Source organism: Paenibacillus sp. Soil750 (assembly GCF_001428045.1).
Classification (GTDB): domain Bacteria; phylum Bacillota; class Bacilli; order Paenibacillales; family NBRC-103111; genus Paenibacillus_E; species Paenibacillus_E allorhizoplanae.
The window spans coordinates 287,227-517,912 of sequence record NZ_LMSD01000034.1 but is presented as its reverse complement, the minus strand read 5'-3'; the positions used below and the strand labels follow the sequence as shown (position 1 = coordinate 517,912).

General features: G+C 43.7%; 214 protein-coding genes, 3 pseudogenes, 3 riboswitches and 2 other annotated features (1 of these 222 cut by a window edge). Of the genes and pseudogenes, 45 read left to right on the top strand and 172 right to left on the bottom strand.

All coding sequences use genetic code 11. The features are described from left to right. Window positions 1-426: 426 nt before the first annotated feature. Complete coding sequence (locus ASL11_RS26980; RefSeq protein WP_056621658.1) at window positions 427-1,194, bottom strand: sugar phosphate isomerase/epimerase family protein; 768 nt, start codon at window positions 1,192-1,194, stop codon at window positions 427-429. An 89-nt stretch (window positions 1,195-1,283) separates the two neighbouring features. After that, a complete protein-coding gene (icmF, locus tag ASL11_RS26975) occupies window positions 1,284-4,562 on the bottom strand; it encodes a fused isobutyryl-CoA mutase/GTPase IcmF (RefSeq protein WP_056621657.1) in 3,279 nt (1,092 codons plus the stop codon). A 17-nt stretch (window positions 4,563-4,579) separates the two neighbouring features. Between icmF and ASL11_RS36775 the strand changes: the two genes are divergently transcribed. The 3 genes from ASL11_RS36775 (at window position 4,580) to ablA (ending at window position 7,692) form a co-directional block, all read left to right on the top strand. Then, window positions 4,580-4,732 (top strand): hypothetical protein, encoded by a 153-nt coding sequence (locus ASL11_RS36775; protein ID WP_157257065.1) that lies wholly within the window; start codon window positions 4,580-4,582, stop codon window positions 4,730-4,732. A 5-nt stretch (window positions 4,733-4,737) separates the two neighbouring features. Next, window positions 4,738-6,177, top strand: a complete 1,440-nt coding sequence (locus tag ASL11_RS26970; RefSeq protein ID WP_056621655.1) for a sigma-54 interaction domain-containing protein — start codon at window positions 4,738-4,740, stop codon at window positions 6,175-6,177. Between the two features lie 117 nt (window positions 6,178-6,294). After that, window positions 6,295-7,692, top strand: coding sequence for a lysine 2,3-aminomutase (ablA, locus tag ASL11_RS26965; protein WP_056621653.1), 1,398 nt, complete (start codon window positions 6,295-6,297; stop codon window positions 7,690-7,692). Window positions 7,693-8,041: 349 nt separating this feature from the next. Here ablA and ASL11_RS26960 read toward each other — a convergent pair whose 3' ends face one another. The 5 genes from ASL11_RS26960 to ASL11_RS26940 are packed head-to-tail and all read right to left on the bottom strand — an operon-like array spanning window position 8,042 to window position 12,374. Further along, on the bottom strand, window positions 8,042-9,331 hold the full coding sequence (locus ASL11_RS26960; RefSeq protein WP_056621651.1) for a peptidase: 1,290 nt from the start codon (window positions 9,329-9,331) through the stop codon (window positions 8,042-8,044). Between the two features lie 34 nt (window positions 9,332-9,365). Further along, window positions 9,366-10,028 carry a 3-oxoacid CoA-transferase subunit B gene (locus ASL11_RS26955; RefSeq protein WP_056621649.1) on the bottom strand — a complete coding sequence of 221 codons (663 nt, stop codon included), beginning with the start codon at window positions 10,026-10,028 and terminating at the stop codon, window positions 9,366-9,368. Continuing rightward, complete coding sequence (locus ASL11_RS26950; protein ID WP_056621647.1) at window positions 9,995-10,726, bottom strand: CoA transferase subunit A; 732 nt, start codon at window positions 10,724-10,726, stop codon at window positions 9,995-9,997. The genes ASL11_RS26955 and ASL11_RS26950 overlap by 34 nt, the downstream gene beginning before the upstream one ends. Beyond that, complete coding sequence (locus tag ASL11_RS26945; RefSeq protein ID WP_056621644.1) at window positions 10,726-12,078, bottom strand: aspartate aminotransferase family protein; 1,353 nt, start codon at window positions 12,076-12,078, stop codon at window positions 10,726-10,728. Before ASL11_RS26945 ends, ASL11_RS26950 begins: the two co-directional genes overlap by 1 nt. A gap of 32 nt (window positions 12,079-12,110) precedes the next feature. Beyond that, the gene (locus ASL11_RS26940) at window positions 12,111-12,374 is read right to left on the bottom strand and encodes a YokU family protein (RefSeq protein WP_056621642.1); all 264 of its coding nucleotides are present in this window, start codon (window positions 12,372-12,374) and stop codon (window positions 12,111-12,113) included. Window positions 12,375-12,560: 186 nt separating this feature from the next. On the opposite strand from ASL11_RS26940, the gene ablB reads away from it, so the two are divergent. Next, window positions 12,561-13,418: a putative beta-lysine N-acetyltransferase gene (ablB, locus tag ASL11_RS26935; RefSeq protein ID WP_056621640.1), complete on the top strand. Its 858-nt coding sequence runs from the start codon at window positions 12,561-12,563 to the stop codon at window positions 13,416-13,418. A 29-nt stretch (window positions 13,419-13,447) separates the two neighbouring features. Here ablB and rpoN read toward each other — a convergent pair whose 3' ends face one another. Further along, window positions 13,448-14,779 (bottom strand): RNA polymerase factor sigma-54, encoded by a 1,332-nt coding sequence (gene rpoN / locus ASL11_RS26930; RefSeq protein ID WP_056621638.1) that lies wholly within the window; start codon window positions 14,777-14,779, stop codon window positions 13,448-13,450. 455 nt (window positions 14,780-15,234) lie between these two features. Here rpoN and ASL11_RS26925 point away from each other — a divergent pair, with 455 nt between their 5' ends. Then, on the top strand, window positions 15,235-16,272 hold the full coding sequence (locus tag ASL11_RS26925) for a stalk domain-containing protein (RefSeq protein WP_056621635.1): 1,038 nt from the start codon (window positions 15,235-15,237) through the stop codon (window positions 16,270-16,272). 48 nt (window positions 16,273-16,320) lie between these two features. Here the strand turns inward: ASL11_RS26925 and ASL11_RS26920 are convergent, their stop codons facing one another. The 4 genes from ASL11_RS26920 to ASL11_RS26905 all read right to left on the bottom strand — a co-directional run bounded on the left by ASL11_RS26920 (window position 16,321) and on the right by ASL11_RS26905 (window position 20,109). Next, entirely contained in the window at window positions 16,321-17,535 is a 1,215-nt protein-coding gene (locus tag ASL11_RS26920; protein ID WP_056621633.1) for a GTP-binding protein, read from the bottom strand. A 97-nt stretch (window positions 17,536-17,632) separates the two neighbouring features. Next, entirely contained in the window at window positions 17,633-18,571 is a 939-nt protein-coding gene (locus ASL11_RS26915) for a metal ABC transporter substrate-binding protein (RefSeq protein ID WP_056621631.1), read from the bottom strand. A 15-nt stretch (window positions 18,572-18,586) separates the two neighbouring features. Continuing rightward, window positions 18,587-19,456 carry a metal ABC transporter permease gene (locus ASL11_RS26910; RefSeq protein ID WP_056621629.1) on the bottom strand — a complete coding sequence of 290 codons (870 nt, stop codon included), beginning with the start codon at window positions 19,454-19,456 and terminating at the stop codon, window positions 18,587-18,589. Beyond that, complete coding sequence (locus tag ASL11_RS26905; RefSeq protein WP_056621627.1) at window positions 19,402-20,109, bottom strand: metal ABC transporter ATP-binding protein; 708 nt, start codon at window positions 20,107-20,109, stop codon at window positions 19,402-19,404. The genes ASL11_RS26910 and ASL11_RS26905 overlap by 55 nt, the downstream gene beginning before the upstream one ends. Window positions 20,110-20,375: 266 nt before the next feature. On the opposite strand from ASL11_RS26905, the gene ASL11_RS26900 reads away from it, so the two are divergent. Both ASL11_RS26900 and ASL11_RS26895 read left to right on the top strand, forming a co-directional pair. After that, window positions 20,376-21,338 (top strand): permease, encoded by a 963-nt coding sequence (locus ASL11_RS26900; protein WP_056621625.1) that lies wholly within the window; start codon window positions 20,376-20,378, stop codon window positions 21,336-21,338. Window positions 21,339-21,368: 30 nt separating this feature from the next. Continuing rightward, window positions 21,369-22,325 carry a TIGR03943 family putative permease subunit gene (locus ASL11_RS26895; protein WP_063795699.1) on the top strand — a complete coding sequence of 319 codons (957 nt, stop codon included), beginning with the start codon at window positions 21,369-21,371 and terminating at the stop codon, window positions 22,323-22,325. 25 nt (window positions 22,326-22,350) lie between these two features. Here ASL11_RS26895 and ASL11_RS26890 read toward each other — a convergent pair whose 3' ends face one another. From ASL11_RS26890 to ASL11_RS26880, 3 genes are all read right to left on the bottom strand, one after another. Further along, entirely contained in the window at window positions 22,351-23,061 is a 711-nt protein-coding gene (locus ASL11_RS26890) for an AAA family ATPase (RefSeq protein ID WP_056621622.1), read from the bottom strand. Window positions 23,062-23,225: 164 nt separating this feature from the next. Beyond that, on the bottom strand, window positions 23,226-24,704 hold the full coding sequence (locus tag ASL11_RS26885; RefSeq protein WP_056621620.1) for an Lsa family ABC-F type ribosomal protection protein: 1,479 nt from the start codon (window positions 24,702-24,704) through the stop codon (window positions 23,226-23,228). Window positions 24,705-24,807: 103 nt separating this feature from the next. Beyond that, a complete protein-coding gene (locus tag ASL11_RS26880; RefSeq protein WP_056621618.1) occupies window positions 24,808-25,452 on the bottom strand; it encodes a peroxiredoxin-like family protein in 645 nt (214 codons plus the stop codon). Here ASL11_RS26880 and ASL11_RS38220 point away from each other — a divergent pair. From ASL11_RS38220 to ASL11_RS26870, 3 genes are read left to right on the top strand one after another with little or no spacing between them, the layout of a single operon-like run. After that, window positions 25,426-25,626 carry a hypothetical protein gene (locus ASL11_RS38220; RefSeq protein ID WP_442953094.1) on the top strand — a complete coding sequence of 67 codons (201 nt, stop codon included), beginning with the start codon at window positions 25,426-25,428 and terminating at the stop codon, window positions 25,624-25,626. The two genes, ASL11_RS26880 and ASL11_RS38220, sit on opposite strands and share 27 nt — an antisense overlap. Window positions 25,627-25,637: 11 nt before the next feature. Further along, complete coding sequence (locus ASL11_RS26875) at window positions 25,638-26,660, top strand: ATP-binding cassette domain-containing protein (protein ID WP_082595852.1); 1,023 nt, start codon at window positions 25,638-25,640, stop codon at window positions 26,658-26,660. Then, entirely contained in the window at window positions 26,657-27,469 is an 813-nt protein-coding gene (locus ASL11_RS26870) for an ABC transporter permease (protein ID WP_056621616.1), read from the top strand. Before ASL11_RS26875 ends, ASL11_RS26870 begins: the two co-directional genes overlap by 4 nt. Window positions 27,470-27,526: 57 nt before the next feature. On the opposite strand, the gene ASL11_RS26865 is transcribed toward ASL11_RS26870, so the two are convergent. Further along, a complete protein-coding gene (locus tag ASL11_RS26865) occupies window positions 27,527-28,486 on the bottom strand; it encodes an NAD(P)-dependent alcohol dehydrogenase (protein ID WP_327205118.1) in 960 nt (319 codons plus the stop codon). Between the two features lie 53 nt (window positions 28,487-28,539). Beyond that, window positions 28,540-29,829, bottom strand: coding sequence for a DUF4309 domain-containing protein (locus ASL11_RS26860; protein WP_056621613.1), 1,290 nt, complete (start codon window positions 29,827-29,829; stop codon window positions 28,540-28,542). A gap of 386 nt (window positions 29,830-30,215) precedes the next feature. Here ASL11_RS26860 and ASL11_RS26855 point away from each other — a divergent pair, with 386 nt between their 5' ends. Further along, window positions 30,216-30,620, top strand: coding sequence for a CBS domain-containing protein (locus tag ASL11_RS26855; RefSeq protein WP_056621611.1), 405 nt, complete (start codon window positions 30,216-30,218; stop codon window positions 30,618-30,620). Between the two features lie 76 nt (window positions 30,621-30,696). Here the strand turns inward: ASL11_RS26855 and ASL11_RS26850 are convergent, their stop codons facing one another. The 8 genes from ASL11_RS26850 to ASL11_RS26815 all read right to left on the bottom strand — a co-directional run bounded on the left by ASL11_RS26850 (window position 30,697) and on the right by ASL11_RS26815 (window position 37,855). Then, a complete protein-coding gene (locus tag ASL11_RS26850) occupies window positions 30,697-31,821 on the bottom strand; it encodes an HD-GYP domain-containing protein (protein ID WP_056621610.1) in 1,125 nt (374 codons plus the stop codon). Window positions 31,822-31,940: 119 nt separating this feature from the next. Next, window positions 31,941-32,462 carry a hypothetical protein gene (locus ASL11_RS26845; protein ID WP_056621609.1) on the bottom strand — a complete coding sequence of 174 codons (522 nt, stop codon included), beginning with the start codon at window positions 32,460-32,462 and terminating at the stop codon, window positions 31,941-31,943. A 154-nt stretch (window positions 32,463-32,616) separates the two neighbouring features. Continuing rightward, window positions 32,617-32,808 (bottom strand): YgaP family membrane protein, encoded by a 192-nt coding sequence (locus ASL11_RS26840; protein ID WP_056621608.1) that lies wholly within the window; start codon window positions 32,806-32,808, stop codon window positions 32,617-32,619. 154 nt (window positions 32,809-32,962) lie between these two features. Then, entirely contained in the window at window positions 32,963-33,640 is a 678-nt protein-coding gene (locus tag ASL11_RS26835) for a Crp/Fnr family transcriptional regulator (protein ID WP_235550588.1), read from the bottom strand. Between the two features lie 116 nt (window positions 33,641-33,756). Beyond that, window positions 33,757-34,848 carry a GerAB/ArcD/ProY family transporter gene (locus ASL11_RS26830; RefSeq protein ID WP_056621607.1) on the bottom strand — a complete coding sequence of 364 codons (1,092 nt, stop codon included), beginning with the start codon at window positions 34,846-34,848 and terminating at the stop codon, window positions 33,757-33,759. Further along, a complete protein-coding gene (locus ASL11_RS26825; RefSeq protein ID WP_056621606.1) occupies window positions 34,845-36,008 on the bottom strand; it encodes a Ger(x)C family spore germination protein in 1,164 nt (387 codons plus the stop codon). Before ASL11_RS26825 ends, ASL11_RS26830 begins: the two co-directional genes overlap by 4 nt. After that, window positions 36,005-37,405: a spore germination protein gene (locus ASL11_RS26820; RefSeq protein WP_056621605.1), complete on the bottom strand. Its 1,401-nt coding sequence runs from the start codon at window positions 37,403-37,405 to the stop codon at window positions 36,005-36,007. The genes ASL11_RS26825 and ASL11_RS26820 overlap by 4 nt, the downstream gene beginning before the upstream one ends. A 129-nt stretch (window positions 37,406-37,534) precedes the next feature. Continuing rightward, a complete protein-coding gene (locus ASL11_RS26815) occupies window positions 37,535-37,855 on the bottom strand; it encodes a hypothetical protein (RefSeq protein ID WP_056621604.1) in 321 nt (106 codons plus the stop codon). A gap of 453 nt (window positions 37,856-38,308) precedes the next feature. Between ASL11_RS26815 and ASL11_RS26810 the strand changes: the two genes are divergently transcribed. Then, window positions 38,309-38,782, top strand: a complete 474-nt coding sequence (locus ASL11_RS26810; RefSeq protein WP_056621603.1) for a DUF2975 domain-containing protein — start codon at window positions 38,309-38,311, stop codon at window positions 38,780-38,782. Between the two features lie 91 nt (window positions 38,783-38,873). Here ASL11_RS26810 and ASL11_RS26805 read toward each other — a convergent pair whose 3' ends face one another. The 9 genes and pseudogenes from ASL11_RS26805 to ASL11_RS26770 form a co-directional block, all read right to left on the bottom strand. Continuing rightward, window positions 38,874-40,112 (bottom strand): ankyrin repeat domain-containing protein, encoded by a 1,239-nt coding sequence (locus tag ASL11_RS26805; RefSeq protein ID WP_056621602.1) that lies wholly within the window; start codon window positions 40,110-40,112, stop codon window positions 38,874-38,876. 218 nt (window positions 40,113-40,330) lie between these two features. After that, window positions 40,331-40,462 (bottom strand): annotated as a pseudogene (locus ASL11_RS38215) (S-layer homology domain-containing protein); the annotation flags it as partial. Window positions 40,463-40,621: 159 nt separating this feature from the next. After that, window positions 40,622-41,896, bottom strand: coding sequence for a neutral/alkaline non-lysosomal ceramidase N-terminal domain-containing protein (locus ASL11_RS26800; protein WP_056621601.1), 1,275 nt, complete (start codon window positions 41,894-41,896; stop codon window positions 40,622-40,624). Between the two features lies 1 nt (window position 41,897). After that, window positions 41,898-43,115, bottom strand: a complete 1,218-nt coding sequence (locus ASL11_RS26795; protein ID WP_056621600.1) for a DegT/DnrJ/EryC1/StrS family aminotransferase — start codon at window positions 43,113-43,115, stop codon at window positions 41,898-41,900. Window positions 43,116-43,124: 9 nt separating this feature from the next. Continuing rightward, window positions 43,125-44,864, bottom strand: coding sequence for a hypothetical protein (locus ASL11_RS26790; protein ID WP_056621599.1), 1,740 nt, complete (start codon window positions 44,862-44,864; stop codon window positions 43,125-43,127). Between the two features lie 41 nt (window positions 44,865-44,905). Continuing rightward, window positions 44,906-46,141, bottom strand: a complete 1,236-nt coding sequence (locus tag ASL11_RS26785) for a DegT/DnrJ/EryC1/StrS family aminotransferase (protein ID WP_327205117.1) — start codon at window positions 46,139-46,141, stop codon at window positions 44,906-44,908. 165 nt (window positions 46,142-46,306) lie between these two features. Then, window positions 46,307-47,929: an extracellular solute-binding protein gene (locus tag ASL11_RS26780; RefSeq protein ID WP_056621598.1), complete on the bottom strand. Its 1,623-nt coding sequence runs from the start codon at window positions 47,927-47,929 to the stop codon at window positions 46,307-46,309. 122 nt (window positions 47,930-48,051) lie between these two features. Beyond that, window positions 48,052-48,939, bottom strand: coding sequence for a carbohydrate ABC transporter permease (locus ASL11_RS26775; RefSeq protein WP_056621597.1), 888 nt, complete (start codon window positions 48,937-48,939; stop codon window positions 48,052-48,054). 15 nt (window positions 48,940-48,954) lie between these two features. Then, window positions 48,955-49,884, bottom strand: coding sequence for an ABC transporter permease (locus ASL11_RS26770; protein ID WP_056621596.1), 930 nt, complete (start codon window positions 49,882-49,884; stop codon window positions 48,955-48,957). Between the two features lie 187 nt (window positions 49,885-50,071). Between ASL11_RS26770 and ASL11_RS26765 the strand changes: the two genes are divergently transcribed. Next, window positions 50,072-51,457: an extracellular solute-binding protein gene (locus tag ASL11_RS26765; RefSeq protein ID WP_056621595.1), complete on the top strand. Its 1,386-nt coding sequence runs from the start codon at window positions 50,072-50,074 to the stop codon at window positions 51,455-51,457. An 81-nt stretch (window positions 51,458-51,538) separates the two neighbouring features. Here the strand turns inward: ASL11_RS26765 and ASL11_RS26760 are convergent, their stop codons facing one another. Next, the gene (locus ASL11_RS26760) at window positions 51,539-51,979 is read right to left on the bottom strand and encodes a golvesin C-terminal-like domain-containing protein (RefSeq protein WP_056621594.1); all 441 of its coding nucleotides are present in this window, start codon (window positions 51,977-51,979) and stop codon (window positions 51,539-51,541) included. Here ASL11_RS26760 and ASL11_RS38050 point away from each other — a divergent pair. The 3 genes from ASL11_RS38050 to ASL11_RS26755 all read left to right on the top strand — a co-directional run bounded on the left by ASL11_RS38050 (window position 51,947) and on the right by ASL11_RS26755 (window position 53,520). After that, window positions 51,947-52,222 carry an AraC family transcriptional regulator gene (locus ASL11_RS38050; protein WP_082595883.1) on the top strand — a complete coding sequence of 92 codons (276 nt, stop codon included), beginning with the start codon at window positions 51,947-51,949 and terminating at the stop codon, window positions 52,220-52,222. The two genes, ASL11_RS26760 and ASL11_RS38050, sit on opposite strands and share 33 nt — an antisense overlap. Before the next feature lie 115 nt (window positions 52,223-52,337). Then, entirely contained in the window at window positions 52,338-52,481 is a 144-nt protein-coding gene (locus ASL11_RS36770) for a hypothetical protein (RefSeq protein WP_157257064.1), read from the top strand. Between the two features lie 37 nt (window positions 52,482-52,518). Then, window positions 52,519-53,520, top strand: a complete 1,002-nt coding sequence (locus ASL11_RS26755; RefSeq protein WP_056621593.1) for a metallophosphoesterase family protein — start codon at window positions 52,519-52,521, stop codon at window positions 53,518-53,520. 716 nt (window positions 53,521-54,236) lie between these two features. Here ASL11_RS26755 and ASL11_RS26750 read toward each other — a convergent pair. From ASL11_RS26750 to ASL11_RS26685, 14 genes are all read right to left on the bottom strand, one after another. Further along, window positions 54,237-55,580: a sugar phosphate nucleotidyltransferase gene (locus ASL11_RS26750; RefSeq protein ID WP_056621592.1), complete on the bottom strand. Its 1,344-nt coding sequence runs from the start codon at window positions 55,578-55,580 to the stop codon at window positions 54,237-54,239. A 39-nt stretch (window positions 55,581-55,619) separates the two neighbouring features. Next, window positions 55,620-56,735, bottom strand: coding sequence for a glycosyltransferase family 4 protein (locus ASL11_RS26745; protein WP_056621591.1), 1,116 nt, complete (start codon window positions 56,733-56,735; stop codon window positions 55,620-55,622). Further along, entirely contained in the window at window positions 56,732-57,556 is an 825-nt protein-coding gene (locus ASL11_RS26740; protein WP_056621590.1) for a DUF6492 family protein, read from the bottom strand. Before ASL11_RS26740 ends, ASL11_RS26745 begins: the two co-directional genes overlap by 4 nt. Window positions 57,557-57,694: 138 nt before the next feature. Next, the gene (locus tag ASL11_RS26735) at window positions 57,695-58,795 is read right to left on the bottom strand and encodes a toxic anion resistance protein (RefSeq protein ID WP_056621589.1); all 1,101 of its coding nucleotides are present in this window, start codon (window positions 58,793-58,795) and stop codon (window positions 57,695-57,697) included. Window positions 58,796-58,801: 6 nt separating this feature from the next. Next, on the bottom strand, window positions 58,802-59,461 hold the full coding sequence (locus ASL11_RS26730; protein ID WP_056621588.1) for a hypothetical protein: 660 nt from the start codon (window positions 59,459-59,461) through the stop codon (window positions 58,802-58,804). A gap of 143 nt (window positions 59,462-59,604) precedes the next feature. Further along, window positions 59,605-60,390, bottom strand: a complete 786-nt coding sequence (locus ASL11_RS26725) for a carbohydrate ABC transporter permease (RefSeq protein ID WP_056621886.1) — start codon at window positions 60,388-60,390, stop codon at window positions 59,605-59,607. A gap of 164 nt (window positions 60,391-60,554) precedes the next feature. Beyond that, entirely contained in the window at window positions 60,555-61,436 is an 882-nt protein-coding gene (locus ASL11_RS26720; protein WP_056621587.1) for a carbohydrate ABC transporter permease, read from the bottom strand. 66 nt (window positions 61,437-61,502) lie between these two features. Beyond that, a complete protein-coding gene (locus ASL11_RS26715; protein ID WP_056621585.1) occupies window positions 61,503-62,831 on the bottom strand; it encodes an ABC transporter substrate-binding protein in 1,329 nt (442 codons plus the stop codon). Window positions 62,832-62,959: 128 nt separating this feature from the next. After that, on the bottom strand, window positions 62,960-64,420 hold the full coding sequence (locus tag ASL11_RS37025) for a helix-turn-helix domain-containing protein (RefSeq protein WP_056621584.1): 1,461 nt from the start codon (window positions 64,418-64,420) through the stop codon (window positions 62,960-62,962). After that, entirely contained in the window at window positions 64,398-65,966 is a 1,569-nt protein-coding gene (locus ASL11_RS26705; protein ID WP_056621582.1) for a cache domain-containing sensor histidine kinase, read from the bottom strand. The genes ASL11_RS37025 and ASL11_RS26705 overlap by 23 nt, the downstream gene beginning before the upstream one ends. A 306-nt stretch (window positions 65,967-66,272) precedes the next feature. Beyond that, window positions 66,273-67,382: a GNAT family N-acetyltransferase gene (locus ASL11_RS37020; protein ID WP_063795691.1), complete on the bottom strand. Its 1,110-nt coding sequence runs from the start codon at window positions 67,380-67,382 to the stop codon at window positions 66,273-66,275. A gap of 47 nt (window positions 67,383-67,429) precedes the next feature. Further along, window positions 67,430-67,510, bottom strand: a riboswitch (ZMP/ZTP riboswitch). A gap of 71 nt (window positions 67,511-67,581) precedes the next feature. Then, the gene (locus ASL11_RS26695) at window positions 67,582-68,190 is read right to left on the bottom strand and encodes a LysE/ArgO family amino acid transporter (protein ID WP_056621580.1); all 609 of its coding nucleotides are present in this window, start codon (window positions 68,188-68,190) and stop codon (window positions 67,582-67,584) included. A gap of 44 nt (window positions 68,191-68,234) precedes the next feature. Beyond that, window positions 68,235-69,140, bottom strand: a complete 906-nt coding sequence (locus tag ASL11_RS26690) for an aminoglycoside phosphotransferase family protein (protein ID WP_056621578.1) — start codon at window positions 69,138-69,140, stop codon at window positions 68,235-68,237. 50 nt (window positions 69,141-69,190) lie between these two features. After that, window positions 69,191-69,805, bottom strand: a complete 615-nt coding sequence (locus ASL11_RS26685) for a DUF3221 domain-containing protein (protein WP_056621576.1) — start codon at window positions 69,803-69,805, stop codon at window positions 69,191-69,193. A gap of 155 nt (window positions 69,806-69,960) precedes the next feature. Between ASL11_RS26685 and ASL11_RS26680 the strand changes: the two genes are divergently transcribed. Further along, on the top strand, window positions 69,961-70,389 hold the full coding sequence (locus ASL11_RS26680; protein ID WP_056621574.1) for a DUF1801 domain-containing protein: 429 nt from the start codon (window positions 69,961-69,963) through the stop codon (window positions 70,387-70,389). Between the two features lie 102 nt (window positions 70,390-70,491). Here ASL11_RS26680 and asd read toward each other — a convergent pair whose 3' ends face one another. From asd to ASL11_RS26660, 3 genes are all read right to left on the bottom strand, one after another. Next, window positions 70,492-71,577 carry an aspartate-semialdehyde dehydrogenase gene (gene asd, locus ASL11_RS26675; RefSeq protein ID WP_082595847.1) on the bottom strand — a complete coding sequence of 362 codons (1,086 nt, stop codon included), beginning with the start codon at window positions 71,575-71,577 and terminating at the stop codon, window positions 70,492-70,494. A 156-nt stretch (window positions 71,578-71,733) separates the two neighbouring features. Continuing rightward, window positions 71,734-71,994, bottom strand: a binding site (T-box leader). Window positions 71,995-72,054: 60 nt separating this feature from the next. Next, window positions 72,055-73,143: a hypothetical protein gene (locus ASL11_RS26665; protein ID WP_056621567.1), complete on the bottom strand. Its 1,089-nt coding sequence runs from the start codon at window positions 73,141-73,143 to the stop codon at window positions 72,055-72,057. A 117-nt stretch (window positions 73,144-73,260) separates the two neighbouring features. Continuing rightward, the gene (locus ASL11_RS26660; RefSeq protein ID WP_235550586.1) at window positions 73,261-73,665 is read right to left on the bottom strand and encodes a hypothetical protein; all 405 of its coding nucleotides are present in this window, start codon (window positions 73,663-73,665) and stop codon (window positions 73,261-73,263) included. A gap of 57 nt (window positions 73,666-73,722) precedes the next feature. On the opposite strand from ASL11_RS26660, the gene ASL11_RS37910 reads away from it, so the two are divergent. Then, window positions 73,723-73,848, top strand: coding sequence for a hypothetical protein (locus tag ASL11_RS37910; RefSeq protein ID WP_268796242.1), 126 nt, complete (start codon window positions 73,723-73,725; stop codon window positions 73,846-73,848). 58 nt (window positions 73,849-73,906) lie between these two features. Here ASL11_RS37910 and ASL11_RS26655 read toward each other — a convergent pair whose 3' ends face one another. From ASL11_RS26655 to ASL11_RS26620, 8 genes are all read right to left on the bottom strand, one after another. After that, window positions 73,907-74,590, bottom strand: a complete 684-nt coding sequence (locus ASL11_RS26655) for a TetR/AcrR family transcriptional regulator (RefSeq protein ID WP_056621564.1) — start codon at window positions 74,588-74,590, stop codon at window positions 73,907-73,909. Continuing rightward, window positions 74,580-75,737 (bottom strand): FAD-dependent oxidoreductase, encoded by a 1,158-nt coding sequence (locus tag ASL11_RS26650; protein WP_056621562.1) that lies wholly within the window; start codon window positions 75,735-75,737, stop codon window positions 74,580-74,582. The genes ASL11_RS26655 and ASL11_RS26650 overlap by 11 nt, the downstream gene beginning before the upstream one ends. A 164-nt stretch (window positions 75,738-75,901) precedes the next feature. Continuing rightward, window positions 75,902-77,182 (bottom strand): L-cysteine desulfidase family protein, encoded by a 1,281-nt coding sequence (locus ASL11_RS26645; protein ID WP_056621561.1) that lies wholly within the window; start codon window positions 77,180-77,182, stop codon window positions 75,902-75,904. 156 nt (window positions 77,183-77,338) lie between these two features. Then, window positions 77,339-77,647 carry a hypothetical protein gene (locus ASL11_RS26640; RefSeq protein ID WP_056621560.1) on the bottom strand — a complete coding sequence of 103 codons (309 nt, stop codon included), beginning with the start codon at window positions 77,645-77,647 and terminating at the stop codon, window positions 77,339-77,341. A gap of 217 nt (window positions 77,648-77,864) precedes the next feature. Then, a complete protein-coding gene (locus ASL11_RS26635; RefSeq protein WP_082595845.1) occupies window positions 77,865-78,410 on the bottom strand; it encodes a VanZ family protein in 546 nt (181 codons plus the stop codon). A gap of 37 nt (window positions 78,411-78,447) precedes the next feature. Then, a complete protein-coding gene (locus ASL11_RS26630) occupies window positions 78,448-79,317 on the bottom strand; it encodes a M15 family metallopeptidase (RefSeq protein WP_056621558.1) in 870 nt (289 codons plus the stop codon). A gap of 101 nt (window positions 79,318-79,418) precedes the next feature. Then, window positions 79,419-80,504 carry a HAMP domain-containing sensor histidine kinase gene (locus ASL11_RS26625; RefSeq protein ID WP_056621557.1) on the bottom strand — a complete coding sequence of 362 codons (1,086 nt, stop codon included), beginning with the start codon at window positions 80,502-80,504 and terminating at the stop codon, window positions 79,419-79,421. Then, entirely contained in the window at window positions 80,497-81,192 is a 696-nt protein-coding gene (locus ASL11_RS26620; protein WP_056621555.1) for a response regulator transcription factor, read from the bottom strand. Before ASL11_RS26620 ends, ASL11_RS26625 begins: the two co-directional genes overlap by 8 nt. 200 nt (window positions 81,193-81,392) lie before the next feature. Between ASL11_RS26620 and ASL11_RS26615 the strand changes: the two genes are divergently transcribed. Further along, window positions 81,393-82,586, top strand: coding sequence for an MFS transporter (locus ASL11_RS26615; protein ID WP_442953098.1), 1,194 nt, complete (start codon window positions 81,393-81,395; stop codon window positions 82,584-82,586). 150 nt (window positions 82,587-82,736) lie between these two features. On the opposite strand, the gene ASL11_RS26610 is transcribed toward ASL11_RS26615, so the two are convergent. The 4 genes from ASL11_RS26610 to ASL11_RS26600 form a co-directional block, all read right to left on the bottom strand. Further along, window positions 82,737-83,501: an SDR family oxidoreductase gene (locus ASL11_RS26610; RefSeq protein ID WP_056621552.1), complete on the bottom strand. Its 765-nt coding sequence runs from the start codon at window positions 83,499-83,501 to the stop codon at window positions 82,737-82,739. A gap of 219 nt (window positions 83,502-83,720) precedes the next feature. Beyond that, on the bottom strand, window positions 83,721-84,779 hold the full coding sequence (locus ASL11_RS26605; RefSeq protein ID WP_056621551.1) for an Atu2307/SP_0267 family LLM class monooxygenase: 1,059 nt from the start codon (window positions 84,777-84,779) through the stop codon (window positions 83,721-83,723). A 657-nt stretch (window positions 84,780-85,436) separates the two neighbouring features. Beyond that, on the bottom strand, window positions 85,437-85,610 hold the full coding sequence (locus tag ASL11_RS37705; protein WP_235550596.1) for a hypothetical protein: 174 nt from the start codon (window positions 85,608-85,610) through the stop codon (window positions 85,437-85,439). Between the two features lie 200 nt (window positions 85,611-85,810). Continuing rightward, on the bottom strand, window positions 85,811-87,277 hold the full coding sequence (locus ASL11_RS26600; protein WP_082595842.1) for a hypothetical protein: 1,467 nt from the start codon (window positions 87,275-87,277) through the stop codon (window positions 85,811-85,813). A 207-nt stretch (window positions 87,278-87,484) separates the two neighbouring features. Here ASL11_RS26600 and ASL11_RS26590 point away from each other — a divergent pair, with 207 nt between their 5' ends. Further along, on the top strand, window positions 87,485-88,519 hold the full coding sequence (locus ASL11_RS26590) for a YheC/YheD family endospore coat-associated protein (RefSeq protein WP_056621546.1): 1,035 nt from the start codon (window positions 87,485-87,487) through the stop codon (window positions 88,517-88,519). 50 nt (window positions 88,520-88,569) lie between these two features. Here ASL11_RS26590 and nasC read toward each other — a convergent pair whose 3' ends face one another. From nasC to nirB (ASL11_RS26565), 5 genes are all read right to left on the bottom strand, one after another. After that, entirely contained in the window at window positions 88,570-90,705 is a 2,136-nt protein-coding gene (gene nasC / locus ASL11_RS26585) for an assimilatory nitrate reductase catalytic subunit NasC (protein ID WP_056621544.1), read from the bottom strand. A gap of 4 nt (window positions 90,706-90,709) precedes the next feature. Beyond that, entirely contained in the window at window positions 90,710-93,091 is a 2,382-nt protein-coding gene (nirB, locus tag ASL11_RS26580) for a nitrite reductase large subunit NirB (protein ID WP_056621542.1), read from the bottom strand. Window positions 93,092-93,154: 63 nt separating this feature from the next. Next, on the bottom strand, window positions 93,155-94,333 hold the full coding sequence (locus tag ASL11_RS26575) for an MFS transporter (RefSeq protein ID WP_157257063.1): 1,179 nt from the start codon (window positions 94,331-94,333) through the stop codon (window positions 93,155-93,157). Between the two features lie 19 nt (window positions 94,334-94,352). Further along, window positions 94,353-94,688, bottom strand: a complete 336-nt coding sequence (nirD, locus tag ASL11_RS26570) for a nitrite reductase small subunit NirD (protein ID WP_056621541.1) — start codon at window positions 94,686-94,688, stop codon at window positions 94,353-94,355. Between the two features lie 14 nt (window positions 94,689-94,702). Further along, window positions 94,703-97,135: a nitrite reductase large subunit NirB gene (gene nirB / locus ASL11_RS26565; protein ID WP_056621539.1), complete on the bottom strand. Its 2,433-nt coding sequence runs from the start codon at window positions 97,133-97,135 to the stop codon at window positions 94,703-94,705. Between the two features lie 608 nt (window positions 97,136-97,743). Between nirB (ASL11_RS26565) and ASL11_RS26560 the strand changes: the two genes are divergently transcribed. Beyond that, window positions 97,744-98,205, top strand: a complete 462-nt coding sequence (locus ASL11_RS26560; RefSeq protein WP_056621537.1) for a GNAT family N-acetyltransferase — start codon at window positions 97,744-97,746, stop codon at window positions 98,203-98,205. Between the two features lie 84 nt (window positions 98,206-98,289). On the opposite strand, the gene ASL11_RS26555 is transcribed toward ASL11_RS26560, so the two are convergent. Then, on the bottom strand, window positions 98,290-100,440 hold the full coding sequence (locus ASL11_RS26555; RefSeq protein WP_056621532.1) for an alpha-galactosidase: 2,151 nt from the start codon (window positions 100,438-100,440) through the stop codon (window positions 98,290-98,292). Window positions 100,441-100,547: 107 nt separating this feature from the next. On the opposite strand from ASL11_RS26555, the gene ASL11_RS26550 reads away from it, so the two are divergent. Then, window positions 100,548-101,423: a helix-turn-helix transcriptional regulator gene (locus ASL11_RS26550; protein ID WP_056621530.1), complete on the top strand. Its 876-nt coding sequence runs from the start codon at window positions 100,548-100,550 to the stop codon at window positions 101,421-101,423. 105 nt (window positions 101,424-101,528) lie between these two features. Here the strand turns inward: ASL11_RS26550 and ASL11_RS26545 are convergent, their stop codons facing one another. Together ASL11_RS26545 and ASL11_RS26540 are read right to left on the bottom strand one after the other, a co-directional pair. Then, window positions 101,529-101,855 carry a hypothetical protein gene (locus ASL11_RS26545; protein WP_056621528.1) on the bottom strand — a complete coding sequence of 109 codons (327 nt, stop codon included), beginning with the start codon at window positions 101,853-101,855 and terminating at the stop codon, window positions 101,529-101,531. Between the two features lie 86 nt (window positions 101,856-101,941). Continuing rightward, window positions 101,942-102,550, bottom strand: coding sequence for a transglutaminase-like domain-containing protein (locus tag ASL11_RS26540; protein WP_056621526.1), 609 nt, complete (start codon window positions 102,548-102,550; stop codon window positions 101,942-101,944). Between the two features lie 418 nt (window positions 102,551-102,968). Between ASL11_RS26540 and ASL11_RS26535 the strand changes: the two genes are divergently transcribed. After that, entirely contained in the window at window positions 102,969-103,400 is a 432-nt protein-coding gene (locus ASL11_RS26535; protein ID WP_056621524.1) for a DUF1641 domain-containing protein, read from the top strand. Between the two features lie 21 nt (window positions 103,401-103,421). Continuing rightward, window positions 103,422-104,603: an NAD(P)/FAD-dependent oxidoreductase gene (locus tag ASL11_RS26530; protein WP_056621523.1), complete on the top strand. Its 1,182-nt coding sequence runs from the start codon at window positions 103,422-103,424 to the stop codon at window positions 104,601-104,603. 73 nt (window positions 104,604-104,676) lie between these two features. On the opposite strand, the gene ASL11_RS26525 is transcribed toward ASL11_RS26530, so the two are convergent. From ASL11_RS26525 to ASL11_RS26500, 6 genes are all read right to left on the bottom strand, one after another. Continuing rightward, on the bottom strand, window positions 104,677-105,663 hold the full coding sequence (locus tag ASL11_RS26525; RefSeq protein ID WP_056621521.1) for a phosphotransferase: 987 nt from the start codon (window positions 105,661-105,663) through the stop codon (window positions 104,677-104,679). 159 nt (window positions 105,664-105,822) lie between these two features. Further along, window positions 105,823-107,121 (bottom strand): NCS2 family permease, encoded by a 1,299-nt coding sequence (locus ASL11_RS26520; RefSeq protein WP_056621519.1) that lies wholly within the window; start codon window positions 107,119-107,121, stop codon window positions 105,823-105,825. Between the two features lie 36 nt (window positions 107,122-107,157). Then, the gene (locus tag ASL11_RS26515; RefSeq protein ID WP_056621517.1) at window positions 107,158-108,300 is read right to left on the bottom strand and encodes a GerAB/ArcD/ProY family transporter; all 1,143 of its coding nucleotides are present in this window, start codon (window positions 108,298-108,300) and stop codon (window positions 107,158-107,160) included. 31 nt (window positions 108,301-108,331) lie between these two features. After that, window positions 108,332-108,541, bottom strand: coding sequence for a hypothetical protein (locus tag ASL11_RS26510; protein WP_056621515.1), 210 nt, complete (start codon window positions 108,539-108,541; stop codon window positions 108,332-108,334). A gap of 24 nt (window positions 108,542-108,565) precedes the next feature. Then, window positions 108,566-109,747, bottom strand: coding sequence for a Ger(x)C family spore germination protein (locus tag ASL11_RS26505; RefSeq protein ID WP_056621513.1), 1,182 nt, complete (start codon window positions 109,745-109,747; stop codon window positions 108,566-108,568). A 17-nt stretch (window positions 109,748-109,764) separates the two neighbouring features. Then, window positions 109,765-111,267 carry a spore germination protein gene (locus ASL11_RS26500; RefSeq protein WP_056621511.1) on the bottom strand — a complete coding sequence of 501 codons (1,503 nt, stop codon included), beginning with the start codon at window positions 111,265-111,267 and terminating at the stop codon, window positions 109,765-109,767. Between the two features lie 284 nt (window positions 111,268-111,551). Between ASL11_RS26500 and ASL11_RS26495 the strand changes: the two genes are divergently transcribed. Beyond that, on the top strand, window positions 111,552-111,770 hold the full coding sequence (locus tag ASL11_RS26495) for a hypothetical protein (RefSeq protein ID WP_056621509.1): 219 nt from the start codon (window positions 111,552-111,554) through the stop codon (window positions 111,768-111,770). Between the two features lie 19 nt (window positions 111,771-111,789). Here ASL11_RS26495 and ASL11_RS26490 read toward each other — a convergent pair whose 3' ends face one another. The 6 genes from ASL11_RS26490 to ASL11_RS26465 all read right to left on the bottom strand — a co-directional run bounded on the left by ASL11_RS26490 (window position 111,790) and on the right by ASL11_RS26465 (window position 116,442). Beyond that, window positions 111,790-112,806 (bottom strand): Gfo/Idh/MocA family protein, encoded by a 1,017-nt coding sequence (locus tag ASL11_RS26490; RefSeq protein WP_056621880.1) that lies wholly within the window; start codon window positions 112,804-112,806, stop codon window positions 111,790-111,792. Between the two features lie 144 nt (window positions 112,807-112,950). Beyond that, window positions 112,951-113,589 carry a class I SAM-dependent methyltransferase gene (locus ASL11_RS26485; protein ID WP_056621507.1) on the bottom strand — a complete coding sequence of 213 codons (639 nt, stop codon included), beginning with the start codon at window positions 113,587-113,589 and terminating at the stop codon, window positions 112,951-112,953. 16 nt (window positions 113,590-113,605) lie between these two features. Beyond that, window positions 113,606-113,788, bottom strand: coding sequence for a hypothetical protein (locus ASL11_RS26480; RefSeq protein WP_056621505.1), 183 nt, complete (start codon window positions 113,786-113,788; stop codon window positions 113,606-113,608). A 156-nt stretch (window positions 113,789-113,944) separates the two neighbouring features. Next, window positions 113,945-114,151 carry a twin-arginine translocase TatA/TatE family subunit gene (locus ASL11_RS26475; RefSeq protein ID WP_327205116.1) on the bottom strand — a complete coding sequence of 69 codons (207 nt, stop codon included), beginning with the start codon at window positions 114,149-114,151 and terminating at the stop codon, window positions 113,945-113,947. 12 nt (window positions 114,152-114,163) lie between these two features. Then, window positions 114,164-115,372: a ZIP family metal transporter gene (locus ASL11_RS26470; protein ID WP_056621501.1), complete on the bottom strand. Its 1,209-nt coding sequence runs from the start codon at window positions 115,370-115,372 to the stop codon at window positions 114,164-114,166. 20 nt (window positions 115,373-115,392) lie between these two features. Continuing rightward, entirely contained in the window at window positions 115,393-116,442 is a 1,050-nt protein-coding gene (locus ASL11_RS26465) for a multicopper oxidase domain-containing protein (RefSeq protein ID WP_056621499.1), read from the bottom strand. Between the two features lie 330 nt (window positions 116,443-116,772). Between ASL11_RS26465 and ASL11_RS36760 the strand changes: the two genes are divergently transcribed. Further along, on the top strand, window positions 116,773-116,946 hold the full coding sequence (locus ASL11_RS36760) for a hypothetical protein (RefSeq protein WP_157257061.1): 174 nt from the start codon (window positions 116,773-116,775) through the stop codon (window positions 116,944-116,946). 73 nt (window positions 116,947-117,019) lie between these two features. Next, window positions 117,020-117,358 carry a hypothetical protein gene (locus tag ASL11_RS26460; protein WP_157257060.1) on the top strand — a complete coding sequence of 113 codons (339 nt, stop codon included), beginning with the start codon at window positions 117,020-117,022 and terminating at the stop codon, window positions 117,356-117,358. Window positions 117,359-117,409: 51 nt separating this feature from the next. Here the strand turns inward: ASL11_RS26460 and ASL11_RS26455 are convergent, their stop codons facing one another. After that, a complete protein-coding gene (locus tag ASL11_RS26455; RefSeq protein WP_056621494.1) occupies window positions 117,410-118,609 on the bottom strand; it encodes a CapA family protein in 1,200 nt (399 codons plus the stop codon). A 137-nt stretch (window positions 118,610-118,746) separates the two neighbouring features. Further along, window positions 118,747-120,459 carry an arginine--tRNA ligase gene (gene argS / locus ASL11_RS26450; protein WP_056621491.1) on the bottom strand — a complete coding sequence of 571 codons (1,713 nt, stop codon included), beginning with the start codon at window positions 120,457-120,459 and terminating at the stop codon, window positions 118,747-118,749. 52 nt (window positions 120,460-120,511) lie between these two features. Next, window positions 120,512-120,733 (bottom strand) — a binding site (T-box leader). A 275-nt stretch (window positions 120,734-121,008) separates the two neighbouring features. On the opposite strand from argS, the pseudogene ASL11_RS37700 reads away from it, so the two are divergent. Continuing rightward, a pseudogene (locus tag ASL11_RS37700) lies at window positions 121,009-122,682 on the top strand (glycosyl hydrolase). Between the two features lie 353 nt (window positions 122,683-123,035). Here ASL11_RS37700 and ASL11_RS26435 read toward each other — a convergent pair. After that, a complete protein-coding gene (locus ASL11_RS26435; RefSeq protein ID WP_056621484.1) occupies window positions 123,036-123,701 on the bottom strand; it encodes a hypothetical protein in 666 nt (221 codons plus the stop codon). A 124-nt stretch (window positions 123,702-123,825) separates the two neighbouring features. Here ASL11_RS26435 and ASL11_RS26430 point away from each other — a divergent pair, with 124 nt between their 5' ends. Further along, window positions 123,826-124,941 carry an AbrB family transcriptional regulator gene (locus ASL11_RS26430; RefSeq protein ID WP_235550585.1) on the top strand — a complete coding sequence of 372 codons (1,116 nt, stop codon included), beginning with the start codon at window positions 123,826-123,828 and terminating at the stop codon, window positions 124,939-124,941. A gap of 21 nt (window positions 124,942-124,962) precedes the next feature. Here the strand turns inward: ASL11_RS26430 and ASL11_RS26425 are convergent, their stop codons facing one another. The 21 genes from ASL11_RS26425 to ASL11_RS26320 form a co-directional block, all read right to left on the bottom strand. Continuing rightward, window positions 124,963-125,511 carry a GNAT family N-acetyltransferase gene (locus ASL11_RS26425; RefSeq protein ID WP_056621482.1) on the bottom strand — a complete coding sequence of 183 codons (549 nt, stop codon included), beginning with the start codon at window positions 125,509-125,511 and terminating at the stop codon, window positions 124,963-124,965. After that, complete coding sequence (locus tag ASL11_RS26420; RefSeq protein ID WP_056621480.1) at window positions 125,501-126,211, bottom strand: aspartate/glutamate racemase family protein; 711 nt, start codon at window positions 126,209-126,211, stop codon at window positions 125,501-125,503. The genes ASL11_RS26425 and ASL11_RS26420 overlap by 11 nt, the downstream gene beginning before the upstream one ends. Window positions 126,212-126,230: 19 nt before the next feature. Then, on the bottom strand, window positions 126,231-126,794 hold the full coding sequence (locus ASL11_RS26415) for an MOSC domain-containing protein (RefSeq protein WP_056621478.1): 564 nt from the start codon (window positions 126,792-126,794) through the stop codon (window positions 126,231-126,233). Window positions 126,795-126,840: 46 nt separating this feature from the next. Continuing rightward, entirely contained in the window at window positions 126,841-129,909 is a 3,069-nt protein-coding gene (locus ASL11_RS26410; protein ID WP_056621476.1) for a DUF4132 domain-containing protein, read from the bottom strand. A 391-nt stretch (window positions 129,910-130,300) separates the two neighbouring features. Continuing rightward, the gene (locus tag ASL11_RS26400) at window positions 130,301-131,242 is read right to left on the bottom strand and encodes a methylenetetrahydrofolate reductase (protein ID WP_056621471.1); all 942 of its coding nucleotides are present in this window, start codon (window positions 131,240-131,242) and stop codon (window positions 130,301-130,303) included. A gap of 111 nt (window positions 131,243-131,353) precedes the next feature. Further along, window positions 131,354-132,118: a sugar phosphate isomerase/epimerase family protein gene (locus ASL11_RS26395; protein WP_056621469.1), complete on the bottom strand. Its 765-nt coding sequence runs from the start codon at window positions 132,116-132,118 to the stop codon at window positions 131,354-131,356. Window positions 132,119-132,294: 176 nt separating this feature from the next. After that, the gene (locus ASL11_RS26390) at window positions 132,295-133,161 is read right to left on the bottom strand and encodes an MBL fold metallo-hydrolase (RefSeq protein WP_056621466.1); all 867 of its coding nucleotides are present in this window, start codon (window positions 133,159-133,161) and stop codon (window positions 132,295-132,297) included. 29 nt (window positions 133,162-133,190) lie between these two features. Further along, window positions 133,191-134,438: a DUF4153 domain-containing protein gene (locus ASL11_RS26385; protein ID WP_056621465.1), complete on the bottom strand. Its 1,248-nt coding sequence runs from the start codon at window positions 134,436-134,438 to the stop codon at window positions 133,191-133,193. Between the two features lie 35 nt (window positions 134,439-134,473). Next, entirely contained in the window at window positions 134,474-134,695 is a 222-nt protein-coding gene (locus ASL11_RS26380; protein WP_056621462.1) for a helix-turn-helix domain-containing protein, read from the bottom strand. A gap of 10 nt (window positions 134,696-134,705) precedes the next feature. Further along, window positions 134,706-135,188 (bottom strand): DUF2975 domain-containing protein, encoded by a 483-nt coding sequence (locus ASL11_RS26375; RefSeq protein ID WP_056621460.1) that lies wholly within the window; start codon window positions 135,186-135,188, stop codon window positions 134,706-134,708. A 177-nt stretch (window positions 135,189-135,365) separates the two neighbouring features. Next, window positions 135,366-137,231: a hypothetical protein gene (locus tag ASL11_RS26370; RefSeq protein WP_157257059.1), complete on the bottom strand. Its 1,866-nt coding sequence runs from the start codon at window positions 137,229-137,231 to the stop codon at window positions 135,366-135,368. 147 nt (window positions 137,232-137,378) lie between these two features. After that, a complete protein-coding gene (locus tag ASL11_RS26365) occupies window positions 137,379-138,425 on the bottom strand; it encodes a leucine-rich repeat domain-containing protein (RefSeq protein ID WP_056621457.1) in 1,047 nt (348 codons plus the stop codon). 58 nt (window positions 138,426-138,483) lie between these two features. Beyond that, on the bottom strand, window positions 138,484-139,698 hold the full coding sequence (locus tag ASL11_RS26360; protein WP_056621455.1) for a macrolide family glycosyltransferase: 1,215 nt from the start codon (window positions 139,696-139,698) through the stop codon (window positions 138,484-138,486). Window positions 139,699-139,715: 17 nt separating this feature from the next. Beyond that, complete coding sequence (locus tag ASL11_RS26355; protein WP_056621452.1) at window positions 139,716-140,501, bottom strand: PhzF family phenazine biosynthesis protein; 786 nt, start codon at window positions 140,499-140,501, stop codon at window positions 139,716-139,718. A 46-nt stretch (window positions 140,502-140,547) separates the two neighbouring features. Beyond that, on the bottom strand, window positions 140,548-141,078 hold the full coding sequence (locus ASL11_RS26350; protein WP_056621450.1) for a DUF6886 family protein: 531 nt from the start codon (window positions 141,076-141,078) through the stop codon (window positions 140,548-140,550). Window positions 141,079-141,102: 24 nt separating this feature from the next. Continuing rightward, on the bottom strand, window positions 141,103-141,945 hold the full coding sequence (locus tag ASL11_RS26345) for a bifunctional 5,10-methylenetetrahydrofolate dehydrogenase/5,10-methenyltetrahydrofolate cyclohydrolase (RefSeq protein WP_056621448.1): 843 nt from the start codon (window positions 141,943-141,945) through the stop codon (window positions 141,103-141,105). A 56-nt stretch (window positions 141,946-142,001) separates the two neighbouring features. Continuing rightward, a riboswitch (ZMP/ZTP riboswitch) is annotated at window positions 142,002-142,079 on the bottom strand. Window positions 142,080-142,138: 59 nt separating this feature from the next. Further along, window positions 142,139-143,770, bottom strand: a complete 1,632-nt coding sequence (locus ASL11_RS26340) for a hypothetical protein (protein ID WP_056621446.1) — start codon at window positions 143,768-143,770, stop codon at window positions 142,139-142,141. Between the two features lie 186 nt (window positions 143,771-143,956). Next, entirely contained in the window at window positions 143,957-144,415 is a 459-nt protein-coding gene (locus tag ASL11_RS26335) for a RidA family protein (protein WP_056621444.1), read from the bottom strand. A 39-nt stretch (window positions 144,416-144,454) separates the two neighbouring features. Then, window positions 144,455-144,871, bottom strand: coding sequence for a hypothetical protein (locus ASL11_RS26330; protein WP_056621440.1), 417 nt, complete (start codon window positions 144,869-144,871; stop codon window positions 144,455-144,457). A gap of 127 nt (window positions 144,872-144,998) precedes the next feature. Beyond that, window positions 144,999-145,451 carry a hypothetical protein gene (locus ASL11_RS26325; protein ID WP_056621438.1) on the bottom strand — a complete coding sequence of 151 codons (453 nt, stop codon included), beginning with the start codon at window positions 145,449-145,451 and terminating at the stop codon, window positions 144,999-145,001. Between the two features lie 108 nt (window positions 145,452-145,559). Further along, window positions 145,560-146,840, bottom strand: coding sequence for an adenylosuccinate synthase (locus ASL11_RS26320; RefSeq protein ID WP_056621436.1), 1,281 nt, complete (start codon window positions 146,838-146,840; stop codon window positions 145,560-145,562). A 110-nt stretch (window positions 146,841-146,950) separates the two neighbouring features. Here ASL11_RS26320 and ASL11_RS26315 point away from each other — a divergent pair, with 110 nt between their 5' ends. Next, window positions 146,951-147,829, top strand: a complete 879-nt coding sequence (locus ASL11_RS26315; protein WP_056621435.1) for a LysR family transcriptional regulator — start codon at window positions 146,951-146,953, stop codon at window positions 147,827-147,829. Window positions 147,830-148,074: 245 nt separating this feature from the next. Here ASL11_RS26315 and ASL11_RS26310 read toward each other — a convergent pair whose 3' ends face one another. After that, on the bottom strand, window positions 148,075-148,995 hold the full coding sequence (locus tag ASL11_RS26310) for a DMT family transporter (protein ID WP_235550584.1): 921 nt from the start codon (window positions 148,993-148,995) through the stop codon (window positions 148,075-148,077). 342 nt (window positions 148,996-149,337) lie between these two features. On the opposite strand from ASL11_RS26310, the gene ASL11_RS26305 reads away from it, so the two are divergent. Together ASL11_RS26305 and ASL11_RS26300 are read left to right on the top strand one after the other, a co-directional pair. Next, window positions 149,338-150,495 carry a glycosyltransferase family 4 protein gene (locus tag ASL11_RS26305; RefSeq protein ID WP_056621433.1) on the top strand — a complete coding sequence of 386 codons (1,158 nt, stop codon included), beginning with the start codon at window positions 149,338-149,340 and terminating at the stop codon, window positions 150,493-150,495. Window positions 150,496-150,508: 13 nt separating this feature from the next. Then, complete coding sequence (locus ASL11_RS26300; protein WP_056621431.1) at window positions 150,509-151,831, top strand: UDP-glucose dehydrogenase family protein; 1,323 nt, start codon at window positions 150,509-150,511, stop codon at window positions 151,829-151,831. Window positions 151,832-151,950: 119 nt separating this feature from the next. On the opposite strand, the gene ASL11_RS26295 is transcribed toward ASL11_RS26300, so the two are convergent. Beyond that, window positions 151,951-152,835: a LysR family transcriptional regulator gene (locus tag ASL11_RS26295; RefSeq protein WP_056621429.1), complete on the bottom strand. Its 885-nt coding sequence runs from the start codon at window positions 152,833-152,835 to the stop codon at window positions 151,951-151,953. Between the two features lie 116 nt (window positions 152,836-152,951). Between ASL11_RS26295 and ASL11_RS26290 the strand changes: the two genes are divergently transcribed. Then, window positions 152,952-153,692: an SDR family NAD(P)-dependent oxidoreductase gene (locus ASL11_RS26290; protein ID WP_056621427.1), complete on the top strand. Its 741-nt coding sequence runs from the start codon at window positions 152,952-152,954 to the stop codon at window positions 153,690-153,692. A 60-nt stretch (window positions 153,693-153,752) separates the two neighbouring features. On the opposite strand, the gene ASL11_RS26285 is transcribed toward ASL11_RS26290, so the two are convergent. From ASL11_RS26285 to kdgD, 7 genes are all read right to left on the bottom strand, one after another. Continuing rightward, window positions 153,753-154,313 (bottom strand): 5' nucleotidase, NT5C type, encoded by a 561-nt coding sequence (locus ASL11_RS26285; RefSeq protein WP_056621425.1) that lies wholly within the window; start codon window positions 154,311-154,313, stop codon window positions 153,753-153,755. A 26-nt stretch (window positions 154,314-154,339) separates the two neighbouring features. Further along, window positions 154,340-155,068, bottom strand: coding sequence for a (S)-benzoin forming benzil reductase (locus ASL11_RS26280; protein WP_056621422.1), 729 nt, complete (start codon window positions 155,066-155,068; stop codon window positions 154,340-154,342). 36 nt (window positions 155,069-155,104) lie between these two features. Then, window positions 155,105-155,563, bottom strand: coding sequence for a GNAT family N-acetyltransferase (locus tag ASL11_RS26275; protein WP_056621420.1), 459 nt, complete (start codon window positions 155,561-155,563; stop codon window positions 155,105-155,107). A 291-nt stretch (window positions 155,564-155,854) separates the two neighbouring features. Further along, complete coding sequence (locus tag ASL11_RS26270; protein ID WP_056621418.1) at window positions 155,855-156,664, bottom strand: metallophosphoesterase; 810 nt, start codon at window positions 156,662-156,664, stop codon at window positions 155,855-155,857. Between the two features lie 223 nt (window positions 156,665-156,887). After that, window positions 156,888-158,345 carry an alpha-ketoglutaric semialdehyde dehydrogenase GucD gene (gene gucD / locus ASL11_RS26265; RefSeq protein ID WP_056621416.1) on the bottom strand — a complete coding sequence of 486 codons (1,458 nt, stop codon included), beginning with the start codon at window positions 158,343-158,345 and terminating at the stop codon, window positions 156,888-156,890. Between the two features lies 1 nt (window position 158,346). After that, window positions 158,347-159,348, bottom strand: a complete 1,002-nt coding sequence (locus tag ASL11_RS26260; RefSeq protein ID WP_056621414.1) for a mannonate dehydratase — start codon at window positions 159,346-159,348, stop codon at window positions 158,347-158,349. 12 nt (window positions 159,349-159,360) lie between these two features. Next, a complete protein-coding gene (gene kdgD, locus ASL11_RS26255; RefSeq protein WP_268796238.1) occupies window positions 159,361-160,287 on the bottom strand; it encodes a 5-dehydro-4-deoxyglucarate dehydratase in 927 nt (308 codons plus the stop codon). Between the two features lie 148 nt (window positions 160,288-160,435). On the opposite strand from kdgD, the gene ASL11_RS26250 reads away from it, so the two are divergent. Next, window positions 160,436-161,425: an AraC family transcriptional regulator gene (locus tag ASL11_RS26250; protein WP_056621413.1), complete on the top strand. Its 990-nt coding sequence runs from the start codon at window positions 160,436-160,438 to the stop codon at window positions 161,423-161,425. A 358-nt stretch (window positions 161,426-161,783) separates the two neighbouring features. Here ASL11_RS26250 and ASL11_RS26245 read toward each other — a convergent pair whose 3' ends face one another. The 14 genes from ASL11_RS26245 to ASL11_RS26180 form a co-directional block, all read right to left on the bottom strand. Further along, window positions 161,784-162,332, bottom strand: coding sequence for a GNAT family N-acetyltransferase (locus ASL11_RS26245; RefSeq protein ID WP_056621411.1), 549 nt, complete (start codon window positions 162,330-162,332; stop codon window positions 161,784-161,786). Between the two features lie 25 nt (window positions 162,333-162,357). Beyond that, window positions 162,358-162,816, bottom strand: a complete 459-nt coding sequence (locus tag ASL11_RS26240) for an SRPBCC family protein (protein ID WP_056621410.1) — start codon at window positions 162,814-162,816, stop codon at window positions 162,358-162,360. 129 nt (window positions 162,817-162,945) lie between these two features. Further along, the gene (locus ASL11_RS26235; RefSeq protein ID WP_056621408.1) at window positions 162,946-163,296 is read right to left on the bottom strand and encodes a hypothetical protein; all 351 of its coding nucleotides are present in this window, start codon (window positions 163,294-163,296) and stop codon (window positions 162,946-162,948) included. A gap of 84 nt (window positions 163,297-163,380) precedes the next feature. Further along, on the bottom strand, window positions 163,381-163,974 hold the full coding sequence (locus ASL11_RS26230; protein ID WP_056621405.1) for a YdeI/OmpD-associated family protein: 594 nt from the start codon (window positions 163,972-163,974) through the stop codon (window positions 163,381-163,383). Between the two features lie 190 nt (window positions 163,975-164,164). Then, a complete protein-coding gene (locus tag ASL11_RS26225; RefSeq protein ID WP_056621403.1) occupies window positions 164,165-164,431 on the bottom strand; it encodes a hypothetical protein in 267 nt (88 codons plus the stop codon). A 101-nt stretch (window positions 164,432-164,532) separates the two neighbouring features. Further along, window positions 164,533-166,158, bottom strand: a complete 1,626-nt coding sequence (locus ASL11_RS26220; RefSeq protein WP_056621400.1) for a response regulator — start codon at window positions 166,156-166,158, stop codon at window positions 164,533-164,535. Continuing rightward, window positions 166,151-167,995 carry a cache domain-containing sensor histidine kinase gene (locus ASL11_RS26215; protein WP_056621398.1) on the bottom strand — a complete coding sequence of 615 codons (1,845 nt, stop codon included), beginning with the start codon at window positions 167,993-167,995 and terminating at the stop codon, window positions 166,151-166,153. The genes ASL11_RS26220 and ASL11_RS26215 overlap by 8 nt, the downstream gene beginning before the upstream one ends. Beyond that, window positions 167,937-169,268: an ABC transporter substrate-binding protein gene (locus tag ASL11_RS26210; protein ID WP_056621396.1), complete on the bottom strand. Its 1,332-nt coding sequence runs from the start codon at window positions 169,266-169,268 to the stop codon at window positions 167,937-167,939. The genes ASL11_RS26215 and ASL11_RS26210 overlap by 59 nt, the downstream gene beginning before the upstream one ends. 277 nt (window positions 169,269-169,545) lie before the next feature. After that, the gene (locus tag ASL11_RS26205; RefSeq protein WP_056621871.1) at window positions 169,546-170,517 is read right to left on the bottom strand and encodes a glycoside hydrolase family 43 protein; all 972 of its coding nucleotides are present in this window, start codon (window positions 170,515-170,517) and stop codon (window positions 169,546-169,548) included. A 117-nt stretch (window positions 170,518-170,634) separates the two neighbouring features. Further along, entirely contained in the window at window positions 170,635-171,465 is an 831-nt protein-coding gene (locus ASL11_RS26200) for a carbohydrate ABC transporter permease (RefSeq protein ID WP_235550583.1), read from the bottom strand. 6 nt (window positions 171,466-171,471) lie between these two features. Further along, a complete protein-coding gene (locus ASL11_RS26195; protein WP_056621393.1) occupies window positions 171,472-172,368 on the bottom strand; it encodes a carbohydrate ABC transporter permease in 897 nt (298 codons plus the stop codon). Between the two features lie 72 nt (window positions 172,369-172,440). Then, complete coding sequence (locus ASL11_RS26190) at window positions 172,441-173,769, bottom strand: ABC transporter substrate-binding protein (RefSeq protein ID WP_056621390.1); 1,329 nt, start codon at window positions 173,767-173,769, stop codon at window positions 172,441-172,443. Between the two features lie 437 nt (window positions 173,770-174,206). After that, window positions 174,207-174,800: an ankyrin repeat domain-containing protein gene (locus ASL11_RS26185; RefSeq protein WP_056621388.1), complete on the bottom strand. Its 594-nt coding sequence runs from the start codon at window positions 174,798-174,800 to the stop codon at window positions 174,207-174,209. Between the two features lie 65 nt (window positions 174,801-174,865). Further along, complete coding sequence (locus ASL11_RS26180) at window positions 174,866-175,510, bottom strand: formylglycine-generating enzyme family protein (protein ID WP_056621386.1); 645 nt, start codon at window positions 175,508-175,510, stop codon at window positions 174,866-174,868. Between the two features lie 203 nt (window positions 175,511-175,713). Between ASL11_RS26180 and ASL11_RS26175 the strand changes: the two genes are divergently transcribed. Together ASL11_RS26175 and ASL11_RS26170 are read left to right on the top strand one after the other, a co-directional pair. Next, window positions 175,714-177,462 (top strand): ABC transporter ATP-binding protein, encoded by a 1,749-nt coding sequence (locus tag ASL11_RS26175; RefSeq protein WP_056621383.1) that lies wholly within the window; start codon window positions 175,714-175,716, stop codon window positions 177,460-177,462. Then, window positions 177,446-179,296 carry an ABC transporter ATP-binding protein gene (locus ASL11_RS26170; RefSeq protein WP_082595831.1) on the top strand — a complete coding sequence of 617 codons (1,851 nt, stop codon included), beginning with the start codon at window positions 177,446-177,448 and terminating at the stop codon, window positions 179,294-179,296. The genes ASL11_RS26175 and ASL11_RS26170 overlap by 17 nt, the downstream gene beginning before the upstream one ends. A 40-nt stretch (window positions 179,297-179,336) precedes the next feature. Here ASL11_RS26170 and ASL11_RS26165 read toward each other — a convergent pair whose 3' ends face one another. The 13 genes from ASL11_RS26165 to ASL11_RS26105 all read right to left on the bottom strand — a co-directional run bounded on the left by ASL11_RS26165 (window position 179,337) and on the right by ASL11_RS26105 (window position 190,334). Then, window positions 179,337-179,933 carry a hypothetical protein gene (locus tag ASL11_RS26165; RefSeq protein WP_056621381.1) on the bottom strand — a complete coding sequence of 199 codons (597 nt, stop codon included), beginning with the start codon at window positions 179,931-179,933 and terminating at the stop codon, window positions 179,337-179,339. After that, window positions 179,920-180,435, bottom strand: coding sequence for a GNAT family N-acetyltransferase (locus ASL11_RS26160; protein WP_056621379.1), 516 nt, complete (start codon window positions 180,433-180,435; stop codon window positions 179,920-179,922). The genes ASL11_RS26165 and ASL11_RS26160 overlap by 14 nt, the downstream gene beginning before the upstream one ends. A 34-nt stretch (window positions 180,436-180,469) precedes the next feature. Continuing rightward, complete coding sequence (locus ASL11_RS26155; RefSeq protein ID WP_056621376.1) at window positions 180,470-180,823, bottom strand: VOC family protein; 354 nt, start codon at window positions 180,821-180,823, stop codon at window positions 180,470-180,472. Window positions 180,824-180,868: 45 nt separating this feature from the next. Beyond that, the gene (locus ASL11_RS26150; RefSeq protein ID WP_056621374.1) at window positions 180,869-181,600 is read right to left on the bottom strand and encodes a class I SAM-dependent methyltransferase; all 732 of its coding nucleotides are present in this window, start codon (window positions 181,598-181,600) and stop codon (window positions 180,869-180,871) included. Between the two features lie 31 nt (window positions 181,601-181,631). Further along, on the bottom strand, window positions 181,632-182,552 hold the full coding sequence (locus tag ASL11_RS26145) for an NAD(P)/FAD-dependent oxidoreductase (protein WP_056621372.1): 921 nt from the start codon (window positions 182,550-182,552) through the stop codon (window positions 181,632-181,634). Window positions 182,553-182,628: 76 nt separating this feature from the next. Continuing rightward, the gene (locus tag ASL11_RS26140; RefSeq protein WP_056621370.1) at window positions 182,629-183,027 is read right to left on the bottom strand and encodes an RrF2 family transcriptional regulator; all 399 of its coding nucleotides are present in this window, start codon (window positions 183,025-183,027) and stop codon (window positions 182,629-182,631) included. A gap of 118 nt (window positions 183,028-183,145) precedes the next feature. Then, on the bottom strand, window positions 183,146-184,819 hold the full coding sequence (locus tag ASL11_RS26135; protein ID WP_056621368.1) for an alpha/beta hydrolase family protein: 1,674 nt from the start codon (window positions 184,817-184,819) through the stop codon (window positions 183,146-183,148). Window positions 184,820-185,133: 314 nt separating this feature from the next. After that, window positions 185,134-185,583, bottom strand: a complete 450-nt coding sequence (locus ASL11_RS26130) for a hypothetical protein (RefSeq protein WP_056621366.1) — start codon at window positions 185,581-185,583, stop codon at window positions 185,134-185,136. 24 nt (window positions 185,584-185,607) lie between these two features. Next, entirely contained in the window at window positions 185,608-186,777 is a 1,170-nt protein-coding gene (locus ASL11_RS26125) for an alanyl-tRNA editing protein (protein ID WP_056621364.1), read from the bottom strand. A 37-nt stretch (window positions 186,778-186,814) separates the two neighbouring features. After that, on the bottom strand, window positions 186,815-187,396 hold the full coding sequence (locus tag ASL11_RS26120) for a YdeI/OmpD-associated family protein (protein WP_056621362.1): 582 nt from the start codon (window positions 187,394-187,396) through the stop codon (window positions 186,815-186,817). Between the two features lie 76 nt (window positions 187,397-187,472). Next, window positions 187,473-187,670, bottom strand: a complete 198-nt coding sequence (locus tag ASL11_RS26115; RefSeq protein WP_056621360.1) for a hypothetical protein — start codon at window positions 187,668-187,670, stop codon at window positions 187,473-187,475. Next, window positions 187,670-188,119, bottom strand: a complete 450-nt coding sequence (locus ASL11_RS26110) for an NUDIX hydrolase (RefSeq protein ID WP_056621357.1) — start codon at window positions 188,117-188,119, stop codon at window positions 187,670-187,672. Before ASL11_RS26110 ends, ASL11_RS26115 begins: the two co-directional genes overlap by 1 nt. A gap of 103 nt (window positions 188,120-188,222) precedes the next feature. After that, window positions 188,223-190,334, bottom strand: coding sequence for a glycoside hydrolase family 52 protein (locus ASL11_RS26105; protein WP_056621356.1), 2,112 nt, complete (start codon window positions 190,332-190,334; stop codon window positions 188,223-188,225). A gap of 175 nt (window positions 190,335-190,509) precedes the next feature. Between ASL11_RS26105 and ASL11_RS26100 the strand changes: the two genes are divergently transcribed. Next, window positions 190,510-191,409 carry a helix-turn-helix domain-containing protein gene (locus ASL11_RS26100; RefSeq protein ID WP_056621354.1) on the top strand — a complete coding sequence of 300 codons (900 nt, stop codon included), beginning with the start codon at window positions 190,510-190,512 and terminating at the stop codon, window positions 191,407-191,409. Window positions 191,410-191,509: 100 nt separating this feature from the next. After that, window positions 191,510-192,319, top strand: coding sequence for a sugar phosphate isomerase/epimerase family protein (locus tag ASL11_RS26095; RefSeq protein WP_056621352.1), 810 nt, complete (start codon window positions 191,510-191,512; stop codon window positions 192,317-192,319). Between the two features lie 272 nt (window positions 192,320-192,591). Here ASL11_RS26095 and ASL11_RS37905 read toward each other — a convergent pair whose 3' ends face one another. The 3 genes from ASL11_RS37905 to ASL11_RS26080 form a co-directional block, all read right to left on the bottom strand. Beyond that, a complete protein-coding gene (locus tag ASL11_RS37905; RefSeq protein WP_268796237.1) occupies window positions 192,592-192,723 on the bottom strand; it encodes a hypothetical protein in 132 nt (43 codons plus the stop codon). 81 nt (window positions 192,724-192,804) lie between these two features. Next, on the bottom strand, window positions 192,805-193,272 hold the full coding sequence (locus ASL11_RS26090) for an SRPBCC family protein (RefSeq protein WP_056621350.1): 468 nt from the start codon (window positions 193,270-193,272) through the stop codon (window positions 192,805-192,807). Window positions 193,273-193,807: 535 nt separating this feature from the next. Continuing rightward, window positions 193,808-194,476 (bottom strand): CAP domain-containing protein, encoded by a 669-nt coding sequence (locus tag ASL11_RS26080; protein ID WP_056621346.1) that lies wholly within the window; start codon window positions 194,474-194,476, stop codon window positions 193,808-193,810. A gap of 5 nt (window positions 194,477-194,481) precedes the next feature. After that, window positions 194,482-194,616, bottom strand: a riboswitch (cyclic di-AMP (ydaO/yuaA leader). Window positions 194,617-194,786: 170 nt separating this feature from the next. Between ASL11_RS26080 and ASL11_RS26075 the strand changes: the two genes are divergently transcribed. Beyond that, the gene (locus ASL11_RS26075; protein WP_056621344.1) at window positions 194,787-196,238 is read left to right on the top strand and encodes a hypothetical protein; all 1,452 of its coding nucleotides are present in this window, start codon (window positions 194,787-194,789) and stop codon (window positions 196,236-196,238) included. 115 nt (window positions 196,239-196,353) lie between these two features. Here the strand turns inward: ASL11_RS26075 and ASL11_RS26070 are convergent, their stop codons facing one another. From ASL11_RS26070 to ASL11_RS26060, 3 genes are read right to left on the bottom strand one after another with little or no spacing between them, the layout of a single operon-like run. Continuing rightward, window positions 196,354-196,809: a hypothetical protein gene (locus tag ASL11_RS26070; protein WP_056621342.1), complete on the bottom strand. Its 456-nt coding sequence runs from the start codon at window positions 196,807-196,809 to the stop codon at window positions 196,354-196,356. Next, a complete protein-coding gene (locus ASL11_RS26065) occupies window positions 196,796-197,593 on the bottom strand; it encodes a hypothetical protein (protein WP_056621340.1) in 798 nt (265 codons plus the stop codon). The genes ASL11_RS26070 and ASL11_RS26065 overlap by 14 nt, the downstream gene beginning before the upstream one ends. Then, window positions 197,590-198,114 (bottom strand): hypothetical protein, encoded by a 525-nt coding sequence (locus tag ASL11_RS26060; protein WP_056621338.1) that lies wholly within the window; start codon window positions 198,112-198,114, stop codon window positions 197,590-197,592. The genes ASL11_RS26065 and ASL11_RS26060 overlap by 4 nt, the downstream gene beginning before the upstream one ends. 654 nt (window positions 198,115-198,768) lie before the next feature. Between ASL11_RS26060 and ASL11_RS26050 the strand changes: the two genes are divergently transcribed. Then, window positions 198,769-199,299, top strand: a complete 531-nt coding sequence (locus ASL11_RS26050) for a DUF84 family protein (RefSeq protein ID WP_056621333.1) — start codon at window positions 198,769-198,771, stop codon at window positions 199,297-199,299. A gap of 72 nt (window positions 199,300-199,371) precedes the next feature. On the opposite strand, the gene ASL11_RS26045 is transcribed toward ASL11_RS26050, so the two are convergent. From ASL11_RS26045 to ASL11_RS26025, 5 genes are all read right to left on the bottom strand, one after another. Then, a complete protein-coding gene (locus tag ASL11_RS26045) occupies window positions 199,372-200,352 on the bottom strand; it encodes a glycerophosphodiester phosphodiesterase family protein (protein WP_056621331.1) in 981 nt (326 codons plus the stop codon). Beyond that, on the bottom strand, window positions 200,349-200,780 hold the full coding sequence (locus ASL11_RS26040; RefSeq protein WP_056621329.1) for a hypothetical protein: 432 nt from the start codon (window positions 200,778-200,780) through the stop codon (window positions 200,349-200,351). Before ASL11_RS26040 ends, ASL11_RS26045 begins: the two co-directional genes overlap by 4 nt. Before the next feature lie 363 nt (window positions 200,781-201,143). Then, complete coding sequence (locus ASL11_RS26035) at window positions 201,144-201,488, bottom strand: zinc ribbon domain-containing protein YjdM (protein WP_056621324.1); 345 nt, start codon at window positions 201,486-201,488, stop codon at window positions 201,144-201,146. A 75-nt stretch (window positions 201,489-201,563) separates the two neighbouring features. Continuing rightward, entirely contained in the window at window positions 201,564-202,163 is a 600-nt protein-coding gene (locus tag ASL11_RS26030; protein ID WP_056621322.1) for a hypothetical protein, read from the bottom strand. Window positions 202,164-202,333: 170 nt separating this feature from the next. After that, on the bottom strand, window positions 202,334-202,696 hold the full coding sequence (locus tag ASL11_RS26025; RefSeq protein WP_056621320.1) for a c-type cytochrome: 363 nt from the start codon (window positions 202,694-202,696) through the stop codon (window positions 202,334-202,336). Window positions 202,697-202,871: 175 nt separating this feature from the next. On the opposite strand from ASL11_RS26025, the gene ASL11_RS26020 reads away from it, so the two are divergent. Genes ASL11_RS26020 through tatA form a run of 4 tightly spaced genes read left to right on the top strand, consistent with a single transcriptional unit; the run spans window position 202,872 to window position 206,411 of the window. Next, on the top strand, window positions 202,872-203,648 hold the full coding sequence (locus tag ASL11_RS26020) for a gluconate 2-dehydrogenase subunit 3 family protein (RefSeq protein WP_056621318.1): 777 nt from the start codon (window positions 202,872-202,874) through the stop codon (window positions 203,646-203,648). Between the two features lie 33 nt (window positions 203,649-203,681). Then, window positions 203,682-205,403 carry a GMC family oxidoreductase gene (locus tag ASL11_RS26015; RefSeq protein ID WP_056621317.1) on the top strand — a complete coding sequence of 574 codons (1,722 nt, stop codon included), beginning with the start codon at window positions 203,682-203,684 and terminating at the stop codon, window positions 205,401-205,403. Window positions 205,404-205,443: 40 nt separating this feature from the next. Beyond that, entirely contained in the window at window positions 205,444-206,184 is a 741-nt protein-coding gene (gene tatC / locus ASL11_RS26010; RefSeq protein ID WP_056621315.1) for a twin-arginine translocase subunit TatC, read from the top strand. Between the two features lie 26 nt (window positions 206,185-206,210). Then, window positions 206,211-206,411 carry a twin-arginine translocase TatA/TatE family subunit gene (gene tatA, locus ASL11_RS26005; protein ID WP_056621312.1) on the top strand — a complete coding sequence of 67 codons (201 nt, stop codon included), beginning with the start codon at window positions 206,211-206,213 and terminating at the stop codon, window positions 206,409-206,411. Between the two features lie 144 nt (window positions 206,412-206,555). On the opposite strand, the gene ASL11_RS26000 is transcribed toward tatA, so the two are convergent. The 7 genes and pseudogenes from ASL11_RS26000 to ASL11_RS37255 form a co-directional block, all read right to left on the bottom strand. Further along, window positions 206,556-207,530, bottom strand: a complete 975-nt coding sequence (locus ASL11_RS26000) for an aldose 1-epimerase (protein ID WP_056621310.1) — start codon at window positions 207,528-207,530, stop codon at window positions 206,556-206,558. 24 nt (window positions 207,531-207,554) lie between these two features. Beyond that, window positions 207,555-208,574: a LacI family DNA-binding transcriptional regulator gene (locus ASL11_RS25995; RefSeq protein ID WP_056621308.1), complete on the bottom strand. Its 1,020-nt coding sequence runs from the start codon at window positions 208,572-208,574 to the stop codon at window positions 207,555-207,557. Between the two features lie 108 nt (window positions 208,575-208,682). Then, window positions 208,683-209,000 (bottom strand): MocE family 2Fe-2S type ferredoxin, encoded by a 318-nt coding sequence (locus tag ASL11_RS25990; RefSeq protein WP_056621306.1) that lies wholly within the window; start codon window positions 208,998-209,000, stop codon window positions 208,683-208,685. Then, complete coding sequence (locus ASL11_RS25985; protein ID WP_056621304.1) at window positions 208,997-210,100, bottom strand: fatty acid desaturase family protein; 1,104 nt, start codon at window positions 210,098-210,100, stop codon at window positions 208,997-208,999. The genes ASL11_RS25990 and ASL11_RS25985 overlap by 4 nt, the downstream gene beginning before the upstream one ends. A 231-nt stretch (window positions 210,101-210,331) precedes the next feature. Continuing rightward, window positions 210,332-211,210: an RNA polymerase sigma-70 factor gene (locus ASL11_RS25980; RefSeq protein WP_056621303.1), complete on the bottom strand. Its 879-nt coding sequence runs from the start codon at window positions 211,208-211,210 to the stop codon at window positions 210,332-210,334. Between the two features lie 83 nt (window positions 211,211-211,293). Beyond that, window positions 211,294-212,007 (bottom strand): class I SAM-dependent methyltransferase, encoded by a 714-nt coding sequence (locus ASL11_RS37260; protein ID WP_056621865.1) that lies wholly within the window; start codon window positions 212,005-212,007, stop codon window positions 211,294-211,296. Between the two features lie 57 nt (window positions 212,008-212,064). Next, a pseudogene (locus ASL11_RS37255) lies at window positions 212,065-212,529 on the bottom strand (GNAT family N-acetyltransferase); the annotation flags it as partial. A gap of 177 nt (window positions 212,530-212,706) precedes the next feature. Between ASL11_RS37255 and ASL11_RS25970 the strand changes: the two are divergent. Next, a complete protein-coding gene (locus tag ASL11_RS25970; RefSeq protein ID WP_056621301.1) occupies window positions 212,707-213,414 on the top strand; it encodes a histidine phosphatase family protein in 708 nt (235 codons plus the stop codon). Window positions 213,415-213,492: 78 nt separating this feature from the next. On the opposite strand, the gene ASL11_RS25965 is transcribed toward ASL11_RS25970, so the two are convergent. The 10 genes from ASL11_RS25965 to ASL11_RS25920 form a co-directional block, all read right to left on the bottom strand. Further along, window positions 213,493-215,541, bottom strand: a complete 2,049-nt coding sequence (locus tag ASL11_RS25965) for a Sip1-related alpha-galactosidase (protein ID WP_157257056.1) — start codon at window positions 215,539-215,541, stop codon at window positions 213,493-213,495. A gap of 237 nt (window positions 215,542-215,778) precedes the next feature. After that, window positions 215,779-218,670, bottom strand: coding sequence for a golvesin C-terminal-like domain-containing protein (locus tag ASL11_RS25960; protein WP_056621294.1), 2,892 nt, complete (start codon window positions 218,668-218,670; stop codon window positions 215,779-215,781). Beyond that, the gene (locus tag ASL11_RS25955) at window positions 218,660-222,337 is read right to left on the bottom strand and encodes a X2-like carbohydrate binding domain-containing protein (protein ID WP_056621292.1); all 3,678 of its coding nucleotides are present in this window, start codon (window positions 222,335-222,337) and stop codon (window positions 218,660-218,662) included. The genes ASL11_RS25960 and ASL11_RS25955 overlap by 11 nt, the downstream gene beginning before the upstream one ends. Window positions 222,338-222,367: 30 nt before the next feature. Beyond that, window positions 222,368-223,468, bottom strand: coding sequence for a peptidylprolyl isomerase (locus ASL11_RS25950; protein ID WP_056621290.1), 1,101 nt, complete (start codon window positions 223,466-223,468; stop codon window positions 222,368-222,370). A 469-nt stretch (window positions 223,469-223,937) separates the two neighbouring features. Next, a complete protein-coding gene (locus tag ASL11_RS25945) occupies window positions 223,938-225,140 on the bottom strand; it encodes a CynX/NimT family MFS transporter (protein ID WP_056621287.1) in 1,203 nt (400 codons plus the stop codon). Window positions 225,141-225,199: 59 nt separating this feature from the next. Then, window positions 225,200-226,759 (bottom strand): ABC transporter substrate-binding protein, encoded by a 1,560-nt coding sequence (locus ASL11_RS25940; protein ID WP_056621286.1) that lies wholly within the window; start codon window positions 226,757-226,759, stop codon window positions 225,200-225,202. 72 nt (window positions 226,760-226,831) lie between these two features. Next, complete coding sequence (locus tag ASL11_RS25935) at window positions 226,832-227,806, bottom strand: carbohydrate ABC transporter permease (RefSeq protein WP_082595824.1); 975 nt, start codon at window positions 227,804-227,806, stop codon at window positions 226,832-226,834. Window positions 227,807-227,817: 11 nt separating this feature from the next. Continuing rightward, window positions 227,818-228,774 (bottom strand): ABC transporter permease, encoded by a 957-nt coding sequence (locus ASL11_RS25930; RefSeq protein ID WP_056621284.1) that lies wholly within the window; start codon window positions 228,772-228,774, stop codon window positions 227,818-227,820. 172 nt (window positions 228,775-228,946) lie between these two features. Continuing rightward, window positions 228,947-230,554: a response regulator transcription factor gene (locus ASL11_RS25925; RefSeq protein WP_056621283.1), complete on the bottom strand. Its 1,608-nt coding sequence runs from the start codon at window positions 230,552-230,554 to the stop codon at window positions 228,947-228,949. Then, window positions 230,529-230,686, bottom strand: partial view of a sensor histidine kinase gene (locus tag ASL11_RS25920; protein WP_056621282.1) — the 3' portion only. It continues 1,621 nt past the right edge of the window; 158 of the gene's 1,779 nt are visible here — the last part of the coding sequence; the start codon falls outside the window, past its right edge; its stop codon occupies window positions 230,529-230,531. The genes ASL11_RS25925 and ASL11_RS25920 overlap by 26 nt, the downstream gene beginning before the upstream one ends.

The window sequence follows — 230,686 nt, the reverse complement described above, 5'->3', positions numbered from 1 at the left end:
GAGGCTTTGCAACCCTGTAACTCGATTTTTTCGAGTTACGGGTGCGCGACACCGCACTTGTGGCTCTGTAACTCGATTTTTTCGAGTTATGGGTGCGCAGCACCGCACTTTCGGCTCTGTAACTCGATTTTTTCGAGTTACAGGTGTGCCGCACCGCACTTGCGACTCTGTAACTCGATTTTTTCGAGTTATGGGTGCGCAGCACCGCACTTACGGCTCTGTAACTCGATTTTTTCGAGTTACAGATGTGCGGCACCACACTTACGGCTCTGTAACTCGATTTTTTCGAGTTACGGATGCGCGGCACCGCACTTGCGACTCTGTAACTCGATTTTTTCGAGTTACGGGTGCGCGGCACCGCCTCTCAAACGCAAAAAAAGAGCCAAGCGCACACATGCGCCTAGCTCCTTTGTCATTCAAGCCAATCTACCCCTTCAATCCTAAGCGAGCAAGATTAGCGAAACTAATCTCCAAGCTTTCGAACGGATTACGTCCGTAGCAGTCGTCCTGCTCGACCGCAGCCCACTCCACACCAATGTCTTCGCAGGCTTGAATAATGCCTTTGAAATTCATGTTGCCTTCACCGATTTCGGCGAAACGCTGTTTCCGATCTGGCGTTATGCACATATCCTTGAAATGAACGACTTTCATTCGTCCGTCAACCTTGCGAATCCACTCGATAGGATCGGCACCACCAGCTTGCACCCAATAAACATCCAACTCAAAATCTACGGCTTCAGGATCAGACTCGTCAAATAAAATCTCCATACCTGTTTTTCCATCATATTTAGCAAATTCGAAATCATGATTATGATAAATGAACTGTAATCCAGCACTTTTCAATTGTCTGCCAAAATCGGAAGCTTGCTTGGCAAAGGTTGCATAACCTTGGCTCGTTTCACGGAATTCTGGCGGAAGCCCACCTAATCCAACATACTTGCAATCCCAGGCCAAATGTTTCTCAATGACAGAATCCATATCGTTTAACAAATCGTTATACCCGATGTGCGTAGCACAAATGCTCAAGCCTTCTTGATCCGTAAGCGCTTTAAATTCATGAATACCAATAGGACCAACACCTGAAGCTTGCACGGAGTTATACCCCAGTTGCTTCACTTTCTTCAAGCTGTCGCTAATGTCCTGTGGGGTTTGCAGAAAGTTACGAACAGTATACAATTGCGTGGCGATTCTCATTCATCTCACTCCATTCAATATATTTGGCTCTTTACATATATATCATGGAATGGACGGATGAGCTATATAAATCTATTAACTTTTTCCATTTACATATTTCTGCGATACTGCCCACCTACTTCATATAAGGCATTTGTGATTTGCCCGAGCGATGCTACTTTAACCGTTTCCATGAGTTCTTCGAACAGGTTCCCGTTATTGCGGGCTGTCTGCTTTAAACGTTCAAGAGCCGCAGGACATGCCACCTTGTGCTGTTCATGAAAGGCTTGCAGCCCAGCAATTTGAGTTTCTTTCTCCTCAAAGGTCGAACGTGCCAGCTCGATATCAGCGGCAGGCTGATGATCACTCGGCTTAATAAACGTATTCACACCGATAATCGGCAGCTCTCCTGCATGCTTTTTATGTTCATACAAAAGAGATTCTTCTTGGATCTTTCCACGTTGATATTGCGTTTCCATTGCCCCTAACACACCACCGCGTTCATGAATTCGCTCGAATTCAGCTAATACAGCTTCTTCCACAAGATCCGTTAAATCATCGATGATAAAAGCACCTTGCAGTGGATTCTCATTCTTCGTCAAGCCCAATTCCTTGTTAATGATCAATTGAATCGCCATCGCCCTGCGTACGGAATTTTCTGTTGGTGTCGTAATCGCTTCATCATAGGCGTTCGTGTGTAAGGAATTGCAATTATCATAGATCGCCATGAGTGCCTGCAGGCTGGTACGAATATCATTGAAGTCCATCTCCTGGGCATGTAAAGAACGGCCTGAAGTTTGAATATGATACTTTAACTTCTGACTTCGCTCATTGCCGCCATATTGATTTCGAATGACCGTTGACCAGATGCGACGCGCAACTCTACCCATGACGGTATACTCGGGATCGAGTCCATTGCTGAAAAAATAAGATAAATTCGGAGCAAAATCGTCGACATGCATACCGCGACTCAAGTAATATTCCAGAAACGTGAAACCATTGGCTAATGTAAAAGCTAACTGCGTAATAGGGTTTGCCCCCGCTTCCGCAATATGATAACCGCTAATACTGACGGAATAATAGTTTCGCACCTGATGATCAATGAAATATTGCTGCATATCACCCATCATTTTCAACGCAAATTCCGTTGAGAATATGCAAGTGTTCTGTCCTTGATCCTCCTTCAAAATATCCGCTTGAACGGTTCCCCGAACAGTTTGCAGCGTCCATGCTTTCATTTGCGCATACTCTTCATCTGTAGGTTGATTACCTATGTTTTGGACAAATTTCTCCACTTGTTGCTGAATGGCGGTGTTCATGAACATGGCCAAGATCATCGGTGCAGGTCCGTTAATGGTCATGGAAACGCTTGTAGATGAATGACATAAATCGAATCCAGCATAAAGCTTATTCATATCCGTTAATGTGCACACATTTACTCCGCTGTTCCCAATCTTTCCATAAATATCGGGTCGATAGTCGGGATCATGGCCGTACAAGGTGACACTGTCAAATGCCGTCGACAATCGTTTCGCTTCCTCATTTTGACATAAATAGTGGAATCGTCGGTTAGTCCGCTCTGGTGTTCCTTCTCCGGCAAATTGTCGCTTCGGCTCTTCATTCGTTCGTTTAAAAGGAAACACACCAGCCGTGTAAGGGAAGTAGCCTGGCAAATTTTCTTTCAGCAGCCATTGAAGGATCTCTCCTTCATCCTCGTATCTCGGCAAACTGATCTTGGGTATCTTACTCCCAGACAGCGATTCCGTATATAGAGCAGATCTCATCTCTCGATCGCGTACGCGAGTGACGAGTTCATCTTGTGTGTAGGCTTCACGAATTGTTGGCCATTCTTGTAGCAGCTTGAGACATGTTGGGTGAAGATTCGTCTGATAATGCACGATCATGTCATCGATTTTGCCTATCATCGCATCTGTTTCTTCCTTGGAATTAAACAAATTAGGATGCTCGGACAGCATCAGCGCTTTCGTACACCGAAGGTGATACAGCTTACGCGCGATCCCGACCTGCTCCGTTGTAAATCGCTTATACCGTCGGATTGTTTGTACAATGTCCCCGAGGTAACCGATACGGTTGGACGGTATGATCACATTCTTGGTTGTTACCGGTTGCAAATTCTCCTGCTCATCAATTGGCCAATCTCCACCTGTTTTGCCCAAAACGAGCTTCATGACCTCCTTAAATAGAACATTTGTTCCAATATCATTAAATTGACTGGCGATCGTGCCAAATACAGGCATTTCCTGAATAGGTGTATCAAATAAGCCATGACTTCTTTGGAATTGTTTTCGCACATCACGCAAAGCGTCCTCCGAGCCACGTCGATCGAACTTATTGATGACGACCATATCGGCGTAATCGAGCATATCTATTTTCTCCAGCTGAGTTGCTGCGCCAAATTCACTTGTCATTACATATATCGCCACATCACATAGCTTTACAATCGCAGAGTCGCCTTGTCCAATCCCACTTGTCTCCACAATCACCAACTGATAGCCAGCAGCTTGAACCACTTGTATGGCTTCCTTGGTGGCAAGACTCAGTTCAGACTTCGCACCCCGTGTCGCTAAGCTGCGCATATACACGTTAGGGCTGTTGATAGCATTCATACGGATCCGATCTCCGAGAAGTGCACCGCCTGTTTTCATTTTGGAAGGGTCGATTGAAATAATTGCGATGCTTCTATCTGGATATTGGGCGAGAAATCTCCTGACCAGCTCATCCGTCAGCGTACTCTTCCCTGCGCCTCCTGTTCCCGTGATGCCAAGCACCGGCGCCCGAGAAGATTGTTTATTCGCTAAAATAGGTACTACTTGCTCCCACTGTCCACTTCCAGCGACTTCTTCAGCTGAAGTTATCACGCTTGCTACCAAGCTCCAATGGTTTTCATTTGAAATGTGTAGGTCATCTATGTCATGTGGAAGCTTCCTTGGTGTTGGGTAGTCAACTTCTCGAATCATGTGATTGATCATGCCTTGTAAACCAAGTTCGCGTCCATCGTCGGGTGAAAAGATTTTGGCAATACCATATTGGTGTAATTGATGGATCTCGGAAGGAACGATGACACCTCCTCCGCCAGCGAATATCTTAATGTGCCCAACACCTTTTTGCTGGAGAAGGTCATACATGTACGTCAAATATTCAATATGTCCCCCTTGATACGTGCTTATTGCAATGCCTTGCACATCTTCTTGGATGGCGGCATGGACGACTTCCTGGGCGGATCGATTGTGACCCAGATGGATCACTTCAACCCCCGATGCTTGCAAAATCCTTCGTATGATATGAATAGTCGCATCATGTCCATCAAACAAAGCTGCCGCCGTAACAAATCGTACTGGATTCTTGGGCCGATAGACTTGTGTGTTCACAGGAAACCCACCTTTATATGATAGTCGTCGTAGAAGCATCCAAGCGTTGTTATCGCGTTTCACTCGATTTCTATGCAGATGAGCCGCAAATCATGTCCGCGTCATGTTCCAATGCCTACAATCATAAGCTATTAATTGAACCACTGAACCATACTTCGCGAGGCGGGTGAACCCAATGTCCGAACAGAACGATCATGGATCTAAATATTTTGAGCAGATGCTGACGATCATTGATGTCGGTGTTCACCTGATTGATAACAAGGGAATCACGATTTTTTATAACGAGAAGATGGCTGAAACGGATGGATTAAAAAGAGAACAGGTTGTGGGAAAAAACTTCTTCGAACTCTTCCCTTCCCTTACAAACGAAACGAGTACTTTCATGAAAGTACTGCAAACCGGGATTGAAATCCGCGAAAAAATTCAAACATACGTGAATGTGACGGGGAAAAGGATCACAACCATTAATAGTACCTATCCCCTATTGGAAAATGGTGAAATCATCGGAGCTTTAGAAGTTGCCAAAGATATCACGAGTATCGTTCATCTGCATGATCAAATTCTGGATCTCAGGCATCAAATCTATGAATCCCCATCCAAGGATAAAAAAAATGCGAGCGCTGCTCGGTACCATTTCAGTGATTTAATTGGAAAAAGTGAAACCTTCTTGCAAACTATCGCCTTTGCCAAGAAGGCATCGCGCACGAGCTCGCCCGTTCTGATATCAGGCCCCACTGGCACGGGAAAGGAATTGTTTGCCCAGAGCATTCACAATGCTGGAGCTCGTCGGAACCGACTGTTCATTGCTCAGAATTGTGCGGCAGTGCCTAACGAGCTGATGGAAGGGATTATGTTCGGAACTGCGAGAGGCGCGTTTACTGGCGCGATTGATCGTGCAGGATTATTCGAGCAAGCTAACGGCGGAACGCTTTTTCTAGATGAATTAAATAGCTTAGATTTATTTCTGCAAGCCAAATTATTACGAGTCCTACAAGACGGCATCGTTCGTCGCGTCGGAGGTACGCATGAGCAGCAAGTTGACGTTCGCATTATTACCGCCATGAATATCGATCCGAAAGAAGCCTTAAGCAAAGGTTTGCTTAGAAGCGATCTGTATTACCGGCTCAATGTCGTGAATTTGCACCTACCTCCTCTCGTACAAAGAAAAGACGATATCCCCCTTCTCACTTCCCATTTTATTGACAAATTTAATCACCTATTCGGCATGAAAATAAATGGCATATCCCCTACAGCTCTGGTGACCTTAGAGAACTACTATTGGCCAGGCAACATACGTGAATTAAGTCATGCGATCGAATCCACCTATAATATGATGGAGCTGGAGTGTGAAAGGATTGAAGATCATCATCTGCCCGCGTATCTCTTGGGACCTACACGAACAACAGTGCATCGATCCAGTCCGCGGAGTGACAACATAGCAGATTTCTCGACCAGTAGGTTAACCGACAAAGTGAAGCAAATGGAAAAGGAAACGATCACGGATGCGTTAGCTTTTCACCAATACAACATCACGCTGACCGCTCAGGCGCTTGGGATCAAGCGTCAGGCTTTACAGTATAAGCTAAACCGCTACGGCATCGTTAGAAAGCCTTAACATCCTAGGATGAGCACGACTCCGAGAGGAGTCTTTTTCTTTTTTTTATAAAAAGTGAATGTTGGCATCCTTCTTGCATCTTACTAATCGTGAGAAGACATCCATGCTGGAGGTGCAATGATGGAACGACGTGACTGGAAGCAAGTTGAGCTATGGAAACATGTGACAGATGAGCAATGGAATGATTGGCTGTGGCAGCTGACACATACCATTCGAACATTAGATGATCTGAAGAAGGTCGTGAATTTAACTCCCGAGGAAGAGGAAGGCGTTCGCATTTCAACGCAAACAATTCCTTTAAATATTACGCCTTACTATGCCTCCCTGATGAATCCCGATGACCCGCGATGCCCGATTCGAATGCAATCTGTTCCCATTTCCGCTGAATTATTGAAAACCAAGTACGATCTTGAAGATCCTCTTTTCGAAGATGAAGATTCCCCTACCCCTGGATTAACACATCGATACCCGGATAGAGTGCTGTTCTTGGTAACGAATCAATGCTCCATGTACTGCAGATACTGCACGCGCCGCCGTTTCTCTGGTCAGGTGGGTATGGGCGTTCCGAAAAAGCAGTTGGATGATGCGATTGCTTATATTCGAAATACCCCGGAAGTGCGGGACGTACTGCTGTCTGGTGGAGATGGCTTATTAATTAACGACAATATTTTGGAGTATATTCTGAAAAATTTGCGAGCGATCCCCCACGTGGAAATTATTCGGATCGGTACTAGGGCTCCTGTTGTTTTCCCGCAGCGGATTACAGAGCATCTGTGCAATATTATCCGCAAATATCACCCCGTATGGTTAAATACGCACTTTAATCATCCTCTGGAAATAACGGAAGAAGCGAAAAAGTCCTGCGAAATGCTTGCGAACGCTGGTGTTCCACTTGGCAATCAATCCGTCATTCTCGCGGGCATCAACGATAGCACCTATATCATGAAGAAGCTCATGCATGATCTGGTGAAAATTCGTGTGCGTCCCTACTACATTTATCAGTGCGATTTATCCGAGGGCATCGGTCATTTTCGTGCACCAGTGTCCAAGGGACTTGAGATTATCGAATCTCTTCGCGGTCACACCTCGGGGTATGCGGTGCCTACCTTCGTCGTTGACGCACCTGGCGGTGGTGGGAAAATCGCACTTCAACCCAACTATCTCATCTCACAAAGTCAGGATAAAGTAATTCTGCGCAATTACGAAGGCGTTATCGTGGGGTATCCCGAGCCGAAAAATTATATACCAGGCCGTGCAGATGAATATTTCAACGAAATATATGGCATCCAAAAGCAGCCGGAAAGCACCGGCATAATTGCCCTCATGAAAGATGAAAAATTCAACTTAGTGCCAGAAAATTTGCGCCGAATTGGTAGACGGAAGACGTATCAGGAAACACCAGATCACCTGTCGCTGAAGGATAAACGGCCGATGCGGGATGAGATGAAGGACAAATTGATGAAGGCTCAGCAGAAAGAAAAAAAAGGGAGTTCAAGTGAGTTGACGATTGAATAATCGAAATTTCGGTAGCTCTACAGAACAGGCAAATGATGAATAACTGGATTTTCTGCAGCTAATTTGAAGAAAATGTCCATTTCGAGGCAGATAACTGGATTTCCTGCAGGTAATTCAGCGATAACTCCCCAGAATACCTCAACTCAGCTGAAATAACTGGAGGTTTTCCAGCTAACCTCGGATTTGGCGGAATCGGGTTGAAATTAGCTGTATGTTTTCCAGTTATTGTGTCTGAGTGCACAAGGCGCACCTGCTAGGAGCGGGTGAAAACATCTATATATACAAAAAAGCACCTAATAGAGGTGCTTTTTTTGCTGCCAAACCTCCTGCGCCCTCAAACGCAACATCCCTATGCCTCCGTCTCAGCCAAACCACACCACTGAATGATGGTCAAGGCGATAATCTCTGCAGCCTCAAACACACGTTCCAGCTCAATGTGCTCATTCGGATAATGGGCAACTTGTGTAATCCCTGGACCGAAAACGATACAAGGAGTATCACCAACTTGGGTGAGTAATCCGCCGTCCGTCCCCCAAGGGGAGGCTTCGATCACGGGTTCTTCCTGTTTAACCGCACGAAATTGCTCCATAAGCACCTGCATGAAATCATGTTCGGGATCAACGTTGCCTGGGACCCATTGCGCGCCGAACCACTCCACACTTGGCGGGTGGGCTTCGAACCACGGGTCTTTCTCGCTCAGCCTCGCCATCCACTGACGCATTTCCTCCTTGGCGCTATCAATCGTCTCCACCGGAGCGACGCCTATGCGCCCCTCCAACTTAACCGTATCGGAAACAGACGATGGCCAATTACCTCCCTGAATAACGCCGATATTAATGGGGATCGGAATCGGATTATTGGCATACAACGGATCTGTGATCCGTGCATTTCGTTCCACCTCAAGTTCCCTAATATGCTGAATGACAGCAATGCTTTTCTCAATCGCGCTAACACCTTCATACCGAGTTCCACCATGAGCCGAACGCCCTTTCACCTCAATACGGAACCACATGGAGCCTTGCTGCTTCGGGAAAATACGCATATTCGTAGGCTCGGGTATGAGCGCCGCATCGGCCGTATAACCTTTTACAATGGCAGCTAAAGTCCCCGCTCCTCCACTTTCTTCTTCAATGACACTTTGGAAAATAACATCGCCTTTCAACTTAATCCCGAGACTCTGAACAGCCTCGATCGCCATGAGCAAAGAGACATTCCCTCCTTTCATATCCGTTGCCCCGCGACCATACAGCATCCCGTCCACCACATGACCGCTAAATGGATCATCATGCCATTGTGCTCGATTTCCTTCTGGCACGACATCCATGTGACCATTTAGTAAGAGAGAACGTCCGCCTCCGACACCTTTCAAAACACCAACCACATTCGGACTCCCTGTAAACTCGTTTCTTGGGGAACAAAAATACGGATGTGTCGCCAGTGCCACACCATCTGGTTCCCATAGATCAACGTCGAGCGATAGCTCCAGCAATTTGTCGGCGATGAGGAATTGAGCCCTCTGCTCATTTCCTTGTGTGCTGGGCATTCTTACCAGATTTCGAAGAAAATCTGTGCCTTCCTCACGATGAAGATTTATCCATTCATGAATTTGCTTTTGCAACTCTACACGCTTATTAGGCAAAGGAATTCCCTCCTTCAAGCCTTTCTCTGACAGATTACGGGATGTATAGAACGGTTTCAGGAATAAGCAAGGCAGCTTCCGTATGTCGAACAACCTCTTCTACCGTATAGGGCAGCATGACTTCTTTTAAAATCAACCCTTGCTCCGAAACTTCCATGACAGCCATTTCCGTTATGATCAATTTCACACAGGCCACTGCAGTTAGGGGCAAGTCGCATTGTTTTTTAACCTTAGACTCCCCATTTCGGTTGACATGGTTCATGAGAACGATGACTTTTTTGGCTTTTTGCGCAAGCTCCATCGCTCCTCCGATTCCCGCCACCCGTTTCCCAGGTACGATCCAATTCGCGAGATCCCCTCGTTCACTCACCTCTAGTGCCCCAAGGATCGTAATATCGATACATCCTCTTCGTATCATGGCAAAAGCAATCGCACTATCACAGTAGGAAGCGCCAGGATGAATCGTGATTGGGTATCCGCCTGCGTTGCACAGGAAAGCATCTTCCTCCCCTGGAAGTGACGCACCACCAGCGCTCAATATCCCATTCTCTGCATGAAAAACGACATGAATATCTTCAGGCACATAATCCGCAACCTTCGTCGGAATACCAATCCCTAAATTGACGGCCATGCCGTTCTTCAATTCTTGAGCAGCCCGCTTTGCTATTCGGTCGCGGGTTTCTTTTCCCATACCCATTCCCAAGTCACCCCTCTGCTCAAGATCACCATATCCACGAAAATACCTGGCGTGACTATACTTTCAGGGTCCAGTTCACCGAGTGGTACAATTTCATCCACTTCCGCGATTGTGATTTGACCAGCCATGGCAACGAGCGGATTCAGATTTCTACCGCTTTTATCGTAGATGAGATTCCCGTATGGATCGGCTTTTCTCGCATGCACGATGGCAACATCTGCCGTCAAAGCCGGTTCCACCAGATACGTTTTCTCGTCGATAGACACGATATTCTTTCCCTGCTCCATGATCGTTCCGACGCCGACATCCACCAAGATCCCGCCTAGCCCAACACCACCGGCCCGAATTTTTTCACATAGTGTTCCTTGCGGGTAAAAAACGACTTCCATGGTACCTTGCTCCATCATTTGACCAGCGTTAGGATTAGAACCGATATGGGAAGCGATGACTTTCTTCACACGTCCTGCCGTAACTAAACGTCCGATGCCGATGTGGGGAAATCCCGTATCATTGCCAATAATGGTTAAGTCCCTGGCACCCTTTTGAAGGATGCCCTCGACTAATGTAGGCGGCGTTCCAATCCCTCCGAACCCACCGAACATCAACGTACACCCACTCGATATCGATTGAAGCGCTTCTTCCAAACTTCTCACTTTGCCTTCGCCTTCGTTCACACGAGTAGCCTCTCTTGGCACCATCATATCTCCTCCAATGTGGATGGGGTAAGCTCTCCCATGACTTCCCGAATGGATTCAGCCAATATCCGCACAAGTTGGTCCATTTCCTCTTCAGAGATGATCAAAGGCGGTGCAATGATAATCGCATCCCCTTCCCCGTCTATCGCACCAGCAGCAGGGTATACAAGCAACCCTTTCTGAAAGGCATTCTCGATGATCCGAGACGTAACACCTAATCCAGGTGCAAATGGTTGCTTGTTCGTCCGATCCGCAACAAATTCGATAGCCAGAAGCAGCCCCTTGCCTCTCACATCACCGATGATCTCGATTCCATCAGCCAATAGGCGCAGCGCGTTCAATAAATAACGGCCTTTATTTGCTGCTGCGCTGACTAATTGATGTTTGTCGATATACGTAAGTACCGCCAACGATACCGCCGCCGATTGCGGATTGGCGCTGTACGTATGACCAGACATGATACTTTTGGTGCCCTTCAGAATAGGCTCCATCACATGATCTTTGACAAGCGTCGCTGCCATCGGTGTATAGCCAGCGCTCATCCCTTTGCCCAATGCCATGAGATCAGGTTCAACCTCATCGTGCTCCATACCGAACATCGCTCCCGTTCGAGCAATGCCTGTCATGACCTCATCGGCAATGAATAAAATGTCGAACTGCTCGCAAATGGCTTTGATCCTCTTGTAGTAGCCTTCTGGCGGAACAATGGCTCCCCCTGCAGCTCCAATGATCGGCTCCGCGATGAACGCGGCGATATGTTCTGCTCCGATCCGCTTGATCGCCGTTGCCAAATCGTCAGCACATGCTAATTGGCAATTCCCTACGGTTTTACCCAATGGACAGCGGTAGCAATAAGGCGGCATGACTACCGGGAAATCCTCTAATAAGGGGATGAATCTCCTTCTTCTCAGAACGTGACCCGACATCGAAAGTGCACCTAGCGTGATACCGTGATAGCTCATTCGCCTAGAAATCACTTTATTTTTACCAGGTCTCCCTTTCTCCTGCCAGTGTTGGATGGCAATCTTCATCGCCGTCTCCGTGGCTTCTGATCCGCTGTTCACAAAGAAGGTCCAGTAATCGTTGCCAGGTGCTAGATCACTTAACTTTTCTGCTAATTGCTCAGCAGGCTCACTTGTAAACTGTGAACGGTAGACGAAGGACACTTTGTTCGCTTGCTCCATCATCGCATCGATGATTTCTTGCACCCCGTGCCCTAGGCCAGCTGTCACGGCTCCGGAGCAGCCGTCGATATAGGCTTTTCCTTGCTCATCGTAGAGATATACACCCTTCCCATATTGAATCGTGGGATAATGGTGATCCAAAACTGGCTTGATGACATGCTCCCGCTTCATAAGGCACCCCCACAGATTTTGCAGCAAAGGTTCTATTTTAAAAACATATTCTTTACCCGCGGAGCCTTTAACAGATCTTCATAGCGAAATGCCGTTCCAAGTGCAGAAACATCATGCCAATATAAGGTCTCTTCAATTTGCTGTGCGGTGCTCTCTAAAACATACGTACGGCAGTTGGCACATTCAAGCGCAGGAATGTCAAGTATTTGCACCGCTAGTCTCCCATCAGGCATAATCCAGTAGCAATCTTTCACACTTTCACGGATATCTTCCGTTTCACACCACATGCAATTCATATGCGTGCACCCACCTTCATATGGTATAGAACATTCTTACGCCTAACTTGTAATCATGCAAGAAAGATGCCAACTTTTCAGAGTGGGTATTTGCTCACTTGGTAGGCTAATTATGTGGATAAAGCTGCAAAATTTTTGGCAGTTGTTATTATTTTGCAGCAAATTGAGGGTTAAGGGGGATGCTGGATGCCAAGTGATCTGCCAACCTATACGAATGAAATTGAGAACGGCACCAACTATACGATTATGTTTTGCCTTGATTTTACGAATAAAAGGTTGCGGGTGGATGACTATTCAGGAAAAATAGATGTCATTTACAAGCGAGTGGTCGAAATTGCCAAAGCACATGCTCTAACCAAGGTGTTTATCAAATCAAGAGAAGTGGATTGGCAGACTTTTTTATCCAAGGGATGTATGCTGGAAGGTATATATAAAGGATATTTCAATGGAAGTGATGCCTACTGTATGGCCATGTATGATGACCTCGCGCGCAGAACTAGCGACTATTGGCTGGAAGAAGATCAGATTTTACAGCAGGTTCTTTCTCTCCCGGTTAAGCCCGATCGCGCCTTGGTTCCGAGCAACATGACGATGCGTCTCGCTCGATTGGAGGATGCTGAACAGCTCTCCCAGTTATACAGCCACATTTTCCAAACCTACCCTACGCCGATGAATGATGCCATATATGTGGCGAAAACCATGCGGGAAGGAACGATTTATTACCTCGTTGAAACGCAAGATCAACTGATAAGTGCCGCTTCGGCAGAAATCAATTCAGTCTATGCGAATGCCGAAATGACAGATTGCGCAACGCTCCCAGCTTATCGTAATCAAGGTCTTATGCGTTTGCTTATACATGCCTTGGAAGACGAAATGATCGTACGGAATATCACTTGCTCGTATTCATTATCTAGGGCCCTTTCATTCGGTATGAATGCCGTTTTCTATCAAATGGGGTACGGATATTACGGCAGACTTACAAAAAATTGCGACATTTATGACAAATTTGAGGACATGAATTTATGGGCCAAATCATTGAAGTAATGTGCTAACAATACGTACCTCCCTTCAAACTATATGCGTTTCCTTCTCACAGAAGAAGAAATACCGAGTTCTTCACGATACTTGGTTATGGTACGGCGGGAAATGGAAATGCCCTCCTTCTTCATGAAATCTGATAGCTTTTGATCGGAATAAGGTTTTCTGGGATTCTCTTCACTAATCCATGTCTTGATTCTCGATTTAACATGTTCCGAAGAAGCAGACTCCCCTATGTCCATTCGCAGACCGGAGGGAAAGAAATACTTCAGTTCGTATATGCCCCAAGGGGTTTGGGCGTATTTCCCCGCTGTAGCGCGACTTACCGTTGATTCATGTACACCCAATTTAACAGCAATTTGCTTTAAGGTCATAGGTTTGAGATGGGCGTTTCCATGCCAGAAAAAGTCACTTTGCTCCTCTACGATGGCTTGCGTTACTTGGAATATCGTTCTTCGTCTTTGTTCTAAGCACTTCAGGAAGAACTTCGCGGCATGCAATTTACCAGAGAGAAACTTGGATAACTCGTTATTGTCACTATGCTCTGCGGCCATTCGTTCGTAATAACCACTAACCGAAAGTCGAGACGAAGCTGCTTGATGCAGCAGCACAACGAATTGTTCACCTGCTTTCTCAATACTGACTTCCGGAATGATATAATGAACCGTTTCTATATGAAAAGCTGCGCCAGGTCTAGGGTTCAATCCTTTGATGACATCGATCGCAGCCTGAATTTCTTGTGTAGACACATGGAGCAGCATCGTTAATTTATGAATGTGGTAATTGGCAATATCATTCAAATGTTTCTTAATTAATAAAGAGACTAATGGAAAGCTATCCGCTAGTGCCTGGACTTGAAGTAGTAAACATTCCCTCAAATCTCTTGCCCCAATACCGCGGGGTTCAAGGCTCTGCAAAATCCTTAACGCACGCTCCACTTGAGCAAGCTCGATCTTACACACCTCAGAAATTTCAGGTAGGGTGGATCTTAGAAAGCCATTATGGTCTAGATTTCCAATCATAAATGAGACAGTATGTCGAATAAGTGGCGGTATTTTTTTAATAAAGCCTAGTTGCTCCTTTAAGTGTCTCTCAAGGGATACCTCATTCGATGCGATGTAAAGTAAGGGGTCGTTATCATTATTGGGATCAGTACTTTTAGCTCCACGGAAAAATGTTGGTGTGAAGTTGTAAGCGTCACTTTTATTCTCAGCTATTTCCAATACCGGGTTTTCAGTAACTTCTTGTTGAATAACTTCCAGCAATTCCGGTGTCGTGAGCTTGAGGATCGTAATCGCCTTACGTAGTTGGGGGGTTATCTGCATCCTCGTCGTTTGCTGTTGGAACATTCCGTAGCCTGGGCGCATGTGCATCACCCCTTTTCCTTGTTGCTTCTATATGTATTCATTACGGATAACTTTTAACCAGATCTGTGTATATTGTCTGATGAGAGCGGACATAATATTTTATGACGGTGACGCAGTGGTGAGGTGTTGTGTCGCAGACAATTTACACAAGGGAATTTGTTATTGAATCCATATGGAGGCGAGGAGATGTGCCGCATACCACTTACTGTAGTATCTTTACTGCAATGATGTGATGAGGTAGTTACCGAGCGAAGTAAGGTTCAAGGCAAGAGCTCCATCAATTAACGCACCGTCAAAGAGGCTGTCCGACAAGTAGATTCGTCTACTCTAGGGCAGCCTTCTTTATTTTAATAACTATTGAAACCTACCATTCTTTACCACCATCCCCTACGGACTCAAGGAAATTCTGTTAAACGAAATATATAGGCATTAACAGAAAGTTGAGGACGACAAGTATGCGAATTAGAAAACAAATCTTTCGATGTGCCCATATTGCGTTATTGAGCATGATGCTGCTCCATGCAACATCTGTAAAGGCTGCGGAGAATGCGTCGCCTACTGTGTTTTTGGACGGTCTTCCTCTGTCCTTTCAGACACCTCCTGTGATTGAAGCAGGCTATAGCCTCGTGCCTATGAGAGCCCTTTTTGAAGCGGAAGGTGCTACAATTTCATGGGATGAGAACACACGAACGGTGACAGCTGTAAAAGATGGCGCTACAGTAACTTATCAAATTGGAGACTCATTTGCCTATAAAAATAAAGAACGGCTGGAGCTGCCCCTACCTGGCAAAATTATTGATGGCTTCACGATGATGCCACTGCGATTTATTAGTGAGACACTAGGTAATCTCGTGAAATGGCATGACTACTCCCGCTCGATTACAATCTCATCTGTACACGACAATGAAACCACGATCCAATATGGTGTCAATTTGCGCGATACGCCAGCTAAAGATGACGATACCCACATTCTTCGTATGCTTGCAAAAACCGAAAAAATCCACGTCATTCGTGAAATCAATCCTGATTGGTTAGAGGTACAAGCACAAGACGGCACAATCGGATTCATCTCCTCTGCTCCGCAGTATTCGGATTACACAAACACGTCGATAGCGATGAAACAAGCGGATGCTTTAATTGCTTTCGGGTCTAAATTTATAGGAACACCTTACGAGTTTGGTGCTGCTTCGGGACAAACGAATACGTTCGATTGTTCGTCTTTTGTTCAATATGTTTTTGACCACGTATTGTCGAAGGATTTGCCTCGCGTCTCCTACGACCAAGCGCTGCAAGGGAAAGAAGTCGGGATTAACGACCTACGCAAAGGAGATCTCCTCTTTTTCACGGCACGCGGGCTAGATATCGGTCACGTAGGTATTTATGCAGGTAATGGACGGATCCTTCAAACGTATTCCAAGGAGCTTGGCGTTCACTTCACAGCGTTCGATGAGAAATGGAAGAAGCGTTTTGTTACAGCAAGGAGATTGTTCTAACAAAAAACGCCGCACCTATGAAATCATTCAAGGGTGCGGCGTTTTTTGTTATAGTACTAACGGACATTCTTCCTCGATTTCCATGATGATATTAGGCAGCTCATCGCGGAACTCTTTCCAATCTGCTAGCATCTCAGCATCTGTCAATAAACAAGCGTCAAGGGATGCCATGATTCCATTACGATCCATATCGATCCCAATGAAGACAATTTGATTAATCCGATCTCCATAGATGTCATCCCAATGTGTGAGTGCATCACTATCCTCTTCCAGAACTGCTAGTCTTTCCTCTTCAGAGAGCGCTGCAACCCAATAACCCGTAGGGCCAAATCGGATAGATGGCCCAGCTTGGCTAAGGCTTTGAGCAAAGTTATGGCGAGTTGCCAACCACATAATCCCTTTGGATCTAACGATTTCTGCTGGCCAATCGGCCATCCATGCCATTAATCGCGAGGGTTCGAATGGTCGAGCTCTTTCATACACGAATGAAGTAATCCCATACTCTTCCGTTTCAGGCGTGTGCGATGCTTTCTCCAATTCTCGCATCCAACCAGGTGAACTACTAGCTTCATCGAAGTTAAACAGCTGTGTATTCAGAATTTCAGCAGGATCTACCTGACCGTGTATGGTACGAATAAACTTTGCTTTCGGTTGTAATAGTCGGAGCACACCTTCAAGCTCATTCAATTCCTCGACTTCCAGCCGATCACACTTATTCAAAATAAGCACATCACAAAATTCAATTTGATCAATCAGCAGATCAACAACTTCACGCGTGTCGTCTTCACCAATAGCTTGCCTACGTTCAAGAAGAGTTTCACCTGAGAAATAATCGATCCAAAATTGGTAAGCATCTACAACGGTCACCATACAGTCCAATCGACACAGCTGGGAAAGATCAATACCTTGTTCTTCGTCCGAATAGGTGAAGGTTTGAGCAACAGGCAACGGTTCACCAACACCAGTTGATTCGATCAGAATATAATCAAATTTGTTTTCCTTGGCAAGTCGTTCAACTTCCTTCAATAGATCGTCGCGCAAGGTGCAACATATGCAACCATTGGACATTTCAATTAAGCTTTCTTCTGTTCGAGAGAATCCGTTGCCTTGTCTGATGAGATCAGCATCAATGTTAACCTCGCTTAAATCATTCACAATGACGGCTACTTTCAAGCCATTTCGATTATGGAGAATATGGTTTAACAACGTAGTTTTCCCGGCTCCCAAATAACCGCTTAGTACTGTTACAGGTATTGTCTGCATGGATCATGCACTCCTTTTAGTTATTCGTAATTTTTACGTGTATGCTACAAATAAAAAGCAAACTTCAGTTTGCATCACATTACATAACCAATTATTGTTATTCATCTAACGCTTTCTTCAATGCTTGGAGATTATTCGTCATGACACTTATGTAATCCAGGTTATTCTTCTTATCCTCAGCAGTTAAACCTTCAAGTGGATTAAGGACATCTGTATGTGCATTGATTTCCTTGGCAATCGTTGTTGCAACCTTAGGATCCACTAACGTTTCAAAAAAGATCGTTTTGACTTGCTTCTCCTTCACAAACTCAATGATATCCGCCATTTTGTCTGGTGCTGGCTCTTCTTCCGGTGAAAGACCAGCGATGGGTACTTGTGTTAAACCATATTCCTTGGCCAAATAACCAAATGCCGCATGTTGGGTTACGAATTCCTTCTGTTTCACCGATGCAAGTGCTTCTCGGAACGTTCCATCCAGCGCTTTGAGCTTCGTGATGTACCTATCCGCGTTATTCCGATAATCATCTTTGTGTGTGGGATCAACCGCTATTAGTCCTTGTGCGATCGCTTCTACTTCACGTTGGGCTAACACCGGGGATAGCCATACGTGAGGATCCAACTCATGACCATGACCTTCTTCTTCCTCCTCTTCCTCTTCTTGATGTATACCTTCAATGAGATCAATTCCCTTGCTCGCCTCAACGACAACACGCTTCGTATTCGCAGTGCTTTGCAAAGCTTGCTCAGCCCACCCTTCAACGCCGCCATTGTAAATGAATACATCGGCCTCCTTCACTTTTTTCATATCTTTGGCACTCGGCTCCCAATCATGAGGCTCTGAACCGGCAGGAATTAACGCGACGACATTCGCATGCTCACCAGCAACTTGCTTGGTGAATTCATACATCGGATAAAAGCTTGTGACAACATCGAGTTTTCCATCGCTTGAGACGGTGTTAGATGCGCATCCTGTCGTCATCAGTACAGTTGATAGACCCGTAACAATCAATGATTTGGTAAACCATAACGATTTCATTTTAAAAAATTCCTCCTAATTCGTTTGTATTAAAGGCACTGGAGCCTTCTCTTCAATGATATTTCTATTGGTTGTCTTACGAAATCGCACTACAGCCTTTTGGATACCTAAACCTAAGATGAGTAAAAACAAAAGTAGGATCGCGATCGTTCCGCCTGGCGGTGTACTGAAGGAATAAGAAGCTGTAAGACCTGAAAAAACACCTAGTAACCCGACTCCCATCGCAATCAAAAGTGAAGCTGTAAAACTGTGCGCAATCCGTATGGCTAAGGCTGCCGGAAGAACAATGAGTGATGAAACAAGCAGTACCCCAACGATGGGCATCGCTGCTGAAACAATCATTCCTGTTAAGACGCTAAATCCAAGTGAAATCCATTTTACAGGGATACCATTCGTTCTCGCGGTATCTTCATCGAAGGTGATTTGGTACAGTTGACGACGGAACAAGAAGAAAAATAAGCCGCCGATTACTGCCACAATAAACATGAGTACAAGTTCTGTTTCATTCACAGCCACGACAGACCCGAATAGATACGCGGATATCCCCTTGTTCATGCTGGGACTTAGGCTCATGATAATAACGGCTGAAGATAGCCCCCCAATCATAATAATGGCAACTGAGATCTCACTAAATGATTTATAAGACCGCCTGACATATTCCACAAGGACAGCACCTAACGTCGCCACGACAAAGCCGCCTAATGTTGGATGAATATGGATAAAAGCGCCACCAGCCACACCAGCTAACGAGACGTGAGAGAGCATATCGGCCATTAACGCTTGTCGGCGAAGCATCAGATAAACGCCTAGTAACGAAGCAATGATCGCAATTAGCCCACCGGCACAAAATGCCCGTTGCATGAAGTCGTAGTGCAGCATTTCCATCCGCCTTCCTCCTTTCTTTCTAATGCAATGACTCTGTCTATGTACGGAGAGACCTCTTCCAGATTATGTGTGACCATGACAACCGTTCTTCCAAGCGTCTTTGCTTGAACATGCATCAGTTCATATAATCCTATACGGCTTTCATAATCCATACCTGTCGTTGGCTCATCCAATACAAGCAGATCTGGCTCTTGTGCTAGCGCTCTAGCTATGCAAATCCGCTGTTTCTGACCGCCTGATAACTCGCCGATTCTACGCTTGCGCAACTCCCACATCCCCAGTTGCCGAAGGGCGGTTTCGGTTACGTCTTCATCCTCTTTGCGAAGTTTGCTAAATAAGGGCACCCTAGAAAATCTACCCGAGCGTACAAACTCCCAGATATTACTTGGAAAACCGCTGTTGAAACCCGCGATCTGCTGGGATACGTAGCCTACTCGTAGCTTCTCTCCACTCAAATTCGTCTGTGATAAAAACAGATGACCTTTCCATGGCATAATTAAACCCAACATGAGCTTAAGTAAGGTTGATTTTGCCGCGCCATTAGGTCCAATGACAGCAACGAATTCACCAGACTGAATGTCCAATTGTGCATCTTGAATACAAGCAATATCCGCATACCCAAACTCCACCTGATGCATAGAGGCAATTAGCATCCCTCTCAACTCCTCGACATTTATGCGTAAATTTTACGAATACATCATAGAATGAATGAAAGTCCGTTCGCCTGCTAGGAACGTCACCAATTCCTAAACAAACCACTTCCTATTAATCGTAAAGTTTACGTATTACAACGAGTAATATATCTTGCTTTTTCTGCGCTGTCAATATCGTGCTTGCAAGAAATACCTAATTCGCTTATGATTTTATTCGTAAACATTACATTTAAAAGTAAGCATAAGTAAATGAAGGAGTCTACAACATGCAAAGTAATTCAGCAATCTTCCTAAACAGCTTTTTTACAATTGACCATTTGCAATCCTTTAAAACAATTTTCATCAGCCTGATCCTTGAAGCCTTACCGTTTATTTTACTTGGTGTCTTGCTTTCGTCTTTGCTTCAAACATTCGTGCCCGAGTCAACCATTCGCCGGTTCACACCTCGGAATCCCGTTCTTGGCATTCTATTCGCTTGCCTAATAGGTATACTTTTCCCCATGTGTGAATGTGGTATGATTCCAATCGTTCGTAGACTCATCTTAAAAGGAATGCCCGTTTATATCGCTGTCGTTTTTATTATCGCTGGCCCCATCCTTAATCCAATTGTCTTCGCGGCTACACTTATGGCGTTTCGCAATCATCCTTCCATCGCTTACTCTCGGATGGGACTTGCTTTCATCGTCGTCATCATTATTGGATTGATACTCAATCGGCTAGTAAAAAGAAACCCATTAAGACTTGGTCAAAATCATGAGTCTAAAGCGCCTCAGCATGACGTACATCACCTCCATGATCATCATCATCACCAACATACTGATAACTCCAGTAAAGTAATGACATTTTTCGTACATAGTTCAAGCGAGTTTTTTGAAATGGGTAAATTTCTTGTCTTTGGCGCACTACTCACCGCACTCATTCAAGTGTTTATGCAACGCGAGAGCCTACTCGCCATTGGGCAAGGCCCTCTCTCATCTCACTTCTTTATGATGGGCTTAGCGTATATTCTTTCCATCTGTTCGACATCAGACGCTTTCGTAGCTTCCTCTTTCCAAACCTCGTTTACATCCGGTTCCTTACTAACTTTCCTTGTCTTCGGACCAATGTTGGATTTCAAAAGTACGCTAATGTTGATGTCGGTGTTTAAAATCAGATTCGTCTTGCTTCTGGTACTTTTAATCTCATCCACAGTTCTTATCTGCTCACTGCTTTGGGAACAAATTATCTAATTCATATTAGGAGGGATTCGTTTGAATCACATGCGTAAAACAAGCTATCATCATTTTTTTCGCACACTGATTTTACTTGGGTTCTCTAGCTATATAGTTATCCTAACGAAGTCAGACTCACTACAGTTGTATATCGCCCCGCGTATGATGATTTACGTTAAAATAGCTGCTGTCGTATTGTATATCATTGCATGCTTTCAAGGTTTCATGGCACTTCGTTCCTATTGGGGTAAACCTATAGCCTGTGACTGTAGTCATCCAGCTCCACGTTCCTTCCTGCGAAATATCGGGGCATATGGGCTACTCATTCTACCACTGATGATCGGCTTCCTATTACCAGATACCGCCTTAAATAGCACAATGGTCGCTGCCAAAGGGATGAATCTTTCTGTTGCCACAACCACTATGACGGCTCCCCGTCCTGAATCGTATAATTTACCTAGCTTCCCTAAACCAGCCACTAGCAGTCAAACTTTGCGAGCTAGTCAGCCTGAAGCTGCACAAGCTGCTCAGCCAGAAACTGATATCGAGCAACTATTTCAGTCCCCTGATGAGTGGAACGAAGACTTTGCCAAGATGGGAGTCATTCTTTATAAAAAGGATCGTATTCTCGTACAGCCAGAAATTTACATGGAGATATTGTCGACGATTGACCTTTTCAAGGATAACTTTATAGGGAAGGAAATAGAGTTAACAGGATTTGTATATCGTGAAGAGGACAACATGAGGATGAATCAATTCGTTGTTGGGCGATTCGCGGTTAGTTGCTGCTCAGCGGATGCTTCTCCTTACGGGGTCTTGGTGGAGTTCCCCACAGCGTCAAATTACCCCCAAGATATGTGGGTTAAAGTCACTGGAACCATTCAAAATGCTCATTACAATGGAAACGACATTTTCAAAATAGACGCCACTAAAATCGAAAAAATCGAAGCTCCAAGTTCGCCGTATGTCTATCCGAATTTCGAACCACTGACCATTCTAAAGTAGTTAAATGACAATGAGCTGATCAAAATCAATCTTTGAACAGCTCATCTAGAATCATTTTTCTATTGTCTAGAAACCGTTTGGTAATCATATAGTGGAGCGTTTCCTCGTATTGGATGTCACTTATAGGTTGATCATCAAAAGTAAGAATCTGGGCATCGGGATATCCAAGCAGTATGGGAGAATGCGTAGCAATAATGAACTGAGCTTCCTTCTCCAAATCTTTGATAACACGCATTAAGGCCAATTGTCTTGCTGGCGATAAGGCTGCTTCTGGTTCATCTAGGAGATAAATTGCTTTTTTACCGAATCGATGCTTAAAAAGAGAGAGGAATGCCTCACCGTGCGATTGCTCGTGTAAGGAGCGGCCACCGTAATAGGGCAAGCTTTCAGGCATCGTATCTAAATAGCTAGCAAAGTTATAAAAAGTCTCTGCTCGGAGAAAGAACCCATTCGTAATCTTCGGCATCCAAGAGAGCCGTAAGTGCTCCCCCAGAATGGAATGCGCTGCGTCGACGTCATACACATTGTTTCTACCACCACTGGCTGTGTTAAACCCACATTGGTAAGCGATGGCTTCAAGGATGGTTGATTTGCCTGAACCATTCTCCCCGACCAGGAAAGTGACATTCTTCTCGAAAGTAATGGAAGTCAATGATTGGATGGATGGGATCGTAAACGGATATTTCTCAGCGTCGATATTCCCTTGCTTTTGAATTTCCAGTTTTCTCAGATACATGAAACGTCAACTCCAATAGAATTATTAAGTATACTTCTATTCTAAGTGTTTCTAAGTCGAAGTAAAGTTTCACGGGAAATCACAATAATTAATGACGTTAATCATTCATCAATAAATACGAAAAAAGCCTGATTTCTCAGGCTCCTCCACATTCATATATCTCCTTAAAGCTCAATAATCTTCGTCGCTACATTGTCACAAAATTCCTTGTCATGCTCTACAAATAGAAGAGTTGGTGCATGTTCAAGCAATAGTTCTTCGATCTGCATTCTTGAAATCACATCAATAAAGTTAAGCGGTTCATCCCAAATATGCAGATGTACTTTCTCACTCAAACTTTTGGCGATCAGCACTTTCTTCTTCTGGCCGCCGCTAAAGGAAGATATATCTTTTTCAAATTGCACTCTAGCAAAATCCAGCTTCCTTAATATCGCCTTAAACAGGCTCTCATCAATCCCATTGTTCTTCGCGTAGTCGGTTAAATTTCCATGTAAATGCGAGGTATCCTGGGAAACATAGGATATTTGAAGTTGGCTTCCCTTTCGGAAAGTTCCTGTATAATCGATATGCTCACCACATAGCAGCTTGATTATACTTGATTTGCCAGAACCATTTTTACCTGATAGCGCAATGCGTTCACCTTGTTCGATCGTAAAACTAACATCTTGGCATACTATTTTCTCGCCGTAATGTATCGAGATATGTTCAAGCGCAGCAAGTTGGTTTTTGTGGTAGGCAAGTTGGGTTATCTTGAGGTCTTCAGCACTTTCAATATTTTTGAGCAGCTTAGACCTTTCGTCGATGGCAGATTCTTGTCTTTGCTCAATGGATTTAGAACGTTTCATCATCTTCGCAGCCTTGTGACCAATATACCCCTTATCTACCTTGGAACCCGAATTTCTAGTGCCATTCTTCGTTTTCTCGACTTCGTGAGACCAATTGCTCGTTCGTTTAGCCGCATCGGATAATCGTTTGATATCCTTCCTCAGCTTCTCATTCTCAGCGAGCTCATAGTGATCTTGCCTTTGCTTATTTTCCCACCAATCGGAGAAATTACCCTTTTGAATTTCGATATTGGTCTTATTAATGGATAGGATGTGGTCTACACAATTATCCAGAAATGATCTGTCGTGAGACACTAAGATATAGCCATTCTTCGTATTAAGATACTCACTGACCAGCTTTCTTGCATTCATGTCGAGATGATTGGTGGGTTCATCAATTAACAAGAAGCTATTTTCCTTCAGAAATAAAGCAGCTAACAATACTTTCGTTTGCTCACCGTTTGACAATGACTCGAAGGGTCGATAAAGAACGTCCTCTGTAACCTTAAGTAAGGTGAGCTCGCGCATTAATTCCCAATGTTGATAATCTGGCAAAATCGTATTGATGATATCCAACGTTTGATCTTGTTTGTTGTTGACTTGAAAAGGGAAATATTCAAAGCTGACATTCGCAGAAATATGCCCGCTGTATTCGTATTTACCTAGCAGCAAGCTGAGAAAAGTTGTCTTCCCTCTCCCGTTTCTTCCTGTAAAACCTAACTTCCAATCGGTATCGATTTGAAAATTAACGTCCTCGAATATATGATCATAGCTGCCATCATAGGCAAACGTTAGGTTTGAAACATTGATTAATGACATGTTGGGATCCTCCTATACCATGCGTAATGCATGAACTCATCATAGCATATTAGGATTTACCAATTCGAAGGAAAGGATAACTATAGATAAATTCTCCTGTCCTTTATAGCTTTTTCAATTGTGTGATGAGATCTCGTGGCTCCATTCGTATCATGAAATCAGGGTTTGCTTGCGTGAAACGGACTACCCTCTCCCGATCTAACAAATAAATACCCGGAATCGGCAATATCCAACGATCAGTCTCATTGAACGCTGTGAGATCTCTACCTAGGATATGTTTGAATGTATGTTGAAGATAGTCAGGCATTTCGAATAACAGGTGATAACGCTCAGCGACAAGTCCATGTGGATCGCTCAGCACCTGGAAAGTTAACTGTTCTTTCTCTTTCTGCGTTAACGAATTGTCAGGACTTTGCGGGGTAATAGCTAGCAACTGGGCACCATACTCATGAATCTCTGGCACAATTTCCTGATACGCTCTTAACTGAATATTGCAATAAGGACACCAACTGCCGCGGTAAAATGCTAGGATAACCGGACCTTTGGTCAGCTCATTGTATAATGTTATTTGCTCGCCTAGCGGATTGGTCAAAACAAAATTCGGAGCGATGTCTCCTACTTTTAATCCGTAAACACGCCCTGATTGCTGTTGCTCTGCTATGTGACGGAAAATGTGTGACTGTGCTTCAACAGGTCCCCTAGCTATAAATCCCGACTTGGCTTGTTCCAATTGCTCTTTCATAGACATGCTGCATCTCTCCTTTTTTTGTTAAAAAGATACCGAATAGTATCTTTTATTGTAGCATATAACCAATTATTTACAAGAGCGTATGCAAAAAATGAAGTGCATCTTCCATATATACATTTGTTTACATTCAGTTTAAAAATGTGCGATACAATCACGTCATCAATTGTTATTTAGGAGGAATTGCTTTGGATTCTTTGCAAAGAAAAGGATTAGCACAACAAGGTGATTGGGCCGTTGAAGCACATGGGCTTGTCAAAACTTTTGGAGAAAATCGCGCGGTAGATGGTGTCAATTTGAATGTGAAGGCAGGAACAATTTACGGTGTTCTAGGCCCGAATGGTGCTGGGAAAACGACGACAATCAATATGCTAGCTACCCTTCTCAGACCTGATGCAGGTTCAGCCAAAATCTTCGGCTACGATGTTGTGAAAGAGTCACAGATCGTTCGTCAATTGATCGGGGTGACTGGACAATACGCGTCTGTCGATGAATCGTTAAGCGCAACTGAGAACTTAATAATCTTCTCCCGTCTTCTTGGGTTAAGCCGCAAAGAGGCGCGTCAAAAGTCAGACGAATTACTAGAAGAATTTGGACTAACTGAAGCTGCGAAACGGCCATTGAAAAATTTCTCTGGCGGTATGAGACGCCGATTAGACCTTGCCGCGAGTCTTATTGCACAGCCTCCACTCATCTTCTTAGACGAACCTACGACAGGGTTAGACCCTCGGACACGATCTCAGATGTGGGATACAATCCGTCGACTGGTCGACACAGGATCAACAATATTGCTTACAACACAATACCTGGAAGAGGCTGACCAACTCGCAGACCGAATCGCCGTCATCGATCGTGGGCGCGTCGTCGCTGAGGGAACTGTAGATGAGCTTAAAGCCTCTGTCGGTACCTCCTCCTTGCAGCTTAGCGTCCAAAATCCGTTAGATATTGAACAAGCTCGCAGAACCGTTGAGCAAGTGCTGAAAGTAGCTTCAACAGTTGTAGCTGGTAAGATCTCCGCTCCGATGGCGAATGCAGATCGTGTGACTGACCTTCTTATCTCCCTGCGCGAAGCAGGCATTCACTTGGCTGAGATGAGTGTACAGAAGCCAACATTGGATGAAGTATTTTTAACGATTACAGGTCATGGCGTACAAGAGAACGATACAGAGACGTCTACGCCAACAAGTAACAAACAGGAGGCAAGAGTATGAGCGTATCGATTAAACCCGTTTCCGAACGCCATCTGAGAAACCACACAAGCTTTCGTCAGTCCGTTCGCAATTCCCTTACAATGGCCTATCGTGGTCTTCTGAAGATTCGACGTACACCAGAGCAATTGTTCGATGTCACACTTCAACCGATCATCTTCACGCTGATGTTTACTTATATTTTCGGCGGAGCTATATCAGGTGATGTCGTAAGTTATTTACCCGTTATTATTCCAGGTATTCTGGTTCAGACCGTAATAACAACCTCCATCGTGACCGGCGTCCAGTTACGAGAGGACATGGATAAAGGCGTCTTCGACCGATTCAAATCACTGCCAATTGCGCGTATAGCGCCACTTGCAGGCGCATTGTTGGCCGATACCATTCGGTATACTATTGCAACCGTATTAACGTTCTCTATGGGATTCATCATGGGATATCGACCTGAAGGCGGGTTGGCCAATGTGGCGATCGCTGCGCTGCTTGTCATTTTCTGCTCATGGGCGATCAGCTGGATTTTTGCTTTCTTTGGCGTCATTGCTCGCACAGCATCCAGCGTTCAGGGGATCTCGATGCTCGTCCTTTTTCCTCTTACGTTCCTTTCTAACGCGTTCGTTCCTGTTGATACCATGCCGAACTGGCTTCAATGGTTTGTTAAAATCAATCCGATCTCACACCTCGTCTCTGCCGTTCGTCAGCTTGCGAATCAAGGTACGGTAGGTTGGGATCTCACCATTTCACTCTTCGGCGCTATCGTCATTGTGGCTATATTTGCACCCATTACGGTTATTGCTTACATGCGCCGTACGTAACGTTTCAACATAAAAAGGCTGTTCTCAAGTAGGAAATCTACTGAGATCAGCCTTTTTTCATCGTACACGAATCATAACTTTCCCGGTGTGCTGCCCTTCTCCAAAGTATCTTAAAGCTTCTGCAACATCACCTAATGGATATTGACGATCAATCACAGGTACTAATTTGCCGGTCTCCCAGAGCGCCATCAATTCATTTTGATCCGTATGATTTGGTTTATGGATTAAGAGTCCCATTTTCTTCGTTCCTATCCATGAAATTAGGGGTCCAAGGAACATCATTTGAAAAATCCGAGGCATGGTGCCTCCCACCATCACATAACGTCCATCCGAGCTTAAGGCACGTTTACAGTCGAATATCGACCGATTACCCACAACATCAAGAATAACGTCATACTTTTTCCCACTTATGGTATAATCCTCTTTCCTATAATTCATCACATAGTCTGCACCAAGCGCTAGAAGCTTTGGCAGTTTCGTTGCACTGTCGACTGCAGTCACTTCTGCTCCAAATAATTTGGCTAGTTGTATTGCAAATGTCCCCACACCGCCACCCGCACCATTGATTAATACCTTATTGCCGTTCCGTATAAGTCCTTTGACCTGTAAACCCTGCAAGGCGAGGACAGCTGCTTGGGGTATAGCCGCGGCATCTTCAAAGGTGATCGTAGCTGGTTTCAGCGACAATGCTTTTTCTGAAGCACACACATACTCTGCAAATCCGCCCCAACTACAGCCGGAAATATCTCCGAATACGTCATCTCCTGGAACAAACTGCTTTACTTCTTTGCCCACCGCTTCTACACGCCCTGCAATATCTGCTCCAAGTATCGTGTATTTGGGCTTTAGAACGCCGCCGATTCGCACTAAGAACGGAGTGCCTCGCAGCAGATCCCAGTCCCATGAATTGATGGATGCCGCATGTACGTTAATTAATACTTCGTGATCTTTCGGCTGCGGTTTTTCCGCTTCTGTATAAATTAGTTCATTCGGACTGCCGTATTTCGTGTAGATCACTGCCTTCAAGTGTGCACCTCCTCACTGATTCCAACTCCACTCCTTCAGTTCAGCTACTCGTTCTTTTTTAACATCACGGATTCAACTTGCCCAGTTGGGGTTGTAGCATTAACATACAATCCGTAATCACCTGCTTGGTACAGTAAGCTCCAAATGCCGTCTACGCCATTCACTTCACTTGTTGGGTTTCCTAGCGACTTCTTGATTTGGGCCAACGTGTACGGCACCGAAGCTCCTAGAATACGAATGGCACCGATCTTGTGGTCTGGCGGCCAGTAGTATAATTGATAATTATTCCATTGTTGGTATTCGACTTGCCTTGAACCGATTTCATGAGGCTTACCCCATTTTGCAATGACTTCAGCCTCTGTGGCACCGATGCCATATTCGACTCCGCGAATTTTACCCATTGCAGCTAGTTCCATGAATTTCTGATCCAACACAATACTGTCCTTCAAATGTGAGAGCGTTCCCTCATCTCCAGGAACAGGCTCCTTCCCCCCTATAAGCGGGAAATTGGAGTAGGTATTCTGAAAGATAACGTCCCTAATACCTGGTCCTTTTAATTCCAACAACAAATAATCATTGATCAGATCTATATTACTATTCGCGGGATATTGATACGTCTGGTAGGAAATATACACTTCTCCGGCCGAATTCATGACTTCCTCCAACTCCACCGAATCAGAAAAAGACGAGGATGACTTGATCAATGCATATGTGCGATCTCCGAATGTGCGAAATTCTTTTCTCCACTCTGGCTGTTTTAATAAGGATTGTGCCCACTCTTTTACATCGCCAGGTGCTTCCGTTAGGGAAATTGAGGTATAGACCTCATTAATTTGATTCTCTTGTGGCATATAATCCATAAAACCACTAACGATCCAAATCCCATCATGAGAATAATCTTTTTTCATATAAACCATATAGGCATGTTGATCGTTAGTCGTTATGAGCAATGAACGGGGATTTACGGAGTCACTGATCGTTTGAAATGACGTGACTTCTTGGTTTAGTCTTGATTGGACGAATTTCTGCAGAACCTTGCTGTACACCTTGTTTTCGGGATTTGCCTGAAGCTCCTTTAGCTGATTCTCCGTATATTCGAATCCTTCTGTGCTATCATGAACTCTTGATAATATGCGCAATAAGGTATCCCTATCCTTTAAATTCGCACTTATTTGTGCAACATTTGGCGTAGGTTTACTCTCTTCTTTAGGAGTGGTGGTCGGTTCCAGACTTATCTCTGTATCAGGCTTTGTCGTGAAACTAGCTATTGAATAACCACACCCTAAACCTACGATCAACACACTGATAAGGATCACTACAACTTTTTTGGTCATCAGATTCCCCTCTCACTCCTTTGAAGATAAATAACTTCACCATTTATTAATAATAGTAATGCAGTAAGTTGACTTAAAATGAATACCTACAACGAACACTATGCTTATGCAAAGTGTGCAGCCTATTAGCCATTTTCTCATGTCATCCCCCCAGCTTATTCCTATTCAATTAGACGTGGGCATCGTAGGAATGTTCTGTATGAAATGGGTTATTTGGAAATTTATTTACATTTTTTTATAATGGAATGGAGCTTCTCCAATGTTACAAAAAATCAAACGTTTCCATATTTCCATTTATTACACTCGTCAATTGTGCACTCTTTTGGTCGGATTTATGTTTTAATTAAATAGTGAAACTAATTCCGGATGAAAAGGAGCGAAACAAAGTGGAAATTAAATCGTTTTTACTACCTAAAGACAAAGTATCTTACCTGACGACGTCGGCTTCGATGAAAGAAGCGATGGAGCGGCTGGAAGCTTGCCATTATACAGCGATTCCAATTATCGATGAGGAAGGGAAATATGTGGGCACTTTATCCGAAGGAGATTTATTATGGAAACTGAAGTGCACTCCCGGCCTGTCCTTCGTTAACATGGATGAAGTATCTGTCACCAACATTCGAAAACGAATTTATAACGAGTGCGTCGCCATCGATGCACATATGGAAGATATGTTAGCACTAGCTGCTGACCAGAACTTTGTTCCCGTTGTAGATAAGGATCGCGTTTTCTTAGGTATCATTCGACGTAAGGACATTATTGAATATTATACAAGAAATATTACGGATTAATCGGTTAAACCAAAAAGCAGAGGTAAGATTAGGGATTTATCCCTTTCCTATCCTCTGCTTTTTCATATATCCGCTGTCATTTATCTCGAGAGTATATGGCACGCTCACTAATATTATCGATCATTACATGAAGTGCAAGCGATAAATCAATTTCATAATGTATTTTCAACTTTTCTCCACGCTCATTTTTAAGGACCCTGACAACAGGTCTAGATGGTATGAAGGAATTTTGTCGACATACGACGCCAATTTCTCCTGTGCTTAACTTCACACCTTGTCCTACCGGGAATATGGCCACCTTATTTCGAAATTGGGTTACTTTTTTAATGTCATATAAACTTCCGGCATTCGCATAAAGAATTTCCAAAGCATAATGAGGTGCAATGGAATTCCGATAAGCCCTCGGATGGGTCATGGCATCATACGAATCGAGCATGCCAATCCACCGAGCATACTCATGTATCTCCACCCCCTTGAGATGGTTAGGATAACCGCTCCCATCAATCCGCTCATGATGCTGTAACGCACAGATGGCACTCAGCAAAGGGATCCCGATTTCCTGCTTGAGCATGTTAAATCCTAATTCTGTATGTCGCTGAATTTCTATATACTCGCTCGCAGACAGTTTTGAACTACTTAATAATAACTTAGAAGGAATCTGGATGTTCCCTACATCATGGAGCAATGCTCCTAATCCTAATTCAATTAACTCTTTGTGTGAGTACCCCTGAAGCATGCCAAGTTTAGTCGCATAGACACATACATTGATCGCATTCTGGCAGAAGTGCTGTTCCAATGTGGTTGCCGGAGCCATATTTAATGTGGTGATGGAGACGAGATCTTTTCTCCCTTTATTCATATCATCAAGCACTTTTGAAATACCCTCGAATAGTAGCCGCGATATTTCTGTGGCGTTCGTCGTTCCTCCCAATGGTGAAGTTGCGCTGAATTTTGTATAAATTTTAGACAATGCCATCCGCAACAAAGCGCGGGTATCCTCATGAATCGAATCTTCAATGGGGATATCTTCCGTTTCCTTATCTTCGATATACAAGAAATCAAGTCCCATTTGGACTAATTTTTTAATCATAAATTGTGTAAGTTCAACGCGATGTCCAAGCATGACTCGTCCATGTTCGGACATAACGGCTTTACCAATCCGCATACCCGGTTGGCATAGGGCCGTAGGAACTATAATCATGAATATTACCTCCGCCAAAAGATACATATTTATCTGTATTCTTTTTTAGTATACGGAGTCGGTCATAAATAAACTGTCGAACACTGCAAGTTGTGAAAAAAATATTCTCAGAGTCCTATTCATTTTAAAACTTTATTTCTAACTTTTTTCCGCTTCCCCCAAGGCTTAAACACCGATAGTAGATACATCGCGATTAATGAGAGTAACTGAAGTCCTATGCCTATAAATAACCATAGCATGTTGGAAACGTATGCACCTTGGTTCGCACTTTCTCCTCCAACTTCAGTTAACATGGATATTCCTTTCAACGTCCAAATGTACATACCTATGGGACCTACGATAACCGCGACAACTGTAAGCACTTCTTTGGCGATGATCCAATAGTATTTTACCAAACCCCAGTGAGTCCCCAGCGATAATAGCACACCTGTCACGATGGTCCCAATCACTGATGCTCGTAAAGAAGTTCCGGCTAATACGTGCATGGCTTTGTAACACGAGAGTACTAACCCCGAATCACTAGTGCTCGCGACTGTTATGCTCAGAATGAGAAACGTCACACTTGTCCCTAACATGATGGCTGCGAATAAGATATGTAAGCTCAGCATCCATTTTTTCTTGGTCATCGAAAAGTTTTTCATTCTGTTAGAATCTCCCTTGATATCTTCTTACCTTTAAGATAATCAATTGAAGTTAACTCCTTCTAAAGCAATTCTTAAATATTCATAAACTGATCCATTATATAAAAAAGGGGCAGCAACATGCCCCCCTCTCTCTACAATGTTCGAGTCGTATTTATCTGATCCTACAAGTATTACGACCCAATAATTTATTGATACCACATTTCTGTGCCAAACCAGTAATCAGAAGTGGTACGGCAATCAGTCCTACTAATTTCCAATAGCCTGGAAGTACGTAAAACAAAGATAATAAGGCGATTCCTATTATAATGCGGATGGCGCGGTCTGTTCCTCCAACGTTTTTCATGATATATGTCTCCTTTCTTGATCTAGCGAGTGGTAATAAAGTTCTTACAGTTATGATGATATCAGGGTTACTGAAATCGAACCGTAACTTTGTCACATAGCAGAAATCCATTAAAAAAACCACCCAATGGGTGGTTTGGTTTATCAATAACGTTTCAATTGAATTCCATATATCGTTGAAGAGCCCCTCGATTTACAATCGTAATTTTCCCTCTTGAAAGTTTAATAATTTCTTCCTTCTCAAGTCCCTTCAACGTTCTACTGATCACCTCTCTGGCAGTACCGAGCTCAACAGACAAGTAGTCATGGGTGATATGCAAAGTATCGATATTCCCGTTTTTTTCTGTCATGTGAATCAAGAATTCTGAAATTCGTCCCCGAATGGATTTAAAATTGACGCTGTCCAACAAATTGGACATAACAACAATCCGTTTGGCGAATGATTTAAAGATGAATTGCCGGAAATTCCGATAGCGATCCACCCATTCACGAAATATCCCCGAAGGAATCAACAGCACCAACCCAGCCGTTTCAACGCATGCTGTTGCTTCATATTCCGTCTCACCTAAAATACTTGAGGTCATCAATGGACAACATTCTCCGCTCTGAATCCTGTACATCGTGATTTCCCGACCACTCGTGCTTATTTTATACATTCTGACTGTGCCATCCAAAATCAACACGACGTGCTCCAGAAAATGTCCTTCTTCAATGATATAATTGGGTACCATTTCAATGACCTTTATGCCTTCATGATTCCAATCCTGTTCTGAGATGTCTGTCAAACTAGGAAATATTGAAATGATACGTGCTAGATGTTCAGCGAGAATCAACGGAATCAGCTCCTTAAAAAATGCTTTTTTCGTAACATCTTAGCATAAAAGCTAATGGAAATCCGTGATAAAGTCACAGATGCATTCCGAATTATATTCGTCATCAATTCCACCAGTCACACCTCTTGCACATGTCTCCCTTTAATAAGACTAACAAATAGAAAAACTAAGGGAAGACCGACGATGAAAATAGGAAAAACAAAATCAGTCCAGACTAAGTTTGCATAATCTAAAATCCCAAAAACATTTGCAGGAATTAATGAAATAACGAAAATGACGGGTGCAGTTATTGCGATCATTCCCCGCCATTTCTTGACTCCAAATAATTGTGCAGTTCCATAACTGTTGATGAACAAGTAAATAGACAACTTTACTAATACGCAAAAAATCCAGATGAACACAATCCAGACGTCCATATTTTGAATAAAATCCAAATAATTAATGAATCGAACCATAGCAAAATACGGAAAGTACAAGCTCGAACCGATATGTATGCCGAACGTTGAAATAACCATCATTGTGGCAATAATGGCAAGCAAAGATGGAATGCAAATGGATAACAGAATCGGTTTAAGCAGCTTTTCCGGCTTAGAGATAAATGGCGTTAACATCATAATCATCATGGATTCCCCAAGGAAAGAGGCATTTACTAATGATCCTTTCAAAATCGGTAGGACACCAGAATCCGCATAGATCGGCAGAATGAGCGATAGATGCAAATTAGGTATATTTAATGCAAATGTAATCACAATGCCAAAAAGAATCAAGGGTCCAGCCAATTCACTGAAACGTGCTATGGCTTCGACGCTGCCAGCGTAGGTTATATAGATCATTGCCGATATCATCAAAGCCGAGATACTCCAAACCGGTGTATCGTGGAATAAAATCTGCTTAATGAACAATGAAAATATGCGTAATATATCGGCGCATACAGAATACCAAACCACAATATATAGTAGACTAATTAGCTTCCCAACCCACTTCCCAAATAACTTTTGAGCAAACTCCACTAACGTGTGTGAAGCATGTTTCTGACTCACTCGAACTAAAATCATCGTTACGAATAGACCAATCAAACCCGCAATCGCAATTGAGATCCAAGCATCTTGTTTAGCGATTTCAATCGTTGGCGATATCGTTAACCAGATTGACATCGAGATTTCTAAGGTTGTAAACATCCAAAATAACTGCCACGTGGAAATCTTCATTCTTTTTCCCCTTTCCCGACGATTCGCTTACGGATATCTCCCGTACTTTGAATAGTCAACTTGACATCAACTGCTACTTCAATCGTCGGGAATATATCATCCCATCGATCTCGAAGTTCTCTCCATCGATATGGATGTTCTCTGTGAAATTCTTCACCAAATCCGAACACATCCTGTCCGAATTGAACCTGTATCTTCTTTATCGTCTCTTCTACTCTCTTAGCTTTGATTTCGTTCAGCTTACGCTCGATCCTGACGCGTTCTTTGGTTACAGAAAGATCTATGTCCGAATTGTTTTCAAGTACCCTTCCGGTCCCAACAAGTTTTACATAGGCTTTCAGTTTATTACCATCAAATAGGGTTCGGATAGATTGTTTTAAATTGGATTCGTATAAGGATATACTTCCTTCTTCAAGTTCTTCCGTCACGAATTGATTTTTCAGTACACCTTTTACCCAAAACAATTCTAAAGACTCTCTCCCACTCACTTCACCGACCATTTGTAAGTTCTTATTGAAGATAGCAACTGATCTGACATCAAATATTTTGTCTTTCTCTTGTTTATTCATCGGAGAAATCTCGACCATCGGCATCGCAGGGCGAATACCATCCCGTCGAGCATCAATTAATACATCTCGTAAAGCAGTGTCACCTAAACGACAATACCGGTCTTGATCAACAGCCACGATCGATGAAAATGGATTGAACGGACTATTGATATTCAATACTTCTTTTCCTTCTCCGTTATTCACAACGAAAATATCCGTTCTCAACCGTGTATCGGTATTCCGTGTGAATTGATCCATCACATCAATTAGTCCTTTTCGTGCCAACTTTTCTCCAACAAAAATAGATCTACGATGCCCAAGGAAAACTTTGCGCGGCAACTTGTCTTGAATTTGTTGCGTCAAGTCCCCAATTGTCGAACCCGTCGCGGTTAATACGATGTTTGCCCTTTGGCTATTTCCACCACCGTTTCTGATACTCTTAAAATCTGCAGGAACCGCGATTTGAGCACTTTTTTGAAGTTTACCATCTTCGGATATATCTAAGGCAGTTCCGATCCAGAAAGCATAATCATTAATTTCATTTCGATCCCAGCAACCAGAGAGCATCAATGTCAGTATCAAAATAATAATAAAATACCCGATTTTCTTCATTGCTTACCTTGACCTTGTGCCGATACAAATCGTTTATTTATTCGTATAAGCGTATCCTTCCAGAAATTAGCACCAAGAGGGGCAACCGGTCTTAAATACGGCATCCCGAATGATTTAAGTGTCACGAGATGAATCATGATGAAAATAATACCAATCGCAATTCCGTAGAGACCAAGGACTCCCCCTAAAACTAATAATGGAAAACGTAGAATTCGAAACGGTAAGGCCAAACTATAGCTAGGAAATGCGAATGAAGCAATCCCAGTACCAGCAACAATCATGACAATAGGAGCTGAAATGAATCCAGCTTGGACGGCTGCTTCACCAATAACTAAGGCACCTACTATGCTCACTGCTGATCCAATGGCCTTAGGCAAACGAAGACCAGCTTCCCGTAAACCTTCAAACATAAGCTCCATCAACAAGGTTTCAATGACGGTTGGGAACGGGATGCCTTCTCTAGATGCTGAAATACTAAGCATCAACGTGAGTGGAATCATTTGTGGATGGAATGTCGTAAGCGCAACATAAATAGAGGGTAGTAAACAAGACATAATAGCCAGTAGAAAGCGCAAAAGTCTCACTGATGAGACGTATAAGAAGCGTTCATAGTGGTCCTCTGCTGCTTGAAAGCCTGCCCAGAATGTCATAGGCAACAGTAGTGCATTCGGGGAGCCGTCAACGATAATGGCTACCCTACCTGCCAATAAACTAGATGAAACGGTGTCTGGACGTTCTGTATTTTGAATTTGAGGGAAAAGGGAGAATGACTTGTCTTCAATAAATTCTTCAATATAACCTGAATCCAGTAGTTGATCCGTATGGTACGCTTGAAGTCTCGTTCTAACTTCTTCAAGCAATTCTAGCTTGACTACATCTTCGATGTAAGCAATGACGAACGACGTATTGGTCAACTCACCTGCAAGATGATTTTCGAACTTAAGTTTCGAATTACTTATTTTTCTGCGAATCATGCTTAAATTTGTTTTTAAGTCTTCGGTGAATCCCTCTCGTGGACCACGAATAGACGCCTCATTTGTAGGTTCATTGATCGCGCGTTGATTAAACGCGATTATATCGGCTAAGTAAGCAAAAGGCTTACCATCTAGTAAGATGGCCGTACTTCCTTTCAAGACTTTTGCTACGATTTCTGAGAAGTTTGTTGCTGTATCGTACTGTGTCAGTCGATCAACATCGCGACTTATCATGCATGCTGAAATAATCTGTTCCAATTTGCTAGAATCCGTTAATTCTTGTATATAAACGAGCAGAATGTTGGATTGATCAGATAGCTTTAACGGTCTAAATACAACATCGACACAATTGTGGAAAATATCCTGCAACGTATCATGATTGATTTGAATGCTCTCGCTCACTTTCGCAGGAATATCCAGCATCTCATCGTATCCCCCTTTCCAAAAATTTCATTGCATATTATGTGCGATTAGGTATTGCCTTATTCGAGTAAGAACGAAAAGAAGCACTGCGCGCGGCAGTGCTTCCAAGGATTATTGAGATGTAATTATCTATTCGTTCGTCTGGATAGCCTCCACCATCTTGCTAAAGACCGCTTCCCAGTCAAGGTTTTCATTTTCAAATGTATAGGTTGGAAATGGTAGCATTTCCAGCAGCCCCAATTCGATCTTCTTCCTGTTTTCCATAAACCTAATATTTTGTTCTGTGGCAAAGTTAGGTCTTGAGCGGATGGAAGAAATCCAAACCTGCTGCTCCCTCACATTCGGATAAGTTAAATAAATCACCATGGGATTCAAAGCAATTATCTGATCAGCGATTTCCTGAATATGCTCCTCAATAAGGTAATCAACTGCTTGATAATGACCTAACATTGTTTGGATACCTCATCAGAAGTTCCTTATACTCCTCTTCGCGAAAGAAAGCGTGCCAATTCAAACTCGTTGGATGTCCTATTGCTCCCTCATCATAGAATCGAGAGGGAATGCCTTGTTCTACGAGGTACCCATTTAATCTTTCTGCTAAAGTCGATTTGCCTGTACCGCACAAACCTTCAACCAAGATCAATTTGCAATTTTTGCGCATGTGATTTACTCCAATCAAGTCATTCAATCGAAAAAACCATTCAAACTCCTCCGACTTCCAATCAACTTCTATTACAAACTATAGCCTATTGCATAGTAATTAGAAATGCTTTTTATTTTTATTAAAAACAAAATAATTTTCCAATAACAACAATAATATAATATTAAACAATACAAATTTATTGTAAAACGATAAGTCATGTGTTAAAATCATGTTGTCATTAAATAAGTGAGGTGTAGGATATGAATGTTAAACGAGGTTCAACTACTTTCTTAAAGGTAATTATTTTTCTGGCTGGAATTGCAGTGCTTGCTTTGTGCATCTGGTTACCTCAAATAGCCGTTAAAGATGCAAGGGTACATCCAGATACAGCTTACTTCGTGATCCCCTTTTTAGTATGTACATACGGATTCTGTATTGCGTTTTCTGTTGCGTTGTATCAAGCATATAAACTATTAACCTACATTGAGAAGAACAATGCTTTCTCTGAACTATCCTTTAAATCTTTGAAGATTATAAAGAAATGTGCTTTTACGGTTATTATTCTCATTTTGATAGCAATAGTAAGCTTAAGGGTGCTTGCAAAAGTTACAGTAAGTGATGATGCAGCGGGTCCTACATCATTATGTCTAATGGGTATTCTAGCAACAAGTATCTTCGCAGCCATTGTGGACGCACTTCAAAAGCCATTAAAAAATGCCCCAGATATTAAGTGAAAAAATGAATGATTAACGGATTGTAAGACTTTAATATAGCCAAAGAAAAAAGCAGCCGCTGGCTGCTTTTTATATACCAATGAAAAAATCCTTATTCTAAAAGCTTTACGATTTCATCCCTTATTTTTTCGTCTACAATATTCTTAGCTTTATCAAGTGGTGTAACGCCGTTCTTGTCTTTCGTCTGTGGGTTCGCTCCTTTCTTCAACAACAATCGGATTACCGCACTGTTCCCTTCCATGGAATGTTGATTGAATTCTACCGCGTAAGAGAGCACTGTATTGCCCTTATCGTCGGTTGCATTGACATCTGCATGGGCGTTAATCAACATTTCGACCATCGTATACACACCTTGAATAGAGTCATGGCCATAGGAATTAACTGCCCTCATGAGAGGAGTCAGCCCTGACCAATTACTTTTTGCTATCTGATTGGGATCTGCACCGTGCTCGAGCAGCAACTGAACAATTTGCCGAGATTGTGGCATACTCATACTTACAGCGGCTAACAGCGGCGTTTCGCCATCTGAGTTAGTAGCGTTCACATCAGCCTTATACGCTATAAGATTTTTCGCAATTTGGACGCTCTCATCGTTCAATCCCGAACTGGCAAAGGGATGAAGCGTCGAAAGCAGAGCCCCTCCGCCCAAATTTGGATCAGCTCCCAACGCTAGCATCTTGTTCACCAAACCAAGTTGTTTTTTACTCGATACCTGCATTAGCGGGGTCATTCCATTTGCAAGTACGTTCACCTTAGGTCCAGCATCCAGAAGACTTCCCACTAGATCAATGGATCGTTCTGCAGCATAATGCAACGGGGTGTAACCATTGGACGCATCGACGATATTAAGATCAACTTGCTTTTGAATCAATAGTTCAACCAAATTAATAACCTGCGGCTTGCCTTGATACATATGAGCCATTTTAAAAATCTGTATAAAAACGGAGTTGAGTTCAGTTGGAGCTATCGCATCGATTTGACTTTTAGTTTCGTTCATTTCCCCATTCTCTGTCGATTTCAATAATTGGAGGGCAGTCATCTCTATACGCGATTGCAACTGCTCAGTTGGTGTGCCGTACTTTATGGATATTTGCTTGTCAGCCTCATTGAACTCAACTTGAGCTCTCATACTTTCAGCTACGAAACGGATAGGCACATAGGCATGTCCATTATAGTTCAAAACGGTGTACTCACTATCCACTTGTTTAATAACCCCATTAAAAAGAAACGCCACCTGGTACTTCATTGCTTGAATAGCATCTGAAGCATATACAGCAGTAGAAAAAGTAATACCGGCACCCAAAACCATTCCAAGCACTATTTTTTTCAATGTTTATTTCTCCCTTTTACATAAAATATCATCCGTCTTGGATACTAAGCGGTTTCCACTCACCACAAGCACCCCCTTACACGATTCCACTCCTATTAAGTTCTTCAAATTATTCCCAGATCCTTCCTTTACTTTATTAGCAAAAAGAGACCCACAGCAACGAGCTGTGGGTCTAAGCTTATATGTTATTTTCAATCATCATTCTTCGTTGAATGACTTTACTCTACAATTAACGATTGGATTTCTGGAATGGATTTTAAAGCCCTCATTATGACACTAATTGATTCTGCACGCGTTGCTTGATGATCTGGAGAAAATGTATTGGAATCTGATCCTTGAATAATACCAGCACGAGTTAATGATAATCATCTCGGCACGACTTATATTTCGCCCTCTCAAAATCATTTATTATTGTAAGTTTAGTCGCTGCGGAAATATCACGGAAGCTCCATGACTGATTATCTATATCTTTAAATACGACAGAGGTTTTGATATTTGACACTCGTTTTTTAGATCAAAAGGTTTACTAATGCTTCTTTCACCGTAGACTCAACAGTGCTATCAAAGCTCGAAGGCATTGCAAAGTACAAGGTAGATTCGTGGGTCTCATAACCACCTTCTATTAACTGCTGCGCGGTTGGGATATAACCAAACATACCATTCGTGTATCCGATCGGCAGCACGTTTCCTTTCGATATCCGCTTAATAAACAACCCGTAATCGACAACTACTTCGGCATTCATGCCGAGGAGCGAGAGCTCTTCTCCAAGCTTTAGTTCAATTAGCTCTAAAGGAATACTAGGCGACAGACATTCCAATCGCGCTAGCATGAGGCAACTCCACTCACCAAGAACACCTGACGATTGAGCTGTTATCTCCAGTTGACTACGCTCTGGCAGCGACTTTAGCGGTAGCTCAACCCGTGTCGTACGCCATTGCAGTTCGCAAGGTGTTATCTGCTTCATGGGTTTATCTAACGTATCTATTACACACTTTGCAAAATCTGTACCGACATGCATAACCACATCATTATTCCCCCGAATAACCTGCTCTCCATCACCTGGATTTATGTCGCCGCAAGTACCCTGCAGGAAGGCAGCCACTGTACCTTCTCCTACGAATTGTTCCAGAACCTCCATAGCGACGCCAATATATTCAGATGAAACGAAATTATCACGCGTTATGACCGGGTGGCAAGCATAATGAACAAACAGTCCCTTTGTGGTCCCATCTACTTTTCGAAAACGAATGACAGTCACTTCATGATCTACTGGCCCAGTTTCCGGAGGCGATTTCACAACGCCGCGTCGATTTATCCCTAGCGGAGAATAGCCGCTGCTTTGCTCGATTTGAACTGGCTCCACTTGCAGGAACGCCGCTTCAATGCCACCGATAACAATATGTTCCAATAAAGCTATATAATTCTCATCCATGACACCTAAGTAAGAGGTGAACAAGCTGCTCGTTTGCGGTCCAGAATGCGTGTGAGTACCGTGTAAAAGAATGGCTTTTTCTGCAATACCAAAGCGCTCATGAATACGCCGCTTAAGCGTTGGTACGTGATCACTCCCCCACCAAATTAAATCTGCAGAGATGAGCATGGCATAGCACTTATCATTATCTCCATCCTTATCACCCGTCACAAACACAAATATGCGGGCAAACAAGCGATGCGACACACCTTCGAATGCACCGAGTTCACTGCGAACTGCAAATCCAGCAAGCGGTACTGAAAACTCAGGTGTAATATCTACCTTACTAACGCCAAGTCGAATAGTCGGCATTTTAATACGATTCCATTACCTTGCGAATAGCTGCAGCAATGTCATGCATGGCTTGCTCATCAGCGAGTAGGACATTTTGAGAAAGCCATAATACTTCCTTGTCACTTAGCCGTTCACTTACTGGGCAATTATATGACCTGTCTTCACCCGTCAATGCTCGTGTAGCGCTCACAATCGCTTCGTTCCGGTTAAGTGGTACATACCCATAACTAATCGGAATACCTTCGGCGTTAACTTTGTGAATGAAGTCGGTCTTGTCGATCCGCGCAGTGACCTTAGAATCAAGCTTGAACATATAAAGATGATTCGCATGCCGTGTGACGCGTGGATCGGACTTCATCACAGTGATGCCATCAATTTGGCCAAGCAACTCCGTGAGCAGCTTTGCATTGGATTCTCTGAGGAGCATCTGCTCTTCCAAACGGCTCATTTGGGCAAGTGCAATTGCCGCTTGCAGCTCCGTCATGCGATAATTTTGCCCGATGCGATCATGCTGATACCAAGCGCCTGATCGCGAGCGACCGACATTGCATAGCGACCAAGCGATTTCCGCCAACTCCGGATTATTGGTGAGAATAATGCCTCCTTCACCGCTATTCAGGTTTTTGCTGGATTGTAAACTGAACGTCCCGAAATCACCGATCGCCCCTACACGTCGACCTTCCCAGCTTGCCCCAACAGCCTGGGCCGCATCTTCAATTACGCGAAGTTTATGCACAGCAGCTACCTCGTTGATACGGCTCATGTTCGCTGGAGCTCCAGCTAAATGAACGGGAATAATAGCTTTTGTTCGCGATGTAATGGCGCCAGCTACCTGATCTGGATCGAGAAGCAGTGTATCTTCTTCAATATCAACGAACACTGGAATAGCTCCAAAAGCGAGCGCAGCTGCCGCCGTTGCAATAAATGTATATGGCGGTACGATGACCTCATCACCAGGTTTAACCCCGGCTGCTTGCAATGCGACTGTGATTGCAACGGTTCCATTTACGACGCTTATTGCATGAGTCGCATCGTGCAGATCCGCAAAGCGGCGCTCCATCTCTGGAAGCTTTGGGGTATATTCAGGCGAATGTACAGTGCCCGTACCGCCCCATTTGCCGGAACGAATAACATCAAGAATGAGTTGTTCTTCCAATTGCCCGAAAATTGGCCATGCCGGGAATCCCTCTTTCCGAACAGGAACCCCACCTTCTACAGCAAGTGTTAATTTCTCCACGTTCTCACCTCACCCAATTCTAACTTTTGATTCTACTTTCGTATGCAAGACAACTTTGCGGCATGGTATCCCAAACTGCTTCTCATGTCCCTTTTCAGGTTTAAAATCCTCTGTTGGCGCCATCGGCACCCATATGACAAGCCCTTCTATGGCTTCGTTTGCCTCCAAATGAATGCTTCCGTTGTCTTCGCATCCCAAGAAACGAACGGCTCTTCTTAAACGCGTCCAATCTTGAATTTCCTTGGACTTCCAGAATGTGAATCCCATCTCTCTTGCTTGAGCGACAAGCATCCGTATAGCATCCCGAACTTCTTCCCTCGTACAAATGTGTATCTGATGGAATAGAAAATGAGCAACACCATTCACTTCTCGCACTTGCTGCAGAAACGGCTCAATCACCTTGTTGTCTGCGAGATGACCCAAATCCAGATCCTGCGTCAAGAATCCGATCTCTAAGATGGGATACAGGCGATTCTGTTCGTCAAATAACGCAATTGGAAAATAAGGAAGACAGGTGCCGAATATGAAACCGACATTCCCCTTTTTACTCGGACCTCTGGTTTGGTCACTCGAAATTTCATTCTTCTCCAGCCATTGAAATAACTCACCCCACCCTTCCACACGGGTGTAATGGTTCTTGTTCGTCGTTACATGTTCTATGCCCGTTGCATGCTTCAACCAGTTAACCTGACGGTCAAACTCCGATTCTTCCCAGAAACCATTGTCTTTCTCTAATGCGTTGTAGTGGAAGGCGAGCTCGTGTCCTGCCTGCTTCACTTGTTCATAGATATGAGTGCTATACCCGGGCTCAATCATGCACCAAGTTGTTTGAATTTGGCACTCCGCTAGCAGTTCTAATGTCGCCACAGCATGTTCATCCTGATTCGAATCACTGTCATGGGACATGGTCACGATTTGATTGATCCCATCCGGCCAATACCCAGTGAATGGTAACGTCATTCCCTTATCAATTGCGCATTGCAACACATGTCTGACTAAAGCTTCTCTCCAATAATCAGCGTAGGGCCACGGAAAATAGGGAACGCCAGTATCTGTTTCTACCCGGTCGAATTGCCAATCCATGGCTATTCTGTCATCTGCTTTTAAAATATCCTCATTGACGTTCGCGCTGCCATCTGCAGCTGGAACGCCGTCATCCAGAACAGGTCCGGTGCCTTGCTGCATGTGAACAACAGTTAACGGAATATTGACTGTCCAGCGATGAATGCTTCCCTGTCCGACATCAAAGGATTGAAGTACAGGACCCAATTTCGGAGCATCTGGACGTCCTTGTTTAATCGTACCAACAGGTCGGCATGCAACGGGGACGTCATCTCCCATAGATTCACCAGCTTCTATCCAGGGGTTGGCGGACAAGAATCTCAGCGAATTCGGTTGCCCCGCGCGAGTTGGCTCTATCTCTGCATAGCCGACGCCTATGTCTCCTGTTTGGATGTATCCAAGTCGGAGAGCCAATGCGTTGATACCCGCGTACGAAATAAGGGTGCCTCCTTGCTCCACATATGACCACAAGATTGAAGACTTCGCTCCGCTTTCTTGGGAACAAGCCACGATGAGGATATCGTACTCTTGCAGGCTCATCGCATCTAACTTAGCAACAGATGTATATGAAATGCCAACATGCTGTAATATTTCTTCTACATATTTCTCAAATACGTTAAGTCCATATTTCCATTTGCGTGCAGCTGCTTCATGTTCAACGAGCACACCGACTTTGGCCATCTTCATTTTAATTCCTCCATCCGCTGTCGCCTACACGACTTCAAGCCTTACTCACTGTAATGAGCAGCCACCTTGCGTATGCCGGCAATCATATCATCAATATCCTGTTCGCTATAAAACTCGTTAATTGGCACCCGGATGGCATGCTTCAGAATATGTTCAGCTACTGGGCATAGGCCTTCGGCATACGCGATATCTGAGAGGTCAAATGGGAAATGACTGCCTGTATACGCTTCCCGTTTCTGAAACATAGGCTGCATATACACTGGTTGTGGAATGTATCCAGCTGAGCAGTCGATCCCTTCGGCTTGAAGCGCTTCTGCGAATTCATCCCTCGAACACAAGAGTACGTTAGGTTCTATCGTAAACATATAAAACCAATATGTGCACCGCCCGTCACTCGTCACTTCATGTGGAATGATTCCCGGAATGTCTTTGATACCGGATGTTAAACTATCACCGTATTGGCTGCGCTTATCACATATCCAAATTAATTTCGACAGTTGGGCAATGCCAACAGCACCCTGGAGTTCTGTCATCCGGTAATTCGGAGCAAGTAAACGCATCTCGCGTTGTACCAGATTGCCGAAGCGACCGTAATTTTTATCTGCAAACGCATGCGTCCTTTGATAATCTTCCTCTGATTGGGAGTTGATGGTAACTATGCCGCCATCTCCTGTCGAAATATGCTTATAATCATTGGTACTAAAGCAGCCATAATCCCCGATCGTACCAACCAAACGATCTTTGTAATAGGTCAAATAGCTTTGCGCGCAGTCTTCAATGACAATCAATCCCTGCTCACGAGCAAGCTCCATGATGGGATCCATATCTGCCGGATTGCCAGCCAAATGGACGACGATGATTGCTTTGGTCTTCGGTGTTATACGTGCTCGAATCGTTTCAGCCGTCATGTTGTACGTATGTGGATCCAGGTCCGCAAATACAGGAATCGCATTTTGATACAAAATGCCAATAATAGAGCCCGCATCCGTGATCGGACTTGTAATGACTTCCTCCCCAACACTTATGCCAGCTGATCCAATCGCAACATGAAGTGCCCCAGTGCCCGATGAAGTTGCAACACTGTAGGTTACACCATATAACGCATTAAATCGTTCCAGAAACTGCTTCACTTTGCGGCCGGAATGATAAAATAGTGTATTTTGCTCAAGTGCTTCAACAAGCTCTTTGACCTCTTCCTCTCCAAATCGCCTGCCGGTTCCGTAAGGTGTTGTTTTGATTTTGGATCCACCGAGAATGGCTAACTGTTCATTCATCATGCCAAACCCTCTCTCGTGTTGATATAGGGATTAACCAATATAATTCAATAGGAATAATCAGAAATACATTCACAGCACACCCCCGTGCTTTCATTATGAATACACGGGAGTCGTGCGAAATGTCTACAACTGTTCAATGGTTTATTGATTTACTGAGCTTCTCGTCTATGGATTCTCTGACTTAAAGACAACTGGTGTTTTAAACACTTGCGAAATTGTTTTCGCATAATTATCGAAAATCTCTTTGCCATGGTAGGTGGTCATCAGTTCTTTCCGATATTTCGGCCAGTTGCTTGCATCCTTCTCTTCAAAGAGGATCTTCACCATATACGCACGCATTTGTGTACGGAATGCTCCGATATCAAAGCCTGGAGGTGGAGCTACGTTTGTGCCGAGCACGGGATACTTATAAGATTTCAGTTTCTCAACAATGGCTCGGTCATGGTCGGTTTCACGAGGATCGATAATCGTCAGACCAATCGGGCTCGGATCTTGCACACCATAAGCAAAGATCGAGCTATACACATCGAAGAAATTGCCATTAGCTTGATTATCTTTGGTTATCGCATCCGGAATTAAAGTAATCGTGTTACCGCTTTTCGTATAGTTGGTGCCCTCTTTCCCAAAGTGCGAAAGCAAATAACCTTCGGGTCCAGCTAACCAATCCATGATTTCAATACTTTTTTTGATTTTTTCAGGAGGTGTCTTAGCGCCAAACAAGAATGGAACACCCGGCAATGCAGCATAGTTAACAGCATCCGGCATAATGTGGAACGGAACGAAGTCTGCGGTTTTGACGCCGCTGATATCAATGGTCTTCTTCTTCACGCTCGTAGCAACGTTATCAAAGGCCGCCGTGCGCAGCAAGCTTTGGAAAATCCCTGCTTTCCCAGCTTCTACTTTCTCAAGCTCTTGCCCTGGTTTCGCTAAAAACCAGTCAGGATCCACGATTTTCTGAGCCAAGACGGCACGAATATCATCGAGCACTTTCCCCGCCCGAATATCGGATTGCGGATCCACGTATTCACCGTGGGCTTGATCATACCAGAGATCGATTCCTAGTCCATTTTTATACCACTCTGGAAATTGTTTCGATACACCAATACCATTCCCGAATGTGGTAAAACCGTAGGTGTCATTTCTCCCATTGCCGTCTGGATCGCCAAACGTAAATGCTTTCATGACATTAATCATTTCGTCATAATTCGTCGGCACCTTCAGGCCAAGCTTATCCAGCCAGTCTTTGCGCACATAATACGATTGATAAAGCTGCTTTTCATAAGGGACAGGAGCACGCATGAAGACTTCTTGGACTTGGTAGCGTTGGATGATTTCTGGGGTTACCCACTTGTAGTAGTTGGGCATCGTTTGCGGGTTCACGTAGGGGGTCAGATCGGCGACCGCTTTGTCAATAATAAATTGATTAGTTTGCGCGCCATCGGCTTGGAACATATCAGGGGTTGCACCAGATGAAATTTTCAAATTGATTTTGGTCTTATGATCTTCACCTGGAACGCCATATTCCATGTTTAGTTTGACGTTGAACTTCTGCTCAATAGCTTGACGAATGTAGTCCTTATCTGGGGCAGGCAATGACACATCGTTGGTCGGTACAAAAGTTAACCAATTCAGCGTCAAAGGTGGAGCTTTCGTAGCTGCCGCTGTTTCAGGCGCAGATGAGGTTGCCGTAGATGCAGATGGTGTAGACGTAGCGTCGTCTTTCGAACAAGCACTCAATACAACCAAGCTGGCGATTACGCCGAATGCTACCTGTTTACGCAATTTCATGCAAACGACCTCCCATTTGTACTCGAATTCATTCTCAAGTCTACTCTGGTTGTTGGTGTGACTGAAACGAAGCAAAACACGGCATCACTCCCCTCAAGATTCTAAGTTCGACTGATCAACCATTACCCTTTGATGGAACCGACAAGCATTCCTTTGATGAAATATTTCTGAATAAACGGATAGATAGCCAATAGCGGCAATGTTGTCACAACAACCGTTGCCATTCGGATTGTGTCTGGCGGAAGTGTTTGTATAACAGATGGATTCGTATTCAACTCTTGGCTCACGCTAGATGTAACAATCATATTGCGCAGAATAACTTGAATCGGATACAGCGCTCGATCTGACAGATACAAGATGGCATTGAAGTAGGAATTCCATTGAATCACGCCATAGAATAAGCCAATCGTGACAATAATCGGCATGGATAGGGGGATAACGAGTTGGAATAACGTTCTAACGTCCCCACATCCATCTACTTTCGCTGACTCTTCTATTTCCGTAGGGAAATTGATAAAGTAGGTGCGCATTATAAACATGTAGAACGGCGAAACGAGTGTAGGGATAATGAGTGACCATATGGAATTGATCAATCCCAAGCCCTTAACGACTAGATAGGTTGGCACAATCCCACCGCTAAAGAGCATTGTGAACACGATCGCTAGTAGAAAAAACCGTCCTCCAGGTACATCCTTCTTCGAGAGTGGATAAGCTAGACAAATCGTGACTAACAGACTTAAGAATGTGCCGATGACTGTAATCACAACGGATATCTTAAGCGCATCTGGTACAAGCTTGCTGCCGAAAATAGCTCGGTACGCCTGCAGCGTTACTTGCTCGGGAAATAGGACGAAACCTCCGTTACGGATCAGTTCTTTATAGGGAGTAATCGACTCGATGAACACAAAATAGAGTGGGAACACCGCAGATAAACAACAGAGCGTAAGGAAGACATAAATGAAGACATCGATAATTCGATCCGATTTGGTCTTATGTACCGCATAGGACACAGGTTCCACCACCTTCTAGTAGATTCCAGAACCACCTAATTTTTTCGCGATTCGGTTAGCCGCAATGACGAGTACAAATCCAATGACTGATTTAAATACGCCCATGGCAGCCGGAATGCTGAAATCACTTTGTTCAATAATTCGGCGGAATATCCACGTATCTAGAATATCCCCGACAATCGTCACTCGCGCATTGAGGAATACATAAATTTGATCGAAGCCTGCATCGAGAATTGTCCCGAGCCGCAGGATTAACAATAAGATGAACACCTCGCGGACACCAGGCAGCGTAATATGCCAAATTTGCCTCCATCGCCCTGCTCCATCCACAACGGCAGCTTCATACAATTCTGGATTAATTGTCGCTAAAGCAGCTAAGAAGAAAATAGCTCCAAACCCTGTATTTCTCCATACATCGGTTAAAATGATGAGCGGCCGGAAGAGATCAGAATTCGCAAGGACATTCAATTCACCCCATCCCATATTTTGATAGAATGTTGTGACAAGCCCTGTGCCAGGAGAGAAGAATGAATAAACCAAACCGTATACGATGACCCATGATAAAAAGTAAGGTCCGTATGTGATCGTTTGAACGATCTTTTTAAACCAGGTGACACGGATTTCATTGAGCAGCAAGGCGAGAATTAGATCAGGAAGTAGATTAAAGACGAGTCGGTAAAGGCTGATGAGGAGTGTGTTTGACATAAGTCGGAGAAAATCAGGTGATTCAAAGATTGTTTCGAAATTGCGCCAACCCACCCAGGGACTATCCCAGATGCCTTTGGTGACACTGTAATCCTTGAATGCGACGAGTAAGCCAGCCATCGGAATGTAGCGAAAGATAAGGAAGTACAATAAGCCTGGGGCCATTAACAGATAGAACCATCGATATCGATAAACTTTTCGAATAACACGATTTGACTTTGCACTGATGATGGAAGCCATATGGTCACCCCCCGTTTACAATCCCATTATAATTTAAAATCACAAAAAAATACAAGTGCTATACATGTTTAAAACATGTCTTTAAATTGACCAAAAGCCTTGCTAGTCCTCACTATTTTCTTGTTGTATATTTTCCAAATATTGTTTAGAATACATACAACTGCGCAAATAGGTGGCGATTCTAGTTATGAGAAAAAAGGACCAATATTGCTATTCTTCTTTGACCGATATCCTGCGGGAGCAAATTCTTTCGGGCTTTATTAAGAAGGATGAGTTCCTCATGTCCGAAAATGAATTAAGCAAATATTACGAACTCAGCCGCAGCTCCGTTCGCAAATCGCTCGACCTCCTGTTGAAGGAAGGGCTCGTTGTGAAAAAAGCCGGGCTTGGCACCTTCGTCTCGCCTAATGTCACGGTGCGGAAATCGAAGCGGAAAGTATTGCGCATTTTGACAATTACGCCCTCTTACTTTGTCGATCACTGCTTGCCATTCATTTGTGAAACGTTCGAACAACAACACCTCGATGTGGATATTAAATTGCTCAGCTTCCCAATCACACAATTCTGGGAGTCCCTTCATAAGTGTATCGAAATGGGCATTCAACCAGACATTTGTATCATTACGGACACGATCTTCCAAGAGCTTAAATCGATGGATGACTTCGTTAGTTTAGACAGGATTATGGACAATGAGCTGAATCGGATGTACCCTAAGGTGATCGACGGATTCCGTAAGGATGCCAGCGTCAAAGCTATACCTGTCACATTTTCAGGTATTTGCCTCGCCTACAATCCGCGCATGTTCGACAAATTCAATGTCGAAGAGCCACGTCATGGATGGGATAAGGAAGCGTTTATCGAGACAGCTAGGCGATTAACATTTGATACGAACGATGACGGTATTATCGATAATTATGGTTTTTCACTCCCTTCGACGCTTAACCGTTGGAACGTAATCGCGATGCAGCATGGCTTTGACTTTCATAAGCCGAATAAGAAAGCGCTTCTAGACACGTTAACTTTTATGCACGATATGATCTATCGACAAAGAAGCGCGCTTGTTTCTCATATGCAACTGCATCGCGTTGCCTTCCAAAGCGAGCAAGTCGCCATGATGCTAACGACCACCATTGAGCTTGCCGGATTTGGCGACAAGCTGCCTTTCGAGCCCAAATTCGCGCCGATGCCATTCGGAGATTCACCGAATACATTGCTAATCGCGAATGCCTTGATGGTTCATTCCGCAAGTACGGAACGTGAACTGGCGATCCAATTCCTTCAGACAGCTTGCCATCCGGATGTGCAAGCCAAAATCGGCGAATCCCGCTTCCTCTCTGTTCTTCACGATATTAATATGATGAAGTGGGACCCGCTTGATCTGGCGTCTCTCCATATTTCAGATGGTCAGTTACATGACGCCTTCTATCAACATGAAACCATCTCTAACACGCAAATGATGCAAGAAGTTAATCAAGAGATGATGTTATATTGGGAAGGTATGGAGTCGGCCGAGCAATGTGCGAAACGACTACAGAAGATTCTTGCTCCACGTAAGAAAGTGGTAAGCAGATGATCTATCGCAATAGTTTTCATCACTACAGCAACAGAAAAGCCGTCCCTAAGGATTTAACCTTTGGGACGGCTTCTTGCCCTTCTATTGCAGTTCAAACATGACCGCGTCTGCGCGAAGGTTTTTACCCGTATTCCCACTGAAGGAATTCGTCACATAGCCGCTAGTCCCTGCTGTGAAAGTGAAATTACCGAGCGTGTACCAGCCACTAGTACCAGTTGTATAATCGACAGATATCGGACTGGAAAGTCCAGCAGCGGAATTAACCCTAATCTGCGCATTGTTGTCACTAGTCGAGTACACGATCCGATAAATCGAGACCTTATAGGTACCTGCCGTAAGAGTCGGCGTCCATTTCACACCTGCACCAGGGGTAAAGGAATATCGCGTTGATGAATTGTTATAGCCAAACAAACTGCTATCTCCAAATGTCCCAGAAAGCTCCGAGTAGCCAGTTGTTCCGTTATCAACGATGATAGCACTGCTCGCTGAATTATAGGTGTTATCTGCCCCGATGTTAGGCACATTTGTACTCGACGCGGAAGCTCCGAAATAGTCTCTGCCCCATTTGAAGCAATTAAGGAGCCTGCATTTATTGCAGGTGAGTCTTTACGCATACAAAAAGGGAAGATCCTCCTTCAGGAAACTACCCTCACACTCGAAAAAATAGCAGAAGCTTGCGGTTATGCAAGTGGGTACTATTTTAGTCGTGTCTTTAGCTTGCATATGAGCATGAGCCCTTCGCAATACCGTAAGCTTCATCGATAATTTCGGCAGATCACTACCGTTGTCCTGAAAAATGTGTGCCTTACTCATTTCATTCAAACAGGATACTACATATGCTAGTACAAGTTGGACAACCTGATTGCGGGAGGCGATGCGCGTGTTAAGCCCAGAAGATGCCAATATAATTATTGAGACCTTTTTGAGTCCAATGTGGTATTTCGTCACTTCCCAAGAGGATAAGGATGAGATTCACCGACTGGCCAATGCGTTAAGATTAGCTTCAGGCCAATCTCAGGATTAATATTCTTACGACATCGGGATTAAGGGGGAGGTTACTGGTGCTGAATGAGAATGATGCTCTCAAAATCATAGAATCATTTCTTCAACCGCGAATGACATTCGTTCAATCTCAAAATGAGAAAGACGAGATTCTCCGTCTAGCTAATGAACTACGTAAAGTTGCTGATATCTCCCCTTTGCTTCGTTTTTCGGTTGTCAGTGATATTCACATTCAATACTGGGATACGCAAGCTCAGCGTAAGTTAAGTGATGCCTTAGAGGATTTACACCAGTTAAATCCGAGGTTAGATGCGCTAGTAATTAACGGAGACCTAGGCGATGGACGTGCCAATGACTATGCAAAGATAACCTCCATCCTGCAGTCTCATCCGCTACCCATGCAAATTTACTACACGATTGGCAACCACGATTACTACAAAGCCTATTACAATGCTGCTGGAGATTGGTCTCCAACCACATTCCCCAACGGCGAATCGGACAGTGCTTCTTTGGAACGTTTTCTAGCTTTTACACAAATGCCTAGCCTCTATTACGATCGTTGGATTCAAGGCTATCATTTTATTTTCTTAGGTTCCGAGCGATATAGACAATCCGATCCTGCTAATCAGGAAGATGCCTGGTTGTCCTCCACGCAATTAAGCTGGCTGCAAAGTAAATTACAAGAGAACTATATCCAACATAAACCTCTGTTTGTATTTCTGCATCAGCCTCTGCAAGGAACCGTATCTGGCAGTTTACCACGGGGTATTGTACAGCATAATGAATTGAAACAGATGTTATCCCAATATCCGGAAGTCATTTTTTTCACAGGACATACCCATTGGGAGTTGCGATTAACCTCAACGCTGATCAGGGATGTATTCACAATGGTTAACAGCTCTTCCGTGAGTTACCCCTACGATAGTAATGACCAGCAAATTCAAGGAAATCGTTCCGAAGGGCTGATTGTTGATGTCTACGAGGATCGTATTCATATACGGGGGCGAGATTTTGCGAATGGAGCTTGGATCTCCGAAGCTGATTTTATCGTAAAGCGATAAGATCATTGAACGAAAATAGACCAGCCACGATTACGTGACTGGTCTATTTTGATACGCCAGAATTTGTATGCATTAGTTTTTGGGGTAAGCGAAGCTTGCCCCTTATTTATGGCTGAGATAGTCGAAATAATCGACTATCTCGAGGGAAACTGGCGCCTCCGGTACTGAGTTAGTCGAAATACTCGACTATCTCGGGGGAAACTGGCGCATTCGGTCCTGAGTTAGTCGAAATAATCGACTATCTCGGGGGAAACTGGCGCATTCGGTCCTGAGATAGTCGAAATAATCGACTATCTCGAGGGAAACTGGCGCCTCCGGTACTGAGATAGTCGAAATAATCGACTATCTCAAGGGATTCTGGCGCATTCGGTACTGAGTTAGTCGAAATAATCGACTATCTCGAGGGAAACTGGCGCATTCGGTCCTGAGTTAGTCGAAATAATCGACTATCTCGGGGGAAACTGGCGCATTCGGTACTGAGTTAGTCGAAATAATCGACTATCTCGGGGGAAACTGGCGCATTCGGTACTGAGATAGTCGAAATAATCGACTATCTCGAGGGAAACTGGCGCATTCGGTACTGAGTTAGTCGAAATAATCGACTATCTCGGGGGAAACTGGCGCATTCGGTACTGAGATAGTCGAAATAATCGACTATCTCGAGGGAAACTGGCGCATTGAGTCCTGAGTTAGAAATAATCTAAATCCCCCTTATCCTACCATGCTTGTGAAAACCGAACGATATCTTCTTGTGACAGTTCCTTCCCCAACAGAACTTCCATGAATTCAAGTTGGGTAACTGCCTTGATACCATGCTTAATGTCAGCAGGAATTAGCATAACATCACCTGCTATCAGTCTATACAGTTTGTCCTCCATAAGAAGTTCTGCGATGCCTGAAAGAATCGTTAGACTTTCTTGTCGATTTTCATGCAGGTGATAACTGGTCATCTTCCCAGAGGTAAGCTTCACAAGTTTAAGCATACCCTCAGCCCCATTTTCATCACTCTTCCAATATCTCAAAATTTGATATGACCCCCATCTTTTCTCCACATGCATCGGAATCTGAGTGACTTGTGCTAGCCTTTCCTTGATCAAATGGGCTTTCTCCTTGTTCGCAATCAAGATACCGTCCGAATTTGCCGCGACAACAAGATCCGATACACCAATGACTTCTATGGGATAAGGAAGTTCGTTGATAAGATGTGTATTTACGGAATCATCCGAGATCCTTCCTGGTCCATAAACGTTTTGCTCACAATGAGGGGTTAGCGCCTTCCAGGTGCCCACATCCTGCCATAAGCCTTCATACCTAATAACTACGGCGTTCTGACTATGTTCAACGACTTCATGATCATAACTTGTATTGGCAAGTTGTTCATAATTAGCTAGCCATGACTCAACTAAAGCTGGCTCCGCTTTGTCCTTCAAATAGGCTAGCATGTACGTTAAAGGAAATGCGAATACACCACAGTTCCATAAAGCATTCTGCTTAATTAACTCAGTAGCAGCTTTCTCATTGGGCTTTTCGATGAAATGACCAATAAAAGAAAATTCCTCGTTCTCTTTCGGAAGTACTGGAACAATATAGCCGAATTGATCGGAGGGCATTGTCGGGTTCGTTCCGAGAAGTGCAAGATCAGCCTTCGATCGTGAGAGGATCTCGGGAAAGCGATGAAGCAACTGGAAAAACGCGGAATCTGCATAAGTGTCCACTGGGAGAATACATATCGTTTCATCCGAATCAACTAGCATTCGCTCATGCAAATAAGTGACTGCTAAAGCGATGGCTGCATAAGTTCCTCGTTTATAGGGTTCACTTATGATAGGGATGTGTTCGCCAACATACGTACGAGTGATCTCTACTTGACTATGATGTGTGACGATACATGTGGATGGCAATAAACCAACCTCATCCAATTGTCTGCATATTCGCTCAATCATCGACTCTCTATCACCATTTGTGGATTTCAAAAGCTTAAGAAACACCTTGGAGCGAATCTCATTGGATAAAGGCCATAACCTTTTACCTGATCCTCCACACAAAAGTACTATACGCAAGCCAAATCCTCCTTTCCTGGGAGACATCACGCTTCACCCTTATTTCTTGGATTGAATGACTTTCTCTACCGCATGCTTCAACAGCATCCCTGCACGAGACCACGTCAAAGGAAGGACATCTAATCTCCCCTGACTTCCCTTACGCTTACATAGTGCAGGATTCTCGTACGCTCTCCTCATATTCATTCGTAAACTATGATGATCAGGTTCAGCCCACAGCTGTCCCTTCTCAGCAAACAGGTAGCTGAATGAGCGCGATATGGCATGTCGACTATTCATGCTAATGGACGGGTTCTTCAATTGATAGGGAATGAGAAACGAGTTATTGTTCGTAAGGAAATCCATTTGCCCGCCCCAGGCCGTGGTGATGACAGGGATGCCACTAGCCAATGCTTCCAGAAAGGGGAGTCCTACCCCCTCGCCTCGCGTCGGAAGGACGAAGGCATCTCCCAGTGTATATAGACCTTTCATCTGCCTTTCGCTTAATCGTCTTCCAATAATGACAACGGGGGCTGTGTCTTTGTGTAGACCCAATCTCTTTTTGTATTGCCAGATTTGATTCTGAATCCATTTTTCAGTCTCATAAGGTTCATAGCCATTCGTTTTGATCACAAGAATAACGTTATCATTGGAGGAAAACTCTTCCCAGTACGCGCGCAATAAGCCTTCTGGGTTCTTACGGTGCTGAAAGCCAAATACAGACACGAAAGTAAACTTACCGGCAGCACGCGGCAATACAAACTTCTTATTGTTCGGATGAAAGGCCTTCGTATCTACACCATGAGGAACAATGTAAATGGGAACGGTAACCCCGCTGTTCAGAAGTGCACGCTTATTATGTTGCGTGGGTACACATACGGCATCAAATTTATTCATATGGGAAAGCCATTCATTTGGCGTTTTACTTGTTTCCCAAACGGTATTGAGAATCATAGAATCATATAAACTTCGTGCACTCTCCCACTGCATATGGCTCGGAACATCGTGATAGATCAGCACTCTTTTGCCCATGGAAGGTCTTTTACTAACTCTAGAATTACCTAGCCTTACATGAACGCCTTTCCGTTTCAAAGAAGCAGCATAGGTTCTACTTGCATGACCGAGACCGCTCGCTTTGTGTACAGGTCCCTTCCAGACAACCACATAGGGCTTCATTGGGTCACCAACCTATGGGTTTTAACATATCCTTTGCGTTTATGCAGAGAAATGGATCTGTACCTTTTAGCTAAGGAAGACATCCTCGAAGGTGTAATTTGGGAATTGCTCAAATGTAAGCTCTTATTCATTGCAGGCTTTAAAATCATCTTGTGAGCCTCGGATGCATATAGAAAATTGCCATACGTTTCAAATTCCGAAAAGGCAAACTGTTTGGATTTATTCATACTTTTCATAATGGCGGAATACCAGGAACCCTTATGTTTGGACTCAATGGTTTGTTTCAACTGCTTGACTTTAGACCTCTCGAACAGCATGTAATGGGTAACGAAGGACAATCGAGCTGATCGATTTCTACCCATCAACTTTCTATACGTATTGAAATATTCGCCCTGACTCCAGTTCCGACAATAAAACACCGTCTTATCACCAACTTTGAAAACATGCGGTCGTATGAGCACAGTATCTGCATCAATGACCATATAATAGTTGGATGTGCAGAGGGTATCTCCGTTCAATTTAAGTAACTGTTGGTACAGCCATCCAGTCCGATCCCACGTTTTGGACTGATAATGGATGTCCTTTTTCGTGATAGGGAGAACGGTATCTTCATGTACGAATCGGCATCCTTTTCTCTCACATAGATCGAGTATTCGTTGTTTCCGCGGAGCCACAATGATGATTTCACCAATCGGATGCTTAACATATTTCCTTACAGCGTCAATAACTAGGGGGAGCGTTCCCAGATCCTTCTCAATTGCTGGGATTAGCACATCAATTTGAGGTGTCTTGCTAATCTCTTCTTTAATTTGCATAAACATTTACTCTCATCTCCATTATTCAAACGTATGGATTATCATATGTCAGGAGAACGAAATGGCATGGGTTAAGCGGCATGAGGCAAGCACAAAAAAGCCGCCAAAGATTAGATCCTTGGCAGCTCTGTCAACCTATCCAATTTATTCCAATAATCCGCTAAGCTCAGACGCTTTTATTTCTGCATTCGTTTTATTCCCAGGCGTTAAGCCAAGCCTTTGCGTCATTTGCTGGCTGATGTTACCAAGCCGTTGCGTGTGCTCCGTTGCTGATTGGATGATTGTCCGATTTGACTGTTCAAATAAATCCAACGCGGCGAATAAGTCCGTCATGCCTCGCTCAATCGAATCCATTTGCAAACCTGGTTTCCCAAGCAGCTCATTCGTTCGTTGCGTCGTTTCTTTCAACAATCGCGAATTATCTTCAAACATTTTATTCAATGTCGAGTTCGCAGAATTGACGGCTTCAATTGTCTGAACCTGATCCTCAATGGCCATTGAAATCATGGCAGAGACTGTCAACAGGTTCTGTGTTTTGTCAATCGTCGCATCTACGGCATCAATCAGCTTATCGTTGTTGTCGTTAATGATATCGGTTCCTGCAATCGCTTGTTGATACAGGATCACCATCTCTTGAAAAGACTGAATCCGCGTCACTACCTTACGAAGTCCTCTCTCCAGATGTGTTTTACGATGTTCATTCTCGGGCTTGGCTATTTCAACTTCGAAAAGCTGCTTTAAGTTTTCTCCCATCGCAATTCGCATTTGCAAATTATAGACAGACTCAATTGAATTTTTCTTCAGCGTCTTCATATACGCCATGTTCTCTTCTAGCGTTTCCTTCCCATTACGAAGGGATTGTACAATGGCATTTACATTTGTTTTCACGGACTGATACTTATAAATATAGTTCTTAAGTGGCGTCTTCTTCATCATTTTCTCAAAAAAGCCAAGCTGCTTGCTTTTACTCAACGAATCAATTTCGCCGCGCAACTTCAAAATGTTGTTTTGGACCTCTGAGCGTTTACCCGACATCAATTCATTCACCGGGCGTTCAAGCATCGCTAGAGATTGTCCCGCTTGTTCCATCGTTTTGGATCCCATTCGTCCAATCGAATCCATTAAGGTTTCTAATTCCATCGTATCGGTCGACGAAACTTTGTCGAGTAATTGTTTGGCTTCTTGCTCTACTTTCTGCAAATCGGTCGGTTTTAATTGCACCAATTGGGTTGTCAAGTTTTCCATGCCTCCTTAGTCTGTTGAACGATACCGCTGTTGAATTAATTCCATGCGTGTCTGCAATTCAATTAAGTCTTTTTGTTCAATTGTTTCTACATAGTCGGTGAGCTTAGAGTTAATATCCTTGATTCCTGTAAGAAGAAGACGACGATTCAATCGTTTTGCTTCCCCGCCTAACTTCAGAAAGGGATTAATCGCGCCATTTAAATCCTTAAAGATCAATCTTTGTATGTTATGATTCATATTTGCATCATTTAGCTCTTTTAATTGAGGAATTAACCGACCTACCCTAGAGAGCAAACTAAGTGTCTTTTCGACAATTTCATCATCTAAGGTATTCTTCTGCCCCTCCGAGATCATTGTCTCTTCAATCACATGAATATACTCGGCAATCGGTCCCCAGAAGGGATCATTCTCAGCTTGGATTTCTATATCGCTGGTCGGATTGGAAACCGGTGCTATCGTTTTATTCATAGCAGGTTCGCTTATAGGTACATTAGTCGTTGTTCCCTTAATGGCTTTGGAAGAACGTTGGAGGACTAGAATAGTTCCAAATGTTAATGTTGCTGGTACTAATAAATTAATGGCTTCCGGTAAGAAATTAGTCGTAATGAGACTGACGACATATCCTGCAAGTGAGATGCCTGCTGCGACTTTGAATTGCTTTTGCATGATTCTACACACCCCTGTTCCATCGTGTTACCCATTAAAATCATATCTCCCCTAGCGATTGATGTCAATTTATAGTAGGCAAAAAGCCAGTTAAACGCATCACGCGTCTACTGGCTTTATCGACCTTCATCAACTTTATGAAATTATCCTTTCACAGCTGTATTGGAAATCCCTTGTATAATGAACTTCTGACCCAGCATAAAAACGAGAATCATCGGTAGAATAGCTGCACTCGCCGCAGCCATCATTCCGTTGTAATCCACATTAAATTCCATAATGAAATTCTGCAAACCCAATGGAATCGTATATAGTTTGCGATCTGTCAGAAACACGAGTGCGTTCTCATAATCGTTCCAATGCCAAGAGAAATCGATGATCGCCAACGTTGCCATAGCAGGTTTAGCTAAAGGAAGCATCAGTTGAAGAAATATGCGATAATGACCGGCTCCATCCATGAAAGCCGATTCTGAGATTTCGGCTGGAATACGAATGAAGAATTGTCTCATTAAAAACACACCAAATATAGATATCATACCAGGCAGAATAAGTGCCCAAAGTGTATTATAAATACCCACCCATTCAAACATAATGAATTTCGGAACGAACAATACCTGAGGTGGAATCATCATCATTGATAAGTAGATTAGAAACAAAGTATCTCTACCTTTGAACGTAATTCTGGCGAAACTATAAGCAGCCAAGGACGAGAGCAACGTCGCGCCAATTGTACAAACTACCGCTACCTTAATGGAGTTCATATAGTAAGTTGCAAAGCCCATGCTGCCTGTCCAAACTCGGATATGATGCTCCATATTAAAATGGGACGGAATCCAGCGGATGGGGTATTCAAATACTTCAGCTGGCGATTTAAAAGACGTACTGATCATCCAAATGAATGGCATAATCATAGCCAGACCAAGGATAAACATGATAAGTGTCGTTCCTGCTTTGATTAGGGTTGGGAGCGGAAACCGCCTCTTGGTTCGAGCTTTTGCACTTGCCCTAATGTCTGATTGCACAGTAGCCATAGAGGTTACCTCCTACTCAATTATTCGCCGATGAATCGGCTATCTTCAATACGGATTCAAATATCTTAATAATGAACCCATTTCTTTTGCCCAAACCATTGGACGAATGTAATCGCCGCGATAATTAAGAACAATACCCAGGATATCGTAGATGCGTAGCCCATTTCATAATAGCCGAACGCATTTTTGTAGACGAAGAGAGATAAAATTGTCGTACTGTTCCCAGGACCACCCTGTGTAATGGCTTGGATCAACCCAAACGATTTGATGGTCATAATTAGACCAGTAATGAGAAGTAAGAACGTCGTCGGGCTGACAATAGGAAAAATGATGGATTTAATTTTGACCCATCCGCTTGCGCCATCCACTTTGGCAGCTTCAAGCAACTCAGGGGAAATTTCTTGTAACGCCGCCAAATAAATAATCATATTATAGCCGAGCATGAACCAAATCCAGATGATATCAATAGCCATCATGGACGTTTCGGTTGTTGAGAGCCAACCCGGTGGATTCGACATGCCTATTGCTCTTAACAGTTGATTGATCGGGCCTTCTGAGGGTTGAAACAATAGCATCCATACGAAAGCAACAGCCACACCACTTGTAATGTAAGGTAGGAAATACATGGCTCGAAGCAATCCTTTGGCATACACATGCTTATTCAATACGAGTGCTACAAGAAACGCAAACATGATGGAAATGGGTACTGACAGGAGATACCACCCCGTATTTCGAAGAGAAACATAGAAAAGATCGTCATGGATTAGTCGTTTGAAGTTATCAATGCCCACGAAATGATAATTGGGATTGGCGAATTGATAATTAGTGAAAATAAGGCCGAAAGAGAAAATTGCCGGTACAATAAAAAAGAGAAGAACACCCAGCATGTTTGGTGCAATAAATAAATAGCCGGTTAAACTTTGTCTGGCCATCCAGTTTTTCTTCACATCCGATAACCTCCCTTAGTATGCATACAGGGGAACCAGCCGAAGCCACTCCCCCTGCTTTTCTAATTATTTGGTTGTTTTCATAAATTCATTATGCCGTTTTACCATAGCCGCCAAAGTTGTTGCAGTATCTTGCTTGCCTAAGAAAAACTTCTCATATTCCTCCCTGCGTAGGTCCATGACTTGTTGAGGCAGGTTACGCGTAAACGTAGGAGTCTTGTTCTCGAACAGTACATATTTCAAAGAAGGAATATCATAAGTACTCTCATTTTCACCTAATAACAGCTTCAAAGCATCCTCAACATTCGCATCTTTGGAAGCAGGAATTCGTCCGCCAGAAGCAAGTGGCAGTAATCCTCCGTCTGCATACCATTTCAAGAACTTCCATGCTGCATCTTTATTAGCCGTCTTCGCGTTAATCGAAACGAAATCGCCTAACCCACCACGACCAATACCATTTTGCTCATTACTATCTAGTCTCGGAACAGGCGCGAACGCAATTTTGAACGTCCTTGGATTATCCTTCAGGTTATTTGAATTTCGGAAAATCCAGGAACCTGCGTTCAGCATGGCGCTCTCACCTTTAAGAAACATCGTTTCTACAGGCATCTTGGTTGTCAGCTGTTCGCCAAGCATCGGCGTACTCTTGTCCTTCATCATGGTATTCAATGTATCTAACCAAGTCCCCATCAATGGGTTATCCAGATTTGAGCTGCCATCTTTTTTCGTGTACCCATCGTGAGTCAATGCGGAATCCAACGAATCTGGGAATGACTCTAAATGCTGGACTAGTCCAAAGCGCTTATCGGCTTTCAATTTCGTAGCATAGTCCTGCATATCCTTCCATGTCCAGGACGTTGGCACTTTAAGTCCCGCCTGATCAAGTATCTCTTTGTTAAACCACACGAAGAACGTACTCTTAACGGTTGGAATACCGTAATATTTACCATTAACTTGCCAATCCTTCGACGTCGAGCCCATCTTCTGTTCAATGTTATAATCGGTAAAGCTGCTCATATCCAACGCTACACCAGCATCCACACGCTTCTTTAAGGCTGTGCCTGAATAGTTCACGAATAAATCAACACTTTGACCCGTGAGCAATGCCGTATCTAACTTCAAATTACCTGCGTCGTCATTTACATAACGTTCGTACTCCACTTGAATGTCTGGGTTTTTCGCATTCCAATTGTCAACCACAGCTTGAGGGCCGGATTCTGGCGGAACGCCTCCCCACATTTTCAACTTTACGACTTTACCAGAGGCTGCTGTAGTACTAGGACTAGTCGTACTAGCGCTGCTGGAGGATGAGTCACCAGAAGTATTCCCGCATGCTGTAAGACCTAAAGTAAGAGCTAGTGCACCAAGCATCATTGTGTTCTTTCTCTTTGTCATTTGGATTGACCTCCTGCAATTGATTACTTACAGTACCTACTTTACCACCCATTACGAATGCGAATAAGAAACAGAATCCATGAATCTATAGAACAAAAGTCACATTGTCGAAAAAACGCGAAAAGGGTTTATGTTCGGTTTCTGTAGCTTGCAGGTGTCGCGCCTGTCGAACGTTTAAAAATCTTAATGAAATAATTATCATTCGCGAACCCGACTCGTTCACCAATTTCACTAATCGTTCGATCCGTTTCCCGCAGCAATCTTTGAGCATGTTCAATTCGAATCTGATGCAAATATTGAATAATACTGACGCCAAGTTTCTTCTTAAATAAACCACTAACATATTTATCATCCATGCAAACTAACTTTGCTAAGGTATCTAAGGTAATTTCCTCCACATAGTGTTCATGTAAATAGGAGATGATCTTATTGACCTCTGGATGATCAGATATAGGAATGCGTGAAGCGCTCAAGTGTTTGAAATGCGCTTCCAAACGAGCCATGAACACCAATTTAAGACGATGATGGTCGGATGCGAGTATCGCCTCTTCGTCAACCGTGCTGAGTTGAGATATTCTCGCGCACAAATGGGCAATTCTCGCGACTGCTTGCTTCACTTGCAGCTGCGGAGCTTGCTGAACTTCGAATTTACCCCACAGCTCATTTACAGCGCCAACCACGGCATCCCATCTTAGCTGCTCCAAGTTGTGCCAGATTTCATGCTCCAACCCCCACGTATCAGCAATTTCACGCAAAGGTGTGCCTGCAGAAGTGCATAGTTTCGCCCTGAAAGTAGGATTGTACCATTCCAAATTCAATGCAATTTGAACGCTTTTCCACATATCCATGAGCTGTGCAGCAGAGATTAATTCCGTATAGATTAGGCTAAATGGCAAGGCTTTTTCTGAAGGCATGTTGAACTGCAAATTTGTTGGTAACCACATAAATAGGTAGCTAACACCGTCCATGGTCAGTAAATGCCAAACAGCTGCGGATGCCACATCGTTATCTATTAATTGGAGTGCGAAGAAATCATCTCGTGTGTAGGTTGGTTGCCCGTGTTGTACCGCGATGACACTCAGACTGCGTCCATGAACACCAGGAACCTCAAGCTCGCTTCCCTTTATTTCCGGGTACTCGGCTCCCCCGGGAATTAACTTCCACAGTTTATGCAGCAGCGCTTCAGCTTCCCGTATTTCGACACTTCTGCGGTCGATAAGCTCTTTTTCCACCTTACTCATTGTCTCTGCCAATGTCTCTTGATCCATATAAAGCTTGAGCATATAACTGGACGCGCCGAACTCCAGCGCTTGCTGAACGTTCTCGAAATCACTCATAACAGTCAGCATGACGAAACGACTTGTGAAGCCTTCCTTCCGCGCTTGTTTCAACAAGTCCACACCATTCATCAGCGGCATGACAATATCTGTGATGACAACGTCAGGTTGGCATTCACGAATTTTCTCCATCGCCTCTAATCCATTACCTGCTTCCCCAATGATGGTGAAGCCCATTTCCTTCCAAGGCATCGTTTCTCTCACTTTTCTTCGAACGAATACCTCATCCTCAACGAGTAGAACGGTCCACATGGGAATCACTTCCTTTCTGGTAAGGGGTGGACATAAGGAGAGGAAGCTGGATACGAACCATACAACCTTGTGATACCGGAACGAACGCAAGATTCGCTTCTTTCTTGAAAAGGAGGGCTAAACGCTCTCTCAAATTTTGTAAAGCGATACCATTATGGTCCTTTTTGGACACCCCTTCACTGTTTACGAGACCGATGCCATTATCGACCACCTCAAGGATAAGATGAGATTCTTTCGTATAAACATGAATCGAGATGTGACCTTTCTCTTGGATCTGCGATATTCCGTGATAAATGGCATTTTCCACGATCGGTTGAAGGCTAAGTTTCGGTACGAGTGCGTATTTCAAGTCATCGGCATACACATAGTCAACTTGAAATTGCTGATCATATCGGAATTGTTGGATATAGACATAACCTCGGACGAGCTCTAACTCTTGTTCCAAATGAATGAGATCTACATCGAGCTTCAATCCTGCCTCTGTTAATCTTCCAAGCGACACACAAATTTTCGGAATCGCGTTGTCCCCTTTTTCCAAAGCCAGCCAGCGAATTGTGTTCAACGTATTCAACAAGAAATGAGGATTCATCTGCGAAAGCAGCATTTGGAATCGACTAGCTTCCTTCTGCCGTTCCTCAACTTTTAAGCGTTGTACGAGGCCGTTCATATCGACAATCATTTGATTGAAGGCTTGTACAATTGGCTGGATGTCCCCGCCGTATCTTTGATCAGGAAGTCTTACTTTCAAATCTTTACGAACGACATCGAGCATTTTAGCTTGAATGAGTCGAAGGGGACGCGTAACCGCAGATGCGATAAGAAACGTGATCATCATGAAGGCGATTGTGAAAACAATAAGTGTGCCCATATAGGCTTTCTGAATCGATCGAAGCTCAGCAAAGAGTACATTCGATGGCACTGTTTTGATTAAATAGGCATGGAAAGAGGGTACAACGGTATAGTTAATAAACGTACTACCATGTATGAAAAAGCCACTACTGGAACCGTCTGCAAGCAATCGATCGATGATCGGTGAATCCAATGCCATGGTCGACTTTTCTGCACCAGAGTGAACGATCTCGATTCCTCTTTGATCAATCAAATAATACTGATCGGAGTTTGGACTTCCGTTAGTAGCTGATTTAAACCAGCTTTCGTAATCCACCGCGATGTGTATGATCGCTCGAATGGTACCATCTGCGTCCCTTATAGGAGTAGAAATGGCAACTAGCTGCGGGCTTTTGTTAACATCAAACAGCACTTCATTACTTTCCAACTGCCATTGATACGGCGCAGAAGCAGTTAAAGCACCCTTAAACCAAGGCTTTGCCTGTATCAACTCATAATTTAAGCGCTGCGCTGGCGGGAATGAGGTATACACATTACCGAGTAAATCAGCAATCGTATAGAAAACGGGTGGACTAGAGATGAACAGACTATTCGTTACCGAACGAAAACGTTCTTCAATTTTACGTTGATTCACGATTTGATCGACTACTTCTGGCTGCTTTAACACGGAAATGACGGATGAATCTTGCTCGAACATCGTAAGTTAAAGATGAAAACCAGTTTAGTAACGGCACGTGAATATCCCTCGCTTCAGCTGTTCATTGTCAAATATTTTCTTAGTCTATCATAAAGGAATCTGGAAAGAGAACAAACCGGAGGAAGCCCCCTCTCATTCTAAGAACTTCCACTCAACCCTTCAAGAAACAAAATCCGCTATTTCATAGAACGATTTACTGATTTATCAGATCATTGATGGAGTATCTCATGTGCAGAAAGTAAAAGCTGCCCTCAAAGTAGAAAATTCTACTTGTAGGACAGCCTTATTAAAAAACGATTACCTTGCTTATTCAATTTCTCGTTCATATAAATTAGCGCCCCAACCGCGACCATCGAATCTCCCCCGATGAAGGAATCCAAGGCTACGATAGTAGTCATTCAATGTGGGGTTATCTGCCATACAATCTAAACGCAACCAGCCTTTACCTTTGTTCTTTATATAGTCCTCTGACCAAGTTAATATCCTGCTGCCGAAACCCTCCCCTTTATATTTTCGCGCGACAACTAAACGGTGTACGTATCCAGCATCATCATGGAACAAGTCTCCCCAAATCTCTTCGTACTGCCACTGGATGGAAAAACAACCAATTATCTCACCGTTCTGACATGCGACAAATACTTCTTGATCATGAATGAAAGATGTTACATAGGTTTTGGTAAACGAATCCTCTCTCCACTGTGTGAATCCCTTTGACAATTGAATCCATTGGGCTGCTTCAACAAACAATTTTTGAATGTCATCTAAATCTTCTATTTGAGCTTTCCTAATACTAAATACATCGTTTTGTTGCTGCGCTGCTGTTTTCTCATCTTTGTGCCAATGATACTCAATTTTAGCAGCGGTTGCGAGAGCTCTTTTTTCGCCAAATAGCCTAGCAACGACGTAAAGCACAGCATCAAATCCCGCGGTAACCCCAGCGGACATCACGATTTTGCCATTATCCACATATCGAACATCTTCAACAATCTCAGCACTAGGTGGTGCAATTTCACGTAATAAATCAAATGCATTTCGATTGGTCGTCACTCGTAAACCGTCAAGTATGTTTGCCTTCGCCAATAAGAGCGCACCTGTGCAAACTGATAGAACGATTTCCGCACTAGCAGCAGTTTGGTTAATCCATGATGTAATCGTTGCGTTATTCATTTCAGTGCGTGAGCCTAAACCACCGGGTACAATCAAAATGTCTGGCAAAGGGCAATTGTCGAAGCTGTATTTGGGTTGAATCGTAAGGCCGCTGACTGTGTTCACAGGACTTTGCTTTTCGCCTACCGTATAAACCTTGAAATCTTTGCCCCAATTACTCGATACCCCAAACACATCGAATGGACCTGCCGTATCCAATAAATCTACCTTTTCATAAATGAGGACTGCCACATTTCTAGCTCGTTCCATTCCATTCTCCTCCTCGAAATAAAAAAAGTATTTGATCTATTGATCAAATACTTTGCCCAGGCGAACGGCTGTTATGGAATATGTGCTCCCCCGTAGTGATCTACGTTTCGCCAGTTACACATACCAAATATTCCCTTTATTATAGTCCGACATAACTGTGAAAATCAAGAATAAATTCTTCAGCCATGCCCTATGTTGTTTAGACTAATTGCGTAATTAAATAAACGGCAGTCACCCACATGATCAATGCTGAAGCTTTATTGAGATAATTCATAAATGTGTTCGATTTATCTAATTTCCCAACCTGTCTCCCCACAACGACTAGAGCAAAAAACCAAATCCATGACACGAGTATACAGGCAATTGCAAATACCAATTTTTCTTTTCCAACATAATGGATAGAACTAGTCCCTATGACTCCAATCGTATCCAAAATCGCATGAGGATTTAGAAGCGAAACCGATGCAGCAAATGCGATCTGCTTCTTAGGTGATAACGCTTTTTCATCGGATGACGTGGCGGCAGGTTTACTTTTCCAAGTCACAATCCCCATATAGATAAGGAACAGGATACCTAATATGAAAAGCACGAACTTAATAGCAGGTATCGTAACGATAACGACGGATATGCCTAAAATAGCCAAAGTAATTAGTGCCGTATCACAAAGTGATGCTGTAAGAACGACCGGTAACGCCCTAATTAAGCGTGGTTGTGTCACACCTTGATTAAAAACAAATACATTTTGAACACCTAACGGCAAGATCAGACCTGCTGATAAAAGAATTCCTTGTAAGATGGCACTAAACATGATGTATTTCTCCTATCTACAAATCATTGTGAACTTAAATTCTATTATTCGTATAGCTTCGCATGCTCGCTAAGCACCTCATCAATCGCGCGTCGCGAAATGGCCGCAAGCCCTGGATTCTTGTCTATGTAGTAAGCGTAAGCGATCAATCCGAAGGAAAGTGCCCAGCCGCGCCCTCGCGACCATGTTGCTTCATCGACCGTTAACAAGCTGCGGAAATCCTCACGGCTCTCCGATGTAAGAAATGTCCATGCCACCATAAGGTCACAGGCAGGATCACCCACGCCTAAGGTGCCAAAGTCAATCACAGCGCTAAGCTCGCCATGTTCAATGAGAAGATTCCCCGGATGCAAATCTCCATGGATCCAAACACCTTGTCCTTGCCATACGGGAGTTTGAAGCGCCATGCCCCATGCAGCCTCTGCCACGACAGGGTCGATGATTTCTTTTAAACTCTCAATAGCATCTCGAACTGCCGCATCACGCATCGAAAGTGGTTCGCCCCTACCTGAATTGTGGGAACCTGGGGCGGGCCCATCAGTAGGATCCACGGTCTGCATAGCATTTACGAAATGCGCCAGAACTGTTGCTGCTTGGTTATAGCAGTCTAATTGTCCAACTGTCGCATTCTCACCATTCAGCCAACGATACACTGACCAGAAACATGGGTATTCTTCCGTGGGAACACCCTTCGCAAGTGGTACTGGCATGGAAACCGGGATCATCGCGGCTAGTTTTGGAAGCCAACGCTGCTCTTTTTCCACTTGTCCAATAGCCCATTCTGCTCGAGGTAATCGAACCGCCATATCATCACCCAGGCGATAGATCGCATTGTCTGTTCCAGCTGAATCCACAGGCTGTAGGCGCAGCTCTGCCCATTGTGGAAATTGTGAACGGATCAGGTGTTGCACCAGTTTTAAGTCAATAGCAATCTCTTTCGATTGGCTCATTCGAACACTTCCTTTTGCCTAATTCAAGATTGAATGAAATGCCTCCGCCTCTAACTATCCATGACGACCTTTGTCACAAATTTCTCATTACCGAAATCATAACCTGCAAACCAAATTCCCACCTGTTTACCGACTGTTATATCAGAGAATTGTACGGGGCTGCTTCCCTTTCTTAGTTGCGCAATCGGAAGCAGTCTATGTTTTACCCCATCGATTTCAATGCTACGTTCCACATTAACACCTTCGCCTGTTGTAACTAACGCTGTGACCTTACCGCTTGCATCACCTGCACCATTATCCAGTGCTATGATTTCAAAACGAAACCCTGTTGCTTGACCTGGATAACTCGTCAGCATCATTCCGTCCGTCCATACTTTAACGGTAGATCCAATCTGGACTTCATTCAGTTGTAACTTTTTCCCCTTGAACTCGATGCGTGCATGATCCGCCATACTATACCATGCAGCATCAGGCATTTTCATGTCTTGACCAATGAATTTATCGGGTGATACAACCAAAAAGCTTCCCTTTTCATTAATTGCCGTGATCTTCCCGCTTACTTCGACTTGCTCTTCTTCTACCTTTCGATCACCACAACCTGTAATCAGGACACCTATAAGAATCGTACATTGAACCATCGGCAACCAATATCGCTTTGTCCACATGAAATAACCCACCCTTTGTTCCACATGATAATACGCAATTCCTGTTGTATGTATTAGACGATCATTTCCAGACGAATGTTTCTATTTCAAACAATTCTTTGGTAAAATAATCATGGCTCGTCATACATCGGTATCATCGATAAGGAGTGTATTCAATGGCTTACGAAGCAAAAATGAAAGAAACGGATAACAGCGTCCTTGAGTTTATCGAAAATGTGGAAAGTGTTAAAAAGCGTGAAGACGCTTATCAATTATTAGATATTTTTGCAGAGGTAACAGGTTATGAAGCGAAAATGTGGGGTCCAAGCATTATTGGTTTTGGCACTTATCATTACAAATATGCATCCGGTCATGAGGGCGATGCTCCGCTAGCTGGTTTCTCGCCGCGAAAAGCCAAAATCAGCTTGTATTTTGCAACAGGCGATACCGATCGAGAAGAATTATTGAAACAGCTTGGCAAGCATGAGGCTGCAAAAGCCTGTGTATACATCAATAAAGTAGCAGATATCAATGTGGATATATTAAAAGCTCTAATCAGCCAATCGGTTACATTCCTGCAGGAACGTTACCCGAGTCATACCTAAAATAAAAAAAAGGGGCCGCCTCCGTGTAGATTCATCTACACGGGTGCGGCCCCTATCTGCATGTTAAGGGAATAGCCAAGTTCATACGGAGCCTACGGGGCTTTATTTCGCTTGAATATAACCTTCTGCTTTAAGCAACTCAGCGATTAGAACTGCACCACCTGCTGCACCGCGCAACGTGTTATGCGACAATCCAACAAATTTATAATCAAACATGGAATCTTCACGCAAACGCCCAACGGAAACGCCCATTCCGCGCTCAATCTCGCGATCTAGCTTCGTTTGAGGTCTATTTTCTTCTTCAAAGTAAGTGATGAACTGTTTCGGAGCACTAGGCAGATTCAACTCTTGCGGACGTCCTTTGTAGTTCAACCAGCGAGCAAGAATTTCTTCTTTCGAAGGTTTATTTTCGAAAGATGCAAACACCGTTGCCAAATGTCCGTCTGTTACTGGAACGCGGATACATTGCGTCGTAATTAGCGGAGAACTCGCTTTAATGATTTCATTATTTACGATATTGCCCCAGATACGCAGCGGCTCCTGCTCGCTTTTCTCTTCTTCCCCACCGATGTAAGGAATAACGTTATCCAACATCTCCGGCCAATCTGTGAAGTTTTTACCCGCGCCTGAGATCGCTTGATACGTTGAAGCAACTATGTTCGTTGGTTTAAAGTCTAACAAAGCGTTTAGGGCTGGCACATAGCTTTGGATGGAGCAATTAGGTTTTACTGCGATAAACCCAGTCGAGGTTCCAAGACGTTTTCTTTGCGCAGCAATAATTTCAATATGACCTGGATTAACTTCTGGGATAACCATCGGAATATCTGGAGTCCAGCGGTGAGCTGAATTATTAGAAATTACAGGCGTGCCTGTTTTGGCGTAGGCTTCCTCTAACGCTTTAATTTCATCCTTTTTCATATCAACGGCACAAAAAATAAAATCAACCCCAGTGGCAACTTCCTCCACTTTTGATGCATCTTGCACGATAATTTGTTTCACATTTTCAGGGATTGGTGTAGCCAGCTTCCATCTGCTTTGAACAGATTCTTCATACGTTTTACCAGCAGAGCTGCTGCTTGCTGCTATGGCAGTTACTTCGAACCATGGATGTTGATCCAACAATTCAACGAATCTCTGGCCAACCATGCCAGTTCCTCCAACAATACCTGCTTTTAATTTTCTCGACATTCTATATTCAAATCCTTTCACATTCGTATGATACTGATGATAAGCATCTTAATAGTAAATTCAAACCACTTATTTCGGTGTGCCTAATATTATAGCACGTGCGCAAAGTTTCTTACGCAATAACAAAAAAATCCCACCCCCAAGACTATTGCCAGTCTTAGGGACGAGATTCATATCCTCGTGGTACCACCCAGTTTCACCAATATGTCGCCATATCAGCCTCTTCAAGTACGACAGGCCGAAGCCTTGCGTATACTTTAGCTCTATAACAGGAGCTCCTGTCACACCATCCCCCTCAATTGGTTCCGATGTGCTGCTCTGAGGCTTTGTTCAATAAAGTTCTCTTTACTCCTTTTCAGCGGACGGAGCTCTCTGTGAAAGATTTCATTTATTTACTCTTCTCTTCAACGCATTTGTTATTGCGATAATATTATCAAATTACGAGAGGTACGTAAACAATAAATTTTGGAAACATCATTATTTTTCTTGAGTTACTCCATGGGGATTCCTGATCCATCTAGGCCCTACCCATGTTTCAATTAGAAAACTCTCAGCGAATTTGCTGCGGAAAAGCCCAATGACATGAACTTTTTGCGGCGAGAGTGCGAACGAAAGCGTACTGTCAGGGTGAGGCGAATCTTGAAGTGAAGTTGACTGCTTGAGAAGCAAATTCGTATCTACTTGTTCAAAGTTGCCTACCTGTTGCAACTCCAACTGAATCCATTGAGGTCCAAGCCAGGTTGCAACTTGAAACCACTTCGTATCTGTTACATGGCCATACGTGAGCCAATCCTCTTGAACAGCAACGATTCGAACATTCTGAGGTGAGATCATCCCATTCAATCCCGTAGATGTATCCTTAGAGCTATACATAGGCGTATTCTCAAATAAGGTAATAACACTTGGAAGTCCAGGTTGAGATGGCGGTGTTATTTTCGATGCCTCTTCCTCGTATCTACTCATCACTTTGTACATAATCGAAATGGCTTCAGCGTTCGTCAGATTCTCTTTCGGCCGAAAATGGGTTGTCGTTGCGCTGTCTAACAAGCCGTGCCGATAGGCAGTTTGAACAAGCCCTTGATGCATCTCCCTAATGTCTTTGAAATCTAAGAAATCTTTACTCGCATCCAGATGCTTGTTATCCCCACTGCCTTGTACAAGGCTAAACGACAGCAATTTAATTAATCCACCTACTGCCGTCTCGCGATTCACATGTTGCGCGTACTTCGGAACTAGATCATAGATATAGCCAGCAATCAAATCGTCTTCTTTGCCTTTTGGCAGCTGTACCCCCATCTTGATCATCGTTGCCCAGTTTCCAATATCAATCGGCTCGTCATATCGCGTTGGGTTGAGAACGTAGAAGTAGAACGAGTTCCACTCTTCCCTCGTGATCGGTCCTTCCATCGAGCTGCCGTCCTTATACGGCACGATCTGCTGTTTATAGCTCTTTTGTTCGGGTTCAACCCAGTGCGACTCTGCCGCGAATGACGGTAATGGAAGCATAACTAGCATGAGTGCCAACAGGATCGTTACTTTGTGCAAAAATAGACCTGCTCTTTTCAATACGCATCACTCCAAACGTTATTTACTACTCAATTAGACGATATGATCCACCAATAGTTTCCATTTCAAGCAATGAAATATTGAAAAAAGGACTGCCCAGAGGCAGCCCTTCAAATCCTAATGTGAAGCCGAATAGGCTTCCAATTCTGAAGCAGGATCGAATTTCTCTTTACTCATCGCGAATGCAGCCACAAGTGCGATAACGGATGGAATAATAGCCCATGCAAAGGTATGAACGATCGATGAGGATAAAGCCTCTGTAATTTTATCAAGAACCTGAACAGGGATTAGTTCACGGGTTTCGGGTGTCAATATTTTACGCGGATCACTTAGATCTACGCCTTCTGGCATTTGACCACCTACACGGAACATACCTGCTAATTGATTGGCAAAATGATGGCTTTGAATGATACCTAATACGGTTATCCCTAGTGTCATGCCAAGTGAACGCATGAAATAACCTACTACAAGAATAGCTAATGTCGGAATCATGATGGAGCGGTATCTGAACTTAGCGAGCATGGAACCACCACCCGCGGCAGTCACGACAGAACCGAGCATCATGGGTAGTAGGTGAAATTGGCTTCCTCTTATACGGATGAAGAGCTTACGTTCATCACGAAGTTTCTAGACCAAGCTAGTCATGTGCTTGATGAGCAAATCGATCAACTCAGTTCAAAGCTTAGCAGCAAATCATCCTCTTGATGCAAAAAAAGGACAACACCTTCAAGTCCTTGTGACTTGGTAGTGTTGTCCTTTTTAACTAATTAGAACTCGGTTTCGCTTGCAATATACCTTGCAGAATCACTTCCAACCCCCAGCGAAAACGTTCTTTACCTTCCGCTGAGGTCATCTCCTCTCTCAACCCGATAAGCAACGGGTATCGCTTGGCATCCAGAGATTGATAAGAAGCTTTTACTGTTTGTAGAGTTGTTCCGACTTGATTTCGAGCTGTTTGTTCGAAAGCAACGGAAGACACATAGAGAAGAAGTAAATCAACACCCCATGCCGCAGATGTGGCACCGACACCAGCTTCTTGTAGTTGCTGCAGCATATACTCTGTAAGACCTAGTGAGTTATGTCCAACCGGAATTGTTGTAAGCGCGAGCTCTGCGATTCCTGGGGCGTCGAATAAAATTGTTAAGTACGAGTCTAACACATCGAATAGCCGCGATTGCCAGGTTCCTGAATCTGACGTTGGAAGAATCACTTCCGCAAGCCCAGCATCCAATACATAGGCACTCAGCTCCTGTTGATTAGTTACATACACATATAAGGATGATGGGCCTGTATCCAACGCCTTAGCGATTTTCCGCATGCTTAGTCCAGTTGAGCCTTCTGACTTTACTAATATCAATGCTGTTTCCACGATCAGTTCTTTACTTAATGGCTCCTTAGCCGGGCGTGCACGACGGCTTACAATCGTTCGACTTGGTTTATTGGTCATGATATTGATTCATCAGCTCCATTAATTTAGGTGCGGCATCCTCGCCAAAACATAGCGCGAGATTATCATCGGACATTTTAGCAGATTCTGCCGTGTATTGATACATTTTCTCTTCATAGGATTGAACGGCAGCACTCAAATCCTGATGCGCAACGATGGACAATGCCAGTTCAGCAGCGTCAAGCATAGCCAGATTCACACCCTCCCCTGCAAATGGAGACATCAAATGCGCGGCATCACCGATCAGTGTAACACCCGGTTTGTGTATCCAGGTAAGCCCGACAGGCAACATATAAATACGTCTCGGCACGATTGGACCTACCGCGGAGCTAATGTATCTTGTTAGCGATTCATCCCAGTCGCCAAAAAATTTCAACAACTGATGCTTCGCCTCCTCAGGCCTTTCAAACGGTATACCACTTGTTTCAATCCAATCTTGTTCAACTTGAAAAGCTGCATACACACAAAGACGACCGTCGCCATTCAATTGCCCCAAAATACCCTTATGATCAGACAAAGCAAACAACTTTCCACGTCGATTAAAAGCAGCAATCTCTGGATGCTCCTCAGCTACATTATTAAGATATAGTTCAACCATACTAAGTCCTGTATACGTTGGTACTGCATTAGTCAGTAACGGTCGTATACGAGAGAAGGCACCGTCTGCGGCCACAACGAGATCAACGATATCCACATGTCCATTATCAAAATGAAGCTCATGCTGGCCATTATCCTTAGGAATGGCATGGCTTAGATTGTAGCCCCAACGGATACAAGATGGGTCGATAGCATTAAGCAATAGTCCGCGGAGCGTGCCACGATCAATTTCGGGTCGATCTCCCTCTTTTGAATCTGCCACTTCGTCTAGGTATACCTTGCCGGTTTTATCAAGTAGACGGAAATCTTCCCCTTCATAGCGAGCTAATGCTTGGAATTGTTCAATTAAACCAGCTTCTCTAAGGGCTCTTTGCCCCGATTCCGGGTGTATGTCTAAAGAACCGCCTTGCTGACGACTTGTTGGTGATGTTTCACGTTCATAAACGACCGTCTTCACGCCATGCTCCTGCAGAATTCTAGCAAGTGTTAACCCGCCAGGGCCAGCGCCTATAATTGCTATACGATGTTGTTCATTTCTATTTGTCATCATGGTGTGCACCTCGGAATTAGATTTGGAATGTCATGATCTAGTTATACCATAACGAACACTGTTCGTAAAGTACACTGTTCTTTAATCTTTTTCCAATTGTGCACACGCCTACCTCATTCTTCAATAAAATGAAAAAATCCACCTCTCGGCGGATCCTAAACTAACTATATGTTTTTATTTAACATCATTTCAAGGACAAGCTTATCGATATCGGATGTGGCTTCATTCCCGATCCGACAGAAGTTATCAATCGTCTTTTCAGCGTCATTTTCGATAAAGCCATTTGTGGAGGATATGGTCATTCCCTTCGAAGCGAGAAGCGCAGATTGAACCGCTGCACTCGTACAAGTGGCCACTTTCATCGCACAGCCGCCTTTAGCACCATCACACATCATCCCTGTTACATTGCCGAGCATGTTTTGGATCGCGGCTTTAATCTCGTTCTTCCCACCGCCGAGCAGATAGGTAATCCCACAGCTAGCACCTGTCCCAGATACAGTGACCCCGCATAAAGCGGACAATCGACCGAACTTGGATTTGATATGAATCGTAACTAGGTGACTTAACGCTACAGCACGGATGAGTTGTTCCTCCGATGAGCCAAGCTTCTCAGCTGCTGCAATAACAGGATTCGTCGCGGCAATACCTTGATTTCCACTGCCCGAATTCGCCATAACAGGCATGCTCGAACCCGCCATGCGACCATCCGACCCCGCAGAAGCAAGCGCCATCGCGTGAGAGATTAAATCATCAGACAAAATGCCTTTTTTCACATTCTCTTTAATCGTCTTCCCGACTTGGAGACCATAGTCATTCGCTAAGCCATCTAATCCAGCTTTACGGTTCAATTCAATACTTTGCTTGACCAATTGGAGCTCAGCTAGATTAACTGTATTTACGAATTCTACGATGCCATCGACCGTAAGTTCGCCACGTTCCTCTTTCGAACTCTTGAAGCTCGCGTTGGCACAGCCTCCTGATTCAACGACCTTCCCATCAACCTCAATTAAGGTGATATTCGTGTGGTTATCTGTGATAACAACCTTTGCATAACTTTGCTCTGTGTTAACGATGACCTCAATATATAATTTTCTGGTCGTATCAGCGAGATGAACCACCGATAAGCCCTGTTCCACCATGTCCTGCGCCATAACAACATCACCCGGTTGAATATCAGCAAGCACTTCTAATTGCTTGTCCGCATTCCCTGCGATTGCTCCCAAAGCCGCGACAAAATCAATCCCGGTTACATTCGTACCTGGAATCCCAACTGCTAAAGCATTCTTGATGATCCCTGCGCTGGCATGAACGGTTACTTTCCCAATAGGACCCTTCACATAACTTCGTGCCTTCGCGGCAGCTAAGGCGATCGCAACAGGCTCTGTGCAGCCTAGCGCGACGACGAGTTCTGTTTGTAATATGTGAATGAATGTATGTGTATGCAAAGATGCCCCCCCTTAATCCCCTAGTTGTCTGTGATCCTCGAATGATAATTTAGCTTGTTAGCTAAGTTCAACTACTACTACTATAGCGTAAATGTATGTGGAGAGTATGTTGAAAATATTAGATGAATTTGTGTGTAGGTCAGAAACATCACGATTTTAACCTTCCGCCACATCGGCTCCCAATTCACTTGCTACCTCTAGCATCTTAGGAATGACGGCTTCATTCGTACCAGAAACATAAATATCCCCCTGATAATGTCGAAAAGGAATCTTGATTTCGCCATAGCTCCACATGAAGAAATCCCCCTCGATGGACATGCTGGTAGCACCCTTCACGGTAAATACGGATGAATAAGTGAAATCCGGTTGTGTAGAAAAGTATTGTTTACACTCTTCCAATGAAATGGATGGTTCGGCTTGTTCATTTTGTTGAAAAGCTCTCGTAATGCGATAACGTTGACTCATTGTACGCCCTCCGTGAATGTATAATTTCAATCTACGAACCCTCTCTTATGATAGGACAAATTTAGAAGAATGCCAACTAGAGACAATGGAGCGTGGTAACAATTGGGTAAATGGAAATCAGGAACAGATAGCCATGCGCCTCCTCGTGAACACAAATAGGCTGTCCTCAAGTAGATTGATTTACTTGTAGAACGGCCTATTCTCGCCTGTCATCACCTTAGGTGATGTTACCTTCTTTTGAAAACGTCAAGTGTTGAGAATCGAACATACGTATGATAATTGACTTGCATTTTATGGACAGCTTAAAAATAGAATACCCGAGTAGACCACCTAACCCATTTAGAATGAGATCATCCACATCAAAGCTCCCCATTGAAAGTACAACTTGTAAACTTTCCAAGCATAAACTTAACCCCACAGACCTCAGGAATGCACCAAACAATGAAATCTTCTTATGCCGCCACATCAAGACTAGAAATATGCCGTAAGGCATGAATACCGCGATATTCCCAAACAAATTTACGAGATCATGCGGAGATAAGCTTTGAATATTATTCGATATTGAAACGAAAGGCTTGAAGTTCGCAAATTCTAATCGATTTTGGATATGTTCAGGATTATCGATATTCCGCTGAAGTTGTTGCCACAGAGAAGGTAGGTCAATGGAACTGAATTTAAATAATATGACCTTGAACAGAACATATAGATATAAGGCGAATAAAGCCGACAGCAGCATCTCATTCCATATTTTCATTTGTTTCATACCGCAAGCTCACTCTCCCTAATTAATTAGTTACACCTTATGGAAACAAAGTTATAATGACGCCATCCATATTGTTGCCCGATAGGTGGTAGGAACGATTGGTAGGCACTTGGATCGTGCTATTTTGTGTGATAGGACTGTAAGAAATCTCGTAGATCTTCCCTTTTACCTTTGTTGTGATGCTCTTTTGTTGTTTCAAATAAGCCAAATATTCTTCTAATGTTAAGTTCATCTGCTGCATAATCAGACTGTGTGGTAAGCCTACATAACGGAAATGCCAAGGTTCATATTGAATGCCAGTAATAGCTGTTTTGTCCTTGGGATACCGTAAAATAAACCCATATTCCGCGGCATTTCGGGTCAACCATTCTCCCTCAGGCGCTTGATTCATATCAGTTTGCGTAGAACCAATATCAAGAGCCAATCCTAAGTTATGTTCACTATATCCCGCAGGTAATGCATAATTAGATCCCATATCTTTATAGAGTTGACCTTGCTCTTGATTGTCTCGGTAACCACTATTAATCATAAAATGACGTACACCGTCTTTTTCTGCAGCTTTCATCATCGTTGTAAAGGGTTGAATGATGCTTTGTGACAACCGGATCGAGTTATCTAGCAAACCAAATCCTTGGACCAATTCTTTATGTTTAAAAAGATTGAGCACATCCGTGTGTATCCCCACTTGATGAACCGGATTCTCTTTATTGATTAAGACTAGATTCCCTTGGTATATCTGATCCTTGGTCAGTTTAATCACAAGATCCTTAGCTGGGGGCATCACCACGTGAGGACTCATTTCTACTTCCGTTTGGTCAACTTGACGATCTGCTTTTGCTGAATGCTGCTGTATGGCCTCATAACTGAGAAGAACGGCTATTACAAGCCAAAAAACCCACTTCTTCATAACTAATTTCCCTCCTAAACCTTGCTTGCATTTAGAATAAAGAAAACTGTTTAAATTAGAAGTGGGACAAATATAAAATTTTTCTTAAACTTCGGTTATTCTCATATCGGTAAACGCACTTCAAAAAGCGTGCGAATCACATTACTTTGAACTGTAATCGTTCCACCGTGCTGTTCTACAATATTTTTGGCAATGAATAAACCAAGTCCCGTACTCCCTCCCTGATGGGTTCGAGCCTGGTCACCTGTATAAAACATTTCAAAAAGATGTGGAAGCTCATCTTCAGGTATGCAATTGCCATAATTAATCACTTGAACGACGGCTTCTCCCCCGTCCCTCTGGCCTTTAATATCGACAAACTGACCATCTTTTCCATAGCGATTAGCATTGGTCAATAGATTTTCAAATACTCGGGCCAGCAACTCTCCATCAGCCAATATTTCCAAGTGCGGTAAGATGTCCATTCGGCTTATCAAATTACTCTTTTCAAAAACAGGATACAATTCCTCATTTAATTGGATAAGCAGCTCGCTTAAATCAATTTGCTTCTTTTCAATGGTCAACATGCCATATTTCATCCGCGTAATTTCAAATAATTCATCAATAAGCTTCTCTAAGCGTAGCGATTTGTTATAAGCAATGTTCGTATAATGTATCATTTGTTCCCTCGACAACTGCTCGTCCTGGAGAATAAAATCCAAATAACCAATGACCGAGGTGAGCGGCGTACGTAGATCGTGAGCTAAGTTCAACACGAGCTGATCCTTACTATTTTCTGCAAAATCCCCACGTTCAACCGCTTGCTGCAGCTTCTCACTCGCCATATTAATATCATCAGCAATATCTTTGAACTCGTCATTAGAATCAATGTGAATACGGCTGAGGAAGTCACCGCCAGCAAGACGATGAATTCCCGTCGAGATCTCGTTAAAATATGTGGCATAGCGCTTCGTTAGGAAGAAGAAAAACAAAATAGAAAGCGGAACAAACACAATCAAGAAAAAGTTTAAATCCCCAATTGTATTCACAAAATGACGTAATTTAGCTACAGGATCTTCCCTTCGAACACCTGCATAATACAGCTTCAATACGCGATAAAGTATAAAAGTAAATGTACCGGACAACAGCATGCTAAGCCCTAATAAACCGATCATTTTAGATCGAAAGCTGCGTAATAAATTAGCCATTGAATGTATATCCCACGCCCCATACTGTTTTGATTAATTTGTTTTTATTGCTATCTTCACCGAGTTTTTTGCGCAGCGTACGAATATGTACCATGACCGTGTTACCACTTTCATAGTAAGCTTCTCCCCACACATGTCCAAAAATATGTTCTGCACTGAACACTTTTTTAGGGTGACTCGCTAAAAGGTACAGAATATCAAATTCTTTCGGTGTAAGCTCGACTTTCTCTCCATATAGAAGAACGGACCTTTGATCCACATCGATGGTCACGCCTCCCACATCCAATACGCGACTGCTTGCTGCTGCCGGCTGGCTCAACTGAATTGAACGCCGCAGCTGAGCATTCACCCGAGCGACCAGTTCCATAGGGTTGAACGGTTTCGTCATATAATCAACTGCGCCCATAACTAACCCGGTAATTTTATCTAAATCAGACGACTTGGCACTCAAAAAAATGATCGGCAATGGATAGCGCTCTCGAATTTGCCGCGTCACTTCATACCCATCCATCTTCGGCATCATGATATCCAAAATAGCTAGATCAATGGCATGCGACTCAATGGCTTGAATGGCTTCCTTTCCATCGGAAACTTTGATCAAGTGATACCCTTCTTTTTCCAAATGTAACGCAACCAAATCGGCGATCTCCGCCTCATCATCTGCGATTAAAATCGTCGTACGTTTCATTCTTATCGCACTCCTCATAATACTTGTAACTGTCGTTTACAATTCATTCCTATTATAACCGATTCGTCTTCTATGGGTACTTCTCTTCCAACTTTTCTCACTGGACAAGCATAACACCGTATCTTTCAAGCATTAGATGGGAAAATATAAACGAATTGATGTAGGGGTAAACTCGACTAGTACATAAAGGAGGAAGCTTTATCATCAAAGTAAGCGATAATAAAGATCCCAAACTCGTCTTTCGTCAAGTATTTTGGGCTGCCGGGTTTGGTTGGTTATTTGATGCAATGGATGTCGGTTTGTTATCTTTTATCCTTGTTGCACTTCGCAAAGAGTGGGCGCTTACGGCTCAAGAGGCGGGGCTTCTTGGTTCGGTCAATTTGATTGGCATGACTATCGGAGCAGCTTTTGGCGGATACCTTGCGGATAAGATTGGTCGTCGTCCCGTGTTTTTACTGACCTTAGTATGTTTTGGTGTATTCAGCTTTGGGAGCGCGTTTGCAAGCGGATTAGGGAGTATGCTCATCCTGCGTTTCTTCATGGGGCTCGGGCTCGGTGCTGAGCTTCCTGTAGCCTCTACACTTGTTAATGAATTCGCGCCGCCCGATAAAAAAGGGCGAATTGTTGTGATGCTGGAGAGTTTTTGGGCTGTAGGCTGGATTATAGCCGCCGTTCTCGCTTACTTTGTGATCCCTCCATTCGGCTGGCGAACAGCTGTAATGATCGGGGCAATTCCCGTTTTGTTTGCTTTCTGGGTTCGACGAGCGGTTCCTGAATCTCCGCAATTCGGTAATCACCTCGGGCAACCGATGAAGTTAACGAAGTTATTCACCACGTATAAAAGAGAGACCATTGCGCTTTGGGCTGTTTGGTTTGCCATTGCTTTTTCCTATTACGGGATGTTTCTTTGGCTTCCTTCCGTTTTGGTCGATAAAGGTTTCTCGATGATTCAAAGCTTTCGTTATGTACTTCTAATGACACTAGCCCAACTACCTGGTTATTTTGCTGCCGCTTACTTGGTGGAGAAATGGGGCCGCAAGCCGACTTTATCCATTTTTCTAGTTCTCTCCGGTGTGATGTCAGTGGGTTTCGGGCTGAGCAACAGCATCTCCATGCTTTTATTGTTCGGCTCGTTACTGTCCTTTTTTAATTTAGGTGCTTGGGGAGCGCTGTACGCGTACACACCTGAGAATTATCCAACAGAAATCAGAGCAGTTGGAACTGGATTTGCGGCTAGCTTCGGTAGAATAGGTAGTGTGATTGCACCATTTTTGGTTGGCGCAATGGTACAAAAGAACATTGGCTACGCATCGATTTTTGGCATGTTTGCAGTCGTAATTTTGTTGGGTACAGGGATACTTCTATTATTCGGTAAAGAAACCAAAGTTCGCTGAGTCCAGCGTCCTGCCCAAAATAAAGTAACATAAATGACATGAACATTATCCCATTCCATTCCCGTAAAACTGCCTCGAATAACACGAAAAACCACCCTGTGAGAGCACAGGGTGGTTTGCTGGTGGATACAACATTCGCACATGTTTTGCTTAATTTCCTTGGGTTACAGAGCGATTCAGCCAATCATGGAAACGTGTTGTAGTGATTCGTGCACTGCTATCATTCGGAACGAGCGATTGATCATTCACTTCTATTGAACCGAAGTAAAGTGCGTTGTCATCTGTGATCACTTGACGTTCATCTTGATTGGCAGCCAAGAATTGTCGAACAAGTTCGTCAAGGCCAATTTGATCAGGGCCAGCCACATCGACAATGCCATTCACAGGTGCGCCAAGGGCGAAATCAGCCACCACGGCCGCGACATCATCCGAAACAATAGGCTGCGTAAGAGCCGAAGGTAACCGAACGGTATCCCCTTCCGTAGCCACATAAGCAATGCTGCCAATGAATTCGAAGAATTGCGTTGCGCGGACAATTGTATAAGGAATTGGGGAAGCCTTGATTAGCTCTTCTTGGGCCATTTTTGCACGGAAATAACCGCTTTGTAGAAGACGTTCGGTACCCACGACGGATAGTGCAACGTGATGACTTACACCTGCCACTGCTTCAGCAGCTAGAAGGTTCTTATTCGACGTCACGAAGAACTCCATAACGGCCTCGTCTTCAAATGAAGGCGAGTTCGTCACGTCCACGACAATCTGTGCACCGCGTAGTGCTTCCGCGAGCCCTTCACCTGTAAGCGTATTGACGCCTAAAGAAGGTGATGCCGATACGACTTCATACCCAAGCTCACGAAGGTTTTTTACAACTTTGGATCCAATGAGTCCACTACCACCAATAACTACAATTTTCATATGAATTCCTCCTAGTTTATAGCCCTTTAAATAGGCTAGAGATGTGTAATTGACTACCTCAAATTTGTTTGACATGTATAAGACAATTGGCGTCTTCTAAGTGTGACAAAAAAGTTCTGGTTAATTTTCACCTCCTTGATTATCGGGAAAGTAATAGCAAAAAGGCCGTTGATTATTATCAACAGCCTCCTCATTCAATCAGGCAAACTATTATATCTTTTAGAAATTTCTTTCCTCAGCATCCAACCTAGCGACTTCTTCCCGGACTCGAGGTGCGACTTCCGTTCCCAATAGTTCAATGGCTTTCATCACATCTTCGTGCGGCATGGTGCCGACAGGCAAATGAAGGAAAAATCGCGAGAAGCCTAAATGCTTGTACATGTGAATTATTTTGTTCGCCACTGTTTTAGGATCGCCAACATATAATGCGCCTTCTAAGCTGCTTGCAGCATCGAAGTTTGCGCGGCTGTAATGTCCCCAACCCCGCTCTTTTCCAAAATAATTAAACGATGCTTGAGTCGGAGGAAAATACTTCTCTACCGCAAGCGACGTGCTTTCCGCGACGAACCCTAGGGAGTGTACGGCTATCTTTAATTTCGAAGCATCGTGTCCTGCATGAGCTGCTGCTTTCTTATAGAGCGGCACAAGTGGAGCAAATTGCAGTGGACTCCCGCCAATAATCGCCAAAACAAGAGGCAGTCCAAGTCCCCCGGCCCTTATGACCGATTCCGAATTCCCCCCACTGCCAAGCCATATCGGTAATGGATCCTGAACTGGACGCGGATACACACCAAGATTCGTAAAGGCCGGTCTATGGCCACCTTTCCAGGTTACCTTTTCCGAGTCTCTTAGTTTTAATAATAATTCCAATTTTTCTTCAAAAAGTACTTCATAGTCTTTTAAATCATATCCAAACAAGGGGAATGCATCGACCATAGAGCCTCGACCCGCGATAATTTCAGCTCGTCCATTCGAAATACCATCGAGCGTGGCAAACTGCTGAAATAAACGAACTGGATCCGCAGCTGAAAGTACAGTTACCGAACTGGTTAAACGTATCCTTTGTGTAACGGCTGCCGCTGCCGCAAGTATAACGGCAGTAGCAGAATCCCCGAATTCCTTACGATGATGCTCGCCGACCCCAAATATATCCAACCCAACCTTATCAGCTAGGACAATTTCCTCTACTACCTGTCGCAATCGCTCCGCATGACTTATCGTCTCGCCTGTTTGAACATCCGGCGTTGTTTCGACAAAAGTATCTACACCTATTTCCATTTTCAAATCCTCCTATATATAAAATAAAAAACTAATGATATTTATAATATTATTATATATTCTAAATATAGGATATATTTATTCTTTGTATTTGTCAACAAGGATACAGGCAAGAACAATGGTAGCAACATATAGAATGGGAAGTATTGAACTAGAAATAACGAAAAAAAGAAGCTACTATGAAGCAAGCTCCTCCATTATTGATTTTCATTCGCATTATGTCGGAATGAGTATGAGTATTAACCTCTTACCAAGCTGACGCACCTCCGTCGACCGGGAAGTTGATGCCTGTGATATAAGATGCTCGATCAGAAGCGATGAAAGCTGCAAGCTCCACGGAGCTCTTCAGGTTGACCGAAGCGCTTGAGAAGCGTCTTTTTGGTTACTGCATCCCGGACCGCCTGTATGGCGACCCGCCAGTCTTCAATAGAGAAATCGGGCATCGGACCAAAACGTTGATATCACACCCAACTACCTCCCTTCTCTCGCAAAAGTAATCGCCGCGGCGCGCCCCAGTCCTCCTCCTGTGCCAGTAATCAGTACGATCTTATTGTCGAGTATTCCTATAGCTTCCTCCTAGCCTGTGGCTTGACCGTGGAACAACGAATCGAACTGACCACTTTATTAAACTCTTTTGGATATTTTTCATTATCATTTTCAAATTATAACTATGTACGATTCTTTAACGATCCTATCCTTCACGGTAATTTGGTGCCCCAAAAGGTGATGAACGTGCTCACCATCTACGGTTATTTCTGCTCCCTGCACAAAGGATAAGTCATCGGAAGCGAATAACAAGGCCACACTAGCAATTTCCTCTGGTTCCCCCATATCCTACTCCTTTTTTATACGGCACGAGAAGGTAGCCAGTAGAAATACAAGTCCAAACGTTCAAAAAATAAAATAAGGGGTAAGATTCCCTTACCCCAAGACCACTAACATATAAACTATGTTAAAAAAGCTGCACAAGGAAGCATTTGGGTTGCTCATAAACCTACAGAATCCTAACTTGATTTGCGGTTACGTTGTTATTAACTAGGAGTATAAGATAGACTAGCACTAAACGAGAGTTGAGTAATATCAGCTGCTGAAGGATTAGACGCTACATTCGTCCTGATACGAATACCAATACGATCACCTGCTACGACACCTAATGTTCCGAGATTAATATTCGTTGCTGCATAGAAAGTACCGGCAATTACCGTATTACCAGGACCTCCAAAAGTAAGTGAGCTAGTCAGCGGAGTTGTCAAGTATTGTGAAGCAAGATGACTAACCCCATTATTAGGAAATGAAGGTGCTCTGAAAACTGTGAAATCATATACAAGTGGTGTCACATTTATAGAAGCCACTGAAGCAACCAATAAATCTGCGCTTATTTGTAAATTTCGAATAATTCCATTAAAGGGAATTGGGAAGGCAAAACCACCTGCTTCTGGCGGCATCGTTGATTCTCCAGCACCATTAATAACTTCAACCGCACGATTACCAAAACCCATTAAAATTGGAGCAGCTGATACAACTGTAGCGCCACTGAGGATGATACCTGTTGAAAATGGAATTAATCCTCCAGCACCTGCTGGTCCTGCTGGTCCTGTAGCTCCGGTTACCCCTGCTACTCCCGCTGACCCCGGTGCTCCAGTTGGCCCTGCTGCACCTGCTGCACCCGTTGCTCCAGTTGCACCTGCTGTTCCCGCTGTACCTGGTGCTCCAGTTGGCCCTGTTGCTCCGGCTGTACCCGTTGCTCCGGTTGGCCCTACTTCTCCCGCAGTCCCCTGTGCTCCTGTTGGTCCTGTTGGTCCTGTTGGTCCTGTTGGTCCCGYTGCTCCTGTTGGCCCCGGTGGACCACCCGCTGGTCCGGTTGCCCCCGTAGCTCCTACAGCTCCCGTAGCTCCTGCACCTGTAGCTCCKGTTGCACCCACTGCWCCSGCTGTTCCGGTTGGTCCCGTAGCTCCTGAAGCTCCCGTAGCTCCTGCACCTGTAGCTCCTGTTGCACCCACTGAACCGGCTGTTCCCGTTGGTCCCATAGGTCCCACTGTTCCTGATGGTCCCGTCGGTCCTGCAGGTCCCATTGGTCCCATTGGTCCCATAGATCCCACTGCACCCGCTGTTCCTGTTGGCCCTGCAGGTCCCATTGTTCCCGTTGGTCCCATTGGTCCCGTGGATCCTGCTAGTCCTTCTGGTCCTCGTTCTCCTTCTGGTCCTTGGTGACCTCGTGGACCGGCTGGTCCGGCTGGTCCTCGTTCTCCCTCTGGACCTTTGTGACCTCGCGGACCTTCTGGCCCTTCTTGCCCTTTGTGACCTCGTGGACCTTCTGGCCCTTCTTGCCCTTTGTGACCTCGTGGACCTTCTGGCCCCGTAGCTCCTTTTGCTCCCGTCGCTCCTGCTGGTCCTGGTGCTCCCGTAGGACCTGCTGCCCCTGATGTCCCCGTAGGACCTTGGGGCCCCCGTGGTCCTTCTGGCCCTGGAGGACCTGGCGGGCAATTACATTTCCCCATACTAATCTCATCTCCCTATTTTCAAACGTATTTCATCATATTAAAAGCCTAAATAGATAGACACAGTAAATGCCTACCAAATTAGTAAAAGTGGAAAATAAAGCTAATTATTCAACAAAAATCAGCTCTTTTATGTGATTGTCCCATACCAAAATGACCGCGCTAGCATTCATTATTAAAGATGGATGATGGCAGGGAGTGATAGGAATGGACAAGCGCCTATTAATAGGTATTATGGTAACTAAAAGGATTAGTAGAAAAAGTATTTTGGGTCTTTGTCAACGTTATCAAAATCAAAACCTGAGACTTTATGCTTTCACTCCAGCAGATATACGGTGGAAAAAGCAACGTATTATTGGACTTAGCCTGAAAAATGGCAAATGGATACAACGTATGTTCCCTTTCCCTCGTGTCGTCTATAACCGTTGTTATAACAAAGACTCAATGACCATTCAAAGCCTAGAGAAAATTATAGGTAAGAATAAGTGTTTCAATTCAATCAATCATTTCAATAAATGGGATCTTCATAACCAGCTACACCAATCAAATCTTTCGGAATATATACCCGACACATTTCAATATAATGAAGTGAATATATCAGAATTATTAGACAAAAATAATCTTCTCTTTATAAAACCAATTTATGGATCTAAAGGGGCGTCTGTCTATCGAATTGAACGTCTGGATAATGACGATACTCACATTTCCTTACACAGTCTAGCTCCAAGAGTTATTTGCAGGAAAAATGAAAGCATTCAGGAAAAGTTAGATGTTCTCCTCGGACGAAAGAACTACTTGGTCCAACAAGGGATTCAAATGAGTCAACTCGATCGTCAATATTTTGACATCCGTGTCCTTGTTCAAAAGGGGAATGTTGGTCAGTGGATGATATACAACATCACTTGTAGAGTGGCATACGAACGTTACTTTAACACTAGTATGTGTGAACGCGTTTATGATGCAGCAGAAATTCTCAAGCGAATACTTTCGCCTGAAAAAGCAACTGAAATCTTACAATCTCTGAATGAAGTAAGTGTTAAGGCCGCTCAAGAAGCAGAAACTCTTATGGGATCATTGGGAGAACTGAGTGTGGATTTTGTTTTGGACAAACATAGTAAATTATGGATTATTGAACTGAATGGAAAACCTCAAAAAAATATATACGAGGATCTAAAAGGCTTTAAACATAAGGATCTGTATCGTAGACCAATGGAATATGCCTATCATCTTACTCAAACATAAAAAAACCGAACTCACCGCTGCAAGCGATCGACGAGTTCGGTTTCTTCATTTTATACATATTCCGTTACTAACGGACTTACCTGTACCGCACAGACTTTAAACCCAGGCATTTTGCAAGTTGGATCGAGCGCATCATTCGTCAATTTATTAACGTTTTGCGTATCGCCCCAATGCATAGGCACGAACACGGTGTCTTCACGAATAGCGTCACTAAAGCGACTACGCACGTAAATTTCACCGCGTTTGGACGTCAACTTCACAAGTGTAGCATCTTCGATACGGTGCTTTTTCGCCGTTCGGGGATGGATTTCCATGAAGGATTCCACATCTCGCGCGGCTAATGATGGACTTTTACGGGTTTGCACACCTGTTAGATAATGTACGAGAACTCGGCCAGTAGTCAAATACAGCGGGAAATCCACACTGGTCTGCTCCTTGGGCAAATGATTCTCAACAGTAGTGAGAAGCGCTCTGCCCGCTGGAAGCGGAAAAGTAGATTCGAACAAGCGTTTGGCACCTGGATCCGATTCTTCTGGACAAGGCCAATAGACGCCTTCTTCCTTCCGCAATCGCTCATAGGTAATGCCATAGTAGTCAGCTGTTCCACCACGACTTGCTAATCGAAGTTCGTTAAAGACATCTTCCACCTGGGCAAATGGAAAGAAATGACCTCTCCCTAGCTTCTCGGCTAGCTCACAAAGAACCTGCCAATCATGCTTAGCTTCACCAGGTGCAGGACGACCAGCCTCTCGTAGAAGCACGCGTCCCTCCAAGTTAGTTAACGTCCCGCCATTCTCTAAATAGGCCGTTACCGGTAAAATCAGATCAGCTAACTGTGCTGTTTCGGAGATGAGGAAGTCTGCAACGACAAGGAAATCGAGCTTCTTCAACCCTTCTTCAACGAAGTTAGCGTTCGGGTTGGATACGAGTGGATTCGAGCCCATCACGAACAACGCCCGAATCTCCTGCGCATGGACCTTCTCCATCATTTCGTAGGCGGATACACCTTTACCTGGTAGCTCGCTCGGATCGATGCCCCACACATTCGCAACATATGCGCGATCCTCTGGGTTCTCAATTAGTCGGTAGCCTGGAAGCTGATCTGCTTTTTGACCATGCTCCCTTCCACCTTGCCCGTTCCCTTGACCTGTGACAGCCCCATAGCCGCAGCCAGGTTTGCCGATTTTACCAGTAAGAAGCACGAGATTCAGGAAGTTTCGAACCGCCATATGGCCATCCGTTTGCTGCTCCACGCCTCTTGCTGTAAACACCATGCCCGTCTGCGCTTTGCCGTAACTCAATGCGGCCTTACGAATCAACTGAGATGGCACTCCGGTTAAGTGGGCGATCTCTTCCATATCAAGCAAATCGAGATGCGCCTTCAATTCCGTAAAGCCTGAAGTACGATTAGCTACGAACTCTTCATCCAAGCAACCCTCCTCAAGCAGAACTTTGAGCATCCCATTAGCCAATGTCGCATCCATGCCAGGCTTCACACGTAAATGAATATCGGAGATACGCGTAGTACCTGTTTCACGCGGATCAATGGTTATGAGGATGGCACCTTTCTCTTTCGCTCTTGTAAAATAAGGCATCAGCGTCGGTTGACACTCCGCAATGTTCGTACCTGCCAGTATGATACAATCGGCTAATTCAATATCCGATAGTTGGTTCGTTAACCCTCGGTCAATCCCGAATACTTTGACACCAGCAGATGCAGCCGCTGACATACAGAACCTGCCATTATAATCAATGTACTTCGTTTGCAACGCAACACGCGCGAATTTGCCTAATAAATAAGCAGATTCATTCGTGAGCGAACCGCCGCCATATAACCCTACCGTGTGATTACCATACACTTCCCGGAGGTTGTTAAATTGGCTTGCGATTAGCTCGTAGGCATCATCCCAAGTAATTCGCTCGAACCGACCATCCCGCTTCACCATGGGATGGAGCAGTCGTTCTCCTGTTAACACATGCTGATAGGCGTTCATTCCTTTGATACAAAGACGTCCTTCAGACGCTTGATTTGGTTTTGGCACAACAGAATAAACGGACCGACCATCCGAGGCGCTGCGATCTTCAATAACTTGCATTTTGCACTGCACACTGCAAAAGGGGCATTGCGTATCCATCACATGTAAAGAATCAGTAACGACTTGATCTTGCTGTGCAAATAGACTCATAAGCTCACCTGGCCAATGCAGCTGTCGGCTGCGAATTTACTTGCTGATATTCGATCATCTTGCTCTCTATCTGCCATCTACTAAGTAGTTCCATACGTATTGTAAGATTGAATATATGTTCACGAAGTTGCGTAATCCCTTTACGCTCAACCCATTGTCCCGTCGTTTCACCAAAATTCGCTTCTTCACGGTACCATTGAAAAAATGCGATTGCAAGATCTAACACGGTATCCTCGTTGGATTCCATGCAGAACAACTCAGCTTGACGAAGCTTTGTACCTGCGCTGCCTCCAACGTAGATTTCCCAGCCACCTGGGACGCCTACAAGTCCTAAATCCTTAGTAAGCGTGCCAGCACGGTGCAAAGGACTCGCAGAAACCGCAACAGTTACTTGTGTTGGCATTTGCATTCCATCCAAACGATGTTCAAGCCCAATTCCCATCTTGATGGAATCTTGAAGTGCACTTCGATCGTAATCTTTTCCTGCGCATGTTGCAACCGATGTGATGATCTTACCGTAAGATGGAGCTGTCGAGGCCAGGTGGCCAATCTCAGCACCAATGGCGTTGACTTGCTCCTCAGCAATACCGAGTAGATCCAGATGCGCACCGCCGGTTAGTTTCACTAACGGAATCCGATATTTATCGATTATATCGGCAAGTAGCCTCAATTGTTCGGCGTTCGTGACGCCGCCATACATACGCGGTGTGATGGCATACGTGCCATCGGCGAGCAAGCTCGCAGCTGAATCCAGCGTCATGGATTCAGTACCAAACTTATCGGCAGCAGCACCACGTGCCTGGCCGAGATAATATTGCACAGCCGGACGGCATATCGCGCATCCGTCCGCCTTGTTCCAACCAAGCGCATGCATTGCTTCATGCGCGGTCTCGAAGCTCGCGCTGCGCACCGCGTCGCGCAACTCATCATGGCTGTGCGATGTGCATCCGCACACCGTTTCCTTCGGCACCGCCGGCGCGTCCTGGCTCTGCAGCGCCAGCTGCAGCATCGCCGATACGAGCGGCTTGCAGCCACCGCAGGTGCTCGATGCCCGTGTACAAGCGCGAATATCCTCGACAGTCGCGCATCCGTTATCACGTACCGCATCGAGGATGCCGCCCTTGGTTACACCGTTGCAAGAGCATACGGTTGCCGTTAGCGCCAATGAAGACGCATAGGCTTCATCTGCTCCGCCACCAACTGCCGACGCTTCCTCCAACACAGACACATCCGCTTGTTGTTTAATGTAGCCGAGCAGTTTGTTACCCTCACTGCTGTCTCCGAAGAGGACGGCTCCTACGATTTTGTTATTACGCACAGCAATCTTCTTATACGTGTTTTTAATACCATCTATCACTTTCAGTGCCGTTGTAATTTCGGAATCACGAATTTCTCCTGCTGAGAATACTTCTACACCTGATACTTTTAATTGGGAATACAAAATGGATCCTTGATAGCCTTCGGTCTCTATGCCGCATATTTTCTTAGCCAGTACTTTACCTTGTTCATATAAAGGAGCTACCAGTCCGTATACCATATTACGATGCTCAGCACACTCCCCGACCGCATACACTCCTGGCACATTCGTTTCCATATAATCATCAACCATGATTGCGCGATTCGTCTCAATACCACTTTCTGCCGCAAGCTTAATATTGGGGCGTACACCGACAGCAATGACGATTAAATCTGCCTCCACTTTGCTTCCATCTTTAAATAGAAGCCCTTCTACTCGTTTCTTACCAAGAATTTTCTCAGTCTGCTTCTCAAGTAGAAATTTCATCCCTTGCTTCTCGAGTTCTCTTCGCAACATCCCTGCTGAAGTCGGACTTAACTGGCGCTCCATCAAATGGTGGTATATATGAACGACATGAACATCCATCCCCAAATTAAGCAAGCCGCGAGCCGCTTCTAGACCGAGTAGGCCGCCGCCGATAACAACGGCTTTCTTATAGTTTTTGGATGTTTCTATCATTTTGTTGCAATCATTAATATCGCGGAATGCCGTCACACCCGGTTTATCTGCGCCAGGTAAAGGAAGCATGAATGGTAACGAACCCGTGGCAAGGATCAATTGATCATACTCAACTCTCCTCCCTTTTTCACTCACGACGCTGCGTTTGGCAGTATCTATACTGATTACGGGGTCCCCAGCATAAAGTGTAATCCCTTTATCTTCATACCATTGCCAATCATTAATGGTAATGTCATTCACCGTTGTACTTCCTTGAAGCACTTTCGACAACATAATCCGATTATAATTGGGATGCGGTTCACTACCGAAGATTGTGATTTCGAATCGATCTGGCGCAAGTGCGAGAATTTCTTCCACACAGCGAACGCCAGCCATTCCGTTTCCTATTAAGACAAGTTTTTGTTTCCCCATAACCTAATGACCTCCACATTCCCATGCTGAAGTACTCATGTTCCTATCCGTAGATAACCCGCGCTACGATGCTAATGTTCGTTGTTTGTTCAACACCATGCGTCTCGTTGCAAGATTCAACCAAAGACAAGCGCACGCGAATACCATAAGCAAGACAAATCCTAACGTATAAGCACCTGATAAATCTTTTACAATCCCTAATACAATTGGAGGGAAAAATCCACCTAAACCGCCTGCTGCACCAACAATTCCGGTAACAGCTCCCGTATTACCCGAAGAAACTTCGGGAACCATTTTGAACACGGCGCCATTCCCAATACCAAGCAAGGTAGCCGTTACTAGACAACAGACACTAAAGAAAGTGAATTGATGCAGGGACGCTGACAATGCAATCGAAGTTATGATCATACCTGTAAATACCACTACAAGTACACTACGTGATCCAATACGGTCTGCTAGATAGCCACCTAAAGGACGAATGAGCGTCGCAATGACGACAAATCCTGCCGTTTTCAATCCTGCATCCGTGGCTGATAAATGAAATAGATCCTTGAGAAACGTAGGCAAGTAGGCGCCAAATGCAACGAACCCGCCGAATGTTAGAAAATAGAAAAATGATAAATACCAGGTTGATTGATCCTTCAGGACAACCATCGATTGTTTAAATGTCTTCTTTTGAGGGGGAGTAGGTAAATCCTTCGTTCCGATCCAGAAGATAGCCGTTACCAGCACGATCATGATTGCAAGACTCCAGAACACCCATTGGAAACCGTATTGGTTAAACACGAAGGGCAATGAAAAGCTCGCAGCCGCACCGCCTAGATTACCTAGGCCAGCTAATCCAAGTACCAAACCTTGTCGTTCAGGAGGAAACCACCTGGAAACGTAAGTAAGGGAAATGGCAAAGGTCGTCCCCGCCATTCCTATAAAAAGTGCACAAAGCAGCAACATCCAGTAAGTGTGCACAAATCCCGTAAGTAAAAGTGGAATCGTCAGAAAGAGCATTGTAATAGCGAATACACGTTTACCACCGAAACGATCTGTATATATCCCCATCGGGATTCGCATGATGGAGCCGAGCAGTACAGGCGTTGCAATTAACAAACTTTTTTGAATGGTGCTTAACTGAAATAATTCTTGAATTTGTCCAGCAATCGGTGAAAAAACGCCCCAGATCACAAAGGATGCCATCATGGCTAACGTGGATAATCCTAAAGCAACTGCTGATCCATTATGTCGCATGATTCGGTACTCCCCTTTGCTAAGATGCCAAGATACTTTCTTCTGAAATATGCAAATACATCTCTCCGCTTGCATCTTCAATCTCAACCTCGAATTTGGTCACACAGCCATCATCCGGTGCCTGAACAAGTCCGTTATGCAAATCGATCTTCCAATCATGTAGCGGACAAAACACATGATGATCACAAACAATTCCCTCGGATAGCTTACCCGCTTTGTGCGGGCAGCGATTTTCAATAGCTTTGATGACTCCATCTGAAAGTTTGAACACAGCAATTTCTAAGTCACCAATACGTACAACACGTGATCTTTTTATTGCAATTTCTGAAATATGGCCAATGTGTACCCTTTTCATATGCCTCATCCCTTCTATTTCAAAATCGACGCTGCCGATTGCTCTTCAATGGGTGAAAATGTTTGGCGAAGTGCCTTTTCTTCGATAATCTCTTTCCATGGATCCTTCAGCAGTGATAATGCTTTATTAATGCGGTCGTTGAAGGCAGCACGATCTTCGCTTGATGCCAATGTTGTCTTAATAGTCTCCAGACCTACTCGCTCCAACCACTCCGATGTGCGCTCATTGTACTTCCCGGTTTCCCGATAATATTGCAGGTAAGCGCCAGACCATTCGAGCACTTCCTCTTCCGTCTTCACTTTGCATAAAAGATCAGTTCCACGTAACTTCGTTCCTCCGTTACCGCCAACATGGAGTTCCCAGCCGCCGTCAATGGCGACTACACCAAAATCTTTGATTGTCGCCTCCGCACAGTTACGCGGACAACCCGAGACAGCCATTTTAACCTTAGCTGGTGTATACAGCCGTTCGAACTTCTTCTCAAGTTGAATGCCCATGCCGATCGCATCTTGTGTACCAAAGCGGCAGAACGTGGAGCCCACGCATGTTTTCACTGTACGAAGTGATTTACCGTATGCATACCCTGAAGGCATATCTAGATCAGCCCACATGCCAGGCAGGTCTTCTTTCTTCACACCGAGCAAATCGATACGCTGTCCGCCTGTCACTTTCACTAGGGGAACTTCATATTTCTCAGCGATCTCTGCAATTTTCTTTAAGTCCTTCGGAGTCGTTACACCACCATACATTCTCGGAACGACAGAGTACGTGCCATCCTTCTGAATGTTCGCGTGATTACGCTCGTTCACGAAACGAGACTCTCTTTCGTCTTCATGCTCTTCCGGCCACACCATACCCAAATAGTAATTCAATGCTGGACGGCACTTAGAGCACCCTTCTGTATTGGACCATTCAAGAACATTCATAACTTCTTTGGTAGTGGTAAGTTGCATGGTGCGGATCGCTTCAACAACTTCGTCACGCCCAAGCGTTGTACAACCGCAAATCCCTTCCTTGACGGTTTTCACACCGTCTGCACCAAGGACATAAGTAAGAACATCGGCTACAAGCGGCTTACACCCTCCGCAAGAAGCGGAAGCTTTGGTACATGCTTTGATATCATTAACGCTGGAGCAGCCTTTCTCTTGAATCGCTTGGACAATGGCCCCTTTGGAAACACCATTACAGCCACATACGATTTCATCTGCGCTCATGCCAGCAACTAGATCAACACCTGACTTCGTCTTGCCTCCACCATCGCCAATGAGTACCGTCTTTTCTTTGCCCGTTACATCCTCACCATTGCGAATCATTGCGAACAGTCTGGAACCATCGCTGATGTCACCGAACAAGACAGCCCCGATCACTTTCCCTTCACGAATTACAACTTTCTTATAGATGCCATCAAAATCATCTTGTACACGCACAGCACGCGTACCTGGTTTATCTGCATATTCACCTGCGGAGAAGACGTCAACACCAGAAACTTTGAGCTTCGTAGAAACGACAGAACCCTGATAGCCATCCGTACTAACACCTGCTAATCGCTTGGCTAGAACAGCTCCTTGCTCATACAGCGGTGCCACTAGACCGTATGCAACACCTCGGTGCTCTGTACATTCGCCAATAGAGTAAATATGCGGGACACTCGTTTCAAGGAAATCATTGACTACGATGCCTCGATTGATTTCAATGCCACTGTTCTTCGCCAGTGCCATGTTAGGTCTAATCCCAACAGCCATCACGATAAGATCAGCATCTACCTCTGAACCATCCGTGAAGCGAAGTCCAGTAACTCGTTTCTTACCTAAAATGGTTTCACTATTTTTCTTGAGCAGGAATTTCATCCCTTGTTGTTCTAATTCTTGTTGCAACATCGTGGATGCAGTTCTGTCGAGTTGAAGATTCATTAAGTATTCGTTGATATGAACGACGGAAACTTCCATATTCAGGTTCAGCAATCCGCGCGCCGCTTCAAGCCCAAGTAGACCGCCTCCAATAACTACTGCTCTTTTGTAATTCTTGGCGGTTTCCATCATCGTCTCGCAATCCGCAATGTCGCGGAATGCAATCACACCTTCTTTGTCTGCACCGGGCAGCGGCAACATGAATGGCAGCGATCCAGTTGCCAGTATCAATTCATCATAGGCTACCGTGATTCCATGATCTGTGCTAACGAGCTTGCGTTCTGTATCTATCTTGTTAACGGTATGTCCCGTGTGCAAGGTAATGTTGTTATCCGAGTACCAAGACCAATCATTAATGACGATATCCTTCATATCCGCATCTCCAGCCAATACAGATGAGAGCAGGATACGGTTATAGTTTGGATGCGGTTCTTTCCCAAAGATCGTGATTTCATATGAGTTAGGTGCAAGTTTTAGCAATTGCTCTATACAATTAACACCAGCCATACCATTTCCTACTAAAACTATTTTTTTCTTCATCCTATGTCACGCTCCCATTCGAATTAAACTAACATGATGAGTTATGTTATATCTACATTGTGTTGTAAAATGGATATCCGATTTGTAATGTAAAATTACCTAACATTTGTTTCTTGTTACCAATATACGCTGTAACATCGTTTTTTTCAACAAAAATTTGCCAATTCGTTGTAATTAAGTACATCAAATTTGAAAAACACGAACAATTACATATTTTTCATCAATTTTCATACGCTTTTAGATGGATGTTTCCGCTTCCACTTCATTCAACCTTTTATTTCAACATCGATAAATTAACTGAATCTTAAATGCAATGTCATGTTATATAACAAAAAAGGAGTGTGAGATTATTCATTTCCACAGTTTTTTCATCTATTTCACCATAAAAACAAACTCAACTTCTCCGATTTCTTAAAGACACATTTGTTATGCTCTCATTAGAAATCTCATCCAACTGCTATTTCATGTCAGTTATCACTATGTTTTCGTCAGATATATTCAAAATAATATGATAACCCATAAGAAAAGGTTATTTGTTATCAGTTTTACGTTAGTTTATATTACATATATACCCATTATGAAATTTATGGAAAGAGGAGGTACACTTTATGATTAAAACGAGGCGTTACTCCACGTTGGATACGGATGATTTATGGCGGATTCATTTATTAGTCATCTCTGAGGCAAATGTAGAACCTACTCATCAGCATTACCATGATATTTTACATATCCCTGAACAGTATTTAAAAGATGGCGGGGAATTTCTGGTAGGCACCGGATTAGACGGTAATGTGTTGGCCATGGGTGGCTTAAAGCTGCTTAAAGATGGCAAAGCCGAAATTAAGCGTCTTCGTGTTCATCCTAGTCATCAGAAGAAAGGATATGGTCAACAGATTCTCTCGCAATTAGAGGAAAAAGCTAGAGAACTCGGCGTCAACCACCTGATTCTTGACACGCTTTCCAATCAACTCGGTGCCCAAAAGTTATTTGTGAAAAATGGCTACCAACAGAAAGGTCCAGCTACCATCGATGGTTTCCACGTCTTTCTATATGAGAAGGCACTCGTATAAGCGAGATAACAAAAGAGGTTAGCCCTATGTCATTGAAGACAATGGGCCAACCTCTTCTTTGTTGCTCATCCAATAAGCCAACAATTAGGAAATCGATGAAATGTCATACCGATACATAATGAAAGTAAAAGGCGCTGGTCGAGTAACTACATATTCTCCTTGCTGTGTCGATTCCCAGACCACTTGAAGCTGCGTTTGCGGAATTAACACATCATCTTTTATATCCATTCGCAGCAACTCGGTGACGTTTACTTCACCACTCAAGCCCCACAGTTTCATAACTGCGGTGTCGGATTCGTGCAGCTCGCGGTAGATGATGAAATAACCGTGCATTGGACTGCAAATACTTTGCATGCCTGTCCAGCTAGCACCCGATGGTTCTTCACCTATAGGTAGCACTTGTCCAGCTAAGATCTCCGCATGATAAGGCTTCAAAGCTTGAATGATCTTAGACAAGCGAGTCATTTGCTGATCCGTTAATCTCGTTAGTTCCATCCAGGCTAATGGATTCGAGAACGCTGTTGCTGCGAAAGCATAGACTTGCCCGCATGCATCCGGAGCTAAAGGATCTTCCGCATAGTTATCCATGTTGCGATTCACATTCAAGAATTCCATTTGCAGTCTCGAAGATGGTAAATAAGGAGCTAACATCCAAAGATTGCGCAGCGTCCAGTGAGGATAATAATTTTTCCAATCGGTGTAGCGATTTTCAAGAAAAATACTTCCATATTGGGTTTGCCCAAAGTAACCTAGTCTCTTCTGAGCAGTCGTATCGATATTGAAATCAACTTGCCCATTGGTCGCTTTCTGAACGTATCGCATCATATTCAGTAAACGAATCTCGCCCAACTTAGATCGAATCTCAATACCATCTAACTTAAATGCACGAATATTGTAATTTCGATGGAGATGCAATAAGGTAGCAATATCCCTCTCCCAATTCATATAGTCATGGACAGAGTCTGGAGAGTACCATAAGCCTAAGGCAACCCCCAGTTCCTTGGCTAGTGCAACGATGGATGCGAGTCCGTTCGGAAATCTGTCCGGGTGAACCTCCCAGAAATCCCCATCACCACTATAATAATCGCTCCACAATCCTCCATTCGCCATCGTTGATGCATGCACAGAATTGCTCGTTACCCCCTTCTGCCAACCGTCATCAATTTGCATGATGCTTATTCCAAGGGCGGCTGCCGCCTGCAATTCTTTGATCAAAAACGACTCGCTTATGGCGCCATCTTTCGAGCGATCCCCCCAGGTATTGCTCATCATGAAGCTATCTCTATCCGAATTGTGCGGACGCAGATTCCGATGATACGTTTCAAGCAAGTTATATCCACCCAGCATAGTCCCATCGTAAACACCAACAGTTACGCCATAAGAGGTGATGTCTTCTTTTTGTCGTAGATCTTCTTCACTTAGCCCCGTTCCTTCCAGGCTCAAACGTTTCCCGCGAAATTGAAATTCCATCCGATAGTTACCAAATATTCCTAATTTCGTTGGACCTTCTTTAATAATTAACAAACCGCTTTCATGCAGTGTTTTCGTAAGAAACAATAGATTACCTTGTAAGCTTCGCTTCTCATTGACGTATAACAACCCCGTGTCACGACTTACGAGATTATTATTCGTATCCGTCTGATCAAGAAATTGTATAGATGTCCATCGGCAATGAAGATCTCGAAGTACCATATGTTCACAATAATCAGCCAGCGCAGCGTGATGTTGCTTATTATTCGTGTCAAGTTGAAGTGCAGGAGTGGACAGATTGCTATTTGCTTTGAAATCATCTTTTGTCCAGACAAGGGATCGCTCCATATCTGATGGGAGATAATTGCTTTGGACAGTACTGTCTTGAATCACAGTTATCTCATGACGAATGAATGGTGCTTCAGGATAGATCTTCAATGTCAATCGTTGGATAGCAGACATAACTTCAACGTGAATATCTACATTCGTTTGTAAATAAGGCTGAGATACGCCATAGTCATTCTCAACGAAAGTTGAGATGAAAATGGCATGCGGCTGCTGGTCATCAGACATTCCTGGGATTTGAAACATCGGAGTGTCGGGTTCAGCTGTGAGCCATTCCTGATTAGTATTTTTATCAAGAATAGAGACATTAACTGGACAGCCGCCGGCAAATGACCAACACCGTTCAATCTTGGCATTCCCAACCCGTAAATACGTCCCTTCGACACGAACATAACAATCCAACCATTCCTTCAGCAGCATATCTTCAGCAACCTCCATTATGGTAATATATTATCTAATACGGACATTATATATCCAAGCGAGAATAGAAAATATAGTAACATTTTGAAGAATGGTGGTAAAATATTGTGCATAAATCATATGGCTTTAGATACACAGAAGCTGCGAATCGCCATCTGTTTAAGCTACTCTCGATCGGGCACAGCTCGGTGACTGACGAGAACTACCAATGGAATGGACTAAAGCGCGGCGGGCAAGGAGTCATCTTCCAATGGACAATAAAAGGTGCTGGTAAACTTCGGATTGGGAAAGAGCATTACACCGTCCCGAAAGGCCATGCATTTGTGGTGACTATCCCTAACGATCATGAATATGCATTCGATGCGTCATTGTGCGATCAATGGGAGTTTATTTGGATACGTTTCGAGGGGTTTAAAGAGGAATGGTTGCGACAAGATTTGCTTCAAATGTATGGGCCTGTTTTTGAAATCCTTCCTGATGCAGCCCCTATTCAACTTCTATGGCGTCTGTATTCAGATACAGCTGAGAACAAATTCAATGATCGATTTGATCTCTCACTTCGCATTTATGAATGGATGCTTTCGCTACATCGTTGTTTATTGGATGGAAACGTGCCAACAAGTTTAGAAATCCCCTCCGCCTACAAGCGCGTTGCCGCTTACATCCAGGAACATATTGCTGATGACCTTACCTTGGATCGGCTAGCAGAAGTCGCACAGCTCGATAAATATTATTTATGCAAAATGTTCCCCCACTACTTCCGCATAACCCCGATGGACTATGTTCGGAACCGACGAATCGAGAAAGCGGCAGAGCTGCTACGCGATCATGGACTGTCCATTACAAACGTTGCAGCACTATGCGGCTATACCAGCTTGAGCTACTTCGGAAAGGTATTCCATAAAATGGTGGGACTATCCCCCCTTGCGTTCCGCCAATTGGAACTCAGTGAAAGCGAAGATTACTTACGTTTCTTGGAGTGATTGCGCTTCGGGCTCGCACGGCAAGCAATAAGGCCCTTTTTTGCCTTATTGCTGCGGTAGGTTTATTGTCATACACAAATACAAAAAAGAACCCCGAAGGATTCTCTAAGTACTGCTATTTGTTCCACTATCACTGCTGCCACCGCTATCTGAACTCCAGCTACTACCGCTGTCCGTACTTCCTGTACTACGATCGTTACAATTCTCACTTTTGTAATCTGAAGAGGTGCCATTCGAGTCATAATTACCTGATTGATTGTTATCCAAATGAAGTTGATGATGATTATCCATTGGTATGGGATTGATGGTAGTCGTAGGGTTGTCGAAATTCGACTGAGACCTGCGGTGCCCACCACCTGATGCTGCACCTGTTGTAACAAGTGAGGCAATAATGCCAATTATAGCTACCAAAAAAAATAGTCCAAGTATCATCGTGAACTTCCTTCCTCATCTACAACATATTTTACAATTAATGTATTCGCTGTAAATGAGAGATATCCTTTGTAACTAACTTTTAACTACAAAGAAGCAGGCAAACCAAGCTGATACATCGTGAGACAATCCGTACTTTGTTTTAATGATTGAATGGTTTTTGGATTCGGAGCTGCATAAATATGCAAATAATTCATTTCGCCATATTCATCGCGGATTGGAAATGCCAACTTCTCTTCAGTTAGTGAGAATTCCGCATGTATGCCTGGTTTATTCCCACGTGCATCAAGTCGAATCCATTTGCCAATTGTATGTAAGTAAACAGCATTTAACGCATGGACACAATAACCTGTATCAGGAGTATCTCCTAATGTAAGTCTCTGATAACAGAAACCCGTTGGTATTCCTTTACTTCTTAAAATAGCACATAACAAATTCGATTTCGCATAACAGATGCCTTCACTGAAATGGAGGACTTCAGAAGCATTACAAGTAATTCGAGAACTTTGAATATCCCAAGAATGTGCTATGCTGTCACGGACAAAAACAAAGGCTCGCTTTACAAACTCAATCTCATTAAGAGATCCTGCGTGTAATTCTTCAGCCTTCTCTTTAATTGTTATGTGGCTATAGTTTACTTCCTTCGATTCAACTAAATAATCTTCAATTACGTTCGATTCACATATCAAGTGCATTTTACATTCTCCTCAACAAAGACTTTAACCTTGTAATAATTATGCAATATTATGCATTAATATTCAATCAAAAAGGAAGGGATTCCCTACGCTCATCACTTGAAGTCAGCCTCCTCCATCGAATGCGCTTTCTAGTTGTCAAAGCAAAAATTGCCTTTCGGCGTACTTCGTCTATCCTTCTCTAATCAGCTCCTTTTATCTATCCAGTGATGTATGTATTTGATCCAACAATTTCCAATCAAGTGAACAACTTCATTATAAAATCAATCCGAAATAGTTAGACTGAGCTAATTCTAGCTCGAGTTGTGTTTTATATAGAAGTTGTTCACCAATTTGAAATATCTGCCTTTATAAATTTATTGTCAAAAGGTGTAGAATAATGTAATACGTTTTTTTTACGCAAAGGAGGATTTGTCATATGTCACAGACATCAACTATTCAAGAAGCACCCGTTTCAATTGTTACTGAACCCAAATCATTAGACGTACTTGACCAATTACTGAAGCCTGAGGTGCAAGAATCGTTAACTCTTCTGGTGGATAATCTCCCTAAATTAGCTGAAATGGTTAACATGCTAACCAAAGCCTACGATTTCGCACAAAACGTAGCGACTGACAAAGTACTCATCAATGATTTTGCTCAAGGTATTGGTGAATTCGTAAAGCCAGTACAAGAAACAGCAAAAAACATCGCATCGGCAGCTATTGAAGCTGGGGAGCGGTCGCAAGCTGACGTTGGTACAACCATCGGTCTATTCGGTATGCTGAAAATGCTGAAAGACCCTGAAGTACAGAAAACACTTCGATTTGCTCAAGCATTCTTGAACGTACTCGCTGAACGAAAAAATTAATCCGGACAAGGGATGATAACGATGGCTAAACAAATACTAATTCTTGGCGGCGGGTACGGTGGTCTCTTGACTGCGTTAACCGCACGTAAACATTTATCAGCTTCAGAAGCTAACATTACGATCATCAATAAATTCTCAACGCACCAAATCATTACCGAATTACACCGATTAGCAGGCGGCACGATTAAAGAACAGGCCGTTGCCCTTCCTCTTCAAAAACTATTAGGCGATAAAAATGTCAATATCGTTGTTGACACGATCCAAGAGATTAAACCAAATGAGAAACAAGTTCTTACAAGCAGCGGTGCTGTACATAAATACGATGCGCTAGTTGTAGCGCTTGGCAGTGAAACGAACTACTTTGGCATTCCGGGGTTGGAAGCGAACAGTTTAATTCTGAAATCAGCTTCTGACGCTAACCGAATTCGTGCTCATGTTGAAGCTCGCTTGGACGCTTATAAAGCTTCCAGGAATAAGGCGGATGCAACGATTGTCGTTGGTGGCGGTGGTTTAACAGGTGTTGAGCTCGTCGGTGAATTCGCAGATAAGCTTCCTGAAGTATGCCGTGCTAAAGGAATTGATTTCAATGATATCTCCATCTACTGTGTGGAAGCAGGTCTTTCCATTCTTCCTGTATTCCCTTCTGTTCTCATTGAGCGAGCTGTAACAAGTCTTGAGAAGCGTGGAGTTACCTTCTTGACGGGTGTTGCCATCACAGAAGCTACGAATAATTCGGTTTCGTTGAAAAGCGGACAAACGATCGAAGCGAGTACGATTATTTGGACAGGCGGCGTTAAAGGCAACCAAGTTGTCGGCAGCTGTGGGATCGCAGAAGATCGCGGCCGTGCTACGGTAACTTCGACATTGCAATCCACATCACACGAGGATATCTTCTTGGCAGGTGACTGCGCGGTTGTATTCCCTGAAGGAAGCGAAAGACCCTATCCCCCAACTGCACAACTTGCATGGCAAATGGGTGAGACAGTTGGTTACAATTTGTCTGTGCAACTTAAAGGCGGCGTTATGGAGAAATTCGTACCTGTGTTCTCTGGAACACTAGGCAGCCTTGGACGTAAAGATGGCATCGGTACTATCGGTGGTAAGAACACACAGTTGAAAGGCTTACCTGCTACATTAATGAAAGAAGCAAGTAACGTTCGTTATCTTTCACACATTCATGGCCTATTCGCTTTAGCTTATTAGTTAACACAGATGTCTCCCAACCTATATGGTTTGTGAGGCATCTTTTTTATTCTTTACACTTTGTTGATCGTTGCTATTGGTTGAGATACGACTCGATCATATATTGCGTCTTTTCCTTGTCTTTCTGCAATAGCTCATTGATTTGATCCACAGTCATACGACTGAATTTGCCACAAATCAGATTGCGGCACAGATTGTGAGGAAACGCCAAATCCAGATAGAGCAGCTTCATTTCTCGCTTAGACAAGATGTTCCTTTTCAGATAGGCTCGCATTACCTTAAGAAAAGCTTGATGATTCCAAACTCTCGACTTCTTGATCATAGCGTATAGCAATCGATTCATGTCCCTGGAAGGCAAATCATATCGAACAAATTCCCAATCAATGATATAAATCTTTCCTGCTTCATCCAGTAAAATATTTTGAGTATGAAAATCATGATGGCTTAGCACGACTTGAATGTCAGGTTCCCCCCAGGCTATGCAACGCCCCTGTTCCTTCAATTGTTCTTTTACAAACTCACCCGTTCTCATGTAAAAATCAATATAAGCAAACACTGCTTTACGCCAAGGTTCTTCAACGCATGCATTTGTTTCTCTCCATTTCCCCAAAAAGTGAAGAGCTTCTTCATACGCTTGCTCCCACTTTGCTCCCCCCATTCGGATTTGACTATGGGAATCTTGAAACTCTTTGGATATCGCATGCATCCTGCCCAGTAAATCAGCTAACCGAACTACTTGGTCTAAGTTAATCAGTGGATAAGGTCCGGCACAAATCCATTCCTGAAGGACATAGAAATAACCTTTATACTTCACGTAATGCTTGTTCTCATTTGTCTGATAAACGGTTGGAATATTAATGCCCCGGCATCTAAGAAATTCTTCGGTATTTACCATAAACTGCAAGCGGAGCTCCTCCATTTGCATCCTTTTCAATATAAAACAGCCTTGGTGCGCTATAATTTTCATGACATAAGAACGTGAAGTTTTACGAATGAGTTCAACCTGTTGAATTGACAAATCATATTTGATCGCAATTTCTGCGAGTAGCCCTTTCCCCATCTGCACCACTCTCTCACTATAGTAGTTCTAGATAGTTTATGTTCCTTGTCCAGAAAGGCATGGTATGAAAGCGGATCATGTTTTGCCCAATCGAGAGATGATAGAAACACTAAAAAGCAGTACGCCGCGGCGCCTGCTTTACGACATATTCATTCATAATTAATGAGTGAAAAATACGATTTGAACAAAAAACAACACCGCAAATAGATAGAAAATAGGATGTACGTCCTTTCTTTTGCCGCGAATGACTTTAAGTATCGGGTAGACAATGAATCCAATGCCAATTCCCGTGGCTATACTGTAGGTCAATGGCATCAGAACTACGATCAAAAATGCTGGAAACGCCTCCTCCAGGTCCTGCCATTCAATTTGTCGCAACACGTTCATCATGAGGAAACCCACAATAATTAAAGTAGGTGCCGTTATGGCCGGTATACTCGCAAGAACAGCAATAATCGGTGAGAACAATAAAGTCAACGCCAATAGCAGACTTACAATAACAGCAGTCAATCCTGTTCTTCCACCAACTGCGACACCTGAACTGGATTCGATATAAGCGGAGGTTGGACTTGTACCCAGTAATGCCCCCGTTGTGGTGCCAACCGCATCTGCCAGAAGAGCACCTCTCGAACGAGGAAATTTATTCTCTTTAAGAAGGCCAGCCTGCTCAGCAACACCTAACATGGTACCTGTCGTATCAAATAATGTGATCAACAGGAATGTGAAAATAACCGCATATAACCCACTAGTAAAAACACCCTTGATATCAAGTTGAAAAGCCGTAGCCACTAATCCCGATGGAGCTGCCACGAAGGTATCTGGTAAAGCTAATAGCCCATATATCCATGCAAGTACGGCAGTGATCAGCATGCCGAAGAATAAATACCCGCGTACCTGATACGCCAGTAATACAAGTGAAATGATAAGTCCGATCAAGGTAAGCGCCGTCATAGGCTCCCTCAAATTGCCTAACGTGAGTAAGGTTGCTGGAGAGCTCACAATAATTTTCGCATTTTGTAAACCAATGAAGGTGATAAAGAGTCCAATTCCTGCAGTAATGGCGTGTTTTAGGCTAGTGGGAATCGCATCGAGTAATACATAACGAAAAGAAGTGAGCGACAGTACAATGAACAAAACTCCAGCGATAAAAACAGCTCCTAATGCGATTTGCCATGGCACGCCATTCCCTCCCACAACAGTAAATGCAAAATAAGCGTTTAATCCCATACCTGGTGCAATCACAATCGGATAATTGGCAAAGAGCCCCATAATCAGTGTTGCTACAATACTTGCAAGTACTGTAGCCATGAAAACACCATGGAAATCCATCCCCGTTGTGCTTAATATCCCAGGATTTACGATCACGATATAAACCATCGTTAGGAATGTCGTCACACCCGCCATTAGTTCCGTTGCTACGGAAGTCCCGCGTTCTTTTAATTTGAATAGTTGATCCATGGTTGTCCTCCTGAGATTAGGTTATGTTCAGTGTCATTATTCAGGCCCCAACTTTGTGTCGTTCCGTGGTTCCTTTTTTCGTTTATCTCGGAGATCATAGATATAAAACAAGATCAGCAACACAGCGGGAATCATGACACAAAAAGAAATGTCAAACCAAGCATAGTAAGACTCAAGAATCGCATTATATTCTGTAATATTAGGCGTACCCACGACTGTTCCTACGAGTAGCAGCATGCCAATTGGTATTGTCAGCATATGACTCTCCTTCAACTGAAACAGTTCTGCAAGACCTGATGTCAACGAGAAAAAGAGGAGCAATGTTTTGTAAAACACCGATATGAACCACAGAAAAGCCATAACTGCCTCTAACCGCTCCAAGAAATGTCCTATCGTTATTTTCTGTGCGAGTACGAAGGTCGGATAGTATTTCGTTTCCATTAAATTTGGACCTAGCACAAGTACACATAGAATCACAATGACAAATAAAATGGCACCACCAATTGCGTAACCTATTAAGATTGGTTTAGTTAGTGTTGTAGAACCGACAACATTGGACACTAGCATGAGAAGTACAATCATTTCTGTAAATGCAGTTACAAAAGCCATGATAGCTCCCTTGAAAATGACGCCCATTCCTTCTGCCGCAATAGGTTTTAAGTTTGAGAATTCCACTTGAGGCAGTAATAAAACAAAAAGAACTAGAAATAAAAGCATAAACACAGGAAAGAGGAGCTCCCCCATTCGTGCAAACGCTTCGACACCATACCTGTAGGCGATAATAATGACCAAAATGAATACAACGATGATGGCATTTATAGGCGTTTCAGGCATTAATTGCGTTGTCATAAACTGACTCATCTCACTTAACAAAGTAAGTGAACACATATAGAATTCGAACAGAAATAATAAGATGAACAAACTTCCAAACCAAACACCCAGATTTAGTCTGATTAGATTAAAAAGTCTTCGCCTACGAAGCTTATTTGCAATACTAGCGAATATACCTGCCACAACAAACCCAAGGCATATGGCTAACAACATTGACAACCACGCATCCTGTTTGGAAATGGCTGCTAGGATGGTCGGCAGAATGAGAATCGAATCTCCAATAACGCTAAGAATGATTAAAATCGTAAATTGGCGTACGGATATGGTAGCATTGTCAAATGTTCTCATTCGAACCTCCTTGTCCCTGCATTCAGCCGAATTAACCGATCCAACCGAACATCCAAGCAATGATTTTAAATGGGTTTGGCAACACAATCTCTAATGTGAGCAATACATAGAACACACTAGCCATTAGCAGGAACATGATGAAAACAGCTAATTCTCGTTTATGATTTTGACGTATTAGTTTAGGCGCTTCTAGCCAGAACGTACCCACGGCTAAAGCAAGAACGGTGAGGACTGACGCCATCCAAGACCAAGCCTTTCTCCATGACTATTTCATGGTTGAATTACCAATTGTACCCGTCTTTCTAATAAACAATTCGATCTTATAGTTGACATTTGTTTGAGGAAACATCTCATCATTCCACGTATCTTTAACTTGTTTCCAATACGTAGGTTGATCCTTTCCGAGTTGACTGCCAAAACCGATAATATCCGATTTCATCTTCTTCGCCCTAGCAACAGTTGCTTCCACATTTGACTGTATGATTTGTTTCGTTTCTTGCTCTAGTCGTTTGATCGTTTTAGGATCCGTCAAATCTACATCTCTGCATTGTCTTCCCACGATGTTCGCTTCCGAACGAATCGACACATCTATCACAGGTTTGCCGTTCTGAACGCTTGCTTTTAACTTAGATTCCGATGATGTAATTTCAATTCCCATATATTTCTGTTCAGCACAAGGAATCTCAATAGATGTGCTATCCAAATTGTTTGTAATGTCTGTATATCCCTTACTTTCCTGCTCGTTCAACCAGCCAATTAACTTGTCTTCTTTAAAAACTGCGATACCCGTGTAGCGATACCGGCTGGGAGGTTGAAAAAATTCTACATTTATTTTCGATTTACCCATAGAAGGATCACCAATTAATTTAATACCTGTTAACGCTAGTTCGAAACCTTTGCCAGACAGCTTATTCAACGCTTCATCCATCGTCATAGCAACCGTCGGTGCCCATGACTTTTGTGAGGTTTGTAGTGATTGCTGCATACTATAACTAGGTAATTTCTCGACGGGTGTAAATAGTTTCAAAATATTCTCCGCCATATCTCCTCTTGCTACAACAATATTAAAATCCATGCGCAATTCATTATCACGGACGGAATTATCGAGAAAATCTTTAACCCCTCGCTTCGCCAATTCCTCTCCAATGACATACAATTGCAAATGACCCATGTACACTTTCCGTGGTGCCTCTGCTGTTAATGACCTGGCAGCCTCGAACATTGTCTTTCCTCTACCCTGATAGAGCGTGCTAGGCGGACGATCCCCCCCTCTTCGTTGGGCAGATATTTCACTAGGATTAACAACTTGAAAGGACACCAAATACTCGCCATCCTTCCAATCCACACCGACTCCAAGGACAATAAGCAGCTCATTTAATTCACGTCTGCTCCAACACCCAGTTAGCATGAGTAAGCAAAGTATCAACACCGTTAATTTATATTTCAACCTAAAGCGCCTCCCTGCTAACGCTTTCGTATTCGATCACTGCCTTCATCGAGTGATGTCTCAGGACGCTTAAACACAAGCCATCTCGGTAAACGAACCAGCGTATCCTCTAAATCTGCTTTGCGGTATGGTGAAAATGGAGACATAAAAGGCTCTCCGAAAGAACGAAGAGCACACAAATGAAGCAATAACACAAACAACCCCATGGCAATCCCGAATAACCCAAAACTTGCTGCAGCCCCCATAAATACAAACCGAAGCAGACGCACTGGAATAGACATGCTATACGCTGGCAGCGTAAATGTTGAAATGGCTGTTACCGAAACGACAATAACCATGGCTGCCGAGACAATTCCCGCTTCTACCGCAGCTTGTCCAATGACAAGTGTGCCAACGACAGACACGGCTTGTCCAATCGCTCGCGGCATGCGAAGACCCGCTTCTCGCAAAATTTCGAAGGTCACTTCCATGACAAGCGCTTCAACAAAAGCGGGCAATGGCACCCCTTCACGTTGCGCCGCCAGCCCGATTAACAGTGAAGCTGGCAGCATATCGCGATGAAAAGTCGTTATTGCGATATAAATGGAAGGCAGCAGCAAAGAGATGAATACCGTGCTAAATCGAAGTAGACGAAGCAGAGTTGCATAATAAGCTCTTTGATAATAGTCCTCCGCTGATTGAAAAAATGTAACGAGTTGCGTAGGTACTAGTAAAATATTAGGTGTGCCATCTACAAGAATCGCTACCTTCCCTTCTAACAATTGGGCCGCCGTGGTGTCTGGGAGCTCAGTATTGTAAATAGTTGGAAAAAGTGAGTACTTATTATCCTCGATTAATTCCTCGATATATCCACTGTCCAAAATGCTGTCGATATCAATTGCATTTAATCTAGAACGTACGAGTTCGATTACGGATGGCTTGGCAATCCCGTTCATGTACATGATCGTTACGTTGGTTTTTGTCATCCGACCGATAGACATCGACTCCAGCCACAGCCTTGGGTCTTTTATTTTACGTCTAATTAACGAAGTATTGGTGCGCAGTGTCTCGGTAAAACTTTCCCTAGGTCCACGCACGGACGTCTGGTTCGTGGATTCAGTAACATCTCGTCCCTTCCACTGACGAATGTCTGCGCGATACGCGTAATGCTGCTGATTAAATAAAATAATAGCCTCGCCTGAAAGTAAATTCGCATACATAGCTGCCATATCCGCTACGGTTTGAATGGAACCCAATCCATTCAGCAGCTCTTTGGCAATTGTTTCTGTATCCGAATTGTCTCCATGTGCGTCCTGTGTGACATTCCTAACCATCATTTTTAACACATCGAAAATATACGTATTAATGGCCAATGTATCGGAAAGTCCATCGATATACACTACTGCGGCCGCTACTATCAAAGTGCCATCATCTTGTATTTCACGTATGACGACATCGTCGCTTCCGCCTAAATCCTTCATGATTCGTTCAAGGTTTATTTCAACATTCGGGTCAATAGGAATCGTTGCATCATCTGGCATGATGTGAATCCCTCCTTATTCTCATCCCTTCCCCATTATGACCATTTGACTTGGTAGATAAACGGTGATGAATGATTAGGCCAATTCTTATTGGAACAACAAAAAGCCGTTACCAAAAGGTAACGACTAGAATTACATAGTAGAATAAGAAAGAACATATCTCGCTAAATTCGCATTTCGTTGATAACTACGAATATACTCAAGTAACAACGGAACGATTAAGAACATTTCTTACGATTCAGCCAGCCGCCATGCGGCGGCGACCGAAGGGGAGGGCGATATTCATGATGATGACCTTGACATCCGATGGAGATCTATTTATAGCTGCGCTATCTCAAACAACGGTATCCGTGTGGCAAACAGATGAGAATGGTGTTTTCTGTGAAGTTGATCGCGGTATCATTGAAGAGTTCACAAGAATATCCATTCGAATGAGTACGATCACCGATGAGATTGCTTTTTATTTTCGCGACGATGGGACGGAATTTCGAGCTGAAACCTAAAACCAGTTCTGCCTGATTGTTATAGATAACTAATACGTTTCCCTGATCTAGCCGATTCGTACACATCCATAACGAGATTAAATGCTTTAAAGCCCTCAGGCCCATTCAAACCGTAGCTGCGATCTGATAATAGATGATCATAGAAATCAGCAATTTGAGTACCGTGACTGATTCCCCAGTACGATTTGGCCCCTAGATTCGTCGTTTCTGGTGAGGTCAGCATCGTTTGCTCACCATCCATCACGCGATACAACGTATCACCAGTGAGTACGAGTTTCCCTTTTTCAAAGACAAGCTCAATCTCAACAGGGGAATTTACCCCATACGCGTTCGTTGCATAGAAGATAGCCGTTGCTCCACTTCGATACGTGAGGTGTGCATGAACGGTATCTTCTACTTCAATAATTCCCTCAAGTGAATCCGTCGACATGGTTCCTTTAATACTAGCTACTTCGCCGCCTATCCATTGTAGTAAATCTAACGTATGAATGGACTGGTTAATCAGGACACCACCGCCTTCTGTGGCCCATTTTCCTTTCCACTCTGTTTGATAATAGGATGCATCTCGGGACCAAGTGACAATTCCTTTTAGACAAAGTAACTTCCCTAGTTCACCGGATTGGGCGGTTTTCTTCATGATTTGGGAGGCCGGATTATAACGATTTTGGAAAATAACACCAAGCTGTACATGCGGATTCGCTTCTGCTGCACGTAACATCGTTAGCGCTGCTTCTTTCGTTTCAGCCATCGGCTTCTCTGTAAGAACATGCTTACCTGCATGAAGCGCATCAACCGCCATTGGCGCGTGCTGGTAATGTGCCGTACATATATGAACGACGTCAATATCAGGATTTTTCAACATATCGAGATAATCGGTGTAATACGCACAGTCATACGTTTCTGCTGTTTGAGCCGCTAACTCGGCGTTCGTGTCAACTACGGCCACGAGCTTCGCTGTTGGTATTTGAGAAATAGCTTTCAGATGTACGCCGGAAATCGCCCCGCAACCAATAAGTGCAATGCCAATCTGTTTCATTGGAATCCCCTTTTCTGCTTCGATATAATGGTCCAACTTGATGTTATACATGTATATATTAGAGGTTCGCTCATCCTACACCAAATCCTTTACGATTCTGCATGCGGAAATTGACCACTTATTGCTTTATCATGACTTTTCCGCTTACTTGCGTGCTTTTAGTGCAATTTCCCACAGCATCTTCTTATTGGTATACCGATCCATTTCGTACTCCTCTATATGCAGGTAAGTCCACATTTCTTTATCAAAAAATCGCTCTATCTCTTCTCGATCAAAAAACCTACGGTATATCCCTTCCGATTCCATTAAATATCTATCTATCGTTGGAATGACGTTTCCTTTATTGCTAATTTCATTGGTCGAATTCAACCTGCAAAGTAAAATACCATCTGTTTTCAGCACGTTATAGAGATCTCGGATGACTTCATGGGTAGTCGTTTCATCGAAATAATGAATACTGAGATCAGCAATGAGGACTTGTACAGAATCTTTCTGAAAAGGAAGCCCCTCTGCCATATCCAAACAAAGCGTTTGAATATCTGGCAGAAAAGTCTTCAATGTACGGATGGCCACTTCGGAGATATCACAAGCGATTGGCGACAGTCCATGTTCTACAAGGTACTTTGCGTTATTACCGACACCGCAACCAAGATCAACGATAAGATCTTCGTTACTAGCCGTAGATAAGTGCGTTTGCCAATATTTGTCCAGCCAGTTATCGAATGTAGGTTTGAGGTCGGGCCTTTGATACGATTCATTCCAATATTGTTCTAGTGATTTCATTGTATGGCTCCATCCGTTATTCGTTTTTCTTTTTTAACTCGCGAATTTCATCAAGGATCTGATTTAATTTCCGATTATTTTTGACGGTATATACTGCCATATATATTACTGCAACAAGAAGTAAAATCCAAGGTATGAATTGTAAAATGAAACCAATAAACAAAAATGAAACATTCCAATGCTCATTCACACTTGTCATTTGTATTCCCCTCCCCAAGGTACCTTTTACAGTTAAATGTTCAAATCGAGTAGATCAACCCACATCTTCAAATAAAAAATAAGCCGCCCAGTGAAGCAGCTCACGCTACTTCTGGACAGCTCTGTTACATACTCCGATATCTCACTCAGCAAAATATCAATGTGTATCCTTCTGCTTATCTTTCGTCTCTTCGTCCTCTAACAATCCCTTCGTTCCTTGTCTAAACTCCTTGATTGTCGTCCCGAAAGCACGACCTAGCTGCGGGAGCTTTGTTGGACCGAACAACAGTAACGCAACACCTACGATTACAATAAGACCTGGTATGCCAATACCTGATAGCATATGAGTCACCACTCTTTCCATGATTGAGAAACCTTAAAATTTCACCATTAACGCAGTTACATACATGATTAAGATGCCTGCTGTAAGACCGCTGAAGTTTAACCAAGATACCGGAGACAAGCCTTTTTTCTCAGATTCTTTAAGAATCATTTTTGAAATAACATAAATGACTTGCAGAATCGCACCTGCACCAATACCGAAGAAGAGCGCAGCTAATGTATCGTTAAATATGAAGCCACCCGCCCATGTACCTATTATAGCAGGTCCGCCGGCGATTAATGCTAATTTGACAAATGTCTTCCACGATGGACGATCTTTCAACAGCGGAGCAGCAATACCTACACCCTCTGTAATGTTGTGAAGGGTGAAACCAATGATAAGGAAAGTCCCTAATGCTGCTTCCCCAACTGCAAAAGCTGAACCGATCGCAAGACCTTCTCCAAAATTATGAAGCCCGATGCCTGTTGCGATTTTATTAGCTACACGTTTGCCCACATAAGACTCACTGCTTAGTTTACGCTCATTCGACTGGTCGACAGCAATCAGGAATAAACAGCTCAGCAAGGCCCCAAACCACACTAACCCGGAACCTTGGAAGACGCCTGGCGCTTCAGCAGCCATCTCAAAGCCTTCACCAAAGGTATCAATGACTAAGAAGAACAACAGACCAACGGTCAACGCAAGAATCGCATGCATGCCTCTAACCGAGAATCTACGAAGAAATGGATACCATAATAGGCCTAGCCCTACTGGGATTACACCCACATAGAAGCCAATTAGAGCGTATTGCCAGAAAAGCTTCCCATTCGCTTCTGGTGTAGCGGCAGCAGCTGCTACTTCACCTATGAAAATCAAACCATTCGACGTGATAAGTTTCACTTCATGCGGATCACCTTGTACCCATGGATATGGGATATGGATCATTCCTTGTTCAAATCTTTTTAACGTATCACTAGGTGAGAAAGATGCATTCCAAAATGCGCCATCAACGACGACTTGGGCGATAGTTACTTCTTCCGGCCCAGAGTTCAGTACTTTCACTTGAATACCGTCATCATTGAGTGTGATTTTCTCGACATTCAAGACTTCGATCGGAGCCGCCGGTTCGTTCTCAATCCCGGTACCTACTTTGGCAATTGTTGTAATAATGGCTAATAGCAAGATCAAGGGCAACAGGCCCCATAGAATAGCTTTTATTTTAGAGGATGATGATGGCTTAGTGGTTTGTTCGTTGATACTCATATCGTACGTCGCCTCCTTTCTTATTCAGCAATGAAGAATCCCATCCAACCTAGTTCCGCAAATTCGCTTTGATGCGCATGAAACATGTATCGCCCGGGCCCCGGAAACACAATTTCCAGAATCCCACGTTCACCCTGGCATTGCATAATGGTATCGGTATACGCAGGTCGAGCTTCAGGATCTGCTCCCGTTGCGTAGTAATTGAAAAAATTCGCATGCAGATGAAACGAATTAATTAAATCAAATTCAGTCAGATTGCTTAAGTAGATCCGTACAAGCTCCCCTACCTTCACTTTAATGGGTTCCTGCTGATAGGCAAAAGCATAGCCATTCACGGTGTAAATTTCATTTTCCCCGTCGAGATCAAGATCGTAGCCATTCATCAGCATGTTGAATTCCTTGGCAGCAGCTCTTGGTTTCTTCGGGTCAATGATGAAATTGCCATAGAGACCTTTATGGATATGTCTGGCTAAAGGAGCCACATGGCAGTGATAGACGTGCATACCAGCTGGTTTGGCTTCAAATTCATACGTAAATGAGTCCCCGGAAAGTACAGATTCAAGACCATCCATATTCGTTGGGTGCATACCATGAAAATGAATAGAATGTGGATGCAGGGTTCCATTGGTAAATTTCACGCGAAGGACATCGCCTTCCGTACAACGGATAGTTGGACCAGGTATCGTCCCATTGAACGTCCAGCCTGGAAACTTGATTCCCTTGGCAATCTCCACATTAGCCTCATAGGCTGCGATCTCATATTCCCTCAGCGTTCTACCGTCAGGAAGCTTACTCACTTTGCCATAATCAAAAGCGGTCAGTGCATGTTGCGCAGCTTTGAAACCTTCCGTTACTTCGTTGCTTGGCACATAGCCATGCTTCATACCTTCATGTAATTGTTCTTTCATTGCATGGTGAATATCATGTTTATCTTGCGCTTGTGCGACCGGTGGCCTACCGAATAATGAGGAAGGATTCAATAATGCACTCCCTATCACAGCAAACGCTCCTGTCGTTCCTAGCTTCAAAAGATTACGTCTCGATAGCTTTTTATCTGATTTCTGAAACATCGCTATGACCTCCTATTATAAATTGCTTGTTTACAATATTTTTTACCTAGGGAAACATTTTGGGCGAAAATAAAGTTTCCAGTGGGACAAAAAGTTTACCAAAGGAAACACCGTGATTTAACTATATGCTGAATGGTCACGAAAGTAAACTACTTTGTTAAAAAATTCTATACATCTGCCAATTTCACAAAATCACATGCATATTCGACAAAAGTAGCCTAATTCTCATCGATGGTTTGACAAATATTTTCGTCTATTGAATTTATAATAAAGTAAGGTTTACTGTTGAGGTTCTTAACTATTGTGCATACATTTGGGAGGATGATCGACATGGACGAGCAGTTTATTAAAAGATTACACACACTTAATCGCCGCGATTCATTAAGGTCTTTACTGCTAATCGAAGGTGTTCGCCTCACTCTCAGACGTAAAAAACAAGTAAGCTTGTTCAAAAGGCTTTTTAATCGCAAAAAGCAAACCATAACTGCAAAAGGGTGGAAATAACGAACAGAATGATAAATGATAGGGTATTTCTCGCTTAACGCGGCCTTTTATAGTAGAATGATGTCTCAGCTACATGAAATGGATACGGGGTGTAGGAATGGCCATTAGCTTTACGAAAACAATTGTTACTCAGTTGACAAAAGAAATTGCTGACCTTGAAAGCAAACAGGTCAACGCGAAGAAAAAGAAAGAACAAGCCCAAGCCAAAATTAATCAGATTCAGCGAGATATGAAATTAAGCCAGTCACACAGTGATTTGAGCAGCAAAATGTCACGTGTAAATAAGTTGAACGAAGAAATTAAAACAAGTGATCGTCTACAAAAAGATACCGCGAAAGAATTAGCAGCTAAGAAGGCTGCATTGAAGTTGAATCTCGCTAAAGCGAATCCGCAGGATGAATCCTCATCGTGATTGACAGCAAAGCAAAACACCGCCCTGCTAAGGAGCGGTGTTTTTGATTTCTCACATTGACGACTTAATGACCAGTTCGGGCATATTGGTTCGCATATGTTTTTTTATCATTTCATAGTGAGATTTAGCATGAATAAGTTGATCATTGGTTAACCTATCCATTGAAATAATTTGGAAATGACGACCTTGTTGACTGTACGTGTAGGTTGGAAGAAAACTGGGCTTTATGAGCTCAATCTTTTTGGTATTCTCTTTAATGGTTTTCAACACGTCAATAGTTGCCATGCCACCAACTTGCTTATATAAGTTGATTTGAGCGGATAGAAAGTTGCCCAGCGAATAAACAACAAAGGCACGATGCCCTTGCTTCCCTTCTACCCAAGCCGGCGGTTGTAAGACATGCGGATGGTTCCCAATGATAATATGAACCCCCATGTTCGCTAGTTTTTGAGCAAGACTAGTTTGGCTGGCATCCGGAAATCGTTGATATTCATTCCCCCAATGAAGTGCAACCACGATGACATCCGACAATTGTTTGGCTTGTTCCACATCTGTACGAATTTGCGAATCATCGATCCGATTGACCAAGAACGGCTTTCCCTTAGGTGTTGATATCCCATTCGTTCCGTAGGTGTAACTTAAGAAGGAGAACGTAATCTCATTTCGCGTAACTGTCCGAACATTGTCCCGATCGTTCTGGGATTTAAATGCACCCGTGTAGGGAATCCCAAGAGTATCCCAATAGGTGAGCGCACTTTGAATCACTTTCTCGCCTCGGTCTAGCGCATGATTATTGGCAATCGTAACAACGTCCACTCCGGCTACTTTCAGGGCATCTCCAATTTCATGAGGGCTATTAAATGTTGGATAACTGGATAGCCGCAGATCCTTGCCACCAATCATCGTTTCTTGATTAGCAACAAGGATATCTGGTGCTTGTAATAAGTTCGACACCCCGCTGAAAATACGATTAAAATTATACGTCCCATCCTTCTGCTTTGCGTCTATATAAACTTTATCATGGATGAGGATATCCCCAATTGCAGCAAGCGTAACCTGAGAGACTTTGGTTACTGATTCTGCTTGTTTCTTCGAGGTCGAATGGTATTGTTGTATCGGTGGAGACGTCATCTGGACAAAGGGGGCGACTTGCTTCGCTTCCATGCTTGGATCTTTAGGCGTAGCCGTACTTCCTAAGCATCCACTTGCCAATAAGCATGTCGAAACAATCGCAGCAGCTCGCTTTAGCACGACAAACCAGCTCCTTAAGGGTTAAACCTTGTGTTACCAAATAGTATTCCCCCTAAGAAAATCTCTCATGAATGAGGATTTTTACCAATTCATTTCGCCAAGCCCTTTTTAATTTATCTCATTAATGATTAATGTCATTAAATTTCTTGAGGAGCTTGCAATCCAATAAGTTTCAAGCCATTACGCAACGTAATTTGAACGCATTGAACCAGTGCTAATCGTGCTTCACGTAATTGTGCATCCTCCACTAGGATATAACAGGCATGGTAAAAGCGATTAAATGCTTGGGCAAGATCAATGAGATAACGTGAAACGATCGAGGGTTCGAGCTTTACCATGGCCTGCTCTACTTTTTCCGTAAATAAATAGAGCATTTTCACAACCGCCATGGCCTCTTTATTTTGCAAATTAGCTCCGTCTACCTCATTTGTTTGCATCGCATGTCTGTCAGACAATATCGCTTTCTTCCATACACTGCAAGTTCTTGCATAGGTGTACTGCACGTACGGCCCCGTTTCACCATCGAAATTAAGAGCTTCCTCCCACGAAAAATCAATATCTTTAATTCGATTCGCACTCAAATCGTTAAATATTACTGCTCCAATGCCAACTTGCTCAGCAACTATAGCTTTATTAGGCAAGCTTGGGTTTCTTGCTTCGATGACATCCCATATTTTTTGAATGGATTGCTCCAGCACATTCTCCAGTCTAATCACATTACCCTTACGTGTTGACAAGCTCCCTCCTTCAATACTCACGCGGCCAAATGGGACATGCTCAAGCTTGGAGGACCACGCATAGTCCATTAATTCAACAACCTTAAACAACTGCTGGAAATGAAGATTTTGAGCATAATCCGTCACATAGATCAATTTCTCAAATTCGTACTTATCCGCTCTATATATAGCTGCCGTTAGGTCACGCGTATGATACAGGGAACTGCCGTCTTTCTTCAGCATTAATGCTGGAGCCATGCCAAAAGCATCTAACCTAACTAATAAAGCACCCTCATCTTCTACCAAAAGCTGCTTCTCTTTCAACTCCTGTATGACGGGCTCCATCTTGTCATTGTAGAAACTTTCACCTTGGAAAGCGTCAAATTTGACACCTAGCAGGTTGTAAATCTTCTGAAATTCGGTGAGGCTGATCTCAATAAACCACTGCCACAAAGCTAGGGCTTCTTGATCACCCTGCTCCATTTTCGTAAACCAAGATCTAGCTTGATCTTCTAAGGTTGGATCTTTCTCAGCCTCCTCATGAAATTTCACATACAGGTCGAGAAGCTCATCGATAGCTCTAAGCGTTACAGCCTCTTTACTGCCCCACAGTTGGTAAGCAACAATCAACTTCCCGAACTGTGTCCCCCAATCGCCTAAATGGTTAATCCCCACACAGTTGTATCCAAGAAAGGCGTGGATATGATATAACGCATTGCCAATCACCGTGGATCTCAAATGTCCAACATGAAAGGGTTTGGCAATATTCGGAGAAGAATAGTCTATCACCACCGTCTTGCCATGTCCCAACTTCTGTGATCCATACCCTTCTCCAGCTTGACTTATATGACGAATAAGAGATTCTGCAAACGTAGACTTCTTGAGAAAAATGTTTAGATAACCAGATACGGCATTCATCTCGTCGATGTGCTCGTCTATTAGGGTTGTTTTTAACTCTTCAGCAATGACTTGTGGTGATTTACTTAGGGTTTTGCTTAGTCGGAAGCATGGTAAAGACAGATCACCTTGATCCGGATTCGCTGGGTATTCCATCCATGCCATAATGTCCTGTGCATCGAAACCCGTGAGTAACGATGTAATTTTCTCTGCAAAATAATGCTTATAATTTAACATAGCGTTTCTCTCCTATCTTTTTCTAGAAAATATAAAAAGCCCCCGTCTCTATAAAAGAGACGAGAGCTGAAAATTCCCGCGGTACCACTCTAAGTGTTAAACCTCTGGTTTAACCCCTCTGTTTCGTAACGGTCGTGAGACCGGATTTACCTACTCCAATTTTCGGCAAACCATTTCCTGGGTCCGTTTCATTCTTAACATCCGTACCGGCTTACACTGACCCGGCTCGCTGTGACTGTCCGTTAGGAATTACTGTCCCATTCATTAATATTTCGATATGAATTTTTCAATATCTTACAGGGGATTTCGGGGAATGTCAAGCCTGTATTTTATCGACGTACACTGAGCTTACAGGTTACAGAAACGTGCTAATATCCGAAGATCCATAACTTGTTTCCAAAAAATTTAGACTTCTTCCCCTTTCAAAGCATTTACAATTGTACCATTCGCATCAGAGGAGGGATGATAATAATGTAAACGTTTTCTATTTGTTCCAGCAAAGAATGTATCCAAACCATTCACAAGCACCCATCAAGGAGGAAATGAATAATGTTAAACACATGGTTGTCCAAATTACTTACCGCAACACTCATTGTGGTCCTGCTCAGTTCCAGTTTACCTTCAATAGGTGGACCTACAGCTCATGCTGCAACCCCTGTTAATCCCAATGCGACGCAAGCTGTGCAAGACGTTCTGAATTATTTCGATACCGTCCAAACAAATAATCAAATCATCTCTGGACAGTACGTACGAGGGCAAAATTATGGCTACTTAGAGACTGATCACCTCTATAATTTGACTGGCAAATACCCGGCGATGATTGGTTATGATCTTCTATACAACGTGACGAACGCTTCCGATCTCAGCAAATGGCGCTCCTTCATTGTTGATCATGCGACGGACTATTGGAAAAAAGGAGGACTTGTCACCCTTTCTTGGCATGAGACAAACCCGGTGGATGCTACAGTTGATGCTGGCGGCTGGAACAGTGTGATCAGTTCGATGTCACAGACGGATTTCGACTCGCTCACAACCCCTGGTACCACCTTGTACAACAAATGGTTAGCGCATATTGATACGATGGCGGGCTATTTGAAATCACTTCGGGATCAAGGGGTGGTCGTGCTCTGGAGACCTTATCACGAGATGAACATCGGCTTCTAGTGGGGTGGTAAGTCTGCAGCAAGTTACAAAAAGTTATGGCAAAATATGTACGACCGCTACACCAATTATCACGGCTTGAACAACCTTATTTGGGTATGGGCTCCGGGACGTGATGATAATAATGCCGTTAACAGCAACTATTACCCAGGCTCCTCTTATGTGGATCTCGGTGGAGCTGATATCTATACACAAGCCCGTGGGGATGCGAAGTTTACAAATGGGAACAGTGAACTGGCAACTGTCATGGGCAATAAGCGTTATGGCTTGTCCGAGGTTGGTTTGCTTCCTTCTGAGTCTGCTGTTCAAACGGATTTTAATTATACCTGGTTCCTTACTTGGGCTATCGGTTGGGCGGACAATCAGTTCTACGGTTACCCCGCTGCAAATGGACCGGGCAATGATACTTACACCATCACACAATTTTACAATAATGCCGTAACACTCACGAGAGACGAAGTGCCTGCCTTCGGAAGAACGCTCGTCTCGGAAAGCATCATTTTCAAGGACGCCATGAATGGTTACTCGGCTGCAGGTGTTTCCCCGTCTAACTGGAGTACGGTTACCACTGGGGGCACTGTTACTGTGCAGAACGTCCCAACTGTGGGATTAGCCACAGGTCCAGATCGCAGCATGAAAATCAATAAAACAAGCACAACGAATGCTGCCACCGCTGAGAAAACGTTCACCCCGCAAACCGGCATCGTAACCTTCAAAGCCACCTTACGGACAGAAGATGCTAATTGGAAAGACTTCATTGTGTATGACAGTTCGAGCAGAGCAGCCTTGCATGTGGGCCTACAAGGCAATTACTTAAAGGTATATGATGGTGCAACAACGCTTTCGAGTATTGAACCCATCACCAATGGCATCTGGTATGATATCAAAGTTATCATGAACACCGATACCAAAAAGTTTGACTTATATGTCAATGGCGCGAAAAAAGCCAATCAATTCAGCTTCAAAAATACAGCAGCATCCGATGTCAGCCGGTTAAAAGTTGGGGTTGCAGCTGATACTACGGGCATCTACTATATGGATAATGTTTTTATTAGTAAATAGTCGATTATTTCGACTATCTTACCGGGTAAGACACGGCTTTCCTTCGAGTTAGTCGATTATTTCGACTATCTCACCTCCAAAGGCGCCGCTTTCCTTCGAGTTAGTCGATTATTTCGACTATCTCACCTCCAAAGGTGCCGCTTTCCTTTGAGTTAGTCGATTATTTCGACTATCCCACCTCCAATGGCGCTGCTTTCCTTCGAGATAGTCGATTATTTCGACTATCTCAGCCATAAAAATGGTGTAAGATTCGCTTACTCCACATCAAAAAAGACACCCCGTGGGGTGTCTTTTTTGCATTCACCTTTATTCAATTTATAGATGCCTACACTCATTGACGATAACTTAATTTTCTAAGATTCTTTCAAATCTCCCACATAATAAGCAAACACTTGATCAATCGGCTTAAAATACAAATGACCATCCTCTTCCCATGGCTGAAAATGCAGATCCATCCGCGAATCGTTCCAATTCTCAGGGGTTCCTTTCGTGCTCAGACGTCCTGTCACAACAGGCTCCTCGATCACTTTGGGAAATTCTTGATACCCGAATAGAACGTTCTCATGCATTGCAATGATTTCATACTTTTCCCCGTGAAAAGCACGCTCCTCTTGCAGCTGATAATGATAATAGATGTAACTACTTATCATCTCAGGCTTCAAATGCGCAACTCTTCCCACCCGCGATACCACGGGCTCTTTTCTCAACCAATGCTCAGCGCTTGCAGGCTCGTTAAAATGAAATACATCAATCATTAATATCCACTTCCGAGGCTGTTCCTGTCCTGGCCATTCCTTCAAAAAAGGAACCGAAGCTCCAGCCACTTCATCAGGTAACACCTCTCTGCTCATGCACTCATAATAGAGGAATAAATTGTCCCGCCAGACGAAGGCTGCAGCTGTCATTAGCTCACCCTGAGCTACCAGCAATTGTGCTTGTTTGTCTAGTTCTAGTGCTTTTACACCGACGTCCTTCATCCCTGTCTGCCATTCAGCACGATACATCCTTCTTATGATCATGATGACTTACCTCGACTTTCCGTATTGGTTTTTAGGCTTAATTAACAAAATTGTGACGTATTTGAACGCTTAGTAGAACTGTGCTAACATAAGTACAGTTCTGTCAAGGTGGTGAATTGGATCCATGGTAATGAATAAGATCTTCTTACATAAACCCATTAAACTATTCGTGGCTCTCATTACTGCCCTGTTAGGGGGTTACTTGTTCCAACTTATACATATTCCCATCCCATGGCTGCTTGGACCGATGATCGCGGTATTCATTGGTTCCAATGTGTTCAAAGAGCGTTATGCATGGCCTACCCCAATTAGAAACGCAGGACTTATCATTGTCGGATACACGATTGGTCTCTCCATGACCGCGACAGCTTTACATGAAATGGCAATTCAACTGCCTTCCATGCTGCTCATGACACTGCTCTTAATGCTACTCTGCGTATTCCTTGCCTACATAATCTCCAAGCTATCTCGAATTAACTTCAAAACGGCATTGCTTGGTAGTATACCTGGCGGTCTTACACAAATGGTTATTTTGGCAGAAGAAACGGAGGGTATCAATTTAACCATCGTTACCGTTTTGCAAGTCATTCGCCTCATGATGATCGTTATCAGTGTACCGTTGCTAGTGTTTAGTCCGATCATGGGTAATCAGCATACAGTTGAAACTCTGATTCAATCGGTAACAACGACGACAGCAAACTGGGGTGCCCTAACACCGAATATCTTCATTTTCGCGGTAGTCAGTATCAGTTGTGCACTTCTAGGTAATAAAGTTAAATTTCCAACTGCCTTTTTGCTCGGTCCTGCCTTCAGTACGGCAATCATTCAACTACTGGGACTTCATGGACCAGCGCTGCCAACAGGGATAATTAATGCAGCACAAATCATGATTGGTATCCAAGTTGGATTAATGCTCAAACCAGCTCAACTCAACAACAAGGTCCAGATTATCACGCTTGCAATTGGCAGTAGTCTAGTCCTTCTTCTAGGCTCATTTGGACTCAGTTTTATCTTTATGAAGCTGCATGCCATCTCTAAATCAACGGCCTTACTCAGTCTAGCACCAGGCGGAATGGACCAAATGGGGATCATCGCTCACGAAATTAATGCTAATTTATCCGTCGTTGTTGGCTATCAGTTATTTCGCACTTTTTTCATATTCTTTGCGGTACCACCACTATTACGTATGCTGTTCAAATACAGCGCAACCAAAAAGATTATCAGAAATAGCCCCTCCTAATTAAGGAGTGGGCTATTCTCATTACCCTTTTACTCGATAGGCTTTCTCATGATATTCGGTAATATAGTCGAACAATTGTCTCCCGTCATGCTGTTCGAACGCCCCTAAGCTCACATACATGGCACGATAAGTTTCAGGGACCCATATGTAGGTATGGACATAATCGGTCAAATGAAATCCAGCTTTTTCCCAGAATCGAATCCGATCGGCATTTTCTTTGGAACGTTCAGCCTCGACCTCAATGACGATGCCCAGACAGCCTGCTTCGTTCTCAGCCCAGTTTCGAATGTCACGCAAACATGTCAAGCCTACACCATGACCTCGCTGTTCTTGGCGAACCGCAATATAATCGATAATAAGAATTCGTGCTTTGGTATTCAACGCGGTAAGTGCCATTGCAACCACATCTTCATCAAGACTCCACGTGTGCAACATGCAAATCCCTCTTTCGAACATGCTTTGGATGAGTGCACGATTTTTTCTGCCATGTTCAGGAAAGGCTTCTTTATATACGTGCTCCGCTTTCTCCCAAAGCGCTTCATCCCACCGTGTCGTTATCTCATAAATCATGTTCAACATCCCTTAATGCAAAATCAACCGCATATTCAGCATGAATTTTCGTTGTATCGAATAAAGGAACCGTCGCATCTTGCTGAGCTATCAAAAGCGTAATTTCCGTACAGCCCAAAATAACCCCTTCTGCCCCTTCATTGACTAAATCTCGGATGATCTCTATATAGGATTGCTTGGAATCCTCCTTTATCGTTCCGAGACATAGCTCTTCGTATATAATATCATGAACAATTTTCCTTGAGTCTGCAGGAGGGACGAGTACTTCAAGATCATGTTTATCTACAAGTCTGCCTTTGTAGAAATCTTGTTCCATCGTAAAGGCTGTGCCGAGTAAAGCAACTTTCTTAATTCCAGCTTTTACGATCTCCTTGGCAGTTGCATCCGCAATATGAAGCAACGGGATGGATACGGCGTCTTCAACTTCTTTGGCCATCTTGTGCATCGTATTCGTACAAATGACGATACAATCCGAACCGGCAGATGCCAGTTTTTGAGCGGATTCGATCATGACACTTGTTGCTTCCTCCCACTTACCCTCATGCTGAAGCGTCTTGATCTCATGAAAATCAACCGAATACATGAGGCTTTTGGCCGAATGATGCCCACCTAATTTTTCCTTTACCCGCTGATTGATGATTTGGTAATAGAGCAAAGAGGATTCCCAACTCATACCACCTATTAATCCAATTGTTTTCATACCGATTTCCTTTCATTCTCTATACTCGTTCGAGCGGACGATAGGGCTCCACAGGTAGGATAACGCGGATTTCATCACCAACTCGAACGTCTCCGCCAGTTAATACGATCCCCATCACTCCTGCCTTTCGGACGAGGTTGCCATTTTCATCATGATCCAATACGGCTTGCAACAACCCTGACTGGAAATGATCGATTTGCGCACATGGATTACGGAGTCCAGTAATTTCAATGACAGCGTCCACACCGATGGTTAGCTTTGTTCCGGTTGGTAGTCCAAGTAAATCTATGCCACGTGTTGTAATGTTTTCACCCAATTGACCGGGATTTACGTGAAAACCTGAACGTTCTAATTCGTCGAATAACTCCGAATGAATGAGGTGAACCTGGCGAAGATTGGGTTGATTCGGATTTTGTGCAACACGTGAGCGATGCTTTACCGTCTTTCCCATATGTGCATCGCCTTCCACGCCTAGTCCAGTCAGGAGCCTAATGCCCTCGAAAGTCTGTTTACTGAACGAATGTGTTGCATTCCGACTGGTTGACAGAACTTCTCCAATTTGAGATTCATGGTTTATGGCCATTCCTAACTCATCCTCTCCGATTTGAAAAACTCTTTTCAACCTTATTTTACTTCCAATCCTCCACAAAGCCAACTCGCGTTGACAATGCTTGATCTACTTCATATAGAGTTTCACTAAAGTAATGACTTGGAATATCCGATGGGCGAATCAACTCTTCCTCTGGAATGTTACTGTAGATGTAAGGGCCTCTCTTCACTTTACCAGCTAAATAAAAGACTAGATCGTATACTGTCACAGTTTCGTCCTCATACCCTACCGAAGTTCCGCTAAAGGTTAAATTCACGCCAACCCCAAGATGTTCATTCTCTTTGAAAAACTCATAGTAACCTCCTCCATCCACGATGGAGCCACGTTGCCAACCAGCATTGATTAATTTCCCTAGTAACGAAAACCCATTTACCTGCACGCCACCGAAGCGCTCAACACGCAGGGATTCATCTTGCTCTGGTATAAATACCTTTCGATCTAGTTGTGCGACAGGCTGAGTAATCTCAAGCTTTTCCAACTGTTTCCTCCATAATTCAATGGAAGTTTGATTCAGTTCTAGCGGGTGAATAAGCCGAATATACAAATTCTCATCGAGATCAATTGAACTATTATCCGCAGAATAATAACTTCCGTCATCCAAATAGAGGAAGGTATCCTGCAACTCTTTCGCCTCCGAATATGTCCCCCAAATTAATGAGCGTGCAAAGACATGAAGGATGGCATTCTGTATAAAAAGCTCTTCCCATGCTGGCTTCGTCCAATAGCGCCGCGTAGACATCGCTTGTTCTAAGCGGATTGCCATGGAATTCATAATAAGCTTTAGCTCTTTCTTCAACTGTTTGAATTCATCCATTGCTGACTTAATTAGCGTTTCATCCTCATGTTTCCCAGGAGTCGGCAAGGATTTGTAGCATCTGCCTTCAGCATCCTCAATTCGGATTTCCAACGTTTTGGTAAGTATCAGTTTCAACTCTCTCTCACCATATTGGAGAATTCTGTGACCAGTCAAATTGAAACCGAGATTAGAAATGATGCGATCGGCAAGCTCCTCTGGATCGATATCAAGTTCTTTAGAAGCTTTAGCTAAAGCATCCTGAGCTGTTTTCTTTACTTGCTTAAACTTGCTCTTTCTAGCCAATTGATCAACTATAAGCAAGCCAGAATTCTTCTTTGAAATCACCAATGCTTTCACAGCATTCGTTGCTAGTACTAATCTTGACTCTAATGGCCACTTCAGGATGCAAGCGTGCAGTTGGTTAATGATTCGCTCATCGCCAAACATCGTAGCAAAAGCCATTATCCATTTATTTTGAACATCTGCACCTGATTCAAGCCAGAACTGCATGAGCATCCACGCTACTTGAGAAAGATCTTCCAATTCAAGATGTTCTGCCACCGATCGAGCTTCCCAATTCATCACGACCTCATTCTGAATAGCGAAAGTATACAGCAAATAGTGGCTAATGACAGGTTCAATAACTTGTTGATTCGCTTTTAGTCGTATAAGCGGTAATTCATTGAAAGGGATCCAATCTAATTGTTGAAGCTTGGCATGTTTGAGTTTGGCCCTGCAATAAGATGTGATTTCGTCTTGGCTAATCGGTTCTTGATCCGTGATCTCTGGTTTTTCTTTTAACGTATTTAGAATAAGCATTTTGATTTTTTCATTCTTCTCTGATTCTAACAAGCGCTCCAGCTCCAAGTGGGAAGACTCATCATTCCAGCTGCACAAGAGTTGCACCGCTGACTCTCGAATTGCGGGCTTTTTATGGCTAAGATGTGGCTTCACATAAGGCAATGCTACAGGATAGTCCCGTAGCAATGCGATACTTGTATCCCTTACCACCTTATTATCATCTTTCAAATAGGTGGAAATGAGAGGCATGTACTTTTCATGATTGGATTGGGAAAGCTCTTCGAGAAGAAACTTCTTCGTATATTTATTATCATCAGATGCCTGAAGAAGGGCTACTATGACTTCGCCTTGAACCTGTATATAGGATTTCAAAAAATGATATCCTGTCTGGTTGAAGGCCTCATCACCCGAGGAATGTTGTGCATAAGATTTCATAACAATCGTCGGGAGCAATATGCTGCTATCACCACCAGCGTTGGTAATTCGTTCAACAAGCTCTGTCACAGTGAATCCTTTATCAGACAGCCAACTGCCCATAATCCATAGCGTTTCCTTATCAGCATAAGCTAAGAAACACAATCCCCTATCAAACATCTCGGAAAGGTTGCGTAGATCCTTCAAATCAAGCAGTCTACGATAGTTAGACCCGGTTGAAGTCTCATGTAGATGACATAGGTATCTTTCAACATCTACAAATGGGATCTCTCCTCTAAAATAGGCGTGTAACTGAGGATCATTCGGAATCAAGTTATCCAAATAACTTGCAAATTCCCGAAGCGCTACGCTTAAGTACGGCTTTTCCTCCTCTTTTTCCCAGACTATTCGGCACAAATGAATGGTTTTCAACCCTTGTGACATCTCAATTGCTTTCCAAAAGCTCTCCGGTCGAGCAGCGAATTCTTCTCTCAATACATCGTCATAGGACCCGTCACGGCTTCCAAGACCAGGCTCTGCAAGATTGATGAGATAGTGCTCACGAAGAGCTCCAAACTCTTCCAAAATACCAGGGATCTTACGTAATTCCTTGTCACGATCATGATAAAAGGCCATTCTACAATTCGTTACAAAAGCATTCGGGTCCTCATTAATCAGCTTTTTCAGGTATTCGGATGCAACATGACTGTGATTCTTAACTGTAACAGCCAAATAAACACAATTTCTCAATTGACTTCTTTTATCTATCTCCAAATGATCAACCGAGGCAAGTTGGTGAAAATGTTTTTCAAACCATGCTAAAGCTTCATAATCTTCACCGTTATGCTTGGTTAACAAAGCAGCGATATATGGCTGCACAGCAGCATCTTGGTCCGGATACAACTTGTGCAATAGTTCAGGCTCACTTTGTGCCATTAATTCCACAAATTCCAAGGCATACGACTCTGGATTTCCTCGATAATCGACAAATTTGCTCTTCGATAGCATCCATTCCCAAACGATGGTGTAGGGGACTTCGTATTGGGTGACAAGACGTAAACATCCTCTTCGCCACAATGCATCCTCCATATTATAATCTGCGCTAGTTTCTAGAAAACTGTCCTTACCTATGTGTATGAATAAAGATAAATACCTTCCGATCCTAATGGGATCTACCTTCTTTTTCCTAAGCGTTGACAGCAATGCCCATGTTTTGCGACGCTGTTCCCGTTGCAGTTATTTGAAGTCTATAGGTGATACGTTTCCCAACAACTCAACTTCCAGGAGGTTGCCGTTTATATACGCTAAACATGTTCGAATTTCGCTTTCCGTAATACCTATCGCTTGTAATACATCTGTCATTTCGTTTACGTAACTTTGTTCTGTCAATGTGATTCCCCTTCGATTAGCTAAAATGAAAACAAGGAGCATCTGCTAACGCAGATCTGCTCCTTCTTCTTTCATACTCTTAAAAAACAAACGATGATCTCATCTTCTTCGCCATCATAGCTTTGATTTCATGCACCAATTGAATCGAAGCTTCGATTTCAACTTTTCGTGTGGAGACACTTTCAACACTGCACCCGATCGGAATCCCTTTTTCAAGGCCAAATTCGAAAATTTCTTCAAATATTTGTTGGGAAACCGATACGGATTTATCCAAGACATCATGCGAATATTTCAAATCATTTTCCAACCATTTGGGAATGGAGATGCCAAGCCATTTCATAAACTCAAGGGTCTTCGTCGAGCCACAAGGCGCAATATTCATAAGGATCGGCACCATGTCGAGCTTATTCTCTTTACAATGATAATAATAGTCCGATAAGAAATTCTTCGACGCTTCAACGTTATAGGTCGCTTGGGAAATGAAAAACCGACTGCCACTCGCTATTTTGTTGATCATTCTGAGATGTTCATCATCTTTTTTCATGTGTCTTTCGGGGATTACGACGGCCCCTAAAGTTAGATTTTCATTCAGCTTTCTGCTTAACGCATATGCTTCTGGCAGACCCATGTGAACATCTTGTTTACTGGAAGAGGCCCCAACAAATACGGAGAATCGCTCCTCTTCAAGATCAGCTTGAATCCATTCCGCCAGCTGTTCCTCTGTGTATTTCCCCACACATCGATAAATAATTTTCGGGATATGTAACTTGCTCAAATACGTCTTACTATACGTAGTCGGGTCAACCGTCTGTAAATAGGGAAAAGGACGATCTTGATCGATGCGATCACTTTCCTCCTGAACATCATAGAGAATTAAGCCATCTATTTGAAGTTTCTGAAGTCGCTCACATTGTTTGTGTGAAATTTCAGCCATTTTCTCTAGCGAATGTGTTTCCTTAGGAGGTGTCATACCGTATGTAATGATACCTGTTTCTCTTCTAAGAATTTTGTCTTTTAACAAATGCGTCACAACCTTATCTGCCTAATTCCCGAAAATGAAATCATAGTTAATTACTCGGTATTGTATATTTCGACCCCTTTTAGCTAAATCCTTTTCAATTCGGTAGGATCTCTACATGAACTTCGCTCTCATAAAAGCTAAACTTGCCGCGAATTCTTTCTCAGGATCATGAACGGTACACTCCGCTGAAATCATCCCAGCATAGCCAGATTCCTTCAACGCTGCCGCGAATTGATCATAGGGATATTGACCTGTGCCAGGTGACAACCGTCCCGTATCCGCAAGATGAATATGCTGAAGCCAATCCTTATTTTCAATCAGGGTGGAAATCGGATCTTGCTCCTCATCCATATGATAGAAATCTGCCAAAACTCGAATCGTTGGAAGATTAACCTGCTTGGCCAACATCACTGCATCCGAAACCGTATTCACGATGTTGGATTCCTTTTGATTCAAGGGTTCAATGGCCAGTGTAACACCCGTTCCTTCGAACTCATCTCCGATTCGTGCTAGTAGCTGAAGAAGCTGTTGCTCTGCGCGATTACGTTCCCAACCATCTGGAATTTGACGTGCTTTTCCACTGCCGAGAACAGCCGTTGTGGCTCCAATCTTATTTAAAGCGCTTGCAGCTTTATGGACATAGCGTCTGATTCTTTCCTCATCGGCTTCTGGACCGACCACTTTCAAGTCTCCAGGGAAAAATATACTAAATGCCTGTACGGGAAGCGGACTGTTCAAATACATGGGAAGCTTGGCGGCGTAATCCGCTTCATCCTCTAAATTTAATGCGACGAGCGCGCATTCGATATAATCAAAGCCCAATTGTTTAAGTCTCTCCGCCTCTTGAATCCCACTGCACCATCCAAATGTGTACATGTACATTCCTCCCTAACGGCTTATAAGTTCAATTCTCCCTATTTAATATACCAAGAAATAACCACGAAGTGGATCTTTTATTTGTACAAAAGTATGATCTATTATAAGAAAATCACCTTGCGAAACACAAAGAAGAACTGCCATAAGACAGCCCTTATCATTTCAATCTATTTCAATTATTTAAAATAGATAAATCGCTCTCCCGCGGACATCATATGGAACTTCTGCGCAGGATACGTGTGGAACAAATAATCAACGAAGTAGGCCGGGTTATCACGATTATTGGAAAACATATCAAAATGGATAGGGATTAGTAGATCGCTCCCAATCTCAACGCCGAAATCTGCCGCTTCACGGAAGTTCATATTGCCTACAATTCCTCTTGAGGTCCGTGCATAATCGCCTCCATTTATTGGAAGAAGTGTAACATGAGGCTGAAATTGCTTGGCATGCTCGATCAACTCTGGTGTGACAACCGTGTCTCCCGTATGGAAGATTCTCACGCCATTGATTTCGATAAAATAACCCAAATAATACTGATTCCCATCTTGATCCGTCTCATACGCTGTGTGCGCTCCCGCAACAGGAGTTATGGTAACACCACGTCCGGAAATCACCTGCCCTTGCTTGGCAGCAATGATTCTGCTTGCATCCACTTCTATATCATGCAGCAAATTCACATGTGATGCTGGTGCCACGAATTTCGTCTCTGGATGAGACACAGAAACACCTTTGATCGTAGTTAAATCCATATGATCATTATGGAAATGCGTGAGTAATACGATGTTTACATCTAGCTCCTGGGGCGTAAGCGGCGGCGGAATTTCCCTTTTAAATTCCGTATCGGGATTTTCCAATTCAATCGAATAACTTAAATAAGGATCGATACAAATGACTTCGTCTGAACTACCGCCTTTAATCAAAGCCCCGGCTTGACCCAAACTCCAGATTGCTACCCCATCGTCTGGGACATGCGTACGTTGAATTTCCTTCAACAACGATTCACCAGCATTGTAAATTGGTCTTAAACGTTCTCTTCCCATGTCGGTTACACTCCATTGGTATAGCTATTTTATTTGAAAATAAAAGGAAACGTAAATGCAACAAAAGCAGCCCAAACTCCATAGACTGGTAAATACTTCGTTACGGCGTCTTGGATGGTAGAAGGTCCTGTTTTATTTCGTAAGAAAAGCAGATATGAAACCATAATCCAAATAAGATTAGCCCAAATCAATATATTGACACCTAGAACAGCAATCCGGTTAGGCGTAATCCCATAAGAGGAAAGCCTGAAGACGATGGCTGATACTGCCACGCTATCAATTATAAGTGCTAGCACAAGTAAAGCAAAGTTTATATAATCCGAAATATTCTTTTTCTCATCTGTTCCGCTTTCTGTAATGGAGAAAATGGTAACGGCTAGTACACAAAGCAATATGCCATTAAAGGAAAGGAGGAAATCTCGATCCAAAAACGGATTTTTCCCAACCACCATAACCGTTATCAGATAGACCAACAAAGTTACCAACACAAGCGGACTGAAAATTTTGGCGATATAAGGCGCGATATTTTTGGCAAGTTTAAGATTGCGCGAAACGAGATATGTCGCCACAAGGGATAGCGCGACAGCTCCAAATAACACAACATTTTTAAAGTAAAATTCAGAGATATCCATGCCCACAAATCTAAATAGCTGCATAGTCAAACCTGTTAACAATACACCACTTATGGCCATAGTCGCGTAAAGAATGCCAAGTTCACCATTAAATTTAAGATAGGCTAAGCGGACGCTGCCACGTCGATATTCATTTCCTGTAAAAGCAAGCCCCACTAACACCCATAGGAAAATAGGAAGGTGTATATAAGATAAAAGTATACTGTCATTCTGCTCGAGTGGCAGTATATTCACATATATGATAGAGACAAGAAACAACCCTGCAAGTATATATATAACATGTCTCCGTGGGGGATTGCTGCATACAAAGAAGGTCGCAATAAATGGTAGCACACCAAAAACAAGATTGATTGGAGCGATTGTCTCTTGTTCGACAAAATGGAAAAGGATCCGTGTGATGATCCCAGCCAGTATCGCCAAAATGCCCATGATAAAGAAGTCCTTTTGAAACAAGGACGCCTTTTCTGTATGTACATCTTCTTTGAAGTGCAATCTCTCATACCAAGTGGCAAGTACCTGCGAATTCGGGTTTTGTTCCCAAGCGTAAGCGAATGTTTTTCTAAAAGCCTCAGGTTCTTTTCTAAACATTCGCTCAAGCTCGTGGGGGTTGCCCATATGTTTAATGATCAGATTGTTACTGTCCACAAGTATCCCTCCTCCATGTTTATTATCCAAACGTATTAGTCTTGCGTTTCTTCGTCACTTTTGAATTCTAAGATATCACCAGGTTGACAATCCAATGCCTTACATATCGCTTCCAACGTGGAAATTCGAATCGCTTTTGCCTTACCATTTTTCAGAATAGATAGATTAGCTAGCGTAATGCCAACCCTTTCCGAAAGTTCTGTCACGCTCATTTTCCTTTTAGCCAGCATCACATCAATATTGATTATTATCGCCATATTATTCACCTCAGACTATTAAGTCATTTTCTGATTTGATATCGATCGCTTCTTGCAAAAGCCTTTGAAGAACAGCGGCGAAAACAGCAATCACGGTGGAAGCAAATATAATAATCAAACCGATGGCGATGAGACCAGGGGCGTCATCTTTCTCCGCAATCAGATACAAGATCGGCAAGCCTACCACATATAAGATACTGATTGCGTTGGCACAGTATTTGATATTTTTCAATGCGATTACAGATAATTCTGAGAAGGCAACGTTCTTATCGATATAACTTAACAGCTTGAAAGCCTGATACAACGCAAAATAAAAGGGGATCGCTGAAGCATAGATATCGATGTAAAAGAGATATTGCAAATACGTCTTGCCTGGATACAACTCCACTGCATATCTCCCAAGCTCCGGCACCACGAATATGCACAGGGCAAGCACAGGGAGGCCAATAAGAAAGACGACGATTTTCAAAAATAATGTTGTTCCTTGTTTCACCAAAAGCACCTCTTTTCATAATTATTGATTTGACTTTATCATATAATTTATCGTTTTACAATAAAACATTATTGATTTTTAGCGTTTTATTATTGTTTTTACTTTTGCTAAAATAAAAAAAAGAGTGCCTCCCGCCACATACATGACTTTAGGGGCACCTTCGTATCAATGAATGTTCTAGTCCTCTATATTGATAGACAACAGCTTGCCATCTACCTTAGATTCCTTATACATTATTGGTATAACACCATCAGGGAACGGTACCTCAAGACGGTAAACACCGACCTTATCCTCGTTGTTGTTTGATATCTCTGTGACTTCATAACCCTCTTGAATGCCTGCCTTCGATAGCAGCTCTAAGAAATTAGGCAAGCTAACATCATGATATCGACGATGTAGTTGATCCGTCCATGTCGGGATATCCCAATCAGGTGCTTTCACGTCTACACCGGACTTCCGCATCGTCTCAAGCACTTTAACGACCGTACGTCCATCACCCTCCTGCATCGCAGAAGCAAGCGCAAGGTAAGCTCGGTTAAACATTGCGATGTCATTCCATTGGTTTTTGGCAACCAGTAAGTTGAACATGTGATCGATACGTTGATCTGCGGTGAACCAATAGGTGTGGAAATCCATTGGATTTACTGGGCTTGTTCCTGTGATCACATATTTCCCGTCATCCGAAACACGGAATACAGGCGAAATATCGAAGCGCGTAGGGTACTGTATAACAAATATCTGACTGCCATCTCCACTGACCATGATTTGCACGGACAATGGCTCATGAGGTTCCACATCACCAGGAAGTATCGAAGATGAGCCTCTCAAACTAGAATAATAAACATGGCCATCCTTAGCTGTCTCTTTGACAAGACGATACATCAACTGGCTCTTATGTATGTTGGAATTTTCAGCGGTTTGAAGTGAACTCCCTTGTATTCTGCGATTATTCTCATCCATCCGCCACGTGATTTCTGCTATGCCACGCAATTCATCAGGCTTACGATCGCCTGTTAAATCTGGAAGCTTTATTGCCAAACTGTATTCGTCCGACTGCCACAAATAAGCTGTATACCTCGTCTTGGACGCATAATACACATCGGAGAAACTTGTCAAATACGAGATACCCTCGATCTTCTTTTTATTACCGAAGTCGAACATCCTTAAGTGCTTTCCTGAAGCAGTAAATATCCCTGTGAAGAGTAAAACTGGTATTAGCAGCACAACCATAACGTTGACCAAGCCTCGAGTTCGGATTTCATCAGTTGGCTGCATCGTACTCTGTTGCTCAGGGTTAATATTAAGCTTCTCCGCTAATATTCTCATAAGCTTACCTATTAACAAAGTTCCAATACATGCGTATGCGAGCAAAGGTACTGCATATCCCCACGGTGATGTTAGTGAACGGAACAAACTCACAATTAGCGTGCACATCATCGCAAGCAACGCGAGTGGCAGCATGGCACCAAAATTCCGCCTAAACGTACCCGTAGCCTTTGCCAAAGCATTACTAAAGCTGATATTTTCGAGTACGATCAAATATGGCGTGAGTGAATAACACATTAAAATAATCATCAAAATGATTCCAATTGGAATAAAAGACGCTGCAAGGAAGATCATCGCCGCGCCAGTCACGAATTGAAAAATCGTCCATGCGATCATATCGCCGAAATATCTGCGCCCATATACAAGCAGTGGAACTTTCTCCTGGTTCAGCACCCTTTCTTTCAGCCCGCCTAGATACATGCCTCTTATAAAACTTTGTAACCCCATTAAGACGGCAGAGATTAGGAATGCTGCACCTCCCCATGCTGGTGTGGCTAACCGAAGATACGTGTATGGCATTTTCAAATCAGCAAGTGAAGGCATATACAAAGGAATCGTTGCGTTAAAACCAGCTGACTGAACAGCAGCCCCTGATGGAGTTAACGTTGTCAGCGTATACGGATAGATGGAAAATCCAAAGTAAATACCAAAACTGACTGCCATGGTTATCATAACTTCAACGAACAGGACCAAAACAATCAAACGAATATAGGCCATCTTTACCTCCTTCGCTAAACTGATTTCATGATGCGTGATAACCCCTTCCATTATTTGACTCATATGGAGAGTAATTGTTTCGACTTCATACTTCATCATACAAAAAAAGAAGCTGCCTCATCGCAAGCTCCTCTTCTTTGACTCTAATCACTCAGTTTCCCATAACGAATCTCGAGACAAATTTACATAGGCCAATTGCTTCATTTCATTGAGAAAATCAGGCTTCCTATCAATCATACACATGGCTACGTTTAAAAATCGCAGCTTCTTCAGTTTCATCATTTCGACCGGCAACTCATGTATCGAGGTAAATTGAATCGTTAATTGTTCCAGTTTCTCAAGCTCTGCAATTTCAGCTGGCAATACGTTTAGGCTGATTTCTTCCTTCGGCTTTATCTGGTAGCCCGGAGTCGGTCGATCAGAGCTTCCACATTGGATGCAAAGTACTCTTAGGTTCTTCAACTTCGCTATGGATGCTGGAATATAGGCCAAATCAGCTGTTTGGATGGTCAAACTTTCAAGCTTACTTAACTCAAACAACCCCTCCGGTAAGTTGTAAAGATCTTGTTCAAAAATGACTAGTTCCCGCAGCTCCGAAAGTTCCCGAATTCTCTCAGGCAATTCCGTTACATGATGTCGACTAATATACAGCTTATCCGTTTTATGTTTAATGGCATCATCTAGTAGACGATCAAAGTCCATGTGAGCCTCTATTCTTAGAAAAAGTCCTGTCATTTGATCCATCAATCCCATTGCTTCTTCCTCAGTTACATCCATCCCATATTCATCTTCATGGACAATCGAGTAAAGGTAGTCACCACCACCTTCTTTCAAGAAACATAAGTCTTCCGGAAGTTTTGGGAATATCCAATCCGACAACTGATTGGCCATCTGTTTCAGTAGATGCCCGCTTTCTTCACAACATCTATACAAATAATAAGAACCTGCGGTATAAAAAGCATGACTGCGATATTCTTTTTTAATTTGGATAACATCTTCGATATTCTCGCCTTGGATGATGATTGTTTTCACCAAGTAAGGCTCTAACGCTTCTAACACGCTTGTGTATTGCTTCTGCTCCCCATCTGCAAGATGCCATAGTCTTTCGCTAAGTACAAAACATTCCGAGTTTCGTATCGCTAAATCAATGACTTGCGCGTAGGCATCTCCTTTGGGATCTGTATGCATTCTCATTAGTTGAATCTCCATTTCAAATCGTAGTGATTATCCTAAAGGTTCGATGCCAGACTTATTAATAACTTGAAAAGCTCCCGTTATTTCTTTTAAACTTAAAAATCTCATCAACAGCCTGACGATACCCACCTGATTCTCGAAAAGATTCCCTAATTTTTGCAACAGCAGTCAGAAATGAGGAGTCACTTAACACCTGATCTACAGCTTCCTTTAGTTGTTTAGCACTCAAAGTTAGCATTTGCAAAGTCACACCTGCGCCGATACTTTCGACTTGCTTAGCAATCATCGGTTGATCAGCGCTTTGCGGGATTACAAGGAGTGGAACTCCATAATAGAGGCCCTCATGCGTACTATTCATGCCACCATGTGTGATAAATAACTTCGTATGGGCAAGCAATTCGGTTTGTGGAACATAGGGTTTCACAGTAAAGTTAGTTGGAATTTCGCCTAAGTCAGATAATTGAACGTTATTCCCAATTGACATGACAACAGCATGTTCAGTATTCCCCAATGCCTCGATACAAAGTTTATAGAAATCAATGGATCGGTTAAACACGGTTCCCAATGCAATGTAAATTGGTTTTTCATTTCGAATTCCTGTATACGCGTTGCTTTCTGAGCTTAATCGTGTTGAGATCGATGGCCCTACGAATTGATAGGACTGGTTGAACGATTCACCATTCGGTTGAAACTCCCTAGTGGTATATACGATTGTGAGCGGTGCTGGATTACACAATACTTCATAAGGAGAATGGATTTCTATATCATATTTTTCCTTCACCATCATCGTCAGGTTTTGGTATTGCTCATAAATAGGTTTAACGATTTCAGAAGGGACATTATTTAAAAAATGTTCCAACTCTTGATCAATGGATTCTTTGGACCGCGCAAAAGACGTGCAAGAATTAATTGCTGGCAGTTTAAGCATCTGAGCAAGTAAACGTCCACAACCGAACATGGAATCATGAATGATATAGTCATATTTCTCATTTTTGATCTGTTCAAGCACGCTTGGTATAACAATATCTGCGGTGAGTAAAAGTCCGTTAATTCTCTCTAACAAGTAATTTCTTCCACCTGAGATGAAGGCTTTTATAAACTTTTGGTCGTCAAATGTTCGTACGGTAGCTCCCGTGTTCTCGATTCGCTCTCTAAATGTTTCTATGCAAAAGTACACGACCTCTTCACCACGGGAAATCAGCTCCTGTACGACTCCGATAGTGGGATTGATATGTCCCTCTGATCCAACGTTCATAAATAAAATGCGCGCCATATCTACCTCTCCTTATGCTAGATGAACAACTCGCTCTTCATAACCGTAACTGCTTGTCCTGACAGTAGAACTCTGTTTTCATGTAAACTAATTTTTAGTATACCGCCTCTAGCCGATGCCTGATACGCGTACATATCCGTTTTATTTAATTTCTTACCCCAATATGGTGCAAGTCCACAATGAGATGAGCCCGTTACGGGGTCTTCATTCACACCGACAGCTGGGAAAAAGCATCTTGAAACAAAGTCAAATTCTTGCGAGCGGCTTGTTACATTGATCCCTCTTGTTTGAATCGTCTGCAACAAAGAAAAATCAGGACTTAGACGCTTAATGATGTCTTCAGATTCAACCTCAATGAAATAATCCCATCTATTTCGTCCAACATATAAAGGAACAATTTGAAGAGCATCCACCAATTCGGATGGATATTCACACGCAATCACAGGTTCTGATGGAAAATTAAGTTGAATCCAAGCATCATGCTTTATTGCCGTTAAGAGTCCACTTCTGGTAAAGAAACTAGCTCGTTGGTTCAGTGGTAAAATCCCTGTTGCCCACAACATGTGCGCGCTTGCCAATGTAGCATGACCGCATAAATCCACCTCAGAAATAGGTGTGAACCATCTAAGTGAATATCCGTCTTGCTGAGGAAACAAAAAAGCTGTTTCTGACAGATTCATTTCTGAAGCAATTCGTTGCATCAACTCATCATCCAGAGGTTCAGCAGTTATACAAACAGCAGCAGGATTTCCATTGAATACTTGATCCGTGAAAGCATCCACAACATAGATTGTTAATGTCATGATAATCCCCCCCTATTTTCATCGATATTTTTTAAAAAAATCTAATCTAAACTTCGGTTAGTCTCTGCTCAGCAAAGCCCATCCGGCACATCGAATATTGAAAACTCGATTGCTGTATTTTATCAGATAAATCCCACAAATTTGCCAGAAGTCGGACTTCTATGTTTCTTTTAAAAAGCTCATCAAAGAGATTTTGAATTTCGAATCGTCGGATGGGAACCTGTGATTTCTCGCTCACATAGTAACCCGCTCCAAGATCTCGCTCATAGAAATCTGACGAATCAAATTCATAGACATATAACGTTGTGTTCTTCATGATTTCAAACCATTTATGCTCAATCGCTACGACGTGACTCATTGCTTGTGAAGACAAATAGTTCTTTTTATCTTCCTCCGTAGTTGCCTCATTGGCATAAAAAGTAACTCTCGGACAATTACGAGGCGTTAGAAAATTGGGGAAACATTTCTCATTAATCGCCCATACTAATCCTTTGGTTGGGTCCAGATCTTTTCTTGAAGGAAGTCTAGGGTTGAAAATAGAAATATCCTTTTCTTCACTTACGTGAAACAATTTCATCTTGCTCCCCCTTTTCATCCTGGGCTAAGCTAACTTTTCTGCCGCATCGACGGTGTGTTTCAACAAGGTAGCGATTGTGACAGGCCCAACTCCTGCAGGAACAGGCGTAATTGCTGATGCTCGATCCTTACAGGCCTCATAATCAACATCCCCAATGTTGCCTTCGTTATACCCCGCATCCAACACGACGGCCCCTCGTTTAATCCAATCCCCTTGCACAAATTTCGGTTTCCCAACTGCCGCTACCACAATATCAGCTAACCGCACCATCTCTTCTAAGTTCGCAGTCTTTGAATGGCATGTCGTTACTGTCGCATTCCGATTGAGTAACATCATGGAAACTGGTTTCCCGAGAATGGGGCTTCGCCCTATGACAACAGCGTGCTTGCCTTCCATTGAAATGTGATAATAATCCATAATTGCAAGTATCGACGTCGGTGTACAAGAAGGGAAATCGGCGAAGCCGAAAGCATTTTGAGCAAATCCAAGCGTCGTTACACCATCTACATCTTTCTCGATACCAATCGCTTCGAATGCAGCCCTTTCATCAATATGATGAGGTACCGGGTGTTGTAACAAAATCCCATGGACACTAGGGTCAACATTCAGTTTCTGAATTTCAGCAATCAAATCTGCTGTCGAGGTATGCTCGGGAAGTTCAATACGAATCGACCTGATACCAAGTCGTTTACATGCATTTCCTTTCATTTTCACATAAGTAGCTGATGATGGATCACCACCGACCAAAATCGTAGCCAAGCAAGGAATGATTCCCTTCCCGGCTAATCGATTAATTCTACCTTTCAGTGCCTCTTTCATGTCTGTTGCCACTCGATTACCATCCAAGATTACGGTTTCCGCGGTCATCTTATCATTCCTCTCAAGTTAGGATCAAACATAAAGAGGTAAGGGGATTTCCCCTTACCTCTTGCCCAGGCGTACGGCCGTTATCGATGTGCTCCCTCATGGTTCCCCATGTTCCGCCAGTCACACAACGTTTATTCATACTTTTATTTTAGCAATGAATGCCATCTATTTCAATTCCTTTGTACGAAAATCATTATAAGGTTGCAGGTGACATAAAGAAGGAATACCACATATTCGTCATGAAAACATCAAGAACGACGAAGTAAAACATCTCAAGTCCAACATTCCGTTCGGACAAGCCTTTTTTCCATAAGCGTGTTAACCCATACGAAATCGCAGCAAACAGAAGTAGTAAAATCAAGCTAACCCAAACCGATTGCAAGAAATCCGGCATCACCTGCAGCGCAATCGGTTTACGGTAATCGCCAATAAATAACGCCTTTACCACGAGGTACATCGCCATAGATATGCCAAAGTGCCGCTTCGCAAACTCATCATAGTGATATTGCCAAAAAACACTGATCACGATTAAATAAAGGCCAGGCAATAGGATCCATTTTAAGCTAATTAGTGCCGTGAGTACGCCAATCCCCCAAAACAACGGCAAATTCCCAGCAGCTTGCTGATAGTCCTCTGCATGAATGCTGTTCATTCGCTCCACATAAGGAAGCTGATCTGTGGTGTAATAAACATGATACGTATCAGCGTTAACGGCGTCCAGCCATATGACTAGTGAACTCCCTTTGTTCCAAGCAAAAATCGGATATACGGCAAAACCACCGAATTGGCTGATCCGCGCAGCATTCAACATTTTGCCATCCTTAAAGCCAATCTTGTACACCTCTTGACTCGTTTGACGCCTATTTTTCTCATAAACTGACGATGCGACAAGCGTTACTTCACCAGAAGTTGACTGCGTAAATGTTGGATGCAAAATTGTATCGGAATCGTTCCCCTTGGTGACCGGTAGGTTAATAACCTCATCTTGTATCCTATTGGGTTGATTCTCTGGGAAAGTGAGCATATGTAAGGTGCTCTTACCTGATTTGCGTGAGCTCGTTGTATACGCAGTAATAAATGTAGAACCATCTACGCCTAGCGCCATATCATCTAAGCTGCTCGTTGCATAATCTACGTCCTTCAGCTTGAACTGCACAAGTGGCTTCCATGATGCCTCTGCAAGCTTCGCGTAGTGAAAGGATTCATTGCCGTCTTTACTAACGGCGTAAACAAGAGATAGGCTGCCCCCAGAGGTATCCCATACACCATGAACTTGCTTCACATTCGCTATATCAAGTGTAGTCCAGGTAAGCTTGGCATTCGGATGAAATTCGCTGACATAAAGCGATGAATCATTGTACGCTAGCATAACGCTATTCCCCTTGGGGCCAACGACAGTTTGCACACGAACGATCTCGTTCTCCATGAGTGCGTTCTTCGAACTCCAAGAACCACTCTTCCATTCACTTTCATACAATTTATTGCCGTCCCCGATCCATATAACATGATCTTTATCTACCATCTTGTAGGCTCGGACAACGCCAACATCTGGTAAAGGACGACTCTCCGTACGATGACGTCCCTCTTCATCAATCGTAACGAATTGTAGTGTTTTTCCGGATAAATAGGTGAAACTACCCTCACCAATCATTTGTACAGGTTCACCATAGGTTGCCAACTGTGGTAATTCCGTTGCACGGCCGAATGGTTCTGGATATGGCTTCACATTTTCATTAGCTAACATGAAAGACTGAATGATTCCGATGATGACCATGACTGCTAGAAAAGGGACATAGGTAAGTAGCTTCCATCTTGCTTTCTTCACTTCTTATTTCCTCCAAACCTTATTTGAAAAATAAATAATGATGCATATTTAATTTGCCAATGTTCAATAAATGCTCATGACAATGATATCATTGATTCCATTATGCTTCACTAAAAAAATTAGAGCGGTACGATCAATGATTCATCAAGGACCGACCGCTCATTAATTGTAACCAAACACGAATTCTCAATCCGCTATTTCAAAAATAGAATCCACAATAATCGGCAGGTTATCTCTAAGAGAAACAGCGCCGAAGACAGATCGAGCAGACTTCCCCTTTTCGCCGAACACATCCAGCATCAGATCCGAACAGCCATTTAGCACCAAATGATGCTCTTCAAATTCAGGAACAGCATTCACGAATCCTTGCAGTTTGACAACTTGTTTAACATGCTCCAGAGAACCTAGTGCAGCTTGCAGAACAGCAAGAATCTCGATACCAGTTAATCTAGCAAATTGATAACCCTCTTGTGTTGTGTATTCCTTTCCCAATTTACCTTTTGGACTGCCAGATGGACCCTTGCCAGATACATACAGTAAACCGTTCACTTTCACATAATTCACATATTTCGCTGCGGGTTCACTTGCCTTAGGCAGTGTTATTCCTAGTGCTTCTAATCTTTGAGCAATGGTATGTTCCGGCACAGTAAAATCCCCCTCAATGAATCTATTCTTCTGACCTCTTTATGGTCCAGAACTCATGCTTTTTATGTGATATTCACCGTTTACGACTTGAAGCGTAACATAGCGGACAAGGTTTGTGATCCAACCATCTTCGGTTCTTTCACCTCCGCCAGCAATAATGAATTCTAGGGAAGCCGGTAATACATCATATGTAACAATAAAGTAGGTATCTTCCTCATTTTTTAAAATCTGAATGTCATCATGAATTTTATAATCTAATATTCTTTTGCTCGCAGAGACCGAAGAAGCCATGTCCTTTTCTAATTCAGTACCAAACAGTTTGATAGCGAATGGCTTCAAGTCATCCTGTTGCTGGATACTCACATCGTTGGTCAGATCATGATGTACAGCATAAGCAGCGCAACCCGTCATACAACTAACACAACTAAGTAAGATTAGCATTAACAACCATTTCATAGCATCGCCTCATCTAATGAATTTTTCGTTGTTTACATACAACATACTAGGTTTACAAATAACCCAGTTTTTAACATCTTACATCAATAGACGATGGCAATACAAATAAGTTGCAATTAACCTCCCATTATTTACAAGCATTCATCGTATTCCTTAAAATGACAGGCCCTAACTTCCCAGTTTTGCTATTCGATAAACGAACCTCCATCGCACTATTCGTTAAATCAGCCGTTATATCGTCAATCCTTCCAGCCCAAGTCGGACTACTTTCTTCCGGAGTAGGGAAAAGTTTGAAACGCCAGCTGATCTCATTTGGTATAAAAGCAAAGCCTTCAAACCCATCATAATCTCCCGCTGCAGATGGCACTGGTAAATGATTCGCATGGATGCTAATACTTGTTCGTGGAAAGCTTGGTGTTAGCTTCACTTTGTAAACAAGTGCTGCCCCTTTGGCATTTGCTTGATCCGCAACGACAGATTCAAGAACGGCACTACATGGCATAGGTACTTCAGCATCGCTTTGAACAGGTTGAACCAAGACACTCCCAACCATCAACACAACCACCATCATCTTCTTCATAAGATCCCTCCGAAACAGATTTGGTGGTTATTTTTCCCATTTTTTTCAAATCCTATGATGATTTTTAAAAAAGCCACCTCGCGGCGGCTAAAATAATTCTTGCTGAAACTATCGTTGAATCACTTGTTCGCGTCTAGGTCCAACAGAAACCGTTGAAATTTTCACGCCGATTGCAGATTCAACGAAATGAATGTAGGCCTTAGCCTCATCAGGAAGGTCTTCCATGCGTTTTACCTGTGAGATATCACATTTCCAACCTGGTAATCGCGACAATACAGGCTTAGCCGAATCCATCAACGCATTGACTGGAAAGCGATCAACAATTGTACCATCCGCCAATTCATAGCCGACACAGACTGGAATTTCATCCAAGTAGCCTAACACATCCAGATTTGTTAAAACGACACTTGTCGCTCCCTGGATCATGCAGCCATACTTGGTTGCAACTACATCGAACCACCCCATGCGTCTAGGACGCTTCGTGTTTACGCCATATTCACCGGCATCGCCTCCGCGACGACGTAACTCCTCTGCTTCGCTGCCCGCAAGTTCAGAGACGAAGGGGCCTGCTCCAACGCAGCTCGAATAGGCTTTGACAATCGCGATGACCTGTGAGATAGATCTAGCTGGCAGCCCAGCTCCTACTGGTGCAAAACCAGCAAGGGTTGAAGACGATGTTGAATACGGATAAATCCCATGGTCCGGGTCACGTAGAGCACCGAGCTGTCCTTCCACCACTATGAGCTCTCCCCTTGCATCGGCATTTTGAAGCAGTGTGGTTGTGTCACACACATAGGGAGCTATTCGCTCAGCCTGGCTCAACAGCTGGTTCAACAGTTCATCCGTTTGGATGGCTGCATGACCATATAAATGTTGGAGTAATACATTTTTCGCTGTGAGCAAATGCTCGAGTCGTTCCTTCAACCGAGTTTTATTAAATAAATCAGCAACCTGAATCCCGAGCTTCGCGTATTTATCCGCGTAAAAAGGTGCAATCCCACGCTTCGTTGATCCATAGCTGCGTGCACCCAGACGCTCTTCTTCGAGTTCGTCGAAAAGTCGATGGACAGACAAAACGACTTGTGCCCGCTCCGAGATGAACAACTTCGGCTTAGGTACACCTCTTGCTGCAAGTTCTTCTAGTTCACTAAGCACGATATCGATGTCAAGAGCCGTACCCGGCCCTATCACATTCGTCACATGGGAATAAAACACACCGGAAGGCAGCATCCGCAACGCAAATTTACCGTAATCATTAATGATCGTATGACCTGCATTGCTCCCTCCTTGGTATCGAACAACATAAGATGATTGCGCCGCTAGGACATCCGTCATCTTCCCTTTACCTTCGTCTCCCCAATTCGCCCCAACTATCGCAGTTACAGTCACATCGAACGCCTCCTACACTTGTTTTACCTGACAAAGCTTATTATAATTGTCCCAATGACATTAGAATAATTGATATAAGTTATACCAGATATAAAGTGAGGTAATGTTTGATGGATGTTAATTTGGAGTGGTACCGTGTCTTTTATTGGACAACCCAAACGGGAAGTTTATCGAAAGCCGCCGAAGTACTGCATATCACACAACCCGCAGTGAGTCATACGATTAAGCAGTTGGAAGCGGCTCTTGGTGGTCAACTCTTTTTTCGTACGGCCAAAGGTGTCACGCTAACTGTTGAAGGTGACGTGTTATTTCGTTATGTCGAGCAGGCTTTTCAATCTATGAAAATTGGCGAAAAAGCCATCGCAGACATGCATAGTTTACATAGCGGGGAGATTAATATTGGGGCGAGCGATACGTTGTGCAAGTATTATCTTTTGCCGTATCTAGAGGCATTTCATGAACAGTTTCCAGGCGTGAGAATCCGAGTTACGAACCGTACAACACCTGAAACCATCACACTTCTTAAGGAGGGGAAAATCGACTTTGGTATTGTAAGCCTCCCCGCTTCCGACAAACAAATCGACTTTCGCGAAAGTACGGCTATTCAAGACTGCCTTGTCGGCGGAAAACCCTATGCGCATCTAGCAGGAAGTCCGTTATCCCTTGAAGATTTACACAAATACCCCCTTTTATTATTGGAAAATGGGGCTAGCACGCGGCGCTATATCGATGACTTCGCCACCTCTGAAGGCGTATCTCTCACACCTGAGTTCGAACTGGGCAGCATTGATCTCCTTGTACAGTTCGCCAAACGAGGCTTCGGACTTGCATTCGTCATCGGCAATTATGTAGCTGAGGAACTCGCTGCTGGCGATTTGTTCGAAATACCTCTTGCTTCTCCACCTCCTGCGCGTCAAATTGGGACTGCCACACTTCGGGGAGTTCCCCTGTCGGCGGCTTCGAAGTCATTTCTGACGATGCTGCCTTGATTGCTCCAGATTGTCCTTTCTCATGGCAAATAAATGGATTTCATGAAGTTAATTTCATCCATTCCTTGCGAAATTCACATATAACTGGATTTCATGCAGCTATTTCGCCATGATTCCCTGGGAATCGTCAATTATGGAAAAATTACCTGTACTAAATCCATCTAATGAGCTCATTTCCCTAATTTCGCTGAAATTAACGAGGTGTTTTCCATTTATTAATAATTGAGCTTGAGAGTCGCCTATTCTCATAAAAGTCCTCCCCTTCGCTTCCGAATAACATCCCCTAACTTCTGTACCGGTACACTGAATAAGATGAGAACAGCTGCAAGGCCCTCCAGCCAAGACAGCCGCTCTCCCAACAAAATCATGATAAAAACCAGTGTTACAAATGGGGCAAAGAAAGTAAAGCTCGCGATTAATGAGGCTGACGAGTACTTCAATGCCCTGAAGTACAGGAAGAAACCGAAAACGATATTACTCAGACATAGCCATACAACTCCATAGAAGTCCATCAACTGAAGCATCTTTCCATGTGAATAGACCAGCATCCCCGCAATGGACAATAGCCAGGCTATGAAGGTCATTACAAAGGTACTTACTAGCATGTCTTTCTTATTTTTCTTCACAAGATTCGTAAACAATCCCCAGCACACGGCTGCAAGAATTGCTAATACATCGCCTCTCAGGTTAGTAAAACTGAAATTGTTGACGTTTCCCTTCGTGATCAGTAGGATTGTCCCCGCAAATCCCATGATGATGGAGAGGATTTTGTATGTATTCAACCTCTCCTTATGGATGGGAATAGCAAAGACAACGATGAAAATAGGAAATAAATAATTTAACATGGACGCTTCAACGGCTGGGATGAGCTCTAATGATTTTAGATAGAGAAAGTCGTATAAGAACGTACAAACTCCGCAGGCAAGCACCAGTAACCACTCCGAAATTCTCCATACCTTGAATGGCTTTCCCCACGCTTTGATAACTAAAATACCTGCAAATATGACCACACCTAGGCCGTACATATAAAATAAAACCTGATAGCTATCCAATCGATTTAATACCAGTTTGCTAACTGCTGCAACCGAACCCCAGATCAACAACAAGATGGGCATGAGGACATAAGGATTCTGAGTCACATTTAATTTCTTTTCATCTTTTATCAAAATAGCTTGCTCCTCAAGAATCTAAATTTCCCTTAGAAACTCTAATCTTACTTGATTAGAAAAGGAGAATTCAAGCGAACAAGCATTTTACTTTTAAGGTGCAAGAACCTGCACATCATCAAAATAAAGCTGCCAATATAACCTGAGCAATACCAAACCTAGTTGTCCTTATATGGGGCACTGGATTACGTATACAGAAAAACCTATTTCACGGAAGTATATGTTTTTCAGATCACCATATGCCTAACGAAAATTATAATATGGCGTTCATATTCCATTGACATTCCCCGAATACTCCCCTGCTACGCTGAAGCTAAACTTGGAACTACAGGAGGGATTCATATGCGTCTCGCGTTGTTTACCGACACTTTTGTTCCTCAAATGAACGGCGTTGCACTCACACTAGGACGTTTAACCGATTATTTGAATCGAAGGGGCATCGAGCATCTCGTTTTTTCACCTAAAAGCACGGCTGATATGGTCTATTCGGATCCCATTCGACCTGTAACGAGCATCCCTTTTTTTCTGTACCCCGAATGTCGTCTTGCTTTACCAAACCTGGCTGCTATCCGTACAGAACTTGATCGCTTTCAGCCTGATTTGCTCCACTTAGCAACCCCTTTTAACCTTGGATTATGTGGTCTGCACTACGCTCGCAAACACCGCATCTCACATGTGGCCTCTTATCATACCCACTTCGATCGCTATTTGACTTATTACCATATGAAGGCTGCAATCCCACTCTATTGGAGTTATATGAAATGGTTTCACCAGTCCTGTGATGCGACCTTCGCTCCCTCTCGAGATACCTTAGACACCCTGCAAGAACAAGGCATGGATCGCTTACTGCTGTGGACGAGAGGCGTAGACTGCTCCTTATATACACCAGAGAAGAAGAGTATGGACGTTCGCGAACGATATGGAATTACAGCTCCATACCTCCTTCTGTATGTAGGTCGCATCGCTCCTGAGAAAGATATAGATACCCTATCCGCGATTATGAAACTGTTGCCAGATTCCGTGAAATCGCGTGTACACTGGCTCATTGTCGGAGACGGTCCACAGCTCCAAGAACTGCGTGAGCAAGCCCCTTCGAATGTCACATTTGCTGGTTATAAAAGTGGCGAAGAGCTCGCTCAGATTTATGCTTCAGCAGATCTTTTCGTCTTTCCTTCAAGTACGGAAACGTTTGGGAATGTCGTTCAAGAGGCGATGGCATCGGGGCTTCCCGTTGTTGCTGCCAATAGCGGTGGCGTCCTAGAAATGGTGAGTTCCGGGGAAAATGGTATGTTATGTACGCCACGTCAGCCGCAATCTTTTGTTCAAGAAATTACCTCTTTAGTAGATGACAGTGACCGCTTGACGAAGTTTCGTTTGGAAGCCAGGGAATTCGCTCTCGGTCGCTCGTGGGACGCTATCTTTGATCAATTGCTTCATGATTATGAAATGATCATTGATTTTCGACGTATCGGTAAGAAATCTGGTTTCTATTCGGCTTGAAGGAGGACTTCACATGCGATTAACGATTATTGGAACAGGTTATGTCGGATTAGTAGCCGCAGTTTGCTTCGCCAAGTTAGGTCATTTCGTCACAGCGGTCGATCGGGAACATGTCATCCAAGACCTTCGTAAGAATAAATTAGCCATTTGGGAGCCTGATCTGCAGGAAATGCTTGAAACATGCCATACAGAAGGCCGTTTGTCCTTTGACACCAATATAGCAAACGCATCCAAGGGTGCTGATGCACTTATGATTGCTGTTGGTACCCCAACTGGCGTGAATGGTCAGACCGATTTTAGTCAAGTTGAGGATGTGATTGCTCAATTGAAGCATGCTGGTGGCGTCTGCCCTCCGTTTATCATTATGAAAAGTACCGTTCCCGTGGGTACCTGCGATGAGCTAGAGGCTAATTTACTTCATGCAGGTCTCCAAACGGAAGTCGTGTTTAACCCCGAATTTCTTCGTCAGGGCAGTGCGATTAACGACTTTATGAACCCCGATCGCATCGTTTTCGGTTGCCGTTCGCATCTAGCCAAAGCTGCACTTCACCAACTATACAAAGGGATCAATGCACCGATTCAAGTCTGTGATCGACGCAGTGCTGAGCTGATTAAATATGCCTCCAATGCCTTCTTAGCGATGAAGATTTCATTTGCCAATATGATCGCTGACGTTTGTGAAGGATATGGGGCAGATAATCGCCAGGTTATGCAAGGTGTAGGCGCGGATCGACGCATCGGTCCTCATTTTTTGCGAGAAGGCATAGGTTATGGTGGATCCTGCTTTTCAAAAGATTTGCAATCTCTGCTGGCTTCCGGTAAAGCCATTGGCCGCTCGCTGCCCTTACTCGAAGCAACAGCTCAAATCAACGACGAACGAATTCCGCAGTTGTTGGAGAAACTGATTTCACTCTGGGGAAATCCACGTGGAAAGCGACTAGGCGTGCTTGGTATTTCCTTTAAACCGAATACGAATGATATGCGTGATGCGCCATTTCTCACTTTGCTACGACTATGTTACCTGTACGGGATTGAGGTGCAAACCTTTGATCCGGTCGTCCAACCAACCTCAATTGAGAAAGTGTTCCAGATGGACACAGCTTATGAGGCAGCTGCTGGTGCTGATGCGATCATCATCATGACGGAATGGCCGCAATTCGCTGAATTGGATTGGTTACTTATGGTTCAACTCATGCATCAGCCAATCTTACTTGATGGACGCAATGTCTTGTCCGATGAGACTATTTCAAGGTTAATGATGGTGGATAACATGATCTATATCCCGGTGGGGAGAGCGATGGAACGAGCTAGGCATGACATTTTATCCAAATTATAATAAATAAAAACTCGGCAACCTCGGACTAGAAATAAGTCCTTGATTGCCGGTTTTATTTACTTCCTACCACCTGTTTATCATTAGAGTTATGGTAGCCTAGGAATGCTTATCTGTAAATCTTAGGAATCAAACGTATTCAGTTTCTCTTTTAAAAATCGGAACAACTGTGCACTCGCATAACTTAATGGAGTCGATTGGTAGATAAATCCCGTCAACATATCGATGGATGTACCATTCACTGGAAGTACCTTTGTCCCACTAGGCATTGGGTCTAGTACAATCTCAGGCACGAGTGCAAAGCCAAATCCATTTTTCACATAGCTTTTCAAAGCAGTCATGCTGCCAATCTCCATCGTTTCTATCCCCACATGCCCTAACTCTTGAAGTATCATTTCTAATTTTTTGCGATATGGACACGTTGCTGATGTTATCAAAAGTCGATGTCCTAGGAATTGACTTGGGACAAGTTCCACATTCTGACTTAGTGGATGATCTTCAGGTATTAAAGCTACAAATTTCTCCGCGAACAGCGGTTGAAAAAAAAGATCAGTTCCTATTTCTGGTGCCGAACAGCACGCGAAGTCGATATTTCCTTGCAGCAATGACTCGACCAAGACTGGTGTGCTAGCAATTTCAAGCGAAACACGGATTCGCGGATATATTGTCATGAACTCTTTTAACAACTGCGGTAATCGATAACTGGCCGTTGGCTCTGTCAACCCGATTCGTACGTTCCCTACTTCTCCCGATTGCAGATCCGATAAATTTGTTTGCAACCTCTCCATGCGCTTAACAATCTCCAAACTTTCTTCGTAAAATAATCGACCTGCTTCCGTTAATCTGATTTTCTTGCCGCGTTCTAGGAGTTGAATACCTAAATCGATTTCTAACTTTTGAATTTGCATCGTCACAGTAGATTGGGCATAGTTCATTTCCACTGCCGCTTGATGAAAACTACCATGTTTCACGATCATATGTAGAGTTTTTAGCGTTTTAATATCCATTCTGTACTCCATTCGATAAATTCAATTTATTTGAATCAACACTTCAATATCTTCAATTATACAGAATTCTAATTAAGTTTTAAAATTTATATATAGCAATCAAGGAGGAGATTTGTATGCAGCTAGCCAATAAAGTCGCACTCGTTACAGGGGGAGGTACTGGCATCGGCAGAGCAGTAAGCTTCGCACTAGCAAAGCGTGGGGTTGCGGTCGCAGTGAACTACTCACGCTCAAAGGAGGATGCGGAGGAAACAGCTCGAAGGATTATTGAAGAAGGTGGTCGTGCGACTGCCATACAAGCTGATGTTTCCAATAACAACGAAGTCATTGAGATGGTACGATCTATTGAACATCTTTTGGGAACTGTAGATTTATTAGTCAATAATGCAAGTATGACACATCATATTCCCCTTCCTGATCTTGATGCTGTAACCGAGGACATCTGGGATGAATTATTCGACGTGAATGTGAAAGGGATGTTTTACTGTGCAAGGGCCGTAGCGCCAATAATGAAAACAAACGGACAAGGGGCGATCGTCAATGTGGGAAGTATTGCGGGATTAACGGGAGTTGGTTCTTCTCTTCCCTATGCCATATCGAAATCGGCTGTCCATGGCTTGACCAAATCTTTGGCACGAGCGCTAGCACCACATATTAGGGTGAACTGTGTCGCACCAGGAGCAGTTGCTACTCGTTGGTGGGCTGGAAGAGAAGATCAGATGCAGAAACTAGCTCCTAACCTGCTGCTCCAGCAAATTTCAACGCCTGAAGACATCGCTCAGTTTATTTGTGCGGCACTGGAACAGGAAGCCATGACCGGACAAATCATCACCGTTGATAGTGGTCAGACGTTGTAATCACTGTAATCAAACAACGTTCTCAGTCAGATTGACGAGAACGTTGTTTGATGTATCTATTCACTTACACCTTGAAGCCAAATGGTCGATCTGTTTCTTGACCTCCAACCAATTCATAGCTCGGTATACATAGTCATTCGCAATGCTCAGATTATACGGCTGATCAAATAAAATGACAGGCTTCTGAGCCGCAGCTAACTCCTCTGCATAGTGTGGAGCATCATCAATCAGAACATCAACTCCATAGTGCATGCAAGCTTGAAGCTTATCTTCAACCAACAAAATGTGATGATAGTCAATCTGATATTTCTCAAGCCATGCCATTGTGACATTCTGAAATTGCTGTGGCCTAGCCGTCACGATCGTAATCTGATGTTGTTTGAATAATTCTTGTAATACCTCTACAGCCATAGGAAAAGGTACTGAGTTCCAATGTATGTCATGTCCGAAGCTATCGTAGACTTCATCACGTTTCGTTTTATCCCATCCATATAATCGATATAAATAAAAATCATCGACATCCTCATGGGTTAGTTCCAACCCAGAAACTTTATTGTAACAATGTAAATAAGCTGAAGTAGCATCCAGTACAGTGTTGTCCAAATCTATGCCAATATGCATCGCGATTCATATCCCCTCTTACAATTCTAAGCAGGTGTTACACCCCTATGTTGATTGAGTTCAAGCAATATGTTCCGTGCAACAGTATCTGGCTCCGCTAAATGACCTTCTTCACTTTGTTTTCTAAAAAAGCTCGATAACTCGAAATCGCTTTCTCGCGCTATTTGTTGCATACCCGTATTCATCATGCCAGGGTCTATTGTCAGCATATGAACTGGATTCGGTTCTTCCTTTTGTTCCATGGCCACACATTTCGTGAACATATTCAGCGCAGCTTTCGTCGAGCAGTATGTGCTCATGCTGCTTGCTGGATACTGGCCTGAGCCAGATGAAATGTTAATAATCGAGCGTTTAGCAGCCCATTTGGCAGTTTCCTTTATAAAGCATGAAGTAAGTAGTATAGGGGCCGTAAGATTCAGTTGAATGGACGACACAATTTCATCTGACGAACATGCTTCTATCGGTTTAATTGGAGTTACAGTTGCCGCATTATTAATTAGGGTTATCGTTTCAACTTTGGATGAATCCATCGATTCAATGATCTCCCGCAAGGTAGCTTCTATACGCTCAACCTGAGTGAGGTCTGCAGCTATGAACGCATAGTTCGCATTTAAATCCTGTGCAAGCTGTTGAATCTCATTATTCATCGTCCGTGAGATGCACAACACAAGCGTTACCTCCGACAACAACAGCCGTGAGAGTGCTGCTCCTAACCCATTTGAAGCTCCAGTAATGATGTAGACGTGTTTACTCATAACCTGCATCCCCCTTCATAGCGATAATTCCAATAGTTACCAATGCCTCTCCAATGCTTCCTCGCTTCGAGCGAACTCATTTCTTTCATAAAAATTAACACTATTCGTACTCGGCCATAAAATTAGAAACTCGACCCCATGTTCTTTCGACCATTGTTCCATAGCTTGATGAATCTTGGTTCCTAATCCCTTACTTCTATAACTTGGCCTTGTATACACATTCGTTACATAGCCAAAGTAAGGATCTGGCGTTTTGCCTGGTCTGGGAACTTTATGAATCAACTGCAGATACATATGCGAGACGATCTCGCCATCCACTTCTGCAACCCAAATTTTCCAGTCGCTCCCGCTAAGCGCGTTAACTAAAAACGCTCTACAAATCAATTGAAACTCCTCAAAGTTTGTACCGCTCTTATTGTCTTCCTCTGAGAAATCCCATCGCATTTGTACGAGTTTATCCCTATCATCCCATGTAGCCAAACGAATCATTTCCATTTTGTAGCCTCGCATTCTCGTTTATCCCAGTTAATTCGCTGATCGGCGACAACTTTCCTTTTTTCACCAATAATTGTTAGACGAAAATGAACCGGGAAATAGTCAGGACTTAGATAAGTTTATCGAAAAAATTAAAAAAGCATCAAACAATAAGAAGAAAGAAGCAAATGAGTAAAAATAAACCGTCATCTTGTCAGTGAATGGCAGGTTAAGTCTTTTAACAATAATCCTTGACGCAAAAAGAAAGACCACCGCGAAATTCCGCGGCAGCCTCAATCTCACATTCAATGTCTACAAACTAATTTTGAAAACAGCAATCTCTGGCGAGCAAGCAAAGCGAATCGGTAACAACCGTGAGGTTCCCAGACCTCGATTAATATAGAAATGCTTTCGCTTATCGATATGTTTGAGCCCAACATGATAGTTTTTATACGCACCAATCGTATGTCCAAACAGCCTAACCTGACCCCCATGCGTGTGCCCGACGAGCAATAAATCAAATGGAATGTGCTGCTGTAGGGAAGTTTCTATAATACTCGGAGAATGAGCTAACATGATGACCACGTCAAAGCTTTGTAGATCTTCAACACGCATAGTCAGCCGTTCTTTGCCATATAAAGAATTATCGAAACCGTAAATTAACCACTTCTTATCTCCGATGTCGATTTGAAATTCTCGATTAGATAATACACTAATACGGGCGTCTTGAATGGTTCTAAGAATCGCCTCGTAGTCTTGATCTGAGTTCAATTGGAATCGGGATTGGACTAACCCATAACGTTCATGATTACCTGGTACAAAAAATAAATGCTCACACTTTATTTGACGAATTTCTTTCAGAACTTTGTCCAATTGCTCTTTGGTAGATGCTAAATCACCTGTGATCATCACAAGATCTGGGTTAACGTGATTCACCATTTTACTCAAGGAGCCATTAATGAAATGAGTCTGACCATGCAAATCAGAAATTTGCACAACTGTGACATTCTTGCTAGCTGGGTCGCCCAGCTGAATATGTGAAAACTTCACCCACAAGGTACTATATCCAATAAATAGCACTGCAAGCACAAGTATGATAACGATACTGATACTGATAATCACACCGCTAACCTCCCTTCATGAAGGACATTCCTGCCAAAAGCGCGGTCCATCTATGTCTATTTCAATCATCAGAGTTGGCTTGTAAGAGTTACTGCAGCCGCGCCATGTTATCGTTCCAGAATTTCCGGTAAAAGGCAAGTCTTATCATTATGAGTTCCAAAAAGGAACGCTGTCAAGTTGCCCTACAAGGGAAAAGCCAGCTGCGGCAGCAACTGGCTCTCATTCAAGACTTTATAAACACAGTTTTGATTTCCGTGTAGAACTCAATGGCGGCTTGCCCTTGCTCCCGGGAGCCAGAGCTCGACATTTTCATACCGCCGAATGGGGCTTGCAGCTCCACACCCGCGCTTTCGGCATTGATACGCACAAGGCCTGCATCCATATCGTGCATGAAGGTTAGCATTTTCGAGAAATCTTTCGTGAAAATTGACGCGCTAAGTCCGAATTTCACATCATTCGCAATATGAATAGCTTCCTCGAAGGAATCTATTTTAATTAAAGCAAGAACAGGACCGAAAATTTCTTCCTGCGCGATGGTCATCGAACTTGTAATATGTTCAAAAACCGTAGGCGCAATGAAATAGCCTGAATCTAGAGCCTCATCTTGCACTTTACCGCCGCCACAGAGCAAGGTCCCACCCTCTTCGATCCCTTTGGCAATATAAGCTAGCACCGTATGATATTGCTTCTCACTTGCACAAGGCCCCATCCAAGTAGATGCCTCCATACCATTTCCAACACGGATTTCCTTAATACGTTGAAGCAACTTCATTTTAAAAACATCATAAACATCACTTTGGATGATTACACGGCTAGTAGCGGTGCATTTCTGCCCCGTTGAACGTAAGCCACCACTCACTGTTGCCTCAACAGCGAGGTCCAGATCTGCATCGTTGACCACGATAATCGGGTTTTTACCGCCCATTTCCAACTGATACTTCGCACCCTTCGCGAGTGCGCTTTGACCAACCATTTTCCCAATACGATCCGATCCTGTAAAGGTAATTCCGTGGATGTCTGGATGATCTGCGATAGCTTGACCAATCACATCTCCTTGACCCGTCACCATATTGACAACACCTGCTGGAATTCCCGCTTCTTCGAAGCATTCCATGACTAGGGCTGCTGTTACTGCCGTTTCCTGAGCAGGCTTGAACACAATCGTATTACCGAAGATTAAAGCGGGAGCGATTTTCCAAATCGGAATAGCTACAGGGAAATTCCACGGTGTAATCACACCAACAACGCCTAAGGGAACACGTGTAGTAAACATTAAAGCTTCACTGTCCGTAGATGGAATCACATCACCTGTCTTCCGCATGCCCTCTCCAGAATAGTAGCGTAGAATCGCGATGCCCCTTGCCGTTTCACCTTTGGCTTCAGGGAACGTTTTCCCCATTTCACGCGTCATCATTTCAGCAATTTTATCCAATCGCCGCTCAAGCTTATCTGCGACTTTGTACAAGTAATCTCCACGCGCTGAACCTGATAACTTACGCCAACCTAACTTCGCTGCTTTCGCTGCAACAACAGCTTCATTCACATCAACAATGGACGATTTCTGAACATAGCCCACGATCTCATGTCGGTTCGCTGGGTTTATACTTCCCTCCACCTCGCCACTAGAAGACGCAACCCACGCTCCGTTGATATAGTTCAGATATGTTTTCAATTCACCCATGTTAATCTCTCCCGCCTCTAAACTCCGTTAATGCCGCCAATAGAGCTTTTACATAGCCAATCGCATAGGCCCAGCCGACCCAATTCATCTTGGTTTCTGCACTTCGATGCGGTGCTCGATCCATTTCGAGCGAGGTAATGTGATCTGGATTTATACATCCGTTATAACCAACCTTATGAAGCTCCAGCAGTATTTTCGCCATATTCATATGTCCATCATCCAGCATAGCCTCTTCAAACGCACCAGCCGTTGCCAGACTACCCCGTACATTGCGGAAATGCACAAGAAATATTTTATCTTTGCGTCCATACTGGTAAATTTCATCAAGAACAAGCGGCGTTCCACCAGCTTCTCCACGTGAGCCTACACAATAGACGAGACCAACATTTCTGCTAGGGAAGCTATCAATGACGCGATTCAAACCAAGTCCGCCGAAAGGCGTATTATGATATGGTGTGTCGGATGGATGCACGGCTAATTTCATCTCATACTCTTCCGCGAGTGGAACCAGTTTCCCGAACACTAAATCAAAGCGCTTCCACCAAGCATTCAATTGCTCCACCGTGGGAGGTTGTTTGTCCAGATTGCGTTTCAATGACTCCCCGCGAACTAGTGCGCCTCCTCGATGTACGGCTGTATATTCCTCAGCCATATAAGGAAATACATCCCCTGCAAAACGCTGACGAACGAGCGTGATCCCAGCTTCGCCGAAGGTTTTGATCGCGTTGCTGACGTTCTCTAATTGGATCTCCGAGCCTGGTTCCTCTAACATGAAGCTAGCCGACATATCTGGAAGCGTCACCCGATTTATTTCCATCCCATGGGAACGAACTCTCCGTTTTAATTGTAAAAGTTTATCAAGATCCGGAAATCCCTGCTCACGAACACCTGGGAAAGAACCTCCTTGTGTAAAATCAATACAATCAACCCCGAGCTGACACATTTGTCTCAAATCGCTATCCGATAATTCACATGTTGGAACTTGAATGGATACCTTCATCATGATATTTTCCTCCTACCCGTTATTGGCGATCGCGACCAGGTCTAAACTTCGTTTAATAATGGACTCCAACTGTACATAATGCTCACGTTCTACTTGAACTAGCGGAGTTCGAACTTCGAGACCAACTGGCAATCCAACAATGTTCATGCCCGCTTTAATTAACGAAACGGCATACCCTTTGCGCAATTGACGAATCCGATGGATGGGCAAAATGACTTCTTGATAAATGGAACTTACCGTTGCCCGATCTCCAGAAAGTAAACTTGTATAGAAGGTTCTCGAAACCTGCGGGATGTAATTGGAAATCGCGGATGAATATGATAGATAGCCTAGTGCGGAATATGCTGGCATCGTTAGTTCAGCAAGCGGCATCCCATTCATCCATTGTAACCTTGAACCGAGCGATTGTACGAATTCAATATTTAGTTCAAAATTGCCTAATCCATCCTTGAATCCAATGACGTTAGGTAAATTAGCCAGTTTTTCTAATGTGACTAAGGTAAAAATCGCGTTATCACGCTGATAGATAATGACAGGTAAACTTGTGCTCTGTGCCAGCGTCCGATAGTAGTTAAACAAGCCTTCTTGCTCGGGGATGATCAAATAAGGCGGGAGCAACAATAAACCGTCAGCACCAAGCTTTTCTGCAAGTTGAACGCGTTCCACCGCTTCTCGAACATTCCCTCCTGCCCCTGCGAATATAGGCACTTTGCCAGCAACCGTCGCTACGCCAACAGTGACTACGCGCTCATATTCTTTGATATCCAAGGATTGATATTCTCCTGAACCTGCGCAAACAAAGACGGAATCCAAGCCATTTTCAACTAAAAAGTTAATATTAGCTTGTAAAGCTTTCTCATCTACTTGCTCCTGAAGATCAAATGGTGTAACCGGAAACCCCATGATGCCTGCGAGTGAAATGTTAACCTGATTGCCCACTTCTAACAGCTCCTTTTCAACTTCTTACGTGTCTATGAAAGTAAGTATAGAAAATGGAGGCGTTTTCGTCTTTGTAAAAACATGCCGCTTTTTTTCAAAAAATCCATGCTATAATGATCATCAGTCTACTTGAAAGGAGCCCTCATGCGTGTTGAATCCATCCATTTACTCGCGTAGTAACTTGTATCTCAACCAAAATCTGGTTCAGCTGCAAGGTGCCTCCGCCTCCATATTCGTTCATTACTGGGGTGCGAAACCGCAGCATAAGGGCAATCGTCCGCATACACATTCCTTTTTTGAAATTTGCTACGTCGTTGAAGGTGAAGGCCACTACTATCACAATGGTATCACCTATCCGCTTCGGCCTGGCACCCTGTATTGCTCGAAGCCCGAAAGTCGACATTCTATCCAAAGTGATGAAGGCATGCTGTTGTTGTTTTTTGCATTAGAACCGATCGCATCCGAATCGAGTGAGGCTTTTATGCAGGATTTTAGTCAGCTAAGCGCATATCCGCATCTCTTCATACCCAATGCTGAGGGTACAGCTCCGGTGCTCATTTGGCAGGCACTGCTCATCCAAGCTTCGGAGACGGGTGATCGCTATAAGGAAACGATTGTACAATTAGCATATACGTTGGTCATCAGCTGTATCTCCTTGTTTCTACAGCATTGCCGCTCTGGTGATACGGCTTCGTCTGCTTTGGATATGGAGCTGCAAGGCACGCTTAAGAAGGTCAAAGCCTATATTCAGGATCATCTTTCTCATAAAATGGCACTTAGTGACGTGGCGCAAAGCCTCCACTTGTCTGAACGCCAGCTCTCTCGTCTGATCTCGGATGAATTGGGCCAAACCTTTCCTTCTATTGTGAAAACGGAAAGGATCAAACGAGCAGCCTATCTGCTTGGCTACACAGACATCCCATTGAAACAAATCGCCGAAGATACCGGCTTTGAAAGCATCCATTACTTCACACAGGTATTTACCAGAGAAATGGGAACGCCACCCAGTCATTTCCGTAAAAACTGTTTGAATTCCGAAACCGTCGATGCTTGGATTCATAAATATCTCGCGCAAGTCGCTACGCGTTATCAGAAGAATAGGCTGGTGCCGACGAGTGAGGGGAGTAACGCTGAGTAATAGGATGTTTGTCCCTCAACATCACCTCTGCTTTTACTTCTTCTACCCCACCCTTTACCTGTATATCTAGTTCAACCTCAACGTCCAACTCGCAATGCACCCTCCTCAAAAATCAAAATAACTGGAAATTTTTCCAGTTATTTTCTAGTAAATCGCCGACTTCTGGCGAATAACTGGAAAAACTCCAGCTATTTTCACCAATCTGCTCGTTTTCCGCTAGATTGGTGAAGTTTAACTGGAGTTTTTCCATCTAATTGGGAAATATTAATATTTCCGTAGAAATTAGCTGTATTTTTTACATCTATTCGCAAAATTCGGCGCATGTACGCCTCTATACCTACAAGGACATCATCAGATCCTACACTTCCATCGCCGTATTTCGAAGCACCATATGGATATGATCCTCCCAGACACCATGAATTTTCAAATACTTGAGCGCCAGGCCTTCCTCATAAAAGCCTAGCTTCTGAACGACCTTCATGGAAGCCTGATTGCGCGGCATAATATTCGCTTCGATCCGATGAAGTTGCATCTCTTCGAACGCATATGCAATAACCGCTTCGATGCCTTCTGTCATCAGCCCCCGATTCAGCAGCGCGCCATCCATCCGATAGCCCAAATGACACGATTGGAATGCGCCGCGCACGATATTACTGAGCGCAATAGAGCCAATGATTCGTTCTTCGTACAGCATCCATACTTTGAAAAGCTGCCCGTCCTCGAACAGCTTCACTTCTTTCTCCAACAATTCTGCGTGAAACTCTACAGTGAAAAACGACTCGTCCCGCACCATTTCCCATGGTTCGAGAAACTCGCGATTGCGACGAAAGTAATCAACGACCAACTCACTGGATGTTGCGTCTAGTTGAACAAGTGACATGCGATTTGTCTTACGTATGACTTTCATATAAGTGCTCCTTACTAAGCGAAGTCTAGGAGATATGTGCGTAGGGAGCCTTGTCAGAAACCAGATTCAAGCGGATGCCATGTTCCAGATACGCTTTCAATCCACATAAAACGATCGTAAATCCTTCGGTTGAATTTAGCGCTTGTTTAACTTTTTCATCCGGACTGCCCTGGAAACCCGAGTCTGTGATGGTCACGAAAGTTTCGTTATCTGCTTGAGCAGTAAAGGTCCATTCGACCGATGTGCCCCAATCCAGCAAAATCCGCTTGTTTACCTCGATTTCTTTGACATTGACCTCCGCGGTCGCCCCGTACATTGCCCAATGCCATTGCACGTGTGATCCAGCCTCTAATCTGCCAGTGCCATGAGTAAACCAAAATCTCGACGTAATCTCAGGATCGATAATTGCTTCAAACACTTCCTGAACTGGTTTTCGAATCAGCATTTCTACTTTTACCCTCGGATCTTGAAGAAACTCAGCCATCTTCCATGCCTCCATAACTTACCTGTTTTTCACTATCATAGCATAGGAGGATGACCAACCAAAAATAAAGCAGTTCCCACAGAATTATTCTCTGTGACAACTGCCCTATCTCCTTGCCCATCAATCAACTTAGACAAAATGATGGCCACATGACGAACAAAACTTGGTGTCTGCCGCAACGACTTTCCCACATGTGCATTCTTTTTCATTTCGAACTTCGGCAATCTTCTGCTCAAGCTCACTAATCTCTTGATTGATTTGAGCGATACCTTGGCAGTACTCCGAAACATTGGCTTCCACCTGTGTGTAATCTCCAGAGAGATAAGATGTGTAAACCGATTCGCCGATAATTTTGTAAATTTTATCAATTTCTCTTTCTTTTAATGAAACTTGCGTCTTGAATTTCGTTATTTCTACGGTTTGTTGAGCTTTTTTAGCCGCTTCCGATGCCCCTTGCTTGACTTTATCAAAAAAAGACATTAGCCTTCCACTCCCCAGCCTTTAGTTATTCGGTTCATAACGAATCATATGCGAAAATGTCGGAAAGTAATACCGTGTGACAGGCTAATCTTGCAATCCCTTACCTTCGAGAATGTGTTGCTCATATTTTTCAATTCTGGAAACCCGGGTTTTCGATTGTTTTGGTTCAGAAAAATGAAGTAAGTAGGCTCTTTGCCGTCCAGGTGTCAACGCCTCAAAAGCCGTTTTCAAAGCAGGCATTTCATCAAATTTATGTACTAATTCTTCAGGTACTTTGTACGCTGTACTTTTCTTGAAATTCACTTCGATACCGGCTTTTTCAACTTCAAGGGCTTCATAAATATAGGCTTTCAGAATCGATGCCATTGCTGCAATTTCACGAACATTCGTGAACCGCATCTGGCGCCCCGCCTGTACATTCTCCGTTTGTTGGATGAGAACACCATTTGCATCCTGCAACAACGACCCTTTGAAAAACAGAACCGCACAATATTCTTTAAATCCGTGTACCAATACGATGTTTTTATTCTGAAACGTGTAACAAGGACAACCCCACTTCACTTCTTCGTTTAGTTGACACTCTTGAATAATTCTTCTTAATTCCCCGAATTCATCCTTCCACCTTTTGGCTTTACCATAAAATTCATCGACCGAAATACTCATTCTACTACTTACCATGAAAGAGCACCTTTCTTGTTCACAATTTTAATAAACTTTTATATTAATCAGGTCATTACTTTCGTCATCTTATGTTCAATTGTACTACTTTTTTTAAAATTTTACAGACTGTCCTAACGCATGCGTCGGAGAGATAGACGATTTTTTCGACTATCTCCTCGTTCTCCGCTCTTTCACGCGCTCTGCCTGCTTAATTCAAATCTTTTGCCTTATGCGGTTTACTATAATGACTTACCCCACCAGAGCCGACAAGTACTTTTCCGCCTTTATTAAAAATAATCAGTTTTCTTAAGCCAGTGGTTAATAAAACGAGAATCTTTGCGTTATTCGTAGTAGCTGTGTAAACAACATAACCACTCCTCGTCACGCTTGTCTTCCAATTGTTATCGAATTCCGACCTTGCAACACGATTTGAATACACCTGATTTTCTAATCTCGCAGCTTGTGTTTTTTTCATCCTACTTTCTCTCCTTCACTTTTCTAGTATCCCTACTATTCTATTCAGTTATGAAAATTTGGTATGGATACCAATAAACAAACAGAAAAAACCGTTCAAGTTTACTTAACCTTGAACGGCTCTGTCCCAGCAATACTCTTCCCCTCACGGAACTCAGACGGGGTCCGATTCGTGATCGTTTTGAACACACGATTGAAATGTCTAATATTCGTAAATCCAGTAGAATCCGAGATGACTTGAATCTTTTCATCGGAATAAAGTAAAAGTGACTTCGCCTTCTCAATCCGTTTCTCCGTTAGGAAGTCTATGAAGGATTGGCCTTGTTTGCTTTTGAACAAAGAACTGAGATAGGACGGACTGAGATAAACGATCTCAGCCATCGTATTTAACGTAATAGATTCCGCATAGTGCTCCTCAACGTAACGAACCACAATTTCGACAGGGCTGGTTACCATCTTCTTCTGACGGTTCCCGATACAGACGGTTAGATCACCAAGAAGCTTCTGACACCGCTCGATCAATTCTTTACTGGACGAATACGAGTAAATATCCACCAAAACTTGCTTCACATCCGTGTTCTGCAGCCATTGTTTCACAACGGCCAAATTCACCGCCAACTCGTAGAAATGCAGCAGCATTTTGCAAATTTGTTGATGAATGATCTCAGGATCCTTCCACTGCTGACAAAGTTTTGTTACATAAAGACTGGCTTGCTGCTGCACATTTGCCAAGTCGCCCTCCTGGACGAACTGATTCAAGGAATGCCAATCTGCAGCGTGCCAATCGAGCTTTTCCATTTTCATCTCGGCAACAATCTCGTTGGAAAGCAACCGATCTCCGCCAATCACTAATCGATAAAGTAGCGCTAATCCAGCCTCTTTATAGGATTTGGAAATCGATTCCAAGTCTTTCGCCGGACTACCTAACCCGAAGGTAAGGGTAAAATTGGATTGCACCCGAATTTCCTTCCGAATCCGATTCGTCAGCTTTTCCATATCTGCATGGATAGAAGAAACATTCTCATGGTTAATTAAAGCAACAATTTCCGTCTCGTGATGAATGAACACATAACCTTTGAAGTTCTCATCAAGACTCTCCTGTATAAATTGCTGAATATAGATCGAAAACAAAGATGGATTCAACTGATAATAACGCTCATCCGTTACCGAATCCCGATCCAGCTTGGCTATTAGGCAACTGATATTGGCATGCGGAAGCTGAATGCCCACATTATCTAGCAGCTCTGCCTCTCCATGATGAACATTTCCCGTGATAAGACTCGCCAACACATGTTGGCGCATTTGATTCTGAACTTGTTGATCCATGCCACTCGATTTATTCGGTCTTTTTTCCGTTAACCATTCTTCCTGCAGCTTTGTAAGCAACGCATAGAGTTCTTCCCGTTGAAAAGGTTTCATTAGGTAATCCTTAGCACCCAATCGCAACGATTCACGTGCATATTGAAAATCGTTATAACCGCTCATCACCACACAAGAAATATGCGGATAACGCTCTTTTACAATATATTGGAGCTGAATCCCGTCGATCCTTGGCATTTTGATATCCGTAATGATCAAGTCAGGCTGCAGCTCTTCAATCTTATCTAAAGCATCTGCTCCATCCGTTGCTTCATCGATGACGTTCCACTCACTTTGCATGTCCGTAATCATCAAACGTATCCCTTTGCGGAAAATCGTTTCATCGTCCACGATCAAAATACTAGGCATCCATAATCCTCCCTTCGTGATGACTTTCGATCAGCGGTAAAGTTAATGTAATCGTCGTTCCTTGCTTCAAATTGCTCTCGATTGTTACGCCATACTGATTCCCATAACGCAAGGCAATTCTACGATGTACGTTCATTAAACCTGTACCGCCCGTGCCCTCTTCGGTTGTCGTCATTTGGAACTTCCGATCAAGTAAGCTCTGTAAATGCGCAGCGCTCATGCCAGCGCCGTCATCTTGGATTTGGATCAACATATGGTTATCTTGCTTCTTCCCGATCAGACTAATCGTACCATAGCCATTTCCTTTATCAATGCCATGTACAATAGCGTTCTCCACGATTGGCTGTAAAATAAAACGAATAACCGAATAGCTCAGCAACTCTGGTTCTATGCGAACATGAAACTTAATTTTATCCTCAAATCGAATTTGTTGAATGGCCATATAGCCCGTCACATGCTCGATTTCCATATGGAGAGGAACTTGGCTCTGATGACTATTAATACTATAGCGTAAAAGCTTACTAAGATGATTTGTCATTTTCACAACTTCTTTATTGCCTTGAATTTCAGCATACATGCTAATAGAACCTAATGTGTTATATAAAAAATGAGGATTGATTTGGCTCTGAAGTGCCGATATTTGGGCATTTTTCTCCCTAATCTCCGACTCATATAGGCGATAACCCAGATCACTGAGCTTGGAAACCATGATATTGAAAGATTGACTTAACTGACCAATTTCATCACGACTATGAATCGGAATCGATACGGCTAAATCACCTACAACAACTTTCTTCATAAGATTCCGTAAATCACTGATCGGATTCGTGATCCGAAGGGCAAATAATGTGAATATGATGATCGCTAGCAGCAAACATACGGCACCAATCCCAATAATATAATTTCTCACATAAACCGTATCTTGTAACAATACCGCAAGTGGCACCATCTCGATCATCGTCCAACCCGTCAAAGGTGACGTATAGTAGGAAACTAGCTCTGAATCGTTATCTTGTTTATAGACGACAGTCCCCATGCCTTTGAATTGCTTGATTTGATCCGCATCGGGCCCGCTAATCATGCTTTTATAAATCATCGAACCTTCATTATCCACAATCATGATATTTTTCTTATCATTGGAGATCGCTTCAATTTTGTTGCGAATGATATTTTTGTCTACATCAAGAACAAGATACGCAAGAACAGCGCCTGTATCTACACTTCGAATTTTTCTGGCAAAAGAGTACACTTGATTCGTAATGCCCATGCCATTTTTACTAAATGTTCCGAGATAAACCATTTTCCCCGTCTGTGAAACCTTGTTGTACCAGACTTCATTCTTCACTTCACGTGGTAAGTAATTGGCTTGTTCTTCTGACATCGCGGTATACGTATTCCCGCCTCTTGTACGAAAAAGCGTCAGCCCAGAAATGTCCACACGTCCATTGGCAAAAACTCGTTTTGCAAAATCTTCAATCGTTACACGATCGTTAAACGAGAGATTAGCACTCGTCTGCTCACCAACCTCCAAATATTTCATGATTTGTGGAGATTGATAAGGTAATAAGGTCAACAAATTAAGCTCATTTAAGTACGTATCGATATTGGCAGTCAGTTCTTTCACCACGTCCATCTGATATTTCCCAGTATTTTTCTGAATGGATTCCGAATAACTCGTAAACGTTAGATAACTGGCAATCCCCAGTGGTACCGCTATAAAAACAGCACTCAACGCAATCAACTTCATCGCGATTGGCAGATCTTTGAGTAACTGCAGCTTATTTTGCAATCGTAATTTGCTGGATTTGAAGATTCGTGTTAATGATCTTTTGCGCATTTTGCAGCACCTCTTGTGGCGTGATTTGGCCCGCCATCATCTTCTCAAACTCACGCACAATCTCATCGTTAATCGTTCCCTGCCGCGGTTGATTCGGGAAATATTTCACATCATCGGCTGCACTTGCATAGTCCGGACGGTATTTCAGTTTCTGAAACTCTTCGGAAGCGACTGCATTCTTCACAGCCGGTATATGCCCGGCCTTTGCCCAGCTAGCCCCATGAGCAGCTACCCAATTCGCGAATTTAAGCGCAGCGAGTTGCTTTTGTTTATCAGGCTTTTCATGATACGGCAGCGAAAAGGTATGAGAATCTCCCCACGCTGCAGGATGATCGTAGATTTGTGGAATTTTGGTCACTCCGAAATGTAAATCTGCTGCTTGCTCGAACGTTCCTGTTCCCCATACACCTGAAATTAACGTCGCTGCCGTGCCTTTCGCAAAGCTTTGAATCTGATCATTAATATTCGGCAAAATGAGCTTCTTCGTATATAACGAATTGACGAATTCCAAGGATTTTAGAGCTGATGGATTGTCAATCGCGGCCGCTTTTCCATCTTCAGTGTAGAATCGGCCGCCATCCTGGTTCATTTGATTATAGAAGGAGTACCAGATCCAGAATGAATCGATTCGTACATTCGGTTCAGCAAGCGGCGTCACATTCGACGGCACACTAGCACGGATTTTCTCCAGAAATTCTAAGAACCCCGCTTCACCGTTCGCCATAATCGGTTTTTCTTTCTCGTCCAATAAGCCTGCGAGCCTCAGCCAATCCTTATTGTAGTACATGACTTCCAAGTGGGTATCCAGCGGGATACCCAGGTGCTTATTGTCAGCTAAGGTACTTTGTAGAATCGTCTGGTTAAAATCATCCCAATGGACGCCAGCTTCAATTGCTAGCGCATTCAAATCTGTCAAGAATCCAGCAGGTGCGTACTGCGAATACTTGGCCGAGTGAACAATTGCGATATCCGGTGCCTCTTCTGTCACAATGGCCGTGGACAATTTCGTATAATAATCACCTGAATTATTGTTAATTTGCTCTATTTTCACATGATCTTTATTCTCATTATTGTATTGCTGAATGAGCTCCGCCATAAATTGCCCATCCCCACCGCTAAACGGCGTCCAAAAGGTAATCCTTAACTTACTCGCCGTAGGCTCATCGAGCGTGGGGGCAGACTGCACATTGCATCCTACCGTGCACGCACTCACAATGAGAAGAAAACAAATTGCTTTCGTCGCTTTCCAACCTGGTCGTTGCCTTCCGCTCACATGAATCCCCTCCGTGCCTTCAACTCTGCCTTCATTATACAAACTTAAGCTGAGGCAAGCCAATGACCTATTTCCGTTAGTCATGGACATATTTTTGGATTTCTAGACAAAAAGAAGCTGAAATGCCCGGAAAGGGGATTTCAGCTTCTTTTCTGCAGGGTTCTCGACCGCGTGATATACATGTGGCGACAATGGCCCTTCGAGTTCTGTAAGTCGATAAAATCGACTTCCGCGGGATTTCTCGCTCGCGCGGGGACGATAACGCCCCGCACCTATTCTACTCCCCGCCAGGCACCGGAATCGGCACGCCCTCCGCAATCGGCGTACCGAAATTCGGCGTACCATCCTTATTCCACTGGAAAGGCTGCATACGCACGTTGCGATTCCAGCCGGAGCCTTGTGTTTTCGCAGCGTGGTACACGATCCAGTCCTCTTTGCCATCTACTGATTTCGCAAATGAATTATGGCCGGGTCCAAAGACTTGATCCGTCTTGGAAAAAACAGCCTTCTCCCCCTTCTTCCAAGAAGCTGGATTTAGCACATCTTTGCTCATGTCTGTACTTAGTATGCCAAGACAATAATCATCGGTCCAGCTGCCGCTAGCCGAATAAATCACATGAATGCGATCCTCATGCAGCAATACCTGCGGTCCCTCATTGATCGTTGGATTGCCAACCAGCTCCCAATCATACGTTGGACGTGAGATCTCAACTGGCTTCCCACTAATCGTATACGGATTGCTCATCGGCGCAATGTAGAGATGCTGGCTTACATTAACAGCGCCTTCCCATCCCGACCAAATGAAATAGAGCGATCCATCCTTTTTTTGCAGCGTAGTCCCGTCAATTGCCCATCGGCCAGCTGTGTCCATCATCCCTTTATCAACGTAAGCACCTAACGGATCGTCCGATTCGGATTCTAACGCGAACATACGATGATTCTCATTCTGACCGTCATCGGCGGCATAGTAGATGTACCATTTTCCAGCAATAAAATGTAATTCAGGCGCCCATATATTGGACGTATTCGGTCCGGAAACTGGCGGGAACCAGACGTCTTTATACTCCGCTTCTGCTAACCCCGTCAGCGTCTTCGACTTCCATACGCGAATGGAATTTCCGGTTGTATGTGTGTAATAGTAGGTACCATCTTTGGTCGTGACCCAAGGATCTGCCCCATTATCGATAATCGGATTGGTAAATGTTTTCGCAGCTTTCGCCTGAGAAACAACGTTTTCAGTTTCTTTCACTTTGTTCTCTGCAACTCCCTTCGTACACCCTGCTAGGATTATCAAACTCAAACATACTATGCTTAATTTCCGCATGGGAAAGCATCACCTCTACCTATTCGCATCTCATATCTGCCCCTATTGCTTGACCCCTGTTGCCGTAATCGATTGAATGAACTGTCTTTGACCAATGAGGAAAATAATCAATGTCGGTATCGTAGATAACGTCGCAAGTGCCATTAATTTGCCATAGGATTGCACGAAACTACCGGTCGCCATAACCGCCACACCAGCCGTTAACGTACGCATTTCGAGATCCGTCACAGTAAAGAAAGGCCATACATAGTCATTGAATACACCCATAAAGGTGAAAATCGCTAACGTTGTTACAATAGAGATGGATGATGGCATCAATACCGACGTAAATACCTGCCATTTATTGGCCCCATCAATCCGTGCTGCTTCTATAATCTCATTCGGAAATGATTGAAAAAATTGAATTAACATAAACACACCTAGCGCCCCACCTGAGTATGGCAAAATAAGCACATAATACGTATTAATCAGATTAAAATTACTGAAATTCAAATATTGAGGAAGAAAGGAAATAATGCCCGGCACCATCATCGATCCAACGAATATGGCGAATAGCGTTCTTTTAAAAGGAATATCTAACTTCGCTAACGCGTAGGCAGCCATCGCATCCAATATAATGACTAGGAATGTTGCAGCAAAACCTACGAAAAAAGAGTTAAACATCCATCGAAAAATCGGAACCTCAACAGCACCACCAACAAAAATAGTATGGAAATTATCCCAAGTAAACTCTTGTGGAAATAAATGGAATACAGGTGACATGACCTCTACATCCGTCTTGAACGAATTGGAAAACATCCATAATATCGGTAAAATGAAAATAATCCCAAGTATGGAAGCAAGCATCACATAAAAGATTTTCAGTGATTTCAACGTCCTCTACTCCTTCCTGCTCGTGACTTTGAATTGAATAACAGACACAATCATGATTGTTAAACCCATAAGAATCGCCATTGCGGAAGCGGAACCGATTTCTCTAGCCGTGTAGGCCGTTTGCAAAATCCCCATCAACAGCACCTTCGTTTCATCCCCTGCATTACTCATCAGATTCGGCTGGGCAAAGATGTTGTACGAGGCGATCGTCGACGTAATCAATACAAAAATCAAGACTGGTCTGATAAATGGAAGTGTTATGCTCTTCAGTCTGTTCCAACCGTTGGCACCATCAATTTTGGCTGCTTCATAGAGATCCTCGGGTACACCATTCAGGGCATTCACGAAGATGATCATATTGAAGCCAATCGTCCACCATAGTGTTGCGATTACTAGTGCAAACCACACGAAAGGCGTATCCAACAGCCAAGGAACTGGATCGAACTCACGAATGCCAACTTTGGCAAGGAGTAGATTGATGAATCCGCCTGTGACGTCGAACATCCGCTTCCAAATAACCGCCATGACCGTTGCGGATACAGCATAAGGGATGAAATAGATCGATCGGAAGAAAGATCGTAATTTCGCTGGAAGTGCATTTAATAATAAGGCAAATCCGAGTCCAACTATGACTAAAAAAGGAACTGAAAACACGACGAATTTCAAGGTAGCTTTCATTCCGATGAAAAATAAGTCGTTCTCTTGGGTTCCGTTCGTAAATATTTTCCGGTAATTGTCTAAACCCACGTACGGATGCACAGGATCTAGCAGATTGTATTGCTTCAAGCTAATGATGAACCCGTAAATGATGGGGATCAATGTAAAGGCTAAGAAAGCAATAAGGTAAGGTAATATAAATAAGCTTGAAGTCAGCTTCGATTTCCAATGTGATGGGGTAGGCACTTGATTCCCTCCTCTTCTTTAAAAGGGAAGACGGGTACTGGGTACCCGCCTTTCCATGTTGTTTCGCTATGGTTACTTCTTCATGGCTGCAGTCGATTTGGCAGCTGCATCATCGAGCGCAGCTTTTGGATCTTTTTTACCTTGAAGAGCATTAGCAAGCTCGCTCCAGATACTGTCGGAAATTGGACCCCAATTTAACACTTTTGGTGCAAATTTAACATACTCAAATTCCTTCGCTACTTCGGTTTGTTGCTGCGTCATCGCTTGGAAAGCTGCGCTATCACGAACGACTTTGGAAGCTACAGCTTGACCTGACTCAGCCCAATCAATGGAATTCGCATTCACATATTTCAAGAAATCACCAACACCTGCAAGAATGGCTGCATCTGTTGTTCCTTTTGGAATAACGAAGTTGTGAGATCCGCCGAATACAGCTTGTTTAACTGTACCAAGTTGTGGAACCGGAGCTACACCATAGTTAATTTTCGCTTTATCGAAGGCATCCTTCGACCAAGGACCATTAAAGTGCATCGCACTTTTCCCTTGTTGGAACAGGTTGAAATCACCATCGGCTGCAACGGTTGGAGGGGAAACCTTCATCGTTGTTAAGCTTCTCATAAAGGTAACCGCTTCTACACCAGCAGGTGAATTATACGCAATGTTGCCTTTATCGTCTAAGAAATCGCCACCGTTTTGGAACAATACCGTCGGGAACAAGAAGTTCTGAATCCAGAAAGTTGGCATTGCCGCTCCCCAAATTCCTTTGGAAGCATCAGTTAACTTGACAGCTGCATCAACGAACTCTTGACGATTCGTTGGCACCTTCGTAATACCGGCAGCTTTAAACAAATCTTTATTGTAGTACATGACTAGAGGATGAATATCAAGCGGAATGCTGTACCAATTATTGTCCTTCGTCGAGTATTCCACCGTTGCTGGTGGGAAGTTGCTTTTCTCAACACCTACAGCTTTAGCAATGGCATCGAGCGGTTGCAGCTGATCCTTGGCAATGTACGTCGGTGTTTGGTCAAGATGCATGATCGCAACATCCGGTACACCTTTTTTCGTAGCAATGGCTGTATCTAGCAGTTTATAGTAGTCACCATTCGGTTGAATTGTCATTTTTACCGTATATTTATCTTGTGATTTATTATAGTTATCCACGATTTTCTTCATAAAAGGACCATCATTACCCGAGAAAGGGTTCCAGAAGTTAACGGTAACTTTCTCTCCACTTTTTGCTGGCTCAGGCGCTTTCGTTGCCGCTGCTGCTTGTGTTGCTGCTGGGGAAACCGCAGCCGATGATGTTTCTGCTGTTTTCGTAGACGAACATCCTGTCAAAACCAAAGCCATCGACAAACTTGCTGCACCCATCATCTGTAAGCTTTTCATTTTTCTCATAGTCGTTTAACTCCCTTCAATTTTAAACACACAATTTGTACTTGCTTATCCAGCTGAATTTGTGTCAAAATTGTAGTGAGCTGTGAATTTCGGGCAGAAATTCATTCTCACTACCGAGAGCGATTCTAAGGAGTTCCCACGCCAATGGACCTTAGATCGCTCTTTCCTTTGCTTTCCATCCCCGTACCTGTATCTTTAGGTTTCTCCACTTGCCAATTCGGATACTGTGCCCTCCTTCGCTTGCCTAAGTTAACCACAATTTAACTATACGGTTTTCGAGAAAACGTTACCATGACGATATTCATGAACCATTGGACATATTTTCAGGTATACGTATAGACCATAATACGAACAAAAAAAACAGCGACCGACTAGGACTCGAAAATAAAGTTCTAGACTGCTGCCGTTTGATCATACCCGTTTTTTCCTGTTCCGTATTATCGCGCTCCTGCATGCTTTAGTATTTGTTCAATTTCTGTAAAGCCATTTCGCTTCGCATGTTGAAGTGGTGTAACGCCATCCCGATCCGCAATATTTACGTTCGCACCATGGTCGAGGAGCAGTCGAGTAATTTGCTGATGCTTTGGTCCACCTTTACTCAAAATGGTCACTTCAAGTAACGCAGTCCAACCTAGGTTGTTAATGTGGTTGACATCTACATCTGTCGTTGAAAGCAACACACTTACGTTTTCAACATGACCTTTTTCTGCTGCTGGTATGAGGGCATTCCCACCGTAACGGTTAGTCAGTTTCGTGTCGGCACCAGCTTCTATAAGCAGCTTCAATATGTCAAGACGTCCTTCAGCCCCAGCATAAAGAAATGGATTATCCTGCTTATCATCTTGCAAATTGATATCTACTCCAGCTTCAATCAAAATCTTTACGATCTTAGGATTGTTGGCATGCGTTGCCGCCATGATAGCCGTTCTACCTCTGTTGTCTCGCTCATTTAAGTTGACCCCTTGTTCTAGAAGTCGTTCTACTTCTGCTATATCATTCCGCTCAACCGCAGCAATTAACGCTTGACTCATGATACTCACAACCTTTCCATTTCGATTTTGTATGATTATTTATCCACTGTGACATATTGTCTTCGTTATAAAGATTTTGCAAGTCGGAATCCAAGATCATCTATGCAAAATGTTGGATGACTACGTCGACGACAGGTTGCCCCGCAACCCCGTTCCTCTTCAGCCCAGCTGCCACCACGAAAAATGCGATAGGAGCCGTATACTTTTTCATCATACACATCCCAACACCATTCCCAAACATTTCCCAACATATCGTATAACCCCCATGGATTCGGTTCCCTTGTTCCTACTTCATGGACGTTGCCCCCTGAATTACCTGCAAACCAGGCAATCTTATCAATCTCGCCGTACGTATAACCTGCCGTCCCAGCTTTACAGGCATATTGCCATTCAGCTTCAGTAGGCAGTCTATATCCGTTTGATTCCCAATCACAACTAACTTGTTCACCATCAGAACTGACGGAATAACACGGTTTCAGTCCCTCTTTTTGCGAAAGTAAGTTACAGAAGGATATAGCCTCATGCCAAGAAACATTAACAATCGGTCTAAGATCCGCATCACTTGTTGGGGGGAATTGCTCAGTAATTGCATCGTAATGACCTACAGTTACAGCATAGCGAGCAAGAAGGAACGGTCGTATTTCAGCTGTCCATTTGATTTTCCTTCTATCGTCTCTTAATTCGACTTCTCCCGCTGGTATTTCAACCATCTCCAATTTCTACACCTCACTATCATAATAGCGTACTAGAATTAACTATATTTTATCTAAAATTACTGCATGATACCAATCCTATCTCTGATTTATCATGTGGTTATTGCAATCCTTATATTGCACGTGAAATGGCTTCCGTTATAAAATGGCTATTAACTAAGGCTGAATTATGGACTGCGGAAAGAGGAGCGTGTGCATCAATGATTTTCATGAAAAAATATATCAGGAAGCACTGGAAATTGTTTCTAGTGGCTGTTTTTTTCGTCATGCTGGAAGCGCTTGCGGATTTAATGCAACCAACCATCATGTCCCACATTTTGGACGTTGGCGTTGCGGAGAAACGGCTAGATTATGTGCTTCGCATGGGTGGCTTGATGCTCCTTATCACAGCGTTTGGTGCCGTCGCAGCTTCTACTCGGAATATTGTCGCCAGCCATGTTTCACAGAAATTCGGTACAGAGCTTAGAGCGGATTTATTTGAAAAGATACAATCACTTTCTTTCACCAATATCGAGCGATTCGAACGCGCCTCCTTAATTACACGATTAACGAATGATGTGACGCTGGTGCAAAATTTTGTGAATGGTCTCATGCGTATTTTTGTTAAAGCACCTATCTTATGTATTGGAAGTCTAATTATGGCTATAAGGCTGAATATGCATCTGGCTGTTGTATTACTTATCGTGGTTCCACTCGTAGGTGTGCTCGTGGCCTTGAACTTGAAGGTGGGTTTTGCCAGATATGTTAACGTGCAGAAAGCACTGGACAATGTCAACCGCGTGATAAGGGAATATTTGTCCGGTATACGTGTCGTGAAAGCATTTAATCGGTTTGATCATGAAGCCGGGAAGTTTCAGAAAGCCAATATCGATTATCAGGACAAGTCGATTCAGGTCACAAGACTGCTCGCGATCTTTAACCCCTCCATCCTGCTCACTGTCAATTTTGGTATTGTTGCCGTGCTTTGGCTAGGTGCTTGGCGGGTTAATCAGCATCAGATGCAAGTTGGTCATATCGTAGCTTTCGTCAATTACATGACGCAAATTTTGTTTGCCTTGCTGACGATTTCGATGGTATTTAATATGTTCGTTCGGGCCAAAGCCTCAGCTACACGGATCGGTGAAGTTTTCAGTCAGATCAATGAAATGACTTGGAACGATACAGCAGCACTACCTGCTCAGCGTCCTGGAGGCCGAATCGACTTCACGGATGTGTCATTTTCCTATGACGGAGCTGTTGGTGAACCTATTCTGAAACATATTAACTTGACATGCCTCCCGGGCGAAACGGTTGGTATCATCGGCTCCACGGGATCTGGAAAAAGCAGCCTTGTGAGTCTTGTTCCCCGCTTCTATGATCCGAGCTCCGGCTCGATCCGTGTGGATGGTGTGAATATACGCGGGTTGGAACCTTCCAAACTCCGAGATCGCATTGCCATTGTACCTCAGAACACTATTCTATTTAGCGGCACAATTGAAGAGAATTTGCGTTGGGGCCATGAACATGCTACACGCGAAGAAGTTGAGCAAGCCGCGATTATGGCAGATGCGCATGGCTTCGTTACAGCATTCCCTGAAGGCTATGAAACTAGGCTGGGTCAAAAGGGTGTGAACTTATCCGGAGGACAGAAGCAGCGGCTATCCATAGCTCGCGCACTTATTCGTAAACCTGACATTTTGATTCTTGATGATTGTACAAGCGCATTAGATACCGCAACAGAGACGAAAATCAAACAATCGCTCAAAGAATTTGCCTCAGGCGTTACTTGTTTGATTATTGCACAGCGAATTACCTCCGTTATGGATGCGGATAAGATCGTCGTTATGGATGATGGTGAAATCGTGGGCATCGGTACACATGAGATGTTAATGACTAGTTGTCGTATCTATATGGAAATATGTCACTCCCAATTCGGAAAGGAGCTGCCACATCATGTCAAAGCCGAATGATAGTTCGCGACAACAAGCACCCGACGTCCCGATGATCACAGGACCACTGGGTCGCGGTGGACGCGCTCCTGCCGTGAAGCCCAAAAATTTTAAAAATACCTTACGCCGTCTCTGGTCCTATATGGGTACTGAACGAAAGTGGTTGACCATCGTCTTTCTGTTTATCCTGGCAGATGCTGCTCTAACATTAGCTGGCCCCTATCTCATTGGTGTTGCCGTTGATGCCATGGCTGGAGGAGTCGTAGATTATAGCGTTCTCGACGTGGTGATGATTGTTCTGATTGCCACTTACATTGCTGATGGCGGACTTACCTTTATGCAGAGCTGGGTTATGGCTGGACTCGCACAACGTGTGGTACGGAGACTTCGCCAAACCATGTTTGCAAAACTGCAGAAGCTGCCCCTTGCTTATTTCGACGGACGCAGCCATGGTGATGTCATGAGCCGACTGTCGAACGATATCGACAATGTAAGTAACTCAATCTCGCAAGCAACCACACAGTTGATGACAGGCTCTATTGCGATTGTTGGTTCTTTTATCATGATGCTTATTTTAAGCCCAACCTTGACGCTTGCTACGCTCATTACGGTTCCACTTGTGTTCTTGCTGGCCAAAACAATTACCAAACGTACCAGTGTGCTATTCAAAGAGCAACAGGCACAGCTTGGCAAACTGAACGGTCATATTGAAGAAACGATTTCCGGCCTACTTGTGGTTAAAGCATTTAATCGTGAGCAGAAAGCGATCCATGAGTTCAACAACGTAAATGGTCGATTGTATGAGGTTGGATTAAAAGCGCAAATTTGGTCTGGATTTCTGATGCCTATCCTAGGTGTCATTAACAATATCGGCTTCTCTTCCGTTGCTATCGTCGGCGGTATTTTGGCCGTTAAAGGTCATATTACGGTCGGTGTCATTGCTAGCTTCCTAAGCTACTCGCGCCAGTTCGTGAGACCACTAAATGAGATTGCGAACACCTATAATGTGCTGCAATCCGGTGTAGCAGGAGCAGAACGTGCATTTGAAGTTTTGGATGAAGCGGAAGAAGCGGAGGATGAACCAGGAGCCGTTGATCTAGAGAAACCCATTGGTCACGTTACCTTCCAAAACGTTACTTTCGGTTATCGGCCGGATCGACCGATTATTAAAGAGGTCAGCTTCGAGACAACGGCAGGCAGCAGCTTAGCGCTCGTTGGACCCACAGGAGCAGGCAAAACAACAATCGTGAATCTTGTAACTCGCTTCTATGATGCAACAAGCGGTACGATCTTAATTGACGGTCGGGATATCAAATCCTATACCCGGAGCAGTCTTCGCCGCAGTTTTGGCATCGTGCTGCAGGATACGTATTTATTCTCCGGCACGATTAAGGAGAACATCAAGTACGGCAACCCTGAGGCAACAGATGCGGAGGTGATTGCAGCAGCTAAACTGGCAAATGCCGACACCTTCATTAGTCGACTTCCTAAGCGCTATGATACGCCTCTCTCTGAGAATGGCGGAAACTTAAGCCAAGGTCAGCGACAATTGCTTGCGATAGCTCGCGTTATTTTAGCCGACCCTTCTATTCTCATCCTGGATGAGGCAACTAGCAGCATAGATACACGGACAGAGCTTCATATTCAGGAAGCACTTCTCTCCATCATGAAGGGGCGCACGAGCTTCATTATTGCTCACAGACTGAACACGATCCGGAATGCGGATACGATCATGGTTATCGATCAAGGTGAGATCGCCGAACAAGGCAATCACAACGCATTAATGAGCCACAAAGGAACGTATTCTCGGATGTTTTCTAATCAATTCGCTCCATCTAGCCCTACTTCAGAATAATTAGCACGAAGAGGCTGTCTCGAAAGAGACAGCCTTTTGATTAAAGAGAACTAGGATACGCTATTTGCGGATTAATGTGCGAAATGGGCTGCTTCCAAAACTCAGCACTCCCCGTTTCATATAAGGTTTTTCCATTTTTATTCGATGCCTGAATCGTAATCGGACTCTTCAAACTACTCTCGGCTAAGTAATACCATATGGCATTCTCACCCTTTTTAATTATATGTGCTGGCTGACTACCTTCACTTATTACAAGTATCTGAGTGATCTCCGGGTTTTCAACAACCCCATACAACAGATGAATGTCGGATTCTTGACTTTCTGATCCTTGCCAGCTTAATTCTCGACCAACAAACATTGAACTTCTATTGATATACGCCCCCCATGAGTATCCATAAAGTTTCTTCTTAAGTAAGACTACACATAGCTCTGACTTATTCGTCGTATAAAAAGCTAAAGTTCGCTTCCTATCCGCATGAATATGTAGAAGTTCTTTGAAATCGGAATCTTTAGCCGTAATGACATGCTCAATTTGATCGTACAAAGATTTATTTTGTTCGAATAACCATTTTATTGGAAAAAAGGTAATGAGAAGAATTATCACAATGATTGAAATCATTGCTTTATTCCGATTCATTCAATCTCCGAACCATCAAATCCTCATCATAATACTGACCATTATATTTCAGTGCGTTACGCTCCACACCATAAACCTTAAACCCAAGGGAATCGTACAGTTTCTTCGCTGCTTCATTATGTGACATAACAGCTAAGTTGATTTGCTCAACGCCTTCGCATTCACTAGCTCTCCGAATAAGCTCAATCAGCAGCTTTTTCCCCAAACCTTGACCACGTTGGTTCGAAGCAACATACATCGCATAAATATTGCCTTTATGTGATGTCTTCAGACTGCTCTCTCTTACAAAAGAGACGGATCCAACAAGCGATCCCTGTTCATCCAATGCCCCAAGTACAAACTTACCGCTGGTTGGCTTAATACGATCAGCAACCATTTCCATAGTAAAATGGACTTCTCGCTCATACGTGGAGCCAAATGCTTCTGGACTGTTTTGCAGTGCACTTAATCTCAATTCTTGATATATCTTCGCATCATGTTCATCCAGAACTCGAATAGGCAACGACTTCTCCTCCATTTCCTAATATTTGGTGATGTTATTCAGTAAAATGCCAGAGAACCCCCGCGGGGTCGATCAGATGAATAGCACGTTTTCCATAAGGTTGCATCTTAGGCGGATTCGCTCGCACTTGATATTTACTAACGATCTCCGTACTTTGGATATGAGTCCACCATGCGTCAATATCCTGAACACACAATTCCAACATGTAATTTTCTTGTAATTCTACGTTATGATAGTTCTGCAAATGAAATTCCGTTTCGTCAATTTTGAAAATGGCACCCTGTGGATTTGAAAATATTTTTTCAAAGCCGAGGTCCGTATAAAACTGCACAGCAAGAGGGAAATCCTTTCCTGACGGAACAAATGGACGTATTTTTTGAGCACGCATGTAGGTAACTCCTTTTAACTGAATTTATAGGCATTCAGATCATAACTACACATCACATTCGATGTCCAAGCCATCAGTTCCTCCTGCATGACACATCCAACCCCCGAAAAGTCCTGTTACAAAGAACTTCGTTATATGGGTAAAGCCTGATTTTCGCAATAATCCTTCGATCTGCTTTTCAGGCAAGAAGGATATTTTCATAATACCTGTATTCACCATTTCGTTGACTACGGCTGGCGGTTTCCCAGCATCCAACCAAAAACTCCTCCAAACATTCAACCTGTCCTTTAGTTCAGGAGCATCGCGATCCCCATACGCACTTACAAGCACAAATGGAGCTCCTGGTTTCATATGTGCATGAATGCTTCTGAGCAGCTCCAGCTTCTCCTGCACATTGTCAATGAAATGCAGAACCAATATGCAGCTTGCCGCATCAAAGGCCTCGTCTGCGATTGGCAAATCGTTGATCGTTCCATGGATGAGATTTACGCGATGGGACATGCCCACTTGGTTCGTTTTGTGTTGGGCAATTTTAAGCATTTCTTCTGAAATGTCCACGCCTGTGAAGGTCCATTCAGGGTTAGCTGGTCCCCATGTGGATAGTTCTTTCCCCCCTCCTGCTCCGATGACTAGCACCGAAGCGTCTTCATCGCTTATTTCTGCACGGAAATAGGATTGAACCATCCCGAATAACGCGTCATACGTAGGTATTGAGATACGAGCGTTTGTTTCATATGTCTGAGCCATTTCCGTATTATAGGTAAATTTATCATTCATTTGGGCAATCTCCATTCTTTCATTTCCAATCTTACTGCAAACTCGTCTTTTGCCAATTCGCCATGAGCAGTTCACCATTTATGGACATACCAGCTATCGCGCCTAAGGAGGCAGCCATAATGGCTTGATACATCTCAGATGCCGCATCTCCAGCACTATATATGCCTGGAACATTCGTTTTACCGAATTGATCTACCACAACCGTTCCCGCTTCCGTCATCTCACAGCCTATTGTTTGCGGCAGATCTGATCCAATCACTAATTTCGGGCCAAAGAAAATCCCCGTACACGGGAGTCGGGTTCCGTCCTCTAGTTCCACATGTTGAACGTAGCCCTCATTGGATACAATGGAGCGTATAGGCGAATCATATATCGGTACGTTATGTTGCTTAAGTTCTTCTTTTTCAGCATCTGACAACTCATCAGGTCCGTTCGTGCATATCGTGAATCGGCTCGTCCAACCAGAAATCATCTTCGCAAGATGAAGCGCCTTGGCTCCATTCACAATGAGCACCAGTGGCTGATCTCTTAATTCCCAACCATCACAATACGGGCATACAAAAGCGCTCTTACCATATACCTCGGCTAAACCGTTAATATCCAATGGTATGTCTTTTTTACCTATTGCAAAAAGAACCTTCTTACCTTCATAATGCTCTCCCTGAGCTGTCGTGATTTGAAAATCGCCATCACTTCCTGTTATCGACACTGCCGCATCAGACACATGATTCACAGTTGGATAAACACGAATCTGTTCCAAAGCAATCCGCCGAAACTCACTTGGCTTTATACCGTCTCGTGACAGAAAACCATGCGTTTCTTGCGTAACCCGATTACGAGGTCGCCCCTCATCAATCAGAAGTACATTCTTTCTTGCTCTTCCTAAAACTAAAGCTGCGTTAAGACCTGCAGGTCCTCCACCGATAATTAAACAATCATAAATCATGTTCATCTTCCTTTCGATTATGAATAATTAGAGACTTAATAGACTCCTAATATCTACAATAGACTTAAAAAAATGACGGAACTTATTCCGCCTTATGCATGCCCACCAAATCTGCGATTTTCTTACTTGCCAGATACTGTTCCAACTGTTGTTCCGCATCCATCACAACCTGCTGTATCTGACAGCCGTTTCCATGATTAAAGCTGCATTCGAACAAAGAAGCGGTACCTTCAATTGCCCGAATAATATCGAGAAAGGAGATGTCCTGCTGATTACGCTTGATGCGATACCCACCGTTAGCTCCGGAAGAAGAATGGATTAGGCCCGCTTTGACAAGCTTCGTCATTAACTTAGATAAATAAGTCTGTGAAACAGTTAGCTTCTCAGAAAGCAATTGCACACCAACAGGTTTATCAGGGTCAGAGTTTACCAGATAGAGCATCGCATGAAGGGCATAATCAGTCGCTTGTGAATATTTCATTTCATGCCCCCATTAAAGACTTTATGAGTCTATTATAGCGTTAATCCAAATGAAATTCAAGCAAGGCCATGAATCCAGGTGATATATTTGTTAGTACTCCTTTTACTTTTCTGCAAACTTATTTGTTTTTAACCCAATTGCCGATGTCATTGATGACTTCCGACGGGATGTTACCCTGCTTAAAATACTCCTGAGGCGTGCTCATGGCTCCTTCGCCTTCGGTATAGAAGTGATTGAGTTTTGGGTACAGGCGATAAGTAACGTCTTTCCGATCTTTCAAATTGTTCTTCCAGATATCAAGCTGTTCCGGCATGACTTGATAATCGCGCCCTCCCTGTAGGACGAGCATTTTCCCTGTCTGAGTCTTCGCCTTTTCAGCGGGTTCATAACCGCGTAGGTCCATAAACCAATTTCCGAGTGAATATTCTTTCGGAGGGTTGGCGGTGGACAAATTAGTGTCCTTCAAGATGGCAAACTGCTTTTTATAAAAGTCCAACGATTGGGGAGGCATCTGTTTCAGTTCTACGAGATAAGAAAATTGCTTTTCCAATAAGTCGAAAAAGGAGCCGCCTGGCGCTGACATTAGCACAGTTCCTGCAATTTGCTTATCTATATCCGCTTCTACAAGACGCGGCATCATGAAACCTCCTTGGCTATGTCCAAGTACATAAATCTGTCCAGGATCGATGCCTTCGGTGTTGCTCATTTGTTTGACGGCGGTAAGCGCATCGTCGAGCGCTTCTTCTTTCATCGTCATATTTGGCAAAAGACTGAGCTGCGCCGGATATTCAAGGCTGCGTTTCTCGTAACGTAGAACGGCAATACCTTGTGAAGCAAGACCTACTGCTAAATCGCTGAACGGCTTCAGCGCGCCAAGCCACTCGTCGCGGTCATTCGGCCCCGATCCGTGTACGAGCACAACTACAGGATGTGGACCTTTTCCTGTCGGCAGCGTCAGTGTGCCAGGTAAAGCCCAGCGACCTTCACCGATCATCACTTCCTTTTCGTTATATGTTTCCGAATTCGCATAGCTCGGCAGTTTGTAACCTTCTAGCTTCATTGCTGCGGAAGAATCGAGCAAAAAGTCATCGATCTCTCCTCCATGATTAAATCTGAGGACGAAAGGTATTTCGCTTTTTTCAAAAGTGAGAGTGAGCCTCACATTTTCGTGTACAATGGTTTTGTCGGACGTGAGTTTGGCTACACCTTTATAACTTCCAAGTTGACCTGTTACGTTTCCGAAAAATTGTTTGATACTCTCCGCCGTTGCAACTGACCCCAGATTGGCGCTAAAAAACTGTGTCGAACTGTTTGGCGATGAGCCTAATGCGGAGGCAATAAAAGCTGTCGCTTTGCCTGTGAGATCCGTTTTATCAAAGATGATAGCTTGGGCTTGGTCGTCCCAACCGATTGTGGTACCGAGTGCTTCATTGAGAGCACGAAGCGCAAAAATGGTGTGTTCTTCTACGAGCTGCGTCGCCGACGGCAATGTAAACACCTTACCGTCGATTACAGCTTCATTGCTCCCGATTTTCAAGGATAATGCATGTCCGAGATATTTGATACTTACAGACGAACTGGTTTCGTCCCACAACACTTCTCCACCAAGCGTTTCAACAACTGCACGTAAAGGTACGTTTTGCGCTGAACGGTCAGCAGCAATTTGGACATGTGAAGCCGGAGTAACCACCAGCGTCTTACTGGTCGCAGCACTTGAGACGGTCGGGAGACTGACGGTTAAGGCCAGCATAGCTGAGATCACTTTTAAGGGAATTGTAGCATTCGTTTTCAAAAGTATGTGCCTCCAATATGAGAAATTTTCACAATATTAATAGACGAAGCATTTCGAAAGTATCTTCAAATTTAATATAATTAAATCGGTTTGGATCCATTTGACGTGTAATTTTACACATCAGCAATACATCCCAATGCTCAAACTTTGTTGTTCACCTCTTTATCTTTATATATTTAGAAAATTATCTAATAATTAAAATATATCATTTTTTCAAACATTATTCAAGTTGCAAAATGACTATATATAGGCAACTTTCCTGCCCCTTACTTCACAGCAAAAATTCCCGTAAATAGGTCAATGTCCTCTACGGATTAAACCTCTACAACAAAAAAATAAATGGAACTACCTTTCCTCCAATTTGCGGAAATCCCGTATATGTACACGCCTTTCTCTTTGGGTACCGTCAAAATTTGATTCTTCAGTTGGACAGTTTCAGCTGTCCTGTCGTTATTTTTCCATACCTGTGCACCCATTGAATTTTTCTTAGGTTTACTTCTAAATTTAATCGTTATTTGGGATTCTGGAGAGACCACAACAGGATTAAGACCCGCATATTTAATAAGCTCAGGGGGAGCAACCATATCCGAGCACTTTCCGCCAAATAAACCTGACCAACAATAAGAACCTTGCGCAAAACCAATTTTCTTATTGCCAGCCGTAATAGTCGGTTTAGGTGGTTCGGATCTAAAGAGTTCAGAAATAAAATAAACCCCAAGTAATATTACAGCTGCTGCGAAAAAAATGGTTAATCGTTTCTTCATTAAAATCCCTCCGAACGATCTTCCTTACTTCCCTTTCAACTGCGCTATCGCAAACTTATAAAAGGCCAAAGCATCCTCTCCACTGGAGAACCCCGCTTGGGCTAACTTATCACTGCCGCCGCCTTTGCCGTTGTAGTTTCCTAGATGAGCTTTGAAAAAAGCTCCGCATGCTTGTGCATAGTGGCCGTTGTGTGCAAAAACGACTTTGTTCTCAGAAGTACTCAGCAGCACAATTGGCAAATCTGTCTTTGACGCAACCTTCGTTGCTACACTCTGCATGTCCTTTAATGATTTATCGTCGAATTGGTGTGCAATGACATCCTGACTTTCTAACAACTCCTGCGCCAAGTACTCATCTAGTTTCTCTTTAAGCCCCGCTAACTCAGTTTGAACAAGCTTGTGCTCCTGTTCCCACTTCTCAATGCGATCCATGATTTCATCTTTGCCCGTATTAAATTTGCCAGACAAAGCCCCAAGAATTTTTACATTCTCGTTAAACTCAGCCAACGCACGAAAACCGCAGAGGAAATAAATGCGAGTGTTTCCCTTTTGTTTCTCTGTTTTCAAAATCTTAATCATCCCGATTTCGCCCGTTGACGAAACATGTGTACCTCCGCAAGCGTTATACTCTACGCCTTTGATTTCAACAATCCGAATGTCCTTCGTTACTTTAGGTTGTTTGACAAGCGGCAGTTGCGCTAACTCCTCTGGCGTTACGAAATAGCTGCTGATCGCCCGATTCTCGTAAATCTTACGATTCACCTCGATCTCAATCGTTGCTAACTTACTAGGTTCAAGATCCAGCGTCTCTACATCGATCGTGCAATAATCCGTACCCAAATGAAAACTCACTGTGTTAGCATCAAACAGATCTCGGCATACGGCCGAAAGTAAATGCTGACCACTATGTTGCTGCATATGATCGAATCGCAGTTGCCAGTTTATTTGGCAAGACGCGCTCGTTCCATCTGGCATCCTCGCAAGCTTATGTAGGACTTCATCCTCCTCCAGAAGAACATCCAAGACAGCAATACCGTTGATTTCACCAGCATCACAAGGCTGTCCACCTCCATGCGGATAAAACGCTGTCTCCTCCAGGAGGACATAGAGACCGTCTTCTCTTTCGAACTTCTGGCTGATCGTAGTTTGCCATTCCTGCTGATAGGCAGAAGCGTAGTATAGCTTTTTCGTCATGATGTTCGTTGTCCTCTCCGTTTATCTATATCTAAATCTAAGGATAAATCTTTTCTCCATTTTCAAGCATCAAAATAAACTCCTGAATCCGCTTCACACGAGTTTCTTGCTTCTTGGCCGTATGAATTCGGAACGTGATGGCATATTTATTTTGCCGATCCAGCGTATCATAGAAGGCCTTCGCCTCGCTATTCCTCTCCAATTCCAACGCAAAATCCTCAGGAATGGATGCATTACTTTGCGGTTCATAAGCTTTCTCCCACTGCCCATTCTTCTTGGCAACCTCAATCGCCTTCATGCCGGAAGGTTTCATACGTCCATTTGCAATCAGAATCTCTGCCTTATCTTTATTCACTTTGGACCAAATGCTTCTGACACCTCGAGGTGTAAAACGTTGAAACCAGCTCTGCTCGTCCGCTTTTTCTTTCTGGCTATCAATCCACCCATAACACAACGCGCTCTCAAGTGCTTGATCGTAGGAAACCGTTTGTATCCGTGCACCTTTCTTGGCGATTTGCAATCGGATGCCCGGAGAAGTATTATGATTTATCGCGAGCCACTGTTCAAAAGCAAGTTGATCTTCAAAATGCAGTTGTGGCAATTCATTTTTAGTATTCAAAAGTTTCGCCCCCTAGTTGTTCAATCATGACCTCGTCCATAATGATCGTATCTTGCGTTTCCATCTCGGTATTACGCTACGTTTTTCTTCTCATCAAAACGCCATACAAATAGACGCCAACAAAATACAGCGGAAAAAGAATGAGCCCCAACACCGTTATGCCTAAAATTTGAAACATCTTAGTTTCATCTACATCGTTATATGTGTTATAACCATAGAACATCCAGATAAGCCAAATGGTCACCAACACATAACCACATCTATACGCTTTCATTATACCTTCATCTCATCCTCTTCACCTAGGAATCCCAATATTTCAAGTGCCATTTTCAAAATCCCACGATTATTCTCATAACCATTCAGATTGTGTTCTGCCCAGGCATCCGTCGCATCATGCCACTTGACTCCCCGAATTTCCTCCGTTTGCGCTTTGAGTTCACCACTAAGCGCTTCGACTAAATAATAATGTGTTTCCTTCTCCACTTGTCCATGCTCGGTGTGCTCGAACTGATAATAATTGATGATAAGCGGCTGTATGATCTTGCCATCAATATTGGTTTCCTCTTTTATTTCTCGAAGCGCCGCTTGCTCTATCGTCTCCCCAGCCTCCATGCGACCTTTCGCAAAAGCCAGTTTCCGATAGCGATCCTCGATTAGTAATATTTGAATTTCATCGCCAATTTGTCGGTAAACGACTCCGCCTGCTGAGATTTCTTTTTTCATATGTTCACTTACCTCCAATCGAACGAAGCTCATCCCTTCTATTTTACAAATAGTACCAACAAAAAAGCAACCAAAGCGAGTAGCTTCAGTTGCTCGTATGTCATTATTTCGTTTCTTGCAGCCATAAAATGCTCGTAACACCGCGCGGGTAATACTTACTGCCTGTAATCTCACCGGAAATGATTTGATCACTCCAGCTCCAGATAGACAAGGTTGGGTGCGTCAACCAAGCAACATGGGCTGCATCCGCAGCTGCTCCCGTTTCATCCCAAGCTAGATTCAGGATTTCACGAGCGACGAATTGACACAAGTATATTTTGCTTAACCAGGAGTTATTACTTGTCGAGGAAAGTTTCCAACCACCGTCAGTGAATAGGCAAGTCCCTTCTACAAGGACAACATCCAGATGTTTTTTCAATGCTTTGATATAAAAGCCGTAACGACCATTGGCATCTAACGCAGACTTATTGCCTGTGAAGTAAGGAAATACTAAGCCTTCGATGGCTGGAATGATTTTGGAATCATTGCCTTCACCGACTACAGCTGGAATGTAACCTTCTTCTGTGACAAATGACGTTACTGTTTGTGCACATTTCAGAGCCTGCTCGCTTGCGATTTGAGCCAGATCTTCTCTGCCATTTTGAGCAAAGATAGTTTCCATCGCCACGTAAGCTGCCCAACATTTGCCTGCCATATAAATATTGTTACGCGATTGTCCCAGCGAGACATCTAAACTGTCATACGTTGTGATTTCTGCTCCACCCATCGTACGCGTGCTGTCCAAAGACATAATGCCATTGCGCAGTTCTGGATTCGGATGATCGCGATGGAGCATACTCGTTAAACATTTTTCGAAAATTGTGAGATTCGCTTGCAGCCACGCTTGATCATCGGTATGCGCCACATACGTTGCTCCGCATAATGTCCAGTTCACCAACTGCTCATGTGTCATATGGGAAAAACAGTCATCCAAACCATATAGCTCATAAGCTGAGTATCCTGGGCGAGAAAGTGTATTCGCTACGCCCATATCATGTGTAAACGAAATGCCCCCTGGATATTCCGTAGGATCGCCCGGGAAACTAACCCTGTCTTCATAACTATACCGTTTCACGAACATATCCAGCTCATTACGAACCGTCCAAGGATTCACAGCTAACTCATAAAATAACTGATCTACCGTCAAATCAAACGTGTTCATCATCCGATATTCGCCTTCATTGACGATCCAGAATGGCTCATCATCCATATCCAGTAGTTGTGTATTTCCATTATAGCTTCGGATCGCATGCGCAAGCATAAACTTCTGATCAGCCGACAAGCGCGAATTGGCAATGTTAGCGTCTGAGCTTTGAGCTAGTGCTGTTAATGTATCGAAATTGCCTAAAGCGTAATCAGCAACGGCTTCAATATTCTTGAATAAACGTGCATACGTATAGGATGCATCACGACCCGCAGTAACAATGCCTCCACGATGAAAACAAATTGCAAATTCATACGAACGTTTCTCACCAGCAGGTGTATCAGCGAATAAAGCGCCAACAGTACCGAGACCGAAGGTCAAGTTTTCTACAATTTTCATTTTCAAAATATCTTCGATACTAAAGTAAAGCCCTGAACGTACATCAGGATCTTTGGAAACAATCGCCGTAATTCGGCCTTGACCTATTCCCGCGGCGCCTTCCATCGTATCATCCAACCTGCGCATTGCGCTGTATGGATCTGTTCCCTGATACCCAAAGAATACACGTCTAGATGCCGTACCTTTAGTATTATCCACAGTAATCTTAGCAAGAACAGCTGGGACAAGCGCTAAACGTAACTCCTCATCACTTGCTGTTGTCGGATCTGGTACAGACTGCGTGGGAGAAATAAGACTGAATTCCAAATCGCCAGCTTTCCACGTATCTGTGCTGACTTTGAAGTCTCGTTGAATCTCTTCTTGTGCAAAAGGGAACACCGTTTTCTTTTTATTCGGCTTTGGATCCGGATTTTCGATATCATAACGAAGACTTTCGTCCTCACTCACATGCTCAAAGAAAGGCAATGCGTCATAAGTGCCGCCTTGTATCGTTTCTAGCCCAATATATATATTTTGCTTTGGCGGACGTGCTTGTTCAAGATCGAAGCCTCCGCTTTTGCCTGGAAATCCAAGTGTAAAACTAGCAAATGCGCCAATTGGCGAATGGTGTGCGTTGAAAAATTGATTCTTCATATTAGGATGATGCTCCTCTCAGTCATTTGCCCTTATTATACAATGATCGAAACCCTGAACCCATGGGCAATACAATCCTTCATTTGGACAAAAGAAACATTTGATTCCATCCTATTTAAGTGAGATAGTTATCGTATCCCGTACTTAAAAACCTTTTCCAAAGGAGTCAATATAGATGAAAGTCTTACAACAAGAATCCTTACCCGCTGGTCTCGATAATGTCGTTCAAGGCGGCATGCTGCCTGATGTGCAGGCATCTTTCCGAATTTTTGCCGCGCATCTTCGCAAGGTTAACGCGCAGTGGTCATTCCCTGAGCATCAACATCCGATGTTTGAGCTGAATCTTGTCGTAGAAGGCTCCCAACGCATGCGTGTTGGCGACAAGCATTTTGTACAACAGCATGGCGATTTGGTTTGGATACTTCCGAATGAAGTGCATGCAAGCTTGGGTGCAGTCGATGGCAATATGATGGAGTACGTGTGTGTACATTTAGAGGTAACTGATCCTTGGTTCCGTCAGCAATTAAGCCAAATTGGGCAAATCGTCCACCCGTCTGGGAGCAAAATGGAGAGTTTACTCCGCCCCATACTTATGGATCTCGCCCAAATAGCCAGAGAAAACACCGCTAGTGGGCTGAGTCTAAAGCTGCAGACGATGCATGCTTCATTTCGTATTTTCACCGCGTTAAGCGAGGTATTACTCGATGAGGCTGTCGTTTCTAATCAGCAAACAGGGGATTCGGGCTTAGCTGCGAAGCTAGCCGCATTAATTGAGCATCAAGCATCTGCACTACTAAAAGGGCAGGAACCGTTCCGAATAACGCACATTGCTAAGCAGCTCGGCTATAGCCCCGCACATTGTAATCGGGTATTTCATAAAGCTTATGGCGTCTCGCCACGTCATTATTTAAGCACAGTTAAGCTGCGTCAAGCCAAGCTCATGCTTATGGACCCCTCGCATTCTATCGAGTATATCGCCGAACAACTGGGATACAAGGATTTGTCGCAATTCAGCAAACAATTCAAACGATGGACGAATTTATCCCCTACCGCTTATAGACATCTTTCTTGGTGAAAATACGTTGGGTATTTCTGAAAATACCATAAGTCTTACAATCTTATCCTGTCCTATACTCATAGATATGTCTTTGGACTATGGATAAGGAGCAATGTCGATGAAATTACGAGGTTATAAATCCCTGTGGGAATGGAACGGGTTGTGGGAAGGGAAATTAGAGCAAATCATAGAAGCCGGTTATTACGGTGTCGAATACACGCCGCCTTCCGACGCTAAGGATGATCGTCAGTTTCGACAAGATTTGGACGACATGAACTTGTCGTTCATAGCACAAGTCGTGACGCGGGGCCCGAATCACATTCATTCTTTCCGTGAGCAGGTACTTCGCGCAGCTGAGCTGCATCCTGATCTGATCAATTCGCACAGCGCAGCCGATCGGATGACTGCCGATGAGCAGCTGCGGTTCTTCGAAGCGGCGCTGCGTGTAGAGCAAGAGATCGGGATACCGATCGCGCATGAGACGCATCGCGGGAGAGCTTTTTTCACGCCGTGGCAAACGGCGGCCGTATTGAAGCAGCTGCCGGAGCTTACAGTCGGCGCTGATTTCAGCCATTGGTGCGCAGCCTGCGAAAGCATGCCGAGTCCGCAGGATGCGGACGTCCAGCTGAGCTTAGCGCGCGCGATCCACATTCACGGACGCGTCGGCTACCCGGAAGGACCGCAGGTATCGGACCCGCGGGCACCAGAATTTGCAGTGCATGTGGAAACCTTCATCGGATTGTGGCTGACGATCTGTCAGCACCGATTCGATGCTGGAGCGGATACGATAACCTTCACGCCGGAATTCGGGCCGCCGCCGTATATGCCGGTGTTGCCTTTTACACAGCAACCTGTTTCAGACTTATGGGAAGTGAATTTGTGGATGTTTCAAACGTTTAAGAAGCGGTTTGAAGCGATGTTTCATTGAAAAAACGGAAGTCAATGATGTAGATACACATCATTGACTTCCGTTTTCAGTTTATTTGTAAATTGTCATCTTAAATATCTGACATTTTGAGCGTAAGGGAACCAGAGAACGCTATTTACAGCAAAACGACCTTGAATGGTATCGAAAGGGAACGACAGTGCGCTATTCACTCGAAAACCGCCAAAAACCACCAATACGAGCAAATAGCGCACTCACGTTCCCTTAGCTGCAAAAACTAGCCAATTACTTCGAAATAACGTATCTAGGTTCCCTTACTGTTTCAAATTCGGCTCCTCCATGCTAGTTAAACAGTTAAATTCGTAAATCCTTGCAACCAGATCATCTATCGTACCAATGATTTTATGTACCTCTGGCAGTTGATAAAACGTACACGTTTTTTCCATATCATTAATCTCTCACTTAGCTTTCCTCCGTTTTCCGCTCCTTTTATTTCCCCTTTTGTTGCTTCTTCCTCCTGCCTCCTTCTATTGCTCTTTTACATATTTCTCAGCTAAAATCTTCAATTGCTCATTCCGATAATTCAAGAATCGTGTCATATATCTCTTCAACACTACTCTCTCAACCAACCATCCGATCCAGCCTAGCGGAGCCTCAAAACTTAACATATCTTTCATCAACGTTGTGTCACCTAAATCAATAAACTCGTGTTCGTGCCTCATACTTTTAAAAGTCCCCTGCAACATTTCATCAACAAATCGGTAAGGTCGCACATAATTCGATATGAGTGACGTGTGCTTTTGCCTAATTAGAAAGTGTCTTGCCTCAAAAGTAACCGTATCCCCTCCACGAACCATGCCAGTTGTTGTTCCAGCTATCGCTCGTTCCTTGGTATATGGCCAGACAGTCTGCGTATGTATGTCAATATTCGAAGCCATGTCAAAACAAACATCAATGGATGCCTTAATTTCGATTTGTGTGAGTATCTTAATCACTGGATGCACCTCTTGGGAATTTAATTGCAAATTTTTTAAATGATTCTAATTGGGTTCGGATCTACGACGATACTATATAATTTATATAAATAATAAGCGTGTAAAATAAAAAACAACCAGAAAAACACTCGTTTCTTGCGATATGCCCAAACATTTAAAAAACAGAATGCGATAGTAAGTATTGTTCCGACAATGAAATAGAAAATAACGAATGATTGGGTTGACTCTATGCCCATTTGACTAACTAATTTACCTACATATAAAGCCATATCCGCGGTGAGGAAAATCCAATACAGTAGAAACAAACAGATATAAAAGAAAACAGTAACTATCCAAAATGTCATTTTTTTTATTCTAGTCACTACGACACTACTCCTTTGTCTTTTCCAAGTCACTGAGTTCCTCGTTTTCTCTAATCTACTTAACACTCCAATCTTATAATTGATTTCCAATTCGACACACACGACCTATCTCCTTCGACATAATGCAAAAAAACAGCCTCCCAAGGGAGACTGCCACGATTCACATTTACCTTTTAATTACTTATAAATTCCTGAACCCACTCACCGTTATAATAAGCAACACCTATTTGTGTGAAGTTCGGACTTAGAATGTTTTGACGGTGACCGGTACTGTTCATCCATGCTGTCATGACGGCTGCAGGGGATTGCTGACCCTTAGCGATATTTTCACCCGCGTAGGAATAATGAATGCCGTAGGAGCTCATCATATCAAAAGGTGACCCGTAAGTTGGCGATGTATGATCGAAATATCCGTTATTGTACATGTCTTTCGCTTTATCCAGCGCCATCGCGGTAAGAGCGCTATTGCTGGTCAAAGGCTTCAATCCAGCCTTCGTTCTCTCCTGGTTTACTAAGGTAACCACTTGACTGGCAAAAGTGGATTGCGTTGGTGTCGGTGTAACTGTAGGTGCTGGCGTAACCTGTGGTTTCGTCACAACAGTTGTACCCGTGCTCCCAGGAATGTTGAGCTTCATGCCCGACCAAATCACGTTCGGATTGGCTACCTGTGGATTCGCATTAATCAGTGAAGTAAGGCTGACGCCATATTTCTTAGAGATTAGCCACATGGTATCGTTGCCTGCTACCGTGTGTGTTCCTGTTGCAGCAAATGCTGCGTTCGCCCCCATCAAGACAGTCAAACCTAAGGCTCCTGTAACAATAAGCTTCTTGTAACGTTTCACTATAAACCTCTCCTTTTTGTGGCCTGCGAGGTTAGCTGTCGGATTCGGATCAAAGAGTAATCACCCGGCCGCGCATAACGCGACTTCACCCCAAAGATTGGTTCCCCCGTGCTTCAAAAAAGCTTCGGCCTTCTAAGTTTTGGATCCAGCTTGGATCTCAACGATTGTAACATGGGAAATCAATGAGATCATGACTCAAAATTTACCATCAACAACACGATCTGGATATATCCTCCTTCATTCATACAACTTTTCCCAGCATCCTGCGTCTAATTTAGTAGCAATACTAACTTAGAAAAGGGTGATAGGTTTGAAGAAAATTGCCATCAAATGCTCGATTGTCATACTCGGATTGATGTGCGGGTTGTTACCGTTACTTCCAATGCAAGCTTCAGCAAGCGTATCTGTGAAGGCATCTCTGCCCTATTTTCCAATTCAAATCAATGGTCAAGACATGGACATTGCCCATAGCCAATACCCGTTTCTGGTGTATAAAGACATCACTTACCTACCCATGACGTGGAACAATTTCCAAACACTCGGCATTGAGTACAACTGGAGTGAATCCGATGGATTGCAGATTTGGTCAAACCGGAACTTTCCCCCGCCAATTCGTCAAACTCCACTTGAACAGGATCTAACAACCAAAAGTCATGCAAATAGTTACTTTGTCCAAGTTTCCGATGTACCCATCACGATGAATCAAGTAGAAATTAATAATAAAACAGAGCCTTACCCTTTTCTAACGTATCAGGATGTGACTTATATGCCTTTGACTTGGCGATTTGTCCATGATCTTCTTCAGATAGACATACAATGGAGTGATGATGAAGGGCTATCGCTAGTTGGCGGGCAAAATGCCATCTATTCCATTATAGGTGACGATGATCGTTCGCTATATTTCTACTCCCTGCTTTCCGCGGACCGTACAAAATCCATGCTTAAGATGGATAAAAGCAACTATCAAATCGAATGGAAAAACAATGAAGAGCAAGATCAATTTATCAAAAGCCTTTCTACATCTCCACATCCATTTGCTGGTAAACCGGTAGAGTTAGTGCGTAAAGATCGCGATTTGTTCTACGGTAATGTAAAAGTACACACACTCACAGACTCCGATGTATGGGAATCGGCAGCCTGGGGAGCACCTGTCCATACGTACACCGCTTTTCCAGTTGGCGATCAACGGGTAATCTTATCCATTAATTTGACCTTGCCGATTGCCGCGATTGGTCCAAATTATGGTACGACGTATACATTTCTTATTCAAAATGGGAACGTGACACGACTCGAAGACTTCAATCAAAAGCTAGACCGCGTCATCCCGAACCCAGACGGTACTGTGTGGATTGCTTCTGCTAAATTACCTAGTCGAAATGGCTTTATTTCGGGTAGTGCCCGCGTTGGCTTGCTAGACCAAGAAGGAACTCTTCACATGGTAAATGAACGGCTTCATGAATTGGATGTCAATACATTAGGTATAACAAACCTTTCATTATCCAATCCTGCCTCTACCGATGGAAGCCTCTATATCGTACTTAATGGCATTTCGAATAAGGATTATGCTGTGCAAGACACGGCTGGGCTGTACACACTGAATACGAAATTAGAAACAAAACGTTTATCCGACTATGTTTTTGGCGATTATTATTTGGATAAAAATAGAAACATTTTCATTAAACATCGTAACAACACAATTGAGAATCTAACTACTGGTGAGATGCGAACATGGTTTGATTATGACTTAGCTAAAATGAAATAAAAATACGCGTGATAGAAATAAAAGAGGCTATTGGATATAAATCCATTAGCCTCTTTCAGATTTGTGCAATTCAGCAAAAATAAGCTTGAATACTCAAGCTTGTATATGTTCTATTTTAAAATTTGCCTACGGATAGCGCTTGATATTCCCACAACACATGCTGTACCTCTTTTAATCGTTCCTCATGGCATTGAATAATGACTGCCAGCTCAGGTAATCGCTCTTTTTTCCGTATAACATGTTTAAGTAGCTTAGTTTGTATGATGCGCGTGAGCCAATACCCAATATTAAATCCGCAAATGGCGCAAATAACTCCCCAAATAATAGGCCCCAAATACAGAATGAAGCCGAAACTAATCCCTATGACAGAGAATGCCGTAGATGTTGCCATGCCAACCTCAAAGGCCAGCGTTTTCTTATTCGGATTTGAATTGTAATTATGATCGGGTATGTCCATATAGTTATCCATCATGACGGTCATGATTTCATTACGAGGTAGACCCATCTGTTCAAGTACAGCTAGTGCTTCCTCCACTTCAATCGAGTGCTCAAAAGTACTAATGATCAGCATGCGGGTCATCCTCCTTCTCAAACAAACGTAATGGAAAATGTGGATACTTTTCTGCTAAGTATTGCTTCTGCTCCAGACGAAAAAGTCGATTATGATCTTGCGCTGTCATAAATGCGTCATACATAGCGCCCCCGAAGACTGACGGCATAAATAATAGCCAATGTGGATCTAGCAGTGCGGTCGATTTGGACAACTTACCCAGTATGAGATAAAGGGTGGCTTCATGTGATCGTGACATGGTCAGATAAATAAACCACCAGAATACCCCATAGAATCCTAATATGAGTCGGTTATTGTATAGCTGGCCGAGTCCAGGGAAAACAAAAGAACAGACCAAAGCTGCTCCAGGTCTCTTGAAGCTTATATTCGTAATCGTCCAAGGTTTAATTAAATTGGAAGTAATTCTTGCTCCTTCAAGCTTTGCCAGATGGTATTGCTTATTCGCATCGATCGCTTTGATATAACTATCCCATATCGCGAACAAGTAAACGATGGCATAGGCGAATGCCCATCTTGGCTCAATAACTTGTGCAGCCAATTCGAATTTCCCACTGAAGGAGTAATAGATCGCCTCATTGATTCTAGCAAGTGAATTGATAGCCACTTCCCATGCTGATAAAAGAAATCCGCGTATAAATTGATGGAGCAGGAAATGACCGAATCCTGGAAAGGATGCCGACCACCACGCTATTAACTTTGGATCCTGCCAGCGCAGGCTGCTTAAACCGTCCATACTTAATAACGCTTGCTGTCTTCGTGGGTGATGGCCTTGTAAAGAACTCAAGTTCGATTGATTCTCCTTGTCGATTGATATTTTTGATCAATCCAATGCTTTTTCAGCTGTATAAATACAAGAACACACAGTGTCTGTACGATGAGATAGACGCAAAAAGAGTAACTTAATTTCCAGTGTCGATACTGAAAAACATCAAAATAAACATTTAAAGATTCATAGGCTGTTCCTATTAATGAACAACATAAAATATAGACAGGAATCATCAACCCACGAATACGAAACCGCGTGTAATAATAAGCAAAAAAATAACCAAATACAGGATATAAACACCATGTTAGGGTATCTGCAAGATCGAAATTCGGATAAATATTCGTGTTATAGAGGTCAAACGGTGGTACGGCAATAATCGTATCCAAACTTTTGGCCGTATTCAGACTGAAAAGCATCATGATGATACTTACGGATTTAGGCATGTTACTTGGCAAAACCCACATGAAACCATAACTTAACACGAGACACACGAGTGTAAATAGCGTATTGCGTTGCAATAATACCTCAAGATGACTCAAATGGAATTCCTTCCTTTCGCATAACCAAACGATACAATAGTAGTGCAACTCCTGTGCAAATAAGGAGCAAGATGCTTTCCAAACATGACCAAGATACTCTCCACTGTTCAGAGTACTGAACAATTCCTAAGTTTTGCATACAAAATTTTAATACCATATGAAAGATTGAGAACATACAGATGGACAAAGTCTTGTACAATAATCCACGTATTTTTATTAACTGCTCCATGGCCCATATCACAATAATCGGCGTAATCACTTGTTGATATATGATTCTTAATATGATATCCGGCAACCGAGGCGAAGGAATCAATAACTGATAATTCAAGGTGATAATCATAAAGTAGACACCGTGCAGCAAAAGTACAATTAACCAGCAAAAGATTGTTTCGAACATTTGCAACTTTCGCTTTATAACGAAAAAAGTGATGATGGTCAGGATATAAAAAGTAATGAGTAGAATATTTCCCATGCTTGCAGCACCATTGTCCCCTTCATCAATACGTGTTTTTTACAAATATGCCCAACTTCGCTCACATTTAGTACTGAGCAGAAAAAGCACAACTCGCCACTAATCTTATTAGAATTAAAAACATGATATACTAGAACTTATTGTTTTCGTTGATCCGTATTAAGAGTTAGGAGTGATGTCATATGTTTGAAAATAAGGTAAGAATCGCTTTAGGTACGAACAATCAAGCAAAACGAGCTGCTGTAGTGGCGGCTACGGGGATAGAACCGATTTGTAACGCTGTCCCTTCTGGTGTTTCTGACCAGCCAATGACGGAAGATGAAACCATTATTGGTGCGATCACAAGGGCCAAAAATGTGCTTGCGGCAGTACCTGAAGCCGACTTTGGACTTGGACTCGAAGGTGGCCTTATGCATGACAGCATCCATACGATGCAGTGGTATCTCTTCTCCGTGTGTGCTGCTTGGGACGGGAATCGACTCTATGTCGGTAAAGGGCTTTATTTCCCCATCCCCCATGAAATTGGCGAGAAACTATTACAAGGTGGAACTGAGTTGCGTCACATCATAGATGAACTGAGCAGCACGATCGGGAGTAATCACAAAGAAGGTGCTTATGGTTTATTTACAAATGGTCGAATTACACGAAGTGATGTTTTTCGTGATGCGGTCATAGCAGCTCTAACACCTTTTCAATCCACGTTTTATAAGTAAAAATAGGCCAACGAAAAGTGAAAAAGGGCTGCCCGCAAGTAGATGATTCTACTAGTAGGTGCCCTCTTTGTTTCACTTATAAATCGGTGCAATGCGGTCAATCCGGTTCGTCCATATTCCGCCGGAGTAGGAAGCTGGAAGCCGCTCCAAATCCGCTGGTGTGTCAAACCCGGTTGAAAACTCCGTGCCGTTCCCACCAACCACGATCACTCGGGTATCCACTTTATCCATTCGGTTTAAAAACTTGTTCGGCCATCCCCACAAGAGCGGAGCCAATTTTTCCGGAATATGAATCTGAATATGCTCACAGGAGGCAGGTATGCTACCTGTCCATCCATATGCAAGGTACGGGAGTAGACAGTTTTTCATCGTATCCACAGAAATGACTCGCGTGTCTGGCAGCTTTTCCTTCACAATAGATACAGGTAAATCGCCACCATATATGGTCAACTGGCTCCTCCGTTCGGGTGAAAGCTTAGCCAACATATCTGCGAATAAGTTGCCTTCCTTGCGATCGTCGGTTTTGATATGAATGAGGAGCATCTTGTCCGCAAACTGTGTGAGCACTTCATTGAAGGAGGGCATTAATCCAATGCCTTTTCCTCGAAAAGGGTACGACTTTCCATTATCAGCCGTGTACCCGTAACCTATATCCACCTTTTTCAGTTCAGCCATGGTGTAGTCTTTTGACTGCCCTTTGACATTCGTCCGACAGTCCAGCGTCCAATCATGAAATACGGCAAATTGATCATCTTTGGTTATATGAATATCGAATTCAACCTCATCGGCCCCGGCATCAAATGCGGCTTGCATGGAAGGAATCGTGTTCTCCAGATACGGATGTTCCGGCACAAAGATTCGCTCAGCGGTACACGTATCGTTCTTCAAGTCTTCGGTGTGGAACGTTTGCGCGAGTCCACGATGAGCCATTAGAAATGGACTTCCAGTCCGTTCTTTGGCAAGTAATGATGTGTTATTTATATAGATGAATACAATGAGAATGAGCAAAACCCATACTAGCTTACTTTTGAATAGCTTTCGTAATCGCTTCATACGTCCTCCGTTGTAATAATGTCCGCTTGAAGGCAATCCTCAATTTCATCATCCAACCTGTTGATTGTGAGCAAGGCACTAGTCCGTTTAGCAACCAGCAATTCGACTGATTGATTGATATGAAATTGTTCATATTCTGTTGCTTTTACTCGCACTTTCATTAACTTTCCATTTGGTTTTCGAATATGAATACGGTATTCTTCGATGAATTCTACTTTAGCCACTATTTTCTCCGCATCTTTTTGGATGAGATCTATACTAATAATGACAGCTAGAATGAGAAAAAGACCCAGACAAAAACTGAAAATAACAATAAAACCAACAGGGCGATGGTCTCCAATATTAATGATGAGTTGTACCAAAGATAAGAAGAAAAAAATACAAACACTCGCAAGTTGAGATTTTAATGATCGTTCGTATAGTTTCACAGTTAGCCCCCCTCCATAGAATGTATTCGTGAAAAGCTTCCAATTCCCTTTTTATGCGTCGTATAGAGCAATCAATCAAAAAAATAGCCCGCTAGAGCTTCTATAGCTCCAACGGGCAAGTATACATCTTAAACATTAACGAGATTTCCTTTTTCGCTTATGGAATACAAACCAAGCGACTCCGATCGTTCCTGCCGCGAGCACAACGCTAAACAAAAGAATATAACTAAGATGAAATAGTTGCAACGAATCCCCTCCTCTGTCGGCCACCCTTATCTTTCCTTCTTCATTTAGTCTGAGTCACGCGATACTAAACTATCCCCTATTCAAAGAAAAAGACCCGCGCTTCGCACGGATCTCCTCTTAAATCTTCTTAACAAACTCCGACTTTAACTTCATGGCGCCGAAATCATCGATTTTACAATCAATATCATGATCGCCTTCGACTAAGCGAATGTTTTTCACTTTTGTACCAATTTTGATAACGGATGAAGTCCCTTTGACTTTCAAATCTTTGATGACCGTCACAGAATCACCATCTTTTAGCACATTACCATTCGCGTCTTTGACCACTTTCTGCTCATCGCCGTTCTCCTCTTCACTAACTGATGACGACCACTCATGCGCACATTCCGGGCACACCAGTAAATTGCCATCTTCATACGTATAGGCAGATTGGCATTTTGGGCAATTAGACAATTCTTCCATGCTGTCAATTCCTCCATTCAATAGTGCTAATAGTGCCACAAATGAGGAGAAATGACAAGGCTGGGACTGCCAAAACTATCTTATATCGACCAAAGGTAGAGCCCGTTTCCTCGCCTTCAAAGCCAAATAACAAGCCGTTAAAATCGCCCCTGATGTTCCGCATATGATATCCGTCATCGTATCAAGTAGGCTACCATTCTGTGAATTTAGACCGAAGAGATGGTCCGTCGCGAACTCATAAATCTCCCAAACTCCTGCCATGGCAATTGAAAAGAACAAACACAGCCACACCGCGACATGTGATGAAGGTGGTTCCGTTCCCTTTGGATGATCAGCGGCTTTAGTATAAATCAATAAACCGATGAAGCAAAGGATTACGCCGGAGAAAAGATGCTCAATTTTATCCAGATAAGGGATGACACCATAATAGCCGAATTCATTCGCAAGGAACATCGTGATAAAAATAAATAACAGCACACAAAAACGCAGCGAGGTAAACATGGTCGACTTCGTCCATTTAACTACGAGTCGGATGAGCAGAAGTACAGCCGCAATGAGCACCGCTTGAAACATTTTCGCCCCGTTGCCTTTTACAAGAAAGTAAACAAAGCAACCTCCTGCCAGCACATACATCGCAAACTCAAAGAGATCATTCCACCGATCTTTGCCCTTCATCTGGTTCATCTCCCCTGTTGCATATTGAGAAAAGGAAGCACCTTTTTCCGGTATTTTACCAATTACTTCACTATCCTATGCCTCTACGAGAACGAAATGAATGACTGTTTATTTAAAAATAGAAAAATCCCGCCTATCCGTTTATCAGAGAAGGGCGGGTTCATTCCTGATTATTTCTTGTCTGCAAGCCATGTAGATAACGAACTGATCTCATCATCGGATAGCTTTCCTTTAAAAGCAGGCATTGCACCCTTCCCGTTCGCAATTATCGCGGTGAGTTGTTCTTTCGAGTGCTTTCCGCCAACCTTCTGAAGATTCGGCCCGACTAAACCTTCCAGATTGGCGCCATGACAGCTGACACAATTGGCTTTAAATACCGTCTGTGCATCAGCTTTGGTTGTTGTTCCTGTACTTGCCGATGCAGTTGGCGCAGTTGTTGTGCCTGCACTTGGGCTAGGTGTCGTTTCACTTTTTCCGCAAGCCGATAAAGCTCCAGCAAGCAAGAGGGTGAGGACTACGATCTTTCTGTTCATGAGTATGCTTCTCCTCACATTCATAGGTTCTTAACATGGTTAGAAATCGGAAACCTACCACTACATTACCCACGTTTCCATATTTTCATGCAAATCATGCATAGGAAATACGCTTACAGATCAACATATCCATAACTACCCAGAAGTACATAAAATTCCATGGAGGTATGACAAGTTGGCTGACAAAAACACGAATAATCATACACCTGATCACTCACGTCGCCGTTTTCTCAAGTACACCGGAACTGCCATTGGTGGCGTGGTGGTTGGTGGCGTCATTGGAAGCGCAGTATCTGGAGGGTTTAAGAAAGATATATCCCAGACCTCTCCTTCACCTACAACAAGTCCTAATCCACAAGTCACAGCTGATTATAATCAAGCACCGATGTTCTTCAATCAATCCCAACTGCAAATCGCTGAAGCCGCAGCTGAACGAATATTCCCTAAGGATGACAGCGGACCAGGAGCTGCAGAGCTTGGCGTTGCCTTTTATATTGACCATCAGCTAGCGAGCCCTTGGGGGGTGAATGCTCGCACCTATCGGATGGGACCATTCGTGAAAGGTGAAGTCACTCAGGGGGATTACCTCAGCATTCAACGCCATGAGCTCGTAACAATGGGGTTAAATAGCCTTGAAGAAACAGCCAAAACCAAATATACGAAAGGATTCGTAGATATTAAACCTGAAGAACAAGATGCGATTCTGACCTCCATGGAAAAAGGTGAAATCAGCGTCGTAAATGGGATTACAGGTAAAACCTTTTTCAACCTATTTCGAGTACTCGTGATGGAAGGTGTCTACTCCGATCCCTTATATGGCGGGAATAAGAATATGGCTGGTTGGAAAATGCGTAAGTACCCAGGCAACCAAATGACCTATACGAACATGATTGATAAAGATCAATTCGTTGTCATGGAACCTCGCAGCTTGCACGATCATTTCGTTCATTAAGGAACAAATCTCACGAAGAAAGGAAATACGTAGATGGCTACTAAAATGCCGAAAGTCCCCGTTGTCATTGTTGGAATGGGATGGGTCGGGGGAATTATCGCCGCAGAATTAACGAAACAAGGTGTTAAGGTTGTTGGCCTAGAGCGCGGCAAGCCGCGCAGTACAGCAGATTACTATATGGTGCATGATGAGCTTCGATACGCTTCTCGTTATGATCTCATGCAGGATTTGTCCAAAGAAACCGTCACTTTCCGCAATACGGAGAAAATGGCTGCTGTTCCGATGCGGGAGTACGGCTCCTTCTTGCTTGGGGAAGGTCTCGGCGGTGCAAGTGTTCACTGGAATGGACAAACCTTGCGATTTCTCCCCTATGATTTCGAGATTTATAGCAAGACTGTCGAACGTTATGGGAAGCAGAAAATTCCTGAGGGCATGACGATCCAGGATTGGGGCATCACGTATGATACGTTAGAGCCTTATTTCGATAAATTCGAGAAATTGGCTGGCATTTCGGGTGAAGCTGAGCAGAATCCACTTGTAGGTAAGCGTTCCGCTCCGTTCCCAACCAAACCGATGGTGAAAACGCCGATCTTGAAATTGTTCGAAGATGCGACCAAAAAACTCGGGTACCATCCCTATATGATGCCTTCGGCTAATTTGTCAGAGCAATATACGAACCCCGATGGCATTACTCGTGCAGCCTGTCAATATTGCGGTTATTGCGAACGATTTGGTTGTGAGTACGGGGCAAAAGCAGATGTGATCGTGACCGCACTCCCTATTGCGCAGAAATCCGGCAATTTCGAGTTGCGCTCCTACTCCAATGTGACTCAGGTGCTGAATGATGGCAAAAAAGCTAGCGGCGTTGTATACGTAAACACTGTAACGGGTGAGCAGTTTGAGCAGCCTGCGGACGTCGTCATCATGGCCAGCTATGTATTTAACAACATTAAGCTTCTGCTCACTTCCAAATTGGGTAAACCATACGATCCTGCCTCAGGTAAAGGTGTTATCGGTAAAAATTACTGTTACCAAACGAACGGCGGGAATGCGACAGGCTTTTTCGATGAAAAGCAGTTCAACTTGTACGCGGGAGCAGGTTCCCTCGGCATGGAAATTCCTGATTTCAATGGGGATAATTTCGACCACACGAATCTGAATTTCATCCATGGGGCTGGTATCCGAATTTCGCAAACCGGCCAACGTCCGATTGCGACAAACTCCGTTCCCAAAGGTACACCAGCCTGGGGGAAAGATTTTAAACAGAAGTCGCTGAAATATGCAAACAGTGTATTGTCTGTCTCACCGCAAGGCAGCAGCATGCCATGGAAACATCATTATGTGGATTTGGATCCGACTTATAAGGATGCTTACGGTCTGCCACTGCCTCGGATCACCTTCGATTTTGAAGAGCAGGATCGGCAAATGATCAAATTTATGGCAGGGAAATCTGCAGAAATCATGAAAGAAATGAACCCTTCGACGATTGGGTCTTCGGATACGTTAGCAGCCTACAATATCGTTCCGTATCAATCGACCCACAATACAGGCGGCGTCATTATGGGGGCAGACCCCTCCACCTCTGCGGTTAACTCGTATTTGCAAATGTGGGATGCTGAAAATGTGTTCGTCGTAGGTGCATCGGCGTTCGCTCACAATAGTGGCTACAATCCAACAGGTACGGTGGGTGCTTTGGCTTACCGCGCTGTGGACGGCATTGCAAAATATTTGAAACAAGGTGGAAGTGTCGTTTAACTCGGGCAGCCCACACGTTTCATGATAAAGGAGGAATGACATGGAGCAAGAAGATTGGATCTTACATTTGACAGAGGTTCGCAAGCGATTGCTCATCGTGTTCGCCTGGTTCATCGTTACACTGTGTGTGGGCTTGTATCTCTCGTCGGATATCCTTCTGTACTTGAAATCACAGCCATTGATCGGTGAAATTAAGTGGAATGTGTTTTCGTTCACGGATGGGCTGATGATTTATATGAAGTGTGCGTTTCTGTTCGCCGCTTTATTTACAGTGCCCGTCGTTCTTTACCAAGCATGGGTATTCGTAAAGCCAGGGCTTACTGAAACCGAATCCAGGAACGCGCTTCCTTACATACCAGTCGCTTTTGCGTTATTCATCATCGGGGTTTCGTTCAGTTATTGGGTCGTTTTCCCGATGATGATGCGCTTTATGATCCGAATGAATCAATCGATAGGCGCCGTGGAGACGTATGGGATTGATCGATATTTTGCTTTCTTGTTTCAAATTGTCATTCCGATGGCAATCGCGTTTGAGCTGCCTGTGGTTCTCCTGTTTTTGACGAAAATAGGTCTCTTAACGCCTCAGATTCTGAAAATGTCCAGGAAATACGCCTATATCGCGCTGACCATCACAGGCTCATGCATCTCACCGCCGGATATGATTTCACACTTATCGGTCACAGTGCCACTAATTCTTCTGTTTGAAATCAGCGTATTGGTGGCCGGCTGGCAATGGCGTGCCATGCAACGTGTTGCGAATTTGAACCTAGTTGAAGATTAAGAGAAAAAGAAAAGAGGATGATTGCAATGTTCAACAATATTGGAGTATCAGGATTAATCTTAATTCTGGCTATCGCTTTAATTGTCTTCGGACCTTCCAAACTGCCGCAGCTGGGCCGTGCATTTGGGGATACGCTTCGTGAATTCCGTAACTCAACTCGGAATATCATGGAGGATGGCGATCATGACCATTTGATCGAAAATGAAGGCAAAAAGCCGCCTCTGTAGAGGCGGCTTAAAATTAACTGAAGTTGTAGTGATGTTTTTCATCACTACAGACCTCGAAATCAGCCTGGAAGTTAGCCAAAAGCCGTCACTCAAGGTCAAAAACCTTTTGTGGCGGTTCCTTTTTTTACCGTTCCACATTCAAAACTATAACTTCTCCAGCCAGATTGCTGTCGATAAATGAATCACTTCTTGTGGTTCAATTCCCCTCGCTCCTGTCAGCTCAGGCGGATAAGGAAGATTAAACGCATCCGTTACATACGTGTAAGGCTCTATTGAGAAAGCATCTGTCCAATCTGGTTTAAATAAGACTACGAACGGAAATTTCGGATCGATCTGATAGGCAATACGATATCCGGCTTCCTTCATTTCAAAACGGCACGTTCGATCCCCGTTCAGTGTCAACAACGAGCAACCGAGCTCAGGATAGGCCAGAGATATACCTTGCGACAAGCTTTCGCAGAATGCAGTTTCTGCGGGCAGCGCCTGAACGAAAGCCAAATTGGACACTAGCCATTCTTCAGCAGCGGGAACGGTCAAGTAACAACCATCCCCCGCGGATGGTGTGGCAAAATACGGATGCAGCCCCAGCGCAAATGGGGCCATGTCTCCACCTTTATTTTCAACTGTAAGCTGGGTCGTCAAACGACCTTCAAACATATGATGCGTCACCGTAAAAAGTAAGGGATGAGGAAAATAAGCGATAATCTCTGGATGTTCAGCAAAGTCAAATTGACAACTGACATACGCCCCCTTCTCGTCTGAAGCACTTGCATCTACAACATGCCAAGCTTTATGTGACATTTCACCGTGCAAATGATGAAAAGGCGGTTCATTGAGCGGGAGACGATAAGACCTGCCGCCGAATGTAAATGACCCCTTGAGGATGCGATTCGGTGGAAATAAAATAGGCGTCCCATACATGGTATGTGCGCTTGCCTGTTCAATAAAATCTTGCAAACTGTTCGGTGGGACAATGACTGGCATCTCCATATACGTGTAGGAAAGTAAATTAGCGCCAAAGTCAGGAGTTATCATCGCTATTCCATTCCCTTGGGTATCCACAAGTTCAAACAACGTATAACCCAACTCCTGAACCTTATTCACAGCATATCGATTCATTGTACAGCACCCTTTCAGAGCTAATTAGAGGCTCTCCGCGATCATAATACTCGTATCGGTATACTGAAATTCATTGTCAGGTTTTTTCCCGGTGAATATGAGATCGTACAATATTCGCAGGGAGCGGTATCCTTGCTGAACCGGATTTTGCATAATGGTAAAATCAATCAAACCTTCTCGCAGTCCTTGCTCAACTTCAGGCATCAAATCATTGCACACGATGCGGAGGTGTCCACCCTTCCCTGCCAATTTCACCGCATCGATACATGCCCCTGCATGACCTGTTGCCATATAAATGCCATCCAGATCAGGATACATCTTCAGTGACTCATTCAGCTTGCGAAATGTATCTTCGTAGCGATCATAGCCTTCAATGACATCAACAATCTCGATCTCACTCTGGATTAATTTCTCTTTAAAATACTGGACTCGCATGCGATGCGCATGGAATTTCATATTGGCTACAATGACTAGCACCTTAGCTTTGCCTGTAAACATACGGGTCATTAAACCAGCAGCGATTTCCCCGCTTTTCCCCAGATCCTGACCCACAAAGCAGCTCCGCTTCGAGTTCTCGACGTCCGAATTAAACGTCACTACTGGAATACCTTGTTCAATCGCCTTATCAATGCTAGCTCGGTTAGCTTCATCATCAATAGCCGAGAAAAGAATACCGCTTGCTCCACTCGCAATCAATGACTGAATCGCGCTCGCACCCTCACCAGGCAGTTGATTATTGATGTACACGTACTCTAAGCAAATACCTAACCCCTTTAGCTCATCCTCTGCAGCATGAATCCCTTTACGAATGTCATCAAAGAACGAAATTTCTTTCGGAGGCATTACGATACCTATCTGTATCGGTTTTCTATTGTAAGCAAGTGCCTTCGCAGCCACATTGGGTACATACTGTAGCTCATCTGCAATCGCAAGAATACGTTCCCTTATCTCAGGCTTTACACCTGATCTTCCATTCAGTACACGATCAACGGTACCTCTTGACACACCTGCTTGCTGGGCAATTTCTCTAATAGTAACGCTCATGGGGTTCTCCATTCACAAGGAATTGTGCGCGGGCACGTAATAAGTATGATAGAAATGAAGCTCGATATCAAGTCCGCGGCATTCATACCTAATGTTTTCTCGTTCCCACTATACCAATTGAATAAACACCTTGCCTGCTTCAACTTTCGTCGCATAGGTTTTGAGCTTGATACACACGGGAACTCGCTTCGCCTCTCCTGTTGTGATATCGAATCGACCGTTATGCTTCGGACATTCGATGAGGTTTCCCATGACAAGTCCCTTCGATAGATGAATTTTCTCATGTGTACAATAACCGTCTGAGGCGAAAAATTGCCCCTGTGCGTTCCGATAAATAGCGAACGTTGCTTCTCCGTGGTCAAATCGAATAACATCCTCATCTTCTAATTCACTAGCTGCACAGACCTCAATCCATTCATCCATCATAGTTGTTGTCTCCTTAATGTAGATTGTTCCTCTTCGCGGCTACCACCAAAATAATAAGGTTGAGCAGTTACGGGTAACGGTTTCACGACCACATAAGAGGGGTCATTTTTCTGTAAACGCAGCGCTGTAATGACCTCTTTCAATGCCGCCCATAAGCTCGTACGGGGGGCAGGACAATCAGCCAACATCTCTCGATGAAGTCTAGGCAACGCATGATACGGTACCATGGGATACATATGATGCTCGGTATGATAGTTCATGTTCCAATACAAAAATCGAAAGATCGGATTCATATGAATGGTGCGTGTATTCAAACGGTGGTCTAGGACATCTTCATAAAGGCCAAGGTGCTGTGTCATTCCAAAAAGCAGTACAAACAGATTGCCATAGAAGGATGGCAATACGATAAACATGGCGGGAAGCAAGCTCCCTGTGTATAAACATGCCGCCGTGGTAGCAAGGATAATCAGCATGTAGATACGTGCTTCGCGAAATACTTTCGGAAACTCGGATGCAGGAATATAATCCTTTTCCTGTTTTTCCAATCGGCCTATCGTGTGTAGAGCAAATCGCTTGATCTCGATTGGACCGCCATATAAATGAAAGATCTGCATGAGGATGATTTTCCAAATCGGTGGTCTCTCCGTCAATATTTCGGGGTCTCTACCGACAATAATGGTATCAGTATGATGCCGTGCGTGGCTCCAGCGCCAAGGAGTAGCTGAACGCAACACGAAGAATGACGCAATCTGATACACGACATCATTCATCCATGGTGTCTTAAATGCAGTACCATGCCCGCATTCATGCCACCTCGAGTCGCCTGGAGAAGCATAGATCACACCATAGACGAAAAATGCCGGCACAGCCCACCAAGTTCCCCATGATACATACGCCAGATAACCGAATATCAGCAAGGCACCAAACCAGATTATGGTGTCCCGAATCGCAGGTCCATCCTTGCGTTTCATTAGCTCTTTCATTTTTGCGCGCGGAATGGGGCTAGCATACCACTCCGCACTAGCTAAACCGCGTTCTTGTGCTCTAATGCTTTCCTGGCCGGTAATACTGTAATCTCTTTTCTGAACAACAATGGCCACATTAACGCCTCCTTTTTGATTAGAACTTCACTTTTCGTGCTCGGGCACGAAAATGTCCCAAAAATAAAGCCACTATGGCTTATTGCGATTTGCCTTTGCCTGTCACCCTATTCCGTGCTCGGGCACAACTCAATTCTAAAACATCCTGCTTTACTTTTCAAGTAGAAAAAAAGCCATGAAGAGGGAATATCCTTTTCATGACTCTGAAACTAACAGAACAATCCTTGTGACTCACAATTCAGAATAAATTTGGTTTAATTTATCGGGATTGCGGATCACATAGATGTGGTTCGATTGGTGCCGACTCGCAGTAAGTTCAAACAGGATAACCATCAATGGGGATTGATCCTTAACAAGAATCAGCCCGGATTGTCCGTTGAACGTCACAGTCAGCCAGTCTCCCACCAGTGCCCCTTTAGATTGAATACCTTCGAAAAATGAAGCGATGCGCTCTTTCCCGTAAATCGGATGAATGGCAGCACTTACCTTTCCGCCTCCATCTGATACCATCACAGCATCTTCCATTAGGAGTTGAACAAAATCTTGAAAATCCCCCGTACCCACCGCGTGAAGAAACTTCTGGACCAGAGGCTCTGTTTCACCTAATGAGCGCTCAGCTTCTTCGTCAGAAGTCTCATTGATTTTACTCTTGGCGCGGCTATAAATTTTGCGACAATTCGCTTCCGTTTTCTGAAGAATGTCCGCAACCTCTTCATAATCGTATCCAAGCACTTCTCTAAGTACGAAGACCGCACGCTCTACCGCGGACAGCTCTTGCAGCAAAACTAAAAACGCATATGAAATCGTTTCATCCTGGACAAGTCTTCCCATTGGATCTTCGCGGGATGATGTCACTTGAGGCTCAGGAAGCCATGCGCCGATGTAGGTTTCTCTTTGCTTACTCGCCGAATTCAAGTAATTCAAGCAACGATTCGTAACCATTTTGACTAAATACGATTTCAAATTCGTTACATGCCCGATGTCTGTCTTCTGTAGTGTGATAAACATGTCTTGCAACATATCTTCTGCATCGGATACAGAGCCTAACATGCGGTACGCAACAGAGAATAAAAGCTGTTTATATGTCAGATAGACAGTTTCCAATTCCATAAGATGAAGCCCCTTTCCCCTCTGTAGTGTAACCGCAGGGGGCCAACACATACATGAATTTCCAGATTTCCACTTAGTTTCTCTTACCATATTTTTCTTGCGACATAAGTAAGACAATCTGTCTTCAGTTGAATTTGTCTGCCATTGCGCTCTATCTCAAATGTTAACTTCTTTACTGTCGTTCCCACATTTTCCCAACCTTCATATTGATTTTTCAATATGACTTGTAAGTGTTCTGTCGTGAGATTCAGTTCAACAAGAGGTGTTAATTTCTCGCCAGTCAACTTATCAATCTCTTGTAGATTCGAGTTTACGATCAAACAGTTAACCCCATTAACTTTCGTGCCATTGGCTATTCTATTTAAAACATGTATGAAGGTTTGTTCAGAGTCAACATGCTCCAGCGAAGACACAGCGACGATATAATCAAAAGTATCCGGCGCAATTTCATAATCTACAATGTCGGAGAGATGCGTTTCGATTTGACCATTAACACCGAATTGCTCACTATATACCAGCAACTTAGTTAACGCGGATTGCATAATATCCACGCATACCACTTTACCACTTCTGTGTTTCAAAGCTTCTGCTATCGGTATACTATTTCGCCCAACACCACTACCCAAATCCAAAACTGTGACATCTTCATATGCGTCGAAAAACGATAACGTATCCATAACCGTTTTCACCGGCTTTGCCAACCATGAGCCTTCTTCAAATAACTTGTAGTTCTCATAACAAGCTTCATGATACTTTCTTTCTGCATCTCTTATCTTCGTAATCCGCGAGTACGCCATCAACCAACAATCTCGCATTTCTCCTTCGTGCATCTCATGAGCAGGCAGTTCCTTCACTTTGGTAAATCCACATCGTTCATAGCAGCTAATTGCTCGTATATTCCACTGCTGTGGATCCATGACAATGCGATCGGCTTTAAGGACATCTATTAAATAATCACGCATCGACGTGACTAGCCTTTTCCCAATCCCCTGATCCCAATAGGCAGTATCACCTATGAATTGGTCTGTTCCATAGATCTTTTCGGTCGTATCCGAATAGCCGTACTCGCGACGTTCTTCTTCCTCAATCTCATAAAATTGGATATAACCGATCGGCTGGCTCTCATATTCGATAAGGCATCTGACAACTGCTTCTTCTTCCTTATAAAAATGTTCATCCACCAAATCCCCATCGTGGGGGCAATCGCGGCCGCCATAGTAGGTCAATACCAAGGGGTCATTCAGCCAGGAAATTAACAGGTTTTTATCTCTTTGTTCAAGTTCTCGAATCGTTAACACATCCGTTTGGAAGACTAACATATCAAATCTCCTTTCCAATTCTTGCTATATAAAAGTTCGACATGAGACTTCCATATTCTTTTTTTATTGAAAAATGGAACTAGCTTTTTTGCACAAACGCGAGTTTTTGCATGCTATTGCTATGCCTTTCAAGGCCGCCTATACTAAATTTGAACAGCACATGAATAGGAGGCCGTTATGAAAATTTATATCATTCGACATGCGGAACCGGACTATCCCAATCATACAATCACCCCGCCCGGACATCTGGAAGCACAAGCCTTAGCAACGCGACTTTGTGGAACGAAGATCGATCGAATTTACCATTCCCCCCTTGGCAGGGCCATTCACACCATGCAGTATACCGCGGATGCGATGGGCATTAAGCCCGTATTATTACCTTGGACAGCTGAACTAGAGGGGTGGAATTTCCAAAACCCTGCTGGGAAATCCGAAGTCATTTGGAATGCTGATAACTCGTGGATTCGTGAGCAACGTCCGTTTCCGTCCAGTGAGAACTGGCATCAACTGCCACCGTATGACAATCCGGTTTTTCGTGACAAATATGAGGAAATTCGTCTCAACTCGGATCGTTTCTTTCAGGAGAACGGCTATCAACGTGAGGGAGGACGCTATCGCATTGTCGCATCCAACCGAGACACCATCGCCGTTTTCTGCCATCTCGGCTTTGGTTTAGCTTGGCTGTCACATCTCCTAGAGCTTCCCTTGCCGATGGTATGGGCTGGTTTTTGGATCGCGCCTAGCTCAGTAACAACGGTTGTTATGGAAGAACGTTCACATGGGTGGGCAGCTCCGCGATGCTACGGTGTTGGTGATGTAGGACATATCTATCAAGCAGGACTCCCTCTCAGCCGTGCTGGTCTGGTTGCCGACAATATTGACTAATAAACACGAAGAAGGCTGTCCGCAAGTAGAATCTTTCTACTCGTAGAACAGCCTTTTCATTCATAGCGTAACGTTGTATCAATCCCAATTTATTTCAATCACTACCTCCTGTTGGAAACCGTCACACACGATCTCAAATACGTCATTCCCTATTGAAATCAATTGCTGCTCTTCTCCATTGGCCAACACTCGGGTAGGCACTCCTTGCATGTGAAAAGCAAATCGGCCGCCTTCCCGAAGTCGAATGGTATCACTTCCCTCTTTGCTCCACTGATTCATAATTGCATGGGGGGAGGCGTATTTATTGACTAACCCTAATGGAGTTACTTTACCTTTAACCTCAACGAGCAGAAACAGCTTACATGCGTCTGGCTCCAGCATAAAAGATAAACTTTCACCCGGTTCCAATAGCCTGCACGCTTGTGAGAAATATTCATAGAGCACAACTCGTTTATCCGTAAACGATGGGATATCTGATGCAGATAGGCTGCATGCTAACGTTTTGCCACCTTCCCCGATATGGAATGCGGCAATAATGCCAGCTTCACCTGCATAGTTCCAAATTTTAAGTGGGACTGCATCACGCGTTGGATCTTTGGTCAAACAATCCATTGTAGGAAGGGCAGTTCTTGCACAACGTATCAACTTTCCATCGTTATATAGGAGTGGCAGGAGAAGCGATGGATTGGTTTGTCCCAATGCATCACTGATATAGACGGGCCCACCGCTTATTGCTCGCAGTACAGCATTCTGCTGATCGTCATGGTTGATAGTCCAAAACATATCCCAATCCCCCCAGTAGAAGGAACCATGATAGTAGGAATTATAGGCATTCTGCAACGCATGCTCGCGAAAACCGTTCTGACTCTTGGGCATAAAATCATCACTATTGCGCGACACCGCAGATTTCGGACGATGCCAAATGTTTTCTGCCGCCATTCCCATACAGTTGATCATGGTATTATCGAAATGCAGGGCAACTGAGGCCTCTATGGCTTGATGTGCAGCTGCGGAGGATGCCCCGACGGAACGCTCGTATTGCAGAAAGTTATTAATGGCCGCCTGACTGTCAACTTTGACGAAATTAATGCCCTGGCGTTGAAGATAGCCATGCCACGCATGCCAGAAGCCGAAACCTATGGCTGGATCAGGATAAGGAACAAGACTGCCATCTGCTGTTCTGTAGAGGTAATGCCCAAGCGTCTTCGCTAGGCTACTATCCGGATGAATGCCACCCCAATACCCGACAATCGTATGCCAGACCCCGACCCACTTTACACCATACTTGTCTTTGAGCATGGCTACCGTATGTGCGATTCCCTCTGGAAATTTGTCTATATTGGCATCAAACCCCTGTAGTTTCCCTTCCTTAATTGTGGACCATCCATCATCTATCATCATCCAACGAACAGGTAGACCTAGATCATTGAACTCCTCAGCTTTGGCCAATACCCCGCGCTCATCCACCTTCTGATAAAAGGCATCCCAGCTGCACCACCCCAAATAATCCAGTACCTCTGGATACGATTTGCGCTCACGTGGAAGGACGGGATAATCTAACTCCTTTAATGCTGCATCAGTTGTTCGATCTGCCAGCGTGTATGGGTCGTCACCAATGCCAAGTACGAAGGCAAGTGCCTCCACACGCTGCAATCCTCCTTGATAGGAAGATAGCATCACAGACATGCCCTTTCCCTCTGCGCCACCCCCACCTTTTAGATCGGTCCTGAATACAGGCCCACTTACAGGCAGCAGTCGATAGTAAGTTGAGTCCGACTCCCACAGAAGCGAAACCGTTTGCGCTGGAAGCTTTGTCAGATCTGGGTCAAAATGTGGCCGAGTCCACCAGTCATTATGCTGATAGTTCGCCATTAAACTGTGTATACCCTCAATCTCATCTATTGTAATGGCAATACTCCCTTTGCCAGAGAACGATTTCCTTCGCATAAAGGGATTCTCACTGGCAATCCTCCCATCTACGAACCCAAGTAGGAACTCTCCGTAATTCCTTAGTTTTACAATCACAGATACTTCTGTATCTTTATAAAAGTGTAATGTATATTCATCAAATGTCCCAAGCTTGTTGACACCCTTTGTCTGATCAGTGGATTGATAGACTAGCTTCAAAGGTGCTTCTCCATCCAGCGAAACCGTTATGCCCAAGCCTTTAACACCGGTATGTCAGAAGTCAATTCTACGTCTTCCCGCAGATCTGTTACGAATAACGTCGTATCCTTATACCTAAACATCGTTGTTCACATCCTGATTGTTTTTTCCATAACTGTAAGTAACCACACAAATTTTATAATGTTGAATGGCTTCGGCAGAGCTTTACTTTCCCCTGCCTAAGCCATTCAACTTCCTTTATTGTAATATCGCCCAATCAGTTAATGCTGTCATATCCGTGAGATTATCCCAAATAAATGCTTTAAGCGAATACCCTTCTACTAATTCCGGGGTCGTAATCGTTACAGTTAGCGTATTATTATCGTATTTGTTCAATACGACCTCCTGACTCTTGGTTTCCACGATACCAGCTGGGCCATGTAAGACGACAATTAACGTAGCGTTAAGATGTTTTTCGGATGAATTAATGATTCTGGAAGATACCGTAATCGTACCGGCTGTCATAGAGGTTATTTCCTGACCATTAACATCCGTGAACGTTGGTGTCTCTATAGCCATTTTCGGCCCGACAATCACCTCAACTGAATTACTTTCGAGGAACCGGCCATTATAACTGAATTTGGCATGAAAATGAGTCACACCATTGGAAATGCCGCTAACGACGCCACCGTTGATAGTTGCAACCGTTGGATCATCTACGATATAAGACAGCTCCGCAGAATCCGTAGGCAGTTCCACCATCTGCCCTTCACTATCAGTACCTGTCACGGAGAATCTCGTTGTTTCGCCTTCACGTAGCTGCAACTTCGTAGTGAACAGCTGAATACGCGCGATATCTTCCAAGCCGAAGCCTTCCAGATACACAAGTTTAATCGCATCAGCGACAACCTCGCCGCTTGCTGCATCGCTCAACTGAACGAAGCCTGAAGTTCCTGCACTAAAACTATGAATACCAAGCTGGTTCCAGGTTCCGCCTCTCACCGGTCTTTGATCGGCCGTATAGGTTTTCGAGCCTGTTGAAGAAGTAACCGTGTACTTCGCATTCCCCGCTCTCGATGAACCTCCGTCCGGCAGGTAGTAATACACCGCATAAAATCCGGGAATCGTAACTTGTGGTGTCCATTTAACGGAGTTCGTTCCCGAACCTGCTGCAATCTTCACAAAGTTGTTATTATAGGAATTGGTTCCTGTTGCAGCCGTCCATGTGCCGACCTTAACGGCCTGTGTATCATCGACGATGATGGACTTTCGCGTTTTTACGGCTACGCTCGCGCTCGGTAGGGATGTATTCCAATTCCTGTCTTTGGCCACCACATAGAGATTATAATCCGTATCTGGCGTGAGACCTGTTAGGACTGCTTCATTGCTGGCGATCACGGAGGTGAGCAGCTGATTGTTCGCTGCGTTATAAATATCCGCATCCAGTTCCACACCATTTTCGGAAGAGTCCCAAGTAAGGGTTACTGTCGAATCTTGGTAATCACTCACGGTAACCGAGGTAGGCGCAGCCGGAGCTACCGTGTCAGTGATCGCAGTTGACGAATCTTCGAACGCCCCAATATCCGGCAATCCTCGGTAAATCGGATTGTTCCAGAAATCTCTTCCCCCGTTGTTCGCGACGACAGTACCCGCTCCAATCAACGGTGAATCCGGCTTTAGCTTATAACCGTCCACCGTGTAATAACCGTCCACGCCTTTACCTGGATCTACGAAACCAGGATCGCCGACGACGTTATTCTTTCCTTGTGCTGGTGCGGCCTTGCCGTAGAAAGCATTGGACAGGAATTTAGGACCTGTTGGATACGTTTCTGTGACGGGAGATGGCCCTGTTACATAAAATACGTTGTTCATATACGTGGCATTCGGATTATTTTTCATTTGGAACCCAATGCCAAGATCATTATAGAAAACGTTGTTATAATAAACTCCCGGGTCGTTGATGTTCATCGTATAGCTATGCCATCCGTCACGCTTATCGTTCTGGCTGATGTTGTAGCGGAGGATGTTGATGCCGCCTTTCAACTGTCCCATATCCATGAAGAAACCGCCTGCATTGTCATGGGTGTAATTGTATTGGAAAATATGGTCACCTCGCGTGGCCAGATCCGTATCAAAAGCTGCGGAATCCGAATCGGCTTTGATCTCCGCACGTGTACGCCCTACTTCGTTAAATTGCACGAGTGCCCGGTCGGTTCTCCAAACCCAGATACCCGCAATCCATTTGATACCAGGGGCATAGGCACCTGCATCCAAACTGATGTTATGCTCGATCAATGGATTAACCGATACCCCTACTATGATGCCGTCAGCCCCTGTATTTGACACCGTGTTTCCTCTTATCGTGACATTTCGGTTAAAATAGGCGACATCATTGGAGAATGCTGTAATATTAACCCCAATGACCGCCAGATCATGAATATAATTGTTTTCAAGCGTCAAACCGTCAATATATGCTTTAGGCTTACCGGTTTCGAATTCCCAAGCCTCAATTTGGATACCGGCGTTTGCATTTTTGTTAACCCCTTTATCCTTGCCATCTGTGGTCGTGGTTGTCGCTTCACCTGTCAAATTCATCCCTGTGACATCATGAATATCCATATTACGAATCGTAATATCATTCATAGGTCCATTGTGAAATGACTTAATCCAGATCCCGCTTCTTCTGTAAAAACCCGTTTTGTAGTCATCCGTGGCCGCTGGATTAAAGTTCGTTAACTCCAGATCCTGCAGCGTGATATACTGAATATTTTCCAGATCGATCGCTGCATAAGCGGCATTGGCATTAATGACCGGCGTAGGACCATCCCCATATTTGCCTACAACAATGGGATTCCCTTCTGCCCCAGAGCTTTTAAGCTTCAGTGAGCCTGACCAAGAACCGCCAGATTTGAACAAAATATGATCGCCAGGCAGAAAATTGGTCTTGTTGTTTACTTTTGTTAAACTCTTCCAAGCTGTCGCTTCACTCGTTCCGTTATTACTGTCATTTCCGTTTACGGCATCCATATAGTAGGTAACTCCGTCAGCATAGGCACGATTAACAGGACCGACAGCTCCCCATACACTTAGCAGCATAATTGCCGCCAAAGTGATGGAAATCATCTGTACAATTTGACGTTTATAATTCATGGTTACCCTCCTCATGGACGCCGATGTAGGACAATAGGCCATATTCCAAAATGTAATCAATAGCCGCCCGCTTTGCCGCCGCATTGCCATTGAGATCCAAACGAAGTGTGATCGGCTCATCAAATTGATTCACACTAAGGGTCTGGCCAGATGGATTTGTCAGGGTCACGACGAAATTGTGATTTTCACTGCTTACTTTAGCAATACCTTGAAACTCAGGTGCTGCAAGTGGCGTAATGTTGAACGTCGCCACAGCATTGTTCCATTCTGATCCTGTTGACAAAGCAGCTACTTGTTTAACCACTTCCGATGGGATGCTCACGTTTAGCTCATCCGACTTAATATCGAACTTTTTCTTTCCTTTGGCGCTAAAGTCTTCTGCTGGAATGCTAACCTGGAGCGCATTGGAATTTACGACGATGCTCACATTTTCTTCTGAAAATATCGTATTAATAACTTGCAAGGTCAACGCAGATGCAGCTCCTGCACTGAACTCGAAAGAGAACGTCGCATTGCCAATAGGCAACGTCGCGAGGTACGTCTTGGACAGAACAACATGCGTACCGTTCACGACATAATCCGTACCTGCAGCAAGCAGATTAGTTTCATTCTTGATCGCTGTCAGCGTATTCCCATACAAGTTCAAATCAACGTTAACATCAGCTTGCTTGGAAACGTTCTTATCAAACGAAGCCGTAAGTGGTGAGATGGTCGAAGTAGCATCACCAACCGTAAAAGCCGTTGTCTGCGGAACTTGGATACCTTGGCCGCCAATCTTAACCGTGCACGAACCTTTTCTATTCGCCAAACGGCTTAAATCGAACTGGAACGTGAAGTTGCCATCTTCATCGCTAACAGTTTGATCCAACGCAATCGTTGTTCCAGTTGCATTTTGTACCGCCATCGTCACATATTTGTTTTGAAGATTAAACGTTTGTCCACTCACTGTTACGAATTGCCTGCTCGGATCAACGATCGCCGTCACATTCATTTCCGATGCAGGCGGTGTCGATGGCTCAAAGGCAATCTTGCCAAAGTTTCCTCTTACCTTTTTGTTTTGCTCGCCGTTAATCGTCCAACCCCATTGTCCACGGCTGGCAAAGCCACCGTCGCTGAGGAAAGCATTCAGAATAAATGGTTTTCCCGTCCATGGTTGAGACAAACCTAGTGCGTGCAGAGGTATGGCCACTTCCATCGTATAGCCTTTTCCATCTGTGTCCTTCTTGAGCTCCATGAAGACAGATGGTTTAGAATTTACACCATTAATGGCCATGTAGGATTGATAGCCAAAGTCGATACCGCTTCCGAGTACCAGCTGAATATCTGTTGGCAGCATTGTACCCTTTTTGTCCGGATACAGAGAATAATCGAGATCCTCAGCGCCCATAAACAATTCCAGCACGTCACCGTTCCAAATGCCGGTTCCTGTTTTGGTGTTAATCATTGGGGTTGGATCTTTAATTTTGGCTCCGAGATACAGCTTTCTCTCATCGTATTTAAAATAAATGTCCGCACTGTGCTTATCCCCATTATTATCGGTTACCCCTGCAATGCGCAGCAGCTCGCTGCCAGCCCATTCACCAGTCGGATTACCGTTCGCATCGGTGTCAACCACACCGTCTAAGACGATTTCCCCTGATGCCTGTTTGACCACAATGTCGGTATCAATCGGAGCTACAGGTACTTCCACCCCATAACCGAAGGCCATCTTCGTCAAGTAAGGGAACCCATTTGCAATATTTCCAATGAGCTTTACTCTTACGAATTTCACGCCTGACGGTAAATAATTCGCCTGCAGAACATCCGGTATGCTGTTATTGGCTAATGATCCGAAGGCCGGATGCTTGTAAACACCTGCGAGATTGTAAAGTGTGAAATCGTTGCCATTCGTCGAAGTCCAGATCTCCATCGCTTGGCTGCTCGGCACATTGCCGAAATAATAGCCTTCGACGTAAGCATTTTTGAAGTCCTTACCGGCTGGGGCTGCATACGTCATCATCGATGCAACCGTTGGATCCCTACGTTTAATATAAGAAGTTGTGCCGAAGGTTCGAATATCCGCTATATTCGTTGGATTGACTACTTGCAGATTGCTCGTATCGCTCCCCGCTGTAAACATGGAGAAACTGGATGCATCATCAATCAGATAACCACCCAATGGCGCTGTTGTTGACATGGAACTTTCAATGGTAATTTGATCAATTCTGAAGTCATTTGCTGTAGCAGTATCTCCATAATATCCGGATTGCGGTAAAATGACGCGGAGATATTTGGTTCCTGGTGTAATCGGTTCAGCCGTCGAGTATGTCGCTTTCACATACTGAACACCGGATGTCATGAGTTCCGGACGAAGCTTGCGAAGCAGTGTCACTTTCTTGCCGTTTTCAAAAGTACCTGTCTGGCTGTTATACACCGCTTCATACACGGACAGTTCATTTTGAACCGTAAAGTTAAGCGTCCATTTGTTATAAGTGACTTCCATATCCAAAGACTTAAGGTCGTTCGCACCGGCATAGTACGAGAAATCGCCAGCCACGCCAACCGCACCGCCACTGTTAATGGTAGTTCCTTTGTAACTGAACACTTTTGAGAAATTATTCAAATCATCAATAAAACGATTAGTACTGTCAAAAGTCATCGTATTGCCAATCACGGTTCCAGCCTGTGGGGAAGTAGGCGGTTGCGATATATATACGCCAGCGCTTACGATATGCGTGCCTGCTGCCGTCCCCTGCTGCGCAATAGGTGTCACGCCAAAAAACAAGAATTTACCTATATCTTCCGACACAATTGTATAGTCAGTATTCACTGCATTTGCAATTGCTGTTTTATCAGAGCCATTCGCTTGTGTGCCACGGTACCACTTGTAGATCGACGTTCCTTCAGGATCCGTTTCCGCATCGCTGAAGATATAGTTGCCTGTTAACGTATTCCCGAGTGTAGGCGTGCCATACACGTTTAAGGTCACCGCAGAGGGAGCTTGATTTGTTGGAACTCCTCCCACATCTTCTTTGACAATGACGATATCATCCACAGCGGTTGTGCCTGATTGAAGCCGGAAAGAAGAGAACGAGTACTGAGAAACTTCGGTCGCCGTCGGCGTGTAAAATGAAATAATTGCAGCCGAGGTAATTGGTACACCATCAATCGCTACACTATATTTCTTGGCAACCATATCAACATCCACATGAATGCTGTACCACTGATTCGCCACGATGCCGGATTTGACGGTGGTCTTATCGTTATTACCGGATCTGCGTGAAATTTTGTCTCCGTAAAACAACAGCTCGACTACTTTCGCACCACTCGCATCCTTCAGTGCAAGGAAGTAGCCTTCGAAATTTGTGCTAGTGGTACTAGTCTTAGCACGCAAATCCACACTGAAAGAAGTGGTGATAGGAGAAGCAAAATTGAAGGTAGCCATATTTGCAGTACCATTGCTATTCTCTGTCGTTGACAAAGAGCGGTTACCATAGGTATCTTCCACGACGCTGACTAAATTGGGAGTTGCTGTGGCCACCCACCCCGTTGGCACCTGACCTACAGTAGTGTTTTGAAAGTCTTCTGATAGAACGGTTACAGTTGCGGCTTCTGCCTCATGAGTTGCTATGGGAACCATGCTGAATAGAAGAGCTGCCAATGTAAGCATTGTTACTAGTTTTCTCATTCTGCCACCTCGTCATTATCTCGAATTTCCTTACTTCTCGAGCAATACTTTAGCTGCAACGGACTTTAGCACCTCATCATTCACAATGAGCTCAGCTTGGCTGACTTTATCCTGAAGGAATCGATCGAAAGCTTGATCGCCTAGTTTCTGTGCAATCCCTTTTCTCACCTCATCCAGTGGAAGTAAAGCATCCTCTTGTTTCTCCATGCACTGTAGTAAATTGAGTGTCTGGTGCTCCTCAATAACACCGCTAATTTCGCCCTTTTGCAGACTTTTCGCTGCTAGTGCAATGGCGGGACGCGTCATCACGTCCATTCTGGCTGATCTGGCATCGAAAACTTGTTCCTTACAACTGTAGGTAGAAGGTTGATTTTTACAATATAACTCCGTTACTGTCTTGAAATCTTCGCCAACTTCCAATTTCTCGATCACATCCTGCAACTGATGCTCGGCGCCTATTTTAGATGTTCCTTCATTGGTTAAGCTGTAAGGGATGGAAAACATGTTTACCTTGCTCATTCCTGCCTTTACAAAATCCCGTTGATTCGCATCATAATAAGCTTTAATTTCTTCCTCCTTGATGGTTGCAGAACTGTTCATCTTACGCTTAAGATCTTCCAGTAATTGTGACTGTCTCATTTCGTAATACACTTTTGCATCCATTTGTTTGGGACCATAGATTGGTTTACCGCTTCCTGCATCCTTTGTTCTGCGATCATTTTCAATCCGCAGTTCTTCAAGAAAAGCCGTATAACTGGCATCTCGAAGATGACCATATTGAATGCCTAGCGATTGCTGGACCTTCACCATCGTCACTTTTTGAAGAACATCTTTTGTTATTTTCTCCAAGGGAACTTCACCTTGAAAACTTGTTGTCCAAAATTTCGGACCATCTTCAGCACCGTATGTATGTTGAAAATAAGCGAGAATCTTTGCGCGCTCCGCCAATAAGAAGACGGAAAATTCGCTAGCTTCAACAACCTCGCCGTCCACGGAAGCAACACTTACAGCATTGGCACTGTCCTCTCGATTGAGCTGTATGCTTCCAGATAGCAAGATGCTCGCCAGAATCACAATAAAACACCATAAACCGATAGCCAGCCTACTGTTTCTCGCTTTTTTCATCGTCATCTACTCACCTCCATGTGAAAAAGTTTCCAACTCACTCACATATTAGCAGTTATGTTTCAGCCCCGACTATATGATTACATGACATAAACATCGAATTTGTAACCTATTCTGAAGTATCCGATGTGATCTCCCTTGACTCAAAGTGAAGCTCAAAGCGCAGGCAATGGTCCGTTTCCTTATTCATTGCCTTATGGTTGAAATCTAGCGCATAAAACATGTCTTCCTTGCCGAAATGGTTTATAAAACTCAGCTGTTCCACACTCGGCTCCAGCAACTCTCCATCGAATAGTCTCAGGCCAAATCCAACTCAACAACCCTAATGTGGCTAATCTTTGCCTCCGATAAAAATAAACGGCTTCATACGTTTTCGGTTTCCATCCTCCCATATTCTACGAAAAAGCGACCATGCCAGATCGGGGATCGGGGATTTCATAAATTGATCCCCTTCTTTCGAGTATGTCGTTAATTTTCATGCAGATAACCTCTCCTCCTCCGGAAGCCGGATATTTCTTCCTGCGCCAAGACCTGCCCATAAAAACACAAGGACAGCAACGAATAGCACACTGAGCGGCATACGCCAACCGCCACTCAAATCATGCAGCCAACCGAATAAAGCTGGTCCTGTACAAGCAAGCGTATACCCGATGGATTGTGCCATGCCAGATATTTCGGCTGCTTGACGCGTACTGTTCGTTCGCAAATTAAAGAACATCATCGTCAGGCTAAAGGCAAATCCAGCCGCACTGCCGATGAGAGCGCCACCTAAGGCAAGCAGCACCGCATGATTCATGAATAAACAAATAACCCCGCCAATCGACATGGCGGCACTCGTCAATGCTAATACGCGTTGGTTCTTCACCTTCACTGCAATCAATGGCACAACGAAATTAAAGGGAAGTCCAGCGAATTGCATCAAAGCTACCATCACCCCGGACGTACCAGCTCCAATCCCGCGTTCTGCCGCAATGTCTGGAAGCCAGGCCATGACCACATAGAAAAAGAACGATTGCAATCCTAAATATAGGGTAATTTGCCACGATAGTTTATATCGCCATAAGGATATTCGTTTTTCTTTTGTACTTTTATTGTCGGCTGACGTTACGTGCTGACGCGCTCGTATACAATACAGCCAATACGAAGCGGTCAGGATAGCTAGAATCCCCCATAAAGCCAACGTTTTCTCCCATCCCCAGCCCAACGATCTGGCAATTGGGATACTAGAAGCCGATGCAATGGATCCCGTTAGATTCATGGAGACCGTATAGATGCCGGTCATAAAGCCAAGTCGGTTCGGAAAATATCGATTCAGCAAGGAAGGCAGCAACACGTTGCCCACAGCAATGCCCATACCAGCCATTGTCGTGCCGACAAGCAGCAGACTTACACCTGACCAAGGTCGTATCAGAAGGCCTGACGCCAACAGGAATAATGCGGCCAACACCACACGTTCTAGACCAAAGCGATTGGCGAGACGTGGCGACAGGATAGAGAATGCAGCAAATGCCATCAGAGGCAGCGTCGTTAGTGTACCTGCAACAAGATGTGACAAACTCAATTTCTGACTGATTGATTCCAGCAGCGGACTAATAGACGTTAATGGTGCCCGCAGATTAGATGCAATGAGTACAATGGCAATGACCATAGCTATTTTATCTTTCTCAATTTTCCACATGCAGATCACCCTTACTTAAATGGGAACGGCCCCGAATATCGGAGCCGTCCATGTATTCATTATTTTTTATTAGCAGCTGCCCATGCATCCAGCTGTGTTTGAACTTCTTTATTAATTTTATCCATACCCGCTGCTTTCAACTTCTCAACCATTTTAGGCAAGTATTCTACTGGGTCTAACGTACCTGTGATCAAACCAGGGTAGAACTCAGCTAAAGCATTGGTGTACGCACTGATTTCATTTTTCACATTTTCATTGTTGAAAATAAAGCCAATGCCTTTCGCTTCTTCCCCGTCCGTATTAAACTTATTGTATTTTTCCCATTTCTGCGGATCTTCGTTCGTCCAGAGATAATCATTGAATTGATTGCCGAACATGTAAGGCGCTCCAAGCGAATAGCCGGAAGTTTGCGCTGTCACACCCTGTGGGAAGTCGATCGTATTCGCGTCTTTCTTCACAAAGTGTTTGCCTTCAAGCCCGAATGCAATCATATTGAGCAATGTTTTATCCGAGTACAACAGATTCAGGAACATCATGACACGTTCTGGATTTTTGGACGTACGGGAAATCGACAACATATTTCCGAGTACACTGCCTGTTGTAATAAGTGGCTTCGTAAACTCAACCTGAACCCATTTTTGACCGCTCGCTTGTGACACTTCCAAATCTTTACCCGGTTTCAATGTTTCAGGGAAAGCAAATACTTTACCCGAACGGTACGTACCTGCGAAGTCAGTCAACGTAGCGGCATCTTTGTTGATGTAACCGGCTTTGTACCATTTATTCGCTAGCTTCAGCATTTCCATGTAGCGTGGATCGCTATAAAGGTCAACTAGCTTCAAGTCTTTGTTGTTACGATCCAAGACACCTAGATTCGTTGCACTGGAGCTTGCCCCATAAAAATTACCTTCTTGCACAGCGATGAATAGCGCATTGCCCTTGCTGCTTAAGAACGGAATCATCCCCGGCTCATTCTTCTTAATGACCTCAAAGAACGGCTCCATATCTTCCGGTTTTTTCACAGTACTGAGATCGAACTTATACTTATCCACTAAATCTTTGCGTACCAGGAACCCTTTATTGGCGGCAAATTCTTTGTTAGTCGGCATCCCATAGGTTACGCCGTTGTATTTGATCCCGTTCATCACTTTAGGATTCACAATTTTCACTGCATCTTGCCCATATTTTGCTATCAAGTCATCAAGCGGAATGATCGATTTGTTTTGGATTTTGCCAACCCAGTTATCCCATGACGTCGTCCACGTAATATCAAACACTTCGTTGGACGCATATTTCAAATTCATTTTGTCCGCCCAACTGCCCCAATCAATAACCTGCATGTCGAGCGTTACATTAATCTTGTCTTTCAAATACTTGCTGATCTCAGCGTTCACAAGCTCTTGATCTTTCTGTGGAACACCAGGCACGAACATCTTAATTGTGTAAGGATCTAACTTCGCTGGTGCAGGCGTTGCCGAAGCCGTTGTTGCAGTGCTTGCTGCCGGTGCTGGGCTGCTTGTACTGGTGCTTCCCGTGTTGGAAGAGCACGCGTTTAACACGAGGCTTGAGATTAGTGTCAAACCTAAGGCTGCACTAATTCTTGTGCGAGTCAATTTCATCTTTTTAACCCTCCATTTAGTTGATTGTACGAACATGCTATATGCTCGACCGGCGCGATAGCCGGATGAAGCCTACCCTTTTACAGCACCAACTGTTAAGCCCTTTACGAAATATTTCTGGAAGAAAGGATACGCCAGTACGATTGGCCCCATCCCGATAATGGCCATTGCCATTCGTGCCGTTTCGCTCGGAAGTTTGGCAGCTTGATCGCCTACTCCGCTGTCCACAGCGATGGTAGTTAAATATTGCAAGTTTCGTAGCGCTTTATACATCAAGTATTGAATGGAAACCAGCTTATCTGAATTCAAAAACACCAAGGAATTAAACCAATCGTTCCAGTAGCTTAATGTATAAAACAGACCGATGGTCGCCAGTACGGGAAGCGATAACGGCAGAACGATTTGTGTGAAAATCCGGATCTCGCCAGCTCCGTCAATTTTAGCTGACTCCAAGATGGATGGATGAATGCTTGTCGTAAAAAACGTCCTCATAATAATCACGTAGAAGGCACCAAGCAAATGATTCGGAATAATCAATGCCCAAATCGTGTCCCGCAAATCGATGAAGTTGGTATACACGAGATACCACGGTACCAATCCTCCTCCGAAAATCAATGTGAAGAAAACGAAAAAAGAGAAAAAATTTCTAAAAGCAAAATCTTGCCGGGATAACGGATAGGCGACCAAAGCTGTAATCGTAAGCGCGATAACCGTTCCGAATACTGTCACGAAGATCGTAATCATGTATGATCTGAGAATCGGACCGATATCACGCAAGAGATACTCATAGGCAGCCCAGCTAAATACACGCGGGATGACATTATAGCCATACAGGTAAATCGTATCTTGATCCGTCAGAGAAACGCCTAACACAACGAGCACTGGAAAAATACAGGCAGCTGAGAACAGAAGGAAGAACAGATGCAAAGCAATTTCAGTCGGTTTATTAATGGAATTGATTTCGCGCTTCCGCCTTGTCAACGAAAACTTGCTACCCTGCGGGGGAGCTTGCGAGGCTACAGTCAACTTCTGAACAGATTCTTTCATTTCGGCTCCTCCTAGAACAATGCATTTTCTTTATCGATTTTACGGACCACATAATTTGTGGTTAGCACAAGCACAAATCCTACGGATGCTTGATATAAACCAGCTGCCGAAGACATCCCGATGTCTCCCAGTGTGAGAAGCGCGCGATACACGTACGTATCAATGACCTGTGTGGCCGAGTATAGAGCCCCCGAATCAAGAGGTACCTGATAGAATAAACCAAAATCCGCATTGAAAATTTTACCGACCTGCAATAGCATCAAGATAATAAGCACAGGACGTATGAGCGGAATCGTGATACGTGTAATCTGCTGCCATTTGCTTGCACCATCGATGTGCGCTGCTTCGTAATACTCGTTATCGATACCGATGATCGCCGCCAAGTATACGATGCTGTAATAACCAACAGACTTCCATATATTCACAAGTGGGAGAATATACGGCCAGTACTTAACCTCGCTGTACCACGATACCGCAGGGAAACCGAGCGGCTCCAGCAGTGTTTTATTAATAAAACCATACTCACTGTTTAGTAAAGAATATCCGAGATAGCTAACGACGATCATGGACAAGAAGTATGGCAGAAACATGACGCTTTGATAAAATCTTACTGCGAGCCGCACTCTCATCTCATTCAACGCAATGGCAAACCCAACTGGAATGACGAGATGGAGTAAGATAAACAACGCATTATACAGCACTGTGTTTCGTGTAATGATCCAAACTTCCTTCGTACTGAACAGAAACTTAAAATTATCGAATCCAACCCAGTCGCTGCCGAGAATCCCCTTGGAGTAGTCGATGTGTTTAAAAGCAATTACGACACCGAACATGGGAATGTAGTTGTTTAAGATTAGATACAGTACGCCAGGCAGAAGTAACATAAGCAGCGCCTTATCTTTCCTCACATTTCGCAAGAATCGTACGAACATGTTTTGTGACTTTAAATTGATGTTATTGCTTTTCATGCGATGTCACACCTTTCACTTAATTCCTATACGCCTAGTATACTGTCGTTTTCTGTCTCTCTCTATCGGGTAGCGTGACTCTTATCTCGATTTTATGACTGCTTTAAACCAAACACATCTCACGAAAACAAAAAAGTCTGGCATCGTGCCAAACTTTTCATGAGATCTTCCCTTATTTCAATTCTAGATTTTGGAATCGTTTACGGAATTCCACGGGTGAGATGCCTACCTTCTTCTTAAAAGCTTGACCGAAATGCGAGTAATTCTCGTAGCCAATCTCCTCACAGATATCAACAATTTTCAGACTCGATTCCGTCAGCAGAATTTTGGCCCGATCCATCTTCGCATTAATGATGAAGTCAATCAGGGACTGACCTGTTTCCCGTTTGAATATGCGTGACAGATAAGCGGAATTTAAGTAAATGTAACCGGCAGCCTTTTCCCGTGTAACGTCTTTCAAGTTGGCTTTGATGAACTGCTTTGTCTTCTCAATAATTTGAGAGCTTTCATTTTTTTGGGATTCGAGATAACGCGATCCGGTATCGATGATTTTCTCCGCCCATGTTTTCAATTGGGAAATCGAACGAATGGCATGTAATTCCCCACTGCGTTCGCGAAGTCCTGACCACTCTTTCACCGAAAAGCCGTTCTTATGCGCAACGTGATAGATCATATACACGAGGGCATGATACAGTGCGCTTGCCGACTCCGTATCCGCACCGCCTTCTTGCATCCCGGCAAATAATTGATCTAACCGCTTTAAGAGCTCTGTTTTATTGCCTGTTTCAAAAAGGATGACCCAATCCGACCATGGGATGACGAACGGATGCTTGCTAGCATGATTAGACCGCTCCGATTGATTTAGCTGCTGAACAGACAGGGGATTGGACAAATTCTCCTGCTCCATTTCGATTAAACGATGGTACACCTCGGTAAGCTCTGGGAACGGAACCAAGTGCCCGATATAACAGGAAACCGTGCAGTAAAAGTACCGACTGCAAGCATCGGCGAATGTGCGGCATGCCACTGATAATTGCTCCACATTGGACGACCGTTCGGATGATTCATACACAAGCGCAAAGAGAATCCCATTCTCATCTTTAATAATGTCTCCTGCAAAGCCGCCTAGAAGCAGCTCAGACGCTGCGTTGCGAATCGCATACTCCAATGTGTCCTCATCGCGTAAACTGAATTCCTTATGCCATTGTTCGATACTGATGAGAATTGGCAAGATTTGAGAATCTGTTCTTAAAGGCAAATTGACCGCTTGCAGATTGCTCGCCTCAGGAATAATTCGACCTGATAATAGGTTCTGCCAATAGCGCTCAACGACAACGGATTTCTGGCGTTCCCACAAAATGCGGTATTTCTTGCTCGTTTCCACCATTTGAGATGCATTTTTGTTTTCATTGATTTTGTCAATCGCCTTGCTCACGGTGGAGACGAGCTCTTCCGTTTTGACAGGCTTAAGCAAATATTCGAAGCTGCCTAATTGCACGGCTTTTTTGGCATAGGAGAATTCTGCATGTCCAGTTAAAAAAATCGTTTCCACTTCGGGATAGTGATCATTCACCCAGGCAATAAGCTCTAGTCCGCTCATGCCAGGCATTTCTATATCGCAAATAATTAGATCTATGGAATGCGCTTTCAATATTTCCATCGCTTCTTTACCGCCCATGACCTGAAACACTTCTTCAAAGCCAAGTGCCGCAAAATCGACAGACCTCATCATGGCACGCAGCACGTACACTTCATCATCGACGATCATCAACTTTGCCATTCTCTTCATCCTCCATTTCGTGAAAAGCGCCAATCGCCGGAATTATCAGACGTACAACGGCACCATTCGGTTCAGCTTGCAAAAAGGAAACTTCTGCTTGATCCCCAAAAGCCATCCGCATTCTTCGGTATA

What these genes read in the sequence shown, in the direction of transcription:
- ASL11_RS26980 (WP_056621658.1), bottom strand. Translation starts at nt 1,194, where the DNA reads ATGAGAATCGCCACGCAATTGTATACTGTTCGTAACTTTCTGCAAACC.
- ASL11_RS36775 (WP_157257065.1), top strand. Translation starts at nt 4,580, where the DNA reads ATGATAGTCGTCGTAGAAGCATCCAAGCGTTGTTATCGCGTTTCACTC.
- ASL11_RS26970 (WP_056621655.1), top strand. Translation starts at nt 4,738, where the DNA reads ATGTCCGAACAGAACGATCATGGATCTAAATATTTTGAGCAGATGCTG.
- ablA (WP_056621653.1), top strand. Translation starts at nt 6,295, where the DNA reads ATGATGGAACGACGTGACTGGAAGCAAGTTGAGCTATGGAAACATGTG.
- ASL11_RS26955 (WP_056621649.1), bottom strand. Translation starts at nt 10,028, where the DNA reads ATGGGTATGGGAAAAGAAACCCGCGACCGAATAGCAAAGCGGGCTGCT.
- ASL11_RS26950 (WP_056621647.1), bottom strand. Translation starts at nt 10,726, where the DNA reads ATGGTGCCAAGAGAGGCTACTCGTGTGAACGAAGGCGAAGGCAAAGTG.
- ASL11_RS26945 (WP_056621644.1), bottom strand. Translation starts at nt 12,078, where the DNA reads ATGAAGCGGGAGCATGTCATCAAGCCAGTTTTGGATCACCATTATCCC.
- ASL11_RS26940 (WP_056621642.1), bottom strand. Translation starts at nt 12,374, where the DNA reads ATGAATTGCATGTGGTGTGAAACGGAAGATATCCGTGAAAGTGTGAAA.
- ablB (WP_056621640.1), top strand. Translation starts at nt 12,561, where the DNA reads ATGCCAAGTGATCTGCCAACCTATACGAATGAAATTGAGAACGGCACC.
- rpoN (WP_056621638.1), bottom strand. Translation starts at nt 14,779, where the DNA reads ATGCGCCCAGGCTACGGAATGTTCCAACAGCAAACGACGAGGATGCAG.
- ASL11_RS26925 (WP_056621635.1), top strand. Translation starts at nt 15,235, where the DNA reads ATGCGAATTAGAAAACAAATCTTTCGATGTGCCCATATTGCGTTATTG.
- ASL11_RS26920 (WP_056621633.1), bottom strand. Translation starts at nt 17,535, where the DNA reads ATGCAGACAATACCTGTAACAGTACTAAGCGGTTATTTGGGAGCCGGG.
- ASL11_RS26915 (WP_056621631.1), bottom strand. Translation starts at nt 18,571, where the DNA reads ATGAAATCGTTATGGTTTACCAAATCATTGATTGTTACGGGTCTATCA.
- ASL11_RS26910 (WP_056621629.1), bottom strand. Translation starts at nt 19,456, where the DNA reads ATGGAAATGCTGCACTACGACTTCATGCAACGGGCATTTTGTGCCGGT.
- ASL11_RS26905 (WP_056621627.1), bottom strand. Translation starts at nt 20,109, where the DNA reads ATGCTAATTGCCTCTATGCATCAGGTGGAGTTTGGGTATGCGGATATT.
- ASL11_RS26900 (WP_056621625.1), top strand. Translation starts at nt 20,376, where the DNA reads ATGCAAAGTAATTCAGCAATCTTCCTAAACAGCTTTTTTACAATTGAC.
- ASL11_RS26895 (WP_063795699.1), top strand. Translation starts at nt 21,369, where the DNA reads ATGCGTAAAACAAGCTATCATCATTTTTTTCGCACACTGATTTTACTT.
- ASL11_RS26890 (WP_056621622.1), bottom strand. Translation starts at nt 23,061, where the DNA reads ATGTATCTGAGAAAACTGGAAATTCAAAAGCAAGGGAATATCGACGCT.
- ASL11_RS26885 (WP_056621620.1), bottom strand. Translation starts at nt 24,704, where the DNA reads ATGTCATTAATCAATGTTTCAAACCTAACGTTTGCCTATGATGGCAGC.
- ASL11_RS26880 (WP_056621618.1), bottom strand. Translation starts at nt 25,452, where the DNA reads ATGTCTATGAAAGAGCAATTGGAACAAGCCAAGTCGGGATTTATAGCT.
- ASL11_RS26870 (WP_056621616.1), top strand. Translation starts at nt 26,657, where the DNA reads ATGAGCGTATCGATTAAACCCGTTTCCGAACGCCATCTGAGAAACCAC.
- ASL11_RS26860 (WP_056621613.1), bottom strand. Translation starts at nt 29,829, where the DNA reads ATGACCAAAAAAGTTGTAGTGATCCTTATCAGTGTGTTGATCGTAGGT.
- ASL11_RS26850 (WP_056621610.1), bottom strand. Translation starts at nt 31,821, where the DNA reads ATGATTATAGTTCCTACGGCCCTATGCCAACCGGGTATGCGGATTGGT.
- ASL11_RS26845 (WP_056621609.1), bottom strand. Translation starts at nt 32,462, where the DNA reads ATGAAAAACTTTTCGATGACCAAGAAAAAATGGATGCTGAGCTTACAT.
- ASL11_RS26840 (WP_056621608.1), bottom strand. Translation starts at nt 32,808, where the DNA reads ATGAAAAACGTTGGAGGAACAGACCGCGCCATCCGCATTATAATAGGA.
- ASL11_RS26830 (WP_056621607.1), bottom strand. Translation starts at nt 34,848, where the DNA reads ATGAAGATTTCCACGTGGCAGTTATTTTGGATGTTTACAACCTTAGAA.
- ASL11_RS26825 (WP_056621606.1), bottom strand. Translation starts at nt 36,008, where the DNA reads ATGAAGAAAATCGGGTATTTTATTATTATTTTGATACTGACATTGATG.
- ASL11_RS26820 (WP_056621605.1), bottom strand. Translation starts at nt 37,405, where the DNA reads ATGCTGGATATTCCTGCGAAAGTGAGCGAGAGCATTCAAATCAATCAT.
- ASL11_RS26815 (WP_056621604.1), bottom strand. Translation starts at nt 37,855, where the DNA reads ATGTTAGGTCATTATCAAGCAGTTGATTACCTTATTGAGGAGCATATT.
- ASL11_RS26810 (WP_056621603.1), top strand. Translation starts at nt 38,309, where the DNA reads ATGAATGTTAAACGAGGTTCAACTACTTTCTTAAAGGTAATTATTTTT.
- ASL11_RS26800 (WP_056621601.1), bottom strand. Translation starts at nt 41,896, where the DNA reads ATGCCGACTATTCGACTTGGCGTTAGTAAGGTAGATATTACACCTGAG.
- ASL11_RS26790 (WP_056621599.1), bottom strand. Translation starts at nt 44,864, where the DNA reads ATGAAGATGGCCAAAGTCGGTGTGCTCGTTGAACATGAAGCAGCTGCA.
- ASL11_RS26785 (WP_327205117.1), bottom strand. Translation starts at nt 46,141, where the DNA reads ATGATGAATGAACAGTTAGCCATTCTCGGTGGATCCAAAATCAAAACA.
- ASL11_RS26780 (WP_056621598.1), bottom strand. Translation starts at nt 47,929, where the DNA reads ATGAAATTGCGTAAACAGGTAGCATTCGGCGTAATCGCCAGCTTGGTT.
- ASL11_RS26770 (WP_056621596.1), bottom strand. Translation starts at nt 49,884, where the DNA reads ATGGCTTCCATCATCAGTGCAAAGTCAAATCGTGTTATTCGAAAAGTT.
- ASL11_RS26765 (WP_056621595.1), top strand. Translation starts at nt 50,072, where the DNA reads ATGAGAAAAAAGGACCAATATTGCTATTCTTCTTTGACCGATATCCTG.
- ASL11_RS26745 (WP_056621591.1), bottom strand. Translation starts at nt 56,735, where the DNA reads ATGAAGCCCTATGTGGTTGTCTGGAAGGGACCTGTACACAAAGCGAGC.
- ASL11_RS26740 (WP_056621590.1), bottom strand. Translation starts at nt 57,556, where the DNA reads ATGTTTATGCAAATTAAAGAAGAGATTAGCAAGACACCTCAAATTGAT.
- ASL11_RS26735 (WP_056621589.1), bottom strand. Translation starts at nt 58,795, where the DNA reads ATGGAAAACTTGACAACCCAATTGGTGCAATTAAAACCGACCGATTTG.
- ASL11_RS26730 (WP_056621588.1), bottom strand. Translation starts at nt 59,461, where the DNA reads ATGCAAAAGCAATTCAAAGTCGCAGCAGGCATCTCACTTGCAGGATAT.
- ASL11_RS26725 (WP_056621886.1), bottom strand. Translation starts at nt 60,390, where the DNA reads ATGTTTATCCTTGGTCTGGCTATGATTATGCCATTCATTTGGATGATC.
- ASL11_RS26715 (WP_056621585.1), bottom strand. Translation starts at nt 62,831, where the DNA reads ATGACAAAGAGAAAGAACACAATGATGCTTGGTGCACTAGCTCTTACT.
- ASL11_RS37025 (WP_056621584.1), bottom strand. Translation starts at nt 64,420, where the DNA reads ATGTGGACCGTTCTACTCGTTGAGGATGAGGTATTCGTTCGAAGAAAA.
- ASL11_RS26705 (WP_056621582.1), bottom strand. Translation starts at nt 65,966, where the DNA reads ATGTTCGAGCAAGATTCATCCGTCATTTCCGTGTTAAAGCAGCCAGAA.
- ASL11_RS37020 (WP_063795691.1), bottom strand. Translation starts at nt 67,382, where the DNA reads ATGGAACGAGCTAGAAATGTGGCAGTCCTCATTTATGAAAAGGTAGAT.
- ASL11_RS26695 (WP_056621580.1), bottom strand. Translation starts at nt 68,190, where the DNA reads ATGTTTAGTGCCATCTTACAAGGAATTCTTTTATCAGCAGGTCTGATC.
- ASL11_RS26690 (WP_056621578.1), bottom strand. Translation starts at nt 69,140, where the DNA reads ATGAGCCAATCGAAAGAGATTGCTATTGACTTAAAACTGGTGCAACAC.
- ASL11_RS26685 (WP_056621576.1), bottom strand. Translation starts at nt 69,805, where the DNA reads ATGTGGACAAAGCGATATTGGTTGCCGATGGTTCAATGTACGATTCTT.
- ASL11_RS26680 (WP_056621574.1), top strand. Translation starts at nt 69,961, where the DNA reads ATGGCTTACGAAGCAAAAATGAAAGAAACGGATAACAGCGTCCTTGAG.
- asd (WP_082595847.1), bottom strand. Translation starts at nt 71,577, where the DNA reads ATGTCGAGAAAATTAAAAGCAGGTATTGTTGGAGGAACTGGCATGGTT.
- ASL11_RS26660 (WP_235550586.1), bottom strand. Translation starts at nt 73,665, where the DNA reads ATGCTCGCTAAGTTCAGATACCGCTCCATCATGATTCCGACATTAGCT.
- ASL11_RS26655 (WP_056621564.1), bottom strand. Translation starts at nt 74,590, where the DNA reads ATGACCAATAAACCAAGTCGAACGATTGTAAGCCGTCGTGCACGCCCG.
- ASL11_RS26650 (WP_056621562.1), bottom strand. Translation starts at nt 75,737, where the DNA reads ATGATGACAAATAGAAATGAACAACATCGTATAGCAATTATAGGCGCT.
- ASL11_RS26640 (WP_056621560.1), bottom strand. Translation starts at nt 77,647, where the DNA reads ATGAGTCAACGTTATCGCATTACGAGAGCTTTTCAACAAAATGAACAA.
- ASL11_RS26635 (WP_082595845.1), bottom strand. Translation starts at nt 78,410, where the DNA reads ATGAAACAAATGAAAATATGGAATGAGATGCTGCTGTCGGCTTTATTC.
- ASL11_RS26630 (WP_056621558.1), bottom strand. Translation starts at nt 79,317, where the DNA reads ATGAAGAAGTGGGTTTTTTGGCTTGTAATAGCCGTTCTTCTCAGTTAT.
- ASL11_RS26625 (WP_056621557.1), bottom strand. Translation starts at nt 80,504, where the DNA reads ATGGCTAATTTATTACGCAGCTTTCGATCTAAAATGATCGGTTTATTA.
- ASL11_RS26620 (WP_056621555.1), bottom strand. Translation starts at nt 81,192, where the DNA reads ATGAAACGTACGACGATTTTAATCGCAGATGATGAGGCGGAGATCGCC.
- ASL11_RS26610 (WP_056621552.1), bottom strand. Translation starts at nt 83,501, where the DNA reads ATGAAAATTGTAGTTATTGGTGGTAGTGGACTCATTGGATCCAAAGTT.
- ASL11_RS26605 (WP_056621551.1), bottom strand. Translation starts at nt 84,779, where the DNA reads ATGGAAATAGGTGTAGATACTTTTGTCGAAACAACGCCGGATGTTCAA.
- ASL11_RS37705 (WP_235550596.1), bottom strand. Translation starts at nt 85,610, where the DNA reads ATGGGGGAACCAGAGGAAATTGCTAGTGTGGCCTTGTTATTCGCTTCC.
- ASL11_RS26590 (WP_056621546.1), top strand. Translation starts at nt 87,485, where the DNA reads ATGGACAAGCGCCTATTAATAGGTATTATGGTAACTAAAAGGATTAGT.
- nasC (WP_056621544.1), bottom strand. Translation starts at nt 90,705, where the DNA reads ATGAGTCTATTTGCACAGCAAGATCAAGTCGTTACTGATTCTTTACAT.
- nirB (WP_056621542.1), bottom strand. Translation starts at nt 93,091, where the DNA reads ATGGGGAAACAAAAACTTGTCTTAATAGGAAACGGAATGGCTGGCGTT.
- ASL11_RS26575 (WP_157257063.1), bottom strand. Translation starts at nt 94,333, where the DNA reads ATGCGACATAATGGATCAGCAGTTGCTTTAGGATTATCCACGTTAGCC.
- nirD (WP_056621541.1), bottom strand. Translation starts at nt 94,688, where the DNA reads ATGAAAAGGGTACACATTGGCCATATTTCAGAAATTGCAATAAAAAGA.
- nirB (WP_056621539.1), bottom strand. Translation starts at nt 97,135, where the DNA reads ATGAAGAAAAAAATAGTTTTAGTAGGAAATGGTATGGCTGGTGTTAAT.
- ASL11_RS26560 (WP_056621537.1), top strand. Translation starts at nt 97,744, where the DNA reads ATGATTAAAACGAGGCGTTACTCCACGTTGGATACGGATGATTTATGG.
- ASL11_RS26555 (WP_056621532.1), bottom strand. Translation starts at nt 100,440, where the DNA reads ATGCTGCTGAAGGAATGGTTGGATTGTTATGTTCGTGTCGAAGGGACG.
- ASL11_RS26545 (WP_056621528.1), bottom strand. Translation starts at nt 101,855, where the DNA reads ATGATACTTGGACTATTTTTTTTGGTAGCTATAATTGGCATTATTGCC.
- ASL11_RS26540 (WP_056621526.1), bottom strand. Translation starts at nt 102,550, where the DNA reads ATGCACTTGATATGTGAATCGAACGTAATTGAAGATTATTTAGTTGAA.
- ASL11_RS26535 (WP_056621524.1), top strand. Translation starts at nt 102,969, where the DNA reads ATGTCACAGACATCAACTATTCAAGAAGCACCCGTTTCAATTGTTACT.
- ASL11_RS26530 (WP_056621523.1), top strand. Translation starts at nt 103,422, where the DNA reads ATGGCTAAACAAATACTAATTCTTGGCGGCGGGTACGGTGGTCTCTTG.
- ASL11_RS26525 (WP_056621521.1), bottom strand. Translation starts at nt 105,663, where the DNA reads ATGGGGAAAGGGCTACTCGCAGAAATTGCGATCAAATATGATTTGTCA.
- ASL11_RS26520 (WP_056621519.1), bottom strand. Translation starts at nt 107,121, where the DNA reads ATGGATCAACTATTCAAATTAAAAGAACGCGGGACTTCCGTAGCAACG.
- ASL11_RS26515 (WP_056621517.1), bottom strand. Translation starts at nt 108,300, where the DNA reads ATGAGAACATTTGACAATGCTACCATATCCGTACGCCAATTTACGATT.
- ASL11_RS26510 (WP_056621515.1), bottom strand. Translation starts at nt 108,541, where the DNA reads ATGGCGTCAGTCCTCACCGTTCTTGCTTTAGCCGTGGGTACGTTCTGG.
- ASL11_RS26500 (WP_056621511.1), bottom strand. Translation starts at nt 111,267, where the DNA reads ATGCCAGATGATGCAACGATTCCTATTGACCCGAATGTTGAAATAAAC.
- ASL11_RS26495 (WP_056621509.1), top strand. Translation starts at nt 111,552, where the DNA reads ATGATGATGACCTTGACATCCGATGGAGATCTATTTATAGCTGCGCTA.
- ASL11_RS26490 (WP_056621880.1), bottom strand. Translation starts at nt 112,806, where the DNA reads ATGAAACAGATTGGCATTGCACTTATTGGTTGCGGGGCGATTTCCGGC.
- ASL11_RS26485 (WP_056621507.1), bottom strand. Translation starts at nt 113,589, where the DNA reads ATGAAATCACTAGAACAATATTGGAATGAATCGTATCAAAGGCCCGAC.
- ASL11_RS26480 (WP_056621505.1), bottom strand. Translation starts at nt 113,788, where the DNA reads ATGACAAGTGTGAATGAGCATTGGAATGTTTCATTTTTGTTTATTGGT.
- ASL11_RS26475 (WP_327205116.1), bottom strand. Translation starts at nt 114,151, where the DNA reads ATGGAAAGAGTGGTGACTCATATGCTATCAGGTATTGGCATACCAGGT.
- ASL11_RS26470 (WP_056621501.1), bottom strand. Translation starts at nt 115,372, where the DNA reads ATGAGTATCAACGAACAAACCACTAAGCCATCATCATCCTCTAAAATA.
- ASL11_RS26465 (WP_056621499.1), bottom strand. Translation starts at nt 116,442, where the DNA reads ATGTTTCAGAAATCAGATAAAAAGCTATCGAGACGTAATCTTTTGAAG.
- ASL11_RS36760 (WP_157257061.1), top strand. Translation starts at nt 116,773, where the DNA reads ATGGACGAGCAGTTTATTAAAAGATTACACACACTTAATCGCCGCGAT.
- ASL11_RS26460 (WP_157257060.1), top strand. Translation starts at nt 117,020, where the DNA reads ATGAAATGGATACGGGGTGTAGGAATGGCCATTAGCTTTACGAAAACA.
- argS (WP_056621491.1), bottom strand. Translation starts at nt 120,459, where the DNA reads ATGTTAAATTATAAGCATTATTTTGCAGAGAAAATTACATCGTTACTC.
- ASL11_RS26435 (WP_056621484.1), bottom strand. Translation starts at nt 123,701, where the DNA reads ATGATCATAAGAAGGATGTATCGTGCTGAATGGCAGACAGGGATGAAG.
- ASL11_RS26430 (WP_235550585.1), top strand. Translation starts at nt 123,826, where the DNA reads ATGGTAATGAATAAGATCTTCTTACATAAACCCATTAAACTATTCGTG.
- ASL11_RS26425 (WP_056621482.1), bottom strand. Translation starts at nt 125,511, where the DNA reads ATGATTTATGAGATAACGACACGGTGGGATGAAGCGCTTTGGGAGAAA.
- ASL11_RS26420 (WP_056621480.1), bottom strand. Translation starts at nt 126,211, where the DNA reads ATGAAAACAATTGGATTAATAGGTGGTATGAGTTGGGAATCCTCTTTG.
- ASL11_RS26415 (WP_056621478.1), bottom strand. Translation starts at nt 126,794, where the DNA reads ATGGCCATAAACCATGAATCTCAAATTGGAGAAGTTCTGTCAACCAGT.
- ASL11_RS26395 (WP_056621469.1), bottom strand. Translation starts at nt 132,118, where the DNA reads ATGTACACATTTGGATGGTGCAGTGGGATTCAAGAGGCGGAGAGACTT.
- ASL11_RS26390 (WP_056621466.1), bottom strand. Translation starts at nt 133,161, where the DNA reads ATGGGAAGAGAACGTTTAAGACCAATTTACAATGCTGGTGAATCGTTG.
- ASL11_RS26380 (WP_056621462.1), bottom strand. Translation starts at nt 134,695, where the DNA reads ATGGCGATAATAATCAATATTGATGTGATGCTGGCTAAAAGGAAAATG.
- ASL11_RS26370 (WP_157257059.1), bottom strand. Translation starts at nt 137,231, where the DNA reads ATGGCCTATATTCGTTTGATTGTTTTGGTCCTGTTCGTTGAAGTTATG.
- ASL11_RS26365 (WP_056621457.1), bottom strand. Translation starts at nt 138,425, where the DNA reads ATGAGAATGCATACAGATCCCAAAGGAGATGCCTACGCGCAAGTCATT.
- ASL11_RS26360 (WP_056621455.1), bottom strand. Translation starts at nt 139,698, where the DNA reads ATGGCGCGCATTTTATTTATGAACGTTGGATCAGAGGGACATATCAAT.
- ASL11_RS26355 (WP_056621452.1), bottom strand. Translation starts at nt 140,501, where the DNA reads ATGACATTAACAATCTATGTTGTGGATGCTTTCACGGATCAAGTATTC.
- ASL11_RS26350 (WP_056621450.1), bottom strand. Translation starts at nt 141,078, where the DNA reads ATGAAATTGTTTCACGTAAGTGAAGAAAAGGATATTTCTATTTTCAAC.
- ASL11_RS26345 (WP_056621448.1), bottom strand. Translation starts at nt 141,945, where the DNA reads ATGACCGCGGAAACCGTAATCTTGGATGGTAATCGAGTGGCAACAGAC.
- ASL11_RS26330 (WP_056621440.1), bottom strand. Translation starts at nt 144,871, where the DNA reads ATGAAATGGTTGTTAATGCTAATCTTACTTAGTTGTGTTAGTTGTATG.
- ASL11_RS26325 (WP_056621438.1), bottom strand. Translation starts at nt 145,451, where the DNA reads ATGAAGAAGATGATGGTGGTTGTGTTGATGGTTGGGAGTGTCTTGGTT.
- ASL11_RS26315 (WP_056621435.1), top strand. Translation starts at nt 146,951, where the DNA reads ATGGATGTTAATTTGGAGTGGTACCGTGTCTTTTATTGGACAACCCAA.
- ASL11_RS26305 (WP_056621433.1), top strand. Translation starts at nt 149,338, where the DNA reads ATGCGTCTCGCGTTGTTTACCGACACTTTTGTTCCTCAAATGAACGGC.
- ASL11_RS26300 (WP_056621431.1), top strand. Translation starts at nt 150,509, where the DNA reads ATGCGATTAACGATTATTGGAACAGGTTATGTCGGATTAGTAGCCGCA.
- ASL11_RS26295 (WP_056621429.1), bottom strand. Translation starts at nt 152,835, where the DNA reads ATGGATATTAAAACGCTAAAAACTCTACATATGATCGTGAAACATGGT.
- ASL11_RS26290 (WP_056621427.1), top strand. Translation starts at nt 152,952, where the DNA reads ATGCAGCTAGCCAATAAAGTCGCACTCGTTACAGGGGGAGGTACTGGC.
- ASL11_RS26285 (WP_056621425.1), bottom strand. Translation starts at nt 154,313, where the DNA reads ATGCATATTGGCATAGATTTGGACAACACTGTACTGGATGCTACTTCA.
- ASL11_RS26280 (WP_056621422.1), bottom strand. Translation starts at nt 155,068, where the DNA reads ATGAGTAAACACGTCTACATCATTACTGGAGCTTCAAATGGGTTAGGA.
- ASL11_RS26275 (WP_056621420.1), bottom strand. Translation starts at nt 155,563, where the DNA reads ATGGAAATGATTCGTTTGGCTACATGGGATGATAGGGATAAACTCGTA.
- gucD (WP_056621416.1), bottom strand. Translation starts at nt 158,345, where the DNA reads ATGGGTGAATTGAAAACATATCTGAACTATATCAACGGAGCGTGGGTT.
- ASL11_RS26260 (WP_056621414.1), bottom strand. Translation starts at nt 159,348, where the DNA reads ATGATGAAGGTATCCATTCAAGTTCCAACATGTGAATTATCGGATAGC.
- ASL11_RS26245 (WP_056621411.1), bottom strand. Translation starts at nt 162,332, where the DNA reads ATGAAAGTCATACGTAAGACAAATCGCATGTCACTTGTTCAACTAGAC.
- ASL11_RS26240 (WP_056621410.1), bottom strand. Translation starts at nt 162,816, where the DNA reads ATGGCTGAGTTTCTTCAAGATCCGAGGGTAAAAGTAGAAATGCTGATT.
- ASL11_RS26235 (WP_056621408.1), bottom strand. Translation starts at nt 163,296, where the DNA reads ATGTCTTTTTTTGATAAAGTCAAGCAAGGGGCATCGGAAGCGGCTAAA.
- ASL11_RS26230 (WP_056621405.1), bottom strand. Translation starts at nt 163,974, where the DNA reads ATGGTAAGTAGTAGAATGAGTATTTCGGTCGATGAATTTTATGGTAAA.
- ASL11_RS26225 (WP_056621403.1), bottom strand. Translation starts at nt 164,431, where the DNA reads ATGAAAAAAACACAAGCTGCGAGATTAGAAAATCAGGTGTATTCAAAT.
- ASL11_RS26220 (WP_056621400.1), bottom strand. Translation starts at nt 166,158, where the DNA reads ATGCCTAGTATTTTGATCGTGGACGATGAAACGATTTTCCGCAAAGGG.
- ASL11_RS26215 (WP_056621398.1), bottom strand. Translation starts at nt 167,995, where the DNA reads ATGCGCAAAAGATCATTAACACGAATCTTCAAATCCAGCAAATTACGA.
- ASL11_RS26190 (WP_056621390.1), bottom strand. Translation starts at nt 173,769, where the DNA reads ATGAGAAAAATGAAAAGCTTACAGATGATGGGTGCAGCAAGTTTGTCG.
- ASL11_RS26185 (WP_056621388.1), bottom strand. Translation starts at nt 174,800, where the DNA reads ATGAGTCAAGCGTTAATTGCTGCGGTTGAGCGGAATGATATAGCAGAA.
- ASL11_RS26180 (WP_056621386.1), bottom strand. Translation starts at nt 175,510, where the DNA reads ATGGTTGAAATACCAGCGGGAGAAGTCGAATTAAGAGACGATAGAAGG.
- ASL11_RS26175 (WP_056621383.1), top strand. Translation starts at nt 175,714, where the DNA reads ATGATTTTCATGAAAAAATATATCAGGAAGCACTGGAAATTGTTTCTA.
- ASL11_RS26170 (WP_082595831.1), top strand. Translation starts at nt 177,446, where the DNA reads ATGTCAAAGCCGAATGATAGTTCGCGACAACAAGCACCCGACGTCCCG.
- ASL11_RS26165 (WP_056621381.1), bottom strand. Translation starts at nt 179,933, where the DNA reads ATGAATCGGAATAAAGCAATGATTTCAATCATTGTGATAATTCTTCTC.
- ASL11_RS26155 (WP_056621376.1), bottom strand. Translation starts at nt 180,823, where the DNA reads ATGCGTGCTCAAAAAATACGTCCATTTGTTCCGTCAGGAAAGGATTTC.
- ASL11_RS26150 (WP_056621374.1), bottom strand. Translation starts at nt 181,600, where the DNA reads ATGAATGATAAATTTACCTATAATACGGAAATGGCTCAGACATATGAA.
- ASL11_RS26145 (WP_056621372.1), bottom strand. Translation starts at nt 182,552, where the DNA reads ATGAACATGATTTATGATTGTTTAATTATCGGTGGAGGACCTGCAGGT.
- ASL11_RS26140 (WP_056621370.1), bottom strand. Translation starts at nt 183,027, where the DNA reads ATGAAATATTCACAAGCGACTGATTATGCCCTTCATGCGATGCTCTAT.
- ASL11_RS26130 (WP_056621366.1), bottom strand. Translation starts at nt 185,583, where the DNA reads ATGAAGAAACGATTAACCATTTTTTTCGCAGCAGCTGTAATATTACTT.
- ASL11_RS26125 (WP_056621364.1), bottom strand. Translation starts at nt 186,777, where the DNA reads ATGACGAAAAAGCTATACTACGCTTCTGCCTATCAGCAGGAATGGCAA.
- ASL11_RS26115 (WP_056621360.1), bottom strand. Translation starts at nt 187,670, where the DNA reads ATGAAAGCGTATAGATGTGGTTATGTGTTGGTGACCATTTGGCTTATC.
- ASL11_RS26110 (WP_056621357.1), bottom strand. Translation starts at nt 188,119, where the DNA reads ATGAAAAAAGAAATCTCAGCAGGCGGAGTCGTTTACCGACAAATTGGC.
- ASL11_RS26105 (WP_056621356.1), bottom strand. Translation starts at nt 190,334, where the DNA reads ATGAAGAATCAATTTTTCAACGCACACCATTCGCCAATTGGCGCATTT.
- ASL11_RS26100 (WP_056621354.1), top strand. Translation starts at nt 190,510, where the DNA reads ATGAAAGTCTTACAACAAGAATCCTTACCCGCTGGTCTCGATAATGTC.
- ASL11_RS26095 (WP_056621352.1), top strand. Translation starts at nt 191,510, where the DNA reads ATGAAATTACGAGGTTATAAATCCCTGTGGGAATGGAACGGGTTGTGG.
- ASL11_RS37905 (WP_268796237.1), bottom strand. Translation starts at nt 192,723, where the DNA reads ATGGAAAAAACGTGTACGTTTTATCAACTGCCAGAGGTACATAAAATC.
- ASL11_RS26070 (WP_056621342.1), bottom strand. Translation starts at nt 196,809, where the DNA reads ATGCTGATCATTAGTACTTTTGAGCACTCGATTGAAGTGGAGGAAGCA.
- ASL11_RS26050 (WP_056621333.1), top strand. Translation starts at nt 198,769, where the DNA reads ATGTTTGAAAATAAGGTAAGAATCGCTTTAGGTACGAACAATCAAGCA.
- ASL11_RS26045 (WP_056621331.1), bottom strand. Translation starts at nt 200,352, where the DNA reads ATGAAGCGATTACGAAAGCTATTCAAAAGTAAGCTAGTATGGGTTTTG.
- ASL11_RS26035 (WP_056621324.1), bottom strand. Translation starts at nt 201,488, where the DNA reads ATGGAAGAATTGTCTAATTGCCCAAAATGCCAATCTGCCTATACGTAT.
- ASL11_RS26030 (WP_056621322.1), bottom strand. Translation starts at nt 202,163, where the DNA reads ATGAAGGGCAAAGATCGGTGGAATGATCTCTTTGAGTTTGCGATGTAT.
- ASL11_RS26025 (WP_056621320.1), bottom strand. Translation starts at nt 202,696, where the DNA reads ATGAACAGAAAGATCGTAGTCCTCACCCTCTTGCTTGCTGGAGCTTTA.
- ASL11_RS26015 (WP_056621317.1), top strand. Translation starts at nt 203,682, where the DNA reads ATGGCTACTAAAATGCCGAAAGTCCCCGTTGTCATTGTTGGAATGGGA.
- tatC (WP_056621315.1), top strand. Translation starts at nt 205,444, where the DNA reads ATGGAGCAAGAAGATTGGATCTTACATTTGACAGAGGTTCGCAAGCGA.
- tatA (WP_056621312.1), top strand. Translation starts at nt 206,211, where the DNA reads ATGTTCAACAATATTGGAGTATCAGGATTAATCTTAATTCTGGCTATC.
- ASL11_RS26000 (WP_056621310.1), bottom strand. Translation starts at nt 207,530, where the DNA reads ATGAATCGATATGCTGTGAATAAGGTTCAGGAGTTGGGTTATACGTTG.
- ASL11_RS25995 (WP_056621308.1), bottom strand. Translation starts at nt 208,574, where the DNA reads ATGAGCGTTACTATTAGAGAAATTGCCCAGCAAGCAGGTGTGTCAAGA.
- ASL11_RS25990 (WP_056621306.1), bottom strand. Translation starts at nt 209,000, where the DNA reads ATGATGGATGAATGGATTGAGGTCTGTGCAGCTAGTGAATTAGAAGAT.
- ASL11_RS25980 (WP_056621303.1), bottom strand. Translation starts at nt 211,210, where the DNA reads ATGGAATTGGAAACTGTCTATCTGACATATAAACAGCTTTTATTCTCT.
- ASL11_RS37260 (WP_056621865.1), bottom strand. Translation starts at nt 212,007, where the DNA reads ATGGCGTACTCGCGGATTACGAAGATAAGAGATGCAGAAAGAAAGTAT.
- ASL11_RS25970 (WP_056621301.1), top strand. Translation starts at nt 212,707, where the DNA reads ATGAAAATTTATATCATTCGACATGCGGAACCGGACTATCCCAATCAT.
- ASL11_RS25960 (WP_056621294.1), bottom strand. Translation starts at nt 218,670, where the DNA reads ATGAATTATAAACGTCAAATTGTACAGATGATTTCCATCACTTTGGCG.
- ASL11_RS25955 (WP_056621292.1), bottom strand. Translation starts at nt 222,337, where the DNA reads ATGAGAAAACTAGTAACAATGCTTACATTGGCAGCTCTTCTATTCAGC.
- ASL11_RS25950 (WP_056621290.1), bottom strand. Translation starts at nt 223,468, where the DNA reads ATGACGATGAAAAAAGCGAGAAACAGTAGGCTGGCTATCGGTTTATGG.
- ASL11_RS25945 (WP_056621287.1), bottom strand. Translation starts at nt 225,140, where the DNA reads ATGTGGAAAATTGAGAAAGATAAAATAGCTATGGTCATTGCCATTGTA.
- ASL11_RS25940 (WP_056621286.1), bottom strand. Translation starts at nt 226,759, where the DNA reads ATGAAATTGACTCGCACAAGAATTAGTGCAGCCTTAGGTTTGACACTA.
- ASL11_RS25935 (WP_082595824.1), bottom strand. Translation starts at nt 227,806, where the DNA reads ATGAAAGAATCTGTTCAGAAGTTGACTGTAGCCTCGCAAGCTCCCCCG.
- ASL11_RS25930 (WP_056621284.1), bottom strand. Translation starts at nt 228,774, where the DNA reads ATGAAAAGCAATAACATCAATTTAAAGTCACAAAACATGTTCGTACGA.
- ASL11_RS25925 (WP_056621283.1), bottom strand. Translation starts at nt 230,554, where the DNA reads ATGGCAAAGTTGATGATCGTCGATGATGAAGTGTACGTGCTGCGTGCC.